Annotated in this window: 196 protein-coding genes, 4 tRNA genes and 3 pseudogenes (2 of these 203 cut by a window edge); 81 read left to right on the top strand and 122 right to left on the bottom strand. The window is 48.3% G+C overall.

Translation table 11 applies throughout. The annotated features are described in order from the left end of the window. A tRNA-Pro gene (locus JNC77_RS06040) sits at window positions 1-16 on the top strand (it extends 161 nt beyond the left edge of the window). After that, window positions 1-355 (top strand): ETC complex I subunit (locus tag JNC77_RS06035; RefSeq protein WP_374830347.1); only part of this gene is annotated, 355 nt, incomplete at its 5' end. The genes JNC77_RS06040 and JNC77_RS06035, both read left to right, overlap by 16 nt. Before the next feature lie 96 nt (window positions 356-451). Beyond that, window positions 452-528, top strand: a tRNA-Arg gene (locus JNC77_RS06030). A gap of 527 nt (window positions 529-1,055) precedes the next feature. Here JNC77_RS06030 and pqqE read toward each other — a convergent pair. Genes pqqE through pqqA form a run of 5 tightly spaced genes read right to left on the bottom strand, consistent with a single transcriptional unit; the run spans window position 1,056 to window position 4,291 of the window. After that, the gene (gene pqqE, locus JNC77_RS06025; protein ID WP_374830345.1) at window positions 1,056-2,180 is read right to left on the bottom strand and encodes a pyrroloquinoline quinone biosynthesis protein PqqE; all 1,125 of its coding nucleotides are present in this window, start codon (window positions 2,178-2,180) and stop codon (window positions 1,056-1,058) included. Next, entirely contained in the window at window positions 2,177-2,470 is a 294-nt protein-coding gene (pqqD, locus tag JNC77_RS06020) for a pyrroloquinoline quinone biosynthesis peptide chaperone PqqD (protein ID WP_374830342.1), read from the bottom strand. The genes pqqE and pqqD overlap by 4 nt, the downstream gene beginning before the upstream one ends. Beyond that, window positions 2,467-3,249 carry a pyrroloquinoline-quinone synthase PqqC gene (pqqC, locus tag JNC77_RS06015; RefSeq protein ID WP_374830340.1) on the bottom strand — a complete coding sequence of 261 codons (783 nt, stop codon included), beginning with the start codon at window positions 3,247-3,249 and terminating at the stop codon, window positions 2,467-2,469. The genes pqqD and pqqC overlap by 4 nt, the downstream gene beginning before the upstream one ends. Beyond that, entirely contained in the window at window positions 3,246-4,151 is a 906-nt protein-coding gene (pqqB, locus tag JNC77_RS06010) for a pyrroloquinoline quinone biosynthesis protein PqqB (protein WP_374830338.1), read from the bottom strand. Before pqqB ends, pqqC begins: the two co-directional genes overlap by 4 nt. Window positions 4,152-4,195: 44 nt before the next feature. Beyond that, window positions 4,196-4,291, bottom strand: coding sequence for a pyrroloquinoline quinone precursor peptide PqqA (gene pqqA / locus JNC77_RS06005; RefSeq protein ID WP_374830336.1), 96 nt, complete (start codon window positions 4,289-4,291; stop codon window positions 4,196-4,198). A gap of 300 nt (window positions 4,292-4,591) precedes the next feature. Between pqqA and JNC77_RS06000 the strand changes: the two genes are divergently transcribed. Next, window positions 4,592-4,870 (top strand): DUF4282 domain-containing protein, encoded by a 279-nt coding sequence (locus tag JNC77_RS06000; RefSeq protein ID WP_374830334.1) that lies wholly within the window; start codon window positions 4,592-4,594, stop codon window positions 4,868-4,870. Window positions 4,871-5,096: 226 nt separating this feature from the next. Further along, on the top strand, window positions 5,097-5,645 hold the full coding sequence (locus tag JNC77_RS05995; RefSeq protein ID WP_374830332.1) for an RBBP9/YdeN family alpha/beta hydrolase: 549 nt from the start codon (window positions 5,097-5,099) through the stop codon (window positions 5,643-5,645). Here the strand turns inward: JNC77_RS05995 and JNC77_RS05990 are convergent. The 5 genes from JNC77_RS05990 to rpsD form a co-directional block, all read right to left on the bottom strand. Beyond that, on the bottom strand, window positions 5,642-6,079 hold the full coding sequence (locus JNC77_RS05990; RefSeq protein WP_374830330.1) for a DUF1489 family protein: 438 nt from the start codon (window positions 6,077-6,079) through the stop codon (window positions 5,642-5,644). The two genes, JNC77_RS05995 and JNC77_RS05990, sit on opposite strands and share 4 nt — an antisense overlap. 44 nt (window positions 6,080-6,123) lie before the next feature. Continuing rightward, entirely contained in the window at window positions 6,124-7,527 is a 1,404-nt protein-coding gene (locus tag JNC77_RS05985; protein ID WP_374830328.1) for an L-serine ammonia-lyase, read from the bottom strand. Window positions 7,528-7,604: 77 nt separating this feature from the next. Then, complete coding sequence (locus tag JNC77_RS05980) at window positions 7,605-8,426, bottom strand: inositol monophosphatase family protein (RefSeq protein WP_374830326.1); 822 nt, start codon at window positions 8,424-8,426, stop codon at window positions 7,605-7,607. A gap of 14 nt (window positions 8,427-8,440) precedes the next feature. After that, window positions 8,441-9,319 (bottom strand): tRNA 2-thiocytidine(32) synthetase TtcA, encoded by an 879-nt coding sequence (gene ttcA, locus JNC77_RS05975; RefSeq protein WP_374830324.1) that lies wholly within the window; start codon window positions 9,317-9,319, stop codon window positions 8,441-8,443. A 95-nt stretch (window positions 9,320-9,414) separates the two neighbouring features. Next, entirely contained in the window at window positions 9,415-10,032 is a 618-nt protein-coding gene (gene rpsD / locus JNC77_RS05970; protein WP_374830322.1) for a 30S ribosomal protein S4, read from the bottom strand. A gap of 361 nt (window positions 10,033-10,393) precedes the next feature. Between rpsD and JNC77_RS05965 the strand changes: the two genes are divergently transcribed. Beyond that, the gene (locus JNC77_RS05965) at window positions 10,394-10,774 is read left to right on the top strand and encodes a BspC domain-containing protein (RefSeq protein WP_374830320.1); all 381 of its coding nucleotides are present in this window, start codon (window positions 10,394-10,396) and stop codon (window positions 10,772-10,774) included. Window positions 10,775-10,826: 52 nt separating this feature from the next. Here the strand turns inward: JNC77_RS05965 and JNC77_RS05960 are convergent, their stop codons facing one another. After that, window positions 10,827-12,788, bottom strand: coding sequence for a L,D-transpeptidase family protein (locus JNC77_RS05960; protein ID WP_374830318.1), 1,962 nt, complete (start codon window positions 12,786-12,788; stop codon window positions 10,827-10,829). A gap of 252 nt (window positions 12,789-13,040) precedes the next feature. On the opposite strand from JNC77_RS05960, the gene JNC77_RS05955 reads away from it, so the two are divergent. Then, window positions 13,041-14,660, top strand: a complete 1,620-nt coding sequence (locus tag JNC77_RS05955; protein WP_374830316.1) for a fumarate hydratase — start codon at window positions 13,041-13,043, stop codon at window positions 14,658-14,660. Window positions 14,661-14,713: 53 nt separating this feature from the next. Here the strand turns inward: JNC77_RS05955 and JNC77_RS05950 are convergent, their stop codons facing one another. Next, complete coding sequence (locus tag JNC77_RS05950) at window positions 14,714-15,079, bottom strand: gamma-butyrobetaine hydroxylase family protein (protein WP_374830314.1); 366 nt, start codon at window positions 15,077-15,079, stop codon at window positions 14,714-14,716. A 182-nt stretch (window positions 15,080-15,261) separates the two neighbouring features. On the opposite strand from JNC77_RS05950, the gene moaA reads away from it, so the two are divergent. From moaA to JNC77_RS05900, 10 genes are all read left to right on the top strand, one after another. Beyond that, window positions 15,262-16,296, top strand: a complete 1,035-nt coding sequence (gene moaA, locus JNC77_RS05945; protein ID WP_374830312.1) for a GTP 3',8-cyclase MoaA — start codon at window positions 15,262-15,264, stop codon at window positions 16,294-16,296. A gap of 71 nt (window positions 16,297-16,367) precedes the next feature. After that, window positions 16,368-17,291: a DMT family transporter gene (locus tag JNC77_RS05940; RefSeq protein ID WP_374830310.1), complete on the top strand. Its 924-nt coding sequence runs from the start codon at window positions 16,368-16,370 to the stop codon at window positions 17,289-17,291. Continuing rightward, window positions 17,288-17,938: a molybdenum cofactor guanylyltransferase MobA gene (gene mobA / locus JNC77_RS05935; protein WP_374830308.1), complete on the top strand. Its 651-nt coding sequence runs from the start codon at window positions 17,288-17,290 to the stop codon at window positions 17,936-17,938. The genes JNC77_RS05940 and mobA overlap by 4 nt, the downstream gene beginning before the upstream one ends. Further along, the gene (gene mobB, locus JNC77_RS05930; protein WP_374830306.1) at window positions 17,935-18,474 is read left to right on the top strand and encodes a molybdopterin-guanine dinucleotide biosynthesis protein B; all 540 of its coding nucleotides are present in this window, start codon (window positions 17,935-17,937) and stop codon (window positions 18,472-18,474) included. The genes mobA and mobB overlap by 4 nt, the downstream gene beginning before the upstream one ends. A 363-nt stretch (window positions 18,475-18,837) precedes the next feature. After that, entirely contained in the window at window positions 18,838-19,644 is an 807-nt protein-coding gene (locus tag JNC77_RS05925; RefSeq protein WP_374830304.1) for an ABC transporter substrate-binding protein, read from the top strand. A 146-nt stretch (window positions 19,645-19,790) separates the two neighbouring features. Further along, a complete protein-coding gene (locus tag JNC77_RS05920) occupies window positions 19,791-20,510 on the top strand; it encodes an ABC transporter permease (protein WP_374830302.1) in 720 nt (239 codons plus the stop codon). Then, window positions 20,507-21,355 (top strand): ABC transporter permease, encoded by an 849-nt coding sequence (locus JNC77_RS05915; RefSeq protein ID WP_374830300.1) that lies wholly within the window; start codon window positions 20,507-20,509, stop codon window positions 21,353-21,355. Before JNC77_RS05920 ends, JNC77_RS05915 begins: the two co-directional genes overlap by 4 nt. A gap of 22 nt (window positions 21,356-21,377) precedes the next feature. Next, window positions 21,378-22,019, top strand: coding sequence for a glutathione S-transferase family protein (locus JNC77_RS05910; protein WP_374830298.1), 642 nt, complete (start codon window positions 21,378-21,380; stop codon window positions 22,017-22,019). Between the two features lie 127 nt (window positions 22,020-22,146). Continuing rightward, the gene (locus JNC77_RS05905; RefSeq protein ID WP_374830296.1) at window positions 22,147-23,016 is read left to right on the top strand and encodes an NAD(P)-dependent oxidoreductase; all 870 of its coding nucleotides are present in this window, start codon (window positions 22,147-22,149) and stop codon (window positions 23,014-23,016) included. Window positions 23,017-23,199: 183 nt separating this feature from the next. After that, window positions 23,200-24,084 (top strand): DMT family transporter, encoded by an 885-nt coding sequence (locus JNC77_RS05900; RefSeq protein WP_374830294.1) that lies wholly within the window; start codon window positions 23,200-23,202, stop codon window positions 24,082-24,084. A gap of 47 nt (window positions 24,085-24,131) precedes the next feature. Here JNC77_RS05900 and JNC77_RS05895 read toward each other — a convergent pair whose 3' ends face one another. The 4 genes from JNC77_RS05895 to JNC77_RS05880 form a co-directional block, all read right to left on the bottom strand. Further along, complete coding sequence (locus JNC77_RS05895) at window positions 24,132-24,998, bottom strand: glycine betaine ABC transporter substrate-binding protein (RefSeq protein WP_374830292.1); 867 nt, start codon at window positions 24,996-24,998, stop codon at window positions 24,132-24,134. Window positions 24,999-25,103: 105 nt separating this feature from the next. Continuing rightward, window positions 25,104-26,009 (bottom strand): ABC transporter permease, encoded by a 906-nt coding sequence (locus JNC77_RS05890; protein WP_374830290.1) that lies wholly within the window; start codon window positions 26,007-26,009, stop codon window positions 25,104-25,106. Between the two features lie 92 nt (window positions 26,010-26,101). After that, window positions 26,102-27,334, bottom strand: coding sequence for a glycine betaine/L-proline ABC transporter ATP-binding protein ProV (gene proV, locus JNC77_RS05885; RefSeq protein ID WP_374830288.1), 1,233 nt, complete (start codon window positions 27,332-27,334; stop codon window positions 26,102-26,104). A gap of 358 nt (window positions 27,335-27,692) precedes the next feature. Further along, window positions 27,693-27,830, bottom strand: coding sequence for a hypothetical protein (locus tag JNC77_RS05880; RefSeq protein ID WP_374830286.1), 138 nt, complete (start codon window positions 27,828-27,830; stop codon window positions 27,693-27,695). A gap of 253 nt (window positions 27,831-28,083) precedes the next feature. Here JNC77_RS05880 and JNC77_RS05875 point away from each other — a divergent pair, with 253 nt between their 5' ends. Beyond that, on the top strand, window positions 28,084-28,761 hold the full coding sequence (locus JNC77_RS05875) for a DsbA family oxidoreductase (protein ID WP_374830284.1): 678 nt from the start codon (window positions 28,084-28,086) through the stop codon (window positions 28,759-28,761). 45 nt (window positions 28,762-28,806) lie between these two features. Here the strand turns inward: JNC77_RS05875 and mfd are convergent, their stop codons facing one another. Together mfd and JNC77_RS05865 are read right to left on the bottom strand one after the other, a co-directional pair. Next, window positions 28,807-32,304, bottom strand: a complete 3,498-nt coding sequence (mfd, locus tag JNC77_RS05870) for a transcription-repair coupling factor (RefSeq protein WP_374830282.1) — start codon at window positions 32,302-32,304, stop codon at window positions 28,807-28,809. Window positions 32,305-32,357: 53 nt separating this feature from the next. Then, entirely contained in the window at window positions 32,358-32,675 is a 318-nt protein-coding gene (locus JNC77_RS05865) for an FAD assembly factor SdhE (protein ID WP_374830281.1), read from the bottom strand. Window positions 32,676-32,834: 159 nt separating this feature from the next. On the opposite strand from JNC77_RS05865, the gene recG reads away from it, so the two are divergent. Both recG and JNC77_RS05855 read left to right on the top strand, forming a co-directional pair. Beyond that, entirely contained in the window at window positions 32,835-34,952 is a 2,118-nt protein-coding gene (gene recG / locus JNC77_RS05860) for an ATP-dependent DNA helicase RecG (RefSeq protein WP_374830279.1), read from the top strand. 267 nt (window positions 34,953-35,219) lie between these two features. Continuing rightward, window positions 35,220-35,296, top strand: a tRNA-Asp gene (locus tag JNC77_RS05855). 325 nt (window positions 35,297-35,621) lie between these two features. Here JNC77_RS05855 and JNC77_RS05850 read toward each other — a convergent pair. The 22 genes and pseudogenes from JNC77_RS05850 to JNC77_RS05745 all read right to left on the bottom strand — a co-directional run bounded on the left by JNC77_RS05850 (window position 35,622) and on the right by JNC77_RS05745 (window position 57,836). Further along, window positions 35,622-35,921, bottom strand: a complete 300-nt coding sequence (locus JNC77_RS05850; protein ID WP_374830277.1) for a hypothetical protein — start codon at window positions 35,919-35,921, stop codon at window positions 35,622-35,624. 84 nt (window positions 35,922-36,005) lie between these two features. Continuing rightward, window positions 36,006-37,436: an SPOR domain-containing protein gene (locus JNC77_RS05845; RefSeq protein WP_374830551.1), complete on the bottom strand. Its 1,431-nt coding sequence runs from the start codon at window positions 37,434-37,436 to the stop codon at window positions 36,006-36,008. A 330-nt stretch (window positions 37,437-37,766) separates the two neighbouring features. Further along, complete coding sequence (locus JNC77_RS05840) at window positions 37,767-38,036, bottom strand: DUF1467 family protein (protein WP_374830275.1); 270 nt, start codon at window positions 38,034-38,036, stop codon at window positions 37,767-37,769. A gap of 2 nt (window positions 38,037-38,038) precedes the next feature. Further along, window positions 38,039-38,443 carry a methylmalonyl-CoA epimerase gene (mce, locus tag JNC77_RS05835; RefSeq protein WP_374830273.1) on the bottom strand — a complete coding sequence of 135 codons (405 nt, stop codon included), beginning with the start codon at window positions 38,441-38,443 and terminating at the stop codon, window positions 38,039-38,041. Between the two features lie 28 nt (window positions 38,444-38,471). After that, window positions 38,472-40,148 (bottom strand): ribonuclease J, encoded by a 1,677-nt coding sequence (locus JNC77_RS05830; RefSeq protein WP_374830271.1) that lies wholly within the window; start codon window positions 40,146-40,148, stop codon window positions 38,472-38,474. Window positions 40,149-40,248: 100 nt separating this feature from the next. After that, window positions 40,249-41,052: a biotin--[acetyl-CoA-carboxylase] ligase gene (locus JNC77_RS05825; protein ID WP_374830269.1), complete on the bottom strand. Its 804-nt coding sequence runs from the start codon at window positions 41,050-41,052 to the stop codon at window positions 40,249-40,251. A 59-nt stretch (window positions 41,053-41,111) separates the two neighbouring features. Then, a complete protein-coding gene (gene nuoN, locus JNC77_RS05820; RefSeq protein ID WP_374830267.1) occupies window positions 41,112-42,551 on the bottom strand; it encodes an NADH-quinone oxidoreductase subunit NuoN in 1,440 nt (479 codons plus the stop codon). Window positions 42,552-42,569: 18 nt separating this feature from the next. Continuing rightward, window positions 42,570-44,078 (bottom strand): NADH-quinone oxidoreductase subunit M, encoded by a 1,509-nt coding sequence (locus JNC77_RS05815; RefSeq protein WP_374830265.1) that lies wholly within the window; start codon window positions 44,076-44,078, stop codon window positions 42,570-42,572. Next, the gene (gene nuoL / locus JNC77_RS05810; RefSeq protein ID WP_374830262.1) at window positions 44,078-46,063 is read right to left on the bottom strand and encodes an NADH-quinone oxidoreductase subunit L; all 1,986 of its coding nucleotides are present in this window, start codon (window positions 46,061-46,063) and stop codon (window positions 44,078-44,080) included. The genes JNC77_RS05815 and nuoL overlap by 1 nt, the downstream gene beginning before the upstream one ends. A gap of 7 nt (window positions 46,064-46,070) precedes the next feature. Further along, on the bottom strand, window positions 46,071-46,379 hold the full coding sequence (gene nuoK, locus JNC77_RS05805) for an NADH-quinone oxidoreductase subunit NuoK (RefSeq protein WP_184219974.1): 309 nt from the start codon (window positions 46,377-46,379) through the stop codon (window positions 46,071-46,073). A 1-nt stretch (window position 46,380) separates the two neighbouring features. Continuing rightward, entirely contained in the window at window positions 46,381-47,001 is a 621-nt protein-coding gene (locus JNC77_RS05800) for an NADH-quinone oxidoreductase subunit J (RefSeq protein ID WP_374830260.1), read from the bottom strand. A gap of 152 nt (window positions 47,002-47,153) precedes the next feature. Further along, window positions 47,154-47,645, bottom strand: a complete 492-nt coding sequence (nuoI, locus tag JNC77_RS05795) for an NADH-quinone oxidoreductase subunit NuoI (protein WP_343800111.1) — start codon at window positions 47,643-47,645, stop codon at window positions 47,154-47,156. A gap of 10 nt (window positions 47,646-47,655) precedes the next feature. Beyond that, a complete protein-coding gene (nuoH, locus tag JNC77_RS05790) occupies window positions 47,656-48,702 on the bottom strand; it encodes an NADH-quinone oxidoreductase subunit NuoH (RefSeq protein WP_374830258.1) in 1,047 nt (348 codons plus the stop codon). 18 nt (window positions 48,703-48,720) lie between these two features. Further along, window positions 48,721-50,802: an NADH-quinone oxidoreductase subunit NuoG gene (gene nuoG, locus JNC77_RS05785; protein ID WP_374830256.1), complete on the bottom strand. Its 2,082-nt coding sequence runs from the start codon at window positions 50,800-50,802 to the stop codon at window positions 48,721-48,723. A gap of 78 nt (window positions 50,803-50,880) precedes the next feature. Then, entirely contained in the window at window positions 50,881-52,188 is a 1,308-nt protein-coding gene (nuoF, locus tag JNC77_RS05780) for an NADH-quinone oxidoreductase subunit NuoF (protein WP_374830254.1), read from the bottom strand. 31 nt (window positions 52,189-52,219) lie between these two features. Continuing rightward, window positions 52,220-52,822 (bottom strand): annotated as a pseudogene (gene nuoE, locus JNC77_RS05775) (NADH-quinone oxidoreductase subunit NuoE); the annotation flags it as partial. Beyond that, entirely contained in the window at window positions 52,822-54,015 is a 1,194-nt protein-coding gene (locus tag JNC77_RS05770) for an NADH-quinone oxidoreductase subunit D (protein WP_374830252.1), read from the bottom strand. The gene JNC77_RS05770 and the pseudogene nuoE, both read right to left, overlap by 1 nt. After that, complete coding sequence (locus JNC77_RS05765; RefSeq protein WP_374830250.1) at window positions 54,008-54,448, bottom strand: GFA family protein; 441 nt, start codon at window positions 54,446-54,448, stop codon at window positions 54,008-54,010. The genes JNC77_RS05770 and JNC77_RS05765 overlap by 8 nt, the downstream gene beginning before the upstream one ends. A 33-nt stretch (window positions 54,449-54,481) precedes the next feature. Then, the gene (locus JNC77_RS05760; protein ID WP_374830248.1) at window positions 54,482-55,090 is read right to left on the bottom strand and encodes an NADH-quinone oxidoreductase subunit C; all 609 of its coding nucleotides are present in this window, start codon (window positions 55,088-55,090) and stop codon (window positions 54,482-54,484) included. Window positions 55,091-55,105: 15 nt separating this feature from the next. Continuing rightward, complete coding sequence (locus JNC77_RS05755; RefSeq protein ID WP_184220003.1) at window positions 55,106-55,687, bottom strand: NuoB/complex I 20 kDa subunit family protein; 582 nt, start codon at window positions 55,685-55,687, stop codon at window positions 55,106-55,108. Beyond that, window positions 55,678-56,043, bottom strand: a complete 366-nt coding sequence (locus tag JNC77_RS05750) for an NADH-quinone oxidoreductase subunit A (protein ID WP_184220006.1) — start codon at window positions 56,041-56,043, stop codon at window positions 55,678-55,680. The genes JNC77_RS05755 and JNC77_RS05750 overlap by 10 nt, the downstream gene beginning before the upstream one ends. 686 nt (window positions 56,044-56,729) lie before the next feature. Then, window positions 56,730-57,836 carry a mechanosensitive ion channel family protein gene (locus JNC77_RS05745; RefSeq protein ID WP_374830246.1) on the bottom strand — a complete coding sequence of 369 codons (1,107 nt, stop codon included), beginning with the start codon at window positions 57,834-57,836 and terminating at the stop codon, window positions 56,730-56,732. A 244-nt stretch (window positions 57,837-58,080) separates the two neighbouring features. Here JNC77_RS05745 and hspQ point away from each other — a divergent pair, with 244 nt between their 5' ends. Further along, window positions 58,081-58,404 carry a heat shock protein HspQ gene (gene hspQ / locus JNC77_RS05740; protein WP_374830549.1) on the top strand — a complete coding sequence of 108 codons (324 nt, stop codon included), beginning with the start codon at window positions 58,081-58,083 and terminating at the stop codon, window positions 58,402-58,404. Window positions 58,405-58,440: 36 nt separating this feature from the next. Here the strand turns inward: hspQ and JNC77_RS05735 are convergent, their stop codons facing one another. After that, window positions 58,441-59,610, bottom strand: a complete 1,170-nt coding sequence (locus JNC77_RS05735; RefSeq protein ID WP_374830244.1) for a pyridoxal phosphate-dependent aminotransferase — start codon at window positions 59,608-59,610, stop codon at window positions 58,441-58,443. Window positions 59,611-59,855: 245 nt separating this feature from the next. Here JNC77_RS05735 and JNC77_RS05730 point away from each other — a divergent pair, with 245 nt between their 5' ends. The 6 genes from JNC77_RS05730 to aat all read left to right on the top strand — a co-directional run bounded on the left by JNC77_RS05730 (window position 59,856) and on the right by aat (window position 65,341). Next, the gene (locus JNC77_RS05730) at window positions 59,856-61,220 is read left to right on the top strand and encodes a M48 family metalloprotease (protein ID WP_374830547.1); all 1,365 of its coding nucleotides are present in this window, start codon (window positions 59,856-59,858) and stop codon (window positions 61,218-61,220) included. A 69-nt stretch (window positions 61,221-61,289) separates the two neighbouring features. Continuing rightward, window positions 61,290-62,066: a DsbA family protein gene (locus tag JNC77_RS05725; protein ID WP_374830242.1), complete on the top strand. Its 777-nt coding sequence runs from the start codon at window positions 61,290-61,292 to the stop codon at window positions 62,064-62,066. Window positions 62,067-62,247: 181 nt separating this feature from the next. After that, on the top strand, window positions 62,248-62,691 hold the full coding sequence (gene aroQ / locus JNC77_RS05720) for a type II 3-dehydroquinate dehydratase (protein WP_374830240.1): 444 nt from the start codon (window positions 62,248-62,250) through the stop codon (window positions 62,689-62,691). A gap of 32 nt (window positions 62,692-62,723) precedes the next feature. Continuing rightward, window positions 62,724-63,188 carry an acetyl-CoA carboxylase biotin carboxyl carrier protein gene (accB, locus tag JNC77_RS05715; protein ID WP_374830238.1) on the top strand — a complete coding sequence of 155 codons (465 nt, stop codon included), beginning with the start codon at window positions 62,724-62,726 and terminating at the stop codon, window positions 63,186-63,188. Between the two features lie 18 nt (window positions 63,189-63,206). After that, complete coding sequence (gene accC / locus JNC77_RS05710) at window positions 63,207-64,565, top strand: acetyl-CoA carboxylase biotin carboxylase subunit (RefSeq protein WP_374830236.1); 1,359 nt, start codon at window positions 63,207-63,209, stop codon at window positions 64,563-64,565. A gap of 206 nt (window positions 64,566-64,771) precedes the next feature. Then, window positions 64,772-65,341 (top strand): leucyl/phenylalanyl-tRNA--protein transferase, encoded by a 570-nt coding sequence (gene aat / locus JNC77_RS05705; RefSeq protein ID WP_374830545.1) that lies wholly within the window; start codon window positions 64,772-64,774, stop codon window positions 65,339-65,341. Window positions 65,342-65,386: 45 nt separating this feature from the next. Here aat and JNC77_RS05700 read toward each other — a convergent pair whose 3' ends face one another. The 8 genes from JNC77_RS05700 to JNC77_RS05665 form a co-directional block, all read right to left on the bottom strand. Beyond that, window positions 65,387-65,749, bottom strand: coding sequence for a DUF2155 domain-containing protein (locus JNC77_RS05700; RefSeq protein WP_374830543.1), 363 nt, complete (start codon window positions 65,747-65,749; stop codon window positions 65,387-65,389). A 235-nt stretch (window positions 65,750-65,984) separates the two neighbouring features. Beyond that, on the bottom strand, window positions 65,985-66,395 hold the full coding sequence (locus JNC77_RS05695; protein ID WP_374830234.1) for an NADH:ubiquinone oxidoreductase subunit NDUFA12: 411 nt from the start codon (window positions 66,393-66,395) through the stop codon (window positions 65,985-65,987). A gap of 163 nt (window positions 66,396-66,558) precedes the next feature. Beyond that, a complete protein-coding gene (locus JNC77_RS05690) occupies window positions 66,559-67,062 on the bottom strand; it encodes a GNAT family N-acetyltransferase (RefSeq protein ID WP_374830232.1) in 504 nt (167 codons plus the stop codon). 1 nt (window position 67,063) lies between these two features. Then, a complete protein-coding gene (gatB, locus tag JNC77_RS05685) occupies window positions 67,064-68,566 on the bottom strand; it encodes an Asp-tRNA(Asn)/Glu-tRNA(Gln) amidotransferase subunit GatB (protein WP_374830230.1) in 1,503 nt (500 codons plus the stop codon). A 79-nt stretch (window positions 68,567-68,645) separates the two neighbouring features. Continuing rightward, on the bottom strand, window positions 68,646-70,469 hold the full coding sequence (gene glmS / locus JNC77_RS05680) for a glutamine--fructose-6-phosphate transaminase (isomerizing) (protein WP_374830228.1): 1,824 nt from the start codon (window positions 70,467-70,469) through the stop codon (window positions 68,646-68,648). A 166-nt stretch (window positions 70,470-70,635) separates the two neighbouring features. Continuing rightward, window positions 70,636-72,006, bottom strand: coding sequence for a bifunctional UDP-N-acetylglucosamine diphosphorylase/glucosamine-1-phosphate N-acetyltransferase GlmU (glmU, locus tag JNC77_RS05675; RefSeq protein ID WP_374830226.1), 1,371 nt, complete (start codon window positions 72,004-72,006; stop codon window positions 70,636-70,638). A 75-nt stretch (window positions 72,007-72,081) separates the two neighbouring features. Further along, a complete protein-coding gene (locus JNC77_RS05670; protein WP_374830224.1) occupies window positions 72,082-72,843 on the bottom strand; it encodes a cytochrome c biogenesis CcdA family protein in 762 nt (253 codons plus the stop codon). Window positions 72,844-72,892: 49 nt separating this feature from the next. Then, window positions 72,893-73,045, bottom strand: coding sequence for a hypothetical protein (locus JNC77_RS05665; protein WP_374830222.1), 153 nt, complete (start codon window positions 73,043-73,045; stop codon window positions 72,893-72,895). Between the two features lie 27 nt (window positions 73,046-73,072). Between JNC77_RS05665 and JNC77_RS05660 the strand changes: the two genes are divergently transcribed. Further along, the gene (locus JNC77_RS05660) at window positions 73,073-73,357 is read left to right on the top strand and encodes a DUF3572 domain-containing protein (RefSeq protein WP_374830220.1); all 285 of its coding nucleotides are present in this window, start codon (window positions 73,073-73,075) and stop codon (window positions 73,355-73,357) included. A 195-nt stretch (window positions 73,358-73,552) separates the two neighbouring features. Here the strand turns inward: JNC77_RS05660 and rnk are convergent, their stop codons facing one another. Next, the gene (rnk, locus tag JNC77_RS05655) at window positions 73,553-74,065 is read right to left on the bottom strand and encodes a nucleoside diphosphate kinase regulator (RefSeq protein ID WP_374830218.1); all 513 of its coding nucleotides are present in this window, start codon (window positions 74,063-74,065) and stop codon (window positions 73,553-73,555) included. A 348-nt stretch (window positions 74,066-74,413) separates the two neighbouring features. Between rnk and JNC77_RS05650 the strand changes: the two genes are divergently transcribed. After that, window positions 74,414-75,760: a DNA polymerase IV gene (locus JNC77_RS05650; protein ID WP_374830541.1), complete on the top strand. Its 1,347-nt coding sequence runs from the start codon at window positions 74,414-74,416 to the stop codon at window positions 75,758-75,760. On the opposite strand, the gene murI is transcribed toward JNC77_RS05650, so the two are convergent. Both murI and JNC77_RS05640 read right to left on the bottom strand, forming a co-directional pair. After that, window positions 75,757-76,623, bottom strand: a complete 867-nt coding sequence (gene murI / locus JNC77_RS05645) for a glutamate racemase (RefSeq protein WP_374830539.1) — start codon at window positions 76,621-76,623, stop codon at window positions 75,757-75,759. The genes JNC77_RS05650 and murI overlap by 4 nt on opposite strands. After that, complete coding sequence (locus tag JNC77_RS05640; RefSeq protein ID WP_374830216.1) at window positions 76,623-77,453, bottom strand: RNA methyltransferase; 831 nt, start codon at window positions 77,451-77,453, stop codon at window positions 76,623-76,625. Before JNC77_RS05640 ends, murI begins: the two co-directional genes overlap by 1 nt. Before the next feature lie 285 nt (window positions 77,454-77,738). Between JNC77_RS05640 and JNC77_RS05635 the strand changes: the two genes are divergently transcribed. Further along, window positions 77,739-78,953 (top strand): NADP-dependent isocitrate dehydrogenase, encoded by a 1,215-nt coding sequence (locus tag JNC77_RS05635; protein ID WP_374830214.1) that lies wholly within the window; start codon window positions 77,739-77,741, stop codon window positions 78,951-78,953. A 181-nt stretch (window positions 78,954-79,134) separates the two neighbouring features. On the opposite strand, the gene JNC77_RS05630 is transcribed toward JNC77_RS05635, so the two are convergent. The 10 genes from JNC77_RS05630 to JNC77_RS05585 all read right to left on the bottom strand — a co-directional run bounded on the left by JNC77_RS05630 (window position 79,135) and on the right by JNC77_RS05585 (window position 92,808). Further along, window positions 79,135-79,410 carry an HU family DNA-binding protein gene (locus JNC77_RS05630; RefSeq protein ID WP_374830212.1) on the bottom strand — a complete coding sequence of 92 codons (276 nt, stop codon included), beginning with the start codon at window positions 79,408-79,410 and terminating at the stop codon, window positions 79,135-79,137. A 179-nt stretch (window positions 79,411-79,589) separates the two neighbouring features. Then, entirely contained in the window at window positions 79,590-82,016 is a 2,427-nt protein-coding gene (gene lon, locus JNC77_RS05625; protein WP_374830210.1) for an endopeptidase La, read from the bottom strand. Between the two features lie 445 nt (window positions 82,017-82,461). After that, a complete protein-coding gene (clpX, locus tag JNC77_RS05620; protein WP_374830208.1) occupies window positions 82,462-83,736 on the bottom strand; it encodes an ATP-dependent Clp protease ATP-binding subunit ClpX in 1,275 nt (424 codons plus the stop codon). A gap of 362 nt (window positions 83,737-84,098) precedes the next feature. Continuing rightward, window positions 84,099-84,734, bottom strand: a complete 636-nt coding sequence (locus tag JNC77_RS05615; protein WP_374830206.1) for an ATP-dependent Clp protease proteolytic subunit — start codon at window positions 84,732-84,734, stop codon at window positions 84,099-84,101. 141 nt (window positions 84,735-84,875) lie between these two features. Further along, window positions 84,876-86,294 carry a GTPase HflX gene (hflX, locus tag JNC77_RS05610; protein ID WP_374830204.1) on the bottom strand — a complete coding sequence of 473 codons (1,419 nt, stop codon included), beginning with the start codon at window positions 86,292-86,294 and terminating at the stop codon, window positions 84,876-84,878. 151 nt (window positions 86,295-86,445) lie between these two features. Next, on the bottom strand, window positions 86,446-86,682 hold the full coding sequence (gene hfq / locus JNC77_RS05605; protein WP_374830202.1) for an RNA chaperone Hfq: 237 nt from the start codon (window positions 86,680-86,682) through the stop codon (window positions 86,446-86,448). A gap of 275 nt (window positions 86,683-86,957) precedes the next feature. Next, a complete protein-coding gene (gene trkA / locus JNC77_RS05600) occupies window positions 86,958-88,334 on the bottom strand; it encodes a Trk system potassium transporter TrkA (protein ID WP_374830200.1) in 1,377 nt (458 codons plus the stop codon). A 41-nt stretch (window positions 88,335-88,375) separates the two neighbouring features. After that, window positions 88,376-89,737, bottom strand: a complete 1,362-nt coding sequence (gene ntrX / locus JNC77_RS05595) for a nitrogen assimilation response regulator NtrX (RefSeq protein ID WP_374830198.1) — start codon at window positions 89,735-89,737, stop codon at window positions 88,376-88,378. 1 nt (window position 89,738) lies between these two features. Next, entirely contained in the window at window positions 89,739-92,081 is a 2,343-nt protein-coding gene (locus tag JNC77_RS05590; protein ID WP_374830196.1) for a sensor histidine kinase NtrY-like, read from the bottom strand. Window positions 92,082-92,247: 166 nt separating this feature from the next. After that, entirely contained in the window at window positions 92,248-92,808 is a 561-nt protein-coding gene (locus JNC77_RS05585) for a hypothetical protein (protein ID WP_374830194.1), read from the bottom strand. A gap of 46 nt (window positions 92,809-92,854) precedes the next feature. Between JNC77_RS05585 and JNC77_RS05580 the strand changes: the two genes are divergently transcribed. Then, window positions 92,855-93,157, top strand: a complete 303-nt coding sequence (locus tag JNC77_RS05580; protein WP_374830192.1) for a hypothetical protein — start codon at window positions 92,855-92,857, stop codon at window positions 93,155-93,157. A gap of 38 nt (window positions 93,158-93,195) precedes the next feature. Here the strand turns inward: JNC77_RS05580 and hdaA are convergent, their stop codons facing one another. Further along, complete coding sequence (hdaA, locus tag JNC77_RS05575; protein ID WP_374830190.1) at window positions 93,196-93,948, bottom strand: DnaA regulatory inactivator HdaA; 753 nt, start codon at window positions 93,946-93,948, stop codon at window positions 93,196-93,198. Between the two features lie 18 nt (window positions 93,949-93,966). After that, window positions 93,967-95,082, bottom strand: a complete 1,116-nt coding sequence (locus JNC77_RS05570) for an AI-2E family transporter (RefSeq protein ID WP_374830537.1) — start codon at window positions 95,080-95,082, stop codon at window positions 93,967-93,969. Window positions 95,083-95,543: 461 nt separating this feature from the next. Here JNC77_RS05570 and purM point away from each other — a divergent pair, with 461 nt between their 5' ends. The 3 genes from purM to JNC77_RS05555 all read left to right on the top strand — a co-directional run bounded on the left by purM (window position 95,544) and on the right by JNC77_RS05555 (window position 97,933). Further along, window positions 95,544-96,623: a phosphoribosylformylglycinamidine cyclo-ligase gene (gene purM, locus JNC77_RS05565; RefSeq protein WP_374830188.1), complete on the top strand. Its 1,080-nt coding sequence runs from the start codon at window positions 95,544-95,546 to the stop codon at window positions 96,621-96,623. Further along, on the top strand, window positions 96,620-97,240 hold the full coding sequence (gene purN / locus JNC77_RS05560) for a phosphoribosylglycinamide formyltransferase (RefSeq protein WP_374830186.1): 621 nt from the start codon (window positions 96,620-96,622) through the stop codon (window positions 97,238-97,240). Before purM ends, purN begins: the two co-directional genes overlap by 4 nt. Before the next feature lie 162 nt (window positions 97,241-97,402). Then, a complete protein-coding gene (locus JNC77_RS05555; protein WP_374830184.1) occupies window positions 97,403-97,933 on the top strand; it encodes a DUF992 domain-containing protein in 531 nt (176 codons plus the stop codon). 87 nt (window positions 97,934-98,020) lie between these two features. Here the strand turns inward: JNC77_RS05555 and JNC77_RS05550 are convergent, their stop codons facing one another. Then, window positions 98,021-100,129, bottom strand: coding sequence for a molybdopterin-containing oxidoreductase family protein (locus tag JNC77_RS05550; protein ID WP_374830182.1), 2,109 nt, complete (start codon window positions 100,127-100,129; stop codon window positions 98,021-98,023). A 141-nt stretch (window positions 100,130-100,270) separates the two neighbouring features. Here JNC77_RS05550 and JNC77_RS05545 point away from each other — a divergent pair, with 141 nt between their 5' ends. From JNC77_RS05545 to JNC77_RS05530, 4 genes are all read left to right on the top strand, one after another. After that, window positions 100,271-101,143, top strand: a complete 873-nt coding sequence (locus JNC77_RS05545) for a 23S rRNA (adenine(2030)-N(6))-methyltransferase RlmJ (protein WP_374830180.1) — start codon at window positions 100,271-100,273, stop codon at window positions 101,141-101,143. 115 nt (window positions 101,144-101,258) lie between these two features. Beyond that, window positions 101,259-101,738, top strand: a complete 480-nt coding sequence (locus JNC77_RS05540) for a phage portal protein (RefSeq protein ID WP_374830178.1) — start codon at window positions 101,259-101,261, stop codon at window positions 101,736-101,738. Between the two features lie 5 nt (window positions 101,739-101,743). Next, entirely contained in the window at window positions 101,744-102,526 is a 783-nt protein-coding gene (locus JNC77_RS05535; RefSeq protein ID WP_374830176.1) for a ribonuclease T2 family protein, read from the top strand. 24 nt (window positions 102,527-102,550) lie between these two features. Next, a complete protein-coding gene (locus JNC77_RS05530; protein ID WP_374830536.1) occupies window positions 102,551-103,153 on the top strand; it encodes a glutathione S-transferase N-terminal domain-containing protein in 603 nt (200 codons plus the stop codon). 209 nt (window positions 103,154-103,362) lie between these two features. Here JNC77_RS05530 and JNC77_RS05525 read toward each other — a convergent pair whose 3' ends face one another. Next, window positions 103,363-104,010: an outer membrane protein gene (locus JNC77_RS05525; RefSeq protein ID WP_374830174.1), complete on the bottom strand. Its 648-nt coding sequence runs from the start codon at window positions 104,008-104,010 to the stop codon at window positions 103,363-103,365. A 391-nt stretch (window positions 104,011-104,401) separates the two neighbouring features. Between JNC77_RS05525 and JNC77_RS05520 the strand changes: the two genes are divergently transcribed. The 6 genes from JNC77_RS05520 to JNC77_RS05495 all read left to right on the top strand — a co-directional run bounded on the left by JNC77_RS05520 (window position 104,402) and on the right by JNC77_RS05495 (window position 109,650). Continuing rightward, on the top strand, window positions 104,402-105,187 hold the full coding sequence (locus JNC77_RS05520; RefSeq protein WP_374830172.1) for an SDR family oxidoreductase: 786 nt from the start codon (window positions 104,402-104,404) through the stop codon (window positions 105,185-105,187). Next, on the top strand, window positions 105,184-107,241 hold the full coding sequence (gene uvrC, locus JNC77_RS05515; RefSeq protein WP_374830170.1) for an excinuclease ABC subunit UvrC: 2,058 nt from the start codon (window positions 105,184-105,186) through the stop codon (window positions 107,239-107,241). Before JNC77_RS05520 ends, uvrC begins: the two co-directional genes overlap by 4 nt. A 140-nt stretch (window positions 107,242-107,381) precedes the next feature. Continuing rightward, window positions 107,382-107,969 (top strand): CDP-diacylglycerol--glycerol-3-phosphate 3-phosphatidyltransferase, encoded by a 588-nt coding sequence (gene pgsA, locus JNC77_RS05510; protein ID WP_374830168.1) that lies wholly within the window; start codon window positions 107,382-107,384, stop codon window positions 107,967-107,969. A gap of 4 nt (window positions 107,970-107,973) precedes the next feature. Continuing rightward, window positions 107,974-108,231 (top strand): molybdopterin converting factor subunit 1, encoded by a 258-nt coding sequence (moaD, locus tag JNC77_RS05505; protein WP_374830166.1) that lies wholly within the window; start codon window positions 107,974-107,976, stop codon window positions 108,229-108,231. 1 nt (window position 108,232) lies between these two features. Further along, window positions 108,233-108,697 (top strand): molybdenum cofactor biosynthesis protein MoaE, encoded by a 465-nt coding sequence (locus JNC77_RS05500; RefSeq protein WP_374830164.1) that lies wholly within the window; start codon window positions 108,233-108,235, stop codon window positions 108,695-108,697. Window positions 108,698-108,846: 149 nt separating this feature from the next. After that, window positions 108,847-109,650 carry an META domain-containing protein gene (locus JNC77_RS05495; RefSeq protein ID WP_374830535.1) on the top strand — a complete coding sequence of 268 codons (804 nt, stop codon included), beginning with the start codon at window positions 108,847-108,849 and terminating at the stop codon, window positions 109,648-109,650. A 202-nt stretch (window positions 109,651-109,852) separates the two neighbouring features. Here JNC77_RS05495 and ndk read toward each other — a convergent pair whose 3' ends face one another. After that, window positions 109,853-110,275 (bottom strand): nucleoside-diphosphate kinase, encoded by a 423-nt coding sequence (gene ndk / locus JNC77_RS05490; protein ID WP_184220133.1) that lies wholly within the window; start codon window positions 110,273-110,275, stop codon window positions 109,853-109,855. Between the two features lie 201 nt (window positions 110,276-110,476). Between ndk and JNC77_RS05485 the strand changes: the two genes are divergently transcribed. Further along, window positions 110,477-112,372, top strand: coding sequence for an ATP-binding cassette domain-containing protein (locus JNC77_RS05485; RefSeq protein ID WP_374830162.1), 1,896 nt, complete (start codon window positions 110,477-110,479; stop codon window positions 112,370-112,372). A 64-nt stretch (window positions 112,373-112,436) separates the two neighbouring features. On the opposite strand, the gene JNC77_RS05480 is transcribed toward JNC77_RS05485, so the two are convergent. The 4 genes from JNC77_RS05480 to JNC77_RS05465 all read right to left on the bottom strand — a co-directional run bounded on the left by JNC77_RS05480 (window position 112,437) and on the right by JNC77_RS05465 (window position 115,922). Then, entirely contained in the window at window positions 112,437-113,000 is a 564-nt protein-coding gene (locus tag JNC77_RS05480) for a hypothetical protein (protein WP_374830160.1), read from the bottom strand. Continuing rightward, window positions 112,997-113,446: a DNA polymerase III subunit chi gene (locus tag JNC77_RS05475; protein ID WP_374830159.1), complete on the bottom strand. Its 450-nt coding sequence runs from the start codon at window positions 113,444-113,446 to the stop codon at window positions 112,997-112,999. Before JNC77_RS05475 ends, JNC77_RS05480 begins: the two co-directional genes overlap by 4 nt. Window positions 113,447-113,662: 216 nt before the next feature. Next, entirely contained in the window at window positions 113,663-114,259 is a 597-nt protein-coding gene (locus tag JNC77_RS05470; RefSeq protein ID WP_374830157.1) for a hypothetical protein, read from the bottom strand. 166 nt (window positions 114,260-114,425) lie between these two features. Further along, window positions 114,426-115,922: a leucyl aminopeptidase gene (locus JNC77_RS05465; RefSeq protein WP_374830155.1), complete on the bottom strand. Its 1,497-nt coding sequence runs from the start codon at window positions 115,920-115,922 to the stop codon at window positions 114,426-114,428. 260 nt (window positions 115,923-116,182) lie between these two features. Between JNC77_RS05465 and lptF the strand changes: the two genes are divergently transcribed. From lptF to rsmA, 6 genes are all read left to right on the top strand, one after another. After that, window positions 116,183-117,391 (top strand): LPS export ABC transporter permease LptF, encoded by a 1,209-nt coding sequence (lptF, locus tag JNC77_RS05460; protein WP_374830153.1) that lies wholly within the window; start codon window positions 116,183-116,185, stop codon window positions 117,389-117,391. Further along, window positions 117,388-118,476 carry an LPS export ABC transporter permease LptG gene (gene lptG, locus JNC77_RS05455; RefSeq protein WP_374830151.1) on the top strand — a complete coding sequence of 363 codons (1,089 nt, stop codon included), beginning with the start codon at window positions 117,388-117,390 and terminating at the stop codon, window positions 118,474-118,476. Before lptF ends, lptG begins: the two co-directional genes overlap by 4 nt. After that, window positions 118,476-120,851, top strand: coding sequence for an LPS-assembly protein LptD (locus tag JNC77_RS05450; protein ID WP_374830149.1), 2,376 nt, complete (start codon window positions 118,476-118,478; stop codon window positions 120,849-120,851). The genes lptG and JNC77_RS05450 overlap by 1 nt, the downstream gene beginning before the upstream one ends. Before the next feature lie 172 nt (window positions 120,852-121,023). Beyond that, window positions 121,024-121,986, top strand: a complete 963-nt coding sequence (locus tag JNC77_RS05445) for a SurA N-terminal domain-containing protein (protein ID WP_374830147.1) — start codon at window positions 121,024-121,026, stop codon at window positions 121,984-121,986. A gap of 114 nt (window positions 121,987-122,100) precedes the next feature. Continuing rightward, complete coding sequence (pdxA, locus tag JNC77_RS05440) at window positions 122,101-123,117, top strand: 4-hydroxythreonine-4-phosphate dehydrogenase PdxA (protein WP_374830145.1); 1,017 nt, start codon at window positions 122,101-122,103, stop codon at window positions 123,115-123,117. Continuing rightward, window positions 123,114-123,941, top strand: a complete 828-nt coding sequence (rsmA, locus tag JNC77_RS05435; RefSeq protein ID WP_374830143.1) for a 16S rRNA (adenine(1518)-N(6)/adenine(1519)-N(6))-dimethyltransferase RsmA — start codon at window positions 123,114-123,116, stop codon at window positions 123,939-123,941. Before pdxA ends, rsmA begins: the two co-directional genes overlap by 4 nt. Before the next feature lie 45 nt (window positions 123,942-123,986). Here the strand turns inward: rsmA and gmk are convergent, their stop codons facing one another. From gmk to fabD, 7 genes are all read right to left on the bottom strand, one after another. Beyond that, window positions 123,987-124,649, bottom strand: coding sequence for a guanylate kinase (gmk, locus tag JNC77_RS05430; protein ID WP_374830141.1), 663 nt, complete (start codon window positions 124,647-124,649; stop codon window positions 123,987-123,989). Window positions 124,650-124,654: 5 nt separating this feature from the next. Beyond that, on the bottom strand, window positions 124,655-125,554 hold the full coding sequence (locus JNC77_RS05425; RefSeq protein ID WP_374830139.1) for a YicC/YloC family endoribonuclease: 900 nt from the start codon (window positions 125,552-125,554) through the stop codon (window positions 124,655-124,657). Window positions 125,555-125,674: 120 nt separating this feature from the next. Beyond that, complete coding sequence (gene mltG, locus JNC77_RS05420; protein WP_374830533.1) at window positions 125,675-126,871, bottom strand: endolytic transglycosylase MltG; 1,197 nt, start codon at window positions 126,869-126,871, stop codon at window positions 125,675-125,677. 493 nt (window positions 126,872-127,364) lie between these two features. Beyond that, a complete protein-coding gene (fabF, locus tag JNC77_RS05415; protein WP_374830137.1) occupies window positions 127,365-128,624 on the bottom strand; it encodes a beta-ketoacyl-ACP synthase II in 1,260 nt (419 codons plus the stop codon). A 325-nt stretch (window positions 128,625-128,949) separates the two neighbouring features. Further along, a complete protein-coding gene (locus JNC77_RS05410) occupies window positions 128,950-129,186 on the bottom strand; it encodes an acyl carrier protein (RefSeq protein WP_184220179.1) in 237 nt (78 codons plus the stop codon). Between the two features lie 273 nt (window positions 129,187-129,459). Continuing rightward, the gene (gene fabG / locus JNC77_RS05405; protein ID WP_374830135.1) at window positions 129,460-130,197 is read right to left on the bottom strand and encodes a 3-oxoacyl-[acyl-carrier-protein] reductase; all 738 of its coding nucleotides are present in this window, start codon (window positions 130,195-130,197) and stop codon (window positions 129,460-129,462) included. A gap of 75 nt (window positions 130,198-130,272) precedes the next feature. Further along, the gene (gene fabD, locus JNC77_RS05400) at window positions 130,273-131,217 is read right to left on the bottom strand and encodes an ACP S-malonyltransferase (protein WP_374830133.1); all 945 of its coding nucleotides are present in this window, start codon (window positions 131,215-131,217) and stop codon (window positions 130,273-130,275) included. A 485-nt stretch (window positions 131,218-131,702) separates the two neighbouring features. Here fabD and rpsF point away from each other — a divergent pair, with 485 nt between their 5' ends. The 10 genes from rpsF (at window position 131,703) to JNC77_RS05350 (ending at window position 141,941) form a co-directional block, all read left to right on the top strand. Further along, the gene (gene rpsF / locus JNC77_RS05395; protein WP_374830131.1) at window positions 131,703-132,143 is read left to right on the top strand and encodes a 30S ribosomal protein S6; all 441 of its coding nucleotides are present in this window, start codon (window positions 131,703-131,705) and stop codon (window positions 132,141-132,143) included. 3 nt (window positions 132,144-132,146) lie between these two features. Next, window positions 132,147-132,395, top strand: coding sequence for a 30S ribosomal protein S18 (rpsR, locus tag JNC77_RS05390; RefSeq protein WP_094506475.1), 249 nt, complete (start codon window positions 132,147-132,149; stop codon window positions 132,393-132,395). A 193-nt stretch (window positions 132,396-132,588) separates the two neighbouring features. Beyond that, the gene (locus JNC77_RS05385) at window positions 132,589-133,548 is read left to right on the top strand and encodes a DUF2232 domain-containing protein (protein ID WP_374830129.1); all 960 of its coding nucleotides are present in this window, start codon (window positions 132,589-132,591) and stop codon (window positions 133,546-133,548) included. 30 nt (window positions 133,549-133,578) lie between these two features. Continuing rightward, the gene (gene rplI, locus JNC77_RS05380; protein ID WP_374830127.1) at window positions 133,579-134,157 is read left to right on the top strand and encodes a 50S ribosomal protein L9; all 579 of its coding nucleotides are present in this window, start codon (window positions 133,579-133,581) and stop codon (window positions 134,155-134,157) included. Window positions 134,158-134,392: 235 nt separating this feature from the next. Then, complete coding sequence (locus tag JNC77_RS05375; RefSeq protein WP_374830125.1) at window positions 134,393-135,706, top strand: cyclopropane fatty acid synthase; 1,314 nt, start codon at window positions 134,393-134,395, stop codon at window positions 135,704-135,706. Window positions 135,707-135,815: 109 nt separating this feature from the next. Beyond that, entirely contained in the window at window positions 135,816-137,333 is a 1,518-nt protein-coding gene (locus JNC77_RS05370) for a replicative DNA helicase (protein ID WP_374830123.1), read from the top strand. Window positions 137,334-137,370: 37 nt separating this feature from the next. Continuing rightward, a complete protein-coding gene (gene radA / locus JNC77_RS05365; protein ID WP_374830121.1) occupies window positions 137,371-138,768 on the top strand; it encodes a DNA repair protein RadA in 1,398 nt (465 codons plus the stop codon). Window positions 138,769-138,863: 95 nt separating this feature from the next. Continuing rightward, the gene (locus tag JNC77_RS05360) at window positions 138,864-139,439 is read left to right on the top strand and encodes a CvpA family protein (protein WP_374830119.1); all 576 of its coding nucleotides are present in this window, start codon (window positions 138,864-138,866) and stop codon (window positions 139,437-139,439) included. Window positions 139,440-139,657: 218 nt separating this feature from the next. Then, complete coding sequence (purF, locus tag JNC77_RS05355; protein WP_374830117.1) at window positions 139,658-141,148, top strand: amidophosphoribosyltransferase; 1,491 nt, start codon at window positions 139,658-139,660, stop codon at window positions 141,146-141,148. A gap of 52 nt (window positions 141,149-141,200) precedes the next feature. Further along, entirely contained in the window at window positions 141,201-141,941 is a 741-nt protein-coding gene (locus JNC77_RS05350; RefSeq protein ID WP_374830115.1) for an SDR family NAD(P)-dependent oxidoreductase, read from the top strand. 71 nt (window positions 141,942-142,012) lie between these two features. Here the strand turns inward: JNC77_RS05350 and pssA are convergent, their stop codons facing one another. The 6 genes from pssA to JNC77_RS05320 form a co-directional block, all read right to left on the bottom strand. Beyond that, entirely contained in the window at window positions 142,013-142,816 is an 804-nt protein-coding gene (pssA, locus tag JNC77_RS05345; protein WP_374830531.1) for a CDP-diacylglycerol--serine O-phosphatidyltransferase, read from the bottom strand. Between the two features lie 74 nt (window positions 142,817-142,890). Next, entirely contained in the window at window positions 142,891-143,589 is a 699-nt protein-coding gene (locus JNC77_RS05340; RefSeq protein WP_374830113.1) for a phosphatidylserine decarboxylase, read from the bottom strand. Between the two features lie 89 nt (window positions 143,590-143,678). Next, on the bottom strand, window positions 143,679-143,822 hold the full coding sequence (locus JNC77_RS05335) for a hypothetical protein (protein ID WP_374830111.1): 144 nt from the start codon (window positions 143,820-143,822) through the stop codon (window positions 143,679-143,681). A gap of 54 nt (window positions 143,823-143,876) precedes the next feature. Then, complete coding sequence (locus tag JNC77_RS05330) at window positions 143,877-145,739, bottom strand: ABCB family ABC transporter ATP-binding protein/permease (protein ID WP_374830109.1); 1,863 nt, start codon at window positions 145,737-145,739, stop codon at window positions 143,877-143,879. A gap of 46 nt (window positions 145,740-145,785) precedes the next feature. Beyond that, on the bottom strand, window positions 145,786-146,127 hold the full coding sequence (locus JNC77_RS05325; protein ID WP_374830107.1) for an ArsR/SmtB family transcription factor: 342 nt from the start codon (window positions 146,125-146,127) through the stop codon (window positions 145,786-145,788). A 56-nt stretch (window positions 146,128-146,183) separates the two neighbouring features. Then, entirely contained in the window at window positions 146,184-147,524 is a 1,341-nt protein-coding gene (locus JNC77_RS05320; RefSeq protein ID WP_374830105.1) for a LysM peptidoglycan-binding domain-containing protein, read from the bottom strand. 171 nt (window positions 147,525-147,695) lie between these two features. Here JNC77_RS05320 and JNC77_RS05315 point away from each other — a divergent pair, with 171 nt between their 5' ends. Further along, on the top strand, window positions 147,696-148,298 hold the full coding sequence (locus tag JNC77_RS05315) for an LOG family protein (protein ID WP_374830103.1): 603 nt from the start codon (window positions 147,696-147,698) through the stop codon (window positions 148,296-148,298). 22 nt (window positions 148,299-148,320) lie between these two features. On the opposite strand, the gene rarD is transcribed toward JNC77_RS05315, so the two are convergent. The 3 genes from rarD to cysS form a co-directional block, all read right to left on the bottom strand. Further along, the gene (gene rarD / locus JNC77_RS05310) at window positions 148,321-149,238 is read right to left on the bottom strand and encodes an EamA family transporter RarD (protein ID WP_374830101.1); all 918 of its coding nucleotides are present in this window, start codon (window positions 149,236-149,238) and stop codon (window positions 148,321-148,323) included. A 93-nt stretch (window positions 149,239-149,331) separates the two neighbouring features. Continuing rightward, window positions 149,332-150,945, bottom strand: a complete 1,614-nt coding sequence (gene cimA / locus JNC77_RS05305) for a citramalate synthase (RefSeq protein WP_374830099.1) — start codon at window positions 150,943-150,945, stop codon at window positions 149,332-149,334. 29 nt (window positions 150,946-150,974) lie between these two features. Next, window positions 150,975-152,519, bottom strand: a complete 1,545-nt coding sequence (cysS, locus tag JNC77_RS05300) for a cysteine--tRNA ligase (protein WP_374830097.1) — start codon at window positions 152,517-152,519, stop codon at window positions 150,975-150,977. A gap of 410 nt (window positions 152,520-152,929) precedes the next feature. Between cysS and JNC77_RS05295 the strand changes: the two genes are divergently transcribed. Beyond that, window positions 152,930-153,115 carry a hypothetical protein gene (locus JNC77_RS05295; RefSeq protein WP_374830095.1) on the top strand — a complete coding sequence of 62 codons (186 nt, stop codon included), beginning with the start codon at window positions 152,930-152,932 and terminating at the stop codon, window positions 153,113-153,115. A gap of 6 nt (window positions 153,116-153,121) precedes the next feature. Here the strand turns inward: JNC77_RS05295 and JNC77_RS05290 are convergent, their stop codons facing one another. Together JNC77_RS05290 and JNC77_RS05285 are read right to left on the bottom strand one after the other, a co-directional pair. Continuing rightward, complete coding sequence (locus JNC77_RS05290; protein WP_374830093.1) at window positions 153,122-153,736, bottom strand: LysE/ArgO family amino acid transporter; 615 nt, start codon at window positions 153,734-153,736, stop codon at window positions 153,122-153,124. 48 nt (window positions 153,737-153,784) lie between these two features. Further along, on the bottom strand, window positions 153,785-154,564 hold the full coding sequence (locus JNC77_RS05285) for an SOS response-associated peptidase (protein ID WP_374830091.1): 780 nt from the start codon (window positions 154,562-154,564) through the stop codon (window positions 153,785-153,787). Window positions 154,565-154,657: 93 nt separating this feature from the next. Here JNC77_RS05285 and JNC77_RS05280 point away from each other — a divergent pair, with 93 nt between their 5' ends. The 3 genes from JNC77_RS05280 to JNC77_RS05270 all read left to right on the top strand — a co-directional run bounded on the left by JNC77_RS05280 (window position 154,658) and on the right by JNC77_RS05270 (window position 156,030). Continuing rightward, complete coding sequence (locus tag JNC77_RS05280) at window positions 154,658-155,113, top strand: NUDIX hydrolase (protein WP_374830529.1); 456 nt, start codon at window positions 154,658-154,660, stop codon at window positions 155,111-155,113. Between the two features lie 65 nt (window positions 155,114-155,178). Further along, window positions 155,179-155,619, top strand: coding sequence for a TIGR02301 family protein (locus JNC77_RS05275; RefSeq protein ID WP_374830089.1), 441 nt, complete (start codon window positions 155,179-155,181; stop codon window positions 155,617-155,619). Between the two features lie 153 nt (window positions 155,620-155,772). Next, window positions 155,773-156,030, top strand: a complete 258-nt coding sequence (locus tag JNC77_RS05270; protein ID WP_374830087.1) for a hypothetical protein — start codon at window positions 155,773-155,775, stop codon at window positions 156,028-156,030. Window positions 156,031-156,090: 60 nt separating this feature from the next. Here JNC77_RS05270 and JNC77_RS05265 read toward each other — a convergent pair whose 3' ends face one another. Beyond that, window positions 156,091-157,425 carry a dihydroorotase gene (locus JNC77_RS05265; RefSeq protein ID WP_374830085.1) on the bottom strand — a complete coding sequence of 445 codons (1,335 nt, stop codon included), beginning with the start codon at window positions 157,423-157,425 and terminating at the stop codon, window positions 156,091-156,093. Window positions 157,426-157,498: 73 nt separating this feature from the next. On the opposite strand from JNC77_RS05265, the gene ygfZ reads away from it, so the two are divergent. The 3 genes from ygfZ to JNC77_RS05250 are packed head-to-tail and all read left to right on the top strand — an operon-like array spanning window position 157,499 to window position 159,490. Beyond that, entirely contained in the window at window positions 157,499-158,356 is an 858-nt protein-coding gene (gene ygfZ / locus JNC77_RS05260; RefSeq protein ID WP_374830527.1) for a CAF17-like 4Fe-4S cluster assembly/insertion protein YgfZ, read from the top strand. A gap of 6 nt (window positions 158,357-158,362) precedes the next feature. After that, on the top strand, window positions 158,363-158,980 hold the full coding sequence (locus tag JNC77_RS05255) for a YfbR-like 5'-deoxynucleotidase (RefSeq protein ID WP_374830083.1): 618 nt from the start codon (window positions 158,363-158,365) through the stop codon (window positions 158,978-158,980). Next, on the top strand, window positions 158,981-159,490 hold the full coding sequence (locus JNC77_RS05250) for a tyrosine phosphatase family protein (RefSeq protein WP_374830080.1): 510 nt from the start codon (window positions 158,981-158,983) through the stop codon (window positions 159,488-159,490). It abuts the gene before it with no gap. On the opposite strand, the gene recO is transcribed toward JNC77_RS05250, so the two are convergent. The 6 genes from recO to bspA all read right to left on the bottom strand — a co-directional run bounded on the left by recO (window position 159,480) and on the right by bspA (window position 164,070). After that, window positions 159,480-160,217 carry a DNA repair protein RecO gene (recO, locus tag JNC77_RS05245; RefSeq protein ID WP_374830078.1) on the bottom strand — a complete coding sequence of 246 codons (738 nt, stop codon included), beginning with the start codon at window positions 160,215-160,217 and terminating at the stop codon, window positions 159,480-159,482. The two genes, JNC77_RS05250 and recO, sit on opposite strands and share 11 nt — an antisense overlap. A 29-nt stretch (window positions 160,218-160,246) precedes the next feature. After that, the gene (gene era, locus JNC77_RS05240) at window positions 160,247-161,143 is read right to left on the bottom strand and encodes a GTPase Era (RefSeq protein ID WP_374830525.1); all 897 of its coding nucleotides are present in this window, start codon (window positions 161,141-161,143) and stop codon (window positions 160,247-160,249) included. 257 nt (window positions 161,144-161,400) lie between these two features. After that, complete coding sequence (gene rnc / locus JNC77_RS05235; protein ID WP_374830076.1) at window positions 161,401-162,096, bottom strand: ribonuclease III; 696 nt, start codon at window positions 162,094-162,096, stop codon at window positions 161,401-161,403. Between the two features lie 14 nt (window positions 162,097-162,110). After that, window positions 162,111-162,887 carry a signal peptidase I gene (gene lepB / locus JNC77_RS05230; protein WP_374830074.1) on the bottom strand — a complete coding sequence of 259 codons (777 nt, stop codon included), beginning with the start codon at window positions 162,885-162,887 and terminating at the stop codon, window positions 162,111-162,113. A gap of 201 nt (window positions 162,888-163,088) precedes the next feature. Next, window positions 163,089-163,493 carry a holo-ACP synthase gene (acpS, locus tag JNC77_RS05225; RefSeq protein WP_374830072.1) on the bottom strand — a complete coding sequence of 135 codons (405 nt, stop codon included), beginning with the start codon at window positions 163,491-163,493 and terminating at the stop codon, window positions 163,089-163,091. A gap of 4 nt (window positions 163,494-163,497) precedes the next feature. After that, the gene (gene bspA, locus JNC77_RS05220) at window positions 163,498-164,070 is read right to left on the bottom strand and encodes a type IV secretion system effector BspA (RefSeq protein ID WP_374830070.1); all 573 of its coding nucleotides are present in this window, start codon (window positions 164,068-164,070) and stop codon (window positions 163,498-163,500) included. Window positions 164,071-164,331: 261 nt separating this feature from the next. Between bspA and JNC77_RS05215 the strand changes: the two genes are divergently transcribed. Continuing rightward, window positions 164,332-165,543 carry an MFS transporter gene (locus JNC77_RS05215; RefSeq protein WP_374830523.1) on the top strand — a complete coding sequence of 404 codons (1,212 nt, stop codon included), beginning with the start codon at window positions 164,332-164,334 and terminating at the stop codon, window positions 165,541-165,543. Window positions 165,544-165,648: 105 nt separating this feature from the next. On the opposite strand, the gene hemN is transcribed toward JNC77_RS05215, so the two are convergent. From hemN to rpoZ, 5 genes are all read right to left on the bottom strand, one after another. Continuing rightward, the gene (gene hemN, locus JNC77_RS05210) at window positions 165,649-166,986 is read right to left on the bottom strand and encodes an oxygen-independent coproporphyrinogen III oxidase (protein WP_374830069.1); all 1,338 of its coding nucleotides are present in this window, start codon (window positions 166,984-166,986) and stop codon (window positions 165,649-165,651) included. Window positions 166,987-167,295: 309 nt separating this feature from the next. Beyond that, on the bottom strand, window positions 167,296-168,060 hold the full coding sequence (locus tag JNC77_RS05205) for a Crp/Fnr family transcriptional regulator (protein ID WP_374830067.1): 765 nt from the start codon (window positions 168,058-168,060) through the stop codon (window positions 167,296-167,298). A 157-nt stretch (window positions 168,061-168,217) separates the two neighbouring features. Beyond that, window positions 168,218-168,796 carry an orotate phosphoribosyltransferase gene (pyrE, locus tag JNC77_RS05200; RefSeq protein WP_374830065.1) on the bottom strand — a complete coding sequence of 193 codons (579 nt, stop codon included), beginning with the start codon at window positions 168,794-168,796 and terminating at the stop codon, window positions 168,218-168,220. 8 nt (window positions 168,797-168,804) lie between these two features. After that, the gene (locus JNC77_RS05195) at window positions 168,805-171,051 is read right to left on the bottom strand and encodes a RelA/SpoT family protein (protein ID WP_374830063.1); all 2,247 of its coding nucleotides are present in this window, start codon (window positions 171,049-171,051) and stop codon (window positions 168,805-168,807) included. 224 nt (window positions 171,052-171,275) lie between these two features. Continuing rightward, window positions 171,276-171,680, bottom strand: coding sequence for a DNA-directed RNA polymerase subunit omega (gene rpoZ / locus JNC77_RS05190; RefSeq protein WP_374830061.1), 405 nt, complete (start codon window positions 171,678-171,680; stop codon window positions 171,276-171,278). Between the two features lie 425 nt (window positions 171,681-172,105). Between rpoZ and JNC77_RS05185 the strand changes: the two genes are divergently transcribed. Continuing rightward, entirely contained in the window at window positions 172,106-172,699 is a 594-nt protein-coding gene (locus JNC77_RS05185) for a LabA-like NYN domain-containing protein (RefSeq protein ID WP_374830059.1), read from the top strand. 28 nt (window positions 172,700-172,727) lie between these two features. Then, entirely contained in the window at window positions 172,728-173,375 is a 648-nt protein-coding gene (locus JNC77_RS05180; protein WP_374830057.1) for a uracil-DNA glycosylase, read from the top strand. A gap of 38 nt (window positions 173,376-173,413) precedes the next feature. Here the strand turns inward: JNC77_RS05180 and smpB are convergent, their stop codons facing one another. The 3 genes from smpB to JNC77_RS05165 form a co-directional block, all read right to left on the bottom strand. Beyond that, complete coding sequence (smpB, locus tag JNC77_RS05175) at window positions 173,414-173,890, bottom strand: SsrA-binding protein SmpB (RefSeq protein ID WP_374830055.1); 477 nt, start codon at window positions 173,888-173,890, stop codon at window positions 173,414-173,416. 76 nt (window positions 173,891-173,966) lie between these two features. Further along, window positions 173,967-174,848, bottom strand: a complete 882-nt coding sequence (gene dapA, locus JNC77_RS05170; protein ID WP_374830053.1) for a 4-hydroxy-tetrahydrodipicolinate synthase — start codon at window positions 174,846-174,848, stop codon at window positions 173,967-173,969. A 283-nt stretch (window positions 174,849-175,131) separates the two neighbouring features. Continuing rightward, window positions 175,132-175,290: a hypothetical protein gene (locus JNC77_RS05165; RefSeq protein WP_374830561.1), complete on the bottom strand. Its 159-nt coding sequence runs from the start codon at window positions 175,288-175,290 to the stop codon at window positions 175,132-175,134. Between JNC77_RS05165 and JNC77_RS05160 the strand changes: the two genes are divergently transcribed. Then, window positions 175,220-177,271 (top strand): lytic transglycosylase domain-containing protein, encoded by a 2,052-nt coding sequence (locus JNC77_RS05160; RefSeq protein ID WP_374830521.1) that lies wholly within the window; start codon window positions 175,220-175,222, stop codon window positions 177,269-177,271. The two genes, JNC77_RS05165 and JNC77_RS05160, sit on opposite strands and share 71 nt — an antisense overlap. 180 nt (window positions 177,272-177,451) lie before the next feature. On the opposite strand, the gene JNC77_RS05155 is transcribed toward JNC77_RS05160, so the two are convergent. The 3 genes from JNC77_RS05155 to JNC77_RS05145 all read right to left on the bottom strand — a co-directional run bounded on the left by JNC77_RS05155 (window position 177,452) and on the right by JNC77_RS05145 (window position 179,445). Further along, a complete protein-coding gene (locus JNC77_RS05155; RefSeq protein ID WP_374830051.1) occupies window positions 177,452-178,264 on the bottom strand; it encodes a helix-hairpin-helix domain-containing protein in 813 nt (270 codons plus the stop codon). A gap of 265 nt (window positions 178,265-178,529) precedes the next feature. Continuing rightward, window positions 178,530-179,174: a BON domain-containing protein gene (locus JNC77_RS05150; RefSeq protein ID WP_374830049.1), complete on the bottom strand. Its 645-nt coding sequence runs from the start codon at window positions 179,172-179,174 to the stop codon at window positions 178,530-178,532. A gap of 181 nt (window positions 179,175-179,355) precedes the next feature. Further along, a tRNA-Ser gene (locus tag JNC77_RS05145) sits at window positions 179,356-179,445 on the bottom strand. A gap of 569 nt (window positions 179,446-180,014) precedes the next feature. On the opposite strand from JNC77_RS05145, the gene JNC77_RS05140 reads away from it, so the two are divergent. Both JNC77_RS05140 and JNC77_RS05135 read left to right on the top strand, forming a co-directional pair. Continuing rightward, the gene (locus JNC77_RS05140) at window positions 180,015-181,094 is read left to right on the top strand and encodes a porin (protein WP_374830047.1); all 1,080 of its coding nucleotides are present in this window, start codon (window positions 180,015-180,017) and stop codon (window positions 181,092-181,094) included. 393 nt (window positions 181,095-181,487) lie between these two features. Then, on the top strand, window positions 181,488-181,844 hold the full coding sequence (locus tag JNC77_RS05135; protein ID WP_374830045.1) for a DUF423 domain-containing protein: 357 nt from the start codon (window positions 181,488-181,490) through the stop codon (window positions 181,842-181,844). Between the two features lie 102 nt (window positions 181,845-181,946). On the opposite strand, the gene JNC77_RS05130 is transcribed toward JNC77_RS05135, so the two are convergent. The 3 genes from JNC77_RS05130 to JNC77_RS05120 form a co-directional block, all read right to left on the bottom strand. Further along, window positions 181,947-182,960: an endonuclease/exonuclease/phosphatase family protein gene (locus JNC77_RS05130; protein WP_374830043.1), complete on the bottom strand. Its 1,014-nt coding sequence runs from the start codon at window positions 182,958-182,960 to the stop codon at window positions 181,947-181,949. Window positions 182,961-183,087: 127 nt separating this feature from the next. After that, window positions 183,088-184,590: an AMP nucleosidase gene (locus JNC77_RS05125; protein WP_374830041.1), complete on the bottom strand. Its 1,503-nt coding sequence runs from the start codon at window positions 184,588-184,590 to the stop codon at window positions 183,088-183,090. 217 nt (window positions 184,591-184,807) lie between these two features. After that, complete coding sequence (locus tag JNC77_RS05120; protein ID WP_374830039.1) at window positions 184,808-184,936, bottom strand: hypothetical protein; 129 nt, start codon at window positions 184,934-184,936, stop codon at window positions 184,808-184,810. 180 nt (window positions 184,937-185,116) lie between these two features. Here JNC77_RS05120 and JNC77_RS05115 point away from each other — a divergent pair, with 180 nt between their 5' ends. From JNC77_RS05115 to JNC77_RS05105, 3 genes are all read left to right on the top strand, one after another. Further along, on the top strand, window positions 185,117-185,824 hold the full coding sequence (locus tag JNC77_RS05115; protein ID WP_374830037.1) for a glutathione S-transferase family protein: 708 nt from the start codon (window positions 185,117-185,119) through the stop codon (window positions 185,822-185,824). A 196-nt stretch (window positions 185,825-186,020) separates the two neighbouring features. Beyond that, complete coding sequence (locus tag JNC77_RS05110; protein ID WP_374830035.1) at window positions 186,021-186,278, top strand: sel1 repeat family protein; 258 nt, start codon at window positions 186,021-186,023, stop codon at window positions 186,276-186,278. Between the two features lie 177 nt (window positions 186,279-186,455). Beyond that, window positions 186,456-187,079: an antifreeze protein gene (locus JNC77_RS05105; RefSeq protein WP_374830033.1), complete on the top strand. Its 624-nt coding sequence runs from the start codon at window positions 186,456-186,458 to the stop codon at window positions 187,077-187,079. 242 nt (window positions 187,080-187,321) lie between these two features. Here JNC77_RS05105 and JNC77_RS05100 read toward each other — a convergent pair whose 3' ends face one another. Then, window positions 187,322-188,986 carry an electron transfer flavoprotein-ubiquinone oxidoreductase gene (locus JNC77_RS05100; RefSeq protein ID WP_374830031.1) on the bottom strand — a complete coding sequence of 555 codons (1,665 nt, stop codon included), beginning with the start codon at window positions 188,984-188,986 and terminating at the stop codon, window positions 187,322-187,324. A 257-nt stretch (window positions 188,987-189,243) separates the two neighbouring features. Here JNC77_RS05100 and JNC77_RS05095 point away from each other — a divergent pair, with 257 nt between their 5' ends. Beyond that, a complete protein-coding gene (locus tag JNC77_RS05095) occupies window positions 189,244-190,134 on the top strand; it encodes a uracil-DNA glycosylase (RefSeq protein ID WP_374830029.1) in 891 nt (296 codons plus the stop codon). 16 nt (window positions 190,135-190,150) lie between these two features. Here the strand turns inward: JNC77_RS05095 and JNC77_RS05090 are convergent, their stop codons facing one another. Further along, window positions 190,151-191,062 (bottom strand): DMT family transporter, encoded by a 912-nt coding sequence (locus tag JNC77_RS05090; protein WP_374830519.1) that lies wholly within the window; start codon window positions 191,060-191,062, stop codon window positions 190,151-190,153. Window positions 191,063-191,497: 435 nt separating this feature from the next. Here JNC77_RS05090 and JNC77_RS05085 point away from each other — a divergent pair. Next, window positions 191,498-191,738: pseudogene (locus JNC77_RS05085) on the top strand (PAS domain-containing sensor histidine kinase); the annotation flags it as partial. Between the two features lie 362 nt (window positions 191,739-192,100). Then, window positions 192,101-193,837, top strand: a pseudogene (locus JNC77_RS05080) (PAS domain-containing sensor histidine kinase); the annotation flags it as partial. Here JNC77_RS05080 and JNC77_RS05075 read toward each other — a convergent pair. The 10 genes from JNC77_RS05075 to JNC77_RS05030 form a co-directional block, all read right to left on the bottom strand. Next, complete coding sequence (locus JNC77_RS05075; protein WP_374830027.1) at window positions 193,821-196,757, bottom strand: bifunctional [glutamine synthetase] adenylyltransferase/[glutamine synthetase]-adenylyl-L-tyrosine phosphorylase; 2,937 nt, start codon at window positions 196,755-196,757, stop codon at window positions 193,821-193,823. The pseudogene JNC77_RS05080 and the gene JNC77_RS05075 overlap by 17 nt on opposite strands. Window positions 196,758-196,782: 25 nt before the next feature. After that, window positions 196,783-198,195, bottom strand: coding sequence for a sensor histidine kinase (locus JNC77_RS05070; protein WP_374830025.1), 1,413 nt, complete (start codon window positions 198,193-198,195; stop codon window positions 196,783-196,785). A 9-nt stretch (window positions 198,196-198,204) separates the two neighbouring features. Then, window positions 198,205-198,903 (bottom strand): response regulator transcription factor, encoded by a 699-nt coding sequence (locus tag JNC77_RS05065; protein WP_374830023.1) that lies wholly within the window; start codon window positions 198,901-198,903, stop codon window positions 198,205-198,207. Between the two features lie 65 nt (window positions 198,904-198,968). Continuing rightward, complete coding sequence (locus tag JNC77_RS05060) at window positions 198,969-200,498, bottom strand: Do family serine endopeptidase (protein ID WP_374830021.1); 1,530 nt, start codon at window positions 200,496-200,498, stop codon at window positions 198,969-198,971. 112 nt (window positions 200,499-200,610) lie between these two features. After that, on the bottom strand, window positions 200,611-201,096 hold the full coding sequence (locus JNC77_RS05055; RefSeq protein ID WP_374830019.1) for a cytochrome c-type biogenesis protein: 486 nt from the start codon (window positions 201,094-201,096) through the stop codon (window positions 200,611-200,613). Then, the gene (locus tag JNC77_RS05050) at window positions 201,096-203,096 is read right to left on the bottom strand and encodes a heme lyase CcmF/NrfE family subunit (protein WP_374830018.1); all 2,001 of its coding nucleotides are present in this window, start codon (window positions 203,094-203,096) and stop codon (window positions 201,096-201,098) included. The genes JNC77_RS05055 and JNC77_RS05050 overlap by 1 nt, the downstream gene beginning before the upstream one ends. Before the next feature lie 9 nt (window positions 203,097-203,105). Then, complete coding sequence (gene ccmE, locus JNC77_RS05045) at window positions 203,106-203,543, bottom strand: cytochrome c maturation protein CcmE (protein WP_374830517.1); 438 nt, start codon at window positions 203,541-203,543, stop codon at window positions 203,106-203,108. A 68-nt stretch (window positions 203,544-203,611) separates the two neighbouring features. Next, the gene (gene ccmI / locus JNC77_RS05040) at window positions 203,612-204,775 is read right to left on the bottom strand and encodes a c-type cytochrome biogenesis protein CcmI (RefSeq protein ID WP_374830016.1); all 1,164 of its coding nucleotides are present in this window, start codon (window positions 204,773-204,775) and stop codon (window positions 203,612-203,614) included. Window positions 204,776-204,876: 101 nt separating this feature from the next. Then, window positions 204,877-205,329, bottom strand: coding sequence for an RT0821/Lpp0805 family surface protein (locus JNC77_RS05035; RefSeq protein ID WP_374830515.1), 453 nt, complete (start codon window positions 205,327-205,329; stop codon window positions 204,877-204,879). A gap of 138 nt (window positions 205,330-205,467) precedes the next feature. After that, window positions 205,468-206,011, bottom strand: partial view of an ATP-binding protein gene (locus JNC77_RS05030; RefSeq protein ID WP_374830513.1) — the final stretch only. The gene runs 761 nt beyond the window's last position; 544 of the gene's 1,305 nt are visible here — the last part of the coding sequence; the start codon falls outside the window, past its right edge — the gene reads right to left on this strand; the stop codon is at window positions 205,468-205,470.

Below are 206,011 nucleotides of genomic sequence, written 5' to 3'. Positions count from 1 at the left end.
CCTGCCGCTCCGACCATTACAAAGAAAAGCGGATAGCAAGGTTCTCCACATGGTCGCACGTATTTATCGCCCTGCAAAAACAGCCATGCAATCTGGCAAAGCCAAATCGGAAACATGGTTTCTGGAATATGAACCGCAGGCCCCACGCATTGTTGAACCGTTGATGGGCTACACGTCCGGCCGAGATATGCTGAGCCAAGTACGCCTCAAATTCGAAACAAAAGAAGAAGCAATCGCCTATGCGACTCGTAATGGCATTGCCTATCGCCTTTTCGAACCCAATGAAGCGAAACGACGTGCAGTTTCTTATTCGGATAATTTCCGTTCGGACCGCCTGCAACCTTGGACCCATTAATTTTAACATCCTTTTGAAACCATAGGATGCCCGCAAGACTTACCTTGCAATTGTGTTTGTTTGCGCACATAAGTTCCGGACAGACTAGCCAATTTTGGTCCCGTAGCTCAGCTGGATAGAGCACCGGCCTTCTAAGCCGACGGTCACAGGTTCGAATCCTGTCGGGATCGCCATAAATTTCAATGACTTACACAAGATAGCCCAAACGGCAGTTTACAGCTTTTTTCTAACGGTTTACATTTTTTGTTCAATAGGTGTTCTTTTCATAGAGCATCAAACGGCAATAGCGTCCGATTAAACATCGCTAAGACAATTCCAGTTTAAACATCTACGATTGATATAAATATCATCGCACCGCTTCGCATCAGACGGCCTACCGCAATGTTTTTGATACATAGATGACAATGAAAGCATTGGTTTATTTCGTGTTTCCCACACCTACTCGTAAGGAACATATGCCTACATATTGACAAATATTCCTATTCCGTTCACTTTAGAACAAAAGGAGTATGGGTCATAGGCAGCAATGCCCAAACGGCTGAAAAATACATTGTAATCCCTTATCGAAAGAACCGCCGCACCGTACTATTTCTACATATATAGGTTGTGATTTTATATCAATTATCAGTCTGTACATAAAAAAACAGGAGCAGTTTGTTTTAACTGCCCCTGCCCATTTCATAATCTGCGAATGATGTTTTTATGCAAATGAACGATAGGTAAAACTTTCCGGCGCTGGTGCAGACGAGTTTTCCTCTGCCATTGCTGTCACCAGATTACGCAGTGGTGAACGCACACAGACAGGGTCGGTTGCACTGGCATCACCGGCAATTGCCATTGCCTGACAACGACAACCGCCAAAATCAATTTCTTTGCGCTCACATGTACGACACAAATCCGGCATCCAATCATCACCGCGATAAGCGTTAAACGCATCGCCATGATACCAGATATCAGCAAGCGCCTTATCTTTGATATTGTCAAAGCGCAATGAAGGGATCGTCTCAGCCGCGTGACATGGCAGTACCCGACCATCCGGCGTGACATTCAGGCCGATACGTCCCCAGCCGCCCATACAGGCCTTTGGATAAGACGAGTAATAGTCGGCAGGTACATAATCAATCACCAGACGGCCTTCTAAACGCTTGCGCGCTTCTGCTACCGTTTTATTGGCGAATGTGACCTGCTCGCGCGTGGGCAGCAAGGCAACCTTGTTCTTTTCAGCCCAGCCATGAAACTGCACCGTCGCAATTTCAATGCGGCGTGCACCAAGCTCAATGGCGAGTTCCAGCATATCATTGAGCTGATCCATGTTTTGCTTGTGGCAAACAGCATTAACAGTGAGCGGAACGCCAGCCTCCCCCACCCATTTGGCAACAGCCATTTTGCGATCAAAACCGCCTTTATACCCGCCAACACGATCAGCAGAAACGGCGTCCGTGCCCTGCAATGACAGCTGTACATGATCCAACCCTGCATCAGCCAAAGCGTTGACGCGCTGTTCATTCAAACCAATGCCTGAGGTAATCAAGTTGGTGTAAAGGCCAATATCAACCGCCGCTTTGGTCAGCTCCAGCAAATCGCGGCGTGCGGCCGGTTCCCCACCAGATAGATGCAAATGCAAAACGCCCATTTGAGCCGCTTGACGAAAGGTTTCAATCCACTCTTCAGTGGTGAGTTCTTTCTTCACGCCAATCAGTTCCAATGGATTGGAGCAATAAGGGCATGCAAGCGGACAACGGTGGGTCAATTCGGCAAGTAGTGCCATTGGCGGCGGCGCATAGTTTTTTAAAGTTTCAGCCGCTGCCAAACCGGTGGCAGTCATTCCACAACCTCAATCATACGGCGATTGGCCAATTCCTGTACAAATTTCAGTACATCACCACCAATCAGGTCGCGTGGTGCGTTGAAATCTTTAGCAAACTGATCACAAATAACATCAATGGAGCGCTCACCATCCAGAGCATTGACGATGGTGACGGCAATTTCGTCAACAGCCATCGCGCGTTCAGGCGCCAGCAGGACGGTTTGACCGCGCACGTCATCGACACGCAAACGCACACCGCGGGCAAGTTTGATGATATTGGCAGGCAAAATAGTTACTGTTTCGCTCATGCTAAAACTTTCTTTGCAGCCAGTGCCTTGTCCCATTCAGCATTAACGCCTTCTTTGCCATCCCATGCACCGGGTGGAATCATACCGGGTGCGACATAGGCCAGATAAAGGGCATCGAGTTGCGACCACAATACATCGGTTTTAAAGGTGAGAGCAGCGGCAACTGCATCCTGTTTTTCCAATGTATCCGCGTGCTCCATGACATAAGCAAGGCCGTATTCGACATCGACCGGTGCTTCATTCAAACGCTGACGGAAATAAGACAATGCATTGTCATCAGCAAAAGCATAATGCTTTAAAAGACCAGCAATACGGTCTTTGTGAATTTTCGGCGCAAATAACTCGGTCAAAGATGATGCAACCGCATCCAGCAATGGCTTATCACGTACATAATGCACATAAGCACCTACAGCAAAACGAGTGCCCGCCAGAATACCTTTACCCGATGCCACATAATCCGGATCAAGGCCCACAGCTTCGGCGAGCTTCAACCAACGGCGGATACCGCCACCTTCATGCATACCGCCATCATGATCTTCGATACGCGAGCGCCATGCGCGGCGCATATTCACATCTTCACAACGCGACAGAAAAGCCGCATCTTTCATCGGAATGCTGCTTTGATAGCAGTAACGGTTGATCACCCAAGCACGCACTTCGGTAATAGTGCTTTCACCGCCATGCAAACGCACATGAAACGGATGCTTGTCGTGATAGCGTTCCTGTCCGATTGCCAACAATCTTGCGTGAAACTCTTCTTTGCTTGCAGCCGGTTTCATAAACTGATCTCCTTGCCATCAAAGGCAATTTCAAACCCGCTGTCTTCGACAAGTTTGCGCTCAGCGCCATCGCGCCAGACAGGGTTGGTATTATTAATATGGACGTAAATCTTGCGGGACACCGCACATTTTTCCAGCGCTTTCAGGCTGCCGTCATCACCAGACATGGAAATATGCCCCATCCGCTTACCGGTCTTGATACCGGTGCCGGATTTCAGCATTTCATCATCGCTGAACAACGTGCCATCGAAATATAAAATATCGGCACCATCAATGCGCTGTAAAAGATCATTACGCACGACCGCGCAACCGGGAACATAATAAATCCGGTGATCGTCCGTTACCATTTCCACGCCGACTGTTTGCTCGCCTTCCAGTTCCGTATCGACATGATCCCCCTCCATAAAGAGCGGCACCTTACCCGGAACTGCAAAAAGCTTGGCTTTAATGCCAGGAACAAGCGTGAAAGTTTCATTAAGCGCGATGATTTCTTGGCTGACAAACGCCGGATCAAGCGCGCGAAAAATTGGATTCTCGGCGAGGACATCACGGATGGCTGCCGTCATCACCAAACGGAAAGCCTGCTTCTCACGCAAGGTCAAAAGACCCGCAATGTGATCCAGATCACCATTGGTGAGAAGCACTGTGTTAACCGGATTATCACGCAAACTTCGAGGATGGAGTGCCGGCGTATCAATCAATTGCTGCCTGATATCAGGGGAAGCATTGAGAAGTGCCCAGTTTTCACCGTCAGAAGTTACCGCGAGTGAAGATTGTGTCTGTGGAGGAATTCCCTGCGGAGAGGGTAAGCGTGCTAACTGGCAGTTTTGACAACCACAATTCCATTGAGGGAGGCCGCCGCCAGCAGCGGCCCCAATCACGATCGAACGAAATGTCGTCATGATCAAATTTCAATGCTTAACATTGAGAATTCCGTTCCTGTTACTTAGAACAGAACCGGTTCATCACCGTCACCGGCTGCATAACGGCAGATTTCCATAGCGCAGCTGACTTCAATGAACAAAGGTGCATGCCAAGACATGTTTTTCATCCCATCTAAATTAACAAATGTGGTTAGTACGCCTTTATATTAAAGGACTTAACGTTTTTTAGATAGTGCTGATCTTTATCTTTTTTAACGATCCACACACATAAGCGTGAAACTTATCATTGTTCATGAAGCTTTTGCATGGCAGTATGCGTTTTATCACTACCCGACCCAGCGCGGCTATGAAGAGTGACAATTTTAAAACAAAGCCTTATCAATCAATTTAATTGATTAAAATATTTAAACTATAAATTAATTAAGAAATAAAACCGCAACTCCCAAGCGAGGTACAAAATGAACATAAAAGATATGACTGGTTTTGACAAATTTTTAACGCCGACACTGATTGCTGTCGTTTATTGGATCGGTAATGTTGGCATTGCATTTGCAGCCATCAGAACCATTCTGTCAGCTTATAGCTACATGGGAGGTGGTTTTTTTAAAATTATCGGCAGTTTAATTTTCTTTATTATCGGTCTGATTTTCTGGCGCGTTATATGCGAAGGCATCATACTTTCCTTCCGCATCTATGACCGTTTAACAGAAATCAGAGATCGTTTGCCGCGCAATTAATTTTTACCGATCAATGGTGGCAATCATTACTTTGTGATCATTGCCACCATTTATAATCTTTTTAATAATCTCTATTTCTTATTACATTCCTTTTTCTTGAAGCTACTCAGCCCCATTTAAGTCAAAACATGCTTGAATATGCGCCGGACAGACGCAATAAGCATTCAACGCAATGATTGTTGCGCTCATGCGCAAAAGAGACAAAGAATGAAAAGAACGGGCTGATATGAAAGTTAAAGACGTCGATATTCTCATCATTCCCGGTTATACCAATTCCGGCCCTGACCACTGGCAGTCACGCTGGGAGCAAAGACTTTCCACCGCGCGCCGTGTTGAGCAAAAAGAATGGTCAAAGCCGGTTCGTAAAGACTGGGTTGAGGAAATTGTCAAAGCGGTAGAAGCCGCCGAGAAACCCGTTGTGCTGGTTGCACATTCGCTTGGTGTTGCTGCGGCCATCCATGCTATTCCACAGATTAAAGACAAGGTCGTCGGTGCATTTTTTGTAGCACCTCCGGATGTGGCCAATGAAAAGATACGCCCGCGCCATCTGATGACATTCGGCCCTTATCCACGCGAACGTTTGCCCTTCCCGACATTGGTGGTTGTCAGCCGCAATGATCCGTTTTCAGATTTTGAAACGGCAGAGGCCATTGTCAATGATTGGGGCGCAATGCTCTTGGACGCCGGTGAAGCAGGACACCTGAACAGTGAGAGCGGCCACGGCCCATGGCCGGAGGGCTCAATGGTTTTTGCCCAGTTCCTGAACCAGATTTAAAGCAAACCCAGCTCTGCCAATTCTCGTCTGAGTTCCGCTGGCAGGGCTGCTCGGCCGTTCTTACCTGCGGCCTCATCAAGAGGCGCATCTTCTGCGCTCAAATAACGCCAGCCCTGAAATGCACGACGCGGTTGCCATTCAGTCGGAATGATTTTCGGCTCCAGCACCAGATGGCAGCGATTAATACCTTCATCATCGGTAAAGGTGCGGATTTCCAGCAAACGCTGACGGCACTGGATATTGCCTTTAATCACCCAGTAAAGCGAACCACCATCGAGCAATTCTTCCACGCGCTTGGGCACCATGCGCGTGGTGTGAAACTGCTCCGGCAGCAGGCCAGCCGCGCGCTTTTCCTCCAGCCGGAAATCAATCCAGGCTGCAAGCGTTTCAATACTGTCGCAGCCGACACATAATTTAACCAGATTTAATGCCATGGCTCAGATGTAACTACTCATTTCAATAATCACAAATGTGATGCTTAACATTCCACCACATTAACGGCCAAACCGCCGAGACTAGTTTCCTTATAGCGTTCATTCATATCATTCCCGGTCTGACGCATGGTTTCGATACAAGCATCCAGCGGCACAAAATGCTTGCCGTCGCCCTTCATCGCCAAGGAAGCAGCCGTTACTGCCTTGACCGCACCGAGCGCGTTACGCTCGATACATGGCACCTGCACGAGACCAGCAACCGGATCGCAAGTCATGCCTAAATGATGCTCAAGCGCGATTTCAGCGGCATTTTCGATCTGCGCAGGTGTACCGCCCATCACCGCCGCCATACCGGCAGCCGCCATTGCAGAAGCCGACCCCACCTCACCTTGACAGCCAACTTCTGCACCGGAAATCGACGCATTATGCTTGATAATGCCGCCAATTGCTGCAGAGGTAAGCAAAAAGTCTCGAATGTCTTTTTCCGTTGCATCCTCGTGGAAATGCAGGAAATAGCGCAGTACAGCTGGCACTACACCGGCCGCGCCATTGGTTGGTGCGGTAACGACACGACTGCCAGAGGCATTTTCTTCATTCACCGCCATCGCGTAAACCGAAAGCCAATCATTGGCCAAAAGCGGATTGTGGCGATTATTGCGCCATTCGTCCTGTAACTTATCGTTGAGATGACGGGCACGGCGCGGCACATTCAGTCCGCCCGGCATAATGCCGTCATTGCTAAGCCCGCGATCAATACAAGAGCGCATCGCTCCCCAGATTTTATCAAGGCCCGCATCAAGCTCCTCAGCCGACATACGGGTTTCTTCGTTCTTGCGCTTCATCTCGGCAATCGACAAGCCGCTCTTATCGGCCATTTTGAGCATTTCAGCCGCATTATTGAACGGATAAGGCACATTGCCTGAAGCAGCTTTTTTGCCCTTAGTGCTTTTCATTTGCTCAAGCTCTTCTGCGGTCACAACAAAACCACCACCGACAGAATAATAAATCCGGCGCAGCAAAACACGGTCGTTTTTATCCAGCGCTTCAAAAGCCATACCATTGGCATGTCCCGGCAGCGGAATTTTACGCTCCAACACCAAATCAACCGCCGGATCGAACGCATAGACCGGATGGCCCGGAGCATTTAGTTTTTTCTCTTGTTTGACGCGCTGAAGCTGCGCTTCCATCTCGTCGGGATCAATCTGATCGGGCACATTGCCGCAAAGCCCCAAAACCACGGCACGGTCAGTTGCGTGCCCTACCCCTGTGAAAGCGAGCGATCCATGCATATAGGCTTTCAAGCGATGCACTTTGGTTTGAGTCGGGCGTGGCCATTGTCCGTCACGGACTTCAAGCAGAAACATATTGGCAGCCGTCATCGGCCCCATCGTGTGGGAGCTGGATGGACCAATGCCGATTTTATAAAGATCAAAGACGGATAAAAACATTAAAATGCCCAAAAAATTCGTGCGTAAGCTACAGATGAGAAGCATCAGGTCGCACTTCAAGCGCGACACTTACATTATCATGACCATAAAGTCTCTTTAATGGCATGCCAGCTTTCTTTATCCGGTGCGGCAATCAGGCCACCATCGACATGCTCGGGCAAATAGCGGCTACCATCAAAACGTGCACTATAACCGCCAGCTTCTGTATGAATGAGCGAACCGGCCAGATGATCCCACGGCATCAATTTGTTGTAGACAGCAAAATGGGCATGTCCATCAGCAAGCAGACGATATTCATGGGCTGCGCAGCGATAGCCGATCTGCGACATGAATTTGGCCTGATTGCCAGCAATTTTCGAGCGCAACGGCTCCTGCATATATTGCCATGAAACAGACCCCAACATTTGCGAAACGTCTTTAGGCGCGGCTACTTTAAGCGCGCGATGATGGGCAGCTTGTACATGATAAGCACCGCCGCCGCGAACCGCCATGATATAATCCTGCCCCATCGGGTCATAGATAATACCGGCAACAGTTTCCCCTTTAGCAATTACCGACATCATAACACCAAAAAGCGGAACGCCAGAGGCGAAATTATAAGTGCCATCAACCGGATCAATCACAAAAGCCAGATCCGCATCGTGCAAGTTATCTAGGCTTGCAGTACCTGCCGACACTGCCTCTTCACCCAGCATAATAGCGTCAGGATATTTTTGGCTCAAAATGCGGGTGATATATTTTTCCGCATTGATATCGGCTTCGGTCACAAGGTCATAGGCTGTGGTCTTTTGTTTGATATCACCGGCATCAAGTTTACGGAAACGTGGCATAATTTCAGCCTTTGCGGCATCCGCCAAAACACCGGCCAACCAATCAATTTCATTCTCGTTAAATGTCACAGCCCTCACCCTTTTTATTTATCCGAAGATATCATTAATCCTGCAAAATCGAACAATTTACGATCCAGCATATGGCTTGGGCGAATATTGCCCAATGCCTTGATCATCGTCTCTTTACGTCCCGGCATCCGCTTTTCAATGTCCGTCAACATAGCCTTCATCGCATTGCGCTGTAAGCCATCCTGCGAGCCGCACAAATCACACGGAATGATTGGAAATTGCATCAGATCGGCAAATTTGACCAGATCTTCTTCTGCGACATATGAGAACGGACGCAATACCTTCAAATCACCTTCATCATTGACAAGTTTCGGTGGCATAGAAGCCAATCGACCGCCGTGAAAAAAATTCATGAAGAAAGTTTCAAGAATATCTTCGCGGTGATGTCCCAGCACCAATGCGCTGCACCCCTCTTCACGTGCCACGCGGTAAAGATTACCGCGGCGCAAGCGCGAGCAAAGCGCACAATAGGTCTGATTTTCAGGCACTTTGTCGGTGACGATCGAATAAGTGTCCTGATATTCAATCCGGTGCGCGATGCCGTATTTATTCAAGAAATCAGGCAGGATATGTTTCGGAAAATTTGGCTGCCCCTGATCAAGGTTGCAAGCCAGAATATCGACCGGCAATAACCCGCGCCATTTCAGCTCCAGCAACACCGTCAAAAGACCGTATGAATCCTTGCCACCCGAAAGACCGACCAGCCAGCGTTCACCCGGTTTGACCATAGAAAAATCATCCAGCGCCTGCCGTGTCAAACGTAACAATCTTTTACGCAACTTGTTGAATTCAACAGTTGAAGGAATATCACGAAACAGCGGATGGCATCCCTCTGTCGAGCTTTCCTCATCACGCAAATCTGTGTCACTTGATATCGTTTCTACGGCGCTCATTTCCGGCCTCTTGTCTTTCGTCACTCTCATATAAAAAAGCCGCCCGATGGTAAACCTTCGGGCGGCTTTTTTAAGTTCTTAAATTCTAATTCAGATTAACGTGAATAGAATTCGACAACCAGATTTGGTTCCATCTGAACTGCGTATGGTACGTCAGCAAGAGTTGGAACGCGTGAGAAAGTTGCAACCATTTTGTTGTGGTCAACTTCTACGTAATCAGGAACATCACGTTCAGCCAATTGAACAGCTTCGAGAACAATCACGAGCTGCTTTGACTTTTCACGAACTTCAATCACATCACCGGCTTTAGCGCGGTATGACTGAATGTTTACACGACGACCGTTTACGTTAACGTGACCGTGGTTGATGAACTGACGTGCAGCAAAAATTGTCGGAACAAATTTTGCACGATAAACGATTGCATCCAGACGGGATTCCAGCAAGCCAATGAGGTTTTCACCGGTATCGCCTTTACGACGAGCGGCTTCTTCATAGGTTTTGCGGAACTGCTTTTCGGAGATATCACCGTAGAAGCCTTTGAGCTTCTGCTTGGCGCGCAGCTGTACGCCGTAGTCAGACAGCTTGCCCTTACGGCGCTGACCGTGCTGACCTGGGCCGTATTCACGACGGTTTACAGGGGATTTAGGACGACCCCAGATGTTTTCGCCGAGACGACGGTCAATTTTATACTTGGAAGCTTCGCGCTTACTCATCGCATTTCCTTCAAAATAAACAAAGTGGTATCCGTTTTGACACGAGATACCAATTCAGGAAACGCGCCCTCCTCTGTTTTTGAAATTCAAAAACTGACAGGACAAAGCGCGCAAGCAATGCGTCTTTATCCACGGGACACGTTGTGAAACACAAGAATCTGAGATACTCATGTTGAGCGGGCTTTTAATCTTGATAGGTCTGGTTTGTCAAGGTGAAGCTTCAATAACTTCAATCCGAATGCACGACAAAATTGATAAACGATTTTGCCTCACTTGGCACCGACTTAAAAAAATCACAATTCAAGCACTCACTATATTGGTTTATTAATAGATATTAGCTTGACGATAAAGGATATAAGCCATGAATAAAAGAAAGATTATTCTAGCATGTGGTTTTTCTGTTTTTATTTGCAGCGCTGCACTTGCCGCCTCTCCTCCCAAAAAATCCGCCGACTTCAACGGCAATTATAAAACACTCACACAAGATCAAAAAGTCGACCCGCAACTCGCCACCTGTATTGCAACCGGCTATGATCTTGTGAAAAAGGATAAGAAATTCGACCGCCTTGGTTTTACACAAGACGGGATTGGTAAAACAAAAGTCAAGCAAGCCAAAACATCACAATCAGAACTGACAATCCGCGGTCAGGCGCGCGACCGCAAATCCAGCCAGTGGCAGGATATTGCCCTGCATTGCAGCATGAAAAACGGTGCTGTCAAAAACATCACAATCGGCAAATAATGATACATAATGAAAAGGCCGGAGATATCGTTCCGGCCTTATTTTTGATCCCTCAGGCGTTCACATCATTGCGACTGACGCTTGTTTTATTGAAAGCTTTTTCCAAGCCTTCATCGCGACCATAAATATCATCATAATAACGGATTTGACCGCTGGCTTCATCCAACCATGCGGTAAAGTAAGCCACGTAAACCGGCATTGGCTCCGGCACTTTGATGCCCCGCTCGTTTTTACCAAAATACGGTTTCAAATCCTCGACATTTTTGCCCAGTACCGCTGCCGCCATATCACGTGGACGTTCAAGACGGATACACCCATGACTGAGCGCGCGCATGTCACGTTTAAAGTAAGATTTAGCAGGTGTGTCATGCATATAAATGTCATGATTATTCGGGAACAAAATTTTCAATTCACCCAGCGAATTATCAAGGCTTGGCTTTTGACGGATGCCAACATGGCTTTTACCCGCAGCAACACTCGCCCAATTAACACTTGAGGCCGGGATAACTTTACCATCAGCATAAACCTCATAGCCATTGCGCGAAAGATAGCTGCTATCACGCATAATTTTCGGCAACATCTCGTTGAGGATGATAGAACGCGGCACCCCCCATGAAGGATTAAACACCACAGTCTGAATTTTATTATAGAAGAAATAGGTCTGATTGGTGCGCGAACCTATAACGATATTCATCGCCTGCGTTTCTTCGCCTTTATCGTAGAAATATGCGCGATAAGCCGGCTGATTTATGAATGCATAACGACCACCAAATTCATGCGGCAACCAACGCAAACGCTCCATCGAATAAATCAAACGATCACGCTTGACGGAAGTCAACTCGCCTTGCAGGGCTGCCACAGTGCTGCGGCCAATCACACCATCCGGCGTATTACCGGTGAGGCTTTGATAATCTTTGATTGCTGCAACCAGTTCAGGTTCATATTTATCGCTATTAGCATTTTGCTGCAAAACAGTTTGATAGCTATTGAGAAAGCCTGCCGGTGCTTTTTTCAGCAAAACAGCAATGACATTACGCATTTCGCTGTTTTCTTGTCCCGGCTTGATAAGCACATCGCTGGAGATGCGAATTTCATGACTTTCCGGCTTGAGCTTCGCAAGCTCTGTTTTGAGTGACTGATACCATTTGTTTTGCGGCTGGAAACTGTAAAGAAAATCAGCCGCATCTTGCTGATCGGCCAAAGCTTTCAACACTTGAGCAGGCTGTACACGGCCACGCGGCAAATCATGATAACCATCCAAGAGATTGGCGATAACACGCCCTTCACCGGCATCAATTGCATAACGCAATGCACGTGCAGACATGGTCACTTCAAAATTTGCCAATTTCTGCAAACGTTCCGCATCACTGTCATCAGCAGTAAGCCCAATTTCTTCGACCGCATAATCTTTGGGATTCAGGCCATCTTCAGCGGCATTATCGAAAAATGCCAATAGTTTTTCAGCGCGCGCTGTCGCACCATTCTCATCAATCCAGAGCAGTTGCTGCTGATTGATATAAAAATCTGCAAGCGCCTCAACGACAGGTTTTTCGGCCATAATTTGGCTTGCAACCAAATGCGGTTTCAGGCTTTCAAAAAGATGAGTAGCAGACAGCGGTGTTTCGTCAGAAACTGCTGATGGGGAAGTTTCTGACGAAGCCACATCAATTGCCGCAGTTGTCACCTCATCGTTGAATTTTGAAAAATCAACGCGCACCAGTTTTTCTGGTTTATAATCATAAATTTTAGGTCCGGAAACTTTAACGCTCGCAACCGGAGGCTTTGGCACCGCAGATGTCTTCACAGAATTATTCTTCAAAACTGGCAGCATTGGAGCGGGTTGCACCTTATCGGCAACGGGTGCTTGCTTTTTTTGAAAAAGCTCAAGCAATGTATTGGCGGCATAGGCTGGTGATACAGGCGCATGCAGCATGATGACAAAACCTGCCAGCAAAGCGGCGCGCGCCACAGAATGCTTTAAACAAAGTTTCTGTCTGGCATGATTGCTCATCATAAAATACCTGCCTGCTTCATACGTCTAAACCTGCATAAACCATATGCGTTGATAGCGTATTTTAACTTTAATCCAGTGTAGAAACGCTTAACGAGCAATCGGGCTTAAAAAATAAATCCCCACATTGATGCCAGTCATTTTCCATCAGGAACAATCTGCCGCAGTGGATTATTCGTCTTCACCGGATAAAAGCGGAGCAAATTTATAAAGCGCAGGGACATAATCCTTAGTGCGCGACTGGTGAGGTATAAAATGGCTGATTTAAGCGCCGCCGATCTTTTTCCGCTCGGCAAAGATAAAACTGAATATCGCAAACTGACATCCGATTATGTTTCGGTGGAAACATTTAAAGGACAAGAAATTCTGACCGTTGCGGAAGAAGGCTTGCGTCTTTTGTCAGAGGCTGCTTTTTCAGACATCAACCATCTGTTGCGCCCAAGCCATCTCAAACAACTCGCCAATATTTTACAAGATCCGGAAGCAACCGATAATGACCGTTTCGTCGCTTACGATCTTTTGAAAAACGCCAATATTGCAGCGGGCGGTATTTTGCCGATGTGTCAGGATACCGGCACAGCTATCATCATGGGTAAAAAAGGCCGTCGCGTCTGGACAGAAGGCGGTGACGCCGATGCTCTTGGTGCTGGTGTCCTGGATGCTTATAACAAGAAAAATCTGCGTTACTCACAGCTCGCGCCGCTTTCAATGTTTGAAGAAAAAAACACCAAGAACAATCTGCCGGCGCAGATCGACATTTATCAGGAAGGTGAAGACGCTTATAAATTCCTGTTTGTCGCCAAAGGTGGCGGTTCGGCCAATAAAACATTCCTGTTTCAAGGTACACCTTCACTTCTCACCCACGATCGCATGATCGAGTTTTTGAAAGAAAAAATCCTCACCCTCGGAACCGCTGCCTGCCCGCCTTACCATCTGGCGATTGTGATCGGCGGCACCTCTGCTGAAATGAACCTCAAAACCGTAAAGCTTGCTTCCACCCGTTATTTGGACGAGCTACCGACTGAAGGCTCAGAAACCGGCCACGCTTTCCGTGATCTGGAAATGGAAAAAGAAATCCATAAACTGACCCAGTCGCTTGGTGTCGGCGCCCAGTTTGGCGGCAAATATTTCTGCCATGATGTGCGTGTTATCCGCTTGCCGCGTCATGGCGCTTCATTGCCAATCGGCCTTGGCGTTTCCTGTTCGGCTGACCGTCAAGCCAAGGCAAAAATCACTAAAGAGGGCATCTTCCTTGAGCAGTTGGAAACCAATCCGGCGCAGTATATGCCTGAAATTGACGAGGAAAAGCTTTCATCCCATGTGGTGAAGATTGATCTTAACCAACCGATGGATCAGATTTTAAAAGAATTATCACAACATCCTGTAAAGACACAGCTTTCTCTCTCCGGCTCTATCATTGTAGCGCGCGATCTGGCGCATGCGAAAATCCGTGAACGGTTGGAAAATGGCGAATCCATGCCGGACTATTTCAAAAACCACCCGATCTATTATGCAGGGCCTGCCAAAACACCAACCGGCTATGCGTCCGGTTCTTTTGGCCCGACTACGGCAGGACGTATGGATTCTTACGTGGACCAGTTCCAGTCTTATGGCGGCTCGATGGTGATGCTTGCCAAGGGCAATCGTTCACGTCAGGTGCGTGATGCTTGCGGCAAGCATGGTGGTTTTTATCTCGGCTCCATTGGCGGCCCTGCCGCACGTCTGGCACAAGACTGCATCAAAAAGGTCGAAGTGGTTGAATATCCGGAACTCGGCATGGAAGCCATCTGGCGCATTGAAGTTGTTGACTTCCCTGCCTTCATCGTCATCGACGACAAGGGCAACGACTTTTTTAAAGAGTTGAACCTCAGCTAATTGCTTGCCAAGTGACAATAAAAAGCCGGAAATTTCTTTCCGGTTTTTTATTTTTAAAATCGTGAAGCCCGCGACAAACCTTTTTCAGCCAATTCGTCCAGATAAGCTTGCCAGAGTGTATCGTGTTCAGCACCAAGCTTGTGCAGATATTTCCATGTGAACAAGCCGCTGTCATGCCTGTCATCAAAAACAATACGCACCGCATAATTGCCGATAGGCTCAATCCGGCTGATTGTCACATTGCGTTTGCCGCCAATGGTTTTTCGCTGTTCCGGCGAATGTCCCTGCACTTCCGCGGACGGTGATAAAACCCGCAGCATTTCAGCTCTCAATGCATAAGAATTGCCATTATCAAAACTGATATTGAGCACATGGCGGTCTTGTGAGACCCGTAACTCCACCGGCCAGATATCACTCACAAAACTGCTCCTATCAATATTTTGTTTGCGCGCAAGATTTACGCGCAATTGCCCTCAATCACAAGGCATGAGCCAACAGCTATGATAAGTGGTGCTCAAATGATTTTGATTGCTGGACAGATGATGCTCCAAGCCTTATCTCTTAATATGAGGGCAATGCATAATAATAACGAGCTTTTTCGATGCCAATATGGAAAAAAACACCTGAACCGGAGACTTACGCTCCAATGATTGATCCGTTTGATCGGGTTATCAATTATTTGCGCGTTTCAGTAACCGACAGATGTGACTTCCGCTGCACATATTGCATGGCCGAACATATGACTTTCCTGCCGCGCAAAGATTTGCTTAGTCTTGAAGAACTTGACCGCCTTTGCAGTACATTCATTGCCAAGGGTGTCAAAAAATTAAGGCTTACCGGCGGCGAACCTTTGATGCGCAAAAACATCATGCATCTCATCGGTGAGCTTTCGCGCCACTTGAAGAGCGGCGCATTGGAAGAGCTGACACTTACCACCAATGGCTCACAATTATCGCGCTTTGCCGGTGAGTTGAAGGAATGCGGCGTAAAACGCATCAATGTTTCCATCGATACTTTAGATAGTGAGAAGTTTCGGGCAATCACGCGCTGGGGCAATCTGGATCAGGTATTGGCCGGAATTGATGCCGCTTTGGAAGCTGGATTGCATGTCAAACTCAACACGGTAGCGCTCAAAAATTTCAACGAACATGAAATTCCCTCCATGCTGCGCTGGGCACATTCACGCGGCATGGATATGACCCTCATCGAGACCATGCCTTTGGGCGAAATTGATATTGACCGCACCGATCAATATCTGCCGCTTTCCAAAGTCAGGCAAAATCTGCAACAAGAATTTACACTAGAGACAATTGATTACCGCACCGGTGGCCCTGCCCGCTATTACAAAATTGCCGAGACAGGCGGAAAGCTTGGCTTTATCACGCCGCTCACCCATAATTTTTGCGAGAGCTGCAACCGTGTGCGGATAACTTGTACCGGCACGCTTTTCATGTGTTTGGGGCAAGAAGATGCAGCAGATTTGCGCGAAACACTGCGTATGTCGGAGGGCAATGAACTTCTCAGCCGTGCAATTGATGAAGCCATTTCGCGCAAACCCAAAGGCCATGATTTTATCATTGATCGCCGTGACCAACGCCCTGCACTGTCACGCCATATGAGCATGACCGGCGGATAGCCCGCGCCTTTTCTTGATACTGTTTTTGAATTCCGGATACCAATAACAACGATAAAAATGAAAGCCTTGCCGTGGTAAACTCTGCCAATCTGCGCGCCGGTATCTACATGATGATTGCGATGGGTTTGTTTACCATCGGTGACAGTATCACCAAACTTTTGGCACAAGAGATGAATGGCGGACAATATATGCTCGTGCGCGGGCTCTTTGCCACCGCTATCATCACCGCGTTGGCTTGGTATCAAGGCAATCTGCGCAAAATTGATTATCATCCAATGGTTATCTTGCGTGTCGGTGCAGAAGTGGTTGCTGCAATTACTTATATTTATGTATTGAAATTTGTTTCGCAGGCTTTTGCCTCATCCATCTTTCAAGCCGTTCCGCTTTTCGTCACTATTGGTGCCGCCGTTTTCTTGCGGGAAACCGTTGGTTGGCGGCGCTGGACATGCATTCTTGTCGGCCTTGTTGGTGTTTTGATCATCATTCGCCCCGGCGGTAATGAAGTTGCCGGTGTGGCAAGTATTGCTTTATTACTTCTAAGCGTATTGGCCGCCGCCGTACGTGATCTTGCGACACGCCGCGTACCAGATACAGTTCCAACGCTTTATCTCTCGACACTCACCACCGTTGCCACAACCATGGTCGGTGCAGCCATCATCGTTCCAATGGGCGGCTGGGCACCTTTAACTGTCAACAGTGTATTTCTTTGTATCGTGGCTGCTGTCTTACTGCTGATCGGCTATAGTTTTATTATTATGGCAATGCGACAGGGCGAAATATCATTTGTTTCCCCTTTCCGCTACACCAGTCTGTTATGGGCCATCATTCTCAGCACGATTGTTTTTCATGAACCACCAGATTTATGGACAATTGCCGGTGCGCTCATTGTTGTCAGCAGCGGCGTTTATATGATCTATCGTGAAAGCGTCCTCAATAAACGCGAAAAACAACGCAGCACCCTCGCCTCCATTCCAACGGGGATCGATCCGTCATGAGCAAAATTCAAGCGCATCAAATTCCGGTTGTCATACTGGCAGGCGGACGCTCCAGCCGCATGCAGGCGGAAGGTTTAAGCGGCGATAAATACATGCATTTACTGGATGGTAAACCGGTGATTGCTCATCTGATCGATCGATTGCAACCACAAACTGACGATATTGCACTTAATGTCAATTCTGATCAAAACGATCTGTCGCAATTCAACCTGCCGGTCATTGCCGATCAGTTTGCCTATAATTCAGGGCCTTTAGCCGGAATTCTGACCGCCATGAATTACGCAAAAAAACATCCGCTGGTTTTAACAGCTGCTGCAGATACGCCATTTATTCCTGCAAATCTTATCGAAAAAATGTGGGCAGCACAAAATACACAACAAGCAGATGTGGTTTTTGCATCCTCCCATCATAAGACCCACCCGACTTTTGGCTTATGGCGCACAGAAAATGCTGCTAAATTACAGCAGTGGCTGCAACAAGGACACAAACCAAGCATTATGCATTTTGCATCATATTTGCAAAGCACCACGTTTGATTTTCCTTTTGAACCCTTAAAAAATGGCGGGTTATTAGACCCTTTTTTCAATATCAATGAGCCCGCAGACCTTGTCAAAGCGCGAGAATTACAAAAGCAATTAGAACTATGACTAAACAATCCTTTGCAACACCTGTCTTTGGTATCACCGGCTGGAAAAATGCTGGTAAAACCACAATGACGGAACGCTTGGTGATCGAATTGACACGAAGGGGATGGCGTGTATCGACCATCAAGCATGCCCACCATGATTTTGACATTGATATAGAAGGCACAGATTCATGGCGGCACAGAAAAGCTGGCGCAGGCGAAGTGGCTGTTGTTTCTGCAAAGCGATTTGCGATTATTCATGAAAATAATAATGGGCCAGAGCCTTCATTAGATGATATTTTGGCCAGATTATCACCAACTGATCTGGTATTGGTGGAGGGCTACAAACAAGGCTCTCACCCCAAACTTGAAGTGATCCGGCATGAAAGCCAAAACCGCATGCCGATCTATCACGACAATAAAACGGTTATTGCTTTGGCCTCGGATATCGACGCATCCACATTTGAAAACAAAGCAACACGCTCATTTTTTTCAATCGATGATATCACAGCCATTGCCGATTTCATTGAAGCTTTTTGTGACTTGAAAAGCCACTGATTCCCATCAACGCTATTTTCTCGGCTATTAAAAATTAGCGTCTAAGTCTTTGGTATTAGAGGCTCATCATTATGTCTTTTTACTCGTCAAAAAAGCAGCATACAGCCCATAATTTACGGCATTTTGCTCAAGTTATTGCGATATCCTATTTTTAAATTTTATTTAAAGCAAGAAAACTGAATACGGCTTGCCTTTTGCCTGAAAATAATGGGAATATCTGAGTATAAAGAAGCATCTGCTTTCAGACATGTCTTTTCATGAAAACGAGAACCATTCATGAAAAGAAGTGTTTAAAAACAATGATAAACGACGGCCTTCATACGCATCATCGTAGACAAAGGCCGCATACGAAAAGAGGGAAAAATGCGTCTATCAAAAGGTATGACTTGTGCCGTTTCGGCTTTTGCTTTCGCACTCAGCCTCAGTGCTGCTGGTGTTACCACTGCGTCTGCTGAAGAACCTTTGAAGCTAAAAATTGCGTCTGAGGGCGCTTATCCGCCATTCAACTTCATCAAACCTGATGGTACATTATCCGGCTTTGATGTCGATATCGCCCATGCTCTTTGTGAAGAGATGAAGGCAGAGTGTGAATTTATCACACAAGAATGGGACGGTGCTATTCCGGGTCTGCAAGCCGGCAAATTTGACGCTTATTTCGCATCAATGTCGATTACAGATGAACGTAAAAAACAGGTGGATTTCAGCGGAAAATATTATAATACCCCTCCGGGTATTGCAGTTCCAAAAGACAGCACCATTACCGGTATGACCAAAGAGGATCTGGCGGGTAAAACCATTGGTGTGCAGGTTTCAACCACGCACGCCAATTATTCTGAAAAAACCTTCACCGATAGCGACATTAAAGCTTATCCGACAGCCGAAGAATATCGTCTCGATATGGCGAATGGTCGTCTGGATGCTGTCAATGATGATAGCGTTACCTTGATGGAGTGGCTCGACACACCGGATGGCGCTTGCTGTAAATTATTAGGCACTTTCCCGCCTGTTGTGGAAATTCATGGCCCTGGCGTTGGTGCAGCCATCAAAAAAGGCCGCCCTGATTTGCAAGAGAAGCTTTCTGCGGCGATCAAAGCCATTCGCGCCAACGGAAAATATAAAGAAATCAACGACAAATATTTCTCGTTTGATGCCTATGGCGCAGAAGACTGATCAATGAATAAACGGCCTTTCTTTCATACAGGAAAGGCCGTTTTTGCTTAAGATACCAAATAAGCAGGCCATAGAACCAGCGCGCGGGTTCGCTTTATTAAATTTAAGCCCCCGCGAAATATGAGAAAGAAAAGGCGCATGAGCGCATGGATTATTATTTAAGTTTAATTAGTTTTGGGCCGGACGGATGGGCAAGCAATATTTTATCCGGTCTCGTGATTACTGTTTCACTGGCAGTTGCCACTTTGCCCATTGGCCTCGCACTCGGTTTTATCGTGGCCTTGGGCAAACAATCACCCGAACCGTCTCTGCGTCTTGCTTCCAATATTTATACAACCATTTTTCGTGGACTGCCTGAACTTCTCACACTGTTTCTGGTTTATTTTGGCGCGTCTTTGCTCGTGCAAAAATTGGTTGATGCGTTAAGCCTTAATATTCAAATCGAAATCAATTCCTTCATGGCAGGCATGATGGCTTTGGGTTTTGTTTTCTCGTCTTACTCAAGTGAAGTGTTTCTGTCAGCTTTCAGAGCTATTCCCGCCGGTCAATATGAAGCAGGTTACGCCATCGGCTTGTCCAAATGGCAGACCATGCACAAGATCATATTTCCGCAATTGATCCGTATCGCCCTGCCCGGCCTTGCCAATCTTTGGCTGGTTTTGCTCAAAGACACATCGCTTGTCTCTGTCATTTCACTTGCGGATATTATTCGCCAAACATCCATAGCGGCGCGCGTAACCAAAGAACCGTTTCTATTTTATGGCCTTGCCTGTCTGCTCTATCTCATATTAGCGATTATTTCCTCTTATTTCATCAACAAGATTGGTGATTGGGCAAGCAATAATAAAAAGGAAGGCAAAGCATGAGCAAGCACATGTCTTCCACCGCTATGAAACGCACCGATGAGGAATGTCTGGCACCACCTGCAATAAAACGTGGCTGGTCAAAGGCGCGTATTAGCGGTTATGTGCTCATGGGCATTTGGCTGATCATGTTTATCGGACTTGCCATTTATCTATTTAATTCTTGGCAGATAGATCTGGTTCAAACCTATGCTCCGCGCTATTGGTCAGGCCTGCTCACCACATTAAAACTTGTTTTCATATCCATTTTTCTCGGCGCTATCGTTTCACTGCCGGTCGCAGCAGCGCGCATGTCCAATTCGAAGATTTTGCAATGCATTTCTTATGCTTATGTCTATTTCTTCCGCGGCACGCCGCTGCTCGCACAAACATTTTTGATCTATTACGGCTTCGGCACTTTCCGGCCTTTTCTGGAAAGTGTCGGCTTGTGGGTATTTTTCCGTGATGCCTGGAACTGTGCCATTCTGGCTTTCACACTCAACACATCTGCCTATCAAGCGGAAATTTTGCGCGGCGCCATTCAAAGTGTCGCAGTCGGACAGTGGGAAGGTGCTGCTGCCCTTGGCCTCAATAAGCGAATTACATTCTGGAAGATTATTCTGCCGCAGGCCCTCATTGTGGCTCTGCGCCCTTATGGCAATGAAATCATCCTGATGATCAAAGGTTCAGCAATTGTCGCCATTATCACAGTTTATGATTTAATGGGGGAAACCAGACGTGCCTATTCACGCACTTTTGACTTCCAGACATATCTGTGGGCAGCCGTTTTATATCTTACCATCGTCGAAATATTGCGTCATATTTGGGAATGGATTGAACGCAGGATTACCAGACATCTAAAACGCTAATATGCGTATTTAATGACCTGATATGACAAAACGCAAAGGGAAAAACATGAAAATCTGGGGACGCGATAATTCAGGCAATGTCAAAAAGACGCTTTGGACAGCCGCTGAACTCGGACAGGATGTGGAATATATCCATGCCGGTGGCAAATATGGTGGCCTGGACAATCCTGAATTTCTAAAGCGCAATCCCAACGGCAAGGTGCCGCTTTTGGAAGACGGTATGTTTTACCTTTGGGAATCCAATGTCATTGTGCGCTATCTGGCGGCAAAATATGGCAAAGAAAGCCTTTGGATAGAAGACCCTGCCGAACGTGCAGCCGCTGAAAAATGGATGGACTGGACATCAAATTCCGTTGCACCGCATTTCCGCAATATCATCCAGCATGCAGTGCGTTTGCCGCAAGATGAACGCGACCCGAAAATACTGGAACAATCCGTGGCCGACCTTGCCAAAGTGCTTGAGATTGCCAATGCGCATCTGGCTGATAATGAATGGATGTCCGGCAAAACTTTCGGCATCGGCGACATTCCTTTGGGGGCCAATCTCTATTTATGGTTTGCTTTGCCACTCGACCGTCCATCATTGCCTCATATTGAGCGCTGGTATCAGCAATTGGTGGTACGTCCTCATTATCGTGACCGCGTTATGACCACTATTGAATAATCGGTCAGCAGCAGAGCGGCTCCAATAAAACGAAATCGTTGAACCGCTCTTATTTTTTGTTTTACGTATTATCCGGGAAAAACTGCTCCGTACGTCTTCCGGAAATGCTCAAAAAGGAATTTCTACTATGGCAAAAGTTGCTTATCTCGGTCTTGGGGTTATGGGGTATCCAATGGCCGGTCACCTTAAAAACAAGGGTGGCCATGAAGTAACCGTTTACAACCGGACCACTGGGAAGGCTGAAAAATGGGCCAAAGAATTTGGCGGAATCTTCGCCGCCACACCTGCGGAAGCCGCCAAAGATGCCGATTTTGTTTTTGCCTGCGTTGGCAATGATGATGATTTGCGCTCTGTTACTTTAGGTGAAAATGGTGCTTTTTCATCCATGAAAAAGGGCGCTTTTTTCATTGATAACACCACCGCTTCCGCAGCCATTGCCAGAGAACTTGGTGAAGCGGCACAAAAAGCCGGTTTCAAATTCATGGATGCACCTGTTTCTGGTGGTCAGGCAGGAGCCGAAAACGGCGCACTCACCGTTATGGTCGGTGCAGATGAAAATGATTTCAACACGGCAAAACCGGTGATTGAGGCCTTTGCCCGTTCAGTCGGCTTGATGGGGCCAGTCGGCGCCGGACAATTGGCCAAAATGGTCAACCAGATTTGCATTGCCGGCGTTGTACAAGGTCTGGCAGAAGGTATTCATTTTGGCAAAAAAGCCGGACTTGATATCAGCAAACTGATCGAAGTGCTCTCAAAGGGGGCAGCTGGCTCATGGCAGATGGAAAACCGTCACAAGACCATGGATCAAGGCGAATATAATCACGGTTTTGCTGTGGACTGGATGCGCAAGGATTTAAGCATCTGCCTTGATGAAGCCAACCGCAATGGTGCAATGCTGCCTGTGACAGCGTTGGTCGATCAGTTTTATAAAGAAGTACAAAAACTGGGTGGTGGCCGTTGGGACACGTCTTCTTTGCTTGCCCGACTGGAACAATAATTTTCATCCGGCTCTTTACGTTGCATTGTCGATGATTATCTTTTAATAACTTTCAAAAGAGCCGTTTCGCGGCTCTTTTATTCTTTCCCAACCGACAGCAAATGCTTAATAAGCATCCCTGAATGGCAAACTATTTTGCCCGTAAGCATGCCCGCCGGTTTGTTTTTTTGTATTGGCGAAATAATGTTTGCGAGCTCTAAAAAAACTCCCGTAAATCTGGCTATGATTGCGCTCTTTTTGGGTGGGGTGGCTATCGGAACCTCTCCTATTTTTGTTCGCCTTTCCGAAACCGGTCCACTGGCAACAGCTTTCTGGCGTCTAGCATTAGCATTGCTGCCTTTATTGGCTATCGATAAAATATTTATCACACCGGTGCAAAGAGCGGAAACAACCACTTGGAGTGACTATTTTGAACTTGGTATTCCGGGTTTATTTTTAGCAGGTGATCTGGCGCTCTGGCATGCAGCTCTCAACATCACCACTGTTGCCAATGCGACATTGCTTGCCAATATGGCGCCTATTTTCGTGGCAGCCGGTGCGTGGATATTCTTGGGCATCCGCCCGACCCGCCCTTTTGTCATCGGCCTCATACTTGCTTGTATTGGTTTGGTGGTTTTAAAGGGCGGCGTGGCAGGACTGACTGATGGTCAGGTCAAAGGTGACGGCCTCGCTCTGATAGCGGCAATGTTTTATGCCGGTTATATTTTATTTCTTGGCAAGCTGCGGGCAAAGTTTACCGCCATGCAAATCATGATTGCCAGTACAATCTCCGCCAGCCTTGCCATGCTGATCGTATCTGTGGCGTTTGAAACCAATCTGTTTCCACTGACCCTTTATGGCTGGGGAATTCTCATCGGGCTTGCTCTCATTGCCCATGCAGGCGGTCAGGGGCTAATCACCTATGCTCTGGCCTATCTGCCTGCCTCATTCTCATCGCTGACTTTGCTGATCCAACCGGTTGTGGCTGCCATTCTGGCATGGCTCATCCTTAATGAGCCAATCGGTATGATGCAGATTATCGGCGGTATCATCATTATTTGCGGCATTTTATTTGCTCGCCGCAGCTAATTAAAAAAGCGGCGGCTTCATATTAGAAACCGCCGCTTTGAGTTTACTTATTTGTCTTCAACCCATTCCTTGATGCGGTCAGGGTTTTCTTCAATATATTTATCGACCGCTTTTTCATAAGAAGTTTCCTGCGCATTGAACATCGCAGCTTCCAGCTCATCAATCGGCAGTTTCATCCGTTTCAAGAAACCGGCAGCTTCAGGATTTTCTTCTGAAAAGCCCTGACGCGCCAATACATCGACATGTTCGGCATCGCCTAAAGCTTTTTCCGGATCGTCAATATAACGCAGCTTATATTTACCGAACATCCAATGCGGGCTCCAAGCGGTAGCGACAAACCAACCGTCTTTACGCATTTCACGATCAACAGTTGTGAGCATCGCTGCTTCACTGGAAATCTGTAATTTGTAATTCAAACCATAAGATTTAACCGCTTCTTCCGACAAGCGGGTGAGACCGGCACCCGGATCAATGCCCTGAATCTGGCCTTTCAGTTTTTCCTGAACTTCAGCCTTTTTCAGATCTTCAATCGAGTTAATCTCGCTTTCCGGAATATATGCCGGCACTACCCAGCCAAGCTTTGCGCCCTCATAGACGGGCCCTAAGTTTTCAACCTTGCTTTCCACACGCTTATAATAATCTTCGTGCGTTGCAGGCAGCCATGCCATCATCATCGCGTCCAGATCACCACGGCTTACGCCCTGATAAAGCGGTGCTACATCGGTCTGAACCAGCTCGACCTTCTGGCCATATTTATCTTCGAGAAGCTTGGCTGCGAGCTTGGTAACAAACTCCGCATCAGACCACGGTGCCCAACCCAGTTTTACGGTCTTAGCATCCTGTGCCAATGCTGAAGTTGCCATAGTTCCCGCCAGCAATGCCGCCAGGCTTAGACGTGTCAGTTTCCCAAACATATCTTCTCCTTTTCGGTTTTTATTTTTTAAATGCATCGCTTCATGTGTTCAATTTTTGAAAGAACAATTCAAAAAGTGATGCATAAATTCACTATCAAACAGCTTTTATGCTTCCTGTTTATTCAGCACAGGCTGTTTTTCGTCGCTTCCATTTTTCTTGAAAAAAGCAAGGCGCTTGAGGAAGCCCGAACGCTCCTTGCCAAAACTCTGGGTAATCCGGTCAAGCACGACCGCCAGAATAACCACGGCCAGACCACCTTCAAAACCAGTGCCCACATCAAGGCGCTGAATGCCGGTGAGAACCGTATTACCAAGACCACCCGCACCAATCATGGATGCGATCACTACCATCGACAGCGACAGCATGATGGTCTGATTTACACCCGCCATAATGGACGGCATGGCATTGGGTAATTGTACCTTGAACAGAAGCTGTTTGCCGGTACAACCAAAGGCAAGACCAGCTTCAATAAATTCGCCATCAACCTGACGAATACCAAGATTGGTAAGACGCACCACTGGCGGCATCGAGAAAATAACTGTTGCAATGGTGCCTGGCACAGCGCCAAGACCAAAGAACATCGCAGCCGGAATGAGATAAACAAAGGCCGGCATGGTTTGCATCAGATCGAGCACTGGGCGCGTGATGGTCGCCACTGTTTCACTGCGCGCCATCCAAATGCCGAGCGGTATACCAATCAGCATGGCAATAATTGTTGCCGCCAGCACGAGTGACAGGCTTTGCATCATGCCTGACCAAAGCCCCATATGCAGCACTAGTGCCATCGCGATCAGTGTAAAAATAGCAAATTTTCCACCAACGCGCCACAGGCTGAGCGCTGCCAAAATAATGATGCCAGCCAATGGTGGCAATGACAGCAAGACCTGTTGGATGCTGCCGGTTACCAGCCCGATGGCCGCAGAAATTGCGTCCAGCAGCGGAGTGAAGTGATCTAGAATATAATTGACGAGAATATCGGCACCTTTACCGATACTAAATTCGAAATTCATTTTATCCGTCCGTTCCGGATGCTTTTATGCATCCTTATCTTTGTTTCCACGCACACAATTCCAATGCTTCACAAGAAGCAGAATGGTTGCGCTCAACCGGCACGGTCGAGAGTTTCAAGCAGTGCAGTCTTGCTGATCGCACCAATATAGCGGTTATTTTCATCCACCACCGGTACAGGCCAGCGGCTTTCAGCCACACGCCCCAGCACATCAGACAAGGATTCTTCCGCCTGTATCGGCTCTAAATCCGGAATGAAAGCTTCACGGTAAGGCTGCTCAACTTTAGATTTCAAGCGCTCAATCAGCGCATCCTTACTGATCATACCATGATAACCACGATCACGACCAACAATGATTGCCACTTCACGACCGGCACTTTCCATTTGTTTTAGTGCTGCCGCAGCAGAAACACCATGACGCTCAATAATGGTCAATTGTGTGCTGCGGGCAATGTCGCCTGCCTTGAAGACCTGTGAAACATCCACATTTCGGAAGAAGGAACGCACATAGTCATTGGCTGGTTGCGAGACGATTTCATCCGGTGTTCCCACCTGCACAACCTTGCCATGCTGCATAATGCAAATACGGTCACCAATACGCATTGCTTCATCCAGATCGTGACTGACGAAAATAATGGTGCGGCTGTTTTCTGATTGCAAGCGGATGAGTTCATCCTGCATTTCAGTACGGATAAGTGGGTCAAGAGCCGAGAAAGCTTCATCCATCAGCAAAATAGTCGGCTCGCTTGCCAGAGCACGCGCCAAACCAACGCGCTGCTTCATACCACCTGATAATTCATCAGGCTTGCTATGCGCATAGGCCTCAAGGCCAACAGCTGCAAGCGTTTTCATCGCTTTTTCATGACGTTCGGCTTCACCAACACCGGCAATTTCCAAACCAAAAGCTGCATTATTCAACACAGTTCGGTTCGGCAACAACGCAAACGACTGGAAAACCATACTCATATCACGGCGGCGCAGATCAATCAGTTCGGCTTTCGACATTTTGGTTATGTCGCGGCCATCAACTTCAATGACACCGGAAGTTGGTTCAATGAGGCGGTTCAGCAATCGTAACAGTGTTGATTTTCCGGAGCCTGAAAGCCCCATAATAACGAAAATCTCACCTTCCATAATATCAAATCCGGCATCATCCACACCAATGGTACAGCCAGTTTCTCGATGAATATCAGTCTTGGATTTTCCGGACTTTAATTCTTTTAGAGCGCGCTCCGGTCGGTCGCCAAAAACTTTGAAAACATTTTTCAAAGAGATTTTTATTTTTTCGGAAGTTTCTTTACTATCGTTATCCGTAATAAATACCATACATTAAAATTAACCCTGCCTTGTCGGGCAGACCTAACCTCCTTAAACAAGTAAACATGAATTATTATACTAAAACCATAAGTATAAACTTAAAAATTTTAGTATAAAAAAATCACCAAATTCAGATTTCACGATTATTATATAGATATTTCATTTCGTGTCCACCCGAACACGAGATTCTATTCATATGAGACACTTCTAAATCTTGCTCGATCCCGTATTCCACAAGGGACAGAGCAGCATGAAATTAATTAACTCAAACAGGTTTTATCCCCTCCCAAATGCTCCAAACAAGAGAATAAGGGTTTGATAAAAGTTTGCCGAAACCATCAAAAATACGGATCAATGAATCAGTTTTTTACTTCAAAGCCACCTGAAAGCGCTTCAAATCCAGCTGCAAAATGCCAAAATCGCTACTTATATTATCTGATTTTTCAATAAAAGCGGAACCATTTTCCGCGTCAGCAGTTTGCTTTTTTATAGAAGCTTTTTTCACCAATGAGCTTTGTAAACAAACCAATAAAGAATTTGAAAAAGGAGACACTCATGTTACGTGCAGGAATTTTATGGATGATGGGCGTGCCGTTTTTTGCAGTGTTGGTTATCTGGTATTTCTTCTTTTAACCTAAAATGTAACACCTGTGAGAAAAGTATAATTTTGCCAGCACAAAACAAAGTTTCCCCTTACAATAAAGTCAAGTCCTGAATATGTTTTGTGAATGAAAAGTGCATTTTTAAAAGGATAAATCATGCCTGCCAAACCAATAACCATCGATGTTATATCGGATGTGGTATGCCCGTGGTGCTTTGTAGGCCGCAAACGCTTACAGCAGGCTTTAGAACTGCTGCCAGATGTGGAAGCCACAGTTCGCTGGCGTCCTTATCAACTTGACCCGACCATTCCGTCTGGTGGCAAAGACCGCCAAGCCTATATAAAAGAAAAACTGGGTTCTGCGTCGCGGATTAATGAAATTCACGATCAGCTGATTAAACTTGGCGAAGATAATGATATCGAATTTGATTTCGATGCAATTGAAATAGCACCCAACACATTGGATGCGCATCGCGTCATTCACTGGGCAGCACAGGCCGGTATACCGGATGCACAAGACAAACTGGTTGGCGAATTGTTCTCACGCTATTTCGAGCAAGGCCAAAATATCGGTGACCATAAAGTGCTGGTGGAAGCAGCGGATAAAGCTGGCCTTGAAGCACCGGTGATTGAAAAACTACTTGAAACAGAAGCTGACAAACAAAATATTGTCCAAGAGATCGAAACAGCCACCCGCATTGGTGTGCGCGGCGTACCTTGCTTCATTATCGATCAGAAATATGCCGTTATGGGCGCACAAAGTGCAGAAGTCTTGGCTGATGCAATCAGCCAAGCCGCCAGCGGATTTGAACCCGGCATCATTGAAGACCGTTAATTAAGGACTTCATTTCAACTGAAATTTAAGCAGCTGCGTGAGAGATCACGCAGCTGCAATTTTTGCGAGCTGCGTCATCACAACAGCCGCGCCTGTGAGGCGTTTTTCCGGTGTCGGCCAATCGCGGATCAGCACAATGCTTTGATCCGGACGAATTTTAGCCAGCGAACCCTGCTCACCAATCATTTTCACCAGACCGACCGGATTAGGGAATATCTTGTCACGGAACTGGATAACAATGCCCTTTGGCCCTGCATCCAGTTTCTCGACATTAGCCTTGCGGCATAGCGCCTTGATGAAGACGATTTTGAGCAAATGCTGCACTTCTTCGGGCAGCGGACCAAAACGGTCAATCAGCTCGGCGGCAAAGGCATCTATATCCTGCGTTTCTTCCAGATCGGCGAGACGACGATAAAGACCAAGGCGCAATTGCAGATCCGGTACATAAGTTTCCGGTATCATCACAGCCGTGCCGATAGAAATCTGCGGCGACCACTGACTATTTTCCACCACTTCCGTGCCCTGCAATTCGGCAACCGCCTCTTCCAGCATTTGCTGATAAAGCTCGAAACCAACCTCTTTAATATGGCCTGATTGTTCTTCACCCAGCAAATTGCCCGCCCCGCGAATATCCATATCATGGCTGGCAAGCTGGAAGCCGGCACCAAGCGTATCCAAGGATTGCAGCACTTTTAGGCGTCGTTCTGCCGTTGCAGTTAATGTGCGCCCGACCGGCAATGTAAAGAGCGCGAATGCACGCTGCTTGGAACGCCCCACCCGCCCGCGGATCTGATAAAGCTGCGCCAGACCAAACATATCAGAACGGTGAACGATCAGCGTGTTAGCGGTCGGCACATCAAGACCGGACTCGACGATTGTGGTTGAAAGCAGCACATCATATTGGCCTTCATAGAATGCATTCATGATGTCATCAAGCATACCCGGTGCCATCTGACCGTGCGCTACAGCCACTTTCAGTTCCGGCACATGTTCATCCAAAAATTCGTTGATCTCAGCCAGATCAGACACACGCGGACAAACATAGAAACTATGACCGCCGCGATAGTGCTCGCGCATCAATGTTTCACGGATCACCAAAGGATCAAACGGTGAAATGAATGTACGCACCGCCATACGGTCAACCGGTGGCGTGGTAATCAGTGACAATTCACGCACACCTGTCAGCGCCAATTGTAATGTGCGCGGAATTGGTGTGGCAGAAAGGGTCAACACATGAACGTCTGATTTCAAATCTTTCAGACGCTCTTTGTGCTTCACGCCGAAATGCTGCTCTTCATCGATGATGAGAAGGCCTAGATTTTTAAACTTGATGCCGTTGCCAAGCAGTGCATGGGTACCGACGACAATATCGACCTTGCCGTCTGCCACATCTTTTTTGACCTGCGACAACTCCTTGGCACCAACCAAACGTGAGGCTTGCGCCACATTGATCGGCAGCCCGTGGAAACGCGCTGAAAATGTCTTGAAATGCTGGCGCGACAGCAGCGTTGTCGGCACAACTACAGCTACCTGAAAACCATTGAGCGCAGCAATAAAGGCCGCGCGCAATGCCACTTCGGTTTTACCAAAGCCCACATCGCCGCAAATCAGGCGATCCATCGGACGACCAAGCGACAGATCATCAGTGATTGCCTCAATGGCGCTCAACTGGTCTTCGGTCTCATCATATGGGAAGCGCGCTGCAAATTCAGCATAAAGCCCTTCTGGCGGCGGCATTACCGGCGCACCCCGCATCTGACGCTCGGCCGCGATCTGAATGAGATGTCCGGCAATTTCCAGCAATCGCTTTTTAAGCTTGGCTTTACGTGCCTGCCATGCACCGCCACCAAGCTTATCCAAAAGTGCCGTCGAACCCTCACCGCCAAAGCGTGACAAAAGCTCGATATTTTCCACCGGCAAGAACAGACGGTCATCGCCGGCATAGTGAATTTCCAAGCAATCATGTGGCGCACCGGCAGCCGTGATGGTTTTCAGCCCAATAAATTTACCAATACCGTGATCGACATGGACGACAATATCGCCAGCCGTCAGCGCCCCTGCATCCGATATGAAATCCTGATCACGCTTGCGCTTCTTGGTGCGGCGCACCAAACGGTCGCCTAAAATATCCTGCTCGGCCACCACCACAAGATCGCTGGCAGTGAAACCACTTTCAATCGCCAACACGGCCGCGGTTATTTTATCACGCGACAAGGCTTTAACGGTGCGCAGCTCATCAACCGTTTCGATCTTTTCAAGACCATGCTCGCCGAGCACTTGCATTAACCGGTCAAGCGAGCCGTCGCTCCATGCGGCAAGCATGACTTTTTTACCTGACGCCCTAAGATCAGCCAGGTATTTAACCACCACTTCAAAGAGGTTCACATCAGTGGCGGCACGTTCTTCAGCAAAGTTTCTGGCTGCCTGCACATTGGCATGAATGACGATGCGGCCTGCCACTTCCGGCGCGCCAAACGGCGTTAAATCAATGCGCATACCGGCAGCTTGCGCGTGCTCCTGCACTTGTTTTGGCGACATATAAAGTGCGGACGGACGCACTGGTTTATAAGGCACACTATCGCCCGGCTCTTTGCCCGTGGCCTGACGTTCACGCGCTTCATAATGATCAAGCACCAATGTGTGACGCTCAGCCAAAGCCTCAACAACAAGATGATCGAACACCACCGGCATAGAACCGGCGTGATCAAACACAGTTTCCAGCTCGTCATAAAAGAGCGGCAACCAATGTTCCATACCGGCAAAACGGCGCCCCTCGCTGATAGCCTGATAAAGCGCATCATCACGGGATGGCGCTCCAAACATCTGCACATATTGCGTGCGAAAACGGCTGATCATTTCCGGCGAGAGCGTAATTTCGCTCATCGGCTGAAGAACAAACTCTTTTTGATTGCCACTGGTGCGCTGGCTGCCCGGATCAAAAGTGCGAATTGATTCTAACGTATCGCCAAAGAAATCAAGCCGCACAGGTTCTCCTGTTCCAGGTACAAAGAGATCTAGAATCCCACCACGCACAGCAAATTCGCCCACATCGCGCACGGTGGGCACACGTTCAAAGCCATTGCGCTCCAGTTTTCCAGCCAGTTCGTTCATGTTGAGACGATTGCCCGGACGCGCCGAAATCACCTGATCGGAGAGTGCTGCGCGCGGCGGCAGTTTTTGCAATACTGCATTGGCGGTGGTTAAAATAACCGCCGGATGACGTTGCTGTTGCAAATTGGATAAATGTGCCAATGCTGCCAATCTGCGCGCACTGGTATCGGCACCCGGTGAGACGCGATCATAAGGCAAACAGTCCCATGCAGGCAGGTGCAGCACCGGAAGATCAGGACGCACAAAGTTTAAAACCTGCTCCAGATCCGCCACACGCTGGCCGTCACGCATTACAAATAATAAAGGGCCGCCCTCGCCGACTTCTTCAACTAATCTGGCAAGGCAAAAGCCTTCAAAACCATCCGCCACACCATCAATAGTGACATGCGCGTTTTTTGAAGGCTTCAAACCAAATTTGGAAAATACGGACATCAGACAAAACTCTATGATTTACATTGCAGCAGGTGATTTCAAGACGGATATTACTAAAATGCAATACGTTTGCGGAAATCTATAATATCGCGGAACAATGGCGTATCAAATTCTGCGGGGATGGCACTTTCACCGGTTACCCATTTAAACAAGTCACGATCCAGCACTTCCAGCAAATGCTCATATTCATCAAGTTGAGCATCGGTGAAACCGGCAATATATTCATCTGCATATTGGCCGAAGATGATATCCATCTCTTTCATGCCGCGATGCCATGAACGAAACAACAATTTTCTGCGTCTGACATCAAGATCAGCTCTTGCCGCTGCTCTATCAACCGTTGCAGTTGTGGCTTCAGTACTGTCAGTCATAAAAATGCACTCCGCTTCAACTCTATTCACTTCGCTATACAGTATTTATTTGCAATGTGGGAACCTGTTTTGCTCTTTTAAGCAATCCAGAACAAAAAGTGCACAAATTTTTACCACAGTGACTTGCATGCAACGAAAATCCGTTTAAAGCTTGGGGTCATGCGCCCTTCACTGCTTGATCCGTTTTTTGCCTCCGCCAGAACACTTCCCGGTATCGGGCCAAAAGTGTCGCTTTTGCTTGCAAAATTACTCGGCACAGAACCAGGGCATGAGCCACGTGTCGGACAACTGATTTATTATCCGCCAAGCTCGGTGATTGACCGACGCTTCCGCCCGACTGTCAATTTGGCCGAACATGGCGCTATTGTCACTTTGGAAGTGGTGGTGGATTTTCACCAACCGGCTTTTTCTGCGTCCGGCAAAACCCGCTCAAATGCGCCGCATCGTGTTATTGCCCATGACGACACAAGCGAAATTACGCTTGTATTTTTCCATGCACAGATACCGTGGCTGCATAAAGTGCTGCCTGAAGGCGAAACGGTTGTTATTTCCGGCAAAGTGGAGTGGTTTAATGGACGCGCCCAGATGGTGCACCCGGATTATATTGCCAGTATTCATGACACCGACGCCCTGCCATTATTAGAAACGGTCTATCCGACCACGGCTGGCCTGTCGCCCAAGACGCTCAACCGCGCCATTGATGAAGCCTTAACCCGCATTCCGCAATTGCCGGAATGGATTGATGAAAGCCTGATCAAACGGGAAGGTTTTCCCGATCATAACCAAGCTTTAAATCATATGCATCAACCGGAAGAGCCACAGGATATTGATCTGGAAAGCCCATACCGCCGGCGCTTGGCTTATGATGAATTACTGGCTGGACAATTGGCTTTGGCATTGGTGCGCGCAAAAACACGCAAACTCTCTGGGCGCACGTTACAGGGAACCGGCAAAATTATTCAGAAGGTTTTGCAAAAACTGCCTTATCAATTAACCGGCAGCCAACAGACAGCCATTCAAGAGATTATTGCTGACTTGAAAGAGCCGCAGCGGATGCTGCGCTTACTGCAAGGCGATGTCGGTTCCGGCAAAACCATTGTCGGTTTGCTTGCCATGGCACATGCGGTGGAAGCTGGCGGTCAATCAGCCCTAATGGCACCAACAGAGGTGCTTGCACGCCAGCATTATGCAACGATCGCACCTTTGGCGGAAGCTGTCGGCTTGAAAACCGCGCTTTTGACAGGTCGTGAAAAAGGGCGCGAACGTCAACGTATCTTGGACGAGTTACGCATAGGCGAAATCCACATTATCATCGGAACCCATGCGTTGTTTCAAGAAAAGGTCGAGTATCATGATCTGGTGCTCGCCATCATTGATGAGCAGCATCGTTTTGGTGTGCATCAGCGCCTGATGCTGACGGCCAAGGGCACAGCACCTGACATGCTGGTGATGACTGCGACCCCTATTCCACGCACGCTCGTGCTCACCGCCTTTGGCGATATGGATGTATCCAAGCTTACCGAAAAACCTGCAGGACGACGCCCGATCACCACGGTGACATTACCGCTGGAACGTCTGGACGAGTTGATTGAGCGCATGCAAAGCGCCGTACAAAACGGGCAGAAGATTTACTGGATCTGCCCGTTGGTGGAAGAATCGGAACATGTCGAACTTACTTCCGCAGAAGAGCGCTTCCACACCCTGCAAACAGTGTTCGGCGATCAGGTCGGCCTTATTCATGGCCGTATGACCGGCGCCGAAAAAGACGAAGCCATGCGTGCCTTCAAACAAGGTGAAACAAGACTGCTGATTGCCACCACCGTTATTGAAGTGGGCGTCGATGTCCCGGATGCGACCATCATTGTCATTGAACATGCCGAGCGCTTCGGCCTTGCGCAATTGCATCAGTTGCGCGGTCGTGTCGGGCGCGGTGAGAAAGCCTCATCGTGCCTACTACTTTACAAAGGCCCGCTTGGTGAAATATCCAAAGCGCGTCTTAAAGTGATGCGCGAAACCGAAGATGGCTTCCGTATCGCTGAGGAAGATTTAAAACTGCGTGGCGAAGGTGAATTGCTTGGCACCAAGCAATCCGGCACCCCCGGCTTTAAACTGGCTTCGCTTGAAGTGCATTCTGATTTGTTAGAAATTGCACGTAAAGATGCACGGCTGGTACTGGAGAAAGATCCAGAGCTAACTACACCACGCGGCGAAGCACTACGCACCTTGCTCTATTTGTTCAGCCGTGACGAAGCGATCCGGCTTTTACGCGCAGGATGATTCATTTTTAGCAGAATCAAAGGATGTTTCCGATTGTTGGAAGCATATAAATTTCACTCTAGCTGTCTGATAAATCGGCACTTTTTAGCTTTTCCGCTTAAAAAGAACACCCAAATACACCGACTTTCAAAGTTTTTTGCATTCTTATCAACATTCAGCATATTTCTTCAGTTTGTTCGCTTGACAGTCGCAAGCGAACACCTTAAACGAGCCACACACCAGACGGAAACGTCGGTTACCAAGTCCGGTTCAACCGGAATGAGATGCGCGGGTGTAGCTCAGTTGGTTAGAGTGCCGGCCTGTCACGCCGGAGGTCGCGGGTTCGAGCCCCGTCACTCGCGCCACTTTCTTCAAATCATATGATTATCGTTGAAAGTGGCGCAACCCCGCTAATTTCTATTATTTTCCAATCAATACAATCTTCATAAATACTGCCTGTTTTTCTACTGGATTCTTTTGACTACCTATAAATTCATGACAATAAAAAAGCGCGCTCATCTGAATGAGACACGCCCTCAACTGTTCTAGAGCGTGTCGCGCTTAATCGTATCCACTGCGCTCGCTCTAGCGTTTTGTTTTTACGCATGTCTTTATCCCAAAACCGGTGCCCACTTTTGGGAGACATGCTCTAATGTTTGCGACGGTTTATAAGACGCCGCCATATCCACATTATTTCAAAACGATACGTACAGCCTGACGACCGCAACTGACAATAGTTTTCATGTGAATTGTTGCTTTCGGCATCGCTGCCCGCTGTCTGCGCGCTGCATGGCACTTCAATAAGGCTACCAGATCACGCGCCTGAAAAGAATGCGATACACGACGTAATTCAACCAGGCTCAAGGCTGCTTCGCGCAACAATTGAACCGAGAAAAGCGACGGCTTTGGCGCAACTTCTGCTTCATAGTGATTCCAATCAGATGGCTCTCTTAAAGAACCAACAGACTGCACATCGTACATCTTCGACATTGTGAAACCCCTTCACTCAAAACATTGCGGGTTTTTTCAACGGTCGTCACAAAGACTGTGGCAACAAAACACGAGGTTGTTTCTTTAGTTAGCGATCGCGTAGCAACCGTATTTCTGCTTTTTCAAAGCGGCACATGCATTCCACGCTGCCTGTTTACTGCTAAATCCTACAAACCGCGCACGATAAAATTTAGTGCCATTCATCTGGAATGTTTCAGTATATGGCGAGGCAGATTTCAGACCGCCAACCGATGCATTGGCCTTCGCGAGCATCGAACGTGCCTGATCTTCACTTGGCAAAGAACCTATCTGCACTGCCCAGCCACCTGTTGGCGCAGCTGATGATGCAGTAGTGACAGGGTCAACATTGTTATTGACGGCATTATTGGCAACAGTCGGTACTTCTGCACGCGGTGTTGGCACAATCACATTCTCGATGGCTTTAGCGGCTGGGCGAGCCATTGGGGCAGCAAGCGCCAAGACCTGAGGCTGTTCCTGCTCACGGTCACCCTCGCCAAACTCACCGTTGATAACCTGCTCAATACCGCCATCCTGACGCATAACCGGCAGCGGTGCCTCTTTAGCAGTTGGCAAGGAGACAGAGGCAACATTGATCGTTCCATCAGCACGCGCAGCGATCAATGCATTATTACCCCGTCCACGGCTAGCCTGCGGAAGATATTTGGCAATCAGTTCCTGCATGTGTTTATCACGACTGGCAGCGGAGCGACCACCCATCACAACAGCAACCATTTGCTTGCCGCCAACATTGACCGATGAAACCAGATTGAAGCCGGAAGCGTTGGTGTAACCGGTTTTAATGCCATCAACACCTTCTACACGTCCAAGCAAACGGTTATGACCATTGATGGTCTGACCGCGATAGGTAAAGCTGCGCTTGGAGAAATAAGCATATTCGTTAGGAAAATGCTGGCGCAAAGCCATGCCCAAAATTGCCATGTCACGCGCAGTCGAATGCTGCTGCATATTCGGCAAACCCGACGCATTGCGGAAAACAGTGCTGCGCATACCAAGACGCTTGGCTTTTGCGGTCATCATCTGCGCAAAACGCTCTTCCGAACCACCAAGATATTCACCAACAGCAGCAGCAACGTCATTAGCAGATTTGGTAATCAATGCCAGAATTGCAGCTTCAGCCGGAATGGACTGACCAGGTTTGAAACCAATTTTTGTCGGCGGGCGTGATGCAGCATAAGCAGAAACAGGAATCGGCGTATTGCGATTGACACGTCCAGATTTCATCGCTTCAAACAGCATATAGAGCGTCATCATTTTGGTCAGCGATGCCGGATAACGCTTTGCATCGGCACTGGAACCGAACAGCGTTTTGCCCGTATTGGCATCAACAACAATGGCTGCATATTTATCATTAGCAGGCGCAGCCGCTGCGGGCACGACCTGAGATGTTGCACAACCTGTCATGACAGCCATTAACAAGGCAGCATGAGCTGTTTTTTTGATGGCAGAAGCAGCTTGAAAAAACGCAATACGCACTACGATACCCACCTGAACACTGGTATTTTTTTCACTGCGGCGCAAGCGACACACCACAACCTAATTCGTTCATCCTAATGGAAGCAGGGTTACTAATCCGTTTATAGATCGCGAATTCTTCTAAAACGCAGGCAATTTGTTGCTGAGAACATAAAACCCAATTAGCCAAATCTAATAGAGAGAAAATTTAATGTCTCAAAATCAATGACTTATTTTCATCAATTCAACTGAAATTATAAAATAAAAAATTTAAAACTTATCCACAGGCTTGCAGGATAAGGCTTATCATCCAAGGAATTCACCTTGTCCTGCACTGTTTTTGATCTGTAATTATTTAAGATCGGGATAGAAATGCGGGATGTCATCAAGACTAAAACCGCTCATCTGAGTGATATAATAATAAAGGCCGAAAAGTATGGTCGCCACAATGGTTGTGCGGAAAAAGGCAAGCCAAATCCGTGGGCGTGCCGGAGCACTGGAAACCGTGCCCAGAATCACTTCATTTTCATCATCCTGCGTTCTTAAACCAACCGGCAAAAGTGCGAACAAAGCTGTCCACCAGATGATAAAATAAACAGCAACTCCAGACATCAGCGACATGATTAAACCTCTTCCAACTCAATCAATGTACCGTTAAAGTCTTTGGGATGCAAAAATAAAACCGGTTTACCATGCGCACCGATTTTAGGTTCGCCGTCTCCCAAAATACGCGCACCTTCTGCCTTCAGCTGGTCACGCGCCTGCAAAATATCAGCCACTTCATAGCAAACATGATGCATGCCGCCAGATGGATTGCGATCAATAAAGCTTTGAATGGAAGATTTTTCGCCCAGCGGCTCCAGCAATTCAATTTTTGTGTTGCCGACATCAATGAAAGCGACAGTCACGCCATGCTCAGGCAATGCCTGAGGAGCAGTAACCGTGGCACCAAGCGTATCTTGGTAAAGTTTGATTGCTGTCCCCAGATCCGGCACAGCAATCGCCACATGATTTAATCGTCCCAGCATGTACCCCTCCCGCTGATTCAATTATGATTTAACGGGTGCGGTTTACAAAAACCGTCACGACCGGCTTTTTACCCCAAACCTCGTTAGCGCTAGCGCGCACTGCACGGCGCACTGATTCCTGCACCAGACCCAAATCCTTACGGCGTGCTCTTGGAATGCTTTCAATCGCACTCGTCGCGGCATCATAAAGAATGTCTTCAATCAGATCACCCTGCCCGTCCTCTTCCGGCAAGCCAAAGGCTACCACATCCGGTTCACCTTCAATCTTCAGGTTGCTATCGAGCAGAACAGAAACGGCAACATGACCGACATAAGCCAGCTTGCGACGTTCGGTGATACCGACTTCATCTTCGTCGCCAATCAGCTTTCCGTCTTTAAACAAACGGCCAATCGGTGCTTCGTCAATGACTTTTGCTTCACCTGGTGCCAATTTCAAAATACCGCCGTCGCGCACTTGTGCAATCTGGCCGATACCTTCCATCGCTCCAAGTGACGCCTGACCAACAAGATGAGCCGCCTCACCATGCACCGGCACCAAAATTTGCGGACGTACCCACTTATACATCTGACGCAATTCATTACGACGCGGGTGGCCGGAAACATGCACCAAACCATCTTCATCGGTGATGATTTTGATGCCCTGCTCGATCAAGCGATTCTTGGTCTCGATAATAGCTTTTTCATTGCCCGGAATGGCACGCGACGAATAAATCACCGTGTCTCCGGCGGTCAGCGCAAGGCTACGCATTTCATCGCGGGATAATTTGGCTAATGCCGCGCGCGATTCCCCCTGACTACCGGTCAAAATCATCACCACATTTTCACGCGGAATATAGCCATAATCTTCTTCGCTCAAAAATTCCGGCAAGCCTTCCATATAGCCAAGTTCGGTCGCAACCGAAATGGCACGTTTCATCGAGCGGCCAACGATCAGCACCTGACGGCCGGCATCACGTGCAGCCTCGGCGATAGAGCGAATACGGCCGACATTGGATGAGAAAGTGGTGATCGCAACACGGCCACGCGCTTTTTCAATCAATTCCCGCAGACTGTTCGACACTTCACGTTCGGATGGTGATTCACCTTCACGCAATGCATTGGTACTGTCACAGATCAGCGCGAGCACACCGGCATCACCAAGTGCGCGGAAGCGAGCTTCATCAATCAACGGTCCCAAAGTTGGTTCCGGATCGATTTTCCAGTCACCCGTATGAATAACGGTGCCAAGTTCAGTGGTAATTGCCAATGATACTGGTTCAGGGATCGAATGCGTGACCGCCAAAGCTTCGATCTTGAAAGGCCCTGCTTCGAAAGTTTCACCGGCTTTATAGATGGTTACCGGAATTTCAGGGGCATTATATTCGCCCTGACGTTTAGCTTCCAGCAAACCAGCCGTAAAAGGCGTGGCATAAACCGGCGCTTTAATGCGCGGCCACAAATCCAGCAAGGCGCCATAATGATCTTCATGCGCGTGCGTGATGATAATGGCGCGCACATTGTGCTTTTCAGCTTCCAGAAAACGGATATCCGGCAGGATCAAATCAGCGCCCGGATGTTCGGGTCCGGCAAAGCTCACCCCCATATCAACCACAATCCACTCACGGTTCTCCTCGGGTCCATAGCCATACATGGCTAAGTTCATACCGATTTCACCGACACCGCCTAGCGGCAAAAAGACGAGTTGAGTACTGTGTGTGCGGGGCATAGAGCCTCCTTAATTCATAATCACTATTGTTGATGAACAGGTGGACTGAATAACTAAGCATTGCAAGCCCGCAGCTGATCACAACTTAATAATTAACTGTTTAAGTGTTGTTACGCACCGATGCCACTGTACCAAAATAGACATCACCGGCCGTAATTGTTGTGCGTATTCCATCATCCGCGCGAATAACCAGTCGGCAAGAACTATCGATTGTTTCAAAAACACCTTCGACAAGTTTACCATCTACCATCACAGAAACAGGATTGCCCAGTTGGTGCGCGTGTTCAAGCCATTTCAGGCGAATAGCATCCAAGCCTAAGCCATTGTTCCAGATCTGATAATTCACCGCCCATGCATCGGAGAGCGCCATAAAAAGCGTTTCCGCATCACAATCACTGCCAAGCTTTTGCAAACATGTGGCTTCATAGGGCAAATCAGTCGGATGGCTAACAATATTGGTGCCGATACCAATCGCTAGGCCAAAGCGATTTTGCGAAAGCAATGTTGTTTCCAGCAAAATGCCGGATAATTTAGCGCCATTGACGAAAACATCATTCGGCCATTTGAGGGTGACCTTAGTGGTATTTTTGGTAGCACTGTTTGAAAAAACAGCTTCAAGCGCTTCCGCAAGGCTCAAACCTGCAACGAACCCTAATGTAGCAGCAATTTTGATATCAAAATGCTCAACAAGCAGCAAAGTGGAAGCCAGATTACCTTCCGGTGTCGACCATGCTCGGCCTCGACGGCCACGGCCACTTTCCTGTCGCTTGGATACAAACCAGATTTTACCCTGATCGCCGCTGGCAGCCCGTTCAAGAGCTACCGCGTTGGTCGAACCTATCGTCTCGAATGTTTCGAGACGATAGGATTGACTTTGTGCAATTGGAGAAAGCGAGAAGTGCATCGCTCACTCCTTATTTTGTAATTCAGACATCAAAAGAATGTCATTATTTATATCCGACATCAAAAGAATGTCTGGGAAGCAGTCGCAGCCCATTCCACCACATAACCTGCATAGAGGCCATAGAGCAGAGTAAGCAATGCTGATACACCCAGTACCAAACGAAGTTCACCGGCCATCGGCAGGAACTTCTCTGGTGCCGGTTCATCAAACCACATGATCTTGATCATGCGTAAGTAATAGAAAGCACCAACAACAGAAGCCACGATACCGATGATCGCCAGCGGATAGAGACCCGCCTGTACAGCTGCCACAAATGTGTACCACTTACCAAAGAAACCAGCCAAAGGCGGGATACCGGCAAGCGAGAACAATAAAATGGTCATCGCAGTTGCCATCATTGGATTTGAACGCGACAAACCGGCCAGATCATAAATGCCTTCAACACTGCCCTGTTTGGTGCGCATTGCCAGAATGAAAGCAAAGGTGCCAAGGGTCATGATGAGGTAAATCAGCATGTAGATCAGCACGCCGCGCACACCGATTTCGGTGCCAGCTGCCAGACCGACAAGCGCATAACCCATATGGCTGATGGATGAATAAGCCATCAGGCGTTTGATGTTGCGCTGACCGATTGCTGCAAAGGCCCCCAAGATCATGGAAGCAAGTGCTACGAAAATGATCACCTGCTGCCAGTCATGCGTAATCGGTGCGAAAGCTTCACCAACCACACGCATGATCAGCGCCATTGCAGCCATTTTAGGAGCAGCCGCAAAGAAAGCTGTTACTGGTGTCGGCGAGCCTTCATACACATCCGGTGTCCACATATGGAACGGAACAGCCGAAATTTTGAAGCAAAGACCGGCCAGAATGAAGACCAGACCAAAGACCAGTCCGAGTTCACGTTCGCCGCCCGATACTGCCTGTGCAATTTCTGCAAAGCCGATATGGCCGGTATAGCCGTAAACCAGTGAGATACCATAAAGCATCATACCGGAAGACAGAGCACCAAGAACGAAATATTTCAAACCAGCTTCAGTGGAACGAACACTGTCGCGGTTAAAAGCAGCCAGCACATAAAGTGCCAGTGACTGCAATTCGAGGCCCATATAAAGTGTCAGCATATTGGATGCCGAAACCATCAGGAGCATACCCAGTGTGGCAAGTACCACCAGAACCGGGAATTCAAACTTGTCGAACTTTTCTTCACGCGCATAGCCGACCGACATGATCAGCGTCACGATGGAGCCGATCAGGGTCAGGATTTTCATGTAGCGTCCGAAACCGTCGGCGATATAAGCATCGCCGAAAGCTTTTCCGTCATGCGGGAACAGAATGACCAGAGCCAATGCTGCAATCAGCACGGCAACGGTCAATCCGTTGACGATTGTTGAGGCTCGCGAGCCGGAAAAAACCCCAATCATGAGCAACGCAAGCGCGCTCAGGGCAAGGAGAACCTCCGGAGCTGCGAGTGTGAGATTAGCTATCAGGTCGGTCTGCATCGGCCTTCGCCTTATTCCTTACTGCGCCAGCGCTGCGCTTGCGGCATTTGCTAGCGCTGCGTCGTATTGATTAATCAAGGCATGTACTGCACCGGCAGTCACGTCGAAGACCGGCATAGGATACACACCAAAGAAGATCGTGAGAGCCACGAGCGGATAGAGGATCAGCTTTTCACGCGGGCTGAGATCCAGAATGCCTTTGAGACTTTCCTTGGTCAGCGCACCGAAGATGACCTGACGGTAGAGCCAAAGGGCATAGACCGCCGAGAAGATCACGCCTGAGGTTGCAAGAACCGCAATCCAGGTATTCACACGGAAAACACCGAACAATGTCAGGAATTCGCCGATGAAACCAGAAGTACCCGGCAAGCCCACATTCGCCATGGTGAGGATCAGGAATGCAACAGCATATTTCGGCATGTTGTTGACCAGACCACCAAAGGCGGCAATCTCTCTTGTATGCATGCGGTCATAAATAACACCGACACCAAGGAAAAGTGCGCCCGACACGATACCGTGTGAAAGCATCTGGAAAATCGCGCCCTGAAGTCCCTGCTCGTTGGCCGCAAAAATACCCATCGTCACATACCCCATATGCGCGACAGACGAATAAGCAATGAGCTTTTTAATGTCTGTCTGCACAAAGGCGACAAGTGATGTGTAGATAATTGCGATAACCGAGAGCGTGAACACCAATGGTGCGAAATCGGCAGATGCGAGCGGGAACATGGGCAGCGAGAAACGGATGAAACCGTAACCACCGAGCTTCAGCAAAATACCCGCCAGAATAACCGAACCGGCAGTCGGTGCTTCTACGTGGGCATCCGGCAACCATGTATGCACCGGCCACATCGGCATCTTGACGGCAAAGGATGCGAAGAATGCCAGCCACAGCCATGTTTGCATTGAGGCCGGGAAATTGAACTTATGCAGTTCAACAATATCCATCGTGCCTGCCTGCCAGTACATTGCCATGATAGCAATCAGCATCAGAACCGAACCAAGCAGCGTGTAGAGGAAGAATTTGAACGATGCATAAACGCGGCGTTCACCACCCCAGACACCGATGATGATGAACATCGGGATCAAGCTTGCTTCAAAGTAAACGTAGAAGAGGAACAGATCGAGTGCACAGAACACACCGATCATCAGCGTTTCAAGAATTAGAAACGCGATCATATATTCCTTCAAGCGTTTTTGTACCGACAGCCAGCTGGCAAGAATACAGAAAGGCATCAGGAAAGCCGAGAGCACAACGAACAGTACCGAAATACCGTCGACGCCCATGTGGTAGCTGATGCCACCACCCAGCCATTCAATCTTTTCCACCATCTGGAAACCGGCATTCTCATTATCGAAGCCGGCCCAAACGACCAGTGAAAGGATGAATACAAAAACTGTTGTCAGTAATGCGACATTACGAATGTTGCGGCGCGCGGCCTCTCCCTCATCTTTAATCAAAAAGATGAGCAGAGCACCGATGAGCGGCAGAAACGTAACCGTTGATAAAATGGGCCAGTCAGTCATCAGAAAGTGCTCCCGAGCATCATCCAAGTGACGAGCGCGGCGACGCCGATCAGCATCGCGAATGCGTAGTGATAAAGGAAACCGGTCTGCATTTTAACAACACGGTTGGTGATATTGAGCACACGAGCGGAAATTCCGTTCGGGCCAAAGCCGTCGATCAGCCAGCCGTCACCGACTTTCCAGAAGAAACGGCCGAGACCACGTGCAGTACGGACAAAAAGGAAGTCATAGAGCTCGTCAAAATACCACTTGTTGAGCAGGAACCGGTAAAGACCCGGATGACGTCCGGCCAGTTCCGAAGGGATCTTTGGCGACCGGATGTAGAAAATCCATGCCAGCACAAAGCCGATTGCCATGACAATGAAAGGTGACCACTTGACCAAAGTTGGTACGTGATGGGCTTCTTCCATAATGTGATTGTCAGCTGCGGTGAAAAGCGCACCCTTCCAGAAAGCGTCATAATGATCGCCGAAGAAATAGCTGAGAAAGAACACACCGGCAAATAATGCACCGAAGGCCAGAATGAACAATGGAACGAGCATTACAGGCGGTGAATCATGCACATGATGCATCACTTCTGCAGAAGCGCGTGGCTTGCCGTGGAAGGTCATGAAAATCAGACGCCATGAATAGAAGCTGGTGAAAAGTGCAGCCACAACCAAAAGAGTGAAGGCATAACCTGCAGCCGGACTTGTCGACGCAAAGGCCGATTCAATGATCGCATCTTTGGAGAAAAATCCGGCAGTACCGATGATGGTGCCCGGAATACCAAGACCTGTCAGCGCGACTGTCCCGATAATCATCATCCAATAGGTGGTCGGGATGAGTTTGCGCAAACCGCCCATGCGACGCATATCCTGCTCGTCGGAAACCGCATGGATCACAGAACCTGCGCCCAAGAACAGAAGTGCTTTAAAGAAAGCATGCGTGAACAGGTGGAACACCGCCGCACCATAAGCGCCAACACCAAGCGCCACGAACATGTAACCCAGCTGTGAACAGGTGGAGTAAGCAATGACGCGCTTAATATCGTTTTGCACCAGACCAACGGTTGCGGCAAAAAAAGCAGTTGTGGCACCAATGATGGTCACGACAATGAGTGCATCCGGTGACAATTCAAAGATCGGCGACATACGCGCAACCATGAAGACACCGGCGGTTACCATGGTGGCCGCGTGAATGAGAGCCGACACAGGTGTCGGGCCTTCCATCGCATCCGGCAACCAAGTGTGCAGCAGGAACTGCGCCGATTTACCCATCGCACCCATGAACAACAGCAGGCAAACCACTGTTAAAGCCGAGCCTTTGGTCAAGGAAAGCCCCAAGAAGTTCAGAACAACTTCGTCTGCACCTTCGCCAGCACTCATATAAGTGCCGGCCGCTTTAAAGATGGTGTCGTAATCCACTGCGGTAAACAGAGCAAACACACCGAAGATACCAAGCAGGAAGCCGAAGTCACCAACGCGGTTGACCACGAAAGCCTTCATCGCCGCAGCATTGGCAGATGGTTTTTTGAACCAGAAGCCAATCAGCAAATAGGATGCAAGACCAACACCTTCCCAACCAAAGAACATCTGGATCAGGTTATCCGATGTCACCAATGTTAGCATGGCGAAAGTAAACAGCGACAGGTAAGCAAAGAAACGCGGACGATGCGGATCATGATGCATATAGCCGATCGAGTAAATATGTACCAAAGCGGACACGCTGTTGACCACCACCAGCATCACTGCTGTCAGCGTATCAATGCGCAAAGCCCAATCGAATGACAATTCACCCGATGTTACCCAATGCAAGACGGAGATGCGAATTGGTTCGCTGTCGCCCATAGCAACAGTGAAAAATGCAACCCAAGACAATGCGGCAACAACGACCATAAAGCCGGAAGTGATAAATTCACACGCCTTGGCACCCAACTGATTGCCGAAAAGACCGGCAATCAGAAAGCCCAGGAGTGGAAGGAAGACGATCGCGTAATAGAGCATCTGCCCGTCAACCTTTCATAACATTGACGTCTTCCACCGCAATGGAGCCGCGGTTACGGAAGAAAACAACGAGAATTGCAAGACCGATAGCTGCTTCAGCAGCCGCAACAGTCAAAACGAAGAGTGCGAAGACCTGCCCGACCAGATCGCCGAGCGTTGCAGAAAACGCCACAAAATTAAGATTAACCGAGAGCAAAATAAGCTCGACCGACATCAAAATAACGATGACGTTTTTACGGTTTAAGAAAATACCGAAGACACCCAGCGTAAACAGGATTGCCGAAACGGTAAGATAATGTTCGATACCCACTACCATATCAGATGCCCTTACCTGTTTCGACTTTAACGATTTCGATGGCGGTTTCCGGTGTACGTGCAACTTGATCCGGGATCGACTGGCGTTTGACATTCGGTTTATGACGCAATGTCAGCACAATGGCACCGATCATCGCAACCAAAAGAACGAGGCCGGCGATCTGGAAGAAGAAAACATAATTGGTATAAAGCACATCACCCAAAGCTTGCGTATTGGTGCGTGTTGCCGGATCCGGAATTGGCAGCACGCCTGCTTCACCGAGCTTCGGCGCAAACTTGGTGCTGACAAAAACAACAACCAGTTCAGCCAGCAGGATCAGACCCACCAAAGCACCAATAGGCGCATATTGCAAAGCGCCCTGCTTCAGTTCAGCAAAATCCACATCCAGCATCATCACAACAAAGAGGAACAATACCGCAACCGCACCCACATAAACGAGAAGCAGGATCATGGCCAAAAATTCAGCGCCCGTTAACAAAAACAGCGCCGCAGCATTAAAGAATGCAAGGATCAGGAACAGCACCGAATGTACTGGATTGCGCGCTGAGATGACCATGACCGCACTCGCAATCATGATAAAGGCGAACAGATAGAAAAACGCTGCCGCTAGACCTGTCAGCATGGGTTTACCCCAACACCTTTCCGGGGCGAAGCCCTATTGCTCCGCCTGCTCTTTTCATCACGCCAAGCGTGAAGTTAAACTCCGGTGACAAGATTTTCACCCGCCACCCATTCGATTATCGCTTAGCGCGATAAGTATTCATTTACCGCTGATTAGCGATAAGGCGCATCAAGTGCGATATTGCGCGCCAGTTCCCGTTCCCAACGGTCACCATTAGCGAGCAGTTTTTCTTTGTCATAGTAAAGTTCTTCGCGTGTTTCAGTGGCGAATTCGAAATTCGGCCCTTCAACAATCGCATCCACCGGACAGGCTTCCTGACAGAAACCGCAATAAATGCACTTTACCATATCAATATCATAGCGGACGGTACGGCGTGTACCATCATTACGGCGCGGACCTGCTTCAATGGTAATCGCCTGTGCCGGGCAAATGGCTTCACACAATTTACAGGCAATACAGCGCTCTTCGCCATTCGGGTAGCGACGCAGCGCATGCTCACCACGAAAACGTGGGCTTACAGGGCCTTTTTCATGCGGGTAGTTCAAAGTTGCCTTAGGGCCGACAAAGTGGCGCATCGACAAAAAGAACGCTCCGACAAATTCCTTCAGCAAAAGCGATTTGGCAGCTTGAGCAAATGAAGACATGTTTTTCTCCTTAACCCACGAGGCCGGTAACTTTGAGGAAGGTCGCGGTTGCAACAACCATGAACAGTGAGATCGGCAGGAATACTTTCCAACCCAGACGCATCAGTTGATCATAGCGGTAACGCGGTACAAATGCTTTCACCATCGCGAAGAGGAAGAAGCAGAAGCACAGTTTCAACATGAACCAGATAATACCTGGTACCCAGTTGAGGAACCACACATCAACAATCGGCAACCAACCACCAAGGAACAAAATGGTCATCAACGCACACATCAGTGTGATGGCCACATATTCACCAAGGAAGAACAGCAGGAACGGTGTCGAGGAATATTCGATCATGTGACCGGCGACGAGTTCGGATTCTGCTTCCACCAAGTCAAATGGCGGACGGTTGGTTTCTGCCAAGGCCGAGATGAAGAAAATCACGAACATCGGGAACAGAGCCAGCCAATGCCAGTCAAGGAATGAAGCAGGCAGCCCCATCATGGTTCCAAGACCGGTATTTTGCGCCAGTACAATGTCGGTGAGGTTCAACGAACCTACGCACAACAACACGGTGACAATCACAAAACCGATGGAGACTTCATAAGAAACCATCTGCGCTGCCGAACGCAAAGCACCCAAGAACGGATATTTCGAGTTGGAAGCCCAGCCACCCATAATCACGCCGTAAACTTCAAGTGAAGAAATCGACAGAATATAGAGAATACCGACATTAATATTGGCAATTGCCCAGCCTTCGCTGACCGGAATGACCGCCCATGTCGCCAATGCCAACACTGCCGAAATGAATGGTGCCAACAAAAACACGCCCTTATTTGCACCTGAAGGAATGATTGGTTCCTTGAAGACAAATTTCAGCAAGTCAGCAAAGGCCTGCAATGTTCCCCACGGGCCAACAACGTTTGGACCACGGCGCATTTGCACCGCTGCCCAGATTTTACGGTCAGCGTAAAGCAGATAAGCCACTACAATCAACAATACGACGAGCAGAACGACCGACTTCAGCGCTATAATCAGCGCGGGCAAGACGTAAGCTGCAAAAATTTCGTCCATTTTTCCGTCTCTCTCGCTTTACTCTGCCGCCTGCACAAACTGACCTTGAGCCAGTGCGGAACATTCAGCCATCACGGCTGATGCACGAGCAATCGGGTTTGTCAGATAGAAATCTTTAATTGTCGAAGCGAAGCTTTGCGAACCAAGCTTGGCAGATTGTTTGCCAAGTGTAGCAACATCGGCAATTTTACCTGCTTCAATTGCATCAATTGCTGCCATATGCGGATAATCTGCATAAAGCTTGGCGCGCAATTGTGCCAATGAATCAAATGGCAAACGCTGACCCAATGTGTCGGACAGAGCACGCAAGATTGCCCAGTCTTCCTTGGCTTCACCTGGTGCAAAACCTGCACGCATCGACATTTGTACGCGGCCTTCTGTATTCACATAAGTACCGGATTTTTCGGTGTAAGCAGCACCCGGCAGAATAACATCTGCAGAATGTGCGCCCGCATCACCATGCGTGCCCATATAGACAACAAATGTGTTGTCCTTGGCTGACATGTCGAGTTCATCAGCACCGCTCAAGAAAACAACATCTAATTTGCCCAGCATATCGATTGCTTTCACGCCGCCCTCACCCGGCACAAAGCCGAGATCCAAGGCGCCAACGCGTGATGCAGCGGTGTGGAGAACCGAAAAACCATTCCAGTCTTCGCTCAATGCACCAACCTGCTCGGCCAATTTGGCGCTGGCAGCCAGAACATCGGCACCGTTTTCACCGGTCAATGCACCCTGACCAATAATGATCAAAGGCTTGGATGCATTTTTCAGAACCTGTGCAAACTCGTTCTTGCCGTTAAGAACATCATTGAGTGTTTCTGCACCGGCACCCAGATAATTATAAGCATAACGCAGTTCTGCACGTTCACCGATCACACCAACAGCCAGCTTACCCTGTCGGTATCTTTTGAGGATACGCGCATTAAGTACAGCGGCTTCAATGCGAGGATTGGCACCAATGATCAGCAGGGCATCTGCCTGTTCGATACCTTCAATCGTGCTGTTGAAGAGATATGATGCACGGCCAAATGCAGGATTAAGCGCCACACCATCCTGACGGCTATCTGTATTCACAGAACCGAGAGAATTCATCAGGCTCTTTAATGCGTAGATTTCTTCAACGCTTGCCAGATCACCGGCAACGGCACCGATACGCTCACCCGAAGTTGCATTGACAGCTTGAGCAATCGCAGCAAAGGCTTCCGGCCAGCTAACCGCTACCAAGCGGCCATCTTTACGCACATATGGGCGATCAAGACGCTGTGTGCGCAGACCATCCCAAATGAAACGTGTCTTGTCGGAAATCCACTCTTCGTTCACCTGCTCGTTCAAACGCGGCATAATACGCATCACTTCACGGCCGCGGGTATCAACACGAATTGACGAGCCGACAGCATCCATCACGTCAATGGATTCAGTTTTATTCAGCTCCCAAGGACGCGCCTGAAACTCATATGGCTTGGATGTCAGCGCACCAACGGGACACAAATCAATCACGTTGCCCTGCAATTCAGAAGTCATCGCGCTTTCGAGATAGGTGGTGATTTCTGCATCTTCACCGCGGCCAATAAGACCGAGTTCAGAAATACCGGCAACTTCAGTGGTAAAACGAACGCAACGTGTGCAGTGAATGCAACGTGTCATCACAGTTTTGACCAACGGGCCAATATATTTGTCTTCAACCGCACGCTTATTTTCGCGGTAGCGGGAACCATCAGTACCAAAGGCCATCGCCTGATCCTGAAGGTCGCACTCACCTGCCTGATCACAAATCGGGCAATCAAGCGGATGGTTGATGAGCAAGAACTCCATCACACCTTCGCGTGCCTTTTTGACCATAGGCGTATTGGTGAAAATCTCCGGTGTTTCGCCATTTGGTCCAGGGCGCAAATCGCGCACGCCCATCGCGCAGGATGCAGCAGGCTTTGGTGGCCCACCTTTTACCTCAACCAAACACATACGGCAGTTTCCGGCGATGGAAAGCCGCTCATGGAAGCAAAAACGCGGTACTTCAGCGCCTGCCTCTTCGGCTGCCTGAAGGAGCGTATAGTGATCGGGAACCTCGATCTCTGTGCCGTCAACCTTGATCTTTGCCATCACTTGTCCAAACCTGCGGCTTAGGCCGCATATCCTTAAATCCAGACTGCAGACCGGATAAATCCGGCCCATGCCATTTTACTCAGCTGCTTCCAAAGCGATGTTACGGCTTTGAACAGCATTGCGTGTATAATCATCAATGCGCTTTTCAATTTCAGGGCGGAAATTACGGATCAGCCCTTGAACCGGCCATGCAGCGGCATCGCCCAACGCACAGATGGTGTGACCTTCAATTTGCTTGGTCACATCGAACAACATGTCGATTTCGCGCTTCTGCGCATTACCGGTCACCATGCGTTCCATCACACGCCACATCCAGCCTGTACCTTCACGGCACGGCGTGCACTGGCCGCAGCTTTCATGCTTGAAGAAAGCCGAAAGACGCGCAATCGCTTTGATAACGTCGGTTGATTTGTCCATAACAATCAAACCACCGGTACCGAATGAGGATTTAACGTCACGCATGCCGTCGAAATCCATCACTGCATCCATCATGTCTTCTGCTTTCACAAGCGGACAGGATGCGCCACCCGGGATCACTGCAAGCAGATTATCCCAACCGCCGCGGATACCGCTGGCGTGTTTTTCAATCAGTTCACGGAACGGAACACCCATGACTTCTTCAACAGTGCAAGGTGTGTTGACGTGACCGGAAATCTGGAAAAGCTTGGTGCCGACATTGTTCGGGCGACCAAGCGACGAGAACCATGCACCGCCGCGACGCAAAATGGTCGGCGCAACAGAAATGGATTCAACATTGTTCACAGTGGTCGGGCAGCCATAAAGACCGACATTGGCCGGAAACGGTGGCTTCAAGCGTGGCTGGCCTTTTTTGCCTTCCAGACTTTCCAGCAAAGCTGTTTCTTCACCGCAAATATAAGCACCTGCCCCGTGGGAGACGTAAACGTCCATATCCCAGCCGCATTTGTTATTTTTGCCAAGCAAACCAGCTTCGTAGCACTCGTCAATCGCAGCTTGCAGTGCTTCACGCTCACGCATGAATTCACCACGGATATAGATGTAAGCAGTATGGGCGCCCATGGCACAACCGGCAATCACGCAGCCTTCGATCAGCGTATGCGGATCATGGCGCATGATGTCACGGTCTTTGCAGGTACCAGGCTCCGACTCATCCGCATTGACCACGAGATAATGCGGACGGCCATCGCTTTCTTTCGGCATGAAAGACCATTTCATACCAGTCGGGAATCCCGCACCACCACGACCGCGAAGACCGGACGCCTTCATTTCGTTGATGATCCAATCCCGACCCTGATCAATCAGACCTTTGGTATTATCCCAATGGCCGCGTGCCATCGCACCTTTAAGCGACTTGTCTTTCAGGCCATAAATATTGGTAAAGATACGATCTTTATCAGCCAGCATCAAATCAGCCCTCCGCTTTCGGATTGCTTGTCGTCAAAGATGTCAGGCCACTGGCAGGCGCAGAAAAATCTCGCTCAATCTGTGGACCCGGTTTAATCGTGTCACCTTTGCCAGCCGCGAAAGCATCAATGATTTCTTCCAGGCGCTCCGGTGTCAGGTCTTCATAAGCGTCTTTGAAGATCATGACCATCGGCGCATTGACGCAAGCACCCTGACATTCGACTTCTTCCCAAGATAATGTGCCGTCTGCATTGAGGGTCTGCGGGTCATGATGAATTTTGTGCTTGCACACTTTCATCAAATCTTCCGCACCGCGCAGCATGCAAGGTGTTGTACCGCAAACCTGAATATGGGCGCGTGTACCAACAGGCTTCAGCTGGAACTGGGTATAGAAAGTGGCAACTTCAAGCACACGGATCAAAGGCATACCGAGCATAGCTGCGATATATTCGATTGAGGCTTTGGTGACCCAGCCCTCCTGTTCCTGTGCACGCATCAGCAGCGGGATAACTGCGGATGCCTGACGGCCTTCAGGGAATTTCTTGATAGTCTGTTCAGCCCAAGCCTGATTTTCCGCATTAAAAGCAAATGCGGCTGGTTGGACGGAATCTTCTGCGAGACGACGGACGGACATCAGCGGTCTACCTCACCAAACACGATATCGAGTGAACCAAGGATCGCCGAAACGTCAGCCAGCATATGGCCGCGGCAAAGGAAATCCATAGCCTGAAGATGAGCAAAACCCGGTGCACGCAATTTGCAGCGATAAGGCTTATTGGTGCCGTCTGACACCAGATAAACACCGAATTCACCCTTAGGGGCTTCTACAGCTGCATAGACCTCGCCTGCCGGCACATGGTAGCCTTCAGTGTAAAGCTTGAAGTGATGAATGAGCGCTTCCATCGAGCGTTTCATCTCACCGCGTTTCGGCGGTACGATCTTGTTGTCTGTATGCGATACAGGGCCAACACGCTCTTTTCCGAGCAGCAATTCACAGCACTGACGCATAATCTTGGCAGACTGGCGCATTTCTTCCATACGGATCAGATAACGGTCATAGCAGTCACCGTTTTTGCCGATCGGAATGTCGAATTCCATTTCCGAATAGCACTCATATGGCTGGCTCTTGCGCAAGTCCCACGCAGCACCCGAGCCACGCACCATCACACCAGAGAAACCCCAAGACCAAGCATCTTCCAATGTCACAACGCCGATATCGACGTTACGCTGCTTGAAAATACGGTTGCCGGTAATCAGATTGTCGAGGTTGGTCAGTGTCGTTTTAAGAAACGGATCAATCCAGTCAGCGATATCCTGCACCAATTGCTCAGGCAAATCCTGATGCACACCACCCGGACGGAAATAAGCTGCGTGCATACGGGCGCCACAGGCGCGTTCATAAAACACCATCAGCTTTTCGCGCTCCTCAAAGCCCCAGAGCGGCGGTGTCAAAGCACCAACGTCCATAGCCTGCGTGGTCACGTTCAACAGGTGATTGAGAATACGGCCGATTTCGGAATAAAGCACACGGATCAGCTGGCCGCGACGTGGCACAGTGATGCCGAGCAGACGCTCGACAGCCAGCGCATAAGCGTGTTCCTGATTCATCGGTGCAACATAATCAAGGCGATCCAGATATGGCAAAGCCTGCAAATATGTTTTGGTTTCCATCAGCTTTTCAGTACCGCGATGCAGCAAGCCAATATGCGGATCAACGCGCTCAACCACTTCGCCGTCCAACTCCAGCACCAGACGCAACACGCCGTGCGCCGCCGGATGCTGCGGGCCGAAGTTGATGTTAAAATTTCTTACTTGTGTCTCAGCCATTGTCGGCATCCTGTGTAGAGGCATAAGCTGCCAGAAACTCTGCTTCCGTCATTTTGCGCGTATCATTGGCAAAAGCGTAATTATCAGGTTTCTTGTCGATGTAGATTTCCGTCGTAAACCTGAATTGCGAAGGATCATCAAATGCCTGAATGGAAACGACACTATGGGAGCCATCCTGCATGCGCCACATCAAGCTAGAGCCGCAAGCCTTGCAAAATCCGCGCTCACCCCATTCGGATGAGCGATAAAATGCAAGATCATCACCATCGGTGATTTCAAGGCTGTCGCCGCATTCCACACTCAAAAACACACCACCAGTCCAGCGGCGGCACATTGAGCAATGGCATGCACCCATTTCGTCATTGATAGGCTTCGCCGAAAAGCGCACAGAGCCACACAGGCAACGACCTTCCAACTTAGCACTTACAGACATTTTTCAATCCTCACACTTGGGCATCAAAGCCAATTAATTGACTTTGGCTTTTTCATCGCCAGGCAACACGTAATCAGTTCCTTCCCACGGGGAAAGGAAGTCAAAATTACGGAATTCCTGACGCAGGACAACCGGCTCATAAACAACGCGCTTGTGCTCGTCGCTGTAGCGGACTTCAACAAAACCGGTAGTCGGGAAATCTTTACGCAGCGGATGACCTTCAAAACCGTAATCGGTAAGAATGCGGCGCAGATCCGGATGACCGGAGAACAAAACGCCGTACATGTCGTAAATTTCGCGCTCAAACCAATCAGCGCCGAGAAAGACAGCCGTTGCAGACGGCACCAGCACATCTTCATCTGCCGTCACTTTAACGCGCATACGCAGGTTCTGGCGTGGTGACATCAGCTGATAAACCACATCGAAACGCTCAGCGCGTTCAGGATAATCAACACCGCTGATATCGGTCAGATTAACGAACTGGCACTGTACGTCATCACGCAGAAAGGTCAGAACATTGATCAGGCTACCTTTGGAGACATTGACCGTCAATTCACCATAAGCAAATTTGATATCTTCAATTGCATCAGCAAAACGTTCTTTCAGATAGGCCGAAAGATCACGGAGGGCTTCCTCACTCATCACTTTCACTCCTTCTTAACGCTCAATTGTGCCGGTGCGGCGGATTTTCTTTTGCAACATCAAAATGCCGTAAAGAAGCGCCTCAGCGGTTGGCGGGCAGCCCGGAACATAGATATCAACCGGAACCACACGGTCACAACCACGCACGACCGAATAAGAATAATGATAATAACCACCGCCATTGGCACATGATCCCATTGAGATCACATAACGCGGCTCCGGCATCTGATCATAAACCTTGCGCAGTGCCGGTGCCATTTTGTTGGTCAATGTACCGGCCACAATCATCACGTCGGACTGACGCGGTGACGCACGCGGCGCAATACCAAAACGTTCGGCATCGTAGCGCGGCATGGAGATGTGCATCATCTCAACAGCGCAGCAAGCAAGACCGAAGGTCATCCACATCAGTGAGCCGGTACGCGCCCAAGTAATCAGCGCGTCGGCAGAGGTGACGATAAAGCCCTTATCGGACAACTCATTATTCAGCTCACTGAAAAATGCATCATCTGCGCCGATCGGCTTGCCGGTATTAGGATCAATAATGCCTTTCGGCTGCGGCGCGATAAGCGTGGCGTTGCTGTTGGTCAATCCCATTCCAGCGCCCCCTTCTTCCATTCATAAATGAAACCGATAGTCAGCACGAACAAAAACGCCATCATGGAGCCGTAGCCCAGCCAACCGATGGAGCCGAACGAAACAGCCCACGGGAACAGGAACACAACTTCCAGATCGAAAATAATAAAAAGAATCGATACGAGATAGAACCGCACATCGAATTTCATGCGCGCATCATCGAAAGCGTTGAATCCGCACTCATAAGCTGACAGCTTTTCCGGATCCGGCTGCCGGTAGGCAACAAGAAACGGTGCAATCAGAAGTGCAATGCCAATAATCATGGCGATGCCAATGAAAATGACGATCGGTAGATAGGAACTTAAAAGCTCGTTCATGATCCCTTTTCCGGCTTAACACGAGGCGTTACGCCCAGTCATAAGCCCTCCATGGTTACGACTCTGCGACACATTGCATCTACGGCAACCCCTCGCCCGTGCAGCTTCAAAAGGCATGCCGTGCGAACTACAGCTAATTCGATGCGACGGTTACCCCAGAGTGCTTCCAAGTGCAACCCCTGAGACTGTGACACATTGGAACAGTCAGGCATTTACTCGACGAAATAGCTCGCTCTGCCAAATATCTCGTTTTTTTAAAGCTTTACCCGCCTGATACCCAAGGCTTCCGGCCTTCAGCCTGTGTATAATATTAAGAAGAATCTTAATTTAACACCAGCTAATGTTGCAAAATTCACGTAAAAAGAGAATCAATCCAAAGATCACAGATTTGTGAAACCACATGCGGCAAATTTAACATTCAACTTGAGGCTGTATACAACCTCATGCGTATACATGCACAAAATAACAGCTTCCGATCGCCCGCATCACCTTAATACTTATCTTTTTTCCATAAAAGAAAAATAGTGATTGGTACGATTGCAAAAATGATAACTTCAATAATCCATAAATACTTAAGGATCATAGCACCGCTTCCATATCTGCCACCAAGTTTCACGTCGTTTAGAATGAATCTTAACAGCTCATATCAGCAAAAGACATAATACCATCGTTGCTACGACCTTCGTCTATAGCACGGCTTGCGATGTTTTTTGTGTAGCGCTTAAAGCTTCATCATTCACCGTAATCAGGCGACGGGTTGGCTGGGCAAATTGCAAACCATGCGTTTCAACCCATTTGGCTGCGGCCACAAGCACTGCTTGTTGTGCATTCATGAAATCCGCATATTCAGCACTCAGCACATAATAGACCACTTCGAAACGCACGCCCAGTTCGTTAAATTCGGCCAGATGCGAGCGGTCAAACCGCGTATTAGGCAAAGTCTCGATGGTCGTTTGCAGGTAAGCCGGAAATGTCTGTAATAAGTCAATCGAGCCGCCATATTGCACATGCAAGCTGAAAAGCATGCGCCGCTCAGACATACGCTGGAAGTTCGACAGGCGTGTATTCAATAACGCGTCATTGGAAACGCTGATCTGCTCACCGGTAAGCGAACGGAAGCGTGTCGTGCGCAAACCAATCCGTTCCACCACACCGCGATTTTCATTAAAGAAAACAAAATCACCGACGACAAACGGTTTGTCGAGCAAAATGGAAAGCGAGGCAAACAGGTCTTTCAGGATGGATTGGAGTGCAAACGCAATTGCGATACCACCAACCCCAAGTCCTGCAACGAGCGCAGTAATATCGATACCGAAATTCGACAGGACCAGCAGCAGTACTGCCGTCCAGATAAGCGCAAGACCGGTAAAGCGGATAATTTGCGCTGCACTGGTTCGTTCCGGATCAGGATTGTTTTTATCCAGCAAGCCATGGTCGATCCAAAGACCGACCATAATACTGCTCCACATTCCGATTTGTGCCATGGTGGCAACCAGCACAATACCGGTAATCATACGCGAGATTTGCACCGGAAGCACCAAAACCAGCGAAGCAAAATAAAGCGCCAAAGCCGCAAAGAAAAAACGGTAAGTATTATTTGCCAGCGATTGTGCGCCCGTCATGATGACATCAAACCGGCTGACAGCAAAACGGGACAATAATTGCACAAGCTGGCCCCGCACTCGCGGCAACAAAATCAGACAGGCAACAAAAATGAAAAGTGCCGTTATCCAGAGCGCCAGATGGTTGCCAAGCACGATCCAGTTACGGGTGAAATCTTCTATTTCCTGCACATTCATTCCAATATTTCAGTTCGTTTGCCACTATCAAGCATGAATTTGCTCGAGCATCCTCCGGTAACAACATAGGGCTGCACCTTAACAGGTCAATAATCTCATTTGATTTATTTTTGTTTTTTTGGTGGCAGCAGAGTTAAAAAACACTTTAAAAAAAGTGATATTAAACAGATGATTTAAAAATAAGATTCAGTTAAACTCACTTTAAAGTTATAAATAATAATACGGGAATAAGAAACTGATAAAACACGCTAAATTTCAAATCGGTCAAGTTGTGAAACATAAGTTATTTCCATTTCGCGGAATCATTTATGATGTTGATCCGGAATTTTCGAATAGTGAAGAATGGTATCAGTCCATTCCGGAAGACCGACGGCCACGGCGCGACCAGCCGTTTTATCATCTGTTCGCTGAAAACAGTGAAACAGAATATTCGGCCTATGTTTCAGAACAAAACTTAATGGTCGATGATAGTGGCGAACCCCTGCGCCACCCGCAAATCAACAATCTATTCAACCGGCAAAATGACGGGCAATATCAGATCAAACACAATCTGATGCATTAAAAAAAACGGAAGATCCCCTCTTCCATTTTTTATCAATCATATATTGACGCGACCAAACCAGTCAGCCATACGGCGCACGGCTTCCCGCATCTCTTCTTCACTGCCAGCATATGAAAAACGCATAGTGCGATGCCCGTCAACCGGATCGAAATCACGGCCCGGCGTTGCAGCAATATTGATTTCACTCAGCATCTTATAGGCTAATGCCATACTGTCATTGGTAAAGTTCGATACGTCACAATAAGCGTAAAATGCGCCGTCCATTGGGGCAGCAAATTTCAAACCAATATTGGGCAATTGTACATTCAGCAAAGTACGATTGCGCCGATAGCGATCTTTCACCAGTTCAAGCTCTGAAGTGCCGTCAAAAGCTGCAATCGCTGCATGTTGTGACAATTCCGGAGCCGAAATATAAAGGCTTTGCGCAATGCGCTCGACAGCGCGAATATCGCTTTCAGGCAAGACCATCCAGCCGATGCGCCAACCGGTCATGCAATAATATTTGGAAAATGAGTTGATAATTGTCACATCATCAGCCAGCTGCAATGCAGTCATATCATCGCTATCATATGACAGACGATGATAGATTTCGTCCGACAGCACACGGATATTGCGCTCTTTTGCAGTCTCGATAATAGCGCGCAGTTCTTTGGTCGACAAAACCGCACCGGTCGGATTGGCAGGACTGGCAAAAAGCACGCCTTTCAGCGGTTTTTCTGCATGGGCAGCAGCTAAAGCTTCGGCAGTTAAATTGCTATCTTTGCCATCACCAGCACCAATTTCCACCACTTCAATTCCCAGCGTTTTGAGAATATTGCGATAGGCCGGATAACCAGGACGCGTAATTGCTACTCTGTCACCGGGGTTAAAATAAACCAGAAAAGCCAGATTGAACGCAGCAGACGAACCCGTTGTTACCGCAATGCGTGACGGATCAACATTCACGCCATAATAATCTGTATAATGCCTGGCAATTGCTTCACGTAAGCTTCGCAAACCCAACGCATCCGTATAGCCGATACGACCATCTTTCAGAGCTTTTTCAGCTGCTTGCAATACCACTTTGGGTGCCGGATCAGCCGGTTGCCCCACTGCCATTGAAATAACCGGAGCCCCTAATGAACGCTGATGATTGGCTTTCGCCAGCAAGTCCATTGCATAAAAAGGTTCAATTTCGCTACGGGCTGAAAAAATGCTCACGGCCATCTCCGGTATAAATTAAACAATAAAAAGCACCAGATTGCTGTCTGATGCCCACCATGCCGTATATTTGCCCGATTAATAAAGCAATCGATTCATGCATATGTAGCAAAGCTGATTATAATCAATTGCAACAAATTATTTTTATATCAATAGATTATCGGCTATGGATATGTAGTGTTAAATGGAAGGCTGACATGATGACCCCCGCCAAGCAACAAACGGTATCGTTGTTCAACACCTCCTGCCGCATGCTTACGAAAGGCACGACTGCCAGATTTCTTGCCGGCACACTGACATTGGCGATCGCAGTAACAAGCACCCTGCCCGCATTGGCACAATCACGCAGCGTATCAATCATTCGTGATGCTGAAATCGAAGCATTGATTACGGATTACACCAATCCGATTTTAAACGCCGCCGGTTTAAAAAAGCGCAATGTTCAAACGATTCTCGTCAATTCGAGCAGTTTTAACGCTTTTGTCGACGGTCGACGTATTTTTATCAATACCGGTGCATTGGCACAATCCGAAACCCCGAATGAGCTGATTGGCGTCATCGCGCATGAAGCAGGCCATCTGGCTGGCGGCCATCAGGATCGTTTGCGCGAACAATTAAGCCGCGCCAAAACCATGGCTGTCATTGGTGCACTTATTGGAGCGGGCGCCGGTGTTGCAGGGGCTGCAGCTGGCAATAGTTCGGCTGTTGGAGCAGCAGGCGGCATTGCACTTGGCAGCGGCGAAGCGGCCATGCGCAGTCTTTTATCTTATCAACGTACAGAAGAAATCACCGCAGACCGCTTGGCTATCAATTATCTCAATGCAACCGGTCAATCCGCCAAAGGAATGCTGACCACTTTCTCGCGCTTTGCCAATGCTTTGTCTTTGAACGGCACCCAGATTGATCAATATCGGGTGAGCCACCCATTACCGCGTGAACGCATTGCCAATCTGGAAAATTTGGCAAAAGCCAGTCCGCATTTTAACAAGACAGACAGCGCGGCTCTTCAATTGCGCCATGATATGGCGCGTGCAAAGATTGCGGCCTATTCCGGCATGGGCTCGGTGCAACGTATTTTCCGCAATAATCCACGCGGCCTTGCTGCCCGATACGGCGATGCAATCACCATCTATTTAAATGGTTCTGCCCGCAATGCCTTGCCCAAAATTGATGCGCTCATCAAAGAGCAACCGAAGAATCCTTATTTTCACGAGATTCGCGGTGAAATCTTAATGAAAGCCAATGATCCTGTGGGGGCCGCAAAAGCGATGCAGCAGGCCACCGCACTTGATCCGAAGAAATCCAGTTTGTTGCGTATGAGCTATGGCCGTGCACTGATGTTGACCGGCACAAAAGCCAATATGCCTGCCGCAATCCGCGAATTAAAAGCAGGCATTGCCCGCGATCCGGAATTCCCGAGCGGCTACGGTTATTTGGCCCAAGCCTATGGTCAATCAGGTGAAATTGCTTTGGCAGATCTTGCGACTGCTGATATGCATTATTATTCCGGCAATCGCCAGCAAGCGAAAATATTCGCAACCCGTGCACAGCAAAAAATGAAAAAAGGTTCGCCTGACTGGTTGCGCGCGCAAGATATTATCAACACCAAAAAATAACAGCACTTGACCACATTGCCTCATCAAGGCGATAGGATATGGTATAAAATTAAAGAGATTGGAATTCGTATGACCCGTGCATTCACGACTCTGTTTGCCAGCGCCCTTATCGGCAGCACAGCTCTATTCGGCGGTGGCTTTGCACAATTGCAAGCGCAGGCACAATCAGCTTCAGCTCCGCTTGACCAGACAGCTGTTGAGAAAATCGTACGGGACTATCTGATCAAAAACCCTGAAATTCTGACAGAGATGCAAACGGCACTGGAAACAAAACAAGCCGCAGAACAAGAAATTCGTATCAAGCAGGTCATTGCCAGCAATCAGGAAGAATTGCTCAATTCCAGCCATGATGCTGTTCTCGGTAATCCTGATGGGGATGTGACTGTCGTTGAATTTTTTGATTACAATTGCGGCTATTGCAAACGCGCCATGCCGGATATGGAAGCCATTATCAAAAGCGATCCGAATGTCCGCTTTGTGATGAAAGAGTTTCCGATTTTGGGCCCTGATTCAATCAAAGCGCATATGGCGGCACAGGCATTCAAGCTGATGATGCCGGAAAAATATCGTGATCTTCATATGGCTTTGATGACAACGCCTGATCGCTCCACCGATGAAACTGTCATTGCTGAAGCCGTCAAGCTTGGCGCTGATGAAGCAGCTTTGCGTGAAAAAATTAATTCACCGGAAGTGACATCTTCATTTCAAAATGCTTATAAACTCGCAAACGAACTCGATATCAACGGAACGCCTTCCTATGTTATTGGCAATGAACTGGTGCCGGGGGCGATCGGCGCTGACGGTTTGAAGGAACGAATTGCGCAAGCACGCGCCCAGAAAAAATAAAATGTCATATTTTGGTGGAGAAATCCACCAAACTTATATATTACGACTATTTTAATGGGTTTTAACTTGCCGCGCGCAAGTCTATATGAAATGGAATTTCGGCTCGGGATTATTTGAGGCGATATACGCCGATAAGACAGGCTGGTAAGACAGGTCAGAAAAACAGGCCAGAAAAACAGGTATGACCAAAAAAGTTTTTGTGCTCAACGGCCCTAATTTAAATTTACTCGGCACGCGTGAGCCGGGTATTTATGGTGTGACAACACTTGAAGGGATTTCAGAAGCCTGTAAACAGGAAGCTGAAAAGCTTGGGCTTGAGATTGACTTTCGTCAATCCAATTATGAAGGTGATCTTGTCAGCTGGATTCAGGAGGCAGGCGCTGAAAATGCGTTTGTGCTGATTAATCCGGCGGCTTACACGCATACATCTGTTGCATTGCAAGATGCGATCAGAGCTGCACAAGTAACAGTGATTGAGGTTCATCTTTCCAATATCCACGCGCGTGAACCGTTCCGCCAGCATTCTTATGTTTCTCCGGTCGCCAAAGGCGTCATCTTCGGATTAGGAGCACAAGGATATCTGCTAGGATTACGCGCTCTCGCGGCATTTGCCACAGAACAATAAAACACGGGCACAAGCGTTAAAGGGGCCTTATAATGTCATCTAAAAGCTCTGGTATCGATAAAGAGATCATTCGCGATCTCGCCAATATCCTCAACGACACAGATCTGACAGATATTGAAGTCGAACATGGTGAATTGCGCATCCGCGTTTCACGTAAAATAACAGTACAGCAGGCTCCTGCCTATCAAGTTCCTGCAATGGCTCCGGCCGCTGCCGCAGCACCAGCTACAACGCCTGCCGAAGCTACTCCGGCTGATGTTTCTAAAAATGCTGTCCCTTCACCAATGGTTGGTACCGCATATATGGCTCCGGCACCTGGTGCACGCAACTTCATCGAGGTTGGCACTCAGGTTAAAGAAGGCCAGACGCTGCTGATCATTGAAGCAATGAAGACCATGAACCAGATTCCGTCACCACGTGCAGGAACGGTTAAAGCTATTCTCGTTGCTGACGCTCAACCGGTCGAATTTGGTGAGCCTCTGGTCGTAATCGAATAATTTTCGGCGAGGATCATCATGTTTCAAAAAATTCTCATAGCCAATCGTGGCGAGATTGCTCTTCGCATACTCAGGGCCTGTAAGGAACTGGGTATTAAAACCGTTGCTGTTCATTCGACAGCAGATGCGGATGCTATGCATGTCCGTCTGGCTGATGAGAGTGTTTGCATCGGCCCTCCTCCTTCCCGCGACAGCTACCTGAACATCCATCAGATTGTTGCTGCCTGCGAAATTACCGGCGCGGATGCTATTCATCCAGGCTACGGCTTCTTGTCTGAAAACGCCAAGTTTGCAGAAATTCTGGAAGCACATTCCATCACCTTTATCGGACCAACCGCTGCGCATATCCGCATCATGGGCGATAAGATTGAAGCAAAACGCACTGCAAAACGTCTTGGTATTCCGGTTGTTCCGGGTTCAGAAGGCGGCGTAACCGATGATGCGGAAGCAGCCCGAATTTCTGCGGAAATCGGCTATCCGGTCATCATCAAAGCCACTGCCGGCGGTGGTGGTCGCGGCATGAAAGTGGCGCATTCGGAAGAAGAGCTTTCAATTGCTCTTTCGACTGCGCGTACCGAAGCTGGTGCAGCTTTTGGCAATGATGCTGTGTATATTGAAAAATACTTAAGCAAACCACGCCATATTGAAGTGCAAATCGTTGGCGACGGTGCCGGCAATGCCATCCATTTGGGCGAACGCGACTGCTCCTTGCAGCGTCGTCACCAGAAGGTCTGGGAAGAAGCCAACTCACCTGCCCTCAACGAAGAAGCCCGTCACAAGATCGGCATGATCTGCGCCAATGCGGTGGCAGAACTTGGCTATCGTGGTGCCGGTACGATTGAATTCCTTTATGAAGATGGTGAGTTCTATTTCATTGAAATGAACACCCGCCTTCAGGTGGAACACACAATCACCGAAGCCATTACCGGTATTGATCTGGTGCATGAGCAAATCCGTGTTGCAGCAGGGCTTGGTCTTTCTGTCAAACAGCAGGATGTGCGCTTCTCCGGTCACGCAATCGAATGCCGTATTAACGCCGAACATCCGGAAACATTTGTGCCATCACCTGGCCAGATTACTCATTACCACACACCAGGTGGTCTTGGTATCCGCATCGATTCCGGTGTTTATTCCGGCTATCGCATTCCGCCATATTACGACAGCATGATCGGTAAGCTGATTGTGCATGGCCGTAACCGCGTGGAATGCATGATGCGTCTGCGCCGTGCATTGGATGAGTTTGTTGTTGATGGTGTCAACACAACCATTCCGCTGTTTCAGGATCTGGTTTCCAATCAGGACATTGCTAATGGCGACTATGACATCCATTGGTTGGAAAAATATCTCGCCAACAAAGCGGCAGCTGCCAAGCGCTAAGCGGTTTTAACAGCATATTCCGCTTTACAAGCGAAAGCTAAAATCAAACCGGTAATAACATCGTTGTTATTGCCGGTTTATTTTTGTGTCTATTTTTTTGAAAACCATAGCCAGCCATTGCAAATATTAAAGATTCATGGCGAACTCTCATTATGACCCAAAATATCGACGCTCTCGACAAAGACGAATTATATATTGACCCGGATCTGCTTCTACGCGCCTATGCGTCGGGTGTTTTCCCAATGGCCGAAGAAGAGGACGATCCGGAAATTTATTGGGTACGTCCCGAAAAGCGCGGCATTATTCCGCTTGAAGATTTTCACGTCTCCCGCAGCCTTGCCAAAACCATCCGTAAGCAAAAATATCAAATTAAAATGAACACGGATTTTGCAGGTGTTTTGCGCGGTTGTGCCAATGGCGAAGGTGAGCGTGAACGCACATGGATCAATGACCCCATCAAAGCATCCTGCATGCGTCTCCATGCTTTGGGACATGCCCATAGTGTAGAGGCATGGGATGGAGACGAACTTGTCGGCGGTTTATACGGCATTAGTGTGAGGCGTGCTTTCTTTGGTGAAAGCATGTTCAGCCGTAAGCGCGACACTTCAAAAATCTGCCTCGCCTTTTTGGTTGAACATCTCAAAAGTCATGGCTTTATTCTGCTGGACACACAATTCATAACCGAACATTTAAAAAGTCTCGGAGCGATTGAAATTACCCGCAAACAATATGAACGTCGTCTTGAAGAAGCTCTCACAGGCGACGCCATGTTTTAACATGGTGCGCTTAGGCACAATATAAATAGTTAGGATCTGTGCTGATCAATTGCCTTTGGCAGGTGCCGGCACATCAGACTTCTGTTTGCAGTCTTTCAGCCAGACATCGTAAACGGCGTGCTCGACCGCGTTGAGACCAGGACTATCGGCAAACATCCAGCCATTAAAAATACGGCGAATTTTGCGGTCAAGGGTAATTTCATCCACTTCGACGAAACTATCCGTGCGCGGCGCCTCATTATCCGTGCGGGAATAGCAAACTTTTGGCGTTACCTGTAAAGCACCAAACTGCACCGTTTCGTTGATATAAACATCGAATGTGGTGATGCGACCGGTAATCTTGTCGAGGCCGGAAAATTCAGCCACAGGATTTTCAATGCGATCTGCATGTGCGACGCCACCTGCCATCAACAAGCAGGTTGCAAAAACACAGCTTAATTTTCCGGCGCTATGGCAGCGACTGACCAGAGTGGTTGCTGTTCCTGATAGTAACCGGCAAATGATCATGACCAAGTAAATATCCGTCCAAATGTTTCCGATGAATAACTTAAATATAAATTGTGGCGATTCGGAGCAACCGAACAACCTGAAATAAAAAAGCGCCGCGATATTTATCCGGCGCTTTTGTTCTCACAAACCTGAATTATGAACCGGGTGTCCAAGCATCATATTCACCGGTTACACGAGGACGTTCTCCCTGCGTAGTTCCCGGCAACGCAATCGCACCTTTAGGGCGATAGGCAAGCGGTGAACCGGTGAGATTGGCAAGGTGTGGCTTTTCCCATTCACGCGGTTTGTAATCTTCCTGTGAAGGCGGTGTATCAACGCGATGATGCATCCAGCCGTGCCAACCAGCCGGAATGGCACTTGCTTCAGAATAGCCGTTATAGATCACCCAGCGGCGGGTGCGACCTTCAGAATCCTTGCCGCCCTGATAGTAAATATTGCCGAATTCATCCTCGCCCACACGTTCACCTTTACGCCATGTGTGCAGGCGGGTTCCGAGCGTCTGCCCATTCCACCAAGTGAAGAACTGTGTCAAAAATTTCATCATGGCTTTATTCCGGATCCAAAATATTTAAGCGGTTCTGTCGGCGTTAAACGTCACGTAAATCGTTCATTGGCTTATGGACTTTTCAACGCAAGATGGCAAGTTCCGATAGCGGGTCATCTTGACGCTGAAATAAAAAAAGACGGAAGTTTGAAGGCCGCCATCTTCACATCACCCAAGCATTCAGGCTCTTTTGCAAAATCAATACAGGTTCTTTAAAATTCAAAGAACCCCACTCTGCATTGCGGCCAATTTGGATGTAGCCCTTTTGCTCATAAAATCGACGGGCACGGACATTCACTTCCAACACTTCAAGCTTCATTGCAGTAACACCCGGAAAAGCCGTTTCGATCTCATCCAGCAGTGTCGTACCAACGCCTTTGATCTGCTCTTCAGGCAACACATAAAGTTGATTGAGGCTTGCTGTTTCACGGGTCTCTTGATGGGCATAGGCCATACCGATAATACGCCCGTTGCCATCATCTGCGACCAAAAACTCCGAATAAGGGCGCTTCAAATTGGCTTTCAAAGCCGACAATGAATGCCACTCATTGGTGATTGTTTTGACGATCTCCTTACCCAGTACATCGTCAAAACTTGCGCTCCACGTGGTCAACAGCAGCTCGTGAACGGCTTTTAAATCCGCTTCAGCGGCTGTACGAACCCACATATTATTCCTCGATGCCAAGTTTGGCTTTGACCAGATCATTGACAGCCTGCGGGTTTGCTTTACCGCCGGTTGCTTTCATCACCTGACCAACAAACCAACCAGCCAAAGATGGTTTGGCTTTTGCCTGTTCCACTTTGTCGGGATTGGCAGCAATCACCTCATCAACGGCTTTTTCAATCGCACCGGTATCGGTTACCTGCTTCATGCCGCGGGTTTCAACGATGGCTTTCGGGTCGCCACCTTCATTCCAGACAATTTCAAACAGATCTTTGGCGATCTTGCCGGAAATGGTGCCTTCTTTAATCAGATCAATGATAGCGCCCAGTTGATCGGCGGAAACCGGTGTTTCTTCAATATCTTTACCAGCCTTGTTCAAAGCACCGAGCAGATCATTGATAACCCAGTTGGCAGCAATCTTGCCATCACGACCCTTAACGACCGCTTCATAATAATCAGCAATCGCTTTTTCAGTAACCAGAATAGATGCATCATAAACCGAAATGCCCTGCTCTTCGATCAGGCGATGCTTCTTGTCATCCGGCAATTCGGTCAAGTCTGCGGCAAGCGCATCAACGAAAGCTTGATCAAATTCAAGCGGCAGCAGATCAGGATCAGGGAAATAACGATAATCATGCGCTTCTTCTTTAGAGCGCATGGAACGGGTTTCGCCCTTAGCCGGATCAAACAGGCGGGTTTCCTGATCAATCTTGCCGCCATCTTCCAAAATTGCAATCTGGCGACGCGCTTCATATTCAATCGCCTGACCGACAAAACGGATCGAATTAACGTTTTTGATTTCGCAACGTGTGCCAAATTCGCCGCCCGGACGACGCACAGAAACGTTAACGTCGGCGCGCATCGAGCCTTCGTCCATGTTGCCATCGCAGGTGCCCAAATAACGCACAATGGTGCGCAGCTTGGTCAGATAAGCTTTGGCTTCATCGGACGAGCGCAAATCTGGCTTGGAGACGATTTCCATCAACGGCATGCCGGAGCGGTTCAAATCCACATAAGACATGGTTGGATGCTGGTCATGCATGGATTTACCGGCATCCTGCTCGAGATGGATGCGCTCAATGCCGATTTCCACATCTTCAAACTGGCCTTTGGAATCAGGGCCAACCGAAATCATGATCTTGCCTTCACCGACAATCGGCTGCTGGAACTGTGAAATCTGGTAGCCCTGCGGCAGATCAGGATAGAAATAATTTTTGCGGTCAAAAACCGATTTCAAATTGATCTGTGCCTTCAAGCCAAGGCCGGTACGAACGGCCTGACGGACACATTCCATATTAATGACCGGCAACATGCCCGGCATCGCTGCATCAATCAGCGACACATTGGCATTCGGCTCGGCACCGAAAGATGTGGAAGCGCCGGAAAACAGCTTTGATTCTGAAGTGACCTGCGCATGGACTTCCATGCCAATCACAACTTCCCAATCGCCGGTGGCGCCGGAGATAAAACGTTTTGGTTCAGGCGTACGTGTATCAATAAGGGACATACTGGCTCGTCACTGCTAAGTTTTAAGTTTTCTATTGGCTAGAACAAAGCCAGCGCTGAGGCAAGCTTTTCAGCTACTTTCATTCAACTGTTACCGATTTTGCAAGATTTCGTGGCTGATCCACATCGGTTCCCATGAAAACCGCAGTGTAATAGGCCAGCATTTGCACAGGCAAGGCATAAAGCAGCGGGGTGATAAATTCAGCCATTTCGGGCAGAATAATTGTCGCCATTGTATCAACACTGGCGTTGTTGGCGCCCTCTGCATCGGTAATCAAAATAATGCGTCCGCCGCGTGCTGCCACTTCCTGCATATTGGAAACGGTCTTTTCATAAAGACGATCAGACGGTGCAATCACTATCACCGGAATTGAATCATCAATCAAGGCAATCGGCCCATGCTTCAATTCACCGGCCGCATAGCCTTCGGCGTGAATGTAAGAGATTTCCTTCAATTTCAGAGCGCCTTCCATCGCCAGCGGGAAAGAGGTACCGCGGCCTAAATAGAGCACATGTTTAACTTGCGCCAATTCACGGCAAATTTTCTCAATCTCGCCTTCAAGTTTGAGTACCTGATTGGCAATGCGCGGCACTTCCGACAATTGCTTGACCAGTACACGCTCTTGTGCGTCATCAATCACACCACGCTGTTTGGCAGCCATAATCGCCAATGATGCCATCACGGTGAGCTGACTGGTAAAAGCCTTGGTGGAAGCCACGCCGATTTCCGGTCCTGCAAGAATCGGGAAAACAGCATCAGATTCGCGCGCAATAGTGGAGGTCGTCACATTGACGATTGAAGCAATTTTCAAGCCTTGCGCTTTGCAATAGCGCAGTGAAGCCAGCGTGTCGGCTGTTTCACCCGACTGCGACACAAACAGTGCCAAAGTGTCTTTGGAAAGCGGCATTTCACGGTAGCGGAACTCGGATGCAATATCGATATCCACCGGCAAACGCGCAATCTGCTCGAACCAATATTTGCCGATTGCAGCCGCATAATAAGCAGTACCGCAGGCAGACATCGACAAACGGTCGATCTTGCTGAAATCCAGTTCCGCCACATCCTGACGCACAGTGCCGGTGGAGAGATCGAGATAATGCGCCAATGTATGGCCGATCACTTCCGGCTGCTCATGGATTTCTTTTTCCATGAAATGGCGGTGATTGCCTTTGGAAACCAGAAACTCCTGTGACTGTACTTTTTGGACAGCGCGTTTCACTTCCATGTTTTGTGCATCATAAATAGTGGCACCGTCTTTGCGCACCACAACCCAATCACCATCTTCCAGATAGCAGATCATATCGGTGAGCGGCGCCAGAGCAATCGCATCTGAACCCAGATACATTTCATTGTCACCATAGCCGATTGCCAGTGGCGGCCCTTGACGCGCACCAATCAGCAGGCCTTCAACACCTTCAAAAATAATCGCCAGCGCAAAAGCACCCTGCAATTGCGGCAAGGCAGCTTTGACCGCTTCAATCGGCGGCAGGCCGCGATCCATCTCGCGGGTAACCAAATGAGCTACGGCTTCGGTGTCTGTCTCAGTTTCAAACACATAGCCATCAGCCTGAAGGCTGGCACGCAGTTCTGCAAAATTTTCAATAATACCATTATGGACGACAGCCAATCGCTTGGTCATATGCGGGTGCGCATTGCGCTCAACCGGTTTGCCATGCGTTGCCCAACGGGTGTGCCCGATGCCAATGACACCCGGCAAAGGCTGGTCTTTCAAATGGTTTTCAAGATTGACCAGCTTGCCCTCGGCACGACGACGCGCCAAAGCACCTCCATCAAGGGTTGCGATACCAGCAGAATCATAACCGCGATATTCAAGCCGCTTCAAACTGTCGACCAAAAGAGACGCCACATCTCTGCCGGCAACGATACCAATAATTCCGCACATAATTAAAATTCCCGAGTTTAGTCGAATAGATATTTACTGATAATAAATCTGTCAGGGCTTTTTAAAAATGAGCTGCCCTGACAGAGCATTCTGCATAAAGATAAACTGTGTTCAGATATAATCACTCATGCTTTTCAGCCTTTTTTAAAACTGAAAAGCATGAGTGTCAGCCTTCTCTTCTGGCTTTAATCTGCGCTTTGAGAGCAGCATATTTTTCACGCAAAATCGACGCGCGGCCTTCTTTGACCGCCTGACGGGCACGCCCTAAAGCCAGCGCATTATCCGGCACATTTTCAACAATCACACTGCCGGAAGCCACATAAGCATTATCGCCAATGCGCACTGGTGCAACCAGTGATGAATTGGAGCCGATAAAGCTGTTTTCGCCGATCTCGGTTTTAAACTTGTTATAGCCATCATAGTTGCAGGTAATGGTACCGGCACCAATATTGGCGCTCGCACCCACCGTTGCGTCACCAATATAAGAAAGGTGATTAACCTTGGCGCCCTCGCCGATTTTCGCGTTTTTCACTTCGCAGAAATTGCCGACTTTGGCTTTTGCCGACAAATCAGCACCCGGACGAAGACGCGCATAAGGGCCAACCTGTGCATCATTGCCGATAACAGCGCCTTCCAGATGGGAAAAAGCATGAATGATAGCACCGGTTTTAATGCTGACTTTCTCGCCGAAAAATACATTCGGCTCGATAATGACGTCCGGCTCAATTACAGTATCATGCGCGAAATAGACGGTTTCCGGTGCCAGCAATGTCACCCCGTCAATCATCATCGCCTGACGTTTACGGTTTTGCCAGATGCCTTCGGCTTGCGCCAATTCCAACCGATTGTTGATGCCAATCACATTATCGACAGGCACTTCAACGCCAACAACATGCAAGCCTTTGTCATGCGCAAGTTTCACAATATCGGTTAGATAATATTCGCCCTTGGCATTGTTATTATCCACCGCATCCAGCAGTGCCAGCAAATGCTGGCCACGCACCGCCATCAAACCGCCATTGCAAAAGCCAATGGCTTTTTGGGCGTCATTAGCTTCTTTTTCTTCGACAATAGCTACAAGCTTGCCGTTTTCTTCAATCAAGCGGCCATAGCCATGCGGATTTTCCGGACGGAAGCCCATCACAACCACATCGGCACCGTCGCCCAGACGCGTACGCGCCTGCTCCAAGGCCTGCGCTTCAATCAGCGGGGTATCGCCAAAAACGATCAGCACATCGTCGTAGCCGTGTGCAATGGCATCACGTGCTGCAAGAACGGCATGAGCCGTGCCTAAACGCTCGACCTGTTCATATGATGAAACATTTGCAGTTATTTTCTCAACCGCACCGCGCACCGCATCTGCACCACGACCAACCACCAGCGCCACATCGCTTTCACCCGTTGCTTGCACCGCTTTGACCACATGGCAAACCAATGGCAGACCGGCAATTTTATGTAAAACTTTCGGCAAGGCTGATTTCATACGTGTGCCTTCACCCGCGGCAAGCACAACAGAAAGACAGGAGCGGCTGGTCATAATGTTTATCCGTTATTGAAGAGCAATTTTGTGGATTATATTCACGAAGAATATCACCATTATTTCGTTAATATTTTAACCCAAACGACCTAAAATCGGGAAGGTTTCCAAGAGCCAAAACGCAAATGCCTGCATACCGCCCGTCAGGAATAGAACACCGGCAATAATCAGCAATATACCCATGACCTTTTCGACCTTACCCAAATGCACTTTAAATTTGGCCAAAAAGCGCATGAAGGCACCGGAAAAACTAGCTGCCAAAACAAATGGTATACCCAAACCCAGTGAATAAACGGCAAGAAGAGCCGCACCTTCACCAACGGTGCTGCTGCCGCCAGCCAAAGTCAGGATCGGCCCTAAAACCGGTCCGATGCAAGGTGTCCAGCCGAAAGCAAAGGCAAGCCCCATAATATAAGCGCCAAGCGGTGTGGCCGGGGCTCGATTGGCCTGAAAACGTGCCTCGCGCGACAATAGCGACAAGCGGAACACGCCTAAGAAATTAAGCCCCATAATGATGATGACCACACCTGCGGCCATTGCAATTTCCTGCTGCCACTGGCGCAAGAAATGTCCAATTGACGATGCACCGGCACCAAGAGCGACAAAAACGGTAGTAAAGCCCAGCACGAAAGAAAGTGAGGCAATCAGCAAAGCACGGCGCTTGCTGACTGCGACAGCTTTATCGGCCTTCACACTCGCATCATTTTGGCGGAAATCATCAACACTGACACCAGCCATATAGCACAGATAAGGCGGCACCAACGGCAACACACATGGGGATAAAAATGATAATGCCCCGGCGCCCGCAGCGGTCAGGTAAGAAATATCCAGTGCCAATGAAATGTCTCCGGTGATCAATCGCAGATATAAATCCGCTGATATATATTCAAGGTAAAGCCTGAGCTTGCAGACCATATAAAGCATTTTTTCGCATATGAGCAACATCTGCACCATGCAGTGCCGCCGTGTTTTTTATTTCGTGATAAAAAGTCTTGATTTTAAAACTATCAAACTGCGCCGCTTTCACGATAATAGTCAAACCAGTTGATAAAAAAGGACCCCTTTCGTGAAAACAGCCCATAATGAGCAAGCTGAAGCACTCGCCATTGAAGCCCTGATCTGGCTGACACAAGAGCCGGAACTCATGTCACGCTTCCTCACCCTTACCGGAATAGATGCATCCGCTATCCGCAATGCGGCGCGTGAGCCAGGTTTTTTGAGCGGCGTTTTGCAATTTCTGCTGGCGCATGAGCCAACTTTGATGCGTTTTTGTGAGGCGACCGAAACAGAGCCTAACTCTGTCGTCACTGCCGCCAGACAATTGCCGGGTGGGCAAATGAGCGAATTTTAATCAAACATATTTAAATACAAAAAAGAGCGCCACTACAGCGCTCTTTTTTATGAAATTCTCAAGGCCAACTTGCCTTCAAGCGCCGCTTGAACATTATATATCAGGTCAAGCTGTGCTCGGGCTTAAAGCACGAGGTCATGCTACGCTTGGACGCTATGCGTTAAGTCAAGCTGCGCTTGGATATTATGCGTTAGGTCAAGCTGCGCTTGGACCGGGACCATCATCATCTGAAGAAGCATCTGCCGCCTGTTTGCGTGCAGCAAAATCAACAACTTCCACATTACCGTCAGCCGCAACAGGCGGTAAAGTCTCACCCGGTTTGCTGACCTGCACGACACTCAATTCCTGCATTTTGCCATCGCGCGCCGCAAAAGCAATGCTCTGACCCGATGCAAGACCAATCAAAGCCGCACCAATTGGCGTCAAAATAGAAATTTTGCCTTCCGCAATATCTGCTTCACCCGGATAAACCAGCGTTACACGGCGCTGTTGTCCATCCTGCGTTTTAAACTCAATCGCAGATCCCATCTGAATAACATGAGCCGGAACCTTGCCGACGGCCACGATTTTTGCACGTTCCAATTCGGCAATCAGCTCATCAGCCACCGCAGCAACGCGCTCCGGCGCATCTTCCGCAAGCCCCATCAGCCGATCATGATCCAACTGGCTGATAACAATATTCGGCTTTTTACGATTCTTTCCGCTCATGGCGATCCCACTATCGTTTGAATGATATCCGCCCTCAGGGTTTTGACGACCTGAGACCAGTTATTTTAATTTTTAATTGAAAGCGCTTTGGTTAATTTGCAAACATAAATACCATGTCTCCCCCTGAGTGCCAGCTGCGCTAAGCCGGTCTCCGAGGGCTAATATCCTGCGATCGGGTTAACCCGATGGAAAATGGATGTGACATGTTTCTTCATAACAACAGGGTTGGCGATAATAGCAATTTTGTCAAGCCCGACTCGCCGTCCCTGTTACTAATGTCGTATAGGTGCACATAAAAATATGTCGAAACATGTTCACAATATGTTCACCTTACGCTATAATCAACCCATGAAAGAGATGTCTGCTTTAAACGCCCCGGAAACAGGTTTTTGCCGTGATTGCCTTCGTATGCAACGAAGCGCAGAATCACATCGCTGTTATGCTTGTGGCAGTCCGCGTTTATTGCGCCATAAAGAGCTTTATAAGCTCTCGCTTGCCCATATTGATTGCGATGCTTTTTATGCAGCAGTTGAAAAACGCGACAATCCTGAATTGCTCGACAAGCCGCTGATTATCGGTGGAGGTACACGCGGCGTTGTCTCCACCGCCTGTTACCTCGCGCGCATCCATGGCGTTCGCTCTGCCATGCCGATGTTCAAGGCATTGGAAGCCTGCCCGCATGCAGTGGTTATTCCGCCCAATATGGAAAAATACAGCAAAGTTGGCCGTGAGGTGCGTCAATTGATGCGCGAGCTCACACCGGCTGTCGAACCGCTTTCCATTGATGAAGCTTTTCTGGACTTAAGCGGCACAGAGAACTTGCACAAAGCGCCTGCCTCTTTTGTACTGGCCAAATTTGTTCATCGTATTGAAAAAGAAATCGGCATCACAATTTCAGTAGGGCTTTCCTACTGTAAATTTTTGGCAAAAATCGCCTCCGACCTCGACAAACCGCGCGGCTTTGCAGTGATTGGTGAAGAGGAAGCGCTTTCCTTTTTACGCAATAAGCCGGTGTCGATCATTTGGGGTGTGGGCAAAGCCTTAACTGCTAAGCTCAACAGCGATGGTATCCGTACCATTGAGCAATTGCAGCACATCGAAGAAAGTGTACTGATGAAAGCCTACGGCGTGATGGGGCAGCGTCTTTATCGCCTCTCACGCGGGCAAGACACCAGACGTGTCGAGCCGGAACATGAAATGAAAAGTGTTTCAGCCGAAACAACTTTTAATCATGATCTGTTTGCGGCAAGCGATCTGATACCGGTATTGCGCGCATTATCGGAAAAAGTATCGCATCGTTTGAAAAATGGTGGCATAGCAGGCCATACGATTGTGCTGAAATTAAAAACCCAAGATTTCAAAAGCCATACCCGTAATCGTCAATTGAGCAGCCCGACACAATTGGCCGACCGTATTTTTCATACCGGCCTGACCTTGCTTGAAAAAGAGCTGGACGGTACAAAATTTCGTCTGCTTGGCATCGGTGTCAGTGATCTGAGTGGCAATGAACGCGCCGACCCGCCCGATCTGGTTGACATCGAAGCAACACGGCGCGCAAAAGCTGAATTCGCAATGGATATCTTGCGCAATAAGTTTGGCCACAAAGCCGTTGAAACCGGCTATACATTTGGCAAATCCGGCCTTGGCCGCCCGCAAACCCCATCCGAACACATCAAACGGGAAGAGAAGGATTAACCTCTCTCGTCCTTGCCCATATGATCAAAATTCAGGCCGAAGCCCTGCAACAAGCGGCGAATAGCGAAATCCGGTTTGCCGGAAGTAAACTCTGCCACATCATGTGGGTGGTCGCTATTTACCGGTGACTTGGTGCCTTCCCCTAGCCCCTCATTCTCCTGCAACAGCGAAATCGTGCGCCGTGCAATCGCCTCTGCCGGATCAAGCCAATCAACCGGCCACGGAGCAAGTTTGCGGAAAACATTGGCTAAAAACGGATAATGCGTGCAAGCCAGCACAACAATGTCGGTTCTGCGTCCGTCTTCTTGGACAAAACATGGAGCGATCTGCTCGCTCACTTGCGCTTCATCAATTTTCTCACCACGAATATGAGCCTCTGCAAGGGTTGCCAATAAATTGGCGCCCACCAGCTTCACATGACATTTTGAAGCAAAAGACTGAATGAGATCATGGGTATAGGCACGACGCACAGTGCCAGGTGTTGCGAGCACCGAAACAAGGCCGGAACGGGTGCGTTCTGCCGCCGGTTTGATCGCCGGAACGGTACCGACAAATTTCATAAACGGAAAAGCGCGGCGCAAATCATCGAGTACCAATGTAGAGGCGGTATTACACGCAATCACCACGATTGCTGGCTTATGTTCAGCCAGCAATCGGTCAAAGAGTTTAATAATGCGATCACAAAGCGCTTCTTCTTCCCAATCGCCATAAGGGAAACCGGCATCATCCGCCACATAGACAAAGCGGCGATCCGGCAACCAGACCCGCAGTTCGCGTAAAACCGTCAAGCCACCAATGCCACTATCAAAGACAAGTACCGGCGCTTTATCCGGCAGATTATTATGATCCGGCTTTTCTTTCATCATAACTCGTCTGATCCTTCCGCTTTAACGCGGGCACGCCCTTCCGGCGCACCGGAACCACGTGGCTGTTTGGGCGAAAATACATCCAGTGACGTGACAACGCCACGTAATAATTTAAGTTCGGCAGAGGCAAAACCGGCACGAGTCAGCACCGCACGCAAACCATCAACCATAACCGCCTTACGGGCTTCAGGGCGGAAATATCCACGCGTATCAAGTGCATTCTCCAACTGGTCAAACAAGCCTTGCAATTCTTGTTTAGGTGCCGGTTCCATTTCGGGGCCACGGAAAACCGTGTCGGTTTCATTTTCCATGCCGGTTTTCATCCATTCATAGGACATCAGCAGCACGGCCTGTGCGATGTTGAGCGATGCGAAAGCAGGATTGACCGGAAAGGTCACCAATTCATCGGCAAGACCGACTTCATCATTTTTTAGGCCGACGCGCTCGCGCCCAAACAAAATGCCAACTTTTTCTTGTTGCTTAAAACGCTGACGTAGTATGCGGCTTGCCTCAACAGGGCTGCGCACAGCCTTAAAGCCATCCCGCTCACGCGCCGTGGTGGCATAAACAAAGTTCAAATCTGCAATGGCTGAGGGCAGATCATCATAGACAACAGCATTATCAATGACATGATCAGCCTTGGATGCAGCCGCTCGTGCTTTGGCGCTCGGGAACTCTTCACGCGGATTGACCAGTCTTAATTCCGCAAGACCAAAATTTGCCATTGCGCGCGCCACCATACCGATATTTTCCGGTAATTGCGGCTCGACCAAAATAATTGCGGGCCCCTCAGTAATCAGCGCGCGATGTTTATCCGTTCCGGCCATTTCTTCTTCCAGACTATAATTCAATTATACGTTTACTTGATTTGTCACTGACACAAATGACGGGAAATCGCAAAGATTTCTAAACGCCAAGATATCTGATCCTCATTTTCATATATGCTCATATACTAAAATAAATCAGGTAATCCAAAACAGGCTTTATTTTGTCTTTAAGACTAAAGAAACGCGGTTGTGACCAATAAAACCACGGTTAAAGCTTTGCCTTAGGCTTAAGCAATGCTATACGAGCGCACGTATTCAAAGCGTATTCAACAAGAGGCATCATCCATGGCAAAAATTAAGGTTGCTAATCCGGTTGTCGAACTCGATGGCGACGAGATGACCCGCATTATCTGGCAGTTCATCAAAGAGAAACTGATCCATCCTTATCTGGATATTGATCTTAAATATTACGATCTTTCTGTCGAACACCGCGATGCGACCGATGATCAGGTCACCATTGATGCAGCAAATGCCATCAAGGAACACGGTGTTGGCGTTAAATGCGCAACCATCACTCCTGATGAAGCCCGCGTTGAAGAATTTAGCCTCAAGAAAATGTGGAAGTCGCCTAACGGCACCATTCGCAATATTCTCGGCGGCGTTATTTTCCGCGAACCAATCATCTGCGAAAACGTGCCACGTCTGGTTCCGGGCTGGACTCAGCCAATCATCGTTGGCCGTCATGCTTTTGGTGACCAGTACCGCGCGACTGATTTCAAATTCCCTGGCAAGGGTAAACTGTCGATCAAATTCGTTGGCGAAGACGGCGAAGTGATTGAACATGAAGTTTATGACGCACCATCATCCGGTGTTGCCATGGCAATGTACAATATCGATGAGTCGATCCGTGAATTTGCCCGTGCATCGCTGAACTACGGCTTGCTGCGCAACTATCCGGTTTACCTCTCCACCAAAAACACCATTCTCAAAGCCTATGACGGCCGCTTTAAAGATATCTTTGAAGAAGTTTATCAGGCTGAATTTGCCGAGAAGTTCAAAGAAGCTAATATCTGGTACGAACACCGCCTGATCGACGACATGGTTGCCTCCGCTCTCAAGTGGTCCGGCGGTTATGTCTGGGCATGTAAGAACTACGACGGTGACGTTCAATCCGATATCGTGGCACAGGGCTTTGGCTCACTCGGCCTGATGACCTCTGTTCTGATGACACCGGATGGCAAGACCGTGGAAGCAGAAGCTGCACACGGTACTGTTACCCGTCACTATCGTCAGCATCAGAAGGGTGAGGAAACCTCAACCAACTCGATCGCTTCGATCTTCGCATGGACCCGTGGTCTGGCGCACCGTGCCAAGCTTGATGACAATGCTGAATTAAAGCGCTTTGCTGAAACTTTGGAAAAGGTTTGCATCGACACGGTTGAAAGCGGCTACATGACCAAGGATCTGGCACTGCTGATCGGTCCGGATCAGCCTTGGCTGTCGACAACAGGCTTCCTCGACAAGATCGACGAAAACCTGAAAAAAGCAATGGCTGCTTGAATAAAGCTAAAAGCTTTTATGCTTTTAAAAAAACCCCGCTTTATGTGGGGTTTTTTTTATGAGCGCATCGGTATAGTCATGTCGCCTGCCCCGATGTGGAACAGAATTTAAAAGCAGAAAAGCCCGGCTTGAAGCCGGGCTTTATCAACAGCAGTAAACCACTGTCTGCAAATCAAAAAGATTAGCTATTAACAGCTTCTTTCAGGCCTTTACCGGCAGAAAATTTTGGTACGTTGCGCGCTGCAATCGCAACTTCTGCACCAGTTGACGGATTGCGCCCAGTGGTCGCTGCACGGTGTGAAACAGAAAATACACCGAAGCCTGGCAGACGTACTTCATCGCCAGCCTGAAGAGCGCTGGTTACGGCTGCGAGAACTGCATCAACAGCGGTAGCTGCGTCTGCCTTGGTGAGACCGCCCTTTTCAGCAACTGAGGCAACCAGTTCGTTCTTATTCATGGACACTTCCTTTCTTTCTTTTTCCGGGGCTTTGTGACTCAACCGGATCGACATGAGTTTATTCTAAACAATCAACAAACCAAGTCACAAATAACGAAAAAAGCCCAGAATTATGGGGTTAAACACAGAAATGCCGGGCTTTTTACCCGGCATTTCATGATCAAGGTCAAATTTTCGACTCAGTGAGCAATAGAAATGCCCGCTTCATCATCAATAGACAGCGATGCGACTGGCGGTGTTGCAGGCTCTGTCCACTCGATTGCAACAGGCTGGCGTACTAAAGCGTGCTTAAGCACTTCACCTGCGCGCGAGACCGGAATGATCTCCATACCGTTCTTCACATTGTCCGGAATTTCCGCCAAGTCTTTGACGTTTTCTTCCGGAATAAGCACAGTCTTGATACCACCGCGCAGTGCTGCCAACAGCTTTTCTTTCAAGCCACCGATTGGCAATACACGGCCACGCAATGTAATCTCACCGGTCATGGCAATGTCTTTACGAACCGGAATGCCGGTCAGTACAGAAACAATCGCTGTCATCATGCCAATACCGGCAGAAGGGCCATCTTTTGGTGTTGCACCTTCCGGCACGTGAACGTGGATGTCGCGCTTGTCAAACAATGGTGGTTCGATGCCAAAATCAACCGCACGCGAACGAACATAAGATGCCGCCGCAGAGATCGATTCTTTCATTACGTCACGCAAGTTACCGGTAACGGTCATGCGACCTTTACCCGGCATCATGACACCTTCAATGGTCAGCAATTCACCGCCCACTTCTGTCCAGGCCAGACCGGTAACAACACCAACCTGATCTTCACCTTCGATCTGACCGAAACGGTACTTCTCGACGCCCAAGAATTCAGACAGGTTTTCTTCCGTAATATGTACGGCTTTGACCTTGTCTTTCATGATGCGGGTGACAGCCTTACGCGCAAGCTTCATCATCTCACGTTCAAGACTACGCACACCAGCTTCACGGGTGTAAAGACGCACAACCGAGCGCAATGCTTCCTCGGAAACCGAGAATTCCTTGGGCTGCAAAGCATGGTCACGGATGGCTTTCGGCAGGAGGTGACGCTTGGCGATCTCCAGCTTTTCATCTTCTGTGTATCCGGCGATGCGGATGATTTCCATACGGTCGAGCAGCGGGCCCGGAATATTGAGCGAGTTGGCAGTGGTGACGAACATCACATTCGACAGATCATATTCCACTTCCAGATAATGATCCATAAATGTTGCGTTCTGTTCCGGATCCAACACTTCAAGCATTGCAGATGACGGATCGCCACGGAAATCCTGACCCATTTTGTCAATCTCATCGAGAAGGAACAACGGGTTGGACTTCTTCGCCTTCTTCATCGACTGGATAACCTTACCAGGCATCGAACCGATATAGGTGCGACGGTGACCACGGATTTCCGCTTCATCACGCACACCACCCAAGGACATGCGGACATATTCACGTCCTGTTGCCTTGGCGATAGAGCGCGCCAGCGATGTCTTACCAACGCCTGGAGGGCCAACGAGGCAGATGATCGGACCTTTGATCTTGGCAGAGCGTGACTGCACGGCCAGATATTCAACGATCCGTTCTTTTACCTTTTCAAGGCCAAAATGTTCGGCATCCAACACTTCATCAGCGAAGTTCAGATCCTGCTTAACCTTGGACTTCTTGCCCCAAGGAATAGAAAGCAGCCAATCCAGATAGTTCCGTACAACTGTGGCTTCTGCCGACATCGGGCTCATGGTACGAAGCTTTTTCAGCTCGGCCTGCGCCTTTTCAGCAGCTTCCTTGGAAAGCTTGGTTTTGTTGATGCGCTCTTCCAGTTCGGCCATCTCGTCACGACCGTCTTCACTGTCGCCGAGTTCCTTCTGGATCGCCTTCATCTGCTCATTGAGATAATATTCGCGCTGGGTCTTTTCCATCTGGCGCTTGACGCGGCTGCGGATACGCTTTTCCACCTGAAGCACCGAAATTTCGGACTCCATATAGCCAAGCGCTTTTTCCAAGCGTTCGCGCACGGAAAGCACGGAGAGCATTTCCTGCTTTTCAGTGATTTTGATCGCCAGATGTGAGGCAACTGTGTCGGCCAGTTTCGAGTAATCCTCGATCTGGCTGGCGGCACCTACAACTTCAGGAGAAATCTTCTTGTTGAGCTTTACGTAATTTTCAAAGTCAGCCACGACAGAACGTGCCAAAGCTTCCACTTCGACAGGGTCTTCTTCAGGTTCCTCGAGCTTAAAGGCATAAGCTTCGTGATAATCTTCACGGTCTGTAAAATTAGTGATTTCGGCGCGTGCTGCACCTTCCACCAGTACTTTCACAGTACCGTCAGGCAGTTTGAGCAATTGCAGAACATTAGCAATTGTCCCGACCTTGTTAATGCCATCAGCAGACGGATCATCGTCAGCAGCATTGATCTGTGTTGCAAGCATGATCTGCTTGTCATTACCCATCACATCTTCAAGTGCGCGGATCGACTTTTCACGTCCCACAAACAGCGGAACAATCATATGTGGGAAAACAACAATGTCGCGCAACGGCAAGACCGCATAAAGCCCGTCATTACCACCCGCAGTCGTCTTCTGTTCAATACCCGTCATCGTACAGTCCTTTCTTCAGGCAATTTGCCTGATAGCCACGTCCGCGCTCCCTTTCGCTTCATCGGCAAGTCACACACGTGCATTCGTACCTTAATTGGAGATGCGGGGGCTCCAATTCAAGCAGCACCATAGAATCGTTTCATATACTGCGCATTTCGTTGTTCCGGTACAATCCGAAACTAACCCTTTGCACTCAATAATACCGTTATTTGGCTGAATTTCACGTATAGGTAAAGCGTCAGCTCTGACAGTCAGCAAATAATTTTATAGCTAACAAGCGCAATCACTATGTTTTTTATAAAAACCAAGCTCTTTTGCCCGAAAAACAGCAAAATTAGTTTAAAACACTTATAAAATACAAATTTTTGCAAAAAAGAATAAAGAAACTCATCATAAAAAAGGGCTGCCAAGCAGCCCTTTTAATCTTTGAAACAAGAAGCACACGTTAAGCTGTGGCGTTGCCCTTTTCATCCTGACGTTCGGCATAAATGTAAAGTGGACGTGCGGTGCCATCAACGACTTCACCGGAAATGACCACTTCCTGTACGCCTTCCAAAGTCGGCAGTTCAAACATGGTATCCAGCAGGATTTTTTCCATGATCGAACGCAAACCACGTGCACCAGTTTTACGTTCAACGGCCTTATTGGCAATGGCACGCAGCGCATCGTCGTGGAAGGTCAGTTCGACATTTTCCATATCGAACAGACGCTGATACTGTTTGACCAATGCGTTTTTCGGTTCAGACAAAATCTGCACCAGCGCATTAACATCCAAATCTTCCAACGTTGCGATAACCGGCAAACGGCCAACAAATTCAGGAATCAAACCGAATTTCAGCAGATCTTCCGGTTCTAAATCCTTGAAGATCGCGCCCAAACGACGATCATCTTCAGTTTTAACGGTTGCGCCAAAACCGATCGAGGTTTTTTCACCGCGTGCCGAAATGATCTTGTCGAGACCGGCAAAAGCACCACCGCAGATAAAGAGGATGTTTGTTGTATCCACTTGCAGGAATTCCTGCTGCGGATGCTTGCGACCACCTTGCGGCGGCACGGAAGCAACAGTGCCTTCCATGATCTTCAACAGTGCCTGCTGCACGCCCTCACCCGATACATCACGGGTGATGGACGGGTTGTCGGATTTGCGGCTGATTTTGTCAACTTCGTCGATATAGACGATACCGCGCTGGGCACGTTCGACATTGTAATCGGCGGCCTGCAACAATTTCAAAATGATGTTTTCAACATCTTCACCCACATAACCGGCTTCGGTCAGTGTGGTGGCATCTGCCATTGTGAACGGAACGTCAATGATACGGGCAAGGGTCTGCGCCAGATAGGTTTTACCGCAACCGGTCGGCCCTACCAGCATGATATTCGACTTTGCCAGTTCGATATCATTATTTTTCGATTGATGCGCCAAACGCTTATAATGGTTATGAACGGCGACAGCCAGAACGCGTTTCGCATCCCGCTGACCGATCACATAATCATCCAGCACGCCCATAATTTCTAACGGGGTCGGCACACCTTCACGTGATTTTACCATCGAGGATTTATTTTCCTCGCGGATAATGTCCATGCAAAGCTCGACACACTCGTCACAAATAAAAACGGTCGGGCCTGCAATCAGCTTGCGCACTTCATGCTGGCTTTTACCGCAGAACGAGCAATAAAGCGTATTCTTAGAATCGCCACCGCTGTTGCTGACTTTGCTCATCGCAGTTTCCTTTCAATAGCGGCTGTCGCGTGCATATCGTTACAGCCGTTAACTCTAAATACCAGACACACATCCCGACCGAAATATGGCTGAAAAATTGGCCTCTAACGAATCTCACAACAGGTAAATCCATGCTAACCCGTTGAGGATTCTATGATTGGGGCATTAATTTAGCCTGTTGAAACCAAACAATAGCTTAACGTAGCAATTGTTTTGCCACGTACAAGTAGGAATTAGACAGTTTTGTGGCATGAAAATGGTTTTTAGCAACCAAAATGCCACAGCGCCTAGCCAATTTCCGCTTCCAATCATGATTGTCACAAGCGCCCTCAGCTTACCATTTGGCCAAGGGCGCATGATTTTTAAGATGAAGGTGTTACTGATGACACTTCATCATGTGATTCAATCACACGGTCAATCAAACCAAATTCAAGCGCTTCCTGTGCGGTCATGAAATGATCGCGATCAAGGGTACGTTCAATGGTTTCATAGTCGCGGCCGGTATGCTTGACGTAGATTTCATTCAGGCGGCGCTTCATCTTGATGATATCTTGCGCATGGCGCTCGATATCGGATGCTTGGCCCTGAAAACCACCCGATGGCTGATGCACCATCACACGGGCATTTGGCAAAGCGTAACGCTTGCCGGTTGCGCCTGCGGTCAAAAGCAGCGAGCCCATCGAGCAAGCCTGCCCCATGCAAAGGGTGGAAACAGGTGAGTGAATATACTGCATAGTATCATAAATCGCCATGCCGGAGGTAACCACACCACCTGGCGAGTTAATGTACATGTTGATTTCTTTCTTCGGGTTTTCCGCTTCCAGAAACAACAGCTGCGCACAGATCAGCATCGACATGCCGTCTTCAACCGGGCCATTTACAAAAATAATACGCTCTTTGAGCAAGCGCGAGAAAATGTCATAAGCCCGTTCACCACGGTTTGTCTGTTCGACAACCATAGGTACGAGGTTCATGACGGTTTCTATCGGATCTCTCATAGTGGACCTCTGGGTCTGTTTGGGAAGAGCAGCGCGTGCTCGGACAGGATTCGTAATTATTCCATACATAGGGCGATGCAGCACTGTTTCGCAAGATGGTGCGACCAATGACTGTCAGCAATAACACTGAAAAGCCAATTTTTACTCATCATGCGGCTTACTGCCAAAGCGTTTTTCTTCCAGCATTTTAGCGGCAGAAGCAGTCATTTGCGCTCTGATGCGCACAGATCCATCTTCCAGATTCTCGCGTTTGATGTTGCTGGCGGACTGATAAATTCCGTCAAGCATCGACAATTCATCAACGCCGAATGTCATATCAACGCTCTTCAAATCACCATAAATACGCTTTTCTATGATCTTGAGCAGTTCCGGCACACCCTCGCCCGTATAGGCTGAAATCGCCACCGGTTTAGCTTCATCATTGCTTTCTGACGCAGCGCCGCTTCCCGCCAGCACCAGCGCTGCCTCATGCGCGGATGAATCCAGCAAATCGATCTTGTTCCAAACCTCAAACACACGCTTGCGATCATTGCGCTCCACACCAAGGCTGGCCAGAATGCTTTCCACATCCTCGGCCTGTGCGGCATTGTCAGGATCAGAAATATCGCGGATATGCAAAATCAAATCCGCTTCCAGCACTTCTTCCAGTGTGGCGCGGAAAGCGGCCACCAAATGGTGCGGAAGATTGGAAATAAATCCTACCGTATCGGACAAGATCACCATGCCGCCATGCGGCAACCGGATGCGGCGAAGCGTCGGGTCAAGGGTCGCAAACAGCATATCCTCGGCCAGTACACCAGCCCCGGTCATGCGGTTAAACAAGGTGGACTTGCCCGCATTGGTATAACCAACCAATGCGACAATCGGATGCGGAACTTTGCGGCGCTTTTGACGGTGCAAGGTGCGGGTACGCACCACTGTTTCCAACTCGCGCTTGATACGCAGAATTTTCTCTTGCAACTGGCGTCTGTCGGCCTCAATCTGCGTTTCACCCGGACCACCCAGAAAGCCGCTACCACCACGCTGACGCTCAAGGTGGGTCCAGCTACGAACAAGCCGCCCTTTTTGGTAGTTGAGATGAGCAAGTTCGACCTGCAACACACCTTCTTTGGTTTGCGCGCGGCGACCGAAAATTTCCAAAATAAGACCGGTACGGTCAATCACCTTGACCTTCCACTCGCGCTCCAGATTGCGTTGCTGCACAGGTGTTAAAGCGTGATCGACAATCACCAGCTCAATTTCCTGCTCTTCAATCGCTTCAGCAATGGTTTCTACGCGCCCGGTGCCCAGCAAAGTAGCCGGGCGCGGCTGCGAAACATTGACCACTTCAGCCAAAATAATTTCCAGATCAATGGCGCGAGCCAAGCCGCAAGCCTCTTCCAGCCGCGCTTCACTGGATCGCTGAAAGCGAACAGGCTCCGCGTCATCACTATCATTTCGTGTATATTTTTCAGGCAAGACTGGAACAAGGACTGCCGCACGGGTGGGCGCTTTGTCCTCGTGGTCATATCCGTTCTGATTGTCAGATGCCTGTTGTTTGCGGTCTTTTATCTTACCCAAACTTGTTTCCTTATAAAGCTATTCAAAGCGCTAAAAACACAAAAAGCCGGATGCGATAACAGCACCGATCTTTCGGCTGCTCGCTCCGGCTTCCTTGAATTTGCTAAAACCACCTGCATTCATGCTTCAGCAGGCTGGATTAAACAAAAAATCAGGCTTCTTCACCTTCAAACATTTGCACAGGTGCACTTGGCATAATGGTCGAAATAGCATGTTTATAGACAAGCTGCGAATGACCGTCACGGCGCAAGAGTACGCAAAAATTATCAAATGAGGTAACAATGCCGGTGAGCTTAACGCCATTGATCAAAAATATTGTCAGGGAAATCTTCTGCTTACGAACTGAGTTCAGAAAGAGATCCTGAAGATTTTGCGATCGTTCTACCATTTTTCTTATTCCTTTTTCTCGATCAACAACCAAATCACGGTCAGCTTGCCTGCTACATCCAAAATGCAACAGTGAATAATTTTATCTGTTGCTTATTAAAAGCAACAGTGGAGCTTTTTATGGGAAGCTCCACACCAAACTTGCACTGCCTGAGTTAACAGGATGGCAGATTTTCCGCAATCTCAAAAACGAGATTTTTAATAAAGCTGTTACTTCATGGGGCGCTATCACAGCAATTTTATCAACACCTTCAACTTTGGCCTGATCAATTCGGATCAGAAGAACTCCAGACTGACACGGAACATCTGCTCCACTTGTTTTACAACATCCTGTGTCGCAAATAAGACGACGCGGTCACGCGGGCGAATGCGCACATCTCCAGTCGGCTGAATCACTTGACCGCCACGATAAATCGCCCCGATACGCAAACCTTCCGGTAGATCAAGATCACGCAACATCGGCCCTACCAGCGACGATGTCTCCATTGCTTCCGCTTCAATCACCTCAGCCATACCGTGATGGACACTATAAACCGCGCGGATACGGCCACGGCGCACATGCTGCAACACTTTGGAAATGGTCACATTTTTCGGGTTGATATGCGCGTCAATCCCAACCGTATGGGTAAATTCCTGATAGGCAGGATCATTAATCAGCACAAGATTATGCTTGCACCCTAGCCGCTTCGCCATAATGCTCGACAAAATATTGACCTGATCCTGATTGGTGAGAGCCACAATCAGATCCGCATCTTGCACTTCTGCTTCCAGCAGCACTTCCTGATCCAGCGCACTACCGTGAAAAACGGTTGTACGCTTCAACTGGTCAGAAATTTCCAGCGCACGCTCATGGTTACTTTCAATGATTTTAATGCGCGTATGCGCATGATGCGCCTCCATCGCACGCGCCACATAAAGTCCGATATTACCGCCACCGGCGATAATAATACGATTGGCATCCGGCTTGTCATGGCCAAAAATTGAAAGCGTGCGACGTACCTGCTCGCGTGGTGTAATGACATAAGCCAGATCACCGGCCTGCAATTCATCAGACGAATGCGGCGTAAAGAGACTTTCTTTACGCACCACACCAACAACCGTTGCCGACAAATCCGGAAACAGATCGCTCAACTGATTGAGCGGCGTATTGATAACCGGACATTCTTCCTGACATTCAATCGCCAATCCGATAATTTTTTCGTCGGCAAAGCGCAAAACATCGGTAGCTCCGGGCAAAGCAATACGGCGCAGCAGCACCTCGCTTACTTCCATTTCCGGTGAAATCGTCACATCAATAGGCAAATTTTCACGCAGAAACAAATCTGAATATTCTGCATTCAGATAGGTTTGCGCACGAATACGGGCAATTTTGGTCGGCACATTGAAAACCGAATGCGCCACCTGACAGGCCACCATATTGACCTCGTCAGATAGCGTCACTGCGATGATCATATCCGCTTCATTGGCACCTGCTGCCGCCAAAACATCTGGATGGGAGCCATGTCCGACAAAGCTTCGCACATCCAGTGTGTCGCGCACGATCTGAATGTGCTTTACCGATGTATCAATCACCGAGACATCGTTTTTCTCAGCCGCCAGCCGCTCAGCGATCCCGTATCCGACTTGCCCTGCACCACAGATGATCACGCGCATGAAAGCACCATTGCTGTTTTAATTCGCCATGGAAACGTCAATTACACACCAAGCGACTTCAATTTGCGGTGAAGAGCCGAACGCTCCATCCCTACAAACTCAGCTGTGCGTGAAATATTGCCGCCGAAACGGTTAATCTGCGCAATCAGATATTCTTTTTCAAACCTTTCACGTGCTTCACGCAATGGCAGTGCCATAATGTGCTGGTCGGATTCGGTCGGTGCGCGCGGCAATGTATCACCGATATCTGCCGGCAACAGGTCTGCGGTAATCGGTTCGTCCGGATCATCGCCACGCGCCAAAATCATCAAACGTTCGATATTATTGCGCAATTGGCGCACATTGCCCGGCCAGCTATGCGCCTGCAAAACAGCCATCGCATCGCTGCCGATCGGACGCGGTTTGATACCGGCCTGTTCACCGATCTGCTTCATGAAAAATTCAACCATCATCGGAATATCTTCACGGCGCGCCGACAAAGGCGGCACCTGCACCGGCACCACCGACAGGCGATGATAAAGATCTTCGCGGAAACGCCCTTCAGCAATCATTGCTTCCAGATTCTGTGCTGTCGATGAAATGATGCGTACATCCACTTTCACACGCTTGGTACCACCAACGCGCTCAAACTGCTGATCAACCAGTACGCGCAGAATTTTATTCTGTGTTTCGCGCGGCATATCAGCGATTTCATCCAAATAGAGAATGCCACCATGCGCCTCTTCAAGCGCCCCGACCTTACGCTCGCCACCATCCATTTCAGTACCGAAAAGCTCGATTTCCATGCGTTCAGGTGTGATCATTGCAGCGTTCAGTGTTACAAAAGGTCCATTCGCGCGGCTCGAACTGGCGTGAATGGCACGTGCTGTCAGTTCTTTACCAGCACCCGACGCTCCGGTAATCATGATACGGCTATTGGTTGGCGCCACGCGTTCGATGGTTTGGCGCAAATGGCTCATGGCCAGTGAATTGCCGAGCAGCTCCAGATTATCACCGCTACGCTTGCGCAAATCCGACACTTCGCGCTTGAGCTTGGAAGTTTCCAGCGCACGCTCTGCAATCAAAATCAAACGATCCGCTTTGAACGGTTTTTCGATAAAATCATAAGCGCCACGGCGGATAGCCGATACAGCTGTTTCAATATTACCGTGACCGGAGATCATCACCACAGGCAAATCCGGATGCAGTTTCTTGATCTCATCGAGCAGAGCCAGACCATCGAGGCGACTGCCCTGCAACCAGATATCCAGAAATATCAAACGCGGCACACGATCATTGATTGCAGCCAATGCACTGTCAGCATCATAAGCTGTACGCGTTTCATGACCTTCGTCGCTTAAAATACCGGCAACCAGCTCACGAATATCCGCTTCATCATCAACTACCAGAATTTCATCTGCCATATTAGTTCACCTGTTCAGCTTCTGACTGTTCTGTTACGGCCACAGCTTCACGCAAGCTTTCGCTTACGGGAAAAACCATTCTGATCAACGCACCGCGGCCCTGATAAAAATCTTCCGGTGCATCATGCAATTCCATATGCCCGCCATGATCTTCCACGATTTTGCGCACAATGGCCAAGCCAAGACCTGTGCCTTTTTCACGGGTTGTCATGTAAGGTTCGAGCAGTTTTTGGCGATCATCGCCCGGCAGGCCTTTGCCGTTATCGGTCACTTCAACGATCAGTTGAGCGTCATCCTTATAAGAGCGCACAAGAATGTGCCCCTGATAATTTTCATCACGCGCCACCGCATCAATCGCTTCACTGGCATTCTTGATAATATTACCAAATGCTTGTGCTAATAAGCGGTTATCAAAAGACCCGACCAGTTTTTCGGCGCCGAAATCATTGGTAAACTTGATGTCGTGACGGCTGACTTCAATAAGGAATGATGCTTCACGCAGAGGATCGCGCAAATCAAGTTCACGCATTTCCGGCTTCGGCATACGAGCAAAATCGGAGAATTCATTGACCATGCGGCCAATATCTCCCACCTGACGCACAATGGTTTCGATACACTGATCGAACACTTCGCGGTCTTCGGTAATTACTTTGCCATAGCGACGGCGAATACGCTCAGCCGAAAGCTGGATCGGGGTTAGCGGATTTTTGATCTCATGCGCGATACGGCGTGCCACATCTGCCCATGCGCTTGAGCGCTGCGCCTGCACCAAATCAGTAATATCATCCACCGTCACCACATAAGAATGATCGTCGAAACTCGCATCTTCCACTGTGATCTGCACATTATAACTGCGGGCTGAACCGGATCGGGTAATTGTCACCTGCTCACGATGCACTGCCCGGCCGGTAGAACGGGCGATTTCAAAAGCCTGGCCGATTTCCGGCGCCAGACCGGTGAGGCTTTTGCCGATTGAATCTTGAGCGCATACTTTAAACATATGTTCGGCGGATGGATTGATAATGGTAATCACACCCTCCGGATCAATACCGATAACCCCTGCCGTCACACCGGACAGCACGGCTTCCGAGAAGCGACGCCGTTCATCAATCTGATCTTTAGCAGATAAAAGCTGATTGCGCTGACTTTTAAGCTCAGCAACCATATTATTAAAAGTACCAGCCAGTGCGCCAACATCGCCATCGGTTGCGCGTACCGGAACAGAGGCCTCCAAATTACCAGCGGCCACATCTTCAGCTGCACCAATCAGCAAACGGATCGGACGGACCAGACGGTCAGCCACGGCAATCCCTGTCCAGATTGCCGAGAGCAACACAATCAGCGTCAAGCCAAAATAAAGCAACGCGAAAGCAATTTGGGTGGCAAGACGGTTGGAATCCATTGCGCTATAACGCTCGGCATTGGCTTCCATCAGACGCATCGCATCAATGATTTCGCCGTCGACCGCGCGGATTGTATAAAGATAAGCATCCGGAATGGCGCTCATCTTAATAATAGCACCGACGAAATGACTGCTGCCAGGTGGAATAATCACGGGCTTTCCGTCAGTCGCAGTCTGTAAAGCATCCTGAGGTGCTGGTGGCAATGAGTGTTCACCACCCAGATCCGTTTGCAAAATAACACTGCCGTCTTCACGCACCAAATATGCGCCCAAAAGACCACGTCCGCGTGCCTGCAATGACATCAAGCGAATAAAACCGGAGCGGTCGAGGCTATAAAGTGTGCGCTGTGCATCCAGATCCTGCAACATCGAGTAGGACGTGCCCTGCAAATTGCGCGCAGTTTCGGTAATATAGGACTTTGCCAGACTGTTGGATGAATTCACAATCTCACGGGTATTGGTGTCGAACCAGCGATCAAGCCCCAGATTGAGCGTGACTGCCGCCACAATTGCCACCGCAATTGCCGGAACGGCCGCAATCAAAGAAAACAGCGCCACAATGCGCACATGCAAACGTGAAGCAGCCCGTCCATGACGGCGCGCCTGAATAATGCGATAAATCTCGCGCCAAATCAGACCAATCAGACATGAAATCAATGCAACATTAATAATTGTCAGCGTTAATGTAACGACGCGGTCAGGATTGATCGGCGTGATACCAATTAAAATTGCAAAGGAAATGGTAGCTGCTACCAAAGCTGCAACAACAGTAACAAGCCCCGGCAGCGCCAGCAAACGGCGAGGCTCGACATGATCATTGCCTTTGAGGGCAGAATCTTGAGCTGGGGGCGAAATTTCGTTCATCTCGAAAATTGTTCCGATCAGATTCGTTACTGTCATTGTGCTTATGTTAGACGAATGAGTTGCATTCATGCAACGCATTGTGGCGAAAATGCAACTGCATATTTAGACTAATAAAAAATATCACCAAATTTGCCGGCAAAAGCAGAAGAAGATTTCCGCACTTCTTTCGTCACTAAGCCTTAAAGAGAAAGTAACCAAATCCCAATGAAAGACATTTAGTCTGGGTGCCATGATTCGACTGTTTTCAGTCTTTGAAAGAGATTATCGGTAAAGAGAAAGCAGGTTTTCTCATGGCAACGGCAAAACGCAAACCGCGCACAGCGTCACGTTCGACAAAACGCGCCCCGGCAAGAAAGAGCGGCAGCTCTCCTGTCACATCTGTTCTGACGCTTGGTGCGATTGTTGCAGTCGGCGCCGTCAGCCTATGGGCGGCTTCACAACATAAAAGTCCGCAAGCGGCTATTTCCAGCTTGTTTAACAGTAGCTCAACGCCAAGCCGTACAAGCGCACCGACGACAAAATCGGCAAGCCTTCCAGACAAAAAAACATCTCCCTCCCAGCCTGCACACACAATCAATCCGAATAAAGAGCCAGCCACCCGTGCAACGGCAACGGCACCTGTGCCGCGACCGGAAATTGGCCTCTCGCCAACGAAGCCCGCCGCTGTGGCACAAGCGCCGAAGCCACCGGCTCGTCCGCAAAATACAGCCAATGCCGTGCCGGTTGCAAAACCCAACCAAATGGTCGCAGTCGTGACACCGCCTTCTGCGGCGACAAAAAACCTGCCGCCACGTGGAGTTAACAAACCTGATTCCACCCCGACAATGGTTTATGCCAGGCAAAAGCTGACTGTGCATAAAACGGCCTGGGATAAGTCACCTTCCATGGGCGAGGTTGAAAAAGGGCGTGAACTACGCTCTTACGGCCAAACCGGCAAATGGCACCGTGTTGTTGTGCCAGCCACTGACATGATCGGCTGGGTACATCAGGACATGTTGGTGATTGTTAAAAAGAGTGGCCACCAGAGCGCACAAGCATCTGCCCCGATCACAACGGGATCAATCAAGGCAGAAGCATCTGCCAAGCCCCTGCCCTTTGCTGACAAAACAACAAACGCACATCCGGTGCCACAGCGCAGTGTCGGCTCCAGATAACATGATAAACATCAGGCACTCGATGGAGTGCCTGATGTTTATGCTTTATTTGGTCGTGATGTGCTGTCTTCTTCTTTGTCACCACTATAGACAATATCGGCCAATGCTGGACTATTGAGAAGCTGTGCCGCCAAAGTGCGGGTAATACGGCTTTTTTGCTCTAATGCAACGCGATCCAATTGATCAACAACTGTGATCGCAGCATTCAGCGAGCGCTCAATCCGGCTGACCAGATAGCTTACCACATGCGGCTCGACCTCGACCTGTCGGTCGGCAAAGAGTTTGTGAATCACATAGGTTAACAGCATATCATCGGGTGCAGCGATCTCGACAACCGTTGCCGCCTTCAACCGCGATGCCAGATCAGGCAATTTCACGCCCCATGAGGCAGGCCACAGGCGCGATGTCATCAACAAGGAAGGCCCCGGTCCCTGCGCTGCATGTTGGCGTACCGAATTAATCAGATGAAACAAACCGGTTTCATCCAATGTTACATCGCCGATATCTTCGATCAGCATTGGCTGGATACTGGCTCGCTCGTGAATATCGGCTGTAATATTGGAAGGATCAACCAATAAAGCGCCGGTTTTTGCCTGCCAAACCTGCGCCATATGTGTTTTGCCGGAGCCGGTGGGGCCTGCCAAAATAACCACAGGCGCCACCCAATCCGGCCAGCGATCAACCAAATCCACGGCAGCACGGTTCGAGCCCGCGACAATCAGATTGTCGCGCTCATAACCAGGCTGATGTTTCAATTCGAACGGCAATTGCCGTGGTCGCGCCTCACTCATGTTAAATGCCGGTTGTCCTTAATTCTTAGCAGTCGTTACATCCGATTCTGTACCTGCCTGCTGTTCGATAAGCGAAGCATCATACATTGGCGAATGGAGATAGCTGTTCAAAGCAAATCGCACAAGCACACCTACCGCAGCAGCAGCAGGCACTGCAACCAGCATTCCGGTAAAGCCAAATAATGAACCAAAAGCAAATAATGCAAACATCAGCCAAACCGGGTGCAAGCCCACGGAGGAACCAACCAATTTAGGCTGCAAAATATTACCTTCGATAAACTGACCGACAATGAACACACTAGCCACAACCGTGACCATGACCCAATCCGGCCAGAATTGTACCAGCGCCACACCGATAGCAAGAGCCAGACCTACAAATGAGCCAATATAAGGAATAAAGCTGATAAAACCGGCAAAAAGACCAATAAGCAGGCCAAAATTGAGACCGGTGAGCGTCAAACCGACAGCATAATATGTGCCAAGGATCAAGCATAAGGTACCCTGGCCACGGATAAATCCGGCCACCGCATCATTCATTTCACGCGCAATTCCGCGCACAGTTTCCAGATGTGCACGCGGTATCCATGAATCAATACTGTCGATCATACGATCCCAATCAAGCAACATGTAAAAAGCAACCACCGGAGTGACCACAAAAAGCCCGGCAATATCGATCAGAGATTTCCCCGAATTCCACAGGGATTGAAGCAATGTGGATAAGAATCCGGCGCCCTGACGCAGCAAAGTGCTCAGGTTTTCCTTGATAACGGAGCTGTCGATGCCAAGGTAATTTTGCAGCCAAGCCGAATCTTCATTGGCAACCAATGATTGCAGCTGCGTGACATAAAGCGGAAAGCGCGAAATAAACTCCGTCAACTGCGTCGCCAAAATTGGCACCATGATCATCAGTGCAAGCACCAACACAACTAAAAACAGCAACAAGATTACAATCGTCGCCATCAGGCGCGACATGCCGAAGCTTTCCAGCCTGTCTGCAACAGGATCCAGAAAGTAAGCGAGCGCCATTCCTGCCACAAATGGCAGCAAGATTGAGCTGAACATCAACAGGAACAGCACAAACACAACAACTGTGCCGATCCAGAAGGTCAGCTGCTTGCGCATCATGCCTGCCATTTCTGCTGGTGGCAGATCTTTCAATGGCTCAGCACTTCTTCTGGTTGCTCTTGCTGTTTTGCGAACCGGCTTCTTTGTGGTGGTCTCTACTGCTTTGCTCATTGAAATCCGTTCATCGTGCTGGGCAAGCCGTGTTAATACTAAAAAATGCGATCAAACTTCTTTTTAAAAGGCGCATCAATTATTGAGCCATACTATATATTCTTTTTGAAAGTTGCATGTGTAATCATGCAGCCAGATGTGCATATATGTATCATAATTTATTTTAATTGCCTTCCGTATAGATTTAAATACGCTTTTCTGGCTTTGCGACCATCATGGCACTTGCAGGAAAACTCATCTCGTGGCATTTGCCCCAACAGAAATCCTTAATTTCGTATCAGACACCGTCCACGCGCCATTGGTTAATAACCAGCCAGACGGCCCAGTGTGCGGCAACGAACCTGTTTCAGGAGCACCCCATGACAGCGACAAACAAGCCAACAGCTCAAAATGGACTGACATATGCTCAGGCGGGCGTTGATATTGATGCCGGCAATCTGATGGTTGAAAAAATCAAGCCATTGGTTCGTTCCACCCGTCGCCCAGGTGCTGACGGTGAAATCGGTGGCTTTGGCGGTTTGTTTGATCTCAAAGCTGCCGGTTTTAAAGATCCGGTTCTGATTGCTGCCAATGATGGCGTGGGCACCAAATTGAAAATCGCTATTGATGCAGATCAGCACGATACAGTCGGCATTGATCTGGTGGCTATGTGCGTCAATGATCTTGTGGTTCAGGGCGGCGAGCCGCTTTTCTTCCTCGACTATTTTGCCACCGGCAAACTAGAGCCTGAACAGGGTGTTGCCATAGTTGCCGGTATTGCTGAAGGCTGCCGTCAGGCAGGTGCAGCCCTTATCGGTGGTGAAACCGCCGAAATGCCGGGCATGTATAAAGACGGCGATTATGATCTGGCCGGTTTTGCGGTTGGCGCGGCTGAACGCAACAATCTGTTGCCGCGCGGTGACATTGCCGAAGGCGATGTTATTTTAGGTCTGGCGTCATCAGGCGTTCATTCCAATGGTTTCTCGCTGGTGCGCCGCATTGTTGAGCTCTCCGGTCTTGGCTGGAAAGATGAAGCACCGTTTAAAGCCGGTGAAACTTTGGGTCAGGCACTGCTTACTCCTACCCGCATTTATGTGAAATCCTTGCTGGAAGCCATTCACTCTTCCGACGGTATCAAAGCATTGGCACATATCACTGGTGGTGGTTTCCCTGATAATATTCCGCGCGTTCTGCCGGAAGGTCTGGCTGCCGAAGTTGATCTCACCAGCATTGATGTCCCTGCAGTCTTCTCGTGGCTTGCCAAGGTTGGCGGCGTTGAAATGCATGAAATGTTGCGCACCTTCAACTGCGGCATCGGCATGATTGTTGTTGTCACACCAGAAAAAGCAGACGAAGTGACAAAGATTCTGGAACAGCAAGGTGAAAAAGTCGCCACGCTTGGCCGCATGGTCAAACGTGAAGCTGAAGGCGTCGTTTACAAAGGTAAACTGGCATTATGATCAAGAAGCGCGTTGCCATTTTTATTTCCGGTGGCGGCTCCAATATGGAAACGCTGATTAAAGCTGCCAGCGCGCCTGATTATCCTGCCGAAATTGTCGCAGTTTTCAGCGACAAGCCACATGCTGGCGGCATTGCCAAAGCGCAAGCCGCCGGTATTGCAACTTATGTGTTTGCCCGCAAAGACTTTGCCAGCAAACAAGAACATGAACAGGCAATTTTAGAGCAATTGGCTGCTCTTGAGCCTGATATCATCTGCCTTGCCGGTTATATGCGTTTGCTTTCGGCTGATTTTATCAAACCCTATACTGGCCGTATTCTCAACATCCATCCGTCAATCCTGCCGCTTTTTGCAGGCCTTGATACACATCAGCGCGCGATCAATGCCGGCATGAAACTGGCTGGCTGCACAGTGCATCTGGTGACCGAAGGCATGGATGAAGGACCAATTCTGGCGCAAGCTGCCGTGCCTGTTTATCATGATGATGATAAAGACTCACTTGGGAGCCGCGTTTTGACGGTTGAGCATCAGATCTACCCGCTCGCGTTGAAGAGCTTTATCAATGGTACATTTACTTCCGTTACTGATGCAAAAAAGCAACAAATACTCTGTATTTGAGCAATTTAAATGTTAATAAAGTCTTAATCTGCAAATTGTTGCCTTAAAGATATGTGACTTAAAGATATTGCCTCCAAAGCGAGTTTTGGCTGTTGTTGATAATAGACAAAGCCACAAAGCCTAAGAGCAGTTTTTATGTAACATGATTTTAAGGATCGCTTTATGTCCTCCCAAAACAAAACTTCACTTATTGCCGCTGCTGTCGCTGTTTCTGGCCTGACCTTTGCAATGGGTGCAGTTGCTCAGGCGGCTGACTATGTACAGCCTGCACGCAGTGCAACCACACAACCTTACTCACAGGTCGGCATGCTGACTTGCGATATTGCACCTGGTATTGGTGTTATCATTGGCAGCCGTCAGGAACTGGAATGCACATTCAAGCCAGCAGCTCGCGGTGCGGCAGTTGAGCAATATTCCGGCCAGATCACCAAAATCGGTCTCGACATCGGCTTTACCAATGGCGGTCAGTTGGCTTGGGCTGTTTGGGCTCCGACCGTTCGCCCTGAAGGCGCATTGAAGGGTTCATATGTTGGTGCATCCGCTAATGCAGCTATCGGCATTGGTGCAGGCACGAACATCCTGACCGGTGGTTCATGGAAGACCATTTCCCTGCAGCCAATTTCCCTTCAGGGGCAAAAAGGCTTGAACCTTGCAGTTGGCGTAACCAACTTCCGTCTGAAATATAACGGTTAATAAGCTATTACTCCGACAAGCAGTATTTAAAAAACCTCCGGTGATAGCTCACCGGAGGTTTTTTTATGCAACTGCTTCTTTAAGTAATCAGGCGCATTTTCTGATCCAAACTTTGGTGTCATGAAAAGCAGCACCGCCATAAGGTGCGGCAGCATCAGCTCCGGTCAGTGTGTTGATGCCCTCGCCGCGTTCAAATGCCGAGTTTGGAAACAAACCTTCAGAAATAACAACACCGCGCTTTTGTCCTGAACGCAAAGTCGCATGCAGCACGACCTCACCACGCATATTACCAATTTCTACCCGCTCACCATTTTCAATGCCAAGATCTGCGGCATCATCCGGATGGATCAGCAATTGCGGGCGAACTTCTTTGGCCAAAGATGATGGTGTTTCAGTAAATGTCGAATTGAGGAAATTATGCGATGGCGATGTGGCCAGCCGATAAGGATGCGCTTTATCTGCCACCTCAATCACCTCCCAATGATCCGGCCACTCCGGTAAATCCTGATATGGCCCCTGAATCCCCATGTTTTCAGGCGGTCGATTGGGCGCTGCATTGTGCAGCCAAGTTGGCTTGAAGCGGAATTTACCATCCGGCCATTTGAAGCCATTGATATAATGGGCATCCTCAAAAGGCGGCTGCAAATCTACAAAACGCTTTTCCTTTAAACCATCAAAATCAGGAAATGCGCTTTTGGCATTCATATTATTGATCAATGTTTGCTCATCGAGATTGAAACCCGGCAAGTGCCCCACGCCCAAACGATCGGCCAATTGATTGATAACATAGAGATTTGGCTTTGCCTCATCCAGTGGATCGATCAGTTTTGGCCCCAGCAATAAATACTGATTACCGCCACCGCGATAAATATCATCATGCTCCAAAAATGTGGTTGCGGGTAAAACAACATCGGCCATTTTTGCAGTATCGGTCATGAACTGTTCATGTACCACCGTGAATAAGTCTTCACGCGCAAAGCCTTGACGTACCAAACGCTGTTCCGGCGTTACATTCATCGGATTTGTGTTTTGAATAAGCATGGCTGTTACAGGCACACCGCCATAAAGTGCCTCTTTGTCGCCGGTTAAAATCCGCCCGATTTTTGACTGATCCATTGATCGGATAGAGGTATCTTTAAAGATTTTGCCTTCAATTTCAGCCTTATCCAGTTTGAAAATGCCCGAGTTTGAATGAAAAGCGCCGCCGCCTTCATGTGCCCAGGCACCCGTAACCGCAGCAATTGACAGTGCCGCATGCATGGCAACAGAGCCATTACGCTGGCGGGTAAAGCCATAGCCTAACCGGAAGAAGGTCTTTTTTGTTTTACCGACAAGATGGGCAAAAGCCTCAATTTCTTCAACCGATAGGCCAGTGATTTGCGCTGCCCATTCCGGCGTTTTAGATGCCAAATGCTGCTGTAAACCTTTCGGGTCATCGGTGTATTTTACCAGATAGTTCCAATCGGCAAGCTTATCGCGAAATAAAACATGCATCACCGCACAGGCAAAAGCACCGTCCGTGCCGGGCTTCAGCACAATGCCCATATCGGCTTGGCGCACAGTGGCATTGGCATAAATATCAATAACCACAATTTTAGCACCACGCTCTTTACGCGCGCGTGTCGCATGGGTCATCACATTAACCTGCGTGGCGGCGGCATTGGTGCCCCAGATCACCACGCAATCAGATTTGGCCATTTCACGCGGGTCTGGCCCTGTCAGACTACCGGTTCCGGCAAAATAGCCCGTCCACGCCAGATTGGTGCAGAAACTATCAAATTGATTTGAATATTTTTTGGCATGGCGCAAACGATTGATCGAATCGCGCTGCACCTGCCCCATGGTGCCGGCGTAATAATATGGCCAGACAGTTTCGCTGCCATATTGCTCTTCCGCTTTGATGAACCGCTCGGCGATCAAGTCAAGCGCTGCATCCCATGATGCTTCTTTCCATGCGCCTTCGCCTTTGGCACCGGCTCGAATCAATGGCTTTTTCAAACGATCCGGATGATGCACACGCTCGGCATAACGCGCCACCTTGGCGCAGATAACACCAGCCGTATAAGTATTTTCTTTCGATCCCCGAATGCGGCCAATCGTTTTATTGTCCAAGAGCTCCACATCAAGCGCACATGTTGACGGACAATCATGCGGGCATGCGGAATGTGCAATTTGCGTAACTAACGGACGTGCCATGAGCGGTATCAGTCTCTAAAACCGGAAAAGATCAAGACCTATCACAAAAAACGAAGGAACAAGACATTTATTTGCACTGAAGTGTGTCATTGAGCAACTCGCCTCTTGCCGAAAATCTTATCCCGTGGAACAAGCACTTTCATGAATTATCGTCACGCTTATCACGCTGGAAATTTTGCCGATGTAGTCAAACACATCATCCTGACGCGCATCCTTGAATATATGAAATTAAAGGACGCTGCTTTTCGGGTGATAGACACCCATGCAGGTATCGGCCTCTATGATCTAATGGGGCCGGAAGCCGCCAAGACGATTGAGTGGAAATCCGGCATTTTCCGCCTGATGGAAGCTGTCGACAATAATGAGATTGATGCGGAAACAAGTACGCTGATTGCGCCGTTTATCAATGCAGTCAAAGCAGAAAATACCACATCGGACATCCGTTATTATCCAGGCTCGCCATTGCTGACCCGTCATTTGCTGCGCAAACAAGACCGTTTATCAGCGCTGGAACTGCACCCGAATGATGTAAAAACATTGGCCAAACTTTTTGACGGCGATTATCAGGTTCGCGTCACCCATCTGGATGGCTGGCTTGCGATGGGCGCCCATCTGCCGCCAAAGGAAAAACGCGGCGTGGTATTGGTTGATCCGCCGTTTGAGATTGGTGGTGAGTTTGATCGCCTTGTCATCAATCTGGCCAAAGCACACAAGAAGTTTTCAAGTGGCACATATGCGCTTTGGTATCCGGTTAAAGATCACCGTGAAGTGAAGAAATTCCATCAAGCGCTTTATGACACAGGCATCCAAAAAATCATGGCGGTTGAATTATCGATTCGCTCGCCATCGCCTGAACCGCGTCTTGACGGCACTGGAATGATCATCGTTAATCCGCCTTATGTGCTGGAAATGGAACTAAAACTCATTTTACCGATGCTGGTAAAACTTTTGTGTGAGGATAAAGGTGCCGGTTACCGGTTAAACTGGATACGCAAAGAAGGTGACGGCGCTTGATCATTTTGATAAGCTGCCGCAAAATGAACTGATAACGGGTTTTCAGGCCCGCTCCTTATAAAGTCAGACAGGTTAAGTGAATGCTTACCTGCAACATTTGAAAACAGGATTGCACATGTCAGGCATGCAACTTAGTGTTACGAAATTCACACGCACCGCTTCGGCTGCTGTTGCGACGCTTTTCCTCGGGCTTTCCGCCATGCCAGCGCAGGCAGCTGACTACTTTGCCACCTCTCCGGCCGTAAATACAGACGCATCTGTCTGTTCACAGCAAAGCGTGCTGAAGCGCGTTGTTTCCGGCTTCGCTTATCAGGTCAAACATGTACCTGATATGCCAATGACAGCAATTTCCTCAATGGGCGACATTCGCCTCAAAAGATTTGAAGCAAAAGTCAATCCATCGCAGGTCGCACGCACTTATTGCGATGCAACGGCGGTGATGACTGATGGTCAGCAGCGTAAAGTTTGGTATCTGATTGAAGAGCGACAAGGTTTTGTTACCCTCGGTTCCAATGTCGAGTTCTGCGTTGATGGCTATGACAAATGGTATGTCTATAATGCCTCATGCAGCGTCCTGAAAGCACGCGGACTTTAATCCTCATGTTTAGCCGCTTCAAGCAGGTCAAATCCTGCCCATGGCATCTCAAGACCGCTCTTCAAAGCGGTCTTTTGCTTATCGGTACAGCAGTGTTCAGCAGCACGGTTGCACAGGCACAAGAGCCCGTATTAAAGCCGGACTGGTCACTGGTGCGCCCGAAGGCGCAAAATGACAACCACCGTTTGCCCGCGCCATCAAGCCAACAAGGCTTTGATTTCTATGTGCTTTCCCTGTCATGGTCGCCAAGCTTTTGCACGCTTGACGGCAGAGGCAATGATAGCGACCAATGCAACATCAATCGGCGTGATGGTTTTTTGGTACATGGTCTATGGCCACAAAATGAAACAGGCTATCCGCAAAATTGCGCAATTGGCGGTAATGCCAAACAGCGTAATTATGTGCCGCGTCAGATTGCCAATGAACTGAAAGACATTATGCCTTCTGCCGGCCTGATCCGCCATCAATGGCGCAAGCATGGTACTTGCTCCGGCTTGAACCAGCAGGATTATTTTTCAACTTTGCGTCAGGCATTTGATAAAATTGTCATTCCGCCCAGTTTAAAAAATCTGAGCTCAACGCGCCGTGTCGATCCGTCATTGATCGAGAAAGCTTTTATCGCGGCAAACCCTGCGATGAAGGAAAATGGTATCTCCGTCACCTGTAAGAAAAATTACTTACAGGAAGTGCGTATCTGCATGACGAAAGATCTGCAATTACGCCCCTGTGCAGCGGTGGATCGTGCTGCATGCCGAAGCCGGTCTGTCACGTTACCGGCCACACGCTAAACGAAAAAGAAAAGGTATATGGCCTTGATTCAAATCCTTTATTCCCCCACCTCGCCCTATAGTGCAAAAGTGCGCATGGCGGCGAAGCATGCCGGTTTGGAATTTGAAAGCGTCATCGTTAATACATCCGTTGCACCGGAAAATCTGATCTCAGCCAATCCTTTAGGAAAAATTCCGGTTCTAATTACGCAAGAAGGCCAATCGGTTTTTGATAGCCGCTGCATCACCCAATATATCAACCGCGTCACCGGTTCAAAACTGTTTCCGCGGCAAAGCGACAAACGTCTGGATGCTGAAAAACTGGAAGCTTTGGCAGACGGTCTTTGCGATGTGCTGATTACACAAATCTATGAGCGCCGCTTCAGGCCTGAAGAAAAAGTTCATCTTCCCTGGCTTGAAAAGCAGTGGGAAAAAACCGAGCGCGTCCTCGCAATGCTTAATGAAGCGCCGCCACTCATCGGCAAGCGCATTCATGGCGGACATATCGCGCTTGCGGCTGCTTTAAGCTATCTGGCATTACGCTTTGAAGGTCGCTGGGAGAAAAAATACCCGAAACTCAAACGTTGGCAAAAACGTTTTAACGATTTGCATCCGACATTGGCCGAGTTTTTACCCCGCGCTGTGTAATTTTTAAAGCTAGAGCGTGTCGCACTTAATCGTATCCACTGTGCTCGCTCTAGCGTTTTGCTTTTACGCGTGTCTTTATCCCAAAACCGGTGCCCACTTTTGGGAGACATGCTCTAGCTTATAATAAACGGGCTTTTTAGTATCTGGCCTCAATAAAAAAACCGGACAGTTGCCTGCCCGGTTTTTCTCTAATCCTGATTTTTCAAGAATTAGAACTTGTAAGCAATACCAAGACGGACATCATGTGTCTGCAGCTTGGATTTAACATTGCCTGAGTCCAGAGCGTAAGTCTTGTTGCCGAAGTCGCTGTAGCGGTATTCTACACGACCCAGAACATTTTCAGTCAGCTTGGCTTCAAGACCACCACCGGCGGTCCAACCAGCACGGAATTTGCTCTTACTGCTATCACCATCGCTCAGTTTGATCTGCGCACCGGCAACACCAGCGGTTACATATGGCATAACAACACCCATATCTACACCAAGACGCGCACGGAGCGAGCCGTCAAAGCCCTGCTTGGCTTCAATGCCATTTTTGGTCTTCTTAGCCCATGAATAGCCTGCATCACCTTCAACACCGTATACGATGTTGTCCTGCTGGAAGTTCCAGCCTGCGAATGCACCCATTTTGAACTTGTCGGACTTGATGTTGCCTACAGTCGAATCATTGGTTTTGAACTTGTTCCAGCCATAACCGAGGTGCAAACCGGTGTAACCGCCAGCCCAACCATATTGAGGAGCAACTTCAACTGGTGCAGGAACAGGTGGCTGTTCCATGATAGCATCAGCAGCAAGTGCCGGAGCAGCGATTGGGAGTGCAATAACAGAAGCAATAAGAATTGATTTAAGAGTGCGCATGGCATTCTCCTTGGTAATAAATAAACTCGTTGACGAGCCCGATATCGAAAGATCTTCTCTTGGGAAAATGTCCGACCAAACCGACATGTGCTCGCTGTCACAAACGTAACATTGTTTTTAAATAAGGCGCCTTGCGCCCCGTTTGGTGACGGAAAACTGACAAAAACATGGCTAAAATGTGATGTGTTATTTTAGCAACAAAGAAATTACGGACACCTTTGTAAGTCATCGAAAACAAAACTATATAGAGTCTAGCAAAACTTTGCTGAAAACAACTGAATTCATTGAATATTTTTAACCACAATAGCGCTATAGACCCAATTTGTGCTAGGTAAATATTTGATTAATATCGCCGAATTGACCGCCAAGAAAATGTAAGGGTTTATTTACCGTGTTATCCAGATTTTTTGACCATGATAACAATAAACCACCAGTTTTGGTGACCGGAGCCGCACGCCGCATCGGAAAAGCCATTATTGAAGACATGGCAGCGCACAATTTTCCGGTCATTATTCACTGTAATGATTCTGTCGATGACGCTGAACTGCTTAAAAATGAAACATTGGCACGAGGCGGTCGAGCCGCCATTGTTCAGGCTGATCTCACCAGGATGTCAGATGTTCAGGGCTTGATAGAAAAAGCTGCGAAGCCTTTCGGTGCTGTCGGTATTCTTGTCAATAATGCGTCTCATTTTGAAAATGATCAGATTGGCCATCTTGATGAAGAGCTATGGGATCGCCATTTTATGGTGCATGTGAAGGCACCGGTATTTTTGGCTGAAACCATGGCTGCGATTTTACCTGCCGATCAGTGCGGCATGATTGTCAATATAATCGACCAACGTGTATTGAAACTTAATCCGCAATTTTACTCTTACACATTGTCCAAATCCGCTTTATGGACAGCAACGCGCACGCTTGCACAAAGCCTGAGCCCACGCATTCGTGTCAACGCCGTTTCACCGGGGCCTACTCTACCAAGCGAACGACAAGACCCGCAGGATTTTGAACAACAAGTGGAGCATATTTTATTAAAACGCGCACCGGATTTGTGTGAATTCGGAAAAGCGATCAGAACTTTATGGGATTTGAAATCCGTGACGGGTCAGATGATTTGCCTTGATGGCGGCCAGCACCTCGCATGGGAAACTCCCGATATTGCAGGCATTAATGAATGAAAAATTCTTTCCAAGATCTGCCCCCACAGGATTTGGATGAACGCGACGACAACTCGCCGGCAACTGCGGCTGATCCTGTCACAACCGCTGCCATTGATGCGATCGTTTGGGCTTCTGCTTTACAAGAAAATGACGGCATTGCCGCCGGTTTGACCGGTGCGGATATCATCAGCGAATTTGTCAAAAGACTACCCAATGATCCGGGTGTCTATCGCATGTTCAATAAAGACGGCGATGTACTTTATGTTGGCAAAGCACGAAATTTAAAAAAACGCGTTGTCAATTATACCCGCCCGACCGGTCATACCAACCGCATTGCACGGATGATTCATGAAACCGTGACGATGGAATTTGTTGTCACCCGCACTGAAACAGAGGCGCTTCTTTTAGAAGCCAACCTGATCAAACGTTTGCGCCCGCGCTATAATGTGCTGATGCGGGATGATAAATCATTCCCTTATATTATGATTTCCAACAATCATCGTGCACCCGGCATTTTTAAACACCGTGGCGCACGTTCCAAAGACGGCAATTATTTTGGCCCCTTTGCCTCGGCTACCGCAGTGACACGTACAATCAATGCGATGCAGCGCGCCTTTTTGCTGCGCACCTGCACTGATTCTTTTTTGGAAAACCGCAGCCGTCCGTGCCTGCTTCATCAAATCAAGCGCTGTGCAGGCCCTTGCACCCGTGAAATTTCCGATGATGATTATCAGGAGCTGGTGCGCGAAGCCAAGTCATTCTTATCGGGCAAAAGTCAGGCTGTAAAAAAACATCTCTCCGAAGCTATGCAAAAAGCCTCCGAAGAGCTCGACTTCGAACATGCCGCTGTTTATCGTGACCGTCTGGCAGCGCTTTCACATGTGCAATCCCATCAAGGCATCAATCCGCAAACGGTAGAAGAAGCCGATGTCTTTGCCATTCATCAGGCTGGCGGCATGACCTGTATTCAGGTGTTTTTCTTCCGTACCGGCCAGAATTGGGGCAACCGGAGCTATTTTCCCAAAGCTGATATATCTTTATCTTCAGCAGAAGTGCTTGGGGCTTTTCTCTCGCAGTTTTATGCCGACAAGCCTTGCCCAAAACTCATTTTGCTTTCGGAAGAAGTGGAAGAACAAGCATTGATCGAAGAGGCTCTCTCGGCCAGTTCCGGCCACAGGGTCTATATCAATGTGCCCCAGCGTGGCGAAAAGAAAGATATGGTTGACCATGCCTTCACCAATGCGCGTGATGCTTTAGGGCGCCGTTTAGCAGAAACCTCTTCACAAGCACGCTTGCTGAAAGCACTTGCCGAAACATTCGAGCTACCCAATGTGCCGCGCCGTATCGAAGTTTATGACAATTCCCACATCATGGGTACCAATGCAGTGGGCGGCATGATTGTTGCGGGGCCTGAAGGTTTTGTAAAAAACCAATATCGCAAATTTAATATCCGCTCGACCGACATCACACCGGGCGATGACTTCGGCATGATGCGCGAGGTGGTCGAGCGTCGTTTCAGCAGGCTGGTGAAAGAACATGGGTTGCGCGATGCAAAAGAAGATGTTGCGACCAATTCCTCCGAAGAAGAATTACTTGAAAGTGTAACGGACAGTTTTCCGGCATGGCCTGATTTAATCCTGATTGATGGTGGTCAGGGCCAAGTCGGCGCTGTGCGGCAAATATTGCAACAAATAGGCATTGCCGATCAGGTCACTGCCATTGGTATTGCCAAGGGTGTTGACCGCGATGCCGGGCGTGAAAGATTCTTTGTTGAGGGCAAACCCGATTTCACTCTGCCGCCTCGCGATCCTGTGCTTTACTTCATTCAACGCATGCGCGATGAAGCGCACCGTTTCGCGATCGGTACCCATCGTACCAAACGCAAGAATGCTTTTGTAAAAAATCCGCTCGATGAAATCGCCGGAATTGGCCCCGCACGAAAACGTGCCTTGCTTCATCACTTCGGAACTGCCAAAGCTGTAGCGGGCGCTGCTCTTTCTGATCTGATGCAGATTGACGGCATCTCCGAATCGATGGCGAAACAGATTTATGATCACTTTAGAAATGAATAAGGTGCGGCATTTTAGAATGTAGACCTATCGGTTCTTTAACAAATCATGCTAATGTCATGAAATAATGAGACAAGACTGAAGCGGTTGTTGATTTCTATCATATCCCTGCGGATGTAATTTGAATGGGTGTGGCGGTATCTATGAGTAAGAATGCATTTTCCCTTCCCAACATACTGACATATGGGCGGATCGTAGCGGTTCCCCTTGTGGCTTTATGTTTTTTCATTGAAGGACGTTTGCATTCAAGCGATTTTGCCCGCTGGAGCGCTCTTGCCATTTTTATCGCTGCGAGTATCACCGACTTTTTTGACGGCTATCTGGCACGTGCATGGAAGCAAACTTCGACAATCGGCCGCATGCTCGACCCGATTGCTGATAAATTGCTGGTTTCCACCTGTTTGTTGCTGCTTGCGGCCGACCCTGCCCGCACCATTGCAGGGTGGAGCCTGTGGGCGGCAATCATCATTCTCTGTCGTGAAATTCTGGTGTCGGGTTTGCGTGAATATCTGGCTGAACTCAAAGTCAGCGTTCCGGTTTCGCAATTGGCAAAGTGGAAAACCACGACACAGATGATTGCGCTTGCCTTTTTGCTGGCAGGTCCGGCAGGTGACAAAATTCTACCCTATACCACCGAAATCGGCATCACTTTGCTCTGGATTTCAGCTGTTTTGACCCTTTATACCGGTTGGGATTATTTCAAAGCCGGCCTCAAACATATGATTGACTAGCATTATGGAAGTCAGCCTCGTCTATTTCGCATGGGTGCGTGAACGGATCGGCAGGGAAGCAGAAACAATTACCCTGCCTGATAGCGTGACAACGATTGGTGGACTGCTCAACCACTTGCAACAGCTTGGCGAAAATTACGCTTATGCTTTGGAAGCAGAAGATGTTGTGCGCACCGCGATTAACCATGAACATGCAGAGGCGGATAGTATCATCAAGGATGGAGATGCGATCGCGATCTTCCCACCGATGACTGGTGGATGATATGGTTGACCCTATCCATATTTCTATTCAACATGATAATTTCGACATTGCTGAAGAACAGCAGAAATTGTTGGGACAGAATAAAAATATCGGCGCTGTCGTGGCGTTTACCGGTCTGTGCCGCGACGAAAGCGGACGCCTTGAAGCTTTAGAGCTTGAACATTATGCCTCTATGGCTGATGCTCAAATTAAAAAAATAGCATCCAATGCCTTTGAGCGCTTTGAGCTTAATGCAGTACGAATTATCCATCGCTTCGGACTGATTAAACCGGGTGAAAATATTGTGCTGGTTTTAACCGCTTCGCGTCATCGTAAAGCTGCATTTGAAGCTGCAAGCTTTTTAATGGATTATATGAAGACAAATGCGCCATTTTGGAAAAAAGAACATTTAAAAAATGGTATTGATGGCGAATGGGTTACGTCCAAATCCTGCGACGAACAAGCGCAGAAGCGCTGGGAAAAATAATATTGCAAGACTATTTTAAATAAAATGCGATTATGATTAATTTTATGGCGGTAAAACTTGCTCTGCCATAATTTATACATGAACTTTAACCATCTGTAACAAGATGGAATCATAATTCAACGCGGGGAAATTTCAGCTTGAGTGATAATATGCAAAGCAGTTTCAAGAAAAACTTTGCTGTTACAGCTGCCATTATTATGGGCTTGGTTGTGACGGGCGCCGCCACGATGGTGTTTACCACCTCAATGCCGTCCGTCAGTATCGCCGCAGAAAAAACTATCAAAGGTAATGTGATCTATCTTGAACGCATTGCTCTGCCGCCGGAAGCCAAGCTGATTGTCGAACTTGCCGATGTCTCTCTGGCCGATGCGCCGGCCAAAATCATTGGTGATGTTACGATTGATTCAATCAGTGGACCGCCGATCCCTTATTCTATCGATTATGACAGCAGCAAATTAGAAGCCAACCATACATATGCGCTGCAGGCGAGAATTTCTGCCGGTGACACATTGTGGTTTGTCAATGACACCCGCCACAGCTTTGATCCTGAAAAACTGCAATCCCAATATGACATTCAGGTTGTGATGGTTGGCCGCAGTGAAGCGTCTGACCAAGCAACAGGTTTGTTTGGCAAAGAATGGCTGGCAGAAGATCTACAAAATGCAGGCGTCATCGACAATGCACAAACCACACTAACGGTTCAGGAAGATGGCAGCGTCAATGGCTCCGGCAGCTGCAACCGTTATTTTGGCTCGGTTGAAATCAGTGAAGATAAGCTGAGCTTTGGTCAAATGGGCAGTACGTTTATGATGTGCCCGCCTGCCCTGATGGATCAGGAACGCAAGTTCTTTGATGTACTGGCCAATACCAGACGTTATAAAATCGAAATGGGCAAACTCGTACTGCTCAATGAACAGGACGAGAAAATCGCGATCCTTGCACCCAATATGTAAATTCAATTGAAATATAATCAAAAGGCCGGATCAATGATCCGGCCTTTTGATATAAATGTAAGCTAAGATTGGCCTCGATTGATTGAGGCCAACTTCAATTAGAGCGTGTCGCACTTTATCTTATCCACCGCGCTTACTCTAACAGCTTGTTTTTACCCATGTCTTTATCCCAAAACCGGTGCCCACTTTTGGGAGACATGCTTTAGCCAACGATTTCTGTACCGGAGAACCAGTAAGCGATTTCGATTGCTGCTGTTTCAGGAGCATCTGAACCGTGAACTGAGTTTTCGCCGATTGAGAGTGCGAAAGTTTTACGGATTGTGCCTTCAGCTGCATCGGCCGGATTGGTTGCGCCCATGACTTCACGGTTTTTCAGGATGGCGCCTTCGCCTTCCAAAACCTGAACGATGGTCGGGCCGGAAGTCATTGAATCGACCAGTTCACCAAAGAAAGGACGTTCTTTGTGCACAGCGTAGAAGCCTTCAGCTTCGCGGCGGCTCATCCAAACGCGTTTGGATGCAACAACACGCAGACCAGCTTCTTCAAGCTTGGCGGTGATAGCACCGGTCAGATTGCGTTTGGTTGCATCTGGTTTGATCATAGAGAATGTACGTTCAATTGCCATTTCAAAAACCTTGTATAAAGAGAAATGATGAGTGATGTTCTCATAAACGGCTGCGACCCAAATGCCAAGAGCTGACGGCACAAGCTATGAGAAGTTTCATTTAAAAGTCACAGAATCCACCTGCCTCACTATCATTTTACGCTACCAACACTTAATCCCACTTGCTAACAGGCCTCCTGTCATGCGAAAGCGCTTATTATTATGCTTATTCTAAACGACATATCCATCCGCATTGCAGGCCGCCTGCTGATTGACCACGCCAGCGTGACATTGCCTGCCGGTTCCAAAACCGGATTTGTCGGCCGTAACGGTACTGGCAAGTCAACCCTTTTTCGTGCAATCACCAATGATCTGGCGGTAGAAACCGGCAGTATCTCGATGCCCAAACAAACACGCATTGGTCAGGTGGCGCAGGAAGCTCCGGGCACAGAAGAGCCGTTGATCGACATTGTGCTGAAAGCCGATATAGAGCGCACGCAATTATTAGCAGAAGCGGAAACGGCCACCGATCCGGAACGTATCGCTGAAATTCATATTCGCCTTGCCGATATTGATGCCCACTCTGCCGAAGCCCGTGCAGGTGCTATTCTTGCCGGTCTTGGCTTTGATGCAGAAGCGCAGCGTCGCCCTGCCTCATCCTTCTCCGGTGGTTGGCGTATGCGTGTGGCTCTTGCCGCAGTTCTCTTCTCAGAGCCTGATCTATTACTGCTTGACGAACCGACCAACTATCTCGATCTGGAAGGTGTGTTGTGGTTGATTGATTATGTGCGCCGTTATCCGCACACTGTCATCATCATCAGTCACGATCGCGACCTTCTGAATTCCGCAGTCAACTCGATTATGCATCTCGACCAGAAGAAGCTCACTTTCTGGCGCGGTAACTATGACCAGTTTGAACGTCAACGCTTGGAAATGCTGGAATTGCAGCAAAAAGCCCATGTGAAGCAGGAACATCACCGCAAGCATATGGAAGCTTTTGTTGATCGTTTCCGCGCCAAGGCTTCGAAAGCACGCCAAGCTCAATCACGCCTGAAAGCATTGGAAAAGCTCAAGCCCATTGAGCTTTATGTGGAAACCAACGTGCAGCCATTTACTTTTCCCGATGCAGAAAAGAAAGCAGCTTCGCCGATCATTGCGCTTGAACAAGCCAATGTCGGCTATCAGCCGGGCCAGCCGATTTTGCAAAATCTCACCTTGCGCATCGATAATGATGACCGCATTGCACTGCTTGGTTCCAATGGTAATGGTAAATCGACTCTTGCCAAGCTGATCGGTGGACGGTTGGACGCAGAAACAGGTACGCTGACTTTATCGCCAAACCTGAAAGTAGCATTCTTCGCCCAACATCAGTTGGACGATCTGGTGCCGGAAGATAATGCCATCGAACATGTGCGCAGACTAATGTCTGGTGAACCGGAAGCCAAAGTACGTTCACGTGTTGCGCGTATGGGGCTTTCAACCGAGAAAATGCTCACCCCCGCTAAAGATCTCTCCGGTGGTGAAAAAGCACGCCTGTTGATGGGGCTTGCCACCTTTGACGGCCCTAACCTGCTCATCCTTGACGAACCGACCAACCATCTTGACATCGACAGTCGTGAGGAGCTGGTGCATGCACTCAACAGCTTTAAAGGTGCTGTTATCCTGATTGCGCATGATCGCCACCTCATTGAAGCAACGATGGAACGTCTGTGGCTGGTGCGTAACGGCACCGTCAAACCCTTTGAAGGCGACTTGGACGAATATCGTGCACTGGTTCTGGCTGATGCTAAAAATTCCGGTCAAACTTCGTCGGAGATTACACAAGAGGAAGGCCCGAAAATCAGCAAAGCAGACCAGCGCAAACTGGCAGCACAAAAGCGCGATGCGCTGAAGCCTTTGTTGAAAAAAGTCAAAGATTCCGAAGCCTTGATACAAAAACTGCAGAAAGAGATTCAATCTCTGACAGAGAAACTGGAAGATCCGGCACTTTACGAAAAAGAACCACAAAAATCGGTTGAGCTGACCAAACAGATCAATGAACACCGTGTGAAACTGGCGGGCGCTGAAGATATTTGGCTTGAACTTTCAGCCAAATATGAAGAAGCATTGGCTGATTGAACGGTTTACATACAATATAAAAAATGCAGGCTTTTAAAAAAGCCTGCATTTTTAAAATCAGATTTTAAATCTTGCGACGATAGAGCCGGCCACGCACCAAACCATAGACTCCAAGCACAACGGCAATCAGTCCGGCAGAGATAAGATTATCATTGACCGGTTTGGCAGCACGGCGCAAAACCAGTTCAATTTTGCCAATATGCAACTCCTCCACATCGGCAGGTGCCACGCTGAATGTATATTCACCTGTAATCACCGGATTGATGTCACCCGCGCTCGCGCGCATGGGCTTGTTAGCTTCATGATTAGATGGCTTTTCACCTGCAATGCGCTGATAAGAAAGAACTTCCGACATTAACGGGTGTCCGTCACGGCTGACCGCCAGACGAACAGTTGAGCGCTGCTGGTCTGCTGCCTCACTTTCAAGCGGTGTCATATCTACAAAGATCCGCACCGGCGCGTCATCTTGCGACAAATGCACCTTTGGTGTTTGGAGAGGTTGGCCTACACCTTCCAACATTATCCAGCGATTAATATCACTGCCAGTAAAATGACTGACATACCACGGATAGGCAAAACCAATAGCTAATCCGCCAACAATAAGTGCAATAAAAAAAGCGCGCATCATGCTTTGCGTTCCCAGCGTTTATCGGCATTTTGTTGCCAATAAGTCAGTTGGTGATCACCCGTTTTAAAAGTTTTCCACTGTTGTCGTGCTTTTTCAAGCTGTTCCTGATTGTGGCCATCGAACATAACGACCAGACGCTCATAAGCCGAAACATCGTTGAGTTCCGCGCCTTCAACTAAAAAACGTACCGTTGAATTATTTTGATTATTGTCGCTCAGTGTCAATAAAATCGGCTGCTCTGCTGCAAGCTCATCATCTTCAAAACCATGCGCCAAAAACGAAACATCGGAACATGTCCACAAAAGATTATCGATGACCTCCAACCGCTCACGGCTGATGCCTTGAATGGTAACCCGCCAGCCACGGCCAAGCGAACGTTCCACTAAACCGGGCAATGCTTCATCAAGAGTTGATTCAGTTAAGTGGTAAAACAGGATTTCAGCCATAAATTCCGGATACTTGTTTTTCGAAAATCACGAATACCAGCTTTGCCATGCGAGCCTTGCAGTTGCAAGGCAGTTGATGAATGCTGACTGATAGATGGCAATTTTCACGCTTAAACTTAAAGGCAGCGCTGTAAAAAACAGCGCTGCCTTTAAAATTACTAATTTTAATAATGCTATATATTTCAATAATTTATTGAAATTATTTTATAATGTGATTCAGTTATTGTGTTGCGCTTTTGCACTCAAGATACTGCACACGCCCAGAACAAGCAAAATCACATAACCAAGACATTCGCTCAATTCTTCAAAAAACTGGTTATAATACCACTGTGTCTGACGTTCAAAAACTTCGCCCATCACCAGCAAAAATGCAGCAAAATAATAAGGCCAGCATTTTGGGCTCAGCACATATTGCATCACCGGCTTGACATAAGAAGGACAGCGCCAAACGTAAATCGCTGCAAAAATGACTGTGACGATAGCTTCATGCCAACGGAACTGGTGTGAATGAATATAAGAGCTAATTGGACCATGAGGCTCAACCACCATTTCGCGGAAGAAAAACAACACCATCAACCATGACATCGCAATATAAAACATGCGTTTTTCGGCATGATGTCTCAGGCCACCAATTAAAAAAGCAACGGCTGCCAAAGCCAGATAGACATTTTGTACCTGCTCCAGCAAACCTTCTTCACTCATCTGAAAATCAATATTTTCAGGATCCAGAATGGAATAAAAAAAGATTGCATTCACAAGCATCAAGACAAATGTAATCAAGATAAATTGACGCGACGGATAAGAAGCCTGCACGGGTGTTCCTGCCTTATTAAAAAGATTTAGCAATATTCTATAAAGCAATCCCCCTTAAAAACACCCCCTATTTTTTGCACTTTACTGTGAATTAGAACAAGGAACATAAAAAAGCGGGCCGAAAAAATCCGACCCGCTTGCAATCTGGTTCTTTCAATAAAAAAGCTTATGCTTCGTAATGGTCACGCACCAAACGATCCAGCAAACGAACGCCGAAGCCAGAAGCCCAGCTTTGGCTGTATTCAGTGGCTGGTGAACCCATAGCTGTACCGGCAATATCCAGATGTGCCCAAGGCGTATCGCCAACAAAGCGCTTCAGGAACTGAGCCGCAGTAATAGAGCCAGCCAAACGACCGCAAGAGTTCTTCATATCGGCAAAAGTCGAATCGATCATCTTGTCGTATTCTTTACCCAGCGGCAGACGCCACACCTTTTCACCTGATGCCACACCTGCATCATAAAGCTGATCTGCCAGTTCATCATCATTGGAGAACAGGCCAGCATTATAGACACCGAGCGCCACCATAACCGCACCCGTCAATGTCGCCAGATTGATCATGATTTGCGGCTTGAAGCGATCTGCGGTGTAATGAAGCGCATCGGCCAAGACCAGACGACCTTCAGCATCGGTGTTGATCACTTCAATCGTCTGACCAGACATGGTGGTGACGATATCGCCCGGACGCTGTGCATTGCCATCCGGCATATTTTCGACAAGGCCGATCACGCCAACCACATTGACATTGGCCTTACGGCCAGCAAGTGCCCGCATCAAGCCGGTCACAGCGGCAGCACCGCCCATGTCACCTTTCATTTCTTCCATATTAAGGGCAGGCTTGATGGAAATACCACCGGTATCGAAAACAACACCTTTACCGACGAAGGCCACTGGTTTGTCTTTGGCTTTACCGCCATTCCACTGCATCACAACAACGCGTGGCGGGCGAACGGAACCCTGAGCGACACCGAGCAATGCACCCATACCCAGTTTTTTCAGTTCTTTTTCGCCGAGAACTTCAATTTTCACGCCGAGTTTTTCAAGTTTGGCTGCTTCATCTGCAAATTCGACAGGGCCCAAAATATTGGCTGGTTCATTAACCAGATCACGCGCCTGAATCACACCAGCGGCAATAGCTTCAGCGGTTTTATAGGCAGCTTTTGCAGTGTCAGGTGATGCAACACCGATTTTAACAGTGGCAGCAGCCTGTTTCTTGGCACCGTCTTTGTCGTCTTTTTTGGTTTTATATTTATCAAACTCATAAGAGCGCAGCAGCATACCAAGTGCAAAATCGGCCGCTTCATCATCTGCAATAGTCTGTTCAGGCAATGCCAGAGCAACCGCAACCTGCGTTGATTTGCCGATTTTTGAGAATGCAGCACCACCAATGCGCACCCAATCATCATTGCCGAGCTTCTCGATCTTGCCAACACCAACCAGAATCAGGCGTTCGATGCCGCCATCTTCAGTGCTGATAGCCTCTGCGGTAGTCCCGAGTTTACCGTTAAAACCGGAAATTTCGATCAGCTTGCGGATTTTCTCCGCACCACCGGCAAATGATGCCGCCTCTTCAGCAAAGCCCCCGCCTTTAGCTACCAGTACGACAGATGCACCACTTGCGGGCGCTGTAAAATCGGAAAATTGAATAGAAGGACGCTTAGACATTATTAACTCCGGTAAGCATGAAAACTTTCATCAGCATATTCTATATCTATGACAGCAAAGCGATGAACAACAGGCCTAAACATTTAATTGATAGCATTAATTGTCAATTACTGAATTAACGCTTGGTTAACCAGTTTTATTCGGTTAATTTTAGCCAAAATGATTTACGACTAAATTGGTAACAATCTAGGTTCCCCTATATTGAGAGTTTGAGTCTACCTCATCTCTTCGTTTTTAAGATCAGGATGTAAACGCAAAACATGCGATTGATAGAATGGTATATCCTTCGCCGTGTTGCGATTATGTTTCTGGCGGTGCTTGGCTCGACAGTCGGCATTACTTGGATTGTACAAATTCTGAAACGCATTGATTTTTTGACGACCAGCGGACAATCGCTTTCAGCTATTCTCAAATTCAGTTCGCTTTTATTGCCCGCAGCTATTCCGATCGTGCTGCCTTTTGCGCTGATTATTGCGATCACACAGACGCTTTCAACCATGAATCAGGATTCGGAGCTCGTTGTTATCAATGCATCCGGCGCATCCCGTGCAGCCATTGTCCGTCCGATCTTATTGCTGGCGTTACTTGTTTCCATGTCTTCCTTCGTGATCTCAAATTTCGTTGATCCGTATTCGCGCATGAATATGCGCGCCATGCTGGCCGAAGCCGGTTCCGACATGCTGAATGTGATCATTCAGGAAGGCACCTTCCGCAAAGTCAGTGATAATCTTTATGTGCAAATTGCCGAGCGCAAACCGGATGGCGGTATTGGCGGATTATTCATCGCTGACAGCCGCGACCCTCAGATTGACCTGATCTATTATGCGGCTGACGGTGTGATAGCCAATAATGGCACACAAGACATCATCTTGATGAAACAAGGCGAAGTACAGCGCCGCGATATCAGCACCGGTAATGTTTCTATTATCAAGTTCGATTCTTATTCTTTCGATATGAGCCAATTTACCGATGGCGGTGATGATGTCAGCTATTATGCCAAAGATCGTCCATTAGCTTATTTGCTTAATCCGGACGCCAATGATCCGTCGGTGCAAACACGCCCGCTTTCCTATAAATCCGAATTGCACAGCCGCTTCACAAAATGGCTTTATCCTTTGGTTTTTGCCTTTATCGCTCTGGTTTTTGCCGGTGATTCACGCTCACACCGTGAAGCACGGATTTCAGCGTCCTTTTCCGCAATCACGCTGGCATTGATCGTTTACTGGGTTGGCTATTATTTCACCGAAGGCTCTTCAAAAGAAGCATCTTATATTAAAATCACGTATATAGTACCAATTGGTACTATGCTTATCTGCGCCTATCTGCTCATCAGTGGCCGCAGATTGGGATTACCTGATGCAATTGCCAAACCGTTGAATACAATTTTCAGCACAATCTTCTCACTTTTCCAAAATCTGCGCTCAAGATTTGATGGCACTGCAAAATATAAAAATGGAGGCGCGCAATGATCGGCTGGACGCTCGCCCGTTATTTCTTCATGCGTTATGTGCGCATCACCTTCTATTTTTTGCTGGGTATTTTTTCGCTCGCCCTCTTGTTGGATTTCACCGAAAATGCCAACCGCATGTCAAGCCTGCCGAATTATTCAGTCACGCAGGCTTTTGTGGTTTCAGCATTGCGCATTCCGTTTTTAATGCAGCAAATGATCCCATTTGTCGCTCTGTTTTCCGCAATGGCAACACTTATCTCACTTAATCGCCGCTACGAATTGGTGGTTGCGCGTTCTGTTGGTGTCTCTGCATGGCAATTTCTGTTGCCGGCCTGTTTTGGTGCTTTCCTGTTCGGTCTGGGCACGATTTTCATCGTCAATCCGCTCTCAGCTTACGGCTTCAACAAAGCCGAAGAAATTGCAGCATCATGGAAAACCGGTAAAGTTACAGCAGTCTCCGCTTTACGTGATCCGTGGCTGCGCCAAAAGACTGATGAAGGTGAAACCATTGTCGGAGCCAAATCCATCCTTAATCAGGGTGCGACTTTGGCCGATGCTACCTTCATTACATTTAATGACGACAAGAGCATCAAAGAACGCTTTGATGCCAGACAAGCTGATTTGAAACCCGGCGTCTGGCAGCTCACTGATGTTACACGTTTTGCACTGGCAGAAGAGCCGGTTCAGTATAAATCAATCGAGATACCCACGCAGTTGCGGCCTGAATTCGTTCAGGAAAAGCTGGCATCCCCTGAAACGATTCCCTTTCTCCAACTTCCCCACACAATTAAAGTGGCCCGTTCATTCGGCTATTCAGCCAATGCTTTTGACATGCAATTCCAGTCTTTGCTGGCTTTACCTGCTCTTTTAATGGCAATGACTTTGATTGCAGCAACGGTTTCCCTCAAATTTGTGCGTTTTGGTCAGTCGGGAACGATGATTCTGGGTGGCGTCATGGCCGGCTTCGTGCTTTATGTGGTTACGGTTTTAGTAAAGGCGTTCGGTAATGCCGGATTCGTGCCGCCTTTTGTGGCAGCATGGGTACCGGTTGTTATCGCTACATTTTTCGGGGTCTCCTTTTTGCTACATAAGGAGGATGGTTAGTGAGTTTGAGTAAAGCACGCTTAATTTTGCCAAATATATTCTCACAGCTCGTTCGCGGGACTGCTATTGCGTGCTTGTTAAGCATTGTGCCCTTTGCTGCGACCACTTCCCCCGTTTTGGCACAAAGCAGCTTGGAAGACGGCTTCAAAACCAATCCGGATGCCCGTATGTTATTACAGGCAGACGAACTGGTTTATGATCGCGATGTGCAAACTGTCGTGGCTCAAGGTGCCGTGCAAATCGAATATGACGGCAACCGCCTCGTCGCTGACAAAGTCACTTATAATCGTCAAACCAATCGTATGACCGCATCCGGCAATGTGCAAATTGTCGAAAAAGACGGTAATACGATTTACACTGATGAAATTGATGTCACTGATGATTTCCGCGACGGCTTTGTGAACGGCTTGCGCGTCGAGACGACAGATGACACACGCTTTGTTGCCGAAAGTGCCGAGCGCAGTGGTGGTGAAATTACCACATTCAATAATGGTATTTACACAGCTTGTCAGGCCTGCACTAAAAATCCTGACAAACCTGTGCTGTGGCAAATCAAAGCCCGCAAAATCATCTGGAATGGTGCACGTAAGACAGTTCGTTTCGAACGCGGACAATTCGAACTTTTCGGTATGCCGATTGCATTTTTGCCAGCCTTTGAGATAGCTGATCCGAGTGTAAAACGTAAAAGCGGTTTCTTATTTCCAGGCTTTGCCTATAGAGATAAACTCGGCTTTGGTGTGAAAGCATCCTATTTCTGGAATCTGGCACCAAACTATGATCTGACGGTCTCCACCACCGGCTACACAAAGCAAGGTTTTTTAACTGAGGCTGAATGGCGCCATCGTCTTGAGAATGGCAGCTATAACTTGCGGATCGCAGGTATTCATCAGCTCAGTTCAGATAAATTTAATTCGAACACAACCGATGCCAACAATACCGATCGCGGTATGATCGCATCCAAAGGTGATTTCGAAATTAACTCCCGCTGGAAATACGGCTGGGATGTAATGGCTCAGAGCGATAAAAACTTCAGTCGCACCTATAGTATCGAAGGCTATTCTGCAAAAACGCAAACTTCGAAAATTTACCTTACTGGCCTTGGTGAACGTAGCTACTTCGACTTAAATTTTTATCGCTTCGACGTGCAGGAAGATCTTCTTTCTTCGAACCCGAGGGAAGTCTCATCCAAACAGCCTTGGGTTTTCCCTAGTCTGGATCACTTATATATAGCGCCAGATGCAGTTTATGGCGGCGAATTCAGTATCACCAATAATTTGCAGATTCTCTACCGTAAAAACCAATACGACAATCAATCTAATAAAATCTCATTTGGTGCCGACAATTACCGCGTACCTGGTGCAAGCGGTACAAATGCACGCTTTACATCAGAAGCGGAATGGAAGCGCAGTTTCATCACGCCACAAGGTTTGGTCATTACACCAATTCTAGCGTTGCGCGGCGATGCAATCGGCATCAACAGCAACTCAATTGATGTAACCCGCTCGCAAGCTTTCCGTGCCATGGCTACCGCTGGGATGGAAGTGCGTTGGCCGATTCTTTTCTCGTCCACCAGCAGTACCCATATCATTGAGCCTACCGCTCAGATTTTTGTACGCAATAACGAAGCTTACGCCGGTGAAATGCCAAATGAAGATGCGCAAAGCTTTGTTTTTGACGCAACCAACCTGTTTGAACGGGACAAATTTTCCGGCTATGACCGCGTTGAAGGCGGTACCCGTGCCAACCTTGGCTTACGTTATTCCGGCAATCTGAATAATGGATGGGGCGTTTATGGTCTTGCAGGTCAGTCCTTTCAGTTGGGCGGTCTGAACTCATTCGCAACGCATGACTTTGTCAATGTCGGTGCTGAATCCGGCTTGGAGCACCGAAGCTCTGATTATGTGGCCATGCTCGGACTTTCAAACAGTGAAGGCTTCAATCTTGCCGCGCGCGGCAGATTTAATCGCAAAGATTTCTCACTGGAGCGCGGCGAAATTGAAGCACAGCAGAGCTGGTCACGCCTGACAATTGGTGCGCGCTATGCTTTTATCGCTGCCCAACCGAATTATGGTTATATTGATGATCGTCAAGAGCTGACAATGTCAGCATCAACAAAACTGAACGAAAACTGGCGTATGTTTGGACGTGGCACATATGAGTTGGTATCGAGCACATTAGTGCGTGCTTCTGCCGGTCTTGCTTATGATGATGAATGCTTTAGCTATGCGATGACTTATAGCCAGTCGCGTACTCCTCCAAGCACGAATGGTCTGTCACAGGCAAGCAAGCCATCCCATAGTATCGGTTTTAATATTACCTTCCGTACATTGGGCGATTTCGGCGGAACCAGCAAAATGGCAAATGGCCTGTTGTAAAACTATGACAGACCATTGCATTATGGCGCTCATTAAACTTTTTATTCATCTTCACAGTGACGTCATTGTTTCGCCGCATCGGTTTCGCTATAAAGTAACCAAAATTTGATCCAGTGAATGGTGAACTCTATCTAGTCGCTGAAAAATCAGCGAAAGACCTGGGAAATATGTTATGATTTTTAAGAAGCCAATAATTGCATCTTTCTTCAGCGCAGCGATCTGCCTGACTGCTGTTGGCGCCTTAACTGCCATCCAACCGGCGAGTGCAGCTTCAGGCACCGAGGTAAAAGTCATTGTCAACAGTAATGCCATTACCTCCGGAGACATCCAAAAACGTGCGGCTTTCTTAAAAGTACAAGGCAAAAAAGGTAACCTCACCAGTCAGGCACGACAAGAACTGACCGATGAAATGCTAAAGCGTGTTGAAATGAAAACACGCGGCATTGTTATTTCACCGCAAGAAGTTAATGCTGCTTACGCTAATTTTGCGTCTAACAACCGGATGAGCGTCGCTCAGATGAACCAGATGATGAATCAAGCTGGTATCACGCCTGAGCACTTTAAAACATATATTATGGTGCAGATGGGTTGGGGGCGCCTGATCAGCTCCCGTTTCCGTGAAGAAGGTATTATCTCCGAAGAGGATGCTGTTCAACGTATGTTGAAAGACGGAGGACGCAAACCTGTTGCAACGGAATATCATCTGCAGCAGGTTATTTTTGTGGTCCCGTCATCCAAGCGTTCACCTGCATTAATCGCCAAGCGTCGTCAGGATGCTAATACATTACGTTCCCGTTTTAAAAGCTGCGAGACAACCCGTAGCCAAGCCAAAGGTATGCTGGACGTGACAGTGCGTGATCTTGGCCGCATTCTGGAACCACAATTGCCGGGCGAGTGGGAAAAAGACGTCAAAGCAGCATCGGTTGGCAGCACGACAAAACCGCATGATACTGAAAAAGGCGTTGAGTTTTTGGCTGTCTGTTCGACACGAAAAGTGTCAGATGACCGTGTGGCTCAGTTGGTTTTCTCGCTTGAAGGCACCCAATCAGCCAAAGGCCAAGAACAAAAGGCCGATCAGCTCAGCAAGCAATATCTGGATGAGCTTCGTAAAAAAGGTCGTATCGTCAACCGTTAAAGTGCAAAACATATAGGTACTTTTCTGTTTCGACATTTTTAATGTTTTGCATTTGCTGCCATTTCAGCTTTTCATTAAGCTGAAATGGCAGTTGCATTTAACAACGGACTTAAAATGAAACCATTAGCGCTTAGTATCGGCGATCCATCCGGCATCGGGCCTGATTTAGCGTTGGCGCTTTGGCTCAATCGGCGTAAATTAAATGTACCAGCATTTTTAGCGCTCGCAGATCCTGAACAGTTGCGTTTACGTGCCGCTCATTTAAAGTTTGATATACCCGTTAAAATTTCCACAGCGGAAACTGCACAGACTGATTTTGAACAGTTTTTACCGGTTATGGCGCTCGAAAATACATTGACTGAAAGAATCGGCATTCCATTAGCCGAAAATGCTGCGGGTATTATTGAAGCAATTGAAAAAGCCGTTGCATTGACAATGGCAAACAGAACTGCTGCAGTTGTCACCTGCCCTATTTCCAAGAAACCGCTTTATGATGCCGGTTTTGAGCATCCGGGTCATACGGAGTTTTTGGCGCAGCTTGCCTCCAAACATCTTGGCAGATCGGTCATGCCGGTTATGCTGCTGGCGGGGCCAGATTTACGAGCCGTACCCGTTACCATCCATATTCCGTTGCATGATGTGCCAAAACAGCTAACCACTGTATTGATAGAAGAAACCATCATCATTACTGAACGCGATTTGCGTATATGTTTTGGTATCCAGCAGCCACGCATTGCCGTTGCAGGTTTGAATCCGCATGCAGGTGAAGGCGGTGCTTTAGGGCATGAGGATGAAACCATCATCACCCCTGCCATTGAAACACTACGCGCAAAAGGCATGGATATCAAAGGCCCGCTGCCAGCTGATACGATGTTTCATGTGCGTGCGCGCCAATCCTATGATGTGGCAATCTGCATGTATCATGATCAGGCTCTCATTCCGGCCAAAGCGCTGGCTTTTGATGAAAGCGTGAATGTCACGCTCGGCCTGCCGTTTATTCGTACCTCTCCAGATCACGGCACAGCATTTGAAATTGCAGGAAAGAATATTGCGCGTCCTGACAGTCTACTGGCTGCCCTCAAATTGGCACGTCGACTGGCAGATACAGCAATGGAAGATATAAGTATATGAGCATTGATAATTTACCTCCCTTGCGTCAAGTGCTCGAACAATATGATTTGATGCCTAAAAAATCTTTAGGCCAGAATTTTTTGTTCGACCTCAATCTGACATCCAAAATTGCCCGCCAAGCAGGGCAATTGCAGGATCAGCCGGTAATTGAAGTGGGGCCCGGGCCTGGTGGCCTGACACGCGCATTATTGGCGCAAGGTGCAATTGTGACCGCGATTGAGCGCGATGAGCGCTGCCTGCCAGCACTAGCCGAAATTGAAAGCCATTATCCGGGTCGGTTGAAAGTGATTTCCGGCGATGCGCTGCAACAAGATTTTCAAGCGCTCTTTCCAGATGAAAACAAACCACGCATTGTCGCCAATCTGCCTTATAATGTCGGCACGCAATTGCTGATCAACTGGCTGTTAAGCGAGCCTTGGCCACCTTATTATCGATCGATGACATTGATGTTTCAGCGCGAAGTGGCCGAGCGCATAGTTGCAGCACCCAACACCGACCATTACGGCCGTTTGGCCGTGTTGGCGGGCTGGCGCACCCAGTCACGCATTGCATTTGATGTACCACCACAGGCTTTTACACCGCCACCGAAAGTCATGTCGTCGGTGGTACATATCACTCCGCTCGACAATCCATTGCCATGCGACGCGCAGAAGCTTGGACGGATAACGCAAGCGGCATTTGGTCAACGTCGTAAAATGCTGCGCCAAAGCCTTAAACCCGTCAATGGTTCCAAGCTATTGGAAGTGACCGGTATTGACGGTACCAGACGCGCCGAAACATTGAGCATTGAAGAGTTTGTTGCTCTTGCCAATGCACTGGATTAATGAACAAAAAACGCCGGAAGTACCTCCGGCGTTTTTTATTTTATCTTACTTGTCTGCCGGCTCACCCAACAACTGATCGACAAAATCGAACAATCCCGGACGACGGTCACGGCGCAAACGCTCGGCGGTTACAATGGCTTTCACCGCAGCATAAGAGCGATTCAAATCTTCATTGATGACGATATAATCGTATTTTGACCATTTCTGAATTTCAACGCGCGCATTATGAAGGCGCGTTTCTATCACGTCCACACTGTCTTCCGCACGGCGATGCAAACGCGATTGCAGTTCTTTCATGGATGGCGGCAAAACAAAAATGGAAACAACGTCGGCCGGCATTTTCGCCTGCAACTGGTCTGCACCCTGCCAGTCAATGTCGAACAACATGTCCTGACCATCAGCCAGTGCATCTTCAGCAGTCGCACGTAACGTACCGTAGAAATTGCCATGCACTTCTGCATATTCAATCAGTGCATCGCTATCACGCAGACGTTCAAATTCAGCCACACTGATGAAATGATAGTGGATACCTTCCACCTCGCTCGGGCGACGTGTGCGGGTGGTGACGCTGACAGAAAGGGACAAATCCATCTCTCTGTCTTCCAGCAACAATCTTGCAATGCTTGATTTTCCTGCGCCCGACGGCGAAGAAATCACCAGCATCAGGCCACGACGGGCAACGCCATGTTCAGTTGATGAGATGGCCATATGAATTACTCCAGATTCTGTATCTGTTCACGAAACTGATCAACGGCCGCTTTGAGTTCCAGTCCGATGGCTGTAATCGTTGCTGCATTGGATTTCGCGCAAAGTGTGTTGGCTTCACGGTTAAATTCTTGCGACAGAAAATCAAGCTTGCGCCCGATTGCACCGCCGTCTTTTAATAATTTTCTGGCAGATGCCACATGTGTGTCCAGTCTGTCCAGTTCTTCTTGTATGTCAGCTTTGGTGGCCAAATAAGCAGCTTCTGCATAAAGCCTGTCTTTATCCAACGGTTGTGACGCATCCAGCAGCAGAGAAACCTGCGACGCCAAGCGGGTTTTAATCGCTTCGACAGTACGCGCCGGATCATGGCGCGCTTTTTCAGTAAGGGTCGAAATCTCGTCCACATGCTTTTCAAAGATGCGTTGCAGAGCCTGACCTTCAAGCTCACGTGTCTCTTTCAATTGCAACAATAATGCGCTTAAGCCATCAAGCACCGCTACTTTTAACGCAGCCTCTTCTTCTTCGGAAGTCGCTTCTTGCGGTTGATCCAACACGCCACGAAGGGCAAATAAACCATCAAGCGTTAAAGGAGCAACGCCAAAACGCGCCTGTAATTCTTGCGAGGCATTCAGCAGCTTTTCGACCTGCGTATAATTGATTGAAACCTCATGGCGCTCCGCACCATTATCAATATTCAAAGACACCTGCATATTACCGCGTGTGAAGCTTTTGGCGACAAGGCCGCGAATATTGTGCTCCAGTGCTTCAAAGCCCTGCGGCAGCCGCAAACGCACATCAAGCCCCTTGCCATTCACCGAGCGTATTTCCCAAGTGAAATTCGTCACCAGTCCGCCATTTTGGTGTGTTCCGCTGTAACGGGCAAACCCGGTCATGCTTTGCAGTGTCATAAGACGCAACCCCTGCGCTGATTTTTAGTATTCATCTTATGGATAAAAATACTGAAATAAATATGCGTGAAACGGACAAATTGCCCGTTTCACGCGACGATTTAAGCTGTTTTACCAGTTTTATTGCGCTGCCGGCGCAGTGGCGGCATCGCGCTTTTGCTGCTCGATGCCACGCCATTTACGCACATTTTCATTATGCTCTTTCAACGTCTCGGCAAAGACATGACCACCGGTACCATCTGCAACAAAATAAACGTCCTTGGTTGCCAGCGGCTTTGCGACCGCTTCCAACGCAGCACGACCCGGATTGGCAATTGGAGTCGGAGGTAAACCGTTGATTACATAAGTATTATATGGCGTCGGCTTCTCGATATCAGACTTATAAATCGGCCGGTCAGAGGGTTTGCCCAAACCGCCAAACAAACCATAAATGATCGTTGGATCAGACTGCAAACGCATACCCTGATTGAGACGATTGACAAAAACCGATGCAACATGCGGGCGCTCTGCTGCGATGCCGGTTTCTTTTTCAACGATAGATGCCAAAGTTACAAATTCATTGATATCTTTAACCGGAAGATCGTTTTGACGCGTTGCCCAAATATCTTCAACCAGCTTCTTCTGCGAAGCCAGCATACGCTCAACCATTTCAGCACGTGTTGTACCACGGGTAAAATATAGTGTATCGGTAAACAGCGAGCCTTCGGCAGGCATTTCTTTCGGCAACGCCCCGGTCAAAATTTCATTTTTGTCCAGGCGCTCGAAAATCTGGTTCACCGTTAAGCCTTCCGGAATGGTCAGCGGATACATGATCGACTTGCCACTCACCAGAACGGTCATGATATCACGCATTGATGCACCGGCCGGGATCATATATTCACCGGCCTTCATATCATTTTCCAAGCCGTATGCGCGCACACCATAACGGAAAATACGGGCATCCGTGATAAATTCACGCCGTTCCAAACTATCGGAAATTTCGGTAATACCGGAGCCACGCTTCACCAAAAAAGCGGTTTCTTCCTGCAAGGGCCCCTGACCATCAAACTGCAATTTTCCAAAGTAGAAAAGAGCCGATGCAGCGATAACGGTTAAAACCAACAACGAAAGCATGAAGTTTGCAAAGATCACAATCTGGCTGCGAGCAGCGCGTGAGCGCTTTTTAGGCGGCTTTGGGCCCGGTTGCGGACGCAAGGCTTCTGTAGCCGATTTTGGCACGAAAGGCTTAGCCGATTCACTTGCAACATCGCCTGCCACTTCTGTAACGGCTTCTGAGGCTTGTACTGGTTCTGGCTGCGGATAGGTTTCTTGCTCTATACGTGGCGATGCTTCGCCATCGGATAAATCCGTTGTTGTATGAGTGCCCTGATCTGCAAGCTCAGCTGCTTTATCCGCAACCTTAGCTGCATCTTCAGATGCATCAACAGGCTTAACTTCCTGAGATTTCGGATTTTTATCGTCTGAGCTCACTCGATCACCTCGATCCAATTTTTCATGCTGTGTCGCTGATGGTTTTAACAAACTTCAGCAATCCATTCTTATTAATTTGAAACAGACCGAGATCAATCATCAAATCTGCTTGCAACAAGATAGGCTTGATAAAACAAATAATGGATATCTTTAGGGCGAGCATGCAAAAATATTGTTACAAATATTAAACAATAATCCGGCCAAACAGAATATCTGTATGATGCCTGATCGTGCAACGCCCCCATCTTGTCGGCACTATCATCGTCAGATATGCAAAGGACGCCAGTGTTTTTTGCACTGGCGCCCTGCTTATCCCCGACTCTCGATTAAAAGAGCAAGCTTACTGATAGCGACGCATCACCAGCGATGCATTTGTTCCGCCAAAACCGAACGAGTTTGAAAGAACCGTGTCGATTTTGCGTTCACGCGGCTTGTGCGGTACCAAATCGATTTTGGTCTCAACCGACGGCGTGTCCAGATTGATTGTGGCCGGTGCAATATTATCGCGGATTGCCAGAACCGAGAAGATTGCTTCCGCAGCACCGGCAGCACCGAGCAAGTGGCCGATCGATGATTTGGTTGAAGACATTGAAATCTTCGACGCTGCATCACCAACAACGCGCTCAACCGCTGCCAATTCAAGCGTGTCTGCCATCGTAGAGGTGCCGTGTGCGTTGATATAATCGATCTGATCAGGCGTAATGCCGGAACGCTTCAAAGCTGCCTCCATGCAACGCTGTGCACCTTCACCGTTTTCGCTTGGAGCAGTGATGTGATAAGCATCGCCCGACATACCGTAACCGGTGACTTCTGCGTAGATTTTCGCGCCACGTGCCAGTGCATGTTCCAGTTCTTCCAGAACGAGAACACCAGCGCCCTCACCCATAACGAAACCATCACGGTCATCGTCATAAGGACGAGACGCGGCAGTTGGATCGTCATTACGCTTGGTGGACAGTGCCTTACAAGCTGCAAAGCCAGCGAGCGAAATACGGCTGACCGGTGATTCTGTACCACCTGCAACCATCACATCGGCATCGCCCAAAGCAATCATGCGCGCAGCATCACCAATCGCATGGGTGCCGGTTGCACAGGCAGTCACCACTGAGTGGTTTGGTCCGCGCAACTTATGCTTGATCGATACATGGCCGGAAGCCAGATTAATCAAACGGCCAGGAATGAAGAACGGAGAGACACGTCGTGCACCTTTGTCGCGCAGCGTATAACCAGCCTCAACAATACCTTCGATGCCGCCGATGCCGGAACCGATCAATACACCGGTTGCAATCTGATCTTCGTCGCTTTCGGGATGCCAATTGGCATCATCCAGCGCCTGATCTGCCGCAGCCACAGCGTAAACGATGAAAGGATCAACTTTTCGCTGTTCCTTCGGCTCCATGTATAAATCAGCATTGAATGTTCCGTTGCTGCCATCACCTACAGGGATGCGGCAGGCAATCTGACACGCCAGATCATCAACTTCAAATTCTGTAATACGGCGAGCGCCGCTTTGACCGGAAAGAAGACGCTTCCATGTCTCTTCAACGCCATTTGCCAGCGGTGACACCAGACCTAAACCGGTGATAACGACACGCCTCATATTCACTCCTTCGAGTATGACAATCTCAAACTATGTTCCGCTCTTCAGCGGAGAAGATGATTTGTCGCCTTGAACGCGCGCCGGGCTAAACCTTTAAAGGTTTCAAGGCGCCGGTACGCCTAAAAGTTACATTTGAATTTAGTCAATAAAAAATAAACCGATTAAATAACCGGTTCATCAAGAGCATTTACAGCTTAAATTTAAAAATTGAAAATGCTCTCTCGACTTCCTTAAATACACGCTGCCCCAAAGCTGCTTTGCGCTTTTTTGAAGCTGTGCATAAAAAATACGGGACCGGAACCTTCCGATCCCGTATTTTCAAATATTAAGCAGAAGCTTTGTCGATGAACTTAACAGCGTCACCAACGGTAAGGATGGTTTCTGCTGCATCATCAGGGATCTCGACGCTGAATTCTTCTTCAAACGCCATGACCAGTTCTACTGTATCAAGGCTGTCTGCACCGAGATCATCGATAAAGCTCGCGCCTTCCGTGACCTTGTCGGCATCCACGCCCAGATGTTCAACAACGATTTTCTTGACGCGTTCTGCGGTATCGCTCATGTCGTGACCTCGACCTGTGTTTAATTGCAACGCTTTGGTTAGCGTTATGCATGATTGTAATCAAGTTATAAGATGTCTGCCAACTGTAGTCTTTACATCCTTTAGCATACATCCTGTGGATATTCCTTGCGGAACGAGATTAAGACGCTTCAAGCGAGGCATCTTGTTTCTTGGGCGCGGCATTTACCATGCTTCTTGAGCAAGGCAAAGCAGATTTTGCCCAATCATCTGCTTCTTGAGCTTCCTTTATGGCTTTTTAGGCACATAAAAGGCTTAAATCATTGCCATTCCGCCATTCACATGGACAGTTTGACCAGTCACATAGGCTGCTTCATCACTTGCCAAATAAACGACAGCAGCAGCAATTTCGGCGCCTGTTCCCATACGCTTCATCGGAATTGAGCCCATGATTGCGTCTTTTTGCTTCTCATTGAGCTTTTCGGTCATAGCCGATTCGATGAATCCCGGAGCAATGCAATTGACCGTTACATTACGGCTGGCAATTTCTTGTGCAAGCGATTTCGAAAAACCGATTAATCCAGCTTTTGATGCACAATAGTTTGCCTGACCCGGATTACCCGTGACGCCAACAATCGAAGAAATGTTGATAATACGGCCATGACGGCGACGCATCATCGGATGGGTCACTTCGCGTGTCAGATTGAAAACTGATGTCAGATTGACGTTCAATACTGCATCCCAGTCTTCATCGCTCATACGAACGAAGAGACCGTCTTTTGTGATACCGGCATTATTGACCAAAATGTCGATGCCGCCCATTTCCTCTTCAGCCTTCTGGCCGAGTGCTTTGACTTCTTCACGGTCGGACAGGTTGGCAGGGAACACAAAAACGCGCTCACCCAGCTCTGCCGCCAGAGAATCAAGCTTTTCCTTGCGCGTACCGTGCAAGCCGACAATCGCACCTTGTGCATGCAATGCGCGGGCAATTGCCTCACCCAAACCACCGGTTGCACCGGTTACCAGAGCCTTGCGGCCAGACAGATCAAACATAATAGATCCTTTTGTTCTTCATCGCACATCTTAATCCCAAAAACGCTTCTCACTCTTTGGGAGGTGCTTTTATTATTATACGTTTAGCGTAGCCAATGCCGCTTCAATTTCTTCAGCGGATCCAACGGTCGCACCATTTATTTCCTTGGCAATACGACGCGCAAGACCGGTGAGAACTTTGCCTGAGCCAACTTCATAGAGTGTCGACACATTGTTTGCCGCAAACCACTCAACGGTCTCACGCCAGCGTACTCGTCCGGTAACCTGTTCAACCAGCAAATCAGCAATTTCGGCAGCAGAGGTGATCGGAGCTGCACGCACATTGGCGATCAAAGGCACAACCGGATCGTTTTTCTGCACATTGGCCAGTGCTTCACGCATGGCATCAGCCGCAGGCGACATCAGACTAGAATGGAAGGGTGCAGAAACCGGCAGCATGATGGCGCGCTTGGCACCTTTTTCCGAAGCCTTGGCTGCTGCTGCCTCAACTGCTGCTTTCGAGCCGGAGATAACCAACTGACCGCCACCATTATCATTGGCAATCTGGACAGCGCCCAAAGATGCGACTTCAGCACAGACCGATTCGACATCCGCCTGCTCCAGACCGATGATCGCCGCCATAGCGCCTTGGCCTACAGGCACAGCCTGTTGCATGGCATTGCCGCGAATGCGCAACAAACGTGCTGTATCAGCCAATGAGAATGTACCGGCAGCGCAAAGGGCCGAATATTCACCCAATGAGTGACCGGCAACATAAGAGACTTTTTCTTTCAACGAAAAGCCTTGCGCTTCCATCACACGCACCACAGCCATCGATACTGCCATCAAGGCCGGCTGCGCATTGGCCGTGAGTGTCAGCACATCTTCAGGACCTTCAAACATGGTCACTGATAGCTTTTCCCCGAGTGCATCATCAACTTCGGCAAAAACTGCACGTGCTTCTGCAAATTGTTCAGCAAGCGCCTTGCCCATGCCAACAACCTGACTGCCCTGGCCGGGGAAAGTAAATGCTACGGTCATAAATACCTCACTCTATATAATGCAGCGGTACAAACTCATTTATGAAGACCATATAAGCCCACACAAGCCTACATAAGATTGTGCAGTTTATATGAGTTTTATCTGTATTCAATGACGGATTATCACCGCAGCCGAACACTGAAAGCCGCATAATCTTTGTTTTTTCTCTCCCGCGATGTGCCTTTGCTCTGCGCACAAGTCAAGCTTTTGTCGCATATCAGCCGCATTGCAGCTTGCAAAGGCGGGGAAAAACGCTTATGAGCCACACATTCATTGCTCGGCGTCAGCTGGGGGCTGAACGGAGGATCATGTTGGTTGTTCTTATAACAACGACTTGAGAAGCAACAAAGCGCTTCATCTCCCGTGTCTCCGCTCTCGATCGTCTCGACCAGCGTCCTTTCTTCCCGCAATAGCGGTTAAGGAGAAGTCGCAGAGGCTTAGCCGTTGATTTCGAGCCAATGAGAAACAGAAGAAAGGCAAAGCCAATGGCTCTTTATGAACATGTGCTCCTTGCCCGACAGGATATTACGCAGCAGCAAGTTGATGCCCTCGTTGAACAGTTCAAGGGTGTCCTCGAAGCTAATGGCGGTAAAGTCGGGCGCATTGAGAACTGGGGTCTTCGTCCCCTGACTTATCGCGTTAAAAAGAATCGTAAAGCTTACTACACACTTCTCAACATCGATGCCCCTGCGGCAGCTGTTGCTGAAATGGAACGCCAGATGCGCATCAATGAAGATGTTCTGCGCTTCCTCACAGTACGTGTAGAAGAACACGAAGAAGGCCAGTCGGCAATGCTGACACGCCGTGATGACCGTCGCGAACGCGACGACCGTTTCGGCCGTGATGACGATCGTCCACGTCGCCCTCGCGATGGTGACCGCGGTCCACGTCGTCCACGTGATAACGAAGCTGGCGAAGGAGCATAAATTATGGTTGATATCAATCAGATCCCAACACGCCGCCCGTTCCATCGTCGTCGTAAAACTTGCCCGTTCTCTGGTCCTAATGCACCAAAGATCGATTACAAGGACATCAAGCTTTTGCAGCGTTACATTTCAGAACGCGGTAAAATCGTTCCTTCACGCATCACAGCTGTGAGCCAGAAGAAGCAGCGCGAACTCGCTAAAGCGATCAAGCGCGCACGTTTCCTCGGCCTGCTGCCATATGTTGTGAAATAAGTTTTGCTTTGCGGGCGGTGCTTTTGCATTGCCCGCAAGTCTCTTCTACTCTATACGCACTAAAACCTTCTGCGATGAGCGCAGGTCAGGTTCACTTTTAAAACTCGAGTTGGGGTTTGAGCGGTTTAAACCGAAACCTCTAACTGCAATGGCCAAGAACGCTCAAATTCTTGCGCGCAGGACAGCGGAACTTATGAAATTCGATAAAACCATCATTGGCGTCGGCATACTTGCAGGATTGGCTTCTGCATTAATGTCGTCTGGCGTCATTGCCCAATCGGGCATTGCGATGGTTTTGTATTTCCTGACACCATTACCAATTTTTGTGGCAGCACTCGGCTGGGGTTCAACTGCTGGAATCATCGCAGCTGTTGCTGCAACGGCAACAGTCAGCGTCGTCAGTGTGCCGATGGCAGCAGTGCTTATTGCGCTGACCAGCTTTATTCCGGCAGCAATCGGCGCTTATCTTTCAGGTCTAGCGCGTCCTGCCAGTGATCTGGGCGGCTCTGCCAATATTCTGGTCTGGTATCCCCTCTCCGAGATCATCTTCCGCTTAGCGCTGATGGTTGCCATCAGCTTCATCATCATCGGCTATATCATTGGCTTTGGTGAAGATATGGTGCGCGAATTGACCGCACAAGTGATGGAACGCCTTAAAGAAGCTGAACCAGCCTATCATTCCGATGCCGATATGCAGGCGACATTGACCTCCATTTTGATGGTGGTCTTGCCAGCCATGCAGCCAGCCATCGCGCTTGCAGCTCTCGTCGGTAATCTTTATCTGGCGCTACGCCTGACCGGTGCATCCGGTCGCCTGAGACGTCCGCGTGATGACTGGCCGACCACTTTGCGCATGCCGGTTGCAGCACTCGGCGTTTTTGCCGTTGCACTGGCATTGTCTTTCTTTGGTGCAAGTCTTGCTCAGGCAGCTCTTGTCTTTGTCGGTACACTTGGCACCGGATTTTTGTTCTCCGGTTTTGCCATCATGCATCAGCGCACCCGAGGCATGAGCCTGCGCCCGCTGATTCTGTGGCTCGCTTATGTCGGTATTATGCTGCTGGCACCACTGCTTCTCATCTTCTTTGTTATCGGCCTGTTCGACACAACCCGCACAGCGCCGGTTTCAAAGAGACAAAAAACTGATCAATCGTAATTTTACACACACACTCGAAAGGAATATCCCATGGACGTTATTCTCCTGGAACGTATTGCCCGCCTCGGCCAGATGGGCGAAACTGTAAAAGTTAAAGACGGCTTTGCCCGCAACTTCCTTCTCCCACAGGGCAAAGCTCTGCGTGCGAACGAAGCTAACCTGAAGAAGTTCGAAGGTCAGCGCGCTCAGCTCGAAGCACAGAACCTGGAACGTAAAAACGAAGCTCAGGCTGTTGCAGACAAGCTCGAAGGAAAAAGCTTTGTTGTTGTTCGTTCAGCTGGTGAAACCGGTCAGCTTTATGGTTCAGTTTCAACACGTGATATCGCTGATATCATCACTGAAGCCGGCTTCTCGCTGCACCGCAACCAGGTTGAACTCAACCACCCAATCAAAACGATTGGTCTTCACAATGTTTTGATCGTGCTGCATCCTGAAGTAGAAGTAACCGTTGCTGTTAACGTTGCCCGTTCGGCTGAAGAAGCTGAACGTCAGGAAAAAGGTGAAGACCTGACTTCAATCGAAGCTATCTATGGCATTGAAGAACAGACTTTATCTGAAGAAATCGACGAAGAAGAATTCGAAGTTTCAGAAGAAGAAGAACAGGCTTAATTGCCAAGATATTCGGGGCAATCCCGCATCTTTTTAAATAAAAAGATGATGTAAAAGTAATGCCCGGCAGAAATGTCGGGTATTTTCTCTTTTCAGAACCAAAAAAGTGCTTATTCTGTACAGCAGTAGCAGACTGTTTAAGGTGTAAGTGGGGCAATCCGCGCCAGCCCTTAACGATTAAAAGCGCGGATCGGCATCACTTCATCATCCAGTCCTTCAGTTGGGGAGATTGGCGATGAATGGACTTTTACATACGGTTTTGAAGCGCATCATCAAGACCGGCAATCTGTCCGTGACAGATTTCAAACAAAATACCACCCGTTATGGTGACGGCAGTGGCCCTCACCTGCATATCCGTTTTAATACGCCTCATGCCGAACGAGCGATTGCATTTGATCCTGAGCTTCAGCTTGGCCAGTGCTATATGGACGGCGAGCTGGATGTGATTGAGGGTGATATTTACCTCCTCTTGCAAATCGTCTTTGAAAATACGGGGCCCTATGCGGCTACCCAGCCATGGATGCGGGCAATTGCCTTTGCGCGCCGCAGTCTTCGTCGCCTACAGCAGATGAATAACATCATGCGCTCGTCAAAAAACGTCAAAAGCCATTATGATCTGTCGGGTGCGCTTTATGATTTATTTCTCGATCCCGACAAGCAATATTCCTGCGCTTATTTTGAAACTCAGACAAGCACTTTGGCTGAAGCGCAGTTGGCCAAAAAACGCCATATCGCTGCCAAGCTTTTGATTAATGAAGGCGATAAACTGCTGGATATCGGCTGTGGCTGGGGTGGCTTGGGCCTTTATATGGCGCGCTATCTCGAGGCTGATGTGACCGGAGTGACTTTATCGGAGGAACAACATGCAATTGCCAACCAGCGTGCTGCACAAGAAAATTTAAGTCACAGCGCTAAATTTGAACTCAAAGACTATCGCCATCTCACCGACCAATATGACCGCATCAGTTCTGTGGGGATGTTTGAACATGTGGGCGTCGGTCATTTTGCTGAATATTTCCAGCATGTGGCACGACTGCTTAAAAAAGACGGTGTCTTTTTATTGCACTCGATTGGCCGCAGTGATGGCCCCGGCGCGACTAATCCTTTTATTCGTCACCATATATTTCCCGGAGGTTATATTCCTGCACTCTCGGAAGTTTTACCCCACATTGAAAAGGCAGGATTGATCGTCACCGACATTGAAATCCTGCGCCTTCATTATGCCGAAACACTCAAAGCTTGGCGTGAAGCTTTTATGGCGCGGCGCGATGAAGCTAAAGCGCTCTATGATGAACGCTTTTGCAGAATGTGGGAATTTTATCTGGCCGGTTCCGAGAGCGCCTTCCGCTGGCAGGATATGATGGTGTTCCATATTCAAATTGCGCATCGGCAAGAATCGGTACCCCTTACCCGCAACTATATTGAAGTTGAGGAAAAGCGCTTACGCAGGCTTGATAGTATGCGGGCAAGTGCCAATACTGAAAGCCGCAATCATACATTCACACAGAATGAACGGAAGATGTCACATAGTCCCTGTGAATCAGTGTGAATCATGCTATCGCCTGTACCCTCATCGCTTCAGATGAGGTACATATATTGGTAATCCGGTTGGCTTAGACGTTTTCAGCCGGATTTTTCAAAATATAGGGCATGAGATTATGGCGGAAGCAACGGTACACAAACTAACCGAACCACGGGGCGAAGGCCGCGATGGTCAAGGCGGGCTTTACCGTGAAACTCCGAACAATATTGAGGCCGAACAGGCTCTGCTCGGCGCAATTTTGATCAATAATGATGCATTTTATCGCGTTTCAGATTTTCTGAAGCCAACGCATTTTCATGAACCGCTGCATAAACGCATTTATGAAATTACCAGTGATTTGATCCGTGTAGGCAAAATGGCCAATCCGGTAACGATGAAAACTTTTCTTCCGGCGGAAGAAAAAGTCGGTGATCTGACGGTTTTCCAATATGTGCTGCGCCTTGCTGCCGAAGCGGTTACCGTTATTAACGCTGAAGACTATGGCCGCGCGATTTATGATCTCGCCACGCGTCGCTCCCTTATCAATATTGGTGAGGAAATGGTCAATGTCGCCTATGATGCGCCCGTGGATATGGCACCACAAAGCCAGATTGAAGATGCCGAGCGCCGCTTGTTTGAACTGGCTGAAACCGGCCGTTATGACGGTGGTTTCCAAGCATTTAAAGATGCAGTGACAACAGCCGTTGATATGGCCAATGCCGCCTTCATGCGTGACGGCCATCTCTCCGGTGTTTCAACCGGCATTCAGTCGCTGGATGTCAAGATGGGCGGTTTGCAGCCTTCCGACTTGATCATTCTCGCGGGGCGTCCGGGGATGGGTAAAACTTCGCTTGCGACCAATATCGCCTTCAACATTGCCAATGCCTATGAAGGCGAGCAACAAGCGGATGGCAGCATTAAAGCAATCAACGGCGGCGTTGTCGGGTTCTTCTCGCTCGAAATGTCGGCTGAACAGCTCGCCACACGTATTATCTCCGAGCAGACAGAAGTTTCGTCTTCGAAAATCCGCCGCGGTGATATTACCGAAACCGATTTTGAAAAACTGGTCGCCTGCTCACAGGTGATGCAGAAAATTCCGCTCTATATTGACCAGACGGGTGGTATCTCCATTGCGCAGCTCGCCGCACGTGCGCGCCGCTTGAAGCGTCAGCGCGGCCTTGATGTTCTGGTGATCGACTATGTCCAGCTGATGACTGGTTCTTCCAAAGCCTCCTCGCAAAACCGCGTACAGGAAATTACCGAAATCACCACTGGTTTGAAAGCCTTGGGCAAGGAGCTGAATGTGCCGATCATCGCGCTCTCACAGCTCTCCCGACAAGTGGAAAGCCGTGACGACAAACGTCCGCAGCTCTCGGATTTACGTGAATCGGGTTCGATCGAGCAGGATGCTGACGTGGTACTTTTCGTGTTCCGTGAAGAATATTATGTCAAAAACCTTGAACCGCGTGACGAATTCGATCCGAAATATGACGAATGGAAAATGCAGTTTGAAAAGGTCAAAGGCACGGCGGACGTTATTATTGCCAAGCAGCGTCACGGGCCAACCGGTACTGTTAAACTCGCCTTCCAGTCAGAATTCACCCGCTTTGCGGATCTGGCTGAAGGATCTTATGTACCGGAACAATATGAATAGGTTTTCACTGCCGATGGCTTTACAAAAGGTATAACGAATGGCCAAAGCCAGAGTGCAGTTTATCTGCCAAAACTGCGGCACCGTGCATACGCGCTGGGCTGGGAAATGCGATAGCTGTGGCGAATGGAACACACTTGTCGAAGAAGGCACCAATAGCGGTATCGGCAGCGGCCCCTCATCTTTGCGCAGCGCCCGAAAAGGGCGCGCCGTCACCCTTACCTCGCTTGACGGTGAGATTGAAGATGCACCACGCATTTCTTCGGGTATTGCCGAGTTAGACCGTGCCACAGGCGGCGGCTTTGTGCGCGGCTCAGCGCTTCTGATCGGTGGTGATCCAGGTATTGGTAAATCCACCCTTTTGACACAAGCCGCAGCAGCACTTGCCAATCAGGGGCATCGCATTGTCTATGTTTCAGGCGAAGAAGCGGTTGCGCAAATTCGGCTCCGTGCGCAGCGTTTAGGCGTTGCGTCTTCTCCGGTTGAACTTGCTGCCGAAACCAATGTTGAAGATATTCTAGCAACGATTGCCGGCAATAAGCGCCCCGATCTGGTGATTATCGATTCTATCCAGACCCTTTGGACAGATTTGGCCGATAGTGCACCCGGAACCGTGACGCAGGTGCGCTCTTCAGCGCAAGCAATGATCCGCTACGCCAAGCAGACCGGCGCTGCCGTGGTGCTCGTTGGTCACGTTACCAAAGAAGGTCAGATAGCTGGCCCTCGCGTGGTCGAGCATATGGTAGACGGGGTGCTTTATTTTGAAGGCGAAGGTGGTCATCATTACCGTATCCTTCGCACCGTCAAAAACCGCTTTGGCCCCACCGACGAAATAGGCGTTTTTGAAATGTCCGATAAAGGTTTGCGTGAGGTTGCCAATCCGTCCGAATTATTCTTAGGCGAACGCAATGAAAAAGCACCAGGGGCTGCGGTTTTTGCGGGCATGGAAGGCACACGACCTGTTCTGGTAGAAATTCAGGCACTGGTTGCCTCTTCAACCCTTGGAACGCCCCGGCGTGCCGTGGTGGGATGGGATAGCAGCCGTCTTTCAATGATTCTGGCCGTGCTTGAATCCCATTGCGGTGTGCGCTTCGGCCAGCATGATGTTTACCTCAATGTGGCCGGTGGTTATCGTATTTCCGAGCCGGCGGCCGATTTAGCTGTGGCGGCAGCGCTTGTTTCCTCCATTGCAGCTATTGCCCTTCCGGCCGATAGCGTTTATTTCGGCGAGATCAGTCTTTCTGGTGCTATTCGTCCGGTGTCCCACCCCGTGCAGCGTTTGAAGGAAGCTGAGAAGCTTGGTTTCAGGCATGCGATAGTCCCAGGTGGCAGCAGCGAGTTATGGAAAAATGCTAAATTCCGTTTAACCGAAAAAGTTGCGCTGGCCGATATGGTTGTAGATATTGCCACTTCGGGACAAGGCAAAAAGAACGATTAAAACTGGGTGTATAAATCGCCCGATGAATGAAAGCTGACTTGCAAAATGCCACAGGCATGCAAGGATAGAGTTTAAGTAGATTAAGGACAGGCCGAATGCCAATCACCCTTCTTGATGGAATTCTTCTTGGAATCACACTCGTATCCGCCGTTCTGGCGATGGTACGGGGTTTTTCACGGGAAGTGCTTTCGGTCGCTTCCTGGGCAGCAGCAGCCGCTGCCGCTTATCTGTTTTATCCAAAAGTCCTGCCATTCATTCAGCCTTATGTCACCAGTGACACATTGGCGAAAATTGCAGCCTTAGCAGCGGTTTTCCTCGTCGCGCTGATTATTGTTTCCATTATCACCATGAAAATTGCCGATTTCATCATCGACAGCCGCATTGGTGCGCTTGACCGCACATTGGGCTTTTTGTTTGGTGCAGCACGCGGCATCTTGTTAATGGTTGTCGCCATGCTGTTCTTCAACTGGTTGGTCAGCACCGATCAGCCTGCTTGGGTAGCCAATGCCAAATCCAAGGCGTTTCTTGATAATCTGGGAGAAAAACTGGTTGAACTCCTGCCAGCAGATCCGGACACCAGCTTTATTGACAAGCTGAAGCCAAATCACAACGACCCTGCAAATGCAGATCAAAATAGCGCACCTGCTCCGGAAGCAGAACCGGCACAATAAAATTGATAATTTCAAATAAAGCCATGGGAATTCTTTTCTGTGGCTTTTTTGCTTTTTAGCATTTTGTTAGATCACACCAGATCAAAATTTGACCAGAAAACACGCCTGATACCGGTGGTTAAAAGCTTTTTGCGGCAACAACTCTTTGCTTCCAATGAAAAGTGCTTCTGTGTTAGAGAGTGTTTTTAATTGCTCTGCAATCGAAAGGCCTTGCGGCAATGATACATAGTAATGCTGATAAAACCCCATATATGCTGGACGAAGATTCTTTACATGAAGAATGCGGTGTCTTTGGTATTTTAGGCCATAAAGATGCGGCGGCGCTGACAGCGCTTGGCCTGCACGCCCTTCAGCATCGCGGACAAGAAGCGGCAGGTATTGTTACCTTCAACAATAATCGCTTTCATTCCGAGCGTCATATGGGGCTGGTCGGTGATCATTTTACTGATCCTGCAACATTGGCACAGCTTCCGGGCGATCTGGCAATCGGTCATGTGCGCTACTCCACCACCGGCGAAACTATCTTGCGCAATGTGCAGCCATTGTTTGCCGAATTGGAAGTGGGCGGTATTGCGATTGCCCATAATGGTAATTTCACCAATGGTTTGACACTGCGCCGTCAACTGATTGCAGCGGGTGCCATCTGCCAGTCCACATCCGACAGCGAAGTGGTCTTACATCTTTTTGCCCGCTCCCGTCATACATCCTCCATTGATCGTTTTGTTGATGCCATCCGTCAGGTTGAAGGCGGTTATGCCGTTCTCGCCATGACCCGCACCAAACTGATCGCAGCGCGTGATCCTGTCGGCATCCGTCCGCTTGTAATGGGCGAACTCGACGGAAAACCGATTTTCTGCTCAGAAACCTGTGCGCTTGATATTATCGGTGCGACTTTCATTCGTGATGTGGAAAACGGCGAAGTCATCGTGTGTGAATTACAGCCGGACGGCTCCATCACCACCCAATCCATCAAGCCGGAAAAACCACAGTCTGAACGTCTTTGCATGTTCGAATATGTTTACTTTGCCCGTCCTGATTCCGTTGTTGGCGGCCGCAATGTTTACAATGCGCGCAAAAACATGGGTTTCAATCTGGCCAAAGAATCACACGTTAATGCTGACGTGGTGGTGCCTGTTCCTGATGGCGGCACACCGGCGGCTATCGGCTATGCACAGGCAAGCGGCATTCCGTTCGAGCTTGGCATTATCCGCAACCATTATGTTGGCCGAACATTCATTGAGCCGACCCAGCAAATCCGAGCGCTTGGCGTGAAGCTGAAACATTCAGCCAACCGTGAAATCATCGAAGGCAAACGCGTTATCCTCGTTGATGACTCGATTGTGCGCGGAACGACTTCTGTCAAAATCGTGCAAATGATCCGCGATGCGGGCGCGGCCGAAGTGCATATCCGCGTTGCCAGCCCGATGATTTTCTATCCCGACTTCTACGGCATCGACACACCCGACGCAGAAAAGCTGCTCGCAAATCAGTATAAAGATATGGATGCGATGTGCCGCTATATCGGTGCAGATTCACTTGCATTCCTGTCGATTGATGGACTTTACCTTGCCGTTGGCGGCGAGCCACGCAATAATGATCATCCGCAGTTTACAGACCACTATTTCACCGGAGATTACCCGACACGCCTGCTCGATCAGGACAATGAAAACAATATCCATAATTTATCATTATTGGCCAGCAACGGGTAACAAATAATGGCTAACGCTGACCAGTAATCTTCTAACATATGACAGGATTGGTATGAGCATCGACCTTAACGGCCGTCTGGCTCTGGTGACCGGCGCATCGCGCGGCATCGGATATTTCCTTGCACTGGAGCTTGCAAAAGCTGGTGCACATGTGATTGCAGTTGCCCGCACGGTAGGCGGACTGGAAGAACTGGATGATGAAATCCGCAAGCAAGGCGGTTCGGCGACGCTCGTACCACTTGATTTAACCGACTTCCCTGCTCTCGACCGATTGGGCGGCTCTATTCACGAGCGCTGGGGCAAGCTCGATATTATGGTTGCCAATGCTGGCGTGCTTGGCACCATTTCACCAATCGGTCATGTAGAAGCCAAGACCTTTGAAAAGGTAATGAATATCAACGTAACCAGCACATGGCGTCTCATCCGCTCGGTTGACCCGCTTTTGCGCGCCTCTGATGCGGGGCGGGCTATCGTGTTGTCATCCGGCGTTGCGCACACAGCCCGCGCATTCTGGGGCCCTTATGCGGCATCCAAGGCTGCTGTTGAAGTTTTGGCGCGAAGCTGGGCAGAGGAAACTAAAAACAGCTCTCTGCGGGTCAACTCTGTCAATCCCGGCCCTACCCGTACTGCCATGCGCGCACAAGCTATGCCGGGTGAAGATCCGGATAGCCTGCCGCATCCGCAAGATGTCGCTAAAAAGATCGTGGCGCTTGCCGATCCTACTCTGACGCTTACCGGCAAATTATTTGATGTGCCGAAAGATCGTTTTCTTGATTACCATCTGCCGGATTAATTTTCTGCAGATTGATATGCCCATAAAAAAAGGCTCTGTTTTCACAGAGCCTTTTTTGTAACTATCAATTGTTAGATAATGCTTTCGTGATCATCGGTTGCGGGCATGCTGCTGTTACATTTTTCAGAAGCCTCACAACGGTTCCAAGCAACCCAGCTCAATGGAATGATAAAGGTGTAAGCAATAGCCGTGACAGTCAGCGTATACCATGTATAGCTTGTCAGCAGACCGACATAGATCACCACACAGAGAATAAGCGGTGCGACCAGATCGCGGCGAATATAGCTGCCTGCAGTTTTGCCATTATAAACAGGCAGGCGGCTCACCAGCAAAAAAGCAACCAGAACCGTGAAACCGGCGGCAACAAAGGCCAGCGTCTTAGTTGGAACCAGACCTAAAAAGCCCAAATAAACCGGTAGCAATACCAACATGGCGCCAGCTGGGGCCGGAACGCCGATGAAGTAATTGTTTTGCCAAGCAGGACGGTTCGGGTCTTCTGTCATAACATTGAAACGTGCCAGACGAAGACAACAGGCGATTGCGTATAAAAGTGCCGCTGTCCAACCAAATGAACGTGCCTGATCCAGCATAAATGAATAGAGCACCAAGGCCGGAGCCACGCCGAAATTTACAATATCGGCAAGTGAATCCATCTGCGCGCCGAATTTGGAAGAGCCCTTCATCATCCGCGCGACACGTCCGTCGAGGCCATCCAGGAAAGCCGCAATCAGCACCATCATGACCGCAAGTTCGAAGCGGTTTTCAAATGCCAACCGAATACCGGTCAGTCCGGCGCAAATTGCCAGCACTGTAATGATATTGGGAATAATGATACGCAGCGGAATTTGCGAAAGCCGGGGCCCCCGACTTTCCATAATAACTGTATCGCCTTCAGCATTTGCCTTGTCAGCGCTGCTATCTTTTTCCGGAAACCCAGTTTCCATTTGTATCAACCAATCCGTACTGTTGGTTCTGAGTGGTCTGTGTCAAATTCGGCCAGCACAGTTTCACCCGCAACAGCCGTTTGACCAACAGCAACACGCGCAACTGCACCTTCCGGCAGATAAACATCGAGACGGGATCCGAAGCGGATAAGACCGAAACGCTCCCCCACCGACAATGTGTCATCTTCATTCGACCAGCAAATGATCCGGCGTGCGACAAGACCTGCGACCTGCACAACAGCCACTTTACCCTTAGGACTATCGATCAAAACGCTGTTGCGCTCGTTTTCAGCACTCGATTTATCAAGCTCTGCGTTTAAAAATTTACCCGGACGATGAATGATTTTTTCAATCTGACCGCGAACCGGTGCACGGTTGATATGCACCGAAAACACATTCATGAAAACGGAAATACGTGTGCGTGGCTGATCACCCAAACCAAGTTCTGCCGGCGGCACATAAGCACCGACAAAGGACACTTTACCATCGGCCGGACTAATGACCAGCCGGTCATCCATCGGCGTCACACGTTCGGGATCACGATAGAAATAAATGCACCAGATGGTGAGAACCATACCCACCCAGAAAAGCGGGTTCCACAGCCATCCCAAAATTAATGAGACAACAAAAAAACCGGCAATGAATGGATATCCCTCACGGTGGATAGGGACAAATGTATTACGAATTGAATCGGCAAGGCTCATCAGTTCATCCTCGAGTTTTGCAGATACTTACTGCATTCTGGCCAAAAACAAAACCATTTCGGCAGCTATTCACGTTTCATGACATTGTTTCACATAATTGCAGCGATAATCGCACATTTTAAATCGGTTTTGATTGCCAATATCCCCATTTTTTCAACGTAAACTATTTTATCCGCCTTAATAACAAGGTGAATATGGATAAAAATAAAGGCGGCTTTCGTAGGAAATTCCACGAAAGCCGCCTTTTATCAAATATTTAAGAGAATGTTTTGAGAAAGAGATTCTGCTTATAAAATACCCAGATCATCGCTTTCACGAACTTGCCGCAAACGTTCTTCTGCCTCCGTTGCTTCACGCTGACGATCCCACATCGAAGCATAAAGTCCTTTTTGTGCGAGCAGTTGGCGATGGGTTCCTTTTTCAGCAATAGCGCCTTCTTTCAACACGATAATTTCATCGGCATTAATTACGGTCGACAAACGGTGCGCGATTACCAAAGTCGTGCGGTCACGGCTGACGAGATCAAGAGCCTGCTGAATTTCCTGCTCGGTTGCTGTATCCAGAGCCGATGTCGCTTCATCCAAAATCAGGATTGGCGGGGCTTTCAAAATGGTACGGGCAATCGCTACACGTTGCTTTTCACCACCTGATAATTTCAAGCCACGCTCGCCCACCATCGCCTGATAGCCCTCTGGCAAATGCTTGATGAAGCCGGAAATTTTCGCCAGTTCTGCTGCACGCTCCACTTCTTCTTCACTTGCAGACATACGGCCATAACGGATATTATACGCAATCGTGTCGTTGAAAAGAACAGTGTCCTGCGGCACCATGCCGATTGCGTGGCGCAAGCTTTCCTGCTGCACATCACGTACATCCTGCCCGTCGATGGTAATGGTCCCGGACTGAATATCGTAAAAGCGGAAGAGTAAACGTGACAATGTTGATTTACCCGCGCCCGACGGCCCGACAATTGCCACCGTTTTACCGGCCGGCACTTCAAAACTGATCCCCTTCAAAATCGGGCGCAACGGATCATAGGCAAAATACACATCATCAAAGCGGATAGCGCCCTCATGAACGATCAGTGGTGTAGCTTGCGGTTTATCTTGCACTTCCTGATCGACATCAAGAAGATCAAACATCTGTTCAATATCGGTCAAACCCTGACGGATTTCACGATAGATAAAGCCGATGAAATTAAGTGGAATAGACAACTGCATCAACAGCGCATTGATGAAAACAAAATCACCTAAGGACTGTGTACCGGCTTTGACCTCCATTGCCGACATCACCATTACGATGGCCATGCCAACACCGAAAATAACTGCCTGCCCGAAGTTGAGCCAGCCAAGCGATGTCCATGTCTGGGTGGCGGCTTTTTCATAGCGCGCCATTGCCCCGTCAAAGCGTTTGGCTTCCATGGCTTCATTGCCGAAATATTTAACGGTTTCGAAATTCAGCAAGGAATCGATGGCTTTAGTGTTGGCTTCCGTATCGGAATCGTTCATTTCGCGACGGATATTAATGCGCCAATCGCTGGCTTTGATGGTAAACCATGTATAAGCCCAAACGGTAATCGCCACCACTGCCAGATATGAAAAGCCATATGAATAAGCAAAAATGAAGGCTGTCAGTGCAAATTCCAGCACCGTGGGAGCGGTATTCAGAATGGTAAAGCGGACAATGGTTTCTATGCCCTTGGTACCACGCTCAATGACACGAGACAGGCCACCGGTGCGGCGCTCAAGATGAAACCGCAGCGATAATTGGTGCATATGGACAAAGGTTTTATAAGCCAATTGGCGCACGGCATATTGGCCGACACTGGCAAATAGCGCATCACGCAATTGGTTCAAACCAGCCTGAATGATACGTGCGGCATTATAAGCCACCACAAGCATCACAGCGCCAATCAAAATGGCCGGAATGAAATCCGGTGCATTCAACTGGCCGTTCAGCGCATTAGTAACCCATTTGAAAAAGTAAGGCACCGAGATCAGCACCAGCTTGGCGATGACCAAATAAAAGCTGGCCCAGATCACCCGCATACGCAAATCAGGACGCTCTGCAGGCCACATATAGGGCCACAAATTACGCAATGTCCGGAAAGTTTGTCCGGATTCGGCAGAAACAGTCTTGCCATTATTCATAAGATTATCTTTCAGGGAATTCGTATCAGCGATTAATCATCAGAGATCAATCGCAGGTCGGCGGCCTTACGCATGAGAGAGTGAGTTGGGCAAAGTGATCTTTGATATAGTCAAGCCTTGCGTGATTAACCCTGTAGCGCGAGTTCTGCCGTTCGGCACGGAAATCAATCAGCCCCGCCTGTACCAAAACTTTTAAATGTTGGGAAACGGTTGACTGGGCAAGATCATGCCCGCCGACAATGTCTTTGCAGCATGCTTCATGCATGCTTAATTGCCGTAAAATAGTTAATCGTACAGGATGAGCCAGCGCCGCATAAATGCGAGCCGCCTCTTCATCCTCAATTTTATAGGTAGCCAGTGAACAGGCTTGTGTGTTTTGATCTTTCATCGTAAATCGTCGATATACGATGAAAGATCAAATTACAAGCTTTAGTTATGACGCATTTATTGGCTCGGTTGCGTTTCACGCAAAGCATTGGCCGCATCGTTTTCGGACAATGGCTCACTGGGCATAGTGAAAACCTGTCCGGGCCAGATCAAATCCGGATTACGGATTTGGTCACGATTGGCCAGATAAATCGTTGTATAACGTGTGCCCTTGCCATAAGTACGCTTGGAGATTGTCCAGAGATTGTCACCTTTTCGAATGATGACGGAGCCTCTGACATTTTCCAAAGCCTGTGCAGATGCTTTATCATTATGTGGTACTTGTTGCGGCTGCGGTTGGCTTTTACCATCCTGAGCACTTAAGCGTTGCTCTTTCACAGATGGTGCAACGGCGGAAATATTGTCGCCAGCCTCCCGACGGAACGGCACACGTGCGCTGGCAATGACCTTCTGGTTTTTGTTCAGCAAATCTGCACGAATGATATAATCACCAACGGCCAGAGGTTGTTGACTTTCAACTAAAAAACGTCCTTCCGGCGACACATTGCTGCGGCCAAGCATTTTCTCATTGGCATAAACAATCACGCTGTGATCAGTCTTGGCCTGTCCGGCAATGTAGATTGTATTGCCTTCAATTTCGACAGCTTCAACAGCAATTGGCGCATCAATTACAGAAGCTGAACCATCATTGGATGCGCTTGCATCAGTACCATTCGTTTGTGCTGACTGATCACCATCATTATTCTGCGCATTCGCATCATCTGTTTGCGGCTTGGTGATCATGCGGCTTGCCTGTCCCGGTTCTTCCACCAGTGCCAGCACCTGTCCGTTTACATTATCAGGGATGGAAACAATCGCGGTTTGCGCCGATGTTGCCGCTTTATTATCTGTGCTTGTGCTGCGCAGAACCAAACTGTGATCACCTGGCTTCAACACCTCATCAAAGGCAATCACAAAATCACCATTCTCGCTCGCTTTGACAGAACCCAAAACGCGTGAACCCAACAGAACATCAACCTCGGCGCCCGGCAAAGATTTACCGGCAATCACCACGCCGCCATTCGGCTCGACACGAACCAGATCAAAAACCGGCACATCCACGCCCGCTGTTGAGGCAGTATTCGCATCAGACTCTTTATTCTCTGTTGTTGTTTGAGGTTCAACAGCAGCAGGTTCGACAGTTTTTGCCTCAGCGTCTGTTTTTTGTACAGGCTCTGTCGCTTGTGGTGGGGTTGCTTTGGGTGCTGTTTTTGTTTCAACAGGTGCTTGCGCTACCGGCTGCGATACATCCGTGCCTTTAATGGGCGTATTTTTAACGGGAAAACCACAAAACGCCAGCACTCCTCCTAGAATGACAACAACAGCAAAACCTACCAAAGCATATCGGCTCTTTTGCATTTTTCTTTATCCTTCACACGGCCGCTTTTACAGTGGTTTACAGCCTTTTTCTCAACACTACAAGAAAGCTGCACATCGACAAGATAAACTATCCGCTTTATGTTTGAGCCTCACCATTCAAACAGTTATAAAACCTTCAAATTTTCATATTCATAGCAGTTCAGGTATAATATGTCCGAGATCAAATCCATTTGCGTATATTGCGGTTCTTCAACCGGCAACAATCCCGCCTATCGTGAAGCGGGGCTTACATTAGGCCGCTCTCTCGCTGAACATAAAATCCGCCTTGTTTATGGTGGCGGCACCAAAGGCATTATGGGCGCTGTAGCCGAAGGCGTTATGCAAAATGGCGGCCAAGTGCTCGGCATCATTCCGGAATTTTTGATTGCCAAAGAAGCCAGTGATACGAGTCTCAATCATTTGAGCGAAGTGATGATCACCAAAGATATGCATGAACGCAAACATTTGATGTTCCAGCATTCCGATGCTTTCATCACACTGCCCGGCGGCATTGGTACCGTTGAAGAAATCGTTGAAATGATGACATGGGCACAGCTTGGTCGCCATAAAAAACCAATGGTTTTTGCCAATATCAACCAATTCTGGCAGCCTATGCTTACTCTCATAGATCATATGCGCCGTGAGGGCTTTATTCATACCAATCACCAGTTACAGCCTTTAGTGATTGATGAAGCCGAAGACATTGTTCCGACAATTTTAGCGCAAAACGGCAGTGATAAATCCGGCGATGCCGATATTATCAGCCGTATGTAAGAGGCATAATAAACAGGCTGAATTATTCAGCCTGTTTATTGGCGCGATATTGCGTGAAACTTGACCAGCTATAAATGACCAGCCCAATCCAGATCAGCATAAAAGCACCCAAATCAATGATCTCAAATGGTTCTTTGAAGACAAAAACCGCAATCAAGAACATCAGGGTAGGCGCTGTATATTGCATCAACCCTAAGGTCATATAACGCAATAGTTTGGCACCTTTGGCAAAGAGAATAAGCGGAATGGCCGTAAACGGCCCCGCCAGCACCAGCCAGCCAATATCTGTCCAGGTGCCATGCACAAAGTGATCCTGCCCCTTGCCGACCAACATGACGAAATAGATAAATGCCGGCAAAAAGACGATCATGATTTCCAGCGTGAAGCCCGGCAAAGCGGCAATCGGCATTGACTTACGGAAGAAACCATAAAGGCTGAATGTCAAAGGCAATGCCAGTGAAATCCACGGCAAGCCGCCATGGCTGATAGCCAGCAAAACAACGGCAGCAGCGGCAAAACCAATGGAAGCCCACTGCGCTTTGCTCAAACGCTCGTTGAGAAAAAGGCTCGCCAACAGCACGTTCAACAATGGGTTGATGTAATAGCCAAGAGCTGATGCAACCGTTTGACCATGTTCAATCGCCCAGACATAAATCAGCCAGTTTGAGGTCACCAAAAAACCTGTTACCAAGCCCATACCGACCAATTTTGGTTGGCGCAATATGGCTATCATCTCTTTCAGCTGCCCCGACAGAGCGAGCAAAATGACAGCCACCGGCAATGACCAGATGACACGGTTTACAACTACTTCAAGGCTGGGAATATAGCTTACCATCTTGAGGTAAAGTGGCAATGCGCCCCATAAAGCATAAGCGCTTAATGCATAGAAAAATCCACGCGCACTATCATTGCTCGTTACTGGTGATGATGACTTAGTCATGAATGTCCAAACAATCCGAGCAGTTTCAAAAGGTTACTGCTCATAACCACCGGCTTGAAAAATACCGGTGGTTCTCTCATAAATCGGAAATGACTAATTAGCCAGTCCGGTACCAGCCAGTGAGCGGTTTTTCATCAATTTATAAATAATCGAATCCATCAAAGCCTGAAAGGAAGCATCGATAATATTATCGGACACCCCAACAGTGCGCCAACGTGCGCCCGTAGCATCGCCTGATTCAATCAAAACACGGGTGATCGCAGCCGTACCGCCGTTGAGGATACGCACCTTAAAATCAACCAGTTCCAGATCGGAAATCTCTTCCTGATAACGGCCTAAATCTTTACGCAGCGCAATATCGAGCGCGTTGACGGGACCATGGCCTTCGGCAACAGACATTTTCTGCTCGCCATCTACCTGCAGCTTAACAACGGCCTCCGACACCGTGATCAAATTACCGTTGGCATCAAAGCGGCGCTCCACCATACAACGGAAAGAGTCGACTTTAAAAAACTCCGGAATCGACATCAAACTATTGCGCGCTAATAGCTCGAAACTGGCATCGGCGCCTTCATAGGCATAGCCTTCGGCTTCACGAGTCTTCACCAGCGTAATCAGCATATCAAGGCGCGAATCATCTCGCGCGACTTTGATGCCATGGCGCTGCAATTCAGCCAGAAAGTTGGATTTTCCGCCCTGATCGGACACCATCACACGTCGATGATTGCCAACCGTTTCCGGCGGCACATGTTCATAGGTTTTAGGTTCTTTTAAAAGAGCCGAGGCATGAATACCGGCTTTGGTGGCAAAAGCTGAACTGCCGATAAATGGCGCCTGTTCTGCTGGTGCGCGGTTCAAAATATCGTCAAAAGCGCGTGACAGACGGGTCAAATCTTTGAGTTTTTCATCATTAATCCCGAGCGAAAAGCGATCCGACCAATAGAGTTTGAGCATCAAAGTCGGGATCAGTGTCACCAGATTGGCATTGCCGCAACGCTCGCCAATACCATTTAAAGTGCCTTGCACCTGACGCACACCGGCATCAATAGCAGCGAGTGATACTGCAACTGCTTGCTCGGTATCATTATGAGCGTGAATACCAAGATGATCACCTGGCACCACCTCCATAACAGCCTGAATAATATCATGAATTTCAGCAGGTTGGGTGCCGCCATTGGTATCGCACAACACAATCCAGCGCGCACCCGCATCATAGGCTGCCTTGGCGCAAGCCAATGCATAATCACGATTGGCTTTAAAACCATCAAAGAAATGCTCGCAATCCACCAGCGCTTCGCGTCCGGCGCTACAAGCAGCAGTCACGGAAGCGGTAATGGATTCCAGATTTTCTTCCAAGGTACAGCCAAGCGCCAGATGCACATGGTAATCCCATGCTTTGGCAACAAAACAAACACTATCACTTTTGGCCTGCAATAAAACCGCAAGCCCCGGATCATTGGATGCGGAAAGCCCTGCCCGCTTGGTCATGCCGAAAGCTGCAAATTTTGCCTTTTCCGTCTGCTTGGCTTGAAAGAAGGCGGTGTCGGTCGGGTTGGCACCCGGATAACCGCCCTCGATATAATCCATGCCAAAATCATCTAACAAAGCGGCAATAGCTTTTTTGTCTTCTACTGAAAAATCGACACCCGGTGTCTGCTGGCCGTCACGCAATGTCGTATCGTAGATATAGATGCGTTCTTTGCGCACTTGTTCTCCCCCACTCTTATTCCCGCCCGTCATCGTACCACTTCCCATGTGGTGACACGCTCACCGCTGATCGGATCTTTACCGTCTTGCAACTGGATACCATTGCTAAGCAAATCATCACGAATGCGATCTGCTTCTGCCCAGTTTTTGGCAGCAATCAGGGCCAAACGCTCATTGATTTTGGCTTCAATGGCATTTGCCTGATCAGCTTTGAGCTCAGCAAAAAGTGCGGCATCTTTTGCCATGAACAAAGGATCAAAAAGGCCAAGCAGAACCAATCCCTGTCCAAGCAGAGCAATGTTTTTATCCTTATAAGCCTTACGCAAAACGGTAATGCCTGCCCAGCTGTTAATGTCATCGCTAAGCGCTTCGACAAGTTCAGACACCTGATCCAGTTTTTCGCTTAAAACAAAGCCTTCTTCACGCAGCAAACGATACCAGCGCAGCAATTCTTCGCTTGATTCTTCCAGACGCTGCGATGTCCAATTGATCGGCTCGCGGTAAAGCGTTTGCAACATGGAGAAACGTGCAGCCAACCCCACCCATTGTTCGCGTTCACGCGCTGTTGCATCTGTTTTTTCCAGATGGGAGAAAGCCGCCAGATCACTGTTCAAAACATCACGAATGGTGATGAAATTACCGAGCGACTTGGACATTTTCTGCCCTTCGACCTGCAAAAATCCATTATGCATCCAGATATTGGCCATGCGCTGCGTATCAAATGCGCAGCATGTCTGGGCGATCTCGTTTTCATGATGCGGGAACACCAGATCGATACCACCGGCATGAATATCAAAAATATTCTTTTCCGGATCATCGCATTGCAAACCGCCACCAAAAGGCTCCAGCAGTTTGGCCATCGACATGGCAGAACACTCAATATGCCAGCCCGGACGACCATTAACCGCAATGCCAGCCGGTGAAGGCCAGCCCGGTTCACCCTGCTTGGACGGTTTCCACAGCACGAAATCCATTTCGTCACGCTTATAGGAAGCCACATCAACACGAGCACCAGCCAGCATTTCATCCAGAGAGCGACGTGCCAATGTGCCGTAACGGGTACCATAACCGGAGTCGGCTTTTTCATTCATGGCTGATGGTGAGAAAAGCACATGATCATCAGCCACATAGGCGATACCGCGTGTCACCAAACGTTCAATCATTGCCCGCATTTCATCCATATGGTCGGTTGCACGCGGCTGATGGGTTGGTGCCAAATTGCCAAGCGCGGTCACATCCGCCTGAAACTGCGCATTGGTGCTTGTCGTTACTTTGCGGATTGCCTCATTAAACGGCAAATCAGGATAATCGCGCACGGCACGCGCATTAATCTTATCGTCCACGTCGGTGATGTTACGCGCATAAGTGACATGATTTTCCCCATAAATATGGCGCAGCAAACGGAATAAAACGTCAAAAACGATAACAGGACGTGCATTACCGATATGGGCAAAATCATAAACTGTCGGCCCGCAGACATACATACGCACATTTTTCGCATCAATCGGAGCAAAGATTTCCTTGGTGCGGGTCAGCGTATTGTACAGTCTTAATTCAATATTTTGGGCAGTCATTGATCAGTCCCCTAAAAGCATCACGCAAGATGCAAGCAACACAAAAACGTACTTGTTACAGCCCACTGGCCGGAACGTTGTCATCTTGGATGTAAAAAGGAGACGAAAACGGCCGAGCCAGCAGAATGCTAGCTAATAATAATCGCACAAATACAAGTGGTGATGGCGTTTATCGTTTTCATAAAATCACTTATCTCTGCCGCACCGGCTTTCGTCAAGTAATTTCTGATGCTTGGTTGCGATCTAAGATGACGCAGCCATCTGTGATTGGGAGCCGTTTTAAATTATCACGTATTTCATAGAAACACCTTAAAGCAGGCTCCAAGAAACCTTTTTTCAGACCAATTCTTTGGTGACATTAACACCCGCCAAAGCACCTCACTATTGGCCTTCAAAAAAGGAAACACAAAATGACCAGTAACCTGCATCATCGCTCAAACAAGCAAGCCGATCATCTGTTGGCTCATTATAGCAAAATTGGTTCTCCTGCAATTCTGGCGGCAGTCCGCCATATATCAGCGCGCAAAGCATCTCATATCGAGAACAATCATTATAATAAAAAGGCATTGGCTTTTGTGCTCAGCCGTAATGGCTGAGCACTGTTATGAAAAGAAATGGCTCAACAGGCTCAGTGCAATCAAGCTCATAATCACGCCGATGATAACATCAAGCACCCGCCATGCCGCCGGTTTGGCAAAAACAGGCTCCAGCAATCTGGCGCCATAGCCCAGTGCGAAGAACCAGACAAAAGAGGCAATTGCTGCACCTGCACCATAGGCTATACGGCTTTGCCCTTCAAAACGGGCAGAAAGACTGCCCAACAGAACAACTGTATCCAAATAGACGTGTGGATTTAAAAATGTGAGTGCCAGTGCCGTTAAAACAGCGGTTTTCAAACTACCGCCGCTTTGCTTTTGCGCGTGCATTGCTTCAGGATGAAGAGCACGTTTAAATGCGCCATAAGCATACCAAAACAGAAAAGCTGCGCCACCAAAAGTAACCGCTGTAATCAAACGTGGCGACTGGCTGATAAGTGAGCCAAGACCTGCAACACCAGCAGTAATCAGCACGGCATCGGATAATGCGCAAATCAAGCAAATGATGAAAACATGCTGACGTAAAAGCCCTTGCCGCAAAACAAAGGCATTTTGTGCACCAATAGCAATAATCAGCGAAGCGCCGAGCAAAAAGCCTGAAAAAGTCGAAGAAAACAGCATAATCACCCTAATTGATTAACTTTATAAAATCAGCTCTGAAAATCGTTTTTAAAACATCGACAACTGGCCGCCGGAATCATCACCGCTATCGGTTTTCTTTTTCCGTTTCAATGCCGGCTTTTGCGGTGCCAAATCTTCCTCCACCCTCTCCTGAACATCCGGTGTGATATTGGCCACATGATTGACCTTATCGGACACCGGAATTGCCTCGAAGAAATCATCCTCCACCGGTTGCATCAGATCTTCAACTTCATGCGGCAAATAATGTTTGCAATTGAGCCAGCGATTAAAATCTTCCGGCTTGATCACCACCGGCATACGGTCATGAATGGGGGCAAGGGTTTTATTGGCTCTGGTGGTTAAAAGCCCGCCCGTATCCACTTGTGAGCCATCTGTACCGCTCCATGTTTCCATCAAAGCGCCAAAAGCGACAATGCCACCTTCCCGCGGTCTGATCCAATAGGCTTGTCGTTTGTTTTTATCGACTTTACGCCATTCATAAAAACCGGAAGCCGGAACAAGCGCGCGAAAATGATTCATTGCAATACGGAATGAATTTTTCTGCACAGCCGTTTCCGAGCGCATATTGATCATCAAAGGCCAGCTATTGGGATCTTTGACCCATGAAGGGATAAAGCCCCAACGCACCAAAATGCTTTTTCGATCCGGCAGATTGCTACCTTCCGGCCGGGCCTCTCCCGCCACCACCATCATGATTGGCTGAGTTGGTGCAATATTATAACGGGGCGGAAATTCCGCGTCGATAATGGCTGCAATAAATGCCTCCACCTCTTCCCGTGTTGCTATCAATGAAAATCTTCCGCACATAGAAAGTGATGTTCCGTTTTTTGCAGTGCCGGTCAAGCAAATATATGATTTAACGGGAGAGTACTTTACAAAAAGGATCAATGTGCTTTGTCGATGATCAGCGAAATATTCTCCAAGCCGTTATATGATGTCGCCCCGATTGAAGGTGTTTCAGTGATCTGCCGACGTGAGGAGCGCTTTTTGCTAGTTAAGCGTGGCAAGGAACCTAAAAAAGACTGGCTGGCGTTTCCCGGTGGCAATGTTGAAAAAGGTGAAACGCCGGAACAGGCAGCACAGCGCGAGCTACATGAAGAGACAGCACTTCATGCCAAAGCACTCAAACATTTTATCACTGTTGATTTAGCACTTGATGCCGGTGCATATGACCGCAGCTATTATCTGGCAATTTTCCGCGCTTATGATATTTCCGGCTGCGAACTGGCAGGTGATGATGCGGTATCGCTGCATTGGCTGACAGTTGAAGAAATGACAAATTTGCAAGTCACACCCAGTACATTGGAGGTCGCCCGCAAGGTTGTGGAAACGGAAAATTCAACCAATGCGCTATAAATTTAACTCTTTGCCTTGAACTCGCCGTGTTTCAACATCAAATAAAGCACTGAAAAGGACAGCTCATGTTCAACCGTTTCAAGAAATGGGCCGATCCGCGATCTGGTAAAAAAAACGGTCGGTTATGCAAGTGTGTTAATCGGAGCGTGGTTTTTGTTATCACCGTCTGCCTTGTGAACAGCTCATTCATTCCCGCATATGCCAATGATGATGCTGCGCAGGAAAAAATGCTGCGTATTGCCGAAGTGTTAGGCTCTTTGCATTTTTTACGTAATTTATGTGGCGAGAACTCTCTTGTCTGGCGCGAGCAGATGGATGAGCTGATTGCCAAAGAAAATCCCGCCGAAGCAGAACGTCTTCGCCTGATTTCAAATTTCAACCGTGGTTATCGTAGCTATAGCGATACCTACAAACGCTGTACGCCTTCAGCTTTGGCTGCCATCGACAGTTACTTAAAAGAAGGCGCGCAACTTACGAAGGAATTGGTATCCCGATACGGGAATTAACTATCAATTAATTCATTCGTGAATTGACGGTTTTTTTTGATTCATATCGCGGGCAATGTGTTAGAAGAGCTAAAAAATAATGGGCGCCACATTTGCTTAACAATGAAGGCAGCACCATTTTTTCAAAGAAGGGCGTAAGCCGAGGTGATTTCAATGCAGCATACTCCTACTGATCTCGATGAACTGATTGCAGAAGAAAAAAAGCTGGCTGCGATTGAGTACCAGAATGAAGCTTGGGCTGATGGTATTTCGGAAGGCATCGAATCAGAAATTTTGGCTGAAGCTGCATTTGCGACAGCATTAACTGAATTGATCCGTGATGCTGGTGAAGATGCCGCAATCATTCTTATCGACAAGATGAAAGAACAGATCATTGCAGGCGGCTTTTTATCCACACGCCCGCTGCACTGATTTTTTTAAGTTTCAAATAAAAAAGCCGGACAAATTGTCCGGCTTTTTTTATATCTTGCATCAGCGCTTTGGCAGCGCTTCCAAAAACTCGACCGCCTCCCCCAGTGACGGATTGACGATTTCACCTTCCCACATCACTTTATGACCACGCACAAATGTGCCAACCGGCCAGCCGGTCACTTTCTTACCGTCATAAGGTGTCCAACCAGCTTTCGAGCCAGCCTGTGCATGGGTGATAGTTTCAACGCGCTTCATGTCAACGATAGTCAGGTCGGCATCATAACCAACGGCGATACGTCCCTTATTGGCCATGCCGAAAATACGGTTCGGACCAGCACTCGACAGATCAACAAAGCGTTCCAATGACAATTTACCGGCATTTACGTGATCGAGCATGATCGGCACCAAGGTCTGCACACCCGTCATACCGGATGGGGACGCCGGATAAGGTTTGGCCTTTTCTTCTAATGTATGCGGCGCATGGTCTGAGCCCAGCACATCAACAATGCCCTGCTCAATACCATGCCAAACACCATCACGGTGGCGGCTGTCACGCACCGGCGGGTTCATCTGGATGAGATTGCCAAGCGTTGCATAATCATCAGAAGACAAGGTCAAATGATGCGGCGTTGCTTCACAGGTAGCCACATCTTTGTGGTTCTGCAGGAATAAAATTTCTTCGGCAGTCGAGATGTGAAGTACATGGATGCGCGCGCCCGTTTCTTTGGCGATACGCACAAGACGTTGGGTGCAGGTTAAAGCTGCAATCTCGTCGCGCCAGACCGGATGACTGGAAGGATCACCGGCAACACGTAAATTTTCACGCTCTTTCAAGCGGAATTCATCTTCCGAATGAAAGGCAGCGCGGCGGCGGGTATTTTTAAGAATGGAGCGCACACCCTCATCATCATCCACCAGCAAATCACCGGTTGAAGAACCCATGAACACTTTAATACCTGCCGCACCTGGCAAACGCTCCAGCTCTGCCACATCTTTGGCGTTTTCGCGCGTGCCACCAACCCAGAAAGCAAAATCGCAATGCATGCGATGATGGCCGCGGCGCACTTTATCCGCCAAAGTTTCAGGGGTTGTGGTCAAAGGATTGGTGTTCGGCATTTCGAAAACAGTGGTCACACCACCAAGAACCGCTGCTTTTGAACCGGTTTCCAGATCTTCTTTGTGATCCAGACCCGGCTCGCGGAAATGCACCTGACTGTCGGTGACACCCGGCAAAATATGCAGACCTGTGCAATCAATCACTTCACCGGCGGAGTGGTTCTGCAAAGAACCGATGGCCGCGATGCGCCCGTTGCGAATACCAATATCACGCTGGCCGGTGCCATCGTGATTAACCAGCGTTGCATTTTTGAGGATGGTATCAAAGGTCTGTGCCATGTTTACACTCCGGTCTTGCGGCTGTCGTCAATGCGGCTTACGTAACACTTATGGCAAAGACAAGGAAGAAGACATGAATCTTTCCGGAAAAACCGCAAATTTAGATAATCGTGCTTTGGTGCTCGTGACAGGTGAAGAAGCCGAAAAGTTTCTGCAAGCTCTGATCACCACGGATCTGGGCTCTCTTGGTGCGGATGATCTTAAACCCGGTGCCTTACTGACACCGCAAGGCAAGATCATGTTCGATTTTCTGGTGTCGCGCGTTGAAAACGGGCTACGTTTGGATATGCCGGAAGAGATTGCCGCAAGTCTGATCAAGCGTTTGATGCTTTATCGTTTGCGCTCAAAAGCGGAAATTACACAAAGTTCTGAATCACTTATCACTGTTTCTTGGCAAAATGATTCTACTTCTTCACAAGGTGATTCAGGTAAACGCGATTTGCGTTTTCCTGAAGATTTGAACGTGCGTCGTTTCTATGGTCAGCAATTTGATGAAAACAATATTGCAGGCTGGACTCAATTACGCATTGCCAATGGCATTACTGAGGGCAGTAATGACTTTGCCTATAATGATCTATTCCCGCATGACGTGAATTTTGACCAGATCGGTGGTGTATCGTTCACCAAAGGTTGTTTCATCGGGCAGGAAGTTGTCTCGCGCATGCAGCATCGCGGCACAGCTCGCAGACGCGCAATGGTGGCAACAGCGACAACGCCATTGCCTGAAAAAGGCACTGGTTTAACAGTCGGAGAGCGCGAAATCGGCAATCTTGGCGAAGTGAGCGGCACACAGGCCATTGCGTTTGTGCGTATTGATCGCGTGCAGGATGCGCTCGACAGCCAGACACCAATTATGGCGGGCGATGCGGAAGTTACGCTCACCATTCCGTCAACAGCAAAATATACCATGCCGGTTAAAGGTCAGGAATAATCCATCATGGCGGCAGCAGATCAAAGCACTGGTCAGGCACGTGCATGGCAGCGGATGCTGTCGGGGCGCAGGCTTGACCTGCTCGACCCCTCACCTTTTGATGTCGAGATTGAAGATATTGCCCACGGTCTTGCCCGTGTTGCCCGCTGGAACGGCCAGACAGTGGGAGAACATGCCTATTCAGTAGCGCAGCATTCACTATTGGTTGAGCAGATTTTCAACCATATCAAACCGGATGCCCATATTGATTGGCAATTGCTGGCCCTTTTGCATGATGCGCCTGAATATGTCATCGGCGATATGATTTCGCCGTTTAAAGCCGTGATGGGTGGCGACTATCAGCAGATTGAAAACCGTCTCGAAGCCGCCATTCACTTGCGTTTTTCACTGCCTGCCAAAATACCAGTTACGCTTAAAAAACTGATCAAACAGGCAGACCGTATTGCCGCTTATTATGAAGCAGTGCAGCTTGCGGGCTTTACAGACAAAGAAGCAGTGCGTTATTTTGGTCGTCCGCGCGGCGTCAATCCGGAAATGATCAAGCTAGAGTCGCAACCGACAGGTCAGGTGCAGCGGGCATTTCTGGCACGTTTTGCCGAGCTTGATCAAAAGCGGAATGCATAAATGGCTAAGATCATTGTCGCTCCCCAATCCAAGCTTGCTGAAGTGATTGCAGAACACAAGCCGCAAAAAATCATCACTCTGGTGAGCCCCGATGCAGAAGTCTCCCTGCCGTTACAGCTTCACAGCGATGATTATTTGCGTTTAAATTTCAATGATATTACCGAATTACGTGATGGATATATGGCACCAGAGCCGGAACATATTCACGCGCTATTGGATTTCAGCCGTACGTGGAGCGGTGAAAAACCACTGTTTATTCATTGTTATGCCGGTATTTCGCGCTCCACTGCTGCGGCTTACATTCTGGCTTGTGCCTTGCAGCCAAAACGTGATGCACAGGAATTGGCAGACGTTTTGCGTCGACTATCCCCTTCTGCCACGCCGAATATCCGGCTTGTGTCGCTAGCCGATGAGATTTTGGGGTGCAATGGTGCGATGCGACAAGCCATTCAAAATATTGGTCGCGGGGCTGATGCCTTTGAAGGCTCTGTTTTTACGCTTATTCTGTAGCGTTCAAAAACCGGTTTAAAGCATTCAGGAAACCAGTGCGTGATTCAGGTGGCACCTGCGCACGAGGCTCCCATACATGACGCATCAGGAAAAATCCGGTCAGTTTATAAGCATCCTGAATATCATTAAGACATGACGGGCGTGTCTGGCTGCTAATGACAAATTTCGGCAGGCTCAGTAATTTATCCGCCCAAGGCGCCCCGCCCACACGCGACACGGCACGGCCGGATTTAGGCGAAACATAGATCAGATCATCCACTGCACCGGTCGCCGCACATTGACGTAAATCAAGCCCGAAGCCCAATTCTTCCAGCAGCATCAGCTCAAAGCGCAACAGCAATTCGCCCGACACAAATGCATCGTCAAAATGATTGATGATGAGAGTGAGCGTTTCATAAAGGCCGGGATGAGCATCACGCTCCGGCAACAAGCGCAAGTGGCAAGCGGCCAACTGAATGCCATAAAGCGCAATCGGGCTTTCAATCAGCCGCGCTGCAGCAAAGCCCAAAGGCTCGATCTGAAACGCGCCCATATGTTCATCAAGGCGCGCCCACCAGTGGATCGAAACATGATTGCCCGGTTGCAACAAAGGCTGCTGACGGCGCGAACGGCCACCACGGACAAGCCCCAAATGGCGTCCGTGATGACGGGTCATGACCTCCAGAATAACACTGGTTTCGCCGTGTTTCCTAGTGCCTAGAATAATACCTTCATCACGCCATTCCATCTGACTTGCCGCCCTTTATGAGTTCGGGCTTAAGAGTTCGGAAAGGTCAGTCCCATTTCACGGTAACGTTCCGGATCATTGCCCCAGTTCTCACGCACCTTCACAAACAAGAAGAGATGCACCGGCTGTTCCAGAATCTCTGCAATTTCTTTACGTGCCGACTGGCCGATCACCTTGATGGTTTCGCCTTTATGGCCAAGCACAATCTTCTTCTGGCTGTCGCGCTCGACATAGATAACCTGTTCGATACGAACAGAACCGTCTTTGCGTTCTTCCCAGCGTTCGGTTTCGATGGTTGAAGAATATGGCAGTTCTTCATGCAAGCGCAAATAAAGCTTTTCACGGGTGATTTCGGCGGCAAGCTGACGCATCGGCATATCGGAAATCTGGTCTTCCGGATAATACCAAGGGCCATTTGGCACAGCATCAGCCAGATATTTGGTCAGATCTTTACAACCTGAACCATTCAGCGCCGAGATCATGAAGGTGCGATCAAAACTGGCTTTTTCATTAGCGGCAGCAGTGAGTTTCAACAATGCTGGCGGATCAACGCGGTCGACTTTGTTCAGCACCAAAATCTTCTTCTGGCGAACCTTTTCAAAGCTTTCCAATAGTGCCACTGCGCTTTCATTCATGCCGCCCTGCGCATCAATGATCACCAGAATAATATCGGCATCCTTGGCACCGCCCCAAGCAGTTGTTACCATTGCGCGGTCAAGACGGCGCTTTGGACGGAATATACCCGGTGTATCGATCAACACGACCTGACTGTCGCCCTCGATGAAAATACCGCGCACCAGCGCCCGCGTCGTCTGCACCTTATGGGTGACGATTGAAACTTTGGTACCAACAAGCTGGTTGACCAGTGTCGACTTGCCTGCATTCGGTGCACCAATCAATGCGACAAAGCCCGAACGGGTTGTCATATTTTCAAATGCCGGATTTTGATTTCCAGTATTCGCTGGTCCCGCATTTTCATTTCCAGCATTTTTAGGCGCTGAATTTTCTTGTCCATCCGGCGCAGTTTTATTGTTATTTTCCATTTTCTGCCCTTCCGGCACGACCTGATTTTAAATTCCGGTCTTTTAGTCTTCCAATATAAAAGCAGTTGTGACGCTTCAAACGCATCCCAACTGCTTCATTATAACCTGATTATCTGCATATTTCATCATTCATGCAGATTTCAATCTTCTTTCCACACGCCTTCGCGTAAAAGCACTTTTTCTGCGGCCACTTGCTGCGCCAAGCGCTTGGAACGGCCATCACCACGCTCTGACGGAAAGCCTGCAATGGTAACTTCCACAGTAAATTGCGGATCATGATCTGGACCGCTGCGGCCGATCACTTCATAAACCGGATGGAGATTGCCCTGCTGATGCGCCCATTCCTGCAATTCGGTTTTGGCATCACGGCGTGCCGCTCCCGTTTGCTGTGAGCGGGTTTTCCAATAGCGGTCAATAAACTGACGTGCTGCATCCAATCCACCATCAAGATAGATCGTCGCGATCAAAGCTTCAATCACATCGGCGCGCACATTGGCAAGACGTTTGTCTTTTACCGTTTTAATGTCAGCACCTGTGCGGATGATATTGCCCAAAGACAATTCATCAGCGATGGCCGCACAGGTTTCTGCATTGACCAACGCATTCAAGCGCACCGATAACTCCCCCTCGGCAGCATCCGGGAATGCCATATAAAGCATTTCTGAAATACAAAGACCCAGGACGCGGTCGCCCAAGAACTCCAGCCGCTCATAACTTTCACCCGCTTCCACCTGTACGCTGGAATGGGTTAAAGCCCTTTCCAATCGTTCAAGATTAGCGAATTTGTGGCCTGTGCGCTCTTCGAGGAGTGCAAGGTTTTGTGCATCTAACGGCATGATATGCTCAACAATTATGGCGCTGTTACTTGTGTATGCGGCTTACCATTGACCGAGGTCAGCAAACGGCTGCCACGCAATTCGGATGGCCACTTCCAGATTTCCAGCGGGCTTGCCTTACCGGCAATCGAGAAGAAAATAATATTAGCACGGCCAACAAGGTTTTCGTAAGGCACATAGCCCACACCAAAACGGCTATCGAGAGAATTATCACGATTATCGCCCATCATGAAATAATGGCCTTCCGGCACTTCAAACACACGGGTATCATCACCCATTGTGCCCTGCGCCAGATCCAATGTGTCATAGCTTACACCATTGGGCAGAGTTTCACGATAGACATCAACAGGACGGTTCTGTTCGGTCACATCCGGATTGCTGATTGTGCCGATTTTCTCGCGCTGCACCGGTTCGTCATTGATATAAAGCGCGCCGCCGCGCATCTGCACACGATCACCCGGTAAACCAATCACGCGTTTGATATAGTCGATATTGGTGTCGCTCGGCAGTTTGAAAACCACCACATCACCACGCTTAGGTTCTGAGCCCCAAATGCGACCGGAAAACAAATCCGGTGACAACGGCAAAGAGTATTTCGAAAAGCCATAGGAGAACTTTGAAACGAAGAGATAATCACCTTCCAGTAAAGTCGGGCGCATCGAACCTGATGGAATGCTGAACGGCTGGAACAAAACTGTCCGGATAACCAGAGCCAACAAAAGTGCCTGAATGATAACTAGTATGGTCTCGCCAATACCGCCGGATTTTTTAACTTTGTTCTTGCTCGACACGCTTTACGATCTCCGCATTGGACATGGCATTTTGGCATTATGGGTATCAAAATTCACGAAACACACAATCCCAATCATTATGCTGCACAATTCACCGACACAAGACCGGAGATGCAGCCAAAAACCGAAGAAATTGGCGACGGTCAAATCAACTTATCCCGTCACCAACCCAGCCTTAAAAAAGAAATCACCGAAATGCAATTAAACTGGCCGCTTTATTGCTTCAATAATTACAAAAGCCTGTGCGAGAGGAAAATCATCGGTAATTGTCAGATGTATGGCAAAGTCACAATCATCCGGCATTATTTTATGAAGAGCGTCCAATGCACCGCCTGTCAGTTTCATCGTCGGCTTGCCTGACGGTAAATTGACAACGCCCATATCGCGCCAGAAAACCCCTTGCGCAAGGCCGGTGCCTAACGCTTTGGAGCAAGCCTCTTTCGCAGCAAAACGCTTGGCGTAGGATGCAGCTTTTTCTTTGCGGCTTTCAGATTTCTTCTGTTCGAGATCGGTAAAAACGCGCTTTTTAAAACGATCGCCATGCCGCTCAATCGCTTTTTCAATTCTGCGGATGTCGATCAGATCACTGCCGATACCAATAATCATTTATTCAAGATATCCTGCTCTCACGCCGCGTCAGCTGACGATTTAACCGGCTTTCCGTCTGTTTTTTGCGAAACTCCGTGACCGCCACCCGTGTCACGCCATAAACGAGTACGGCAAACAAAGCGCCCAGAATAGTGGAGCCAAGCAGCATCGGCTTGATCAATGGTGTCCAGATTTCAGTAAAACGCATGGTTTCAATAGCACGCACCAGATTAAGTGACCCTGCCCCATCAGCATTTCCGCCACTGATAACAAAACGGCCCAGCTCATAGGTGCCGCCCCAAATGAACGGTAAAGTCAACGGATTGGCAACGGCTGTTCCTAACACTGCGGCACCAATATTACCGGCGAGCAGATAAGCCAATATCACCGCAATGATAAAATGAAAGCCGAAAAACGGGGTAAAGGCTGCAAATACACCAATCGCCAACCCGGCTGCAATTGCATGCGGGGAAGCCGTAATCCGCATAACCCGCTTGCCATAATAGCGAAACGAGCGGGAAAAAGATTTGCGAGGCCACAATAGAAGACGGAGCTTCTGACGGTAACTCGGCTTATGACGAGAGCGAAACAACATGTGGCTGTCATACCCGGGCTTGCGCCCTGAAACAATTACTAAATGCTTAACGAGCTTAGCTCAAAATGTCTCATTACACAAATACCAACCGAAACTTCAGTGAAAATTCAGCAATCGGTCAATAAGGCGTACCGAAAAGACCGACAAATATGAATGAGATGATCAATCCTTTTAATTTGACTAGCCATTGCTTGCTCAATAACTAAAGTAAGATCAGTAATTATATTACAATAAATGCGGCTGCGGAGCAGAATTATGACGATGAATACGGCTGATGAAACCAGCCTGGGCTCTAACCGGCCATCCGAAACTACTGCGATCAATATCATTCTGGCAGTGAGTTTTGGTCACTTTCTCAACGATATGATGCAATCGCTATTACCGGCGATTTATCCGATTCTGAAAGATAATTACAGCCTGACATTTTGGCAGATCGGCTTATTGACTTTTATTTTCCAGCTCACCGCCTCCATTTTGCAGCCTGTCGTCGGCATTTATACCGACAAACATCCGATGCCCTATTCCCTGACAGCCGCGATGGCTTGCACTTTTGTCGGGCTTATTGTGCTGGCAAATGCCCATAATTATCCGGTGCTTCTGTTAGGTGCTGCCTTGGTCGGCCTTGGTTCTTCTATTTTCCATCCGGAATCATCACGCGTCGCACGTCTTGCTTCCGGCGGGCGCCATGGTTTTGCCCAATCACTGTTTCAAGTGGGTGGCAATATCGGCTCATCCCTCGGGCCGTTGCTTGCAGCCTTCATCGTGCTGCCATTTGGTCAGGGCAGTGTCAGCTGGTTCTCGATTGCAGCGCTCATCGGCATGTATGTATTGTGGCGCGTCGGCCAATGGTACACGGCTTATCGCTTGGCTAATGCAAAACGTCCGCAGCTAGATAAATCCCTACCATTACCGGGTAAAAAGGTTGCATTTGCCGTCGGTGTCTTGGCAGTATTGATTTTCACCAAATATATTTATCTGGCAAGCTTCACCAGCTATTACACCTTCTACACCATCAGCCATTTTAATGTGAGTGTGCAAACATCTCAAATTCTGCTGTTCTTGTTCTTAGGCTCAGTGGCAGCAGGCACAATCGTTGGCGGCCCCATCGGTGATAAAATCGGCACCCGCACCGTTATCTGGGTGTCAATTTTGGGAATTTTGCCTTTTACGCTCATTCTGCCATATGCCAATCTGCCTTTAACAGCGGTACTGACGATGGTGATCGGCTTTGTGCTGGCTTCAGCCTTCCCTGCCATTATTGTTTTTGCGCAAGAACTCTTACCAGGCCGCGTTGGTATGGTTTCCGGCCTTTTCTTTGGCTTTGCTTTTGGGATTGCCGGTATTGCTGCAGCACTTTTGGGCATTGTCGCGGATGCGAAGAGCATTGAATATGTTTATCACGTCTGTTCGTTCTTGCCGGCATTAGGGCTCGCTGCAATCTTCCTGCCGAAATTGCATAAACATAAAGCTTGAAATACGCGCTTAAAATGAAAGCATCGCACTCAGCCCCCACTGAGTGCGATGCCCATTGCCGCTCCCCCCGCATAAATGCACGGGCCGGCTACCCCACAAGTGCGCTCAAACGGCGAAGCTAAAGCCGTGAACATTTCCCCTGCGGAATTCGTCAAATATTGCTGCCACTGGTCGAATTAATTGTCGTTTTTGACGACTCATCGCGATGACGCCATCTCTGACAGTCACGATGCCATCAGCAATCAGTGGCCTCAATAGTGCCATTTCATCAGAAAAATCAACACCTAAGGCCAGCTTATTGAGATCTGCCTGAAAATTACACATCAATGCCAATATAACGTCAGCACGAGTGCGATCTCTATCACGCATAATATGGCCACGCATTGTCGCCAATCGACCCGCTCGGACAAATTGGCCATATTGTTTAATATCGGATATATTTTGCGCAAAACCGCCCCAAAACTGTGAAATAGATGAAGGACCGAAGCCAATCAATGTTGGGCAGTTGTCATCTGTATAACCTTGGAAATTGCGGTTCAACCGCCCTTCCCGTGCTGAAATGGCCAGAGGATCATCGGGCAAAGCAAAGTGATCAATACCAATCTCCTCATAGCCGAAATCTTTAAAACACTGGCGAACCACGGCCGCTTGTGCATAACGCGCATCAGAATCCGGCAATGCTGCATCGTCAATCAAACGCTGATTGGCACGGCGTTGTGGCAAATGTGCGTAACCGTAAAATGCAACCCTATCAGGTGCAAACGCACGCACATTCCGGCATGTTTCACGCAGTGTTTCTTCTGTCTGCAGCGGCAGACCATAAATCAAATCAAAATTGATACGTTCGATGCCGGCTTTTCGCAAATTATCAACGGCGCCTTTCACGATTGATAAAGGCTGCACGCGGCCAATCGCTTTTTGCACTTCTGGATCAACATCCTGCACCCCCAATGAAGCACGATTGACGCCCTGCTCCGCCAGAACCTTAGTCAGTTCAGCTGTGACTGTACGCGGATCAAGTTCAATCGCATGTTCCATCTGCGGATCAAAATCGAAATGCTCACGTAATGCAGTAATGATCTTTTCAAATTGCCGCGCATGTAAGATTGAAGGAGTTCCACCGCCCCAATGTAGATGCTTCACCATCGGACGGGATGATAAATGCTGGCCAGCCAAGCGAATCTCAGTCAATAAATCCTGCACAAAATTATCGATTACATCGTCACGACGCGCAACTTTGGCATGGCATCCGCAATAATGGCAAAGCTGTCGGCAATAAGGAATATGCAGATAAAGCGAGACCGCTTCCTGCGGAGCTAGCTGGCGCAACCAACTACTCATCTGTGTGTGTGTTACCTGCGAGGTAAAGTCTGCTGCGGTCGGGTAAGATGTATATCTGGGCACTGCCAGAGAAGCATAATGGCGGACAATTTCTTCTTGCATCTTAATGCTCCGCGCTTCCGATTTTTGCCAATACAGAAAGCTGATGTGCAGCACAAGACATCGAGATCATTAGAATATTAATGATAATCATAGCAGCACAGAACGTCATCATCAGCCTCTTGAAGACTATAAAAATATTTCCGGCAGTCACAATGTATCAAGTGCCGGATTCAATTTCCTACAATCATGGAACCTATGGGATGATAGTAAGCAGCGATGAAATATTCAGCATTGATCACAATCAATCCATGCGGCGCAATAATATTAAATATAATTAATCTGTGAAGAAGCGAACAGAAGCACAGCAGATCAGGCGTTTGCGTTACCCATCAAATGGTCAATATCAAGACCGGCAACTGCTGCCAGCGAACGATAAGACATAATTTCCACCGTATTGGCATCAATCAGATGGATCAGTCCTTGTGTCTTTAACTTGGTAAAGCTGCGACTAACCGTTTCAATGGTTAAGCCCAGATAATCGGCAATATCAGTGCGGTTCATTGCCAGATGTACCGGATTGGTGGTGCCATTGGCCTGCGGGCGATTAGCCAGCAACAACAGAAAGCTCGCCAATTTTTCAACCGGCGCCAAACGACCAAGGATCATTTGATTATCATGCGCCTGACGCAGCGCAAATTTGGTCATTTCGTAAAGACGTTCTTTCAGCTGCGGATAACGCTCCATCAAAGCATTCATCTCGCGGTCTGAAAACGAACAAAGGACAGATGGCACCACCGCTTCCACGGTTTGCGAATGCACATCATCATCGGCAAGACCCAAATAACCACCCGGAAACAAAAAACCGGAAATCTGACGGCGGCCGTCAGGCAGTGATGTATAAAGACGCAGCATACCCGAGGTTAAACTATAGACGCGGTTTTTTTCCTGGCCCTCTTCCACCAACATTTCATTGGCGCCAAGCTGTTTAGAGCTCATTATTGCTTCGAGCGCATCCAGCTCATCCCCGTCAAGCGCTGCACAAACCGCAAGGTGACGCACACAGCAATCGGCACAGACGCTGCATGTTTCACGTTTCGATTTTTCTGCTGGATGGCATGGCAACGCTGAAGACACTATTTAATCACCCTTGTATAACTATTACAAAATCAGGTTATTTTTATTAAATACAAGTAGCATAATTCTAACAATTTGTCAGAAAACACAATGAATTGCGAGATAATTCTTATCCCACAATTCCAATTATCAATATTTACGCAAAAAAGTATGCGTTTTAAATATTACGGCTACCCGGTTTGACCGCCGGAATGGCCGCCAATTCAGGTGGCAAGGCATCGGCCGAATAAGCAGGTACCGCATATTCGGCGAGCGCGATCAGCTTCGTGCCAACATCGACCTTACCAGCTGAGCGGTCAACGATACAAGCAGCAGCTACGACTTCAATGCCGAGATCTTCCATGCAGGTAATTGTTTCCCGAATAGACAAGCCAGTTGTCACGATATCTTCAACGATAACAACGCGCGAGCCTTTCGGCACATCAAAACGGCGCAAACGGAAAACGCCATTCTCGCGCTCGACCCAAACTGAAGGCACGCCTAAATGGCGCGATGTTTCATAGGACGGGATCAGCCCGCCGATTGCAGGGCCGACCACATAGTCAATCCGACCCAGACCAGCTGCTTTAATTTTTTCAGCCAATGCTTTGCACAGTTTTTCTGTTTTATCAGCGTGCATGAAAACACGAGCTTTTTGTAAGAAAACGGGACTACGCAAACCTGAGGTGAGGATAAAATGGCCTTCAAGGATGCCGCCCGCCTCACGAAAGACGGCCAAAACGTCATCGGTGTTCATATTTTTTCCTATCCGTTCACGCGGCTGGCGCTGGAAACGCAAGCGCTTTCTTTAAGTTGTGAAATAATCCGGTTGAGATGTTTCAAATCCCAGACTTCTACATCGATCAATAATTCAGTAAAGTCCGGCGCTTTGCGGATCATCGACAAATTGTGGATATTGGTGTCATTGGCAGCAATAATCTGCGCAATTTCCGCCAAAGAGCCAGGTGAGTTGATTGCCGAAATGCTGATACGCGCCGGAAATCTTTCGTGCATTTCACCATCAATATCCCAACGGATATCAATCCAACGTTCCGGCTGATCGTCATAGGCAGTCAGAGCCGGTGACTGGATCGGATAAATGGTGATGCCCGACCCGGGCTGTAAAATACCGACAATGCGGTCGCCCGGCACCGCCCCTTCAGGCGCAAAACGCACCGGCAAATCAGAATTGGCGCCACGAATCGGCAATGCATTTTTGCCGGGTTTTGCTGTTGCGCCCTCACCGTCCACCTCGGTTCCGCCTTCCGGAACTTTAAAAATCATTCCGGCCGCATTTTGAATATTGAACCAGCCTTTTTCACCGGTTTGAGGCGGGGTCTGTGTTGTCACACGCGTATCCTGATAATCAGGATAAACAGCTTTTACCACATCCGCAGAAGGAAGCTCACCGCGCCCGACTGCTGCCATCACATCTTCAACATCCTTACGTGCCAGACGCGGCAGCCCCGGTTTTAAAATATCCTTGCTGAACGGTTTACCGGCACGCTCAAAAGCGCGCTCCAATATACGCATGCCAAGGCCGGAATATTGCTTGCGCACAGCCGAACGGGTGGCGCGGCGAATGGCCGAACGCGCCTTACCGGTTGCAACCAGCGATTCCCATGCAGCAGGTGGCACCTGCGCCTTGGAGCGGATGATTTCCACTTCATCACCATTTTTCAGCTTGGTCATCAGGGGCATGATGCGACCATTAACCTTGGCACCCACACAACTGTCACCGACATCGGTATGAACCGCATAAGCAAAATCAATCGGCGTTGCACCACGCGGCAAGGCAATCAAGCGACCTTTTGGTGTAAAGCAGAAAACCTGATCCTGAAACAATTCCAGCTTGGTGTGTTCGAGAAACTCTTCCGGATTATCGCCTTCCGACAAGGTCTCGATAGTCTGGCGCAACCATGCATAAGCATTGGTTTCTTTCGAAATTGAAGTGCCGCCATTGGTCGGCGTTCCGCTGCCGCGATCTTTATAGATCGAGTGTGCCGCAACACCATATTCAGCCACATCGTCCATGGCACGGGTGCGGATTTGCAGTTCTACGCGTTGGCGGGATGGCCCGACAATGGTTGTATGGATCGAGCGATAATCGTTTTGTTTCGGTGTCGAGATATAATCTTTAAAACGACCCGGCACCATCGACCAAGTACTATGAATGATACCCAAGGCGCGATAACAATCCTCAACAGTATCGACAACGACGCGGAAACCGAAAATATCGGAAAGCTGCTCAAAAGAGAGCGCTTTCGTTTCCATTTTGCGGAAAACCGACCACGCTTTTTTCTGCCGGCTTTTCACTTCCGCCTTGATACCATTGGCCGCAAAAAGCTCGGATAAATCGCTTTCGATCTTCTTCAGAATACCTCGGTTTTTTTCCAAAAGCTCTGCCAAGCGGTCGGTCACCGCCCGCCATGCTTCCGGATTGATATAGCGGAAAGCCAGCTCCTCCAGCTCTTCACGCATATCCTGCATACCCATGCGTCCGGCTAGCGGTGCATAAATATCCATGGTTTCCTCAGCAATACGCAGACGTTTGTCTTCACGCATCACGCCAAGTGTGCGCATATTGTGCAAACGGTCAGCAAGCTTGACCAAAAGCACCCGCACATCATCCGAAATTGCCAGCAATAATTTGCGCAAATTTTCGGCTTGAACGGCTTTTTTAGAAACCAGATCCAGCTTTTTAAGCTTGGTCAGCCCTTCAACCAGCTTACCGATTTCGGGGCCGAAAAGCTGATCGATTTCAGCGCGTGTTGCATCGGTATCCTCAATAGTATCGTGCAGCAAGGCAATGGCAATCGTTGCCTCGTCAAGGCGCATATCGGTGAGGATTGCAGCTACTTCCAGCGGGTGCGAGAAATAAGGATCACCGGAAGCGCGCTTCTGACTTCCGTGTTTTTGCATGGCATAAACATAGGCCTTGTTGAGGAGCGCCTCGTTTACATCTGGCTTGTATCGCTGCACGCGTTCCACAAGCTCATATTGGCGCATCATCGACAGAAACTCCTATACAAAAACAAACACATCCGTGCTTTTAAAGTAAACCATGCATTTCTACTGACAAGTGTATTTTTCCAACACCATCAGTTATTATTATATAAGTTCTTATATGCGATCTACACAGCAGCCAGCATAAGTCAAAAAAATGCGCCACAAGCAAAAGCTGCGGCGCATATCAAAAAACTCAACGACCGGCCGTGACCGGCAGTATAAATTTATTAGAAGTCGTCGCTTTTTTCCGGAGCAACCAGACCTTCAATGCCGGCCAGCAATTCTTCTTCAGACATTTGATCGAAGACGACTGCTTCTTCTTCACCGGCTTCTACAATACCTTCAGCTGTGGCATCAATGCTACCGGTCAACAATGCAGTTGGTGCGGCTTCAGGTTCGTCCACTTCCACATGCTTCTGCAGTGAATGGATCAGATCTTCCTTCAGATCATCAGGTGAAAGTGTTTCATCGGCGATTTCGCGCAATGCAACAACAGGGTTTTTGTCGTTATCGCGATCGACGGTAATCTGTCCGCCTTGCGAAATCTGGCGTGCACGATGACTGGCAAGCAGAACCAGCTCAAAGCGGTTGTCTACCTTGTCTACGCAATCCTCAACGGTGACGCGGGCCATCAGTGGTCCCTTTCATAATACTATCTTTAACGAAATTTGTCTGCACATAACGCGAAATCCGAAAAAAAACAAGTAAAAGCCGCGCGAAACAAGCCGCACGCCCTCATTTTTGCAAGCCGCGATATATTGCACAACCAATTTTTTTATTTCGTCTGGAGTTTAACAGTCACCATCAATGTTAGCAAGCTGGGCAGAGCTCAAGCAAAGTCTTATAAAAAATAGTTCAATTATCAACATTTAAGCCCTTACAATTAGGGCAAATCAACCTAAGGTTGCTTGTATTTCTGTATATTCCCCTTAGAAAATAAAGGCCAAGACGTAAGTTGCACCAAAAAGTTCTTTTGACGTCGCCATTTATATGTTTCACGAAGGCCATCCAGTTGAACTGGTTTTTAGGCCCATGCCTGTAGAGTGGATTTTTACATATGTTCGATTCCCGTGAAAAGATCGCCCTTTTCATTGACGGCGCTAATCTTTATGCAGCCTCCAAAACACTTGGTTTCGACATTGACTATCGCAAATTATTAAAAGCATTTCAAAACCGTGGCTACTTGCTGCGTGCTTATTATTACACAGCATTGGTAGAAGATCAGGAATACTCGTCAATTAGACCTTTGATTGATTGGCTGGATTATAACGGCTACAAGGTCATCACCAAGGCTGCCAAAGAATTTACCGACGCAACCGGACGTCGCAAAGTCAAAGGCAATATGGATATCGAGCTAACCGTCGATGCAATGCAATTGACCGATGCCATCGATCATTTTGTTATCTTCTCCGGTGACGGCGATTTCCGTTCACTGGTTGAAGCATTGCAGCGTAAAGGCCGCAAAGTCTCCATCGTTTCTACACTGACGACACAACCTGCAATGATTTCTGATGAATTGCGCCGTCAGGCTGACCATTTCATCGATCTCGTTTCACTGAAATCTGAAATCGGCCGTGAAATGTCCGAACGTCCGCAACAGCAGCAAGCACCTCGTTTGGCGGCTGACGAAATGGAAGACGACGATTATTGATCGCGTACCGATCAATTGAAGGGTTCCAATGATACATCCTTCACATGATTGTGCTATTTGTCCGCGCTTGCATGATTTTTTACAAGAATGGCGCATTAAAGAACCGGAGTGGCACAATGCTCCGGTTCCGCCTTTTATGCCTGTTGGCGGCGATGACAGTCTCAGCCTGATGATTATCGGACTTGCCCCTGGTTTGCGAGGTGCCAATCGCACCGGCCGACCGTTTACCGGTGATTATGCCGGTGATCTTCTCTACAGCACTTTGATTGATCTTGGTTTTGCCCGTGGCAAATTTGAAGCTCGTATTGATGACAGTCTCGAACTGTTGAATACGACAATCATCAATGCCGTGCGCTGTGTTCCACCTGAAAACAAGCCAACTGCGTCAGAAGTTAATAACTGCCGTCAGTTTTTAAAACCCGCCCTATCCGGCTTTAAAAATCTGCGCGCCATTGTTACGCTTGGCACGATCGCGCATCAATCGACGATCCGCGCGCTTGGACAACCGGTTGCAAAACATAAATTCGGTCACGGCAATGTAACTGATATCAATGGCATCCGGATTTTTTCCAGCTATCACTGCTCGCGCTATAATACCAACACAGGTGTGCTAACCGAAAAAATGTTCCGTGACGTTTTTACCAATGTGCGTGAATACATAAACGCCGGGATTTAATACCGGCGCTCAAACAACATCAAATTTTAAGTAAAAACTTAGCCTTTATCGCGTAGCAGGCGTGATTTTTCACGATTCCAATCGCGCATTTTCTCGGTTTGGCGCTTGTCGTGCAATTTTTTACCGCGTGCAACCGCCAGTTCCAGCTTAACCCGGCCGCGATCATTAAAGTACAATTTCAAAGGCACAATAGTCATACCATCACGCGAAACAGCATTGAAAAGGCGCGCCATTTCACGACGGCCCACCAGCAATTTACGTAAGCGGCGCGGATCATGATTGAAACGATTGCCTTGCGTATATTCCGGAATATAGGAATTGATCAGCCAAAACTCACCATTTTCAAAGCTTGCGTAACTTTCAGCAATATTGGACTGATTGGCGCGAAGTGATTTCACTTCCGTACCCGTCAGCACAAGTCCTGCTTCCAGCGTGCTCACAATTTCAAAGTTAAAGCGCGCACGACGGTTTTCCGCAATTATTTTACGCACTGTGGGTGTTTTTGGCTTATTCATAATATGGTTATATAATACCCGTCATGCAGATTAAAAGCGCCTTTCAGCAGAAAGGCGCTTTTTCTGTCTGTCTATCTTAATTAATCAAGCCAGCATGCTGCATGGCACGATCAATGGCAAGGCGTGTCGCCTCTTCCACCTGCACCATTGGCAAACGGACGACAGGCTCGATCAACCCCAAACGCGACAACGCATATTTAGGACCGGCCGGATTTGGCTCCAGAAACAGCGCCTTATGCAATGGCATCAAGCGATCTTGGTACTCCAGCGCTTTTGAATAATCACCGCTCAAACATGCAGTCTGAAATTCGGTGCAAAGGCGTGGCGCGATGTTGGAGGTCACCGAAATGCAACCATGACCGCCATGTGCATTAAAGCCTAAAGCCGTGGCATCTTCACCCGACAATTGGATGAAATCTTTGCCGCAAACCGCACGTTGTTCGGACACGCGCTCAATACGGCCGGTTGCGTCCTTAACAGCCACAATATTTTTGTGGTCAGCTACCAAACGCCCCATGGTTTCCGGCAACATATCAACAATAGAACGACCCGGAATATTGTATATAACAATCGGCACGGAAATTTCACGCGCAATTGCAGAGAAGTGTTCGTAGAGACCACGCTGATTAGGTTTGTTATAATAAGGTGTGACAACGAGAACCGCGTCCGCGCCCGCTTTTTCAGCATGCTGCGCCAGTTCAATCGCTTCATGTGTATTGTTCGAACCGGCACCTGCAATGACCGGCACGCGCTTGTCCGCGACTTCAATACAGACTTCAATGACCCGCTTATGCTCGTCATGCGAGAGCGTAGGTGTTTCACCGGTTGTACCGACAGGCACCAAACCATTGGTGCCCTCTTGAATTTGCCAATTCACGAAGGAGCGGAAGGATTTCTCGTCAAATGCACCATCACGATCGAATGGCGTAACGAGTGCGGTGATTGAGCCCTTCAGCATCAATATACTCCTGAGAGATAAATGTTAATAACCGTCGGAGAACCCGACGAAAGCGGTCGCACCATAGTATTGCCACAAGAATGGAGCAAGCAAATTTACGGCTGCACAGGCGTTAGTTATCCGATCTTATTCATAATGGTTTGTTAACGATGCCTTCATGGATAAAAATTATACTAAAAAAGTAAAACTTCCCCTGCCCTGACAAGTCGGTCAACTTCACAAAGAACACCGGCTAATGATATGGCTTAAGTAATCTGGTTTGGTTCAATATGAGTATAGTTGATCAAAGAGCACCGATCTGGCGCAAAATCCTCCTCGCAGGATGCAGCCTGATGCTTTGCATGCCGACAGCCACATCTTTTGCGCAACCTTTGCCGCCCACAGATGTACCAACGCCGTTTGCGCGCCCGCCGTTGCCAACGCCGTTTGCACCTTCAGCCACACGCGAATCTCCGATCAATTTGGTGACACCGCAACCGCGCCCGTCATTACAGGATCAGGTTATCACATCCAGTGTACCACGCGCCAGCAATCCGGCTAATGTCAGCGGCACCTTAAAAGCGGCACTGGATGCTCTGGAAAGCAAAAATGCTGCCCGTACGATAGCCATTAAAAACAATATGGCGCGCGGCAGCATTGACCGGCAGATACTTGCATGGGTGATTGCAACCTCCAATGCCGACGGAATTACCAGCGCCGAGATCGCTGCATCTGCAGCTGAATTACAAGGCTGGCCGGGCATGGCTGCCATTCGCAATAATTCCGAGCGCGCATTGGCAAAAGAAAAATTGCCGGCGCAACAAGTCATTGGAGCCTTCGGCAATAGCCGCCCTCAGACCACCGAGGGCATTATCACCTTAGCGCGCGCTCACAAAGCCACGGGCAACAAGGTGAGAGCCAGACAATTGCTGGCTCCGTGGTGGTTAAATGCACGTCTTTCTCAAACTGAAGAGCAATCCATTTTACGCGAATTTTCTGATACTTTAACGCGTGATGACCATCTCAACCGGCTAATCCGTTCACTGTATAGCGGGCGGATGCAGTCGGCTGCCAATCTGGCAGGCCCTGCACAGGCACAATCACTTTATCAGGCTTATTTGGCTGTATCCCGCAATAGTGCTGATGCTGCACAAAAAATCAATGCTGTTGACAAATCATGGCACAAGCATCCGTCTTATTTGCTGGTCAAAGCACGTTATCTTCGTCGTGCCGAACGCTTCAGCGATGCAGCAGAGATTATGATCAAAGCACCAAAGGACGCTAAAACATTGGTGAATCCGGATGCATGGTGGACAGAAAGGCGCGTTTTATCTCGCGAATTGCTTGATATCGGCAAGCCTAAGCTCGCCTATCAAGTCGCAGCTGCCCATGCGGCAGAATCACCAGCGATGGCTGCAGATGCAGAATTCCACGCAGGCTGGTATGCACTGCGTTCATTAAACGATCCTAAAACTGCTTCAAAACATTTTGCCCGCATTGCCGAAATTTCATCAGGTGCAATTTCAGCCTCACGCGCTTATTATTGGCTGGGTCGTGCCGCAGAAGCTGGTGCAGGCGGCAATGCCGGTAATTATTATCAGCGTGCCGCTCATTACGGCACAACATTTTATGGCCAGCTGGCCGCTGCCAAACTTGGCCAGTCAACCTTGCAATTGCCCTATCCGAAACCAACCAATGCTGATCGCGCCAATTTTGCCAATCGTCCGGCTGTACAAGCGATCAAACGGTTAGAAGCGGCCGGTTACAGCACCCGTGCCGATGCGCTCTATCGCAATCTGGCACAAGAAATCTCCAGCGTTGGCGAATTAGCTATGCTCGCAGTGATGGCTGAGCAAAAAAACAATCATTATCTGGCTTTGCGAATCGGAAAAGCGGCAGCTGCCCGCGGTCTTGATGTGGGAGCACTTTCCCATCCACTCGGTGCGATACCAAATCACGCGAATATCAGCGGTTCCGGTAAAGCGCTCGCTTATGCGATTGCACGTCAAGAAAGCGAGTTTAACACCTCAGCTGTATCAAGTGCCGGCGCTCTAGGCTTGCTGCAGCTCCTTCCGGGCACTGCCAAGGGCGTGGCAACACGTGCAGGCCTCACCTTCACGCACGCCAAACTCACTAATGATTCTGCTTATAATGCAACCCTGGGTGCCCATTATTTAAGTGAGCAACTTGGCCGCTTTGATGGTTCCTATATCCTAACCTTTGCCGGTTATAATGCAGGCCCTACCCGCGCCAATCAGTGGATCGCCAAGTATGGCGATCCGCGTGGCCGCTCTATTGAAGAAATTGTCGACTGGATTGAACGCATTCCTTACCCGGAAACCCGTAATTACGTCCATCGCGTGATGGAAAATTACGAAGTTTACAAGGCACGTTTAACCGGCACAGCAAATATCAAAGCCGACCTGATTAACGGTCGTCGATAGACAAAAGAAAAGGCGACTTCGGGAAATTCCGAAGCAGCCTTACTTTTTAGAGCATGTCTCCCAAAAGCGGGCACCGGTTTTGGGATAAAGACATTCGTAAAAACAAAACGCTAGAGCGAGCACAGTGGATACGATTAAGTGCGACACGCTCTAGCTCTGTTATAAAATCAATTTGAATAATCAATCTGCTTTTTGCGAAGCTGACTTTGCTTTAGGTTTAGCTGTTTTCACCGCTGCCTTTTTTACCGATGCCTTAACTGTTGCAGCTTTTGTGCGTGGCTTGCTGGCAGATGTCTTTTTAGACGTTGCTTTTTTAGTGGATTTAACCAGCGTTTTTTCGCCAAGTTTGCTTAAAGCAGCAGCTTGTTCCACCCATTCCTCGCGCTCGACGCGTCCGGGGAAATTAAGCTTCTTTCCAATCCAGATTGCATTATCAGCATCCCATGCAGCCAGCTGTTCATAATGATAAATCCCCAAAGCCTGAAGTTTGCTTTGCAAAGTGGGGCCAATGCCCTTGATCTTCAACAAGTCATCCGGCTTATCATCACGCGCAGCCTCAAGCAGTTGTGGTAAGCCTACTTCAACAACCGGTTCGGGCTCCTCAACGACAACTAGTTCCGGGATATGAACTTCTTCCACCGGAGCCGGTTCAGAAATCAGTTCCTCTATAACACCTGAAGATACCTCGGTCTTTGTTGCAGTCGAATCCTGCGCGATAATTTCTTCAACTTTGACGGGTTCAACCGTTGGTTTAGTTTCCACGGCTTTCGCGTTTTCGTCGTCAGTTTTTACTTCAGGCACAGCCGGAACCGGCATTTGAACTTTATGCTCTTGTTTTTCCGATGTTAATTTTACGGCCTCAACCTGTTGCTCAGGTTCCGGTACCACATGTTCACTGTTAGCTTTACGCTTGCGGGCAAAAGCCCCGAATAAACAACCGATAACGAACACCGCAGCAATCAATAAAGCGAGCTGCAAAATAAGGTGAGGCATTACTTCTTCCCCCAGATTAACATCTTTAAGTCAGAGTGAGATAGTGCTTCATAATTTACGAGCCGCTGATCGACTGCAAATAAATCTGTTTTACTTTTTATTTCCAACTGCCATCCAGCCTACCAGAAAACCAATGCACAAAGCCAGTAACAAGACATACCAGAATGTCTGAACAAGATAGAGCATAAACGACCTTTCGTGTCTTACGAATAGTGTTTTAAATATCTAAAAAACAACGATCACAGCATATTAAGGCAACCAAAGTTCAAGGTTGTGCAATAAAGCGCTGCCCGATTTCAGCTCCTTCCGGCAAAGAATTATTCAATGCATTCTGCAAGCGGTAATAATCCAGCCGGTTATTCGCATCACCATCAATATTTAATCGCATATCAATCAGGGCAATTTTCCCTGATTTGAGAAAAGCAGATTGTAAAATAGCAAATTTAACCAATGTAGCATAGTTATCTGGCTCGCCACGCGCCAAAGCCATCTCATCCATTACCATCATGGAAGCTGCATTCTCTTCCATGGTCAGCATCAACTCGTCACGCAATTGACTGGTTGGCACATGGCCGCTCAAAATAATGCCGTCACCATTCTTCTCGATTTGAAATGTATAAGGAGCAGCTAAAGGCAAAAGTGAAGTGAGATTCTCAATTTCACGAATCCCTTCAATTTTACCAGCTGCTTCGAGTGCTAATTTTTGTGCGGCTTCATCAGGCGCAACACCGCGCAATGTCAGGTCACGCCCTTCAACGCTGAAACTTGTCCAGTCATAAGGCTGCAATACGATCTGGGTGCGTTGCGCGAGTTCGGCCTCCAATGGTTTAATCCCAAACCACAAGGCAACCGCGGTCAGGGTAACAGTACAAACCCAACCAGGCCAAAACCATTGTTTCAACGCAGACATCCCTTCTCTCGATGATTCTGATAAAGATTAAGCAATAAGGAGATCAATAAAGAGAATCCAGTTTTGCCTTTTGAAAAACTGTTCAAAGACGCACGAATCAACTGATTTTTTGAAAAATATGGAGAGTTCAGCAGAAACAACTATTCTGCTCATTCTATTAAAATCAAGATGTTTGGGAAAATGGAGGAGAGGATGGGATTCGAACCCACGAGACCCTCACGGGTCTACTCCCTTAGCAGGGGAGCGCCTTCGACCACTCGGCCACCTCTCCGGTACAGGCCAGATAGCTGGTTAATTCACTAAGTTCAAGCAATTTAAAGTTTTATCTTCAAAATTTTTAATTCCGCACACATATATCTGACAGAAATGACAGGTGAAGCGCATGACTTAAGATCTGCCTTAAGCCAATCATGCCTGTAGACCGTATATATAATAATGTATCTTCCAGAAAATTTGCTGATGCAAATCACTCAAAATTCAAGCTCATCAGCATGAGGGCTTTCAAGTGATTTGCGCGATTCCGGCAGATAGACATGGCTTTTACCAGCCCAATGCGCTTTGAAACTGTTAAGAACCGTTAACTTCGATTGCTAATTCCTTAATAAATTCTGCAGTGATAGCTAAATTCGTGTCTTTTGTGCAACAAGCCCCCTCCATAGAGACATGAGTAAGCCGTCAGAGTTGTTTTCCCAGTTGCATCAAAATTCGGGCGGAGTATCTTCACATCAGAAAGGGGCGCGCTTCGGGGCGACTTTTTCAAACAAGGGGATGGGGACAGGTTGTCCTTCAGCCAAAAAGAAATGCCCAAACCCGTTTTTAAACTTTGACTGGAGGTCAGAAATGAACATCAAGAGCCTTCTCCTCGGCTCCGCTGCAGCAGTTGTAGCAGCTACCGGCGCAAACGCAGCCGACGCAATCATCGCACCAGAACCAGAAGCTGTTGAATATGTTCGCGTTTGCGATGCATACGGCGCTGGCTACTTCTACATTCCAGGCACCGAAACCTGCCTCCGCATCGGCGGCTATGTACGTTACGACGTTAAGGGCGGCGACGATGCATACAACGGCGGCAAGCGTGAAGGCTGGGACAAGCATGCACGTTTCGCACTGCAGGTTCGTACCGCTTCTGAAACAGAACTCGGCACACTCGGCACATACACTGAAGTTCGCTTCAACTACAATGCTGATGCAAGCGGTGACGACTACTCAGCAGACAAGAGCGACCGTTACGGCAACGATACACGCGGTTCCGTTCTTGAATATGCGTGGATTGACCTGTCCGGCTTCCGCGTCGGTCTCGGCAAAACCATGTTTAAAGAATTCACCGGCTACCTCGGCGACATTCTTAACGATGACGTAATTTCTGAAGGTTCGTTCACACGTACCGGTCAGATTGCTTACACCTTCTCCGGTGGCAACGGCTTCTCCGCTGTTATCGCTGTTGAACAAGGTGGCGGTGACTACGTAATCAACGAATATGTTCCACACGTTGTTGGTGGTCTGAAATTCGCTCAGGGCTGGGGTTCGATCGCAGCTGTTGTTGCTTACGACTCAGTTATCGAAGATTGGTCAGCTAAAGTACGCGGTGACGTAAATGTAAGCGACCAGGTTTCCCTGTGGTTGATGGGTGCTTATGCAGCTGACAAGACAGTTGACCAGGCATACGGTAGCTTCGGTGGTAAGTGGGCTGTTTGGGGTGGTGCCGCATTCAAGGCAACCGACAAAGCAACCTTCAACATCCAGGCTGCAACAGAAGACTTCGGTAAGACCTCTGTTTCTGCTAACGTAGCTTACGAACTGGTTCCTGGCTTCAAGATTACTCCTGAAGTAACTTGGACACGTTTCAAGAACAACGGTCACTACGATGTTGCTAAGAAAGACAACGTACAGGGCATGCTTCGCTTCCAGCGTTCTTTCTAATCAGACCTTGGTTTGATAATAAGGCGCCAGTGATTTTCACTGGCGCTTTTTTTGTTTCAAATTATATTTCAGTATCTTTTATATTCACGAATTCTGCTGGCACCGATCACATGACGATGATTATTTCTTAGGTGCCAATTCAAACTTCTTCCTAATAAAATAGTTGGCAAGCGGAGAGTAACTTTGCTTTCCAATGTTCAATTCTCAGCACTTAAGTTTGATTTGAAAATTTAATGTCGCTGCTAAGCACAAAGAATAACAATTAATTGCTTTTAAGAATTGCATAACTATGCGCTATTAAATAGGAGGCTAGATCCATAGGGCTCTGATAGGCGTGGGCTCGCGTGTTTTGCTATATTCTGAAACTTTACGAGCTAATAACCGAGGCATAAATTGACTGTGAAAATTAATCGTTATTTTTCAACAATTGGTGGATTAACCGGTGCTTTAGCCCTGATCGCCTATGCAGGTGCGGCGCATAATGATACCGGCAATTTGAATACAGTCGCCCCTATTCTCTTAGGCCACGCTCCTGCTTTCCTTGCTCTGTCAATTTTAAGTGGCCAAAGCCGCACCGCAACGATCGGTGGCTCAGCTATCATTATTGGTCTATTGCTATTTTGTGGTGACTTGCTTGCCCGCGATATAATGGGACAAAGACTTTTCCCGTTTGCGGCCCCCACCGGTGGCACTATTCTCATTCTGGGATGGCTCATCACATCCATGAGCTGCTGGTCAAAATGTAAATAGAAAGCCGTGCGTTCAATTTAGCGGCAAATGCAGTTAAAGTCATCAAGCTGACAGCCTGAGACAGGCGGCCTACTTTTGGCGCTAAAATCACTAATCAATAGTTTAGCGCTGAACTATCTGTGCGTCCGAATCTTCTGATGGTTCAGCTGTAGTTGGCAAAGTAAACTTCATGTACAATGGTAAGTGATCAGAGCCGACCTCATCCAATGTCTTTGCCTCTTCGATGAAAATGTTGGCACTAACCAAAATATGATCAATCTGCACTCCAAGCCATTTAGCCCAACTGATCGGCAATTGTTTCAGCATCCATGTTGCGCCGATGCCGCGCACATCATATGTATCTGACGCTTGCGTCATACGCGCCAGCGCATGACTCCAGCTGGTCGCATTATAATCGCCGGCAATAATTAGTGGATGCTTCATAGCCCGCAAAGAAGGCTCAATCTTCTTTAACTGTTCCGGCTGTTGTTTCGGCCACGGCCATGACAAATGCAGCGAGGCAATGGTTGCAATCTGCCCGCCAAAATCAATCGGCACCGCTGCCAATACACCATCATCGACACAAAGGCGCTCGGCGCCCTCAATGAATGGCCTTCTTGATAAAATGCCAACACCCCATGAATTTGGATAATCCTTACACAATAAATGGTAAGGATAACGGCCTTCCAAAATTTTCAGCCATGGTTCCCAATATTTGGAGGCCTCCTGATATGTGATCACATCCGGATTTTGCTGACCAATCATTTGCAGAACACGTTGTGGCTCCGGATGATCGTAAAGCAGGTTGATCTGCACCAGACTATAAGTTGCGCCTTCTATCTTCTTTGACTCCGGCAATTCAATACCGGATAGCTGATCGCGCAGAATTTCAAGCGTTGTTGCAAAACTTAGAACGCAAAACAGACAGAGCAACAAAGCTTCCCGTTTAAGACCTGTCAACAAAAGTGGTAATGAAAACAGCAGCAGAGCCACCGACAAATGTGCGCGAATATGCGAAAATGTATCAAGCGCGGGATGCACTTCTCCAAAAAAACCGAGCACCAGTGGAATCGTTGCAAGAACCGCAACAATAAAAGCTGCAAAGCTTAATGATGAAGTTTTTTTTGTCGTACGCATAAAACTGTCTTCTCCCCCAAAATGAGAGCAAATCTACAAAGTAAAACGGCTTAGATTAAGCTGAAGTGCCTTCCGGGTTTTTTATAACCATGAGATTGGCACGAAAATCCGGACGTCATTTTATCAATTACTGGAACGCAGTTTCGTAGAAGCTGCGTAATTTGCGCGAATGCAACCGCTCTTGCGGCATGGCTGCAATTTTTTCCATCGCTCTGATGCCGATATGCAAATGCTGTGCCACTTGACGCTGATAAAATTCGGTCGCCATACCTGGCAGTTTCAACTCACCATGCAATGGCTTGTCTGAAACACAAAGCAAAGTGCCATAAGGCACACGAAAGCGGAAACCATTGGCCGCGATGGTGGCAGATTCCATATCCAAAGCTATAGCGCGGGATTGCGAAAGTCGCTGTACAGGACCGCGTTCATCCCGCAGCTCCCAGTTCCGGTTGTCGATAGTCGCAACCGTACCGGTACGCATGATGCGTTTCAAATCATAACCTTCAAGACCGGTGATTTCTTCCACCGCATCTTCCAGCGGCACCTGAATTTCAGCCAGAGCCGGAATTGGTACCCACACAGGCAGATCATCATCAAGCACATGATCTTCCCGCACATAAGCATGTGCGAGCACATAATCACCCAATTGTTGACTGTTGCGCAGACCAGCACAGTGACCAAGCATCAACCATGCATGCGGACGAAGCACAGCAATATGATCGGTAATGGTTTTGGCATTGGATGGCCCCACACCGATATTGACCATGGTGATGCCGGAATGATCATCTCTTTGCAGGTGATAGGCTGGCATTTGCGGCATACGGGATGCGGGTGTGCCAATTGTGGGCTCACTATCGCCAGCCAACGTCACCAAATTACCCGGCTCGACAAAGCGTTGATAACCGCCACCGCCCCCCGCCATCAGCTTGCGGGCATAGTTGCAAAATTCATCAATATAAAATTGGTAATTGGTAAAAAGCACATAATTTTGAAAATGTGCCGGACTGGTCGCTGTGTAATGTGCTAAACGTTGCAGCGAGTAATCAATGCGTTGCGCTGTAAAAGGCGCCAGCGGCATCGCCTCACCCGGTATCAACTCGATATCACCATTGGCGATCTTATCATCTGTGCTGCTTAAATCAGGCACATCAAAGAGATCACGTAAAGGATGTGCAAAAGCAGTGGCAACTGAGCCATCCACATGTGTGCCTTCGAGAAAAGCAAAATGCAGAGGAATGGGTGTGGATGATTCCTGCACTATGACACCGACATTGTGATTACGCATCAACAGACGGATTTGTTCGATCAGATAATGCTCAAAAAGGTCAGGGCGGGTAATGGTCGCGGTGTAATCACCGGGCGCAGAAACATGACCATAGGCCAAACGCGTATCCACATGAGCAAAGCTGGTGGTGGAGAGTTTCAACTCCGGATAGAAGGCGCGATAGCGACGCGCCGGGAGTTTGCCTAAAGCTACCTTTTCAAACGCATCACGTAAAAAGGCAGTATTACGTTCATAAAGCTTGCGCAGTGCAGCGACGGCAGCACGGGCATCGTCAAAATTTTCCGGTGCAGCCAAAGGCGGCGTTACGATTTCGGAAAGAAAAGGAAGATCGATTTTGTTTGTCATGGCTTACTATATAGCGAGTCGAGCCACAACGGGGAGTATATAGATGTATAATTTTATGCCGCGCGTTGGAGACTAACAAAAATAACCAATCCAGCAGCACTGATTTTGGCAGGCTAGGCAGAATTCAACAATGCGAAAGAAGCAGACGGGCCAATAAAGACAGTGCAAAAAATCAACATACGCACCATTAAAGCGAGGTAGGAAATGGCTGCACTGATCATGGCAGCATCTTTATATGGTTAAAGGCCACCAATTGCATATGACCATCAAATTTGCCGATAGTGCTCAGTGAAACCAGCACAATCCCTGCAAATAATAAAACGGCAATGACAGATTTATTCAGCATATTAATCCCCTTTCCGACGATATGACACCATCATAGAAAAGCGGCATGAACCTTTTCTGAGACTGGCATTCATGCAGCATTCATATTGTTTAAAAAGCAAAATAGTTGTGCACGCCCCTTGCGTGATGAAATACAGCACATATGTTCAAACCATATCGAAGCCATAATCGGGAGTTTCTCATGACTACGCAGACCAAACCTATTGAGCTTTATTATTGGCCGACACCCAATGGCTGGAAAATCAGCATTATGCTGGAAGAACTGGGCGTTCCTTACGAGGTCAAATATATCAATATCGGCAAAGGCGATCAGTTTGAGCCGTCCTTCCTCAAAATTGCACCCAACAACCGCATGCCGGCTATTATTGATCCTGAAGGTCCAGACGGAAAACCGATTTCCGTTTTTGAATCCGGGGCAATTCTGCAATATCTCGGCCGCAAATTTAACCGCTTCTATCCAAGCGATGAACGTGCCCGTGTAGCCGTTGATGAGTGGTTGATGTGGCAGATGGGGGGACTTGGACCTATGTCCGGTCAGGCGGGACATTTCCGTGTTTATGCGCCTGAAAAGGTACAATACGGCATTGAACGCTATACCAATGAAGTTAATCGTCTTTATGGTGTGCTGAACCGACAGTTGGAAGGCAAAGATTACATTGCCGGAGATTATTCAATTGCCGACATGGCCTGTGTTGGCTGGGTCAGTGCCTATAAGAATTATGCTCAGAAACTGGAAGATTTCCCAAATCTGAAACGCTGGTATGAACATATGCTCACCCGTTCAGCTGTTCAGCGCGGTATGGAAATTGGCAAGGCGGAACGTGAAAAATCCAACCTTGCTACTGATAAGCAGGCACAAAGCATATTATTTGGACAAAAAGCGAAATAACCAGCATTAAAACCTGTCTTGAATATAAGCGCCGTATTCTCCGATATGGCGCTTTTACAATTTGTGCCAACTGCACTCACCAAATGTTAAGCATTCCATTTAACCCGCCGTTTAATCCCGCACATTTATAATTCCTGCTGTCGAAGATCCGCTTAAACAAAAACAGTTTTTTGTTATTCAACAGGAATATGAGACGATGACACATTTTAAAAAGCCTGTCCGGCATGAAGATATAGTCACCGAAGATCAAATCCTTTTTGAGATGGGTGTCATGTACGCGACTGGACGTGATTGCGAAATAAATGTCGTTGAAGCGCATAAATGGCTGAATATTGCAGCAATACGCGGCCATAAACAGGCTGCTGACTTGCGCAGCCAATTGGCGCGTACCATGTCAAAAACAGAATTGGCTTCTGCTTTACATGAAGCACGCAAATGGATGATCATGCATTAGGCTATATCAATATTCTATAAAATGTATAAAATACTTATAGATAAGTACTATATGCATAATGCTGTTTAATAAAACTCATTCTAAAATAGCAATATTATTGAAATTAACGCCTGACGACCTTGTCGTATCTCCTGAGAAGGACATATAATAACGGCAATTTAAAACAGGAGTTTTATTATGCTTATTCGTTCACTTGCAGGCTTGGCTGGAACAGCAGTTGTTGCAACAATCGCTGTTATGGCTTTAAACACTCCTGCTAATGCACTGACCATGCAGGAATGCAGTGCAAAATATCAGGCAGCGAAAGATGCCGGCACTTTGGGTGGCCTCAACTGGAATGAATATCGTAAAGCTCAGTGCGGAACTGAGACACCAGCACAAGCTCCGGCTAAAAAGGCTGCTCCGGCCAAAGCTGCCGCAGCAACCGCGCCCAAAAGCCTCACCATGCAGCAATGCGGTGCCAAATATCAGGCAGCCAAAGATGCTGGCATTGATAATGGTATGAAATGGAATGATTTCCGTAAGGCAGAATGTGGCCCGGGCGCTGATCTTACCGCTTTGAGCACTGATGGTGATCGCGAACCTCCTGCACCGACAACCGCAGCACCACGTGGCGTCACATTTCCGAAAAATGTTTCATCCAAGTTCTCGAATGAAAGTGCAGGAAAGGCACGGATGCACACTTGCCTTGAACAATATCATGCGCTGAAAGACAAAAATGCTCTGAACGGCCTGAAATGGATTCAAAAAGGTGGCGGGTATTACAGCCTGTGCAATGCTCGTCTCAAAGGCACATCGTAAATTTAGGTTACAATCAAAAGGAAGCCGTGGTCAGTATTCTGACTACGGTTTTTTTTATAGATAATTTATAAAACGAAGACGGTAACAGTCATTCAACGCCAGATTAACTTTTTCGCTGGCGTCATTCAACAGTAGCCGAGACGAACCCAGCCTCCTGACAATATTTACATATTGACGCGAGATCAGATCCTTCACCGACATTATCCAGCGGCGGACGAAACGCACGCTATCTCCTGTCAATATTACATATTGGCGTATACAGGTCCTTCGCCGCCTTGTGGCGGTACCCAGTTAATATTCTGGTTAGGGTCTTTGATATCGCAGGTTTTACAATGCACACAGTTTTGAGCATTGATCACATATGTTTCCTGCCCATCGTTCTCAACCCATTCATAAACACCAGCCGGACAATACCGCGCAGAAGGACCATCATAAACGCCGAGCTCGGAAGTGAGCTGTAAAGCCATATTCTCCACCAAAAGGTGCACAGGCTCATTCTCTTCATGATTTGTATTGGATAAAAACACGGACGACAATCTGTCAAAAGTCAGCACACCGTCAGGCTTTGGATAATCAATCTTCTTATGTTTAACTGCCGGTTCAAGGCAGGCTGCATCGGTCTTACCGTGTTTTAAAGTGCCGAAAAGCGAAAAGCCGAACAAGGTATTTGTCCACATATCAAAACCGCCAAGCCCGATACCTATCAACGTTCCGAATTTTGACCATAGTGGTTTGACGTTGCGCACTTTTTTCAGGTCTTTGCCGATATCACTGCCACGCCAGTCATTTTCATAATCAATTAATTCATCATTGGCGCGGCCATTTGCAAGTGCGGTGACAACACTTTCCGCGGCCAAAATGCCCGAAAGGACAGCGTTATGACTACCTTTAATACGCGGCACATTGACAAATCCTGCCGAGCAACCGAGCAATGCACCACCGGGGAAACATAGTTTAGGCACTGACTGCCAACCACCCTCGGTGATGGCTCTTGCACCGTAAGAAACACGTTTTGCCCCTTCGAACACATCCTTGATTGCCGGATGGGTTTTAAAACACTGAAATTCTTCGAACGGCGAGAGATAAGGGTTTTTATAGTTCAGGTGAACTACAAACCCAACCGCCACCATATTATCTTCCAAATGATATAAGAATGAGCCACCGCCGGTTTTCATATCCAACGGCCAGCCAAAAGAGTGTTGCACGAGCCCCAATTTATGTTTGGCCGGATCAACCTGCCATAGCTCTTTAAGGCCGATACCGTATTTAGCCGGTTCACGGTTCGCATCCAGTTTAAAATGCTTGATCAATTGTTTGGCCAGCGAACCGCGTGCCCCCTCACCGATCAAAACATATTTGCCTAAAAGAGCCATACCACGGGTATAGTTGGCTCCGTGTGTGCCATCTTTTTCAATCCCCATATCACCGGTTGCAACACCATTAACCGCACCATTCTCGTCATAGAGAATTTCCGTTGCTGCAAAACCCGGATATATTTCGACACCAAGTGCTTCGGCACGTGCGGCCAGCCAACGGGTGACATTGCCAAACGAAACAATGAAATTACCATGATTATTCATCAGTGGCGGCATCAGCACATTCGGCAGCCGAACCGAACCGGCAGGCCCCAGCAACAAGAAATGATCAGCTGTGACCTGCGTTTTAAACGGATGGTCAGGATCATCGCGCCAATCAGGTATCAGCTTGTTGATACCGACCGGATCCACCACTGCACCAGATAGAATATGGGCGCCGACTTCTGCACCTTTTTCAAGCACCACTACAGATAAATCAGGCGACAACTGTTTTAATCGAATAGCCGCGGCCAATCCGGCAGGCCCTGCCCCCACGACTACAACATCAAATTCCATGCTCTCGCGTTCAGGCAGATCAGCAGCTTCGGTCATTCTTGCCTCCGATTTATTGTTCTCGTCCGTGCCCGATCAGGCCGCATCGTCAGGCGATTTTATTTTGTGCCAAAGGTATCGCAAAAATCATGCTCAACGCCTATGCGTCCTAACGTCCGCAGTCTTTAACTCTACAAGCACATTTACCTCATGTCTCATTAAAGATATTACTTTTGTCTGAACGAGCATGTTGCCCTTGCATTAACACACAGAATTTGCGACCCCTGACCTCAAACAGCTCTGGAGAACCAAACCTGATGACAACCGGTCAAATGACATATGATATGGATGAGCTGCTGCATTTTTATGCAGAATCCGGCTTGGACATAGCTTTGTCTGAAGAACCGGTGGATCAATTCGCAGCATCACAAATAGCTGAAGCTTATCGCAAACAGCAAATGGCGCTAAGCACGCAGCCTGCACCACAAAATTCCGTGCAACAAGAACCGATGCGTTCCCTACAGCCGAGAAATATCGCGTCAAAACCTGTTGCGAAACCAAGATTTCAACCAACAAGCAACCAAATTGTGCCAGACGCGCAACAAATTGCCTTGGCCAAAGAAATTGCAGCAAGCGCAGGCAGCTTGCAGGAATTGCGCGAGCGTCTCGCTGGTTTTGATGGTTGTGGTTTAAAATTTACCGCTAAAAATCTCTGCTTCGAAGATGGAAATCCGGCATCAGGATTAATGTTCATCGGCGATGTTCCCGGTCGGGATGAGGATATGGAAGGCCTGCCTTTTGCTGGCCGTGCGGGTCAGTTATTCGACAATATGCTTCGCTCAATCGGGCTGACACGAGACCAGACCTATCTGGCCAATATGATTTGCTGGCGTCCGCCGGGCAATCGTGTCCCTACTCCCTTGGAGATCGAACTGTGCCAACCCTTCATTGAACGACAAATCGCTTTGGCAAAGCCTAAAGTCATTGTCGGTTTTGGTGGTCCGGTCACCAAGTTGCTGACAAATGCCACAGACACCATCCTGCGTGTCAGAGGCAATTGGTTAGTGCATCATACTGAGACAGGTGCGCAAATACCGGTCATGCCAAGTCTTCATCCGGCTTATTTATTGCGCAGCCCCGCACAAAAGCGGTTTGCATGGCAGGATTTACTCAGCGTCAAAACCAAACTAAACGAAATCAATCAATAACAAAAAGTCATCTTGATCACTGAGGAATTGTTTGCGGTGAATTAGATTTTTGTGGGGGCAGAGATAGTTTTCTCTCGCGTATAATTACAAAAATACCGGCCATCATGACAATGGCACTACCGATCAGCATGGTCACGGTCGGAATATCACCAAAAATCAAGAAGCCGATAACGAGGCTCAAAACCATCGACGTATATTCAAATGGTGCAATCGTCGACATCGGCGCATGGCGATAAGATTCGGTCAGCAATATTTGCGCAATACCACCTGCAAGACCTGCACAAATAAGCATCAATAATTGTTGCCAATTCGGCATGACCCAACCAAATGGCAGCGTCAAAAAACCTGCAACTGTCGAAGTCAATGTAAAGTAAATAACGATCGTAGACGTGCGCTCTTTTCTGACAAGTCGCCTCACCAGCACCATTGCAACCGCTGCCAATGCAGCTCCCGAAAGTGCGGCAACCGCGCCCAAAGCTTCGTCCTGCCCCAACTGACCTGTCGTGAAAATACTCATACGAGGCCAGATGATAATCAAAACACCGATCAGCCCGACGAAAACTGCACTCCAGCGATAAACGCCGACAAACTCTTTCAAAATCACAGCACTGAGCATCACAGCGATTAAAGGAGACGCGTAATTGATTGCAACAGATTCTGGCAAAGGAAGCTTGGTCAGCGCATAAAAACTGCAAAACATTGCAGAAACACCAACCAAACCACGCCAGATATGACTAGCAGGCTCTTTGGTCTTGAACGCCCCCTGCAATTGCCCCTTGAGCCAAAGGTAGAAAAGAATAGAAAAAATTGCAAAAAATGAACGAAAGAATACCAATTGCCCGACAGGAATGTCATCTGTTGCTTTTAACAAAGTTGACATCGCCACGAAAACCGAGACCGAAGAAATTTTCAGCCCGATGCCCAACATAGGGCGGGAATGCTCCGAGCCAGAATTCACGGACGGGTGCGAAGGGGCGCTCAATACGCGAATCCTTTTAGAATCAAGCAGAAGATAATTCAGAACCATTCTACTCTTAGGCCTGAACTCAGACCAAAACCAGTGCGATATATCGCTCGCCGGGCATTTTTTAACGACCTCAACCGAAGCGTTAAAAATAAATTATCTAATCATCTTTATGGTTGATGATGTGTTTATTTCAACAAACTGAATTTGACGGTTTTCAGAAGGTTCGAAAAGGTGAAGTGAAGAATCATTTGGATGGTGATTCGTAAAAAATCGAATCAATTTTAATGATTTTTTATCAAAAGGACTGGACAGCGCGAATCACTTTTGATTCATTAGGTTAGCGGATGTATTACGTCGCGAATCACTTGCAGTGTTGTTGTTTTATGGGGAGCCTCAATGGCTAGGACGGACGCCTATGGCGAGCCGATGGGGAAGCATTCTTCCGCACGGCCGAAATTAAAAAAAGGTGGTCTATCCGGACATGTCAGTTTGCTGGCAGGTCCAGCCTATCGTAAGTTTGCGTCCTTTGAACCGACATTGCGCCGTATCGTGCCGGTTTTGATTATTTCTTTTTTGATCATTCTTGCCGTTGCACGGTTGTTTTCCTTATTGGCTTGGCGTGATGATATCGAACGCAGCAACCGTTCAGCAATTGCCTTGGCAAGCTTGCAGGTAAGTGCCCACATTGATCGCGCACTTTTTACCAGTCAATCACATGATGCGCCTGACGCGGCTGCTATCAAAACAATGCTCAATGAAGCGCGTGCTGCACTTCATATCAATGATTCAATTTCATTGATTGTGGCTGATGAAAATAATCAGGTTCTGACCGGCTCTGGCTATCATACCAATGGTTTGAAGAATATTGCCGAACAGGTTTCCGAAAGCCAACCCTTGCTTCTTTTTGGCGATAAAGCTGGTGTCATGGAAGTCGGCATTGATGGCGATAGCAGTTTTGCATCCCTCACCCATCCAACCTTTATGCGCAATTTATCGGTGCTTGCTTATGAGCCCAAACAAACCATTTTTGCAGAATGGCGCAAATCTGCATCGTTGAATCTCACGCTTTTTGCCGGCACATCCGGTGTGATGCTTGCCATACTCTATGCTTATTTCAGTCAAGCAGCGCGTGCGCGTGAGGCTGATGATCTCTCCCAACAAATCCAGTGGCGCATTGATATGGCACTCGCACGTGGCCGTTGCGGATTGTGGGATTGGGATATGGTTCGTGGTCGTATGTACTGGTCACGTTCTATGTATGAAATGCTGGGCTATCAGGCACAAGACAGTATTCTAGCTTTTGGTGCCGTCGCTGCTATCGTCAATCCTGAAGATGGTGATCTTTACGATATTGCCAAACAGGCTGTTGCCGGTGAAATTTCGCAAGTCGATAAAGTCTTGCGAATGCGCCATGCAGATGGTTCATGGGTCTGGATGCGTGTCCGTGCCGAAGTGGCAGCCGATGGTGATCCGCATCTGGTGGGCATTGCATTTGATGTCAGCGAGCAACATCGTTTTGCGCAAGCGACAGCCGAAGCCGATATGCGCATCCGCGAAGCGATTGAAAATATTTCCGAGGCTTTCGTGCTTTGGGATGCAAAAGATCGCCTGGTGATGTCCAATTCAAAATATAATGAATATGCTGGCCTTGAAGCATCCGCACTCAAACCCGGCGTTAAGCGTCAGCAAATCGAGCCACTGGTTCGTCCGGTTGCGTTTGAGCGTCGGATGGCGAATGAACACAATCGTGCCGGAGCCGAAACTTATGAGCGCCAATTAAGTGACGGCCGTTGGTTGCAGGTCAACGAACGACCCACCCAAGACGGCGGTATGGTTTCTATCGGTACTGATATTACCCAATTGAAATTGCATCAGGAACGCATGGTGGAAAGCGAACGCCGCTTGATGGCGACCATTCATGATCTGTCTGTTGCCCGTAAAAGTGAAAAAGATCGTGTCCGTGAATTGTCTGAACTGGCACGCAAATATGCAGCAGAAAAAGAACGTGCGGAAGGTGCAAACCGTGCCAAATCAGAATTTTTGGCCAATATGTCCCATGAACTTCGCACGCCACTGAACGCAATTATCGGTTTCTCAGAAATGATTCAGGCTGGCACATTCGGCCCGCTTGGCTCTGATCGCTATGAAGAGTATATCAATGACATTCATTCCAGCGGCAATTATCTGCTGAATGTGATCAATGATATTCTTGATATGTCGAAGATTGAAGCCGGTCAGTTCTCGCTTGATCACGAGAAGATTGATCTCTGTCCGCTGATCAACGAAACAGTTCGCATGATTTCACTTCAGGCCGAGGAAAAGCACATTCAGGTTCACACCCAGATTGCTGATCGTCTAGCGCTCCATGCTGACAGACGTGCAGTCAAACAAATCCTGATCAATCTGCTGTCCAATGCGGTTAAATTTACCGGCTATGACGGTCATATTACAGTGCGCGCGCATCAAACGCAGACTGCTCTTTTCATCACCATCAAAGACACCGGCTGCGGCATTCCAAAATCGGCACTGAAGAAAATAGGCCAACCTTTCGAGCAGGTGGAAAATCAATTCACCAAATCTCACACAGGTTCCGGCCTCGGATTGGCGATTTCACGCTCGCTGGCAGAACTCCATGGTGGCACCCTGCGCATCCGCTCAACCGAAGGTATCGGCACCATTGTTTGTGTTCGTATTCCTGATCGCTCTGTACAAGCGGAAATTATACAAGCTGCATAAATGCTGCACGGGTATCAGCTGAATATTCATCCAGCTGATATTCCAGCACACGCAGATCCGGCAATTGAGATACCTGACATAAAAGCTCAATCATACCAGGCAAAAATTGTTCCGGATTGAAATCATCACCCGAACAAAGACGAATTGTCTGACTCATATTGGTGTAGAAACGGCAAATCGCTGTGAGCTTCTCACTCATATCAGCATTTGCAAATATGGGCTTCAAAGCACTCAAAATTTCATCTGTAGATTTGCCGCAGGTTTTAACACTCACCTGCCCTGTCAGTGCTGCATATTGGGCAATAAATTCCAGATCAAGCATGCCACCTTTTTTTAACTTGAAATCCCAGATGTTACGAGCTGGTTTTTCCTCTTCAATAAGCATCCGCATTTCACGGACATCCTGAGCAATTTTTAAGCCATCACGTGGCAAGGCCAATACATCCTCAATGGTTGCCTCGACGCGCGTCATGAGCATCTGATCACCACTGATAGGGCGGGCACGGGTCAACGCCATATGCTCCCATGTCCATGCCTCTTGCCGCTGATATTTATCAAAAGAACTCACATGCGTTGCGACCGGTCCTTTATTGCCCGATGGACGCAGACGCAAGTCTACTTGATACAAAATGCCCTCAGCTGTAGGTGCCGAAAGGGCCGCCACCAAGCGCTGCGTCATACGCATATAATATTGTGAAACAGCCAACGGCTTTTCACCGTCGGAATATTCCACATCTTCCGGATGATCATAAAGTAAGATCAGGTCAACATCCGACCCGCTCGTCAGCTCACGACTGCCAAGTTTTCCCATAGCCAGAATGGCAGTTTTTCCGCCCGCAACACGACCATGACGTCTGCAAAATTCAGCCTCGACGGCTTGCAAAGCCCGTGCAACCATCAATTCGGCAAGATCAGAAAATGCTTTACCAGCCCGCACACCGTCAATAGCACCTGTCAGCATTCGAATACCGATTAAAAAGCGATGTTCGGCTGCAAAAATTCGCAAACGATCAAGTATCTCTTCATAATGATCGTTGTTACCTAAAAAAGCATTCAGCCTTGTTTCCAGATAAGAAAGTGTCGGCATCTCGGCAAAAATTGCCGGATCAAGCAAGCCGTCAAATATGTGTGGCTTACGGGTTATAATGTCCGCCATTCGTGGTGCTACACTCATGACCAGCACTAATAAATTCAATAGCCGCGGATTGGATTGCAAGAGCGAGAAAAGCTGAATACCTGCAGGCAAACCTTGCAAAAAACTATCAAAACGTACCAGAGTATCGTCAGCCTGTTTTGTTTCCGCAAAGGCATGCAACAAAGCAGGTGTCAACTCGGTCAAGCGTTCTCTGGCTTCTGCGGATTGCGTGGCACGATAACGCCCGAAATGCCAGCCTCTAATAATCCGGCAGATATCCGACGGCCGCTCGAAACCCATTTTCGTCAATGTCTCAATGGTACCCGGATCATCCCCTTCACCGGTAAAAACCAAATTGCCCGCATCATTTCCAAGTTCAGCCGCTTTTTCAAAAAGCACTGCATAATGTCTTTCAACTGTTTTCAAACAATGAAGCAGGTCTTTGGTAAAATCTTGTAATTGCTGATACCCCATCAAATGGGCAATACCTGCAAGCCCTTCATCATCTTCGGGTAAAGTATGATTTTGTTCATCATTGACCATCTGAATGCGATGTTCGATATCGCGCAGAAAGCTATATTGCTTTGTCAGATCATCACGTGCTTGTAATGTGATCCATCCAAACTCTGCCAAGGTTTTCAGCATTTCAACAGTTTGTGCGCCGCGTAATTGCGGAAAACGGCCGCCAGCAATCAATTGTTGCGTTTGCACAAAAAACTCGATCTCACGAATACCGCCACGACCTAATTTAACATTATGCCCGTGGATTGCGATAATTCCATGCCCTTTATGTACGTGGATTTGACGTTTAATCGAATGAACATCCGCGATCGCTGCATAGTCGAGATATTTGCGCCAGATATAAGGGGAAAGCTCCAGCAAAAAAGCTTTGCCAGCCTTAATATCTCCGGCAACAGGGCGCGCTTTGATCATCGCAGCACGTTCCCAATTCTGGCCACGCCCTTCATAATAATGCAATGCGAAGCCAAACGGGATAGCCAACGGTGTTGAGCCTGGATCAGGACGCAATCTTAAATCTGTGCGGAAAACATAACCATCGACTGTACGTTCCTGCATAATTCGCAATAATCGGCGTGCCAGCCGTGAGAATATATCAACGCATTCATAAGGATCTCCGATATAAGGACTCTGCTCGTCAATCAGAATAATAAGATCGATATCGGAAGAATAGTTGAGTTCAAAGGCACCAAACTTGCCCATTGCCAGAATAATCCAGCCGCAGTCCTTCTCTGGGTTCTCAGGATCCGAGAGAGTTATTTTTCCCTTAGAAGCCGTATCACGCAGCAAAAAGCGAACTGCGGCTCCAAGACATGTTTCCGCCAGATCAGTGATCCATTGTGTCGTGGTAGGGGTGTTGAAAATTCCAGCAAGATCGCAAAGAGCAATCAAAATATGGGCTGCATTTTTTCCACGACGCAACCCAGCCATTAAGCTGTTTTCCGTCTCACCAGCACCACTGCCGCATAGTTTGAGATCAGCAAAAATATCAGCCAGAATAAGCTCTGGTGATGTTTCGTTCAATTGAGCCAGTAATTGCGGGTGACGCAACAAATATTCACGAATATAGGGCGACAATTCAAGAACCGAGCTCAGAAAACCGGCAGCACTTTCATTGGACAATAAGGCTGTCAAGCCGGAAATGTTCTCATCTTGCGCACGTCGTCTCAACGCAACTAAATATTTTTGCGCGATCTGCTCATCGAAAGGTGTCAGAACATGCGTGATCCGATGAAAAAATAAATGCCCTGCCGTATCTGATACCATTTATCACCGTATATATACTGGAAACTCAGCCTTCAGAAGGACGCGGGAATTCCAAAACAACACGCAGTCCCCCTTTGCCTTCCGACAGCTCGTTGTCATGAAGCGTCAGGCCGCCACCGTGCAATTTCATGACCGCTTTGGCAAGGCTTAAGCCAAGGCCTGAGCCCGGTTGTGTGCGACTTTCCTCCAAGCGCACGAAACGTTCTGTCACTTTATCGCGCATATCCGCAGCGATACCCGGACCGTTATCAGCCACAATGATACGTAATATTTTATCATCCACATCCATGGCCACTGTTACTTTAGCGAGCTTTTCATCGGATGATGCATATTTGATCGCATTATCAACAAGGTTGGAAATCGTCTGTGCAATCAGTTCGCGGTTTAACCGTAAAGGTTCTTCACTCACATCTGCCAGTTGTAACTCGACCCCCTCATCCTCTGCCACCGGTTCATACATTTCCACCACATCACGCAGGATAGGCGCAACCGGCATAGTCGTCAGGTTTTCAGCTGAAAATCCAGCCTCAAGACGTGAGATCATTAAAATCGCATTAAAGGTCAAAATCAACTGATCGGATTCAATGATAATGCTTTCAAGTGCATCGCGGTAATCCTGAGTAACCTTCTTACCTGAAAGTGCTGCTTCTGCACGATTACGCAATCTTGTCAGCGGTGTTTTCAAATCATGGGCAATATTGTCCGACACATGTTTCAATCCCTCATTGAGTTCTTGAATCCGTGCCAGCATAATATTTAAATTTCCGGACAAACGATCAAACTCATCACCAGACCCGTTAATCGGCAAACGACCTGACAAATCACCGTCCATAATGCGCTGTGAAGCCGTCGTGACATCTCCAATACGTTTGAGCGCTTGTCTTCCAACAAAGAACCATATCAGAACAGCACCAATGCCCATGATCGCCAAGGCTAACATCAACGAGCGTTGAATAATATCACGGATGCGATCTGAATCGCTCAAGTCACGCCCGACCATGACACGCATACCATTTGGCAGTGCGATCACCACGGCAATGGCGCGATGTTGACGCTCGGTCAGTTGATCGCCATAGCGGTTATAAAGAAATGACCGTTCGACAAAACCATCCGTATCCAGCACACCCGGTTCTATGCTTTCCACATTACCGGCCAGAATGCGCCCTGTCACATCGGCGACCAGATAAAGATAGGCACCGGGCTGACGCGAGCGATAATCGATACTACGCACGAGTGCAGGTATGCCACCACGATTATAAGTCTTACCGATATTGATCACTTCTTCATTTAAAGCCTGACGCGTTTGACCTTCCATCAAGGAAGTGGAAAGCGACGTCATATAAAGAATGATCACAATCGATCCGACAAAAAACAACAACAGATAAAGCGCCGAAAGGCGCGCAGCTGTTGTTTTCATAATCGCGGAAAACCAACTCATTTTGAAAAATCACTTCGCTTTTGCGCGTGGTGCATTTTCGGCTTTTAACATATAACCGGCACCGCGAATTGTATGAAGTAAAGGTTGATCGAAACCTTTTTCAATCTTGCTGCGCAAGCGTGAGATATGAACATCAATGACGTTGGTCTGCGGATCAAAATGATAGTCCCAAACATTTTCCAGCAACATTGTACGCGTCACGACCTGCCCGGCATGACGCATCAAATATTCAAGCAAACGAAATTCACGCGGCTGCAGAGCAATATCCATACCGCCACGGCAAGCACTATGTGACAAACGATCCAGCTCCAGATCACCTACACGATAAATTGTTTCTGCTTCACGCGGATTGGAGCGGCGCTGCAACACTTCCACGCGGGCAAGGAGTTCAGAAAAAGCATAAGGTTTGGTGACGTAATCATCTCCGCCAGCACGCAGCCCCGTAACGCGGTCATCTACTTGACCTAAAGCTGAAAGAATGAGTACCGGCGTTTTGTTTCCCTGTGCGCGTAGACCAGCCACAACAGATAAGCCGTCACGGCGCGGCAACATCCTGTCGACAATCAATACATCATAATTACCGGTTTCAGCCAAAGCTGCACCAGTTTCACCATCACCGGCAATTTCAGTCATGTGTCCGGCTTCAGAAAAAGCTTTCTGTAAATAACGCGCAGCTTCACTGTCGTCTTCAATGACTAAAATTTTCATTTCCGCTCTTTCCCCATAAAATATTGGCGGGCACTCAGACCCGCCAATCCGTTTTTGATGCTCAATCAGCCCTGATCAACAGGCAAAGCCACAAACCGGCTTTGATCGTTGTTTTGCAACTGAAGCAGAACAGCCTTTCTGCCTGACTTTACAGCTTCAGCGATAGCATCATTGATATCCTTGATGGTTTTCACCGGCTTATTATTAACCGAAGCAATCACATCACCAGAACGAATACCGCGATCAGCTGCATCACTATCGGGATCAACATTTGTGATAACCACGCCATCATTGTTTTCTGATGGAACAACGGTCAAACCGTAATTATCAAGGGTTTCACCTTCACTTGGTGTCTGCGTTGCTGTGCCATCGGTATTTTTCTGATCATCCGGCATACCACCAATGGTTACTTTGATGGTTTGCGCCTTCTGATTGCGCCAGATGGTAAATTCTGCAACTTCCTTCGGTGCGATATTACCAACTTTGCGTGCAACATCACGACTGTCTTCAACCGTTTCACCATTGATTGCCGTAATCACGTCACCAGCCTGAATACCAGCTTTGGCTGCAGGCCCGTCAGCTTGCGGTGCGGCAACAATAGCACCTTTTGCTTCAGCCAAGCCCAGTGAATCAGCCATTTCTTTATTGACCGGCTGGATTTGTACCCCAATCCAGCCACGTTCAACCGAACCCGATTTAATCAGCTGGTCAACAACCTGTTTGGCAGTGGAAGCAGGAATTGCAAAAGCAATACCAACACTACCACCCGACGGTGAGAAAATTGCAGTATTAATACCAATGACCTGACCATTCAGATTGAAAGTCGGTCCACCTGAATTGCCCTTATTAACCGCGGCATCAATCTGGATGAAATCATCATAAACACTGGCGCCGATATCACGGCCACGTGCCGAAACAATACCAGCAGTCACTGTACCGCCCAGACCAAACGGGTTACCAACAGCGACAACCCAATCCCCAACGCGGACATTATTGTCATCAACGAGCGCGACATAGGTAAACTTGGTTTTTGGCTCATCAACTTTCAAAACAGCCAAATCCGTGCGCGGATCGGTACCAATCAGCTTGGCATCCAGCTCCTTGCCATCATCCAATACAACTGAGAATGAATCGCCGGAAGTTACAACATGGTTATTGGTGACAACATAACCATCTTCAGAGATGAAGAAGCCGGAGCCTTGTGAAACAGGGCGGGCATGGCCCGGACGACCCTCACCGCGCTTGCCTTTGCGCTGTTCCGGACGCTGTTTCTCACCTTGCGGGCCAAAGCCGAAATCACGGAAGAAACGCTTCAATGGATGACCGTCTGGCAACTGGTCAAAACCTTGACCAAAAAACTGCGGGCCGGAATTGTCTACCGGCTGCACCTGACTTTTCACCCGTACACTGACAACAGCAGGACGTACTTTTTCTACCAGATCAGCAAAGCCCGGCTGTGCAGCAGCAGTCACACTGACTGGATCTGCATAAGCAGAAATAACCGGAGGGAGAGTTAAAAGGCCGCCTGCCACAGTTGCAGTCAATGCAATGGCGGCAACGCTTTTACGAAAGTAAGAATTTTTGACTATGGACACAATCTTCTCCTTGGGAGGGAACCCGATTTAATCTTATGTCAGTCAATATAGGTTGTAGAACCTTACCACTCAATTTCCAACAGATGAAATTTTGGTAAGGTTTAAAAAGATTCTAGTTCTTCTCTTCCATAATTTGCCGAAGTCGTGTTTTTTCGGCTTCGCTCAATGGTTCATTATTAACAGATACCGCTTTCTTGCGTTTGGAAAGTAACAACAAACTGCCTCCCCCAATCAGTAACAGCACCACTGGAAAGCCCCAGAGTAAGATAGTGCGGCTATTAAAGCGCGGCTTAAGCAGCACAAACTCACCGTAGCGATCAACCACGTAATCCAATACGTCCTGATCACTATCACCTGCTGTCAAACGATCACGAACAAGAATACGCAAGTCACGGGCAAGTTCTGCATTAGAATCATCAATCGATTCATTTTGGCAGACCATACAACGCAAACCGGCAGACAAATTACGGGCGCGTTTTTCCAGCGCCGGATCAGACAGAACCTCATCCGGATTAACCGCGAAAGCAGGTGCAATCTGCAATGACAAAAACAAGCTTACACAAAATGCTGCCGCTTTTTTGTTAAACAAGAATCGCATCAAGCACTCCGCACCGCTATTTTGCCGCCTGCTTTATTTTTGGCTTTACTTTTTGCCGGCGCACCAACACGAAGACGGCGGTCAAGCAATGAGATAAAGCCACCCAGCATCATCACCAATGTTCCTTGCCAGATCAGCGTAACAAATGGTTTCCACCAAATGCGTACAACAATAGAACCATCCGCGGCATCATCACCAAGAGCTACATAAACCTGATTGACGCCACGTGTGTTGATGCCCGATTCTGTTGTTGGCATCTGACGTGCAGGATAAAAACGCTTGGCAGCAATGATTGTGCTCAAAGGTTTTCCAGCTTCATTAAGAAGCGTGAAGCGACCTTGATTTTCCGTATAGTTCGAGCCACTGACCGGAGACACACCTTCAAAGCGCAGCTGATAGCTGGAAACTTCGGTCACGTCACCAGGTGCCATGGTCAGCACTCGCTCGCTGCCGAAAGTGCTGACACCGACAATACCAAGCAAAGTAATCCCAAGGCCGATATGTGCCAAAGCAGTTCCATAAACAGAGCGCGGCAAACCAATCATGCGTGAGAATGCAACCTTTGGTGCAACCTTGCCAATGCCAGCTTTAAGATAAAGATCCGTCAGACTGCCGAAAATAACCCAGAATGCCAAACCAATGCCAAAAGCTGCCATAACGGATTCACCACGCGTGAACCAGATCATCAAAGCAATGACAACCAATGTAATCGCGAACGCCGCCATCAGTCGCTGGGATACGGCATAGAGGTCGCCGCGTTTCCACGCGAGCAAAGGGCCAAGAGGCACCGCTATCAGAAGCGGGATCATCAGTGGGCCAAAGGTCATGTTAAAGAATGGCGCACCGACCGAAATCTTGTCACCGGTCAATGCTTCCAACAGTAACGGATAAAGCGTACCAATCAGCACAGTGGCCGCGGCGGTTGTCAAAAATAGATTATTGAAAACCAACGCCCCTTCACGCGAAATCGGCTGGAACAAGCCACCTGTCGTCAAGCTCTGCACCCGCAGCGCAAAGAGGAACAGCGAGCCACCGATGAAGAAGATCAAAATGCCAAGAATAAACAAACCACGACTTGGATCGGTGGCAAAGCTATGAACCGAAGTCAATACGCCAGAGCGAACAAGGAAAGTGCCGAGCAGCGACAAAGAGAATGTCAGCAATGCCAGCAACACTGTCCAGATTTTTAAGGCGGAACGCTTTTCCATAACCAATGCTGAATGCAACAAAGCAGTGCCGACCAGCCAGGGCATGAAGGATGCATTTTCTACCGGATCCCAGAACCACCAGCCACCCCAGCCGAGTTCATAATAAGCCCAGTAAGAGCCCATCGAGATACCACCGGTGAGGAAAACCCATGCAGTCAGCGTCCATGGACGAACCCATCGTGCCCATGCTGCATCAATGCGACCTTCCATTAATGCCGCCACAGCAAAGGAGAAACACACCGAGAAGCCAACATAGCCCAGATAGAGCAAAGGCGGATGCACGGCGAGACCTATATCCTGCAACAGAGGATTAAGGTCATTACCTTCCATTGGCACCGGAAAAACACGGATAAACGGATTGGACGAGAAGATAATGAACAGCAAAAAAGCAGTCGCAATCCAACCCTGAACAGCCAGCACATTAGAGCGCAGCGTATCCGGAAGATTGGCACTAAACGCTGCAACCAGCGCACTAAAGAATGTTAAGATCAACACCCATAGCAGCATCGAGCCTTCATGGTTGCCCCACACACCTGTGATTTTATAAATCATAGGTTTTGCCGAATGCGAATTCTCAAAAACGTTCAGAACTGAAAAGTCAGAAACGACATAGGCTTGCGTTAATATGGCAAATGCTAATGCCACCATGCCAAAAGCCGCAATTGCAGTGGGGGCTGCCACAGCCATCATACGACTATCATTACGCCGCGCACCTATAACCGGCAGAATGGATTGAATGATGGAAAGCGCCAGTCCTAATACCAGCGCAAAATGTCCGATTTCGACGCTCATCTTGTAATCCTACTCAGTCTCTTTCCAGACGCCTTTAGCTTTCAGGCTGTCAGCCAGATCTTTCGGCACGTAATTTTCATCGTGTTTAGCAAGGACACTATCAGCTTGAAAAACGCCATATTGATCAAAGCGCCCTTCGATTACAACGCCTTGGCCTTCACGGAAAAGATCTGGTACAATGCCGTCAAAAAACACTGGAACCGTTTTGATGGTATCAGTCACCATAAAGCGTAATTGCGTACCATCTCTCTTGACGCTTTCCTCTTCTACAAGACCGCCAAGACGAAAGCGCGAGCCGGAAGTCATATCAGTTTCAGTCAAATCGGCTGGTGTACGGAAAAAACGGATATCCTGACTAAAGGCCACCAGCATCAAAGCAACAGCTATACCCAATACAGCCAGTGCACCAAGAACCAAATAGAGCCGCTTTTTCTTTCGCTGGCTCATTGTTTTAGCAATGGATGGGCCCGTTGCAGCAGAGCTTGCTGCGGATGGTTGACGCCCGGCAATATCACTCATGGCTCAGCACCCTCAACTTCAAGATTTAATGTTTTCACATGAGCAAGCAGCAATGAGCGCTTATCTTCAGGCAATAACTTTAATGCCTGTTCCAAAGCAGCTTTTGCATCATCAGGCTTTTGCATAACCATATAGGAACTAATCAGACGTTGCCAGCCTTCAAGGTCATCAGGCTGCGCTTGCAACTTTGCCTGAAGTCCGGCAACCATACCTTCAATCATTTCTTTACGCTGATCATTGCTCATCGATGAAGCAGCTTCGACATCCGCAGCACTAGGTCCCTTTGCAGAAGATGTTGCAGTTACGGGTGCTTGTGCTTGTCCAGGAACCGTTTCACCGTCGATATGACGAATTGCATCCTCAATTTGTGACCGCCACGGCGCATCAGCGCTTGAACGTTCCAAGAACGCTTTCAAAAAAGCCTTTGCTTCTTCATTTTTTCCATCCTGCAGCAAAGTACGGGCAAGGAAAAACTGCGGGCGATAATCATCCGGATTTTGTATCGCTGCTTTTTCAAACAAAGCATGCGCTTCAGCGGTCACCAAACCACCCGATTTCAAAACCAGTGATTCAGCCAGGCCCAAATTGAGGGCAAAGTCCTCGCCATTCAAACGGATCGAGTTACGATAAGCATTGATCGCATCATCAACGCGACCAAGACGCAAATAAATCGGAGCTAGTACATTCCAGCCGCGCCCGTCTTGCGGATTTTCTACCAAATGAGCTTCTGCCTGTGAGACAAGCTCTTCGACCGGCGCACGTTCGGGATTGACTGCAATCCGCTTTGATAACGGTTGGGATGGCAGATCCGGAGAACCTACCGATGAATAAATCCCCCAAGACAATAAAGGCACCAATAAAACGGCAACAAAAGCCAGTATTTTATGCGTCTTGAGATTATCACTGATTGAACGATTAAGAGAAGCATCCTTCTCAGCCTTTAATAGGCGGCGAGCAATTTCCAGCCGCGCCTGTTCAGCACTTTGCGTATCAATCATACCACGGGAAACATCTGCCTCGATTTCGGACATCTGATCCCGATAAACTTCAAGATCATTTTGTCCGCCAGTTTGAGACGTGCGAATGTTACGCGACAAAGGCAGTAAAACAACCAATGTCGCAATAACTGTTAAACATGCAGAAAAAAGCCAAAATTCCATAGCGCAGACTTATGCTGAACCAATATAAAATCCAACCTTAACTGTGCGATTTTAAGTGAATAGGTCAATTCGCCGCAAATTAAGAGATTTAACTATTAAAATCAGGTCAGCGGCGTCCAACTACCATTCGGATTGCGGCAAGCCGTACCACGCACTGTTTGCGGAACACCATCCATATTAAAGCTATGCGTATATTGACGGCAGTTTTGCGAGCCAACCTGATACGCTTGGGCTGCAACCACTTCACCGGATGCCGAAGCAAATGAAGCTTTCCATTGCACGGCTTTTCCGGCAGCAGAATATTCCAGCGCCCGATATTCTGCTTCCAGCGCTTTACGACGATCCTCACCAGCAAGTTTCAAAGCATTCGAACCGAGCAAACCATTACCCAGCTCACTTAGCACACCAGCATCTTTTTTATTGAATCCTACATCAGACGATCGCAAATCAGGCACCGCTCTGCCATCTGTTCCGCAAGCGCTCAAAATAACGGCCGCACCAATGAGTATATATGTGGAAAAGAACTTTCCTGAAAAAGGCACCGAGAACGGCATATTAACTTTCATAGACACCGACTTTCACCCAATCACTTAGAAACTGCACACAAATTACAGGCTCTCTAAAGCAAAGCACGATAATGGTCCCTATATAGCAGAAATTGCGCCTTAATCTTGTTAAAGATTAGTTAATATTCACTTTTTAACGAGCGGAAGCGTAATTTGAGCATTAAGTCCGCCGAGCTGTGACGATTTCAACACAAATTTCCCGCCATATTCTTTCACTGTGTCCTGAACGATCGCAAGTCCCAGTCCTGTTCCGGGCTTCGTTTCATCAATACGGCGGCCGCGTTGCATGGCTTCCGCCATTTTATCATCGGCCAATCCAATGCCATCATCTTCGATTGTAATGGTAAATTCGACATTGTCTGCGCTTGCCAAACTCATGAGGATTTGTGACCGTCCCCATTTTCCGGCATTTTCCATAAGATTGCCGACAACTTCTTCCAGATCTTCTTTTTCACCGGCAAAGATAGCATCCGCAAAACTATTAACAAAACAAACTTCAAGCTGCGGATTAAGTTTTTGAGTTACCCGTGCTATCCGCTCCAAAACGGGTGTCACCGGCGTTCTGAATACGACACTATCGCGCTGCGCCGCAATGCGGGCACGTTGCAAATAATGCTGAATTTGCATCTGCATCGCTTCACACTGCTCGCTTACTAGACGCCCCTGTTCA

Source organism: Paenochrobactrum pullorum (assembly GCF_041929845.1).
Lineage (GTDB): Bacteria > Pseudomonadota > Alphaproteobacteria > Rhizobiales > Rhizobiaceae > Paenochrobactrum > Paenochrobactrum pullorum.
The sequence above is the reverse complement of the archived record's forward strand: the minus strand, read 5'-3'. Positions and strand labels throughout refer to the sequence as shown.

What these genes read in the sequence shown, in the direction of transcription:
- pqqE (WP_374830345.1), bottom strand. Translation starts at nt 2,180, where the DNA reads ATGACTGCCACCGGTTTGGCAGCGGCTGAAACTTTAAAAAACTATGCG.
- pqqD (WP_374830342.1), bottom strand. Translation starts at nt 2,470, where the DNA reads ATGAGCGAAACAGTAACTATTTTGCCTGCCAATATCATCAAACTTGCC.
- pqqC (WP_374830340.1), bottom strand. Translation starts at nt 3,249, where the DNA reads ATGAAACCGGCTGCAAGCAAAGAAGAGTTTCACGCAAGATTGTTGGCA.
- pqqB (WP_374830338.1), bottom strand. Translation starts at nt 4,151, where the DNA reads ATGACGACATTTCGTTCGATCGTGATTGGGGCCGCTGCTGGCGGCGGC.
- pqqA (WP_374830336.1), bottom strand. Translation starts at nt 4,291, where the DNA reads ATGTCTTGGCATGCACCTTTGTTCATTGAAGTCAGCTGCGCTATGGAA.
- JNC77_RS06000 (WP_374830334.1), top strand. Translation starts at nt 4,592, where the DNA reads ATGAACATAAAAGATATGACTGGTTTTGACAAATTTTTAACGCCGACA.
- JNC77_RS05995 (WP_374830332.1), top strand. Translation starts at nt 5,097, where the DNA reads ATGAAAGTTAAAGACGTCGATATTCTCATCATTCCCGGTTATACCAAT.
- JNC77_RS05990 (WP_374830330.1), bottom strand. Translation starts at nt 6,079, where the DNA reads ATGGCATTAAATCTGGTTAAATTATGTGTCGGCTGCGACAGTATTGAA.
- JNC77_RS05985 (WP_374830328.1), bottom strand. Translation starts at nt 7,527, where the DNA reads ATGTTTTTATCCGTCTTTGATCTTTATAAAATCGGCATTGGTCCATCC.
- ttcA (WP_374830324.1), bottom strand. Translation starts at nt 9,319, where the DNA reads ATGAGCGCCGTAGAAACGATATCAAGTGACACAGATTTGCGTGATGAG.
- rpsD (WP_374830322.1), bottom strand. Translation starts at nt 10,032, where the DNA reads ATGAGTAAGCGCGAAGCTTCCAAGTATAAAATTGACCGTCGTCTCGGC.
- JNC77_RS05965 (WP_374830320.1), top strand. Translation starts at nt 10,394, where the DNA reads ATGAATAAAAGAAAGATTATTCTAGCATGTGGTTTTTCTGTTTTTATT.
- JNC77_RS05960 (WP_374830318.1), bottom strand. Translation starts at nt 12,788, where the DNA reads ATGATGAGCAATCATGCCAGACAGAAACTTTGTTTAAAGCATTCTGTG.
- JNC77_RS05955 (WP_374830316.1), top strand. Translation starts at nt 13,041, where the DNA reads ATGGCTGATTTAAGCGCCGCCGATCTTTTTCCGCTCGGCAAAGATAAA.
- moaA (WP_374830312.1), top strand. Translation starts at nt 15,262, where the DNA reads ATGCCAATATGGAAAAAAACACCTGAACCGGAGACTTACGCTCCAATG.
- mobA (WP_374830308.1), top strand. Translation starts at nt 17,288, where the DNA reads ATGAGCAAAATTCAAGCGCATCAAATTCCGGTTGTCATACTGGCAGGC.
- mobB (WP_374830306.1), top strand. Translation starts at nt 17,935, where the DNA reads ATGACTAAACAATCCTTTGCAACACCTGTCTTTGGTATCACCGGCTGG.
- JNC77_RS05925 (WP_374830304.1), top strand. Translation starts at nt 18,838, where the DNA reads ATGCGTCTATCAAAAGGTATGACTTGTGCCGTTTCGGCTTTTGCTTTC.
- JNC77_RS05920 (WP_374830302.1), top strand. Translation starts at nt 19,791, where the DNA reads ATGGATTATTATTTAAGTTTAATTAGTTTTGGGCCGGACGGATGGGCA.
- JNC77_RS05915 (WP_374830300.1), top strand. Translation starts at nt 20,507, where the DNA reads ATGAGCAAGCACATGTCTTCCACCGCTATGAAACGCACCGATGAGGAA.
- JNC77_RS05910 (WP_374830298.1), top strand. Translation starts at nt 21,378, where the DNA reads ATGACAAAACGCAAAGGGAAAAACATGAAAATCTGGGGACGCGATAAT.
- JNC77_RS05905 (WP_374830296.1), top strand. Translation starts at nt 22,147, where the DNA reads ATGGCAAAAGTTGCTTATCTCGGTCTTGGGGTTATGGGGTATCCAATG.
- JNC77_RS05900 (WP_374830294.1), top strand. Translation starts at nt 23,200, where the DNA reads ATGTTTGCGAGCTCTAAAAAAACTCCCGTAAATCTGGCTATGATTGCG.
- JNC77_RS05895 (WP_374830292.1), bottom strand. Translation starts at nt 24,998, where the DNA reads ATGTTTGGGAAACTGACACGTCTAAGCCTGGCGGCATTGCTGGCGGGA.
- JNC77_RS05890 (WP_374830290.1), bottom strand. Translation starts at nt 26,009, where the DNA reads ATGAATTTCGAATTTAGTATCGGTAAAGGTGCCGATATTCTCGTCAAT.
- proV (WP_374830288.1), bottom strand. Translation starts at nt 27,334, where the DNA reads ATGGTATTTATTACGGATAACGATAGTAAAGAAACTTCCGAAAAAATA.
- JNC77_RS05875 (WP_374830284.1), top strand. Translation starts at nt 28,084, where the DNA reads ATGCCTGCCAAACCAATAACCATCGATGTTATATCGGATGTGGTATGC.
- mfd (WP_374830282.1), bottom strand. Translation starts at nt 32,304, where the DNA reads ATGTCCGTATTTTCCAAATTTGGTTTGAAGCCTTCAAAAAACGCGCAT.
- JNC77_RS05865 (WP_374830281.1), bottom strand. Translation starts at nt 32,675, where the DNA reads ATGACTGACAGTACTGAAGCCACAACTGCAACGGTTGATAGAGCAGCG.
- recG (WP_374830279.1), top strand. Translation starts at nt 32,835, where the DNA reads ATGCGCCCTTCACTGCTTGATCCGTTTTTTGCCTCCGCCAGAACACTT.
- JNC77_RS05850 (WP_374830277.1), bottom strand. Translation starts at nt 35,921, where the DNA reads ATGTCGAAGATGTACGATGTGCAGTCTGTTGGTTCTTTAAGAGAGCCA.
- JNC77_RS05840 (WP_374830275.1), bottom strand. Translation starts at nt 38,036, where the DNA reads ATGTCGCTGATGTCTGGAGTTGCTGTTTATTTTATCATCTGGTGGACA.
- mce (WP_374830273.1), bottom strand. Translation starts at nt 38,443, where the DNA reads ATGCTGGGACGATTAAATCATGTGGCGATTGCTGTGCCGGATCTGGGG.
- JNC77_RS05830 (WP_374830271.1), bottom strand. Translation starts at nt 40,148, where the DNA reads ATGCCCCGCACACACAGTACTCAACTCGTCTTTTTGCCGCTAGGCGGT.
- JNC77_RS05825 (WP_374830269.1), bottom strand. Translation starts at nt 41,052, where the DNA reads ATGCACTTCTCGCTTTCTCCAATTGCACAAAGTCAATCCTATCGTCTC.
- nuoN (WP_374830267.1), bottom strand. Translation starts at nt 42,551, where the DNA reads ATGCAGACCGACCTGATAGCTAATCTCACACTCGCAGCTCCGGAGGTT.
- JNC77_RS05815 (WP_374830265.1), bottom strand. Translation starts at nt 44,078, where the DNA reads ATGACTGACTGGCCCATTTTATCAACGGTTACGTTTCTGCCGCTCATC.
- nuoL (WP_374830262.1), bottom strand. Translation starts at nt 46,063, where the DNA reads ATGCTCTATTACGCGATCGTCTTCCTTCCACTCCTGGGCTTTCTGATT.
- nuoK (WP_184219974.1), bottom strand. Translation starts at nt 46,379, where the DNA reads ATGGTAGTGGGTATCGAACATTATCTTACCGTTTCGGCAATCCTGTTT.
- JNC77_RS05800 (WP_374830260.1), bottom strand. Translation starts at nt 47,001, where the DNA reads ATGCTGACAGGTCTAGCGGCAGCGTTTTTCTATCTGTTCGCCTTTATC.
- nuoI (WP_343800111.1), bottom strand. Translation starts at nt 47,645, where the DNA reads ATGTCTTCATTTGCTCAAGCTGCCAAATCGCTTTTGCTGAAGGAATTT.
- nuoH (WP_374830258.1), bottom strand. Translation starts at nt 48,702, where the DNA reads ATGGACGAAATTTTTGCAGCTTACGTCTTGCCCGCGCTGATTATAGCG.
- nuoG (WP_374830256.1), bottom strand. Translation starts at nt 50,802, where the DNA reads ATGGCAAAGATCAAGGTTGACGGCACAGAGATCGAGGTTCCCGATCAC.
- nuoF (WP_374830254.1), bottom strand. Translation starts at nt 52,188, where the DNA reads ATGCTGGCTGATAAAGATCGTATCTTTACCAATATTTATGGCCTGAAA.
- JNC77_RS05770 (WP_374830252.1), bottom strand. Translation starts at nt 54,015, where the DNA reads ATGGCTGAGACACAAGTAAGAAATTTTAACATCAACTTCGGCCCGCAG.
- JNC77_RS05765 (WP_374830250.1), bottom strand. Translation starts at nt 54,448, where the DNA reads ATGTCTGTAAGTGCTAAGTTGGAAGGTCGTTGCCTGTGTGGCTCTGTG.
- JNC77_RS05760 (WP_374830248.1), bottom strand. Translation starts at nt 55,090, where the DNA reads ATGAGTGAGGAAGCCCTCCGTGATCTTTCGGCCTATCTGAAAGAACGT.
- JNC77_RS05755 (WP_184220003.1), bottom strand. Translation starts at nt 55,687, where the DNA reads ATGGGATTGACCAACAGCAACGCCACGCTTATCGCGCCGCAGCCGAAA.
- JNC77_RS05750 (WP_184220006.1), bottom strand. Translation starts at nt 56,043, where the DNA reads ATGAACGAGCTTTTAAGTTCCTATCTACCGATCGTCATTTTCATTGGC.
- JNC77_RS05735 (WP_374830244.1), bottom strand. Translation starts at nt 59,610, where the DNA reads ATGGCCGTGAGCATTTTTTCAGCCCGTAGCGAAATTGAACCTTTTTAT.
- JNC77_RS05730 (WP_374830547.1), top strand. Translation starts at nt 59,856, where the DNA reads ATGCTTACGAAAGGCACGACTGCCAGATTTCTTGCCGGCACACTGACA.
- JNC77_RS05725 (WP_374830242.1), top strand. Translation starts at nt 61,290, where the DNA reads ATGACCCGTGCATTCACGACTCTGTTTGCCAGCGCCCTTATCGGCAGC.
- aroQ (WP_374830240.1), top strand. Translation starts at nt 62,248, where the DNA reads ATGACCAAAAAAGTTTTTGTGCTCAACGGCCCTAATTTAAATTTACTC.
- accB (WP_374830238.1), top strand. Translation starts at nt 62,724, where the DNA reads ATGTCATCTAAAAGCTCTGGTATCGATAAAGAGATCATTCGCGATCTC.
- accC (WP_374830236.1), top strand. Translation starts at nt 63,207, where the DNA reads ATGTTTCAAAAAATTCTCATAGCCAATCGTGGCGAGATTGCTCTTCGC.
- JNC77_RS05700 (WP_374830543.1), bottom strand. Translation starts at nt 65,749, where the DNA reads ATGGCAGGTGGCGTCGCACATGCAGATCGCATTGAAAATCCTGTGGCT.
- JNC77_RS05695 (WP_374830234.1), bottom strand. Translation starts at nt 66,395, where the DNA reads ATGATGAAATTTTTGACACAGTTCTTCACTTGGTGGAATGGGCAGACG.
- JNC77_RS05690 (WP_374830232.1), bottom strand. Translation starts at nt 67,062, where the DNA reads ATGTGGGTTCGTACAGCCGCTGAAGCGGATTTAAAAGCCGTTCACGAG.
- gatB (WP_374830230.1), bottom strand. Translation starts at nt 68,566, where the DNA reads ATGTCCCTTATTGATACACGTACGCCTGAACCAAAACGTTTTATCTCC.
- glmS (WP_374830228.1), bottom strand. Translation starts at nt 70,469, where the DNA reads ATGTGCGGAATTATTGGTATCGTTGCCGGCAGAGATGTGGCGTCTCTT.
- glmU (WP_374830226.1), bottom strand. Translation starts at nt 72,006, where the DNA reads ATGACCAGCCGCTCCTGTCTTTCTGTTGTGCTTGCCGCGGGTGAAGGC.
- rnk (WP_374830218.1), bottom strand. Translation starts at nt 74,065, where the DNA reads ATGAGCGGAAAGAATCGTAAAAAGCCGAATATTGTTATCAGCCAGTTG.
- JNC77_RS05650 (WP_374830541.1), top strand. Translation starts at nt 74,414, where the DNA reads ATGAAAGAGATGTCTGCTTTAAACGCCCCGGAAACAGGTTTTTGCCGT.
- murI (WP_374830539.1), bottom strand. Translation starts at nt 76,623, where the DNA reads ATGAAAGAAAAGCCGGATCATAATAATCTGCCGGATAAAGCGCCGGTA.
- JNC77_RS05640 (WP_374830216.1), bottom strand. Translation starts at nt 77,453, where the DNA reads ATGGCCGGAACGGATAAACATCGCGCGCTGATTACTGAGGGGCCCGCA.
- JNC77_RS05635 (WP_374830214.1), top strand. Translation starts at nt 77,739, where the DNA reads ATGGCAAAAATTAAGGTTGCTAATCCGGTTGTCGAACTCGATGGCGAC.
- JNC77_RS05630 (WP_374830212.1), bottom strand. Translation starts at nt 79,410, where the DNA reads ATGAATAAGAACGAACTGGTTGCCTCAGTTGCTGAAAAGGGCGGTCTC.
- lon (WP_374830210.1), bottom strand. Translation starts at nt 82,016, where the DNA reads ATGACGGGTATTGAACAGAAGACGACTGCGGGTGGTAATGACGGGCTT.
- clpX (WP_374830208.1), bottom strand. Translation starts at nt 83,736, where the DNA reads ATGAGCAAAGTCAGCAACAGCGGTGGCGATTCTAAGAATACGCTTTAT.
- JNC77_RS05615 (WP_374830206.1), bottom strand. Translation starts at nt 84,734, where the DNA reads ATGAGAGATCCGATAGAAACCGTCATGAACCTCGTACCTATGGTTGTC.
- hfq (WP_374830202.1), bottom strand. Translation starts at nt 86,682, where the DNA reads ATGGTAGAACGATCGCAAAATCTTCAGGATCTCTTTCTGAACTCAGTT.
- trkA (WP_374830200.1), bottom strand. Translation starts at nt 88,334, where the DNA reads ATGCGCGTGATCATCTGTGGTGCAGGGCAAGTCGGATACGGGATCGCT.
- ntrX (WP_374830198.1), bottom strand. Translation starts at nt 89,737, where the DNA reads ATGGCAGATGAAATTCTGGTAGTTGATGATGAAGCGGATATTCGTGAG.
- JNC77_RS05590 (WP_374830196.1), bottom strand. Translation starts at nt 92,081, where the DNA reads ATGCGTTGCATGAATGCAACTCATTCGTCTAACATAAGCACAATGACA.
- hdaA (WP_374830190.1), bottom strand. Translation starts at nt 93,948, where the DNA reads ATGAGTGAGGCGCGACCACGGCAATTGCCGTTCGAATTGAAACATCAG.
- JNC77_RS05570 (WP_374830537.1), bottom strand. Translation starts at nt 95,082, where the DNA reads ATGGCAGGCATGATGCGCAAGCAGCTGACCTTCTGGATCGGCACAGTT.
- purM (WP_374830188.1), top strand. Translation starts at nt 95,544, where the DNA reads ATGACAGCGACAAACAAGCCAACAGCTCAAAATGGACTGACATATGCT.
- purN (WP_374830186.1), top strand. Translation starts at nt 96,620, where the DNA reads ATGATCAAGAAGCGCGTTGCCATTTTTATTTCCGGTGGCGGCTCCAAT.
- JNC77_RS05555 (WP_374830184.1), top strand. Translation starts at nt 97,403, where the DNA reads ATGTCCTCCCAAAACAAAACTTCACTTATTGCCGCTGCTGTCGCTGTT.
- JNC77_RS05550 (WP_374830182.1), bottom strand. Translation starts at nt 100,129, where the DNA reads ATGGCACGTCCGTTAGTTACGCAAATTGCACATTCCGCATGCCCGCAT.
- JNC77_RS05545 (WP_374830180.1), top strand. Translation starts at nt 100,271, where the DNA reads ATGAATTATCGTCACGCTTATCACGCTGGAAATTTTGCCGATGTAGTC.
- JNC77_RS05540 (WP_374830178.1), top strand. Translation starts at nt 101,259, where the DNA reads ATGTCAGGCATGCAACTTAGTGTTACGAAATTCACACGCACCGCTTCG.
- JNC77_RS05535 (WP_374830176.1), top strand. Translation starts at nt 101,744, where the DNA reads ATGTTTAGCCGCTTCAAGCAGGTCAAATCCTGCCCATGGCATCTCAAG.
- JNC77_RS05525 (WP_374830174.1), bottom strand. Translation starts at nt 104,010, where the DNA reads ATGCGCACTCTTAAATCAATTCTTATTGCTTCTGTTATTGCACTCCCA.
- uvrC (WP_374830170.1), top strand. Translation starts at nt 105,184, where the DNA reads ATGAAAAATTCTTTCCAAGATCTGCCCCCACAGGATTTGGATGAACGC.
- pgsA (WP_374830168.1), top strand. Translation starts at nt 107,382, where the DNA reads ATGAGTAAGAATGCATTTTCCCTTCCCAACATACTGACATATGGGCGG.
- moaD (WP_374830166.1), top strand. Translation starts at nt 107,974, where the DNA reads ATGGAAGTCAGCCTCGTCTATTTCGCATGGGTGCGTGAACGGATCGGC.
- JNC77_RS05500 (WP_374830164.1), top strand. Translation starts at nt 108,233, where the DNA reads ATGGTTGACCCTATCCATATTTCTATTCAACATGATAATTTCGACATT.
- JNC77_RS05495 (WP_374830535.1), top strand. Translation starts at nt 108,847, where the DNA reads ATGCAAAGCAGTTTCAAGAAAAACTTTGCTGTTACAGCTGCCATTATT.
- ndk (WP_184220133.1), bottom strand. Translation starts at nt 110,275, where the DNA reads ATGGCAATTGAACGTACATTCTCTATGATCAAACCAGATGCAACCAAA.
- JNC77_RS05485 (WP_374830162.1), top strand. Translation starts at nt 110,477, where the DNA reads ATGCTTATTCTAAACGACATATCCATCCGCATTGCAGGCCGCCTGCTG.
- JNC77_RS05480 (WP_374830160.1), bottom strand. Translation starts at nt 113,000, where the DNA reads ATGATGCGCGCTTTTTTTATTGCACTTATTGTTGGCGGATTAGCTATT.
- JNC77_RS05475 (WP_374830159.1), bottom strand. Translation starts at nt 113,446, where the DNA reads ATGGCTGAAATCCTGTTTTACCACTTAACTGAATCAACTCTTGATGAA.
- JNC77_RS05465 (WP_374830155.1), bottom strand. Translation starts at nt 115,922, where the DNA reads ATGTCTAAGCGTCCTTCTATTCAATTTTCCGATTTTACAGCGCCCGCA.
- lptF (WP_374830153.1), top strand. Translation starts at nt 116,183, where the DNA reads ATGCGATTGATAGAATGGTATATCCTTCGCCGTGTTGCGATTATGTTT.
- lptG (WP_374830151.1), top strand. Translation starts at nt 117,388, where the DNA reads ATGATCGGCTGGACGCTCGCCCGTTATTTCTTCATGCGTTATGTGCGC.
- JNC77_RS05445 (WP_374830147.1), top strand. Translation starts at nt 121,024, where the DNA reads ATGATTTTTAAGAAGCCAATAATTGCATCTTTCTTCAGCGCAGCGATC.
- pdxA (WP_374830145.1), top strand. Translation starts at nt 122,101, where the DNA reads ATGAAACCATTAGCGCTTAGTATCGGCGATCCATCCGGCATCGGGCCT.
- rsmA (WP_374830143.1), top strand. Translation starts at nt 123,114, where the DNA reads ATGAGCATTGATAATTTACCTCCCTTGCGTCAAGTGCTCGAACAATAT.
- gmk (WP_374830141.1), bottom strand. Translation starts at nt 124,649, where the DNA reads ATGGCCATCTCATCAACTGAACATGGCGTTGCCCGTCGTGGCCTGATG.
- JNC77_RS05425 (WP_374830139.1), bottom strand. Translation starts at nt 125,554, where the DNA reads ATGACACTGCAAAGCATGACCGGGTTTGCCCGTTACAGCGGAACACAC.
- fabF (WP_374830137.1), bottom strand. Translation starts at nt 128,624, where the DNA reads ATGAGGCGTGTCGTTATCACCGGTTTAGGTCTGGTGTCACCGCTGGCA.
- JNC77_RS05410 (WP_184220179.1), bottom strand. Translation starts at nt 129,186, where the DNA reads ATGAGCGATACCGCAGAACGCGTCAAGAAAATCGTTGTTGAACATCTG.
- fabG (WP_374830135.1), bottom strand. Translation starts at nt 130,197, where the DNA reads ATGTTTGATCTGTCTGGCCGCAAGGCTCTGGTAACCGGTGCAACCGGT.
- fabD (WP_374830133.1), bottom strand. Translation starts at nt 131,217, where the DNA reads ATGACCGTAGCATTTACTTTCCCCGGCCAGGGCAGTCAGGTTGTTGGC.
- rpsF (WP_374830131.1), top strand. Translation starts at nt 131,703, where the DNA reads ATGGCTCTTTATGAACATGTGCTCCTTGCCCGACAGGATATTACGCAG.
- rpsR (WP_094506475.1), top strand. Translation starts at nt 132,147, where the DNA reads ATGGTTGATATCAATCAGATCCCAACACGCCGCCCGTTCCATCGTCGT.
- JNC77_RS05385 (WP_374830129.1), top strand. Translation starts at nt 132,589, where the DNA reads ATGAAATTCGATAAAACCATCATTGGCGTCGGCATACTTGCAGGATTG.
- rplI (WP_374830127.1), top strand. Translation starts at nt 133,579, where the DNA reads ATGGACGTTATTCTCCTGGAACGTATTGCCCGCCTCGGCCAGATGGGC.
- JNC77_RS05375 (WP_374830125.1), top strand. Translation starts at nt 134,393, where the DNA reads ATGAATGGACTTTTACATACGGTTTTGAAGCGCATCATCAAGACCGGC.
- JNC77_RS05370 (WP_374830123.1), top strand. Translation starts at nt 135,816, where the DNA reads ATGGCGGAAGCAACGGTACACAAACTAACCGAACCACGGGGCGAAGGC.
- radA (WP_374830121.1), top strand. Translation starts at nt 137,371, where the DNA reads ATGGCCAAAGCCAGAGTGCAGTTTATCTGCCAAAACTGCGGCACCGTG.
- JNC77_RS05360 (WP_374830119.1), top strand. Translation starts at nt 138,864, where the DNA reads ATGCCAATCACCCTTCTTGATGGAATTCTTCTTGGAATCACACTCGTA.
- purF (WP_374830117.1), top strand. Translation starts at nt 139,658, where the DNA reads ATGATACATAGTAATGCTGATAAAACCCCATATATGCTGGACGAAGAT.
- JNC77_RS05350 (WP_374830115.1), top strand. Translation starts at nt 141,201, where the DNA reads ATGAGCATCGACCTTAACGGCCGTCTGGCTCTGGTGACCGGCGCATCG.
- pssA (WP_374830531.1), bottom strand. Translation starts at nt 142,816, where the DNA reads ATGGAAAGTCGGGGGCCCCGGCTTTCGCAAATTCCGCTGCGTATCATT.
- JNC77_RS05340 (WP_374830113.1), bottom strand. Translation starts at nt 143,589, where the DNA reads ATGAGCCTTGCCGATTCAATTCGTAATACATTTGTCCCTATCCACCGT.
- JNC77_RS05330 (WP_374830109.1), bottom strand. Translation starts at nt 145,739, where the DNA reads ATGAATAATGGCAAGACTGTTTCTGCCGAATCCGGACAAACTTTCCGG.
- JNC77_RS05325 (WP_374830107.1), bottom strand. Translation starts at nt 146,127, where the DNA reads ATGAAAGATCAAAACACACAAGCCTGTTCACTGGCTACCTATAAAATT.
- JNC77_RS05320 (WP_374830105.1), bottom strand. Translation starts at nt 147,524, where the DNA reads ATGCAAAAGAGCCGATATGCTTTGGTAGGTTTTGCTGTTGTTGTCATT.
- JNC77_RS05315 (WP_374830103.1), top strand. Translation starts at nt 147,696, where the DNA reads ATGTCCGAGATCAAATCCATTTGCGTATATTGCGGTTCTTCAACCGGC.
- rarD (WP_374830101.1), bottom strand. Translation starts at nt 149,238, where the DNA reads ATGACTAAGTCATCATCACCAGTAACGAGCAATGATAGTGCGCGTGGA.
- cysS (WP_374830097.1), bottom strand. Translation starts at nt 152,519, where the DNA reads ATGACTGCCCAAAATATTGAATTAAGACTGTACAATACGCTGACCCGC.
- JNC77_RS05295 (WP_374830095.1), top strand. Translation starts at nt 152,930, where the DNA reads ATGACCAGTAACCTGCATCATCGCTCAAACAAGCAAGCCGATCATCTG.
- JNC77_RS05290 (WP_374830093.1), bottom strand. Translation starts at nt 153,736, where the DNA reads ATGCTGTTTTCTTCGACTTTTTCAGGCTTTTTGCTCGGCGCTTCGCTG.
- JNC77_RS05285 (WP_374830091.1), bottom strand. Translation starts at nt 154,564, where the DNA reads ATGTGCGGAAGATTTTCATTGATAGCAACACGGGAAGAGGTGGAGGCA.
- JNC77_RS05280 (WP_374830529.1), top strand. Translation starts at nt 154,658, where the DNA reads ATGATCAGCGAAATATTCTCCAAGCCGTTATATGATGTCGCCCCGATT.
- JNC77_RS05275 (WP_374830089.1), top strand. Translation starts at nt 155,179, where the DNA reads ATGTTCAACCGTTTCAAGAAATGGGCCGATCCGCGATCTGGTAAAAAA.
- JNC77_RS05270 (WP_374830087.1), top strand. Translation starts at nt 155,773, where the DNA reads ATGCAGCATACTCCTACTGATCTCGATGAACTGATTGCAGAAGAAAAA.
- JNC77_RS05265 (WP_374830085.1), bottom strand. Translation starts at nt 157,425, where the DNA reads ATGGCACAGACCTTTGATACCATCCTCAAAAATGCAACGCTGGTTAAT.
- ygfZ (WP_374830527.1), top strand. Translation starts at nt 157,499, where the DNA reads ATGAATCTTTCCGGAAAAACCGCAAATTTAGATAATCGTGCTTTGGTG.
- JNC77_RS05255 (WP_374830083.1), top strand. Translation starts at nt 158,363, where the DNA reads ATGGCGGCAGCAGATCAAAGCACTGGTCAGGCACGTGCATGGCAGCGG.
- JNC77_RS05250 (WP_374830080.1), top strand. Translation starts at nt 158,981, where the DNA reads ATGGCTAAGATCATTGTCGCTCCCCAATCCAAGCTTGCTGAAGTGATT.
- recO (WP_374830078.1), bottom strand. Translation starts at nt 160,217, where the DNA reads ATGGAATGGCGTGATGAAGGTATTATTCTAGGCACTAGGAAACACGGC.
- era (WP_374830525.1), bottom strand. Translation starts at nt 161,143, where the DNA reads ATGACAACCCGTTCGGGCTTTGTCGCATTGATTGGTGCACCGAATGCA.
- rnc (WP_374830076.1), bottom strand. Translation starts at nt 162,096, where the DNA reads ATGCCGTTAGATGCACAAAACCTTGCACTCCTCGAAGAGCGCACAGGC.
- acpS (WP_374830072.1), bottom strand. Translation starts at nt 163,493, where the DNA reads ATGATTATTGGTATCGGCAGTGATCTGATCGACATCCGCAGAATTGAA.
- bspA (WP_374830070.1), bottom strand. Translation starts at nt 164,070, where the DNA reads ATGTTGTTTCGCTCTCGTCATAAGCCGAGTTACCGTCAGAAGCTCCGT.
- JNC77_RS05215 (WP_374830523.1), top strand. Translation starts at nt 164,332, where the DNA reads ATGAATACGGCTGATGAAACCAGCCTGGGCTCTAACCGGCCATCCGAA.
- hemN (WP_374830069.1), bottom strand. Translation starts at nt 166,986, where the DNA reads ATGCAAGAAGAAATTGTCCGCCATTATGCTTCTCTGGCAGTGCCCAGA.
- pyrE (WP_374830065.1), bottom strand. Translation starts at nt 168,796, where the DNA reads ATGAACACCGATGACGTTTTGGCCGTCTTTCGTGAGGCGGGCGGCATC.
- JNC77_RS05195 (WP_374830063.1), bottom strand. Translation starts at nt 171,051, where the DNA reads ATGATGCGCCAATATGAGCTTGTGGAACGCGTGCAGCGATACAAGCCA.
- rpoZ (WP_374830061.1), bottom strand. Translation starts at nt 171,680, where the DNA reads ATGGCCCGCGTCACCGTTGAGGATTGCGTAGACAAGGTAGACAACCGC.
- JNC77_RS05185 (WP_374830059.1), top strand. Translation starts at nt 172,106, where the DNA reads ATGTTCGATTCCCGTGAAAAGATCGCCCTTTTCATTGACGGCGCTAAT.
- JNC77_RS05180 (WP_374830057.1), top strand. Translation starts at nt 172,728, where the DNA reads ATGATACATCCTTCACATGATTGTGCTATTTGTCCGCGCTTGCATGAT.
- smpB (WP_374830055.1), bottom strand. Translation starts at nt 173,890, where the DNA reads ATGAATAAGCCAAAAACACCCACAGTGCGTAAAATAATTGCGGAAAAC.
- dapA (WP_374830053.1), bottom strand. Translation starts at nt 174,848, where the DNA reads ATGCTGAAGGGCTCAATCACCGCACTCGTTACGCCATTCGATCGTGAT.
- JNC77_RS05155 (WP_374830051.1), bottom strand. Translation starts at nt 178,264, where the DNA reads ATGCCTCACCTTATTTTGCAGCTCGCTTTATTGATTGCTGCGGTGTTC.
- JNC77_RS05150 (WP_374830049.1), bottom strand. Translation starts at nt 179,174, where the DNA reads ATGTCTGCGTTGAAACAATGGTTTTGGCCTGGTTGGGTTTGTACTGTT.
- JNC77_RS05140 (WP_374830047.1), top strand. Translation starts at nt 180,015, where the DNA reads ATGAACATCAAGAGCCTTCTCCTCGGCTCCGCTGCAGCAGTTGTAGCA.
- JNC77_RS05130 (WP_374830043.1), bottom strand. Translation starts at nt 182,960, where the DNA reads ATGCGTACGACAAAAAAAACTTCATCATTAAGCTTTGCAGCTTTTATT.
- JNC77_RS05125 (WP_374830041.1), bottom strand. Translation starts at nt 184,590, where the DNA reads ATGACAAACAAAATCGATCTTCCTTTTCTTTCCGAAATCGTAACGCCG.
- JNC77_RS05120 (WP_374830039.1), bottom strand. Translation starts at nt 184,936, where the DNA reads ATGCTGAATAAATCTGTCATTGCCGTTTTATTATTTGCAGGGATTGTG.
- JNC77_RS05115 (WP_374830037.1), top strand. Translation starts at nt 185,117, where the DNA reads ATGACTACGCAGACCAAACCTATTGAGCTTTATTATTGGCCGACACCC.
- JNC77_RS05110 (WP_374830035.1), top strand. Translation starts at nt 186,021, where the DNA reads ATGACACATTTTAAAAAGCCTGTCCGGCATGAAGATATAGTCACCGAA.
- JNC77_RS05105 (WP_374830033.1), top strand. Translation starts at nt 186,456, where the DNA reads ATGCTTATTCGTTCACTTGCAGGCTTGGCTGGAACAGCAGTTGTTGCA.
- JNC77_RS05100 (WP_374830031.1), bottom strand. Translation starts at nt 188,986, where the DNA reads ATGACCGAAGCTGCTGATCTGCCTGAACGCGAGAGCATGGAATTTGAT.
- JNC77_RS05095 (WP_374830029.1), top strand. Translation starts at nt 189,244, where the DNA reads ATGACAACCGGTCAAATGACATATGATATGGATGAGCTGCTGCATTTT.
- JNC77_RS05090 (WP_374830519.1), bottom strand. Translation starts at nt 191,062, where the DNA reads ATGTTGGGCATCGGGCTGAAAATTTCTTCGGTCTCGGTTTTCGTGGCG.
- JNC77_RS05075 (WP_374830027.1), bottom strand. Translation starts at nt 196,757, where the DNA reads ATGGTATCAGATACGGCAGGGCATTTATTTTTTCATCGGATCACGCAT.
- JNC77_RS05070 (WP_374830025.1), bottom strand. Translation starts at nt 198,195, where the DNA reads ATGAGTTGGTTTTCCGCGATTATGAAAACAACAGCTGCGCGCCTTTCG.
- JNC77_RS05065 (WP_374830023.1), bottom strand. Translation starts at nt 198,903, where the DNA reads ATGAAAATTTTAGTCATTGAAGACGACAGTGAAGCTGCGCGTTATTTA.
- JNC77_RS05055 (WP_374830019.1), bottom strand. Translation starts at nt 201,096, where the DNA reads ATGCGATTCTTGTTTAACAAAAAAGCGGCAGCATTTTGTGTAAGCTTG.
- JNC77_RS05050 (WP_374830018.1), bottom strand. Translation starts at nt 203,096, where the DNA reads ATGAGCGTCGAAATCGGACATTTTGCGCTGGTATTAGGACTGGCGCTT.
- ccmE (WP_374830517.1), bottom strand. Translation starts at nt 203,543, where the DNA reads ATGAGCCAGCGAAAGAAAAAGCGGCTCTATTTGGTTCTTGGTGCACTG.
- ccmI (WP_374830016.1), bottom strand. Translation starts at nt 204,775, where the DNA reads ATGGAATTTTGGCTTTTTTCTGCATGTTTAACAGTTATTGCGACATTG.
- JNC77_RS05035 (WP_374830515.1), bottom strand. Translation starts at nt 205,329, where the DNA reads ATGCCGTTCTCGGTGCCTTTTTCAGGAAAGTTCTTTTCCACATATATA.